Source organism: Microbacterium sp. KR10-403, assembly GCF_040196215.1.
Classification (GTDB): domain Bacteria; phylum Actinomycetota; class Actinomycetes; order Actinomycetales; family Microbacteriaceae; genus Microbacterium.
Map to the genome: position 1 here is coordinate 113828 of NZ_JBEGDC010000006.1, position 192418 is coordinate 306245.

207 protein-coding genes, 2 tRNA genes, 1 other RNA gene, 1 pseudogene and 2 riboswitches (1 of these 213 only partly in view) are annotated in these 192418 nt (G+C 69.3%); of the genes and pseudogenes, 143 read left to right on the top strand and 68 right to left on the bottom strand.

Annotated features, from left to right (window positions below):
• The 3 genes in view from ABMQ42_RS14750 to xseA are tightly spaced (at most 3 nt apart) and all read right to left on the bottom strand, a layout consistent with a single transcriptional unit that may run on beyond the window.
• Positions 1-157, bottom strand: the 5' end (the start) of a protein-coding gene (locus tag ABMQ42_RS14750; protein ID WP_349723752.1) for a DUF4245 family protein. Its footprint begins 485 nt before the window's first position; only the first 157 of its 642 coding nucleotides appear in the window; it begins with the start codon at positions 155-157; its stop codon lies beyond the left edge, outside the window.
• Positions 157-390 carry an exodeoxyribonuclease VII small subunit gene (locus ABMQ42_RS14755; RefSeq protein WP_349723753.1) on the bottom strand — a complete coding sequence of 78 codons (234 nt, stop codon included), beginning with the start codon at positions 388-390 and terminating at the stop codon, positions 157-159. The genes ABMQ42_RS14750 and ABMQ42_RS14755 overlap by 1 nt, the downstream gene beginning before the upstream one ends.
• A gap of 3 nt (positions 391-393) precedes the next feature.
• Positions 394-1704, bottom strand: a complete 1311-nt coding sequence (gene xseA / locus ABMQ42_RS14760) for an exodeoxyribonuclease VII large subunit (RefSeq protein ID WP_349723754.1) — start codon at positions 1702-1704, stop codon at positions 394-396.
• Positions 1705-1784: 80 nt separating this feature from the next.
• Here xseA and ABMQ42_RS14765 point away from each other — a divergent pair, with 80 nt between their 5' ends.
• From ABMQ42_RS14765 to ABMQ42_RS14775, 3 genes are read left to right on the top strand one after another with little or no spacing between them, the layout of a single operon-like run.
• Positions 1785-2813, top strand: a complete 1029-nt coding sequence (locus ABMQ42_RS14765) for a 4-hydroxy-3-methylbut-2-enyl diphosphate reductase (RefSeq protein WP_502884738.1) — start codon at positions 1785-1787, stop codon at positions 2811-2813.
• On the top strand, positions 2806-3348 hold the full coding sequence (locus ABMQ42_RS14770) for a DUF6264 family protein (RefSeq protein ID WP_349723755.1): 543 nt from the start codon (positions 2806-2808) through the stop codon (positions 3346-3348). Before ABMQ42_RS14765 ends, ABMQ42_RS14770 begins: the two co-directional genes overlap by 8 nt.
• A gap of 20 nt (positions 3349-3368) precedes the next feature.
• Positions 3369-3821, top strand: a complete 453-nt coding sequence (locus tag ABMQ42_RS14775) for a COG4315 family predicted lipoprotein (protein WP_349723756.1) — start codon at positions 3369-3371, stop codon at positions 3819-3821.
• A gap of 54 nt (positions 3822-3875) precedes the next feature.
• Here the strand turns inward: ABMQ42_RS14775 and fbaA are convergent, their stop codons facing one another.
• A complete protein-coding gene (fbaA, locus tag ABMQ42_RS14780; protein WP_349723757.1) occupies positions 3876-4904 on the bottom strand; it encodes a class II fructose-bisphosphate aldolase in 1029 nt (342 codons plus the stop codon).
• Positions 4905-5091: 187 nt separating this feature from the next.
• On the opposite strand from fbaA, the gene glpX reads away from it, so the two are divergent.
• Together glpX and ABMQ42_RS14790 are read left to right on the top strand one after the other, a co-directional pair.
• Positions 5092-6111, top strand: coding sequence for a class II fructose-bisphosphatase (gene glpX / locus ABMQ42_RS14785; RefSeq protein ID WP_349723758.1), 1020 nt, complete (start codon positions 5092-5094; stop codon positions 6109-6111).
• 107 nt (positions 6112-6218) lie between these two features.
• Positions 6219-6461 carry a UDP-N-acetylmuramyl pentapeptide phosphotransferase gene (locus tag ABMQ42_RS14790; RefSeq protein ID WP_349723759.1) on the top strand — a complete coding sequence of 81 codons (243 nt, stop codon included), beginning with the start codon at positions 6219-6221 and terminating at the stop codon, positions 6459-6461.
• 30 nt (positions 6462-6491) lie between these two features.
• Here ABMQ42_RS14790 and ABMQ42_RS14795 read toward each other — a convergent pair whose 3' ends face one another.
• Entirely contained in the window at positions 6492-7784 is a 1293-nt protein-coding gene (locus ABMQ42_RS14795; protein WP_349723760.1) for a DNA recombination protein RmuC, read from the bottom strand.
• 255 nt (positions 7785-8039) lie between these two features.
• Positions 8040-8642 (bottom strand): exonuclease domain-containing protein, encoded by a 603-nt coding sequence (locus ABMQ42_RS14800; protein ID WP_349723761.1) that lies wholly within the window; start codon positions 8640-8642, stop codon positions 8040-8042.
• A gap of 59 nt (positions 8643-8701) precedes the next feature.
• On the opposite strand from ABMQ42_RS14800, the gene ABMQ42_RS14805 reads away from it, so the two are divergent.
• The 5 genes from ABMQ42_RS14805 (at position 8702) to ABMQ42_RS14825 (ending at position 12091) form a co-directional block, all read left to right on the top strand.
• Entirely contained in the window at positions 8702-9451 is a 750-nt protein-coding gene (locus ABMQ42_RS14805) for a class I SAM-dependent methyltransferase (RefSeq protein WP_349723762.1), read from the top strand.
• Positions 9452-9512: 61 nt separating this feature from the next.
• Entirely contained in the window at positions 9513-10586 is a 1074-nt protein-coding gene (gene ychF, locus ABMQ42_RS14810) for a redox-regulated ATPase YchF (protein WP_349723763.1), read from the top strand.
• A gap of 476 nt (positions 10587-11062) precedes the next feature.
• The gene (locus tag ABMQ42_RS14815; protein ID WP_349723764.1) at positions 11063-11344 is read left to right on the top strand and encodes a type II toxin-antitoxin system RelE/ParE family toxin; all 282 of its coding nucleotides are present in this window, start codon (positions 11063-11065) and stop codon (positions 11342-11344) included.
• Positions 11319-11639: a HigA family addiction module antitoxin gene (locus ABMQ42_RS14820; protein WP_349723765.1), complete on the top strand. Its 321-nt coding sequence runs from the start codon at positions 11319-11321 to the stop codon at positions 11637-11639. Before ABMQ42_RS14815 ends, ABMQ42_RS14820 begins: the two co-directional genes overlap by 26 nt.
• Entirely contained in the window at positions 11636-12091 is a 456-nt protein-coding gene (locus tag ABMQ42_RS14825; RefSeq protein ID WP_349723766.1) for an NUDIX hydrolase, read from the top strand. The genes ABMQ42_RS14820 and ABMQ42_RS14825 overlap by 4 nt, the downstream gene beginning before the upstream one ends.
• A 96-nt stretch (positions 12092-12187) precedes the next feature.
• On the opposite strand, the gene ABMQ42_RS14830 is transcribed toward ABMQ42_RS14825, so the two are convergent.
• A complete protein-coding gene (locus ABMQ42_RS14830) occupies positions 12188-12622 on the bottom strand; it encodes a hypothetical protein (RefSeq protein WP_349723767.1) in 435 nt (144 codons plus the stop codon).
• A gap of 99 nt (positions 12623-12721) precedes the next feature.
• On the opposite strand from ABMQ42_RS14830, the gene ABMQ42_RS14835 reads away from it, so the two are divergent.
• The 8 genes from ABMQ42_RS14835 (at position 12722) to ABMQ42_RS14870 (ending at position 17545) form a co-directional block, all read left to right on the top strand.
• Positions 12722-13573 carry a GNAT family N-acetyltransferase gene (locus ABMQ42_RS14835; protein ID WP_349723768.1) on the top strand — a complete coding sequence of 284 codons (852 nt, stop codon included), beginning with the start codon at positions 12722-12724 and terminating at the stop codon, positions 13571-13573.
• On the top strand, positions 13570-13983 hold the full coding sequence (locus ABMQ42_RS14840) for a MerR family transcriptional regulator (protein WP_349723769.1): 414 nt from the start codon (positions 13570-13572) through the stop codon (positions 13981-13983). Before ABMQ42_RS14835 ends, ABMQ42_RS14840 begins: the two co-directional genes overlap by 4 nt.
• Positions 13955-14386 carry a VOC family protein gene (locus tag ABMQ42_RS14845; protein WP_349723770.1) on the top strand — a complete coding sequence of 144 codons (432 nt, stop codon included), beginning with the start codon at positions 13955-13957 and terminating at the stop codon, positions 14384-14386. Before ABMQ42_RS14840 ends, ABMQ42_RS14845 begins: the two co-directional genes overlap by 29 nt.
• A 213-nt stretch (positions 14387-14599) precedes the next feature.
• Positions 14600-15109 carry a P-loop nucleotide/nucleoside kinase family protein gene (locus ABMQ42_RS14850; protein WP_349723958.1) on the top strand — a complete coding sequence of 170 codons (510 nt, stop codon included), beginning with the start codon at positions 14600-14602 and terminating at the stop codon, positions 15107-15109.
• A gap of 161 nt (positions 15110-15270) precedes the next feature.
• Positions 15271-15708: a bleomycin resistance protein gene (locus ABMQ42_RS14855; RefSeq protein WP_349723771.1), complete on the top strand. Its 438-nt coding sequence runs from the start codon at positions 15271-15273 to the stop codon at positions 15706-15708.
• 105 nt (positions 15709-15813) lie between these two features.
• On the top strand, positions 15814-16236 hold the full coding sequence (locus ABMQ42_RS14860; protein WP_349723772.1) for a hypothetical protein: 423 nt from the start codon (positions 15814-15816) through the stop codon (positions 16234-16236).
• Positions 16237-16569: 333 nt separating this feature from the next.
• Positions 16570-16995: a GNAT family N-acetyltransferase gene (locus tag ABMQ42_RS14865; RefSeq protein WP_349723773.1), complete on the top strand. Its 426-nt coding sequence runs from the start codon at positions 16570-16572 to the stop codon at positions 16993-16995.
• Positions 16976-17545: a GNAT family N-acetyltransferase gene (locus ABMQ42_RS14870; RefSeq protein WP_349723774.1), complete on the top strand. Its 570-nt coding sequence runs from the start codon at positions 16976-16978 to the stop codon at positions 17543-17545. Before ABMQ42_RS14865 ends, ABMQ42_RS14870 begins: the two co-directional genes overlap by 20 nt.
• A 31-nt stretch (positions 17546-17576) precedes the next feature.
• Here ABMQ42_RS14870 and ABMQ42_RS14875 read toward each other — a convergent pair whose 3' ends face one another.
• Positions 17577-18518, bottom strand: coding sequence for an SDR family oxidoreductase (locus ABMQ42_RS14875; RefSeq protein WP_349723775.1), 942 nt, complete (start codon positions 18516-18518; stop codon positions 17577-17579).
• Positions 18519-18792: 274 nt separating this feature from the next.
• Between ABMQ42_RS14875 and ABMQ42_RS14880 the strand changes: the two genes are divergently transcribed.
• Positions 18793-19515: a class I SAM-dependent methyltransferase gene (locus ABMQ42_RS14880; protein WP_349723776.1), complete on the top strand. Its 723-nt coding sequence runs from the start codon at positions 18793-18795 to the stop codon at positions 19513-19515.
• A 13-nt stretch (positions 19516-19528) separates the two neighbouring features.
• Here ABMQ42_RS14880 and ABMQ42_RS14885 read toward each other — a convergent pair whose 3' ends face one another.
• Positions 19529-20560 carry a S66 family peptidase gene (locus ABMQ42_RS14885; protein ID WP_349723777.1) on the bottom strand — a complete coding sequence of 344 codons (1032 nt, stop codon included), beginning with the start codon at positions 20558-20560 and terminating at the stop codon, positions 19529-19531.
• A gap of 351 nt (positions 20561-20911) precedes the next feature.
• Positions 20912-21055, bottom strand: a complete 144-nt coding sequence (locus ABMQ42_RS18190) for a helix-turn-helix domain-containing protein (protein ID WP_502884721.1) — start codon at positions 21053-21055, stop codon at positions 20912-20914.
• Positions 21056-21065: 10 nt separating this feature from the next.
• Here ABMQ42_RS18190 and ABMQ42_RS14890 point away from each other — a divergent pair, with 10 nt between their 5' ends.
• Positions 21066-21221 carry a hypothetical protein gene (locus tag ABMQ42_RS14890; protein ID WP_349723778.1) on the top strand — a complete coding sequence of 52 codons (156 nt, stop codon included), beginning with the start codon at positions 21066-21068 and terminating at the stop codon, positions 21219-21221.
• A gap of 39 nt (positions 21222-21260) precedes the next feature.
• Here the strand turns inward: ABMQ42_RS14890 and ABMQ42_RS14895 are convergent, their stop codons facing one another.
• Positions 21261-21959, bottom strand: coding sequence for an alpha/beta fold hydrolase (locus ABMQ42_RS14895; RefSeq protein WP_349723779.1), 699 nt, complete (start codon positions 21957-21959; stop codon positions 21261-21263).
• Between the two features lie 115 nt (positions 21960-22074).
• On the opposite strand from ABMQ42_RS14895, the gene ABMQ42_RS14900 reads away from it, so the two are divergent.
• The gene (locus ABMQ42_RS14900) at positions 22075-22677 is read left to right on the top strand and encodes a TetR/AcrR family transcriptional regulator (RefSeq protein ID WP_349723780.1); all 603 of its coding nucleotides are present in this window, start codon (positions 22075-22077) and stop codon (positions 22675-22677) included.
• Here the strand turns inward: ABMQ42_RS14900 and ABMQ42_RS14905 are convergent.
• The 3 genes from ABMQ42_RS14905 to ABMQ42_RS14915 all read right to left on the bottom strand — a co-directional run bounded on the left by ABMQ42_RS14905 (position 22644) and on the right by ABMQ42_RS14915 (position 24964).
• Positions 22644-23513 carry an N-acyl homoserine lactonase family protein gene (locus ABMQ42_RS14905; protein ID WP_349723781.1) on the bottom strand — a complete coding sequence of 290 codons (870 nt, stop codon included), beginning with the start codon at positions 23511-23513 and terminating at the stop codon, positions 22644-22646. The genes ABMQ42_RS14900 and ABMQ42_RS14905 overlap by 34 nt on opposite strands.
• Positions 23510-24118, bottom strand: coding sequence for a TetR/AcrR family transcriptional regulator (locus tag ABMQ42_RS14910; protein WP_349723782.1), 609 nt, complete (start codon positions 24116-24118; stop codon positions 23510-23512). The genes ABMQ42_RS14905 and ABMQ42_RS14910 overlap by 4 nt, the downstream gene beginning before the upstream one ends.
• 84 nt (positions 24119-24202) lie before the next feature.
• A complete protein-coding gene (locus ABMQ42_RS14915; RefSeq protein ID WP_349723783.1) occupies positions 24203-24964 on the bottom strand; it encodes an NAD(P)-dependent oxidoreductase in 762 nt (253 codons plus the stop codon).
• Between the two features lie 53 nt (positions 24965-25017).
• Here ABMQ42_RS14915 and ABMQ42_RS14920 point away from each other — a divergent pair, with 53 nt between their 5' ends.
• Positions 25018-27129, top strand: a complete 2112-nt coding sequence (locus ABMQ42_RS14920) for an FAD-dependent oxidoreductase (protein WP_349723784.1) — start codon at positions 25018-25020, stop codon at positions 27127-27129.
• Positions 27130-27135: 6 nt separating this feature from the next.
• On the opposite strand, the gene ABMQ42_RS14925 is transcribed toward ABMQ42_RS14920, so the two are convergent.
• The 3 genes from ABMQ42_RS14925 to ABMQ42_RS14935 form a co-directional block, all read right to left on the bottom strand.
• Positions 27136-27483, bottom strand: a complete 348-nt coding sequence (locus ABMQ42_RS14925; RefSeq protein WP_349723959.1) for a flavodoxin domain-containing protein — start codon at positions 27481-27483, stop codon at positions 27136-27138.
• Positions 27484-31269, bottom strand: coding sequence for a bifunctional nitrate reductase/sulfite reductase flavoprotein subunit alpha (locus ABMQ42_RS14930; protein WP_349723785.1), 3786 nt, complete (start codon positions 31267-31269; stop codon positions 27484-27486).
• Between the two features lie 126 nt (positions 31270-31395).
• Positions 31396-32646: an MFS transporter gene (locus ABMQ42_RS14935; RefSeq protein ID WP_349723786.1), complete on the bottom strand. Its 1251-nt coding sequence runs from the start codon at positions 32644-32646 to the stop codon at positions 31396-31398.
• 79 nt (positions 32647-32725) lie between these two features.
• Here ABMQ42_RS14935 and ABMQ42_RS14940 point away from each other — a divergent pair, with 79 nt between their 5' ends.
• Both ABMQ42_RS14940 and ABMQ42_RS14945 read left to right on the top strand, forming a co-directional pair.
• Positions 32726-33241, top strand: coding sequence for a MarR family winged helix-turn-helix transcriptional regulator (locus tag ABMQ42_RS14940; protein WP_349723787.1), 516 nt, complete (start codon positions 32726-32728; stop codon positions 33239-33241).
• Positions 33238-33555 (top strand): YchJ family protein, encoded by a 318-nt coding sequence (locus ABMQ42_RS14945; RefSeq protein WP_349723788.1) that lies wholly within the window; start codon positions 33238-33240, stop codon positions 33553-33555. Before ABMQ42_RS14940 ends, ABMQ42_RS14945 begins: the two co-directional genes overlap by 4 nt.
• Here the strand turns inward: ABMQ42_RS14945 and ABMQ42_RS14950 are convergent.
• Complete coding sequence (locus ABMQ42_RS14950; RefSeq protein WP_349723789.1) at positions 33528-33935, bottom strand: VOC family protein; 408 nt, start codon at positions 33933-33935, stop codon at positions 33528-33530. The two genes, ABMQ42_RS14945 and ABMQ42_RS14950, sit on opposite strands and share 28 nt — an antisense overlap.
• Before the next feature lie 89 nt (positions 33936-34024).
• On the opposite strand from ABMQ42_RS14950, the gene ABMQ42_RS14955 reads away from it, so the two are divergent.
• From ABMQ42_RS14955 to ABMQ42_RS14970, 4 genes are read left to right on the top strand one after another with little or no spacing between them, the layout of a single operon-like run.
• Positions 34025-34378 (top strand): PadR family transcriptional regulator, encoded by a 354-nt coding sequence (locus ABMQ42_RS14955; RefSeq protein WP_349723790.1) that lies wholly within the window; start codon positions 34025-34027, stop codon positions 34376-34378.
• Positions 34378-35733, top strand: a complete 1356-nt coding sequence (locus ABMQ42_RS14960; RefSeq protein WP_349723791.1) for a permease prefix domain 1-containing protein — start codon at positions 34378-34380, stop codon at positions 35731-35733. The genes ABMQ42_RS14955 and ABMQ42_RS14960 overlap by 1 nt, the downstream gene beginning before the upstream one ends.
• Before the next feature lie 37 nt (positions 35734-35770).
• Positions 35771-36250: a methyltransferase family protein gene (locus tag ABMQ42_RS14965; protein ID WP_349723792.1), complete on the top strand. Its 480-nt coding sequence runs from the start codon at positions 35771-35773 to the stop codon at positions 36248-36250.
• A 22-nt stretch (positions 36251-36272) separates the two neighbouring features.
• Positions 36273-36395 carry a hypothetical protein gene (locus ABMQ42_RS14970; RefSeq protein WP_275276888.1) on the top strand — a complete coding sequence of 41 codons (123 nt, stop codon included), beginning with the start codon at positions 36273-36275 and terminating at the stop codon, positions 36393-36395.
• Positions 36396-36397: 2 nt separating this feature from the next.
• On the opposite strand, the gene ABMQ42_RS14975 is transcribed toward ABMQ42_RS14970, so the two are convergent.
• Positions 36398-37816: an MDR family MFS transporter gene (locus ABMQ42_RS14975; protein WP_349723960.1), complete on the bottom strand. Its 1419-nt coding sequence runs from the start codon at positions 37814-37816 to the stop codon at positions 36398-36400.
• A 159-nt stretch (positions 37817-37975) separates the two neighbouring features.
• Between ABMQ42_RS14975 and ABMQ42_RS14980 the strand changes: the two genes are divergently transcribed.
• Both ABMQ42_RS14980 and ABMQ42_RS14985 read left to right on the top strand, forming a co-directional pair.
• On the top strand, positions 37976-38608 hold the full coding sequence (locus ABMQ42_RS14980) for a DUF1345 domain-containing protein (protein WP_349723793.1): 633 nt from the start codon (positions 37976-37978) through the stop codon (positions 38606-38608).
• 36 nt (positions 38609-38644) lie between these two features.
• Positions 38645-40741 (top strand): ABC transporter ATP-binding protein, encoded by a 2097-nt coding sequence (locus tag ABMQ42_RS14985; RefSeq protein ID WP_349723961.1) that lies wholly within the window; start codon positions 38645-38647, stop codon positions 40739-40741.
• Between the two features lie 16 nt (positions 40742-40757).
• Here ABMQ42_RS14985 and ABMQ42_RS14990 read toward each other — a convergent pair whose 3' ends face one another.
• The 5 genes from ABMQ42_RS14990 to ABMQ42_RS15010 are packed head-to-tail and all read right to left on the bottom strand — an operon-like array spanning position 40758 to position 46420.
• Positions 40758-41891, bottom strand: a complete 1134-nt coding sequence (locus ABMQ42_RS14990; protein ID WP_349723794.1) for a cysteine desulfurase family protein — start codon at positions 41889-41891, stop codon at positions 40758-40760.
• Positions 41891-42745: a carboxylating nicotinate-nucleotide diphosphorylase gene (nadC, locus tag ABMQ42_RS14995; protein ID WP_349723795.1), complete on the bottom strand. Its 855-nt coding sequence runs from the start codon at positions 42743-42745 to the stop codon at positions 41891-41893. Before nadC ends, ABMQ42_RS14990 begins: the two co-directional genes overlap by 1 nt.
• Positions 42745-44334, bottom strand: a complete 1590-nt coding sequence (gene nadB, locus ABMQ42_RS15000) for an L-aspartate oxidase (protein WP_349723796.1) — start codon at positions 44332-44334, stop codon at positions 42745-42747. Before nadB ends, nadC begins: the two co-directional genes overlap by 1 nt.
• The gene (nadA, locus tag ABMQ42_RS15005) at positions 44331-45674 is read right to left on the bottom strand and encodes a quinolinate synthase NadA (protein ID WP_349723797.1); all 1344 of its coding nucleotides are present in this window, start codon (positions 45672-45674) and stop codon (positions 44331-44333) included. The genes nadB and nadA overlap by 4 nt, the downstream gene beginning before the upstream one ends.
• The gene (locus tag ABMQ42_RS15010) at positions 45671-46420 is read right to left on the bottom strand and encodes an NUDIX hydrolase (RefSeq protein WP_349723798.1); all 750 of its coding nucleotides are present in this window, start codon (positions 46418-46420) and stop codon (positions 45671-45673) included. The genes nadA and ABMQ42_RS15010 overlap by 4 nt, the downstream gene beginning before the upstream one ends.
• Positions 46421-46574: 154 nt before the next feature.
• On the opposite strand from ABMQ42_RS15010, the gene ABMQ42_RS15015 reads away from it, so the two are divergent.
• The 4 genes from ABMQ42_RS15015 to gcvP all read left to right on the top strand — a co-directional run bounded on the left by ABMQ42_RS15015 (position 46575) and on the right by gcvP (position 53173).
• Positions 46575-48512, top strand: a complete 1938-nt coding sequence (locus ABMQ42_RS15015; RefSeq protein WP_349723799.1) for a glycosyltransferase — start codon at positions 46575-46577, stop codon at positions 48510-48512.
• A 64-nt stretch (positions 48513-48576) separates the two neighbouring features.
• A riboswitch (glycine riboswitch) is annotated at positions 48577-48665 on the top strand.
• A gap of 1 nt (position 48666) precedes the next feature.
• A riboswitch (glycine riboswitch) is annotated at positions 48667-48769 on the top strand.
• A gap of 41 nt (positions 48770-48810) precedes the next feature.
• Positions 48811-49923 carry a glycine cleavage system aminomethyltransferase GcvT gene (gcvT, locus tag ABMQ42_RS15020; protein WP_349723800.1) on the top strand — a complete coding sequence of 371 codons (1113 nt, stop codon included), beginning with the start codon at positions 48811-48813 and terminating at the stop codon, positions 49921-49923.
• Positions 49920-50297 (top strand): glycine cleavage system protein GcvH, encoded by a 378-nt coding sequence (gene gcvH / locus ABMQ42_RS15025; protein WP_349723801.1) that lies wholly within the window; start codon positions 49920-49922, stop codon positions 50295-50297. The genes gcvT and gcvH overlap by 4 nt, the downstream gene beginning before the upstream one ends.
• Positions 50298-50350: 53 nt before the next feature.
• Positions 50351-53173, top strand: coding sequence for an aminomethyl-transferring glycine dehydrogenase (gene gcvP, locus ABMQ42_RS15030; protein ID WP_502884739.1), 2823 nt, complete (start codon positions 50351-50353; stop codon positions 53171-53173).
• 94 nt (positions 53174-53267) lie between these two features.
• Here gcvP and ABMQ42_RS15035 read toward each other — a convergent pair whose 3' ends face one another.
• Both ABMQ42_RS15035 and ABMQ42_RS15040 read right to left on the bottom strand, forming a co-directional pair.
• Positions 53268-54272 (bottom strand): type IV toxin-antitoxin system AbiEi family antitoxin domain-containing protein, encoded by a 1005-nt coding sequence (locus tag ABMQ42_RS15035; RefSeq protein ID WP_349723803.1) that lies wholly within the window; start codon positions 54270-54272, stop codon positions 53268-53270.
• 260 nt (positions 54273-54532) lie between these two features.
• A complete protein-coding gene (locus ABMQ42_RS15040; RefSeq protein WP_349723804.1) occupies positions 54533-55351 on the bottom strand; it encodes a CPBP family intramembrane glutamic endopeptidase in 819 nt (272 codons plus the stop codon).
• Between the two features lie 172 nt (positions 55352-55523).
• Here ABMQ42_RS15040 and ABMQ42_RS15045 point away from each other — a divergent pair, with 172 nt between their 5' ends.
• The 18 genes from ABMQ42_RS15045 to ddaH all read left to right on the top strand — a co-directional run bounded on the left by ABMQ42_RS15045 (position 55524) and on the right by ddaH (position 75423).
• On the top strand, positions 55524-57158 hold the full coding sequence (locus ABMQ42_RS15045) for a peptide ABC transporter substrate-binding protein (protein WP_349723805.1): 1635 nt from the start codon (positions 55524-55526) through the stop codon (positions 57156-57158).
• Between the two features lie 176 nt (positions 57159-57334).
• Positions 57335-58264: an ABC transporter permease gene (locus ABMQ42_RS15050; RefSeq protein WP_349723806.1), complete on the top strand. Its 930-nt coding sequence runs from the start codon at positions 57335-57337 to the stop codon at positions 58262-58264.
• Positions 58254-59195, top strand: a complete 942-nt coding sequence (locus ABMQ42_RS15055) for an ABC transporter permease (protein WP_349723807.1) — start codon at positions 58254-58256, stop codon at positions 59193-59195. Before ABMQ42_RS15050 ends, ABMQ42_RS15055 begins: the two co-directional genes overlap by 11 nt.
• Entirely contained in the window at positions 59192-60862 is a 1671-nt protein-coding gene (locus tag ABMQ42_RS15060) for a dipeptide ABC transporter ATP-binding protein (protein ID WP_349723808.1), read from the top strand. Before ABMQ42_RS15055 ends, ABMQ42_RS15060 begins: the two co-directional genes overlap by 4 nt.
• A 26-nt stretch (positions 60863-60888) precedes the next feature.
• Positions 60889-61419 carry a PH domain-containing protein gene (locus tag ABMQ42_RS15065; protein ID WP_349723809.1) on the top strand — a complete coding sequence of 177 codons (531 nt, stop codon included), beginning with the start codon at positions 60889-60891 and terminating at the stop codon, positions 61417-61419.
• Positions 61416-61964: a PH domain-containing protein gene (locus ABMQ42_RS15070; RefSeq protein ID WP_349723810.1), complete on the top strand. Its 549-nt coding sequence runs from the start codon at positions 61416-61418 to the stop codon at positions 61962-61964. Before ABMQ42_RS15065 ends, ABMQ42_RS15070 begins: the two co-directional genes overlap by 4 nt.
• A 256-nt stretch (positions 61965-62220) precedes the next feature.
• Positions 62221-63201 (top strand): ABC transporter permease, encoded by a 981-nt coding sequence (locus tag ABMQ42_RS15075; RefSeq protein WP_349723811.1) that lies wholly within the window; start codon positions 62221-62223, stop codon positions 63199-63201.
• A 1-nt stretch (position 63202) separates the two neighbouring features.
• The gene (locus ABMQ42_RS15080) at positions 63203-64141 is read left to right on the top strand and encodes an ABC transporter permease (RefSeq protein ID WP_349723812.1); all 939 of its coding nucleotides are present in this window, start codon (positions 63203-63205) and stop codon (positions 64139-64141) included.
• Entirely contained in the window at positions 64134-66242 is a 2109-nt protein-coding gene (locus ABMQ42_RS15085) for an ABC transporter ATP-binding protein (RefSeq protein ID WP_349723813.1), read from the top strand. Before ABMQ42_RS15080 ends, ABMQ42_RS15085 begins: the two co-directional genes overlap by 8 nt.
• Positions 66243-66296: 54 nt before the next feature.
• Complete coding sequence (locus ABMQ42_RS15090) at positions 66297-67991, top strand: ABC transporter family substrate-binding protein (protein ID WP_349723814.1); 1695 nt, start codon at positions 66297-66299, stop codon at positions 67989-67991.
• Between the two features lie 149 nt (positions 67992-68140).
• Positions 68141-70054, top strand: coding sequence for a translational GTPase TypA (typA, locus tag ABMQ42_RS15095; RefSeq protein WP_349723815.1), 1914 nt, complete (start codon positions 68141-68143; stop codon positions 70052-70054).
• A 298-nt stretch (positions 70055-70352) separates the two neighbouring features.
• Entirely contained in the window at positions 70353-71096 is a 744-nt protein-coding gene (locus ABMQ42_RS15100; RefSeq protein WP_349723816.1) for an AzlC family ABC transporter permease, read from the top strand.
• On the top strand, positions 71093-71407 hold the full coding sequence (locus ABMQ42_RS15105) for an AzlD domain-containing protein (protein ID WP_349723817.1): 315 nt from the start codon (positions 71093-71095) through the stop codon (positions 71405-71407). Before ABMQ42_RS15100 ends, ABMQ42_RS15105 begins: the two co-directional genes overlap by 4 nt.
• A 25-nt stretch (positions 71408-71432) precedes the next feature.
• Positions 71433-71822, top strand: coding sequence for a DUF6113 family protein (locus tag ABMQ42_RS15110; RefSeq protein ID WP_349723818.1), 390 nt, complete (start codon positions 71433-71435; stop codon positions 71820-71822).
• Between the two features lie 9 nt (positions 71823-71831).
• Positions 71832-72152, top strand: a complete 321-nt coding sequence (gene fdxA, locus ABMQ42_RS15115; RefSeq protein WP_275276863.1) for a ferredoxin — start codon at positions 71832-71834, stop codon at positions 72150-72152.
• A gap of 2 nt (positions 72153-72154) precedes the next feature.
• Positions 72155-73258 (top strand): succinyldiaminopimelate transaminase, encoded by a 1104-nt coding sequence (gene dapC / locus ABMQ42_RS15120; RefSeq protein ID WP_349723819.1) that lies wholly within the window; start codon positions 72155-72157, stop codon positions 73256-73258.
• Positions 73259-73363: 105 nt separating this feature from the next.
• Entirely contained in the window at positions 73364-74662 is a 1299-nt protein-coding gene (locus ABMQ42_RS15125) for a citrate synthase (protein WP_349723820.1), read from the top strand.
• A complete protein-coding gene (gene ddaH / locus ABMQ42_RS15130) occupies positions 74662-75423 on the top strand; it encodes a dimethylargininase (protein WP_349723821.1) in 762 nt (253 codons plus the stop codon). The genes ABMQ42_RS15125 and ddaH overlap by 1 nt, the downstream gene beginning before the upstream one ends.
• 1 nt (position 75424) lies before the next feature.
• On the opposite strand, the gene ABMQ42_RS15135 is transcribed toward ddaH, so the two are convergent.
• Together ABMQ42_RS15135 and ABMQ42_RS15140 are read right to left on the bottom strand one after the other, a co-directional pair.
• Positions 75425-79252, bottom strand: a complete 3828-nt coding sequence (locus ABMQ42_RS15135; protein WP_349723822.1) for an ABC transporter ATP-binding protein — start codon at positions 79250-79252, stop codon at positions 75425-75427.
• On the bottom strand, positions 79249-79713 hold the full coding sequence (locus ABMQ42_RS15140; RefSeq protein ID WP_349723823.1) for a MarR family winged helix-turn-helix transcriptional regulator: 465 nt from the start codon (positions 79711-79713) through the stop codon (positions 79249-79251). The genes ABMQ42_RS15135 and ABMQ42_RS15140 overlap by 4 nt, the downstream gene beginning before the upstream one ends.
• 86 nt (positions 79714-79799) lie before the next feature.
• Between ABMQ42_RS15140 and ABMQ42_RS15145 the strand changes: the two genes are divergently transcribed.
• Positions 79800-80093: an SHOCT domain-containing protein gene (locus ABMQ42_RS15145; RefSeq protein WP_349723824.1), complete on the top strand. Its 294-nt coding sequence runs from the start codon at positions 79800-79802 to the stop codon at positions 80091-80093.
• Between the two features lie 11 nt (positions 80094-80104).
• Here the strand turns inward: ABMQ42_RS15145 and dapD are convergent, their stop codons facing one another.
• Positions 80105-81058, bottom strand: a complete 954-nt coding sequence (gene dapD, locus ABMQ42_RS15150; protein ID WP_349723825.1) for a 2,3,4,5-tetrahydropyridine-2,6-dicarboxylate N-succinyltransferase — start codon at positions 81056-81058, stop codon at positions 80105-80107.
• 62 nt (positions 81059-81120) lie between these two features.
• On the opposite strand from dapD, the gene dapE reads away from it, so the two are divergent.
• The 3 genes from dapE (at position 81121) to ABMQ42_RS15165 (ending at position 83671) form a co-directional block, all read left to right on the top strand.
• Positions 81121-82197: a succinyl-diaminopimelate desuccinylase gene (dapE, locus tag ABMQ42_RS15155; protein WP_349723826.1), complete on the top strand. Its 1077-nt coding sequence runs from the start codon at positions 81121-81123 to the stop codon at positions 82195-82197.
• Entirely contained in the window at positions 82179-83402 is a 1224-nt protein-coding gene (locus tag ABMQ42_RS15160; RefSeq protein ID WP_349723827.1) for a putative hexosyltransferase, read from the top strand. Before dapE ends, ABMQ42_RS15160 begins: the two co-directional genes overlap by 19 nt.
• Positions 83403-83500: 98 nt before the next feature.
• Entirely contained in the window at positions 83501-83671 is a 171-nt protein-coding gene (locus ABMQ42_RS15165; RefSeq protein WP_084515728.1) for a DUF3117 domain-containing protein, read from the top strand.
• A gap of 18 nt (positions 83672-83689) precedes the next feature.
• Here the strand turns inward: ABMQ42_RS15165 and ABMQ42_RS15170 are convergent, their stop codons facing one another.
• Complete coding sequence (locus ABMQ42_RS15170) at positions 83690-84367, bottom strand: O-methyltransferase (RefSeq protein WP_349723828.1); 678 nt, start codon at positions 84365-84367, stop codon at positions 83690-83692.
• Positions 84368-84443: 76 nt separating this feature from the next.
• Between ABMQ42_RS15170 and ABMQ42_RS15175 the strand changes: the two genes are divergently transcribed.
• The 4 genes from ABMQ42_RS15175 (at position 84444) to ABMQ42_RS15190 (ending at position 88151) form a co-directional block, all read left to right on the top strand.
• Complete coding sequence (locus tag ABMQ42_RS15175; protein WP_349723829.1) at positions 84444-84809, top strand: twin-arginine translocase TatA/TatE family subunit; 366 nt, start codon at positions 84444-84446, stop codon at positions 84807-84809.
• 93 nt (positions 84810-84902) lie between these two features.
• Positions 84903-85352 carry a hypothetical protein gene (locus ABMQ42_RS15180; RefSeq protein WP_349723830.1) on the top strand — a complete coding sequence of 150 codons (450 nt, stop codon included), beginning with the start codon at positions 84903-84905 and terminating at the stop codon, positions 85350-85352.
• 271 nt (positions 85353-85623) lie between these two features.
• Positions 85624-87540, top strand: a complete 1917-nt coding sequence (locus tag ABMQ42_RS15185) for a DUF222 domain-containing protein (protein WP_349723831.1) — start codon at positions 85624-85626, stop codon at positions 87538-87540.
• A 209-nt stretch (positions 87541-87749) separates the two neighbouring features.
• Positions 87750-88151: a hypothetical protein gene (locus ABMQ42_RS15190; RefSeq protein ID WP_349723832.1), complete on the top strand. Its 402-nt coding sequence runs from the start codon at positions 87750-87752 to the stop codon at positions 88149-88151.
• A gap of 6 nt (positions 88152-88157) precedes the next feature.
• On the opposite strand, the gene ABMQ42_RS15195 is transcribed toward ABMQ42_RS15190, so the two are convergent.
• Genes ABMQ42_RS15195 through ABMQ42_RS15205 form a run of 3 tightly spaced genes read right to left on the bottom strand, consistent with a single transcriptional unit; the run spans position 88158 to position 91137 of the window.
• Positions 88158-89330: an Mrp/NBP35 family ATP-binding protein gene (locus ABMQ42_RS15195; protein WP_349723833.1), complete on the bottom strand. Its 1173-nt coding sequence runs from the start codon at positions 89328-89330 to the stop codon at positions 88158-88160.
• A complete protein-coding gene (locus ABMQ42_RS15200; protein WP_349723834.1) occupies positions 89327-89848 on the bottom strand; it encodes a DUF1003 domain-containing protein in 522 nt (173 codons plus the stop codon). Before ABMQ42_RS15200 ends, ABMQ42_RS15195 begins: the two co-directional genes overlap by 4 nt.
• Positions 89848-91137 carry a magnesium transporter gene (locus ABMQ42_RS15205; RefSeq protein WP_349723835.1) on the bottom strand — a complete coding sequence of 430 codons (1290 nt, stop codon included), beginning with the start codon at positions 91135-91137 and terminating at the stop codon, positions 89848-89850. Before ABMQ42_RS15205 ends, ABMQ42_RS15200 begins: the two co-directional genes overlap by 1 nt.
• A gap of 84 nt (positions 91138-91221) precedes the next feature.
• Here ABMQ42_RS15205 and ABMQ42_RS15210 point away from each other — a divergent pair, with 84 nt between their 5' ends.
• A complete protein-coding gene (locus ABMQ42_RS15210) occupies positions 91222-92172 on the top strand; it encodes a YflT domain-containing protein (protein WP_349723836.1) in 951 nt (316 codons plus the stop codon).
• Positions 92165-92863, top strand: a complete 699-nt coding sequence (locus tag ABMQ42_RS15215; protein WP_349723837.1) for an alpha/beta hydrolase family protein — start codon at positions 92165-92167, stop codon at positions 92861-92863. Before ABMQ42_RS15210 ends, ABMQ42_RS15215 begins: the two co-directional genes overlap by 8 nt.
• Here the strand turns inward: ABMQ42_RS15215 and ABMQ42_RS15220 are convergent.
• On the bottom strand, positions 92842-94020 hold the full coding sequence (locus ABMQ42_RS15220; protein ID WP_349723838.1) for a citrate synthase: 1179 nt from the start codon (positions 94018-94020) through the stop codon (positions 92842-92844). The genes ABMQ42_RS15215 and ABMQ42_RS15220 overlap by 22 nt on opposite strands.
• A gap of 88 nt (positions 94021-94108) precedes the next feature.
• On the opposite strand from ABMQ42_RS15220, the gene ABMQ42_RS15225 reads away from it, so the two are divergent.
• Positions 94109-95206, top strand: coding sequence for a citrate/2-methylcitrate synthase (locus ABMQ42_RS15225; RefSeq protein WP_349723839.1), 1098 nt, complete (start codon positions 94109-94111; stop codon positions 95204-95206).
• 6 nt (positions 95207-95212) lie between these two features.
• Here ABMQ42_RS15225 and ABMQ42_RS15230 read toward each other — a convergent pair whose 3' ends face one another.
• Positions 95213-96622 carry an aminopeptidase P family protein gene (locus ABMQ42_RS15230; protein WP_349723840.1) on the bottom strand — a complete coding sequence of 470 codons (1410 nt, stop codon included), beginning with the start codon at positions 96620-96622 and terminating at the stop codon, positions 95213-95215.
• Between the two features lie 41 nt (positions 96623-96663).
• The gene (locus tag ABMQ42_RS15235) at positions 96664-97683 is read right to left on the bottom strand and encodes an endonuclease/exonuclease/phosphatase family protein (RefSeq protein WP_349723841.1); all 1020 of its coding nucleotides are present in this window, start codon (positions 97681-97683) and stop codon (positions 96664-96666) included.
• Positions 97684-97746: 63 nt separating this feature from the next.
• On the opposite strand from ABMQ42_RS15235, the gene ABMQ42_RS15240 reads away from it, so the two are divergent.
• The gene (locus ABMQ42_RS15240) at positions 97747-98607 is read left to right on the top strand and encodes a PHP domain-containing protein (protein WP_349723842.1); all 861 of its coding nucleotides are present in this window, start codon (positions 97747-97749) and stop codon (positions 98605-98607) included.
• Positions 98608-98670: 63 nt separating this feature from the next.
• Here the strand turns inward: ABMQ42_RS15240 and ABMQ42_RS15245 are convergent, their stop codons facing one another.
• The gene (locus ABMQ42_RS15245) at positions 98671-100170 is read right to left on the bottom strand and encodes a DEAD/DEAH box helicase (protein WP_349723843.1); all 1500 of its coding nucleotides are present in this window, start codon (positions 100168-100170) and stop codon (positions 98671-98673) included.
• Positions 100171-100352: 182 nt separating this feature from the next.
• Here ABMQ42_RS15245 and ABMQ42_RS15250 point away from each other — a divergent pair, with 182 nt between their 5' ends.
• On the top strand, positions 100353-101066 hold the full coding sequence (locus ABMQ42_RS15250; protein ID WP_349723844.1) for a ferritin-like fold-containing protein: 714 nt from the start codon (positions 100353-100355) through the stop codon (positions 101064-101066).
• Positions 101067-101073: 7 nt separating this feature from the next.
• On the opposite strand, the gene ABMQ42_RS15255 is transcribed toward ABMQ42_RS15250, so the two are convergent.
• The gene (locus tag ABMQ42_RS15255; protein ID WP_349723845.1) at positions 101074-101364 is read right to left on the bottom strand and encodes a hypothetical protein; all 291 of its coding nucleotides are present in this window, start codon (positions 101362-101364) and stop codon (positions 101074-101076) included.
• Positions 101364-101588: a DUF3107 domain-containing protein gene (locus ABMQ42_RS15260; protein ID WP_349723846.1), complete on the bottom strand. Its 225-nt coding sequence runs from the start codon at positions 101586-101588 to the stop codon at positions 101364-101366. Before ABMQ42_RS15260 ends, ABMQ42_RS15255 begins: the two co-directional genes overlap by 1 nt.
• 137 nt (positions 101589-101725) lie before the next feature.
• Between ABMQ42_RS15260 and ABMQ42_RS15265 the strand changes: the two genes are divergently transcribed.
• Positions 101726-104866, top strand: coding sequence for an ATP-dependent helicase (locus ABMQ42_RS15265; RefSeq protein WP_349723847.1), 3141 nt, complete (start codon positions 101726-101728; stop codon positions 104864-104866).
• The gene (locus ABMQ42_RS15270; RefSeq protein ID WP_349723848.1) at positions 104863-108129 is read left to right on the top strand and encodes an ATP-dependent helicase; all 3267 of its coding nucleotides are present in this window, start codon (positions 104863-104865) and stop codon (positions 108127-108129) included. The genes ABMQ42_RS15265 and ABMQ42_RS15270 overlap by 4 nt, the downstream gene beginning before the upstream one ends.
• Here ABMQ42_RS15270 and ABMQ42_RS15275 read toward each other — a convergent pair whose 3' ends face one another.
• Positions 108130-109338, bottom strand: coding sequence for a protein kinase family protein (locus ABMQ42_RS15275; protein WP_349723849.1), 1209 nt, complete (start codon positions 109336-109338; stop codon positions 108130-108132).
• 63 nt (positions 109339-109401) lie between these two features.
• Between ABMQ42_RS15275 and nudC the strand changes: the two genes are divergently transcribed.
• Both nudC and ABMQ42_RS15285 read left to right on the top strand, forming a co-directional pair.
• Positions 109402-110328, top strand: coding sequence for an NAD(+) diphosphatase (gene nudC, locus ABMQ42_RS15280; protein WP_349723850.1), 927 nt, complete (start codon positions 109402-109404; stop codon positions 110326-110328).
• Positions 110325-112091, top strand: coding sequence for an ATP-dependent helicase (locus tag ABMQ42_RS15285; protein WP_349723851.1), 1767 nt, complete (start codon positions 110325-110327; stop codon positions 112089-112091). The genes nudC and ABMQ42_RS15285 overlap by 4 nt, the downstream gene beginning before the upstream one ends.
• Before the next feature lie 745 nt (positions 112092-112836).
• Here ABMQ42_RS15285 and ABMQ42_RS15290 read toward each other — a convergent pair.
• The gene (locus ABMQ42_RS15290) at positions 112837-114234 is read right to left on the bottom strand and encodes a zinc-dependent metalloprotease (protein WP_349723852.1); all 1398 of its coding nucleotides are present in this window, start codon (positions 114232-114234) and stop codon (positions 112837-112839) included.
• 122 nt (positions 114235-114356) lie between these two features.
• On the opposite strand from ABMQ42_RS15290, the gene ABMQ42_RS15295 reads away from it, so the two are divergent.
• From ABMQ42_RS15295 to ABMQ42_RS15310, 4 genes are all read left to right on the top strand, one after another.
• Positions 114357-115481, top strand: a complete 1125-nt coding sequence (locus ABMQ42_RS15295) for a YlbL family protein (RefSeq protein WP_349723853.1) — start codon at positions 114357-114359, stop codon at positions 115479-115481.
• A gap of 44 nt (positions 115482-115525) precedes the next feature.
• Positions 115526-118450 (top strand): UPF0182 family membrane protein, encoded by a 2925-nt coding sequence (locus tag ABMQ42_RS15300; RefSeq protein WP_349723854.1) that lies wholly within the window; start codon positions 115526-115528, stop codon positions 118448-118450.
• 44 nt (positions 118451-118494) lie between these two features.
• Positions 118495-118571: transfer RNA gene (locus tag ABMQ42_RS15305), tRNA-Met, on the top strand.
• Between the two features lie 96 nt (positions 118572-118667).
• The gene (locus ABMQ42_RS15310) at positions 118668-119318 is read left to right on the top strand and encodes a YceI family protein (protein WP_349723855.1); all 651 of its coding nucleotides are present in this window, start codon (positions 118668-118670) and stop codon (positions 119316-119318) included.
• A 47-nt stretch (positions 119319-119365) separates the two neighbouring features.
• Here the strand turns inward: ABMQ42_RS15310 and ABMQ42_RS15315 are convergent, their stop codons facing one another.
• Together ABMQ42_RS15315 and ABMQ42_RS15320 are read right to left on the bottom strand one after the other, a co-directional pair.
• Complete coding sequence (locus tag ABMQ42_RS15315) at positions 119366-119887, bottom strand: flavin reductase family protein (protein ID WP_349723856.1); 522 nt, start codon at positions 119885-119887, stop codon at positions 119366-119368.
• 5 nt (positions 119888-119892) lie between these two features.
• Positions 119893-120243 (bottom strand): carboxymuconolactone decarboxylase family protein, encoded by a 351-nt coding sequence (locus ABMQ42_RS15320; RefSeq protein WP_349723857.1) that lies wholly within the window; start codon positions 120241-120243, stop codon positions 119893-119895.
• Between the two features lie 101 nt (positions 120244-120344).
• Here ABMQ42_RS15320 and ABMQ42_RS15325 point away from each other — a divergent pair, with 101 nt between their 5' ends.
• A complete protein-coding gene (locus ABMQ42_RS15325; RefSeq protein WP_349723858.1) occupies positions 120345-121157 on the top strand; it encodes a carbon-nitrogen hydrolase family protein in 813 nt (270 codons plus the stop codon).
• 14 nt (positions 121158-121171) lie between these two features.
• On the opposite strand, the gene ABMQ42_RS15330 is transcribed toward ABMQ42_RS15325, so the two are convergent.
• Complete coding sequence (locus tag ABMQ42_RS15330; protein ID WP_349723859.1) at positions 121172-122371, bottom strand: pyridoxal phosphate-dependent aminotransferase; 1200 nt, start codon at positions 122369-122371, stop codon at positions 121172-121174.
• Positions 122372-122470: 99 nt separating this feature from the next.
• On the opposite strand from ABMQ42_RS15330, the gene ABMQ42_RS15335 reads away from it, so the two are divergent.
• Genes ABMQ42_RS15335 through ABMQ42_RS15345 form a run of 3 tightly spaced genes read left to right on the top strand, consistent with a single transcriptional unit; the run spans position 122471 to position 126749 of the window.
• The gene (locus ABMQ42_RS15335; protein ID WP_349723860.1) at positions 122471-124006 is read left to right on the top strand and encodes a S1C family serine protease; all 1536 of its coding nucleotides are present in this window, start codon (positions 122471-122473) and stop codon (positions 124004-124006) included.
• Positions 124007-124047: 41 nt separating this feature from the next.
• The gene (locus tag ABMQ42_RS15340) at positions 124048-125316 is read left to right on the top strand and encodes a CDP-glycerol glycerophosphotransferase family protein (RefSeq protein ID WP_349723861.1); all 1269 of its coding nucleotides are present in this window, start codon (positions 124048-124050) and stop codon (positions 125314-125316) included.
• Positions 125313-126749, top strand: coding sequence for a CDP-glycerol glycerophosphotransferase family protein (locus tag ABMQ42_RS15345; RefSeq protein WP_349723862.1), 1437 nt, complete (start codon positions 125313-125315; stop codon positions 126747-126749). Before ABMQ42_RS15340 ends, ABMQ42_RS15345 begins: the two co-directional genes overlap by 4 nt.
• Positions 126750-126752: 3 nt before the next feature.
• Here ABMQ42_RS15345 and ABMQ42_RS15350 read toward each other — a convergent pair whose 3' ends face one another.
• The 4 genes from ABMQ42_RS15350 to ABMQ42_RS15365 all read right to left on the bottom strand — a co-directional run bounded on the left by ABMQ42_RS15350 (position 126753) and on the right by ABMQ42_RS15365 (position 129731).
• The gene (locus ABMQ42_RS15350) at positions 126753-127778 is read right to left on the bottom strand and encodes a glycosyltransferase family 2 protein (RefSeq protein ID WP_349723962.1); all 1026 of its coding nucleotides are present in this window, start codon (positions 127776-127778) and stop codon (positions 126753-126755) included.
• 100 nt (positions 127779-127878) lie between these two features.
• Positions 127879-129120, bottom strand: a complete 1242-nt coding sequence (locus ABMQ42_RS15355; protein ID WP_349723863.1) for a DUF4192 family protein — start codon at positions 129118-129120, stop codon at positions 127879-127881.
• Positions 129121-129220: 100 nt separating this feature from the next.
• Positions 129221-129442, bottom strand: a complete 222-nt coding sequence (locus ABMQ42_RS15360) for a hypothetical protein (RefSeq protein ID WP_349723864.1) — start codon at positions 129440-129442, stop codon at positions 129221-129223.
• Between the two features lie 4 nt (positions 129443-129446).
• On the bottom strand, positions 129447-129731 hold the full coding sequence (locus ABMQ42_RS15365; protein ID WP_349723865.1) for a hypothetical protein: 285 nt from the start codon (positions 129729-129731) through the stop codon (positions 129447-129449).
• Positions 129732-129927: 196 nt separating this feature from the next.
• On the opposite strand from ABMQ42_RS15365, the gene ABMQ42_RS15370 reads away from it, so the two are divergent.
• Positions 129928-130386 carry an RrF2 family transcriptional regulator gene (locus ABMQ42_RS15370; RefSeq protein ID WP_349723866.1) on the top strand — a complete coding sequence of 153 codons (459 nt, stop codon included), beginning with the start codon at positions 129928-129930 and terminating at the stop codon, positions 130384-130386.
• A gap of 3 nt (positions 130387-130389) precedes the next feature.
• Here the strand turns inward: ABMQ42_RS15370 and ABMQ42_RS15375 are convergent, their stop codons facing one another.
• The 6 genes from ABMQ42_RS15375 to ABMQ42_RS15400 form a co-directional block, all read right to left on the bottom strand.
• The gene (locus ABMQ42_RS15375; protein ID WP_349723867.1) at positions 130390-131394 is read right to left on the bottom strand and encodes a sulfate/molybdate ABC transporter ATP-binding protein; all 1005 of its coding nucleotides are present in this window, start codon (positions 131392-131394) and stop codon (positions 130390-130392) included.
• A gap of 4 nt (positions 131395-131398) precedes the next feature.
• The gene (locus ABMQ42_RS15380; protein WP_349723868.1) at positions 131399-132250 is read right to left on the bottom strand and encodes a sulfate ABC transporter permease; all 852 of its coding nucleotides are present in this window, start codon (positions 132248-132250) and stop codon (positions 131399-131401) included.
• On the bottom strand, positions 132243-133088 hold the full coding sequence (gene cysT, locus ABMQ42_RS15385; protein WP_349723869.1) for a sulfate ABC transporter permease subunit CysT: 846 nt from the start codon (positions 133086-133088) through the stop codon (positions 132243-132245). The genes ABMQ42_RS15380 and cysT overlap by 8 nt, the downstream gene beginning before the upstream one ends.
• Position 133089: 1 nt before the next feature.
• Positions 133090-134112, bottom strand: coding sequence for a sulfate ABC transporter substrate-binding protein (locus tag ABMQ42_RS15390; RefSeq protein ID WP_349723870.1), 1023 nt, complete (start codon positions 134110-134112; stop codon positions 133090-133092).
• A gap of 128 nt (positions 134113-134240) precedes the next feature.
• A complete protein-coding gene (locus tag ABMQ42_RS15395; protein ID WP_349723871.1) occupies positions 134241-135164 on the bottom strand; it encodes a hypothetical protein in 924 nt (307 codons plus the stop codon).
• Positions 135165-135167: 3 nt separating this feature from the next.
• Positions 135168-135860, bottom strand: a complete 693-nt coding sequence (locus ABMQ42_RS15400) for a phosphocholine cytidylyltransferase family protein (RefSeq protein WP_349723872.1) — start codon at positions 135858-135860, stop codon at positions 135168-135170.
• Between the two features lie 692 nt (positions 135861-136552).
• Between ABMQ42_RS15400 and ABMQ42_RS15405 the strand changes: the two genes are divergently transcribed.
• Genes ABMQ42_RS15405 through ABMQ42_RS15415 form a run of 3 tightly spaced genes read left to right on the top strand, consistent with a single transcriptional unit; the run spans position 136553 to position 139142 of the window.
• Complete coding sequence (locus tag ABMQ42_RS15405; RefSeq protein ID WP_349723873.1) at positions 136553-137311, top strand: ABC transporter ATP-binding protein; 759 nt, start codon at positions 136553-136555, stop codon at positions 137309-137311.
• A 47-nt stretch (positions 137312-137358) separates the two neighbouring features.
• Positions 137359-138834: a hypothetical protein gene (locus ABMQ42_RS15410; RefSeq protein ID WP_349723874.1), complete on the top strand. Its 1476-nt coding sequence runs from the start codon at positions 137359-137361 to the stop codon at positions 138832-138834.
• Positions 138835-138875: 41 nt separating this feature from the next.
• Positions 138876-139142: a DUF3039 domain-containing protein gene (locus ABMQ42_RS15415; protein ID WP_349723875.1), complete on the top strand. Its 267-nt coding sequence runs from the start codon at positions 138876-138878 to the stop codon at positions 139140-139142.
• 7 nt (positions 139143-139149) lie between these two features.
• On the opposite strand, the gene ABMQ42_RS15420 is transcribed toward ABMQ42_RS15415, so the two are convergent.
• The gene (locus ABMQ42_RS15420) at positions 139150-140469 is read right to left on the bottom strand and encodes a nicotinate phosphoribosyltransferase (protein WP_349723876.1); all 1320 of its coding nucleotides are present in this window, start codon (positions 140467-140469) and stop codon (positions 139150-139152) included.
• A gap of 40 nt (positions 140470-140509) precedes the next feature.
• Between ABMQ42_RS15420 and murI the strand changes: the two genes are divergently transcribed.
• From murI to ABMQ42_RS15440, 4 genes are all read left to right on the top strand, one after another.
• A complete protein-coding gene (gene murI / locus ABMQ42_RS15425) occupies positions 140510-141355 on the top strand; it encodes a glutamate racemase (RefSeq protein ID WP_349723877.1) in 846 nt (281 codons plus the stop codon).
• Entirely contained in the window at positions 141352-142092 is a 741-nt protein-coding gene (rph, locus tag ABMQ42_RS15430) for a ribonuclease PH (protein ID WP_349723878.1), read from the top strand. The genes murI and rph overlap by 4 nt, the downstream gene beginning before the upstream one ends.
• The gene (rdgB, locus tag ABMQ42_RS15435; RefSeq protein ID WP_349723879.1) at positions 142089-142685 is read left to right on the top strand and encodes an RdgB/HAM1 family non-canonical purine NTP pyrophosphatase; all 597 of its coding nucleotides are present in this window, start codon (positions 142089-142091) and stop codon (positions 142683-142685) included. The genes rph and rdgB overlap by 4 nt, the downstream gene beginning before the upstream one ends.
• A 67-nt stretch (positions 142686-142752) precedes the next feature.
• On the top strand, positions 142753-143646 hold the full coding sequence (locus tag ABMQ42_RS15440; protein WP_349723880.1) for a cation diffusion facilitator family transporter: 894 nt from the start codon (positions 142753-142755) through the stop codon (positions 143644-143646).
• Here the strand turns inward: ABMQ42_RS15440 and ABMQ42_RS15445 are convergent.
• Complete coding sequence (locus ABMQ42_RS15445; RefSeq protein WP_349723881.1) at positions 143643-146069, bottom strand: ATP-dependent DNA ligase; 2427 nt, start codon at positions 146067-146069, stop codon at positions 143643-143645. The genes ABMQ42_RS15440 and ABMQ42_RS15445 overlap by 4 nt on opposite strands.
• Positions 146070-146186: 117 nt before the next feature.
• Here ABMQ42_RS15445 and ku point away from each other — a divergent pair, with 117 nt between their 5' ends.
• Positions 146187-147002: a non-homologous end joining protein Ku gene (gene ku, locus ABMQ42_RS15450; RefSeq protein WP_349723882.1), complete on the top strand. Its 816-nt coding sequence runs from the start codon at positions 146187-146189 to the stop codon at positions 147000-147002.
• A gap of 12 nt (positions 147003-147014) precedes the next feature.
• Here the strand turns inward: ku and ABMQ42_RS15455 are convergent, their stop codons facing one another.
• The 3 genes from ABMQ42_RS15455 to ABMQ42_RS15465 form a co-directional block, all read right to left on the bottom strand.
• The gene (locus tag ABMQ42_RS15455; protein WP_349723883.1) at positions 147015-147695 is read right to left on the bottom strand and encodes a DedA family protein; all 681 of its coding nucleotides are present in this window, start codon (positions 147693-147695) and stop codon (positions 147015-147017) included.
• A gap of 51 nt (positions 147696-147746) precedes the next feature.
• Positions 147747-147828: transfer RNA gene (locus ABMQ42_RS15460), tRNA-Leu, on the bottom strand.
• 86 nt (positions 147829-147914) lie between these two features.
• The gene (locus ABMQ42_RS15465) at positions 147915-148973 is read right to left on the bottom strand and encodes an acyltransferase family protein (protein ID WP_349723884.1); all 1059 of its coding nucleotides are present in this window, start codon (positions 148971-148973) and stop codon (positions 147915-147917) included.
• Between the two features lie 193 nt (positions 148974-149166).
• On the opposite strand from ABMQ42_RS15465, the gene ABMQ42_RS15470 reads away from it, so the two are divergent.
• Genes ABMQ42_RS15470 through ABMQ42_RS15500 form a run of 7 tightly spaced genes read left to right on the top strand, consistent with a single transcriptional unit; the run spans position 149167 to position 153589 of the window.
• Positions 149167-150327: a TadA family conjugal transfer-associated ATPase gene (locus ABMQ42_RS15470; protein WP_349723885.1), complete on the top strand. Its 1161-nt coding sequence runs from the start codon at positions 149167-149169 to the stop codon at positions 150325-150327.
• A complete protein-coding gene (locus tag ABMQ42_RS15475) occupies positions 150324-151178 on the top strand; it encodes a type II secretion system F family protein (protein ID WP_349723886.1) in 855 nt (284 codons plus the stop codon). Before ABMQ42_RS15470 ends, ABMQ42_RS15475 begins: the two co-directional genes overlap by 4 nt.
• On the top strand, positions 151175-152095 hold the full coding sequence (locus tag ABMQ42_RS15480) for a type II secretion system F family protein (protein WP_349723887.1): 921 nt from the start codon (positions 151175-151177) through the stop codon (positions 152093-152095). Before ABMQ42_RS15475 ends, ABMQ42_RS15480 begins: the two co-directional genes overlap by 4 nt.
• 35 nt (positions 152096-152130) lie before the next feature.
• Positions 152131-152310, top strand: coding sequence for a hypothetical protein (locus ABMQ42_RS15485; protein WP_502884740.1), 180 nt, complete (start codon positions 152131-152133; stop codon positions 152308-152310).
• Between the two features lies 1 nt (position 152311).
• Positions 152312-152704, top strand: a complete 393-nt coding sequence (locus ABMQ42_RS15490; RefSeq protein ID WP_349723889.1) for a TadE/TadG family type IV pilus assembly protein — start codon at positions 152312-152314, stop codon at positions 152702-152704.
• Positions 152679-153128 (top strand): TadE family protein, encoded by a 450-nt coding sequence (locus ABMQ42_RS15495; RefSeq protein ID WP_349723890.1) that lies wholly within the window; start codon positions 152679-152681, stop codon positions 153126-153128. The genes ABMQ42_RS15490 and ABMQ42_RS15495 overlap by 26 nt, the downstream gene beginning before the upstream one ends.
• Entirely contained in the window at positions 153125-153589 is a 465-nt protein-coding gene (locus tag ABMQ42_RS15500) for a pilus assembly protein TadG-related protein (protein ID WP_349723891.1), read from the top strand. The genes ABMQ42_RS15495 and ABMQ42_RS15500 overlap by 4 nt, the downstream gene beginning before the upstream one ends.
• An 18-nt stretch (positions 153590-153607) precedes the next feature.
• Here ABMQ42_RS15500 and ABMQ42_RS15505 read toward each other — a convergent pair whose 3' ends face one another.
• Positions 153608-154834, bottom strand: a complete 1227-nt coding sequence (locus tag ABMQ42_RS15505) for an MFS transporter (protein WP_349723963.1) — start codon at positions 154832-154834, stop codon at positions 153608-153610.
• Between the two features lie 82 nt (positions 154835-154916).
• Between ABMQ42_RS15505 and prfB the strand changes: the two genes are divergently transcribed.
• The gene (prfB, locus tag ABMQ42_RS15510; RefSeq protein WP_349723892.1) at positions 154917-156029 is read left to right on the top strand and encodes a peptide chain release factor 2; all 1113 of its coding nucleotides are present in this window, start codon (positions 154917-154919) and stop codon (positions 156027-156029) included.
• Positions 156030-156054: 25 nt separating this feature from the next.
• On the opposite strand, the gene ABMQ42_RS15515 is transcribed toward prfB, so the two are convergent.
• Positions 156055-156924, bottom strand: coding sequence for an Ltp family lipoprotein (locus tag ABMQ42_RS15515; RefSeq protein WP_349723893.1), 870 nt, complete (start codon positions 156922-156924; stop codon positions 156055-156057).
• Between the two features lie 161 nt (positions 156925-157085).
• Between ABMQ42_RS15515 and ftsE the strand changes: the two genes are divergently transcribed.
• The 3 genes from ftsE to smpB all read left to right on the top strand — a co-directional run bounded on the left by ftsE (position 157086) and on the right by smpB (position 159596).
• Positions 157086-158126 (top strand): cell division ATP-binding protein FtsE, encoded by a 1041-nt coding sequence (ftsE, locus tag ABMQ42_RS15520; RefSeq protein ID WP_349723894.1) that lies wholly within the window; start codon positions 157086-157088, stop codon positions 158124-158126.
• Positions 158123-159037 (top strand): permease-like cell division protein FtsX, encoded by a 915-nt coding sequence (gene ftsX / locus ABMQ42_RS15525; protein WP_349723895.1) that lies wholly within the window; start codon positions 158123-158125, stop codon positions 159035-159037. Before ftsE ends, ftsX begins: the two co-directional genes overlap by 4 nt.
• 82 nt (positions 159038-159119) lie before the next feature.
• Positions 159120-159596, top strand: a complete 477-nt coding sequence (gene smpB / locus ABMQ42_RS15530) for an SsrA-binding protein SmpB (protein WP_349723896.1) — start codon at positions 159120-159122, stop codon at positions 159594-159596.
• 3 nt (positions 159597-159599) lie between these two features.
• Here the strand turns inward: smpB and ABMQ42_RS15535 are convergent, their stop codons facing one another.
• Genes ABMQ42_RS15535 through ABMQ42_RS15545 form a run of 3 tightly spaced genes read right to left on the bottom strand, consistent with a single transcriptional unit; the run spans position 159600 to position 163068 of the window.
• Positions 159600-161057, bottom strand: coding sequence for an MFS transporter (locus ABMQ42_RS15535; protein ID WP_349723897.1), 1458 nt, complete (start codon positions 161055-161057; stop codon positions 159600-159602).
• 35 nt (positions 161058-161092) lie between these two features.
• Positions 161093-162427 (bottom strand): M20/M25/M40 family metallo-hydrolase, encoded by a 1335-nt coding sequence (locus ABMQ42_RS15540; RefSeq protein ID WP_349723898.1) that lies wholly within the window; start codon positions 162425-162427, stop codon positions 161093-161095.
• Complete coding sequence (locus ABMQ42_RS15545; protein ID WP_349723899.1) at positions 162424-163068, bottom strand: SIMPL domain-containing protein; 645 nt, start codon at positions 163066-163068, stop codon at positions 162424-162426. The genes ABMQ42_RS15540 and ABMQ42_RS15545 overlap by 4 nt, the downstream gene beginning before the upstream one ends.
• Before the next feature lie 139 nt (positions 163069-163207).
• Between ABMQ42_RS15545 and ssrA the strand changes: the two genes are divergently transcribed.
• Positions 163208-163576, top strand: a transfer-messenger RNA (tmRNA) gene (gene ssrA / locus ABMQ42_RS15550).
• 121 nt (positions 163577-163697) lie between these two features.
• Here ssrA and ABMQ42_RS15555 read toward each other — a convergent pair.
• The 4 genes from ABMQ42_RS15555 to ABMQ42_RS15570 form a co-directional block, all read right to left on the bottom strand.
• Positions 163698-164876, bottom strand: coding sequence for a site-specific integrase (locus tag ABMQ42_RS15555; RefSeq protein ID WP_349723900.1), 1179 nt, complete (start codon positions 164874-164876; stop codon positions 163698-163700).
• Positions 164876-165454 (bottom strand): hypothetical protein, encoded by a 579-nt coding sequence (locus ABMQ42_RS15560; RefSeq protein WP_349723901.1) that lies wholly within the window; start codon positions 165452-165454, stop codon positions 164876-164878. Before ABMQ42_RS15560 ends, ABMQ42_RS15555 begins: the two co-directional genes overlap by 1 nt.
• Positions 165455-165456: 2 nt before the next feature.
• Positions 165457-166143, bottom strand: coding sequence for a YPYG domain-containing protein (locus ABMQ42_RS15565; protein WP_349723902.1), 687 nt, complete (start codon positions 166141-166143; stop codon positions 165457-165459).
• Positions 166144-166332: 189 nt separating this feature from the next.
• Positions 166333-166557 (bottom strand): hypothetical protein, encoded by a 225-nt coding sequence (locus tag ABMQ42_RS15570; RefSeq protein ID WP_349723903.1) that lies wholly within the window; start codon positions 166555-166557, stop codon positions 166333-166335.
• Positions 166558-166725: 168 nt separating this feature from the next.
• Between ABMQ42_RS15570 and ABMQ42_RS15575 the strand changes: the two genes are divergently transcribed.
• The 45 genes and pseudogenes from ABMQ42_RS15575 to ABMQ42_RS15795 all read left to right on the top strand — a co-directional run.
• Positions 166726-166962 carry a hypothetical protein gene (locus ABMQ42_RS15575; RefSeq protein WP_349723904.1) on the top strand — a complete coding sequence of 79 codons (237 nt, stop codon included), beginning with the start codon at positions 166726-166728 and terminating at the stop codon, positions 166960-166962.
• On the top strand, positions 166959-167123 hold the full coding sequence (locus ABMQ42_RS15580) for a hypothetical protein (protein ID WP_349723905.1): 165 nt from the start codon (positions 166959-166961) through the stop codon (positions 167121-167123). Before ABMQ42_RS15575 ends, ABMQ42_RS15580 begins: the two co-directional genes overlap by 4 nt.
• Positions 167120-167353, top strand: coding sequence for a hypothetical protein (locus ABMQ42_RS15585; protein ID WP_349723906.1), 234 nt, complete (start codon positions 167120-167122; stop codon positions 167351-167353). The genes ABMQ42_RS15580 and ABMQ42_RS15585 overlap by 4 nt, the downstream gene beginning before the upstream one ends.
• Positions 167350-167955, top strand: a complete 606-nt coding sequence (locus ABMQ42_RS15590) for a hypothetical protein (RefSeq protein ID WP_349723907.1) — start codon at positions 167350-167352, stop codon at positions 167953-167955. The genes ABMQ42_RS15585 and ABMQ42_RS15590 overlap by 4 nt, the downstream gene beginning before the upstream one ends.
• Positions 167952-168134, top strand: coding sequence for a hypothetical protein (locus ABMQ42_RS15595; protein ID WP_349723908.1), 183 nt, complete (start codon positions 167952-167954; stop codon positions 168132-168134). The genes ABMQ42_RS15590 and ABMQ42_RS15595 overlap by 4 nt, the downstream gene beginning before the upstream one ends.
• Complete coding sequence (locus tag ABMQ42_RS15600) at positions 168131-168424, top strand: hypothetical protein (RefSeq protein ID WP_349723909.1); 294 nt, start codon at positions 168131-168133, stop codon at positions 168422-168424. The genes ABMQ42_RS15595 and ABMQ42_RS15600 overlap by 4 nt, the downstream gene beginning before the upstream one ends.
• Positions 168425-168492: 68 nt before the next feature.
• On the top strand, positions 168493-168624 hold the full coding sequence (locus ABMQ42_RS15605) for a hypothetical protein (RefSeq protein WP_349723910.1): 132 nt from the start codon (positions 168493-168495) through the stop codon (positions 168622-168624).
• Positions 168621-169154: a crossover junction endodeoxyribonuclease RuvC gene (locus tag ABMQ42_RS15610; RefSeq protein ID WP_349723911.1), complete on the top strand. Its 534-nt coding sequence runs from the start codon at positions 168621-168623 to the stop codon at positions 169152-169154. The genes ABMQ42_RS15605 and ABMQ42_RS15610 overlap by 4 nt, the downstream gene beginning before the upstream one ends.
• Positions 169155-169201: 47 nt before the next feature.
• Positions 169202-169582 (top strand): hypothetical protein, encoded by a 381-nt coding sequence (locus tag ABMQ42_RS15615; protein WP_349723912.1) that lies wholly within the window; start codon positions 169202-169204, stop codon positions 169580-169582.
• Between the two features lie 3 nt (positions 169583-169585).
• Complete coding sequence (locus ABMQ42_RS15620; protein ID WP_349723913.1) at positions 169586-169963, top strand: hypothetical protein; 378 nt, start codon at positions 169586-169588, stop codon at positions 169961-169963.
• A complete protein-coding gene (locus ABMQ42_RS15625) occupies positions 169960-170415 on the top strand; it encodes an NUMOD4 motif-containing HNH endonuclease (RefSeq protein WP_349723914.1) in 456 nt (151 codons plus the stop codon). Before ABMQ42_RS15620 ends, ABMQ42_RS15625 begins: the two co-directional genes overlap by 4 nt.
• Positions 170412-171254, top strand: coding sequence for a hypothetical protein (locus ABMQ42_RS15630; protein WP_349723915.1), 843 nt, complete (start codon positions 170412-170414; stop codon positions 171252-171254). The genes ABMQ42_RS15625 and ABMQ42_RS15630 overlap by 4 nt, the downstream gene beginning before the upstream one ends.
• A gap of 27 nt (positions 171255-171281) precedes the next feature.
• Positions 171282-171929: a hypothetical protein gene (locus ABMQ42_RS15635; RefSeq protein ID WP_349723916.1), complete on the top strand. Its 648-nt coding sequence runs from the start codon at positions 171282-171284 to the stop codon at positions 171927-171929.
• Between the two features lie 92 nt (positions 171930-172021).
• Positions 172022-174460, top strand: coding sequence for a phage/plasmid primase, P4 family (locus ABMQ42_RS15640; RefSeq protein WP_349723917.1), 2439 nt, complete (start codon positions 172022-172024; stop codon positions 174458-174460).
• Positions 174457-174804 carry a hypothetical protein gene (locus tag ABMQ42_RS15645; protein ID WP_349723918.1) on the top strand — a complete coding sequence of 116 codons (348 nt, stop codon included), beginning with the start codon at positions 174457-174459 and terminating at the stop codon, positions 174802-174804. The genes ABMQ42_RS15640 and ABMQ42_RS15645 overlap by 4 nt, the downstream gene beginning before the upstream one ends.
• A gap of 18 nt (positions 174805-174822) precedes the next feature.
• Positions 174823-175023 carry a hypothetical protein gene (locus ABMQ42_RS15650; RefSeq protein ID WP_349723919.1) on the top strand — a complete coding sequence of 67 codons (201 nt, stop codon included), beginning with the start codon at positions 174823-174825 and terminating at the stop codon, positions 175021-175023.
• Complete coding sequence (locus tag ABMQ42_RS15655; RefSeq protein WP_349723920.1) at positions 175020-175508, top strand: DNA cytosine methyltransferase; 489 nt, start codon at positions 175020-175022, stop codon at positions 175506-175508. Before ABMQ42_RS15650 ends, ABMQ42_RS15655 begins: the two co-directional genes overlap by 4 nt.
• 166 nt (positions 175509-175674) lie before the next feature.
• Positions 175675-175851 carry a hypothetical protein gene (locus ABMQ42_RS15660; protein WP_349723921.1) on the top strand — a complete coding sequence of 59 codons (177 nt, stop codon included), beginning with the start codon at positions 175675-175677 and terminating at the stop codon, positions 175849-175851.
• Positions 175851-176468, top strand: coding sequence for a hypothetical protein (locus ABMQ42_RS15665; RefSeq protein ID WP_349723922.1), 618 nt, complete (start codon positions 175851-175853; stop codon positions 176466-176468). The genes ABMQ42_RS15660 and ABMQ42_RS15665 overlap by 1 nt, the downstream gene beginning before the upstream one ends.
• Positions 176465-176761 (top strand): hypothetical protein, encoded by a 297-nt coding sequence (locus ABMQ42_RS15670; protein ID WP_349723923.1) that lies wholly within the window; start codon positions 176465-176467, stop codon positions 176759-176761. Before ABMQ42_RS15665 ends, ABMQ42_RS15670 begins: the two co-directional genes overlap by 4 nt.
• Positions 176758-177036 carry a hypothetical protein gene (locus tag ABMQ42_RS15675; RefSeq protein ID WP_349723924.1) on the top strand — a complete coding sequence of 93 codons (279 nt, stop codon included), beginning with the start codon at positions 176758-176760 and terminating at the stop codon, positions 177034-177036. Before ABMQ42_RS15670 ends, ABMQ42_RS15675 begins: the two co-directional genes overlap by 4 nt.
• A gap of 106 nt (positions 177037-177142) precedes the next feature.
• Positions 177143-177373 (top strand): hypothetical protein, encoded by a 231-nt coding sequence (locus ABMQ42_RS15680; protein ID WP_349723925.1) that lies wholly within the window; start codon positions 177143-177145, stop codon positions 177371-177373.
• An 831-nt stretch (positions 177374-178204) separates the two neighbouring features.
• Complete coding sequence (locus ABMQ42_RS15685) at positions 178205-178330, top strand: hypothetical protein (RefSeq protein ID WP_349723926.1); 126 nt, start codon at positions 178205-178207, stop codon at positions 178328-178330.
• Positions 178327-178542, top strand: coding sequence for a hypothetical protein (locus ABMQ42_RS15690; protein WP_349723927.1), 216 nt, complete (start codon positions 178327-178329; stop codon positions 178540-178542). The genes ABMQ42_RS15685 and ABMQ42_RS15690 overlap by 4 nt, the downstream gene beginning before the upstream one ends.
• A 100-nt stretch (positions 178543-178642) precedes the next feature.
• A complete protein-coding gene (locus ABMQ42_RS15695) occupies positions 178643-178828 on the top strand; it encodes a hypothetical protein (protein ID WP_349723928.1) in 186 nt (61 codons plus the stop codon).
• A 44-nt stretch (positions 178829-178872) separates the two neighbouring features.
• Positions 178873-179196, top strand: a complete 324-nt coding sequence (locus ABMQ42_RS15700; RefSeq protein ID WP_349723929.1) for a hypothetical protein — start codon at positions 178873-178875, stop codon at positions 179194-179196.
• A 220-nt stretch (positions 179197-179416) separates the two neighbouring features.
• A pseudogene (locus tag ABMQ42_RS18195) lies at positions 179417-179578 on the top strand (transposase); the annotation flags it as partial.
• Positions 179579-179620: 42 nt separating this feature from the next.
• On the top strand, positions 179621-179854 hold the full coding sequence (locus ABMQ42_RS15710; RefSeq protein ID WP_349723931.1) for a hypothetical protein: 234 nt from the start codon (positions 179621-179623) through the stop codon (positions 179852-179854).
• A gap of 91 nt (positions 179855-179945) precedes the next feature.
• Positions 179946-181373 carry a terminase large subunit domain-containing protein gene (locus tag ABMQ42_RS15715; RefSeq protein WP_349723932.1) on the top strand — a complete coding sequence of 476 codons (1428 nt, stop codon included), beginning with the start codon at positions 179946-179948 and terminating at the stop codon, positions 181371-181373.
• The gene (locus ABMQ42_RS15720) at positions 181370-182938 is read left to right on the top strand and encodes a phage portal protein (protein ID WP_349723933.1); all 1569 of its coding nucleotides are present in this window, start codon (positions 181370-181372) and stop codon (positions 182936-182938) included. The genes ABMQ42_RS15715 and ABMQ42_RS15720 overlap by 4 nt, the downstream gene beginning before the upstream one ends.
• Positions 182939-182950: 12 nt before the next feature.
• Positions 182951-183769 (top strand): VG15 protein, encoded by an 819-nt coding sequence (locus tag ABMQ42_RS15725; RefSeq protein WP_349723934.1) that lies wholly within the window; start codon positions 182951-182953, stop codon positions 183767-183769.
• 83 nt (positions 183770-183852) lie between these two features.
• The gene (locus tag ABMQ42_RS15730; RefSeq protein WP_349723935.1) at positions 183853-184344 is read left to right on the top strand and encodes a hypothetical protein; all 492 of its coding nucleotides are present in this window, start codon (positions 183853-183855) and stop codon (positions 184342-184344) included.
• A gap of 15 nt (positions 184345-184359) precedes the next feature.
• The gene (locus ABMQ42_RS15735; protein WP_349723936.1) at positions 184360-185289 is read left to right on the top strand and encodes a phage major capsid protein; all 930 of its coding nucleotides are present in this window, start codon (positions 184360-184362) and stop codon (positions 185287-185289) included.
• A gap of 68 nt (positions 185290-185357) precedes the next feature.
• Positions 185358-185786, top strand: a complete 429-nt coding sequence (locus tag ABMQ42_RS15740; RefSeq protein ID WP_349723937.1) for a Gp19/Gp15/Gp42 family protein — start codon at positions 185358-185360, stop codon at positions 185784-185786.
• Positions 185786-186118, top strand: a complete 333-nt coding sequence (locus ABMQ42_RS15745; protein WP_349723938.1) for a hypothetical protein — start codon at positions 185786-185788, stop codon at positions 186116-186118. Before ABMQ42_RS15740 ends, ABMQ42_RS15745 begins: the two co-directional genes overlap by 1 nt.
• Before the next feature lies 1 nt (position 186119).
• On the top strand, positions 186120-186368 hold the full coding sequence (locus tag ABMQ42_RS15750; protein WP_349723939.1) for a hypothetical protein: 249 nt from the start codon (positions 186120-186122) through the stop codon (positions 186366-186368).
• Between the two features lie 162 nt (positions 186369-186530).
• Positions 186531-186758, top strand: coding sequence for a hypothetical protein (locus ABMQ42_RS15755; protein ID WP_349723940.1), 228 nt, complete (start codon positions 186531-186533; stop codon positions 186756-186758).
• 46 nt (positions 186759-186804) lie between these two features.
• The gene (locus ABMQ42_RS15760) at positions 186805-187383 is read left to right on the top strand and encodes a phage tail tube protein (RefSeq protein ID WP_349723941.1); all 579 of its coding nucleotides are present in this window, start codon (positions 186805-186807) and stop codon (positions 187381-187383) included.
• 88 nt (positions 187384-187471) lie between these two features.
• Positions 187472-187696: a hypothetical protein gene (locus ABMQ42_RS15765; RefSeq protein ID WP_349723942.1), complete on the top strand. Its 225-nt coding sequence runs from the start codon at positions 187472-187474 to the stop codon at positions 187694-187696.
• Between the two features lie 18 nt (positions 187697-187714).
• Positions 187715-187984, top strand: coding sequence for a hypothetical protein (locus ABMQ42_RS15770; RefSeq protein ID WP_349723943.1), 270 nt, complete (start codon positions 187715-187717; stop codon positions 187982-187984).
• A 92-nt stretch (positions 187985-188076) separates the two neighbouring features.
• Positions 188077-188343, top strand: coding sequence for a DUF5361 domain-containing protein (locus ABMQ42_RS15775; RefSeq protein ID WP_349723944.1), 267 nt, complete (start codon positions 188077-188079; stop codon positions 188341-188343).
• A 10-nt stretch (positions 188344-188353) separates the two neighbouring features.
• A complete protein-coding gene (locus tag ABMQ42_RS15780; protein ID WP_349723945.1) occupies positions 188354-188749 on the top strand; it encodes a hypothetical protein in 396 nt (131 codons plus the stop codon).
• A gap of 76 nt (positions 188750-188825) precedes the next feature.
• Positions 188826-191120: a tape measure protein gene (locus ABMQ42_RS15785; protein WP_349723946.1), complete on the top strand. Its 2295-nt coding sequence runs from the start codon at positions 188826-188828 to the stop codon at positions 191118-191120.
• 227 nt (positions 191121-191347) lie between these two features.
• Entirely contained in the window at positions 191348-191875 is a 528-nt protein-coding gene (locus ABMQ42_RS15790) for a hypothetical protein (RefSeq protein ID WP_349723947.1), read from the top strand.
• A gap of 11 nt (positions 191876-191886) precedes the next feature.
• Positions 191887-192418, top strand: a 532-nt coding sequence (locus tag ABMQ42_RS15795) for a hypothetical protein (protein WP_349723948.1), incomplete at its 3' end; no start/stop codon positions are given.

Below are 192418 nucleotides of genomic sequence, written 5' to 3' on the forward strand. Positions count from 1 at the left end.
GCACGACCACCGCGAGCACCACGATGAGCGCGGCGACGAGGTTGCGCACGGTCTGGCTCGAGCGGTACACCCGCGACGACTCCGCCTTGCGGGCGGCCGTCTCGTCGGGGGTCTCGGCTCGGCCGAGCTCGGCGACGATGCGCGGCGATTCTGCCATCATCCCTCGTTCTCCGCCTGTTCGCGGGCGTCGTCGAGACGCCGCTTGGCGCCCAGCAGCCACTCCTCGCAGCGGCCGGCGAGGGCCTCGCCGCGCTCCCAGAGCGCCAGGGAGTGCTCGAGCGTCGGAGCGCCCTGCTCGAGCTCGGTGACGACCCGGACGAGCTCGTCGCGAGCCTGCTCGAAGGTGAGCTCGGCGACGTCGGAGCGCGTGGCGGGAGTGGGATCCGTCATGCTCTACAGCTTAGTTCCGGCGTCGGACGCGCCCGACTCGGGCACCTCGCCCTCCGAAACGGCGGCGATCGAGCCGCGGTCGAGGGTCACTGTCATCCGAGCGCCCGCCGGTGCCTGGGCGGCGTCGCGCACGATCGTTCCGTCGGCCAGATGCGCGATGGCGTAGCCGCGGGCGAGTGTCGAGGCGGGGGAGAGGGCGCGCAGGGTCGCGCGCAGCTCGGCGACGCGCCGCGACTGCGCGTCCATCCGGCGGTCCACGATGTCGCGCCCTCGCGCGGCCAGCAGCATCAGGTCGTGCGTGCGGCCGGTCAGCAGCGATTCGGGATCGCGCAGCACCGGTCGGCTGCGCAGCTGCTCGAGCTGGGCGATGTCATGGCCCACGCGGGCAGTCAGACGCGACGTCAGCCGTGCGCGCAGCTGCGCGACGAGCGCCCGCTGCTCGCCGACATCGGGCACGACGCGCTTGGCGGCGTCGGTGGGCGTCGAGGCGCGCAGGTCGGCGACGTCGTCGAGGAGCGGATGGTCGTTCTCGTGCCCGATCGCGCTGACGACGGGGGTGGATGCCGCGGCCACCGCCCGCACGAGGCGCTCGTCGCTGAACCCGAGCAGGGTCTGCGGATCGCCTCCGCCGCGCGCGATGATGATGACGTCGATCTCGGGGTCGGCGTCCAGCGACGCCAGTGCCGCCAGCACCTCGGGCACGCACCTGTCGCCCTGGACGGCCGCATGCACGGTGCGGAAGCGCACCTGCGGCCAGCGCAGCTCGGCGTTGCGGTGGACGTCGCGCTCGGCGTCGCTGCGCTCGCCCGTGATGAGGCCGATGCAGTGCGGCAGGAAGGGAAGTCGCTTCTTGCGGGCGGGGTCGAACAGTCCCTCGCCGCGCAGCTGCGCACGCAGGCGCTCGAGGCGCTCGAGCTGTGCGCCCAGGCCTGCGTGCCGCATCTGCGAGACGACGAAGCCGAAGTCGCCGCCCTTGGCGTAGTAGTCGGGCTTCACGCAGGTGACAACGCGGTCGCCGACCTTGAGGTCGTCGGTGATCCGTGCGCGCACGCTCGACCACAGCCGGAAGGAGAGCACCGCGTCGCCGGCGAGGTCTTTCAGCCGGCCGTACACCGAACCGCCGCGGACGTTCCAGGACGTGATCTCGCCCTCGACCCAGACCGACCCCCACTTCTGCACGAAGCCGTGGATGGTCTCGTTGAGCCGGGACACCGAGGTCGGGCCCTCGCTGGAGGAATCTCGGGGATGGATCGAGTCGGCCGGTACCGTGCGGTCCGCGGCATCCATCGACGAATCCGGGATGAACGTCGTCATCTGTTCCTTCCGTCGGCGGGCGGCTCTCAGGGCGGCGACCGTACAATCAAGGGGTGAGCGCCCTCGCAGTCCATCTGCCCGTGCCGCGTGTTCCCGCGCGTGAGCCGCGGCGAGCCGCGCGGCTCCAGGATATCCCGGTGGACGGACACAAGCGCGTCCTCGTGGCAGCGCCGCGCGGGTTCTGCGCCGGCGTCGACCGCGCGGTGGCCGTCGTGGAACGGGCGCTGGAACAGTACGGCGCGCCCGTCTACGTGCGCAAGCAGATCGTGCACAACATCCACGTGGTCGGCGAGCTCGAGCAGCGCGGCGCGGTGTTCGTCGACGACGTCGACGAAGTTCCGACCGGCGCACGCCTCGTGTTCAGTGCGCACGGCGTGTCGCCCGCCGTGCGCACCGCGGCCGATGAACGCGACCTGCAGACCATCGACGCGACCTGCCCCCTCGTGACGAAGGTGCACCGCGAGGCCGTGCGCTTCGCGCGCGATGACCGCGAGATCCTGCTGATCGGGCACAACGGTCACGAAGAGGTCGAGGGCACGGCGGGCGAGGCGCCGGCTCATGTCACCGTCGTGAACTCGCCGGAAGACGCCGACACGGTCGAGGTGCGCGATCCCTCCCGCGTGGTGTGGCTGTCGCAGACGACGCTGTCGGTCGACGAGACCATGGAGACAGTGCGCCGTCTGCGCGCGCGGTTCCCGCAGCTGGCCGACCCGCCCACCGACGACATCTGCTACGCGACCCAGAACCGGCAGACCGCGATCAAGAAGGTCGCATCCGAAGCCGACGTGGTGATCGTCGTGGGGTCGGCGAACTCGTCCAACAGCGTGCGCCTCGTCGAGGTCGCGCGCGAGCACGGCGCGCGTGCCGCCTACCGTGTCGATCACGGCGACGAGATCGCGCAGGAGTGGCTCGACGGCGCCGTGACGGTCGGCGTGACCAGCGGGGCCTCCGTCCCGGAGGTGCTCGTCCGCGAGGTGCTCGCCGAGCTCGCCGATGCGGGCTACGCCGACGTCGAAGAGGTGCACACCGCACAGGAGGATCTGACATTCGCGCTGCCGAAGGAACTGCGACCCGACCCGACGCACGGACGGGGAGGACGCCATGAGTGACGCCGGAAGCGGCGGGCGCCCGCGTCCGCAGTACGGCGAGTACGCGAGCGCCGCCGAGCAGCGTGCGCGCATCCAGGTGCCGCAGCACGAGGAGCAACCGGCGCCTCCCGTGCCGGCACCCCCACTGTGGGGCGCGTCGCCGCAGGCGCCCGCGCGTCCCGCGCCCGCACAGGCGGCGAACCGTGTCATCACGATCGGTCTGCTGGCCTACGGCGCGATCAACGTCCTGATGTCGGTGTTCTCGTTCCTCGACCTGTCGACGGTCATCGACACCACGTATCGGATCATGGGCGTCCCCGGCTCGTTCGCCAATCAGGCGTCGGCGCACACGTGGGGCATCGTCGCGGCGATCGTGCTCGTGCTCGGCTATGCGGGCACCGTGTGGTGGTCGGTGCACGTCATGCGGCGCGGGCGCCTCTCGTGGTGGATCCCACTGGTCGGCGCCGCCGTCACCTACGTGATCGTGTCGGTGTTCGTGGCCATCCCGATGATGACCGACCCGGCCTTCGTGACGTATGTGACCGGGTCGAACTGATCGGGGAGCAGACTGGGGGCATGCGCTTCTCTCGTCGTGTCTCCCTGCTCGCCCTCGTCGCGGTCGCGGCCGCCGGAGGGCTGACCGGCTGCGCGGCCGACACCGGACCGAAGACCGTCCTCACGACGGTGAAGACCTCGGTGGGAGAGACCGTCGCGGATGCCGACGGACGGGCGGTCTACCTGTACACCGAAGACGAGCAGGGCGCGGGCAAGAGCTCGTGCGACGCCGCATGCCTGGCGTCGTGGCCGGCCGTGACGACCGACTCGACCGACCCGCAGGGCGACGGCATCGATGCGAAGATCGGCGAGATCCCCGCGGACGGCGGCGGGTACCAGCTGACGCTGGACGGGTGGCCGCTCTACTACTTCGACGGCGACACCGCTCCGAAGATGATCAAGGGCCAGGGGATCGGCGGCGTGTGGTGGTTGCTGACGCCCGACGGGCAGCGCATCACCGACATCGGGAGATGAACAAGAGGGGGGATGCCACGGCCCGCGGCATCCCCCCTCCTCTGTTTCTGCGGATCAGGACGCGCTGTGTCCGAACGAGCCCAGCTGCTTGGTGGCCTCGACGACGCGGGCTGCCATCGCCGACTCGGCGACCTTGCCCCATGCGCGCGGGTCGTACTGCTTCTTGTTGCCGACCTCGCCGTCGATCTTGAGGACGCCCTCATAGTTCTCGTACATGTAGCCGGCGATCGAGCGCGTGAACGCGTACTGGGTGTCGGTGTCGATGTTCATCTTGATGACGCCGTTGGCGACCGCAGTCGCGATCTCCTCGTCGCTCGAGCCCGAGCCGCCGTGGAACACGAGGTCGAGCGGCTTGGCACCCGTGCCGAAGCGCTCGGCGATGCCCGCCTGGATCTCGCCGAGGAGCTCGGGGCGGAGCTTCACGTTGCCCGGCTTGTAGACGCCGTGCACGTTGCCGAACGTCAGAGCGGCGATCCAGCGGCCGTTGTCACCGAGGCCCAGGGCCTCGACGGCCTTGGCGACGTCACCGGTGGTCGTGTACAGGGCGTCGTTCGTGCCCTCGTGCTTGACGCCGTCCTCCTCGCCGCCGACGACACCGATCTCCACCTCGAGGATCGCGTTGATGTTCTTGAGGCGGGGGAGCAGCTCCTTCGCGATCTCGATGTTCTCCGCGAGCGGGACGGCCGAGCCGTCCCACATGTGCGACTGGAAGATCGGATTGCGGCCGGCCTTGACCTCTTCCTCCGAGGCGGCGATCAGCGGGAGGACGAAGTCGTCGAGCGCGGGCTTCGGGCAGTGGTCGGTGTGCAGCGCGACCGTGATCGGGTAGTTCTTGGCGACCTCGGTCGCGAACTTGGCGAAGGCAATCGCGCCGGTGGCGCGGGCCTTGACGCTCTGGCCGGCGAAGTAGTCGGCGCCGCCGGTGGTGACCTGAAGGATGCCGTCGGAGCCGGCCTCGGTCAGGCCCTGCAGGACGGAGTTGATCGTCTGCGAGCTGGAGACGTTGATGGCCGGGTACGCGAAGCCGCCGGCCTTGGCACGGTCGAGCATTTCTGCGTACTGGTCGGGGGTGGCGACGGGCATGACGTGCGCTCCTTGGTCGTGAGGTGAATCGACTCCTCACTCTAGCGAAGCCGCCGCCGCTCGAGCGGGGACATGACGGAGGGGAGGGATGCCGCTGCCTTACCCGCGCGAAAGAATCACAGAATCTTCGGTTGACAAGCGAGTGAATCGAGGCGATTTCTGCACGATTGACGGTTATGGTGAGGGCATGGTGAGTCTCTCCGCGTCCACGAACGATCCCGACCTTGTCGATGCGGCGGAGCCGGTGCTGCATCCCGATCGCAACATCGCGCTCGAACTCGTCCGGGCGACGGAGGCTGCGGCCATCCGTGCGGTGCCGTTCATCGGCCGCGGTCAGAAGGAAGCGGCCGACGGGGCTGCGGTGGACGCGATGCGGGCCTTCCTCGGCACCGTGAGCGTGGACGGCACGATCGTGATCGGCGAGGGCGAGAAGGACCACGCGCCGATGCTCTTCAACGGTGAGAAGGTCGGCAACGGGTCGGGTCCCAAGTGCGACATCGCCGTCGACCCGATCGACGGCACCTCGCTGACCGCTGCAGGCCGCAACAACGCGCTGTCGGTGATCGCGGTCTCCGATCACGGCACGATGCTCGACGCTTCGACCGTCTTCTACATGGACAAGCTCGTGACCGGACCGGCAGGCGTGGGCGTCGTGGACATCCGTCTGCCCATCGGCGAGAACATCCGGCGGCTGGCGAAGGCGCTCGGCAAGCCGGTCGAGGAGATGGTCGTCTCGGTGCTGCACAGGCCTCGGCACGAGAAGCTCATCGACGAGATCCGTGAGGCCGGCGCGGGAACGCGGCTGATGAGCGACGGTGACGTCGCCGGCGGCATCAACGCCGCGCGCTACAACGCTCCCACCGACATGTGCGTGGGTGTCGGCGGCAGCCCGGAGGGCATCGTCACCGCGTGTGCGATCAAGGCGCTCGGCGGGCACATCCAGGGACGGCTGTGGCCTCGCGACGACGACGAGAAGCAGCGCGGCATCGACGCCGGGCTGCAGCTCGACGGCCACGTGTACGAGGCCGATGACCTGGTGCAGGGCAACAACACGCTGTTCGTCGCCACCGGCGTCACCGACGGCGGACTGGTCGCCGGCGTGCGCCGCAACGCCGACTACGTGTACACCGAGAGCGTTGTGCTGCGCAGCGCCTCGGGCACGCTGCGGCGCATCTCCTCGGAGCACCTCGTCTCGAAGTGGCTCTGACCGACGGAGTCGCGCCGTTGCGCGGCATCCTCCCCCTCCCGTGCGAGAATTGACGGCGTCTGCGGGCAACCGCAGAAGTCCGAGACGTGCGCGAGGGAGACTGAGACATGGCGGGTGAGAAGACCGAGCCGGCACCGCGTACCGGTGCGCAGGCCGTCGTCGCCGACGCTCTGGCGCGGACGGGCGTGCATCCCAAGGTCGTCGAGACCGATCCTGCACGTCGCCCCGACGTGCTGTTCCGCAAGCGCAAGGCCGAGGGTGAGGTCGTCAGCTCGTGGTGGATGATCGGCGCGTTCGTGGCCGTGTCGGGCGTCGCGATCCTCTTGTTCCGCTTCATTCCGGGCGGCTGACGCTTCTCGCGCCGTTGGCCCTGCGGGTGCTCACTCTTCGCGCGTGGTGACCCCCTCGTCGGTCGTGTCGATCCTCCCGCGCAACTCGCCGAGGTCTGCCGAGACCAGCGGGGGCGCCTCGGTGAATTCCGGTGCGGTCAGCCGCTTGGTGCCCTTCTCGATCGTCGATGCCTCGCCCAGCGCATCGAGCTTGGTCTGGTCGATGCCGGGAAAGCGCCGTGCACTGACGAGCACGCGCGTCTCGAGCGAGCCGGCGAAGCGGTTGTAGCTGTCGACGGTGCGCTCGATCGCCTTGCGCAGATCGTCGGCATGCCCGGCCAGGGAGCCCAGGCGTCCATACAGCTCGTTGCCCAGGTCGAACAGCCGACGGGCTTCGTGCGAGACGTCCTGCTGGGTCCACGTGTAGGCGACGGTCTTCAGCACCGCCCAGAGATTCACCGGTGACGCCAGGGCGACGCGCTTGCCGAAGGCGTAGTCGAGCAGCGTCGGGTCTTCGTCGAGCGCTGTGGACAGCAGCGACTCACTCGGCAGGAAGCAGATGACGAACTCGGGGCTGGACGACATGCCGGCCCAGTACGTCTTGCGCGCGAGCGCGTCGATGTGGGCGCGGACGGCCTTCACATGCTTGCTGAGCAGTGTCGCGCGCCGCGTCGCGTCGTCGCCCTGGGCGGTCACGGGTATCGCACTGGCTTCGAGGTACGCATCGAGCGGCACCTTCGCGTCGAGTGCGAGCGCCTTGTCGCCGGGAAGATGGATGACCATGTCGGGGCGCCCCGCGCCGGCGTCGGATGTGATGGACGCCTGCACATCGAAGTCCACGAACCGGATGAGTCCCGCTGCCTCGACGACCCGCCGCAGCTGCGTCTCGCCCCAGACGCCGCGGGTCGCCCCTGACCGCAGGGCACCCGCGAGCGATTCGGTGGTCGCGCGCAGCGCCTCTTCACTCTCTGCGGTGCGCCGCAGCTGCTCGGCGAGCGTGCCGTACTGCGTGTGGCGGTCGGTCTCGAGCACATCGACCTTGCGCTGCATCTCCTGCAGCGTCTCGCGCACCGGCTCAAGGGCGCGCAGCACCGACTGCTCGCGGCGCTCGCGCTCTTCACGCGCCGCCTGGTCGAGGCGTGACTGCTCGGCGAAGCCGCGATGCAGCTCGTCTTGGCGGGCGACCCGGTCGCGCAGGGAGGCGGTCTCGGTCTCGGCTGCGACAGCGCGCGCGAGCAGGCCGGCGTGCTCGTCCGCGCCGCGCAGGGCGTGCAGGGCCCAGCCCGCCACGAGTCCGAGGGCGAGGCAGGCGACGGCGATCAGTGCGGGCCAGAATGCGTCCATGTCCCCATGATGGACGGGGCCTCCGACATCACGCCGCAGACTCGGCGCGGCGCGGCGGGCCGCGGGCCGCGGGCCCGGGTGACCGTCCGGTCGGGGCCCTCGCCTGAGGCGAGGGGAAATGCCGACGCGAGGAGCGAATGTGCAGATTCGGCCCTCGCTCCGGCAGATCCCCTCGCCCGAGGCGAGGGTGAGTCCAGGGCGCGAGCAAACAAGGGCTCGGGCGCGTATCGATGATGCCGGCGCGGCGTGCGCCGGTCAGGCGGCGAAGACGGGCTCGACCACCGGCGCCGCGACGTCGATCGTCTTGACTCTGAGCCCGTGCGCGTCGGCAAGCGCGTCGATGGAGCGCGCGCCGGCACGGGCCGCGGCATCCATCACGATATGGGCGCACGCGAGCGCATCGGCCGTCGCCTCGTGGTGGGTGAAGTCGGTGAAGCCCGCCGCGGCCGCCGCGAGCGGCAGCCGGTACGAGGGCAGCTCGTACACGCGACGCGCCAGCTGCAGGCTGCAGAAATAGCGGTACGGCGGGCAGACATCGCCGCTGGCTTCGCACGCGCGCCGCAGCACCGACATGTCGAAGCCCGCGTTGTGTGCGACGAGCACGTCGGCCGCGGCGAACGCCGCGATGTCGTCGAGCTGCTCGCTCCACGTCTTGGCGTCCCGCACGTCTTCGGGGTGGATGCCGTGGATGCCGATGTTCACATCGAAGAAGCGGTCGAACCCGGCCGGCGGGCGGATCAGCCATCCCGTCTGCGCGACGACCTCGCCGCTGCGGACGCGGACGAGTCCGACCGCGCAGGCCGAGGCACTGCTGGAGTTCGCCGTCTCGAAGTCGATAGCGGTGAAGTCCACGGGCACGTCTGCAGTCTCACCCCTGCGCCTATGAGGCGGACTCAGGCGCGCCGTAGGGTGGGCCCATGGCCACACGTGAAGAGATGTCGCGGTCGTTCGGTGCCGCCACCGACGCCTACGAGACGGGGCGCCCGGAATACCCCGCGGAGGCGGTCGAGTGGATGCTGCAGCCGACGCGCACGGAGGGTCACCGCGTGCGCGTGGCCGATGTGGGTGCCGGCACCGGCAAGCTGACTCGTGCGCTGGTAGAGGCCGACGCCGAGGTGGTCGCCGTCGAGCCGGATGCGGCGATGCTCGAGGCGCTGCGGGCGGCGGTGCCCGGCGTGCCGACACTCGCGGGGACGGGGGAGGCGCTGCCGCTGCCCGACGCCGCGCTCGATGCCGTGGTGTTCGGGCAGGCGTGGCACTGGGTGGATCCGGTCGCGGCGTCCGCCGAGGTCGCGCGAGTGCTGCGCCCGGCTGGCGTGCTCGGGCTCGTTTGGAACATTCGCGACGAGTCGGTCGAGTGGGTCGCCGCGATGACGCGGATCATGCACGGCAGCAATGCCGAGGTGATGCTCGCCGAGGGCGGGCCGACGGTGGCCTCACCGTTCGGCGCGCTCGAATCGCACTCGTGGCGCTGGGCGCGGTCGATGAGCCGCGCGGACCTGTTCGACATGGCGCATTCGCGCAGTTACGTCATCACGGCCGACGACACCGAGCGCGCGCGCATCGACCGCGAGCTGGGCGAGGTCTTCGACGGCATCGGGGCGGTCGGCGACGCCGTGGTCGAGCTGCCCTACGTGACCACGGCGTTCCGGGCGCTGCGGCCGTAGCGAACCCGTCTGCGTGCGTGGGCGGCGGGCTGCGGCATCCACCCCCGTAGACTGGATGCCCGTGGCCCTCACCATCGGAATCGTCGGACTGCCCAACGTCGGCAAGTCCACCCTGTTCAACGCCCTGACCCGCAACCAGGTGCTCGCAGCGAACTATCCGTTCGCGACGATCGAGCCCAACATCGGGGTGGTGAACCTTCCCGATGAACGGCTCGACCGGCTCGCCGAGGTCTTCCACAGCGAGCGGACTGTGCCCGCGACCGTGTCGTTCGTCGACATCGCCGGCATCGTGCGCGGTGCGAGTGAGGGTGAGGGGCTGGGCAACCAGTTCTTGGCGAACATCCGCGAGGCCGACGCGATCGCGCAGGTCGTGCGCGGGTTCGCCGACGACGACGTCGTGCACGTCGAGGGTGAGGTCAACCCGAAGAACGACCTCGAGACGATCGGCGCCGAGCTGATGCTCGCCGACCTGCAGACGCTCGAGAAGGCGATCACGCGGTACGAGAAGGAAGTCAAAGGCCGCAAGACAGACAAGTCCGTGCTCGAGGCTGCCGTCGCCGCGAAGGACGCCCTCGATCGCGGCGTTCTGCTGTCGGCGTCGGGCGTCGACCTCGCGCCTATCAAGGAGCTCGGGCTGCTGACGGCGAAGCCGTTCATCTTCGTGTTCAACGTGGATGAGGCGGTGCTGACGGATGCCGCGCGCAAGGCCGAGCTGGAGGCCCTGGTGGCCCCCGCGAAGGCCGTCTTCCTCGACGCGAAGATCGAGTCGGAGCTCATCGACCTCGATCCGGAGGATGCTGCGGAGCTACTGGCTTCGACGGGACAGGACGAGTCGGGCCTCGACCAGCTGGCGCGCATCGGCTTCGACACGCTCGGGCTGCAGACGTACCTGACCGCGGGCCCGAAGGAGGCCCGGGCCTGGACGATCGGCAAGGGCTGGAAGGCGCCGCAGGCGGCGGGGGTCATCCACACAGACTTCGAGAAGGGCTTCATCAAGGCCGAGGTCATCTCGTTCGAGGATCTCGTCGAGCTCGGCTCGGTCGTCGAGGCGCGTGCCCACGGCAAGGCGCGCCTGGAGGGCAAGGACTACGTCATGCAGGACGGCGACGTGGTGGAGTTCCGTTTCAACGTGTGAGCCGGAACTCGAGCATCTGCCAGAGTGGCGATGTGAAGCCTGGTGAAACTCGACGCGTGAACCTGGCAGCAAGGGTGCTGCCGGCGATCGGCATTCTGCTAGCGACGTGGGTGCTCATGTGGCTGGCTCAGGGCATTCCGACTCTGTGTGCCCTCGCGAATCCGTGCCCTGCTCCCGACGTTCGTGTCGCCCCTGCTCTGTGGTTCGGGGGTTTCATGATTGTGCCGGCCGTGGCTTTGATCCTCACTGCTCGGGGCGGTCAGTCGTGGGGGTGGGTGCGTACTTTCTCATACATCGTGCTGGTGGGGCTGGCCGTTGTTGGCCTCGCTGCAGTGCTCTTCTCGGGCGGGTTCACTGTCCCCCACGTGTTCTAGGTCCCCCACTCGATAGGCCGTGATTCCTATCCGTAACGTAACCCGGTGGAGTTCCGGTTTAACGTCTAGCGTTATTGACGGGTTTCGTTATATTCTGAGCCTGTGATCAGATCGTTCGCGAGCAAGGACACCGAACGCATCTGGCATGAGCAGTACGTCAAGCGCATTGACCGGTTGGTACAGCGGGCGGCCTTGCGGAAGCTTGAAGTCATCCATGCGGCAAGAGACGTGGAAGACCTCAGACTCCCGCCGGGGAACCGGCTGGAACAGTTGTCTGGCGACCGGCGCGGGCAGCACAGCATCCGCGTCAATGCGCAGTGGCGGATCTGCTTTGTCTGGAGGGATGGAGGTGCGGAAGATGTCGAACTCGTCGACCACCACTGAGAACGACCTGATCGAGCCGATCCATCCGGGAGAGATCTTGATGGAGGACTTCATCGAGGGCTTCGGGATCACGCAGAACAAGCTGGCGGTCTCGATCGGTGTGCCGCCGCGGCGGATCAATGAGATCGTGCACGGCAAGCGGGGAATCACGGCGGACACAGCGATCCGGCTGGCCCGCTACTTTGGGACGTCAGAGGAGTTCTGGATGAACTTGCAGTCGAACTATGAACTGCGGCTGGAACGGCGCGCTCTGCGCGACAAGATCGCTGCGATCAGGCCGCTGAAGGTCGCGTGAGCGCTGGGCCGGATCGCCGACTCGTCAGAAAGGTTGTGGCGTACGTCGTGCATGACGGTGATCTCCTGGTCTTCACCCACGACGACGTCCCGCTCGATGTTGCGGGGGTGCAAGTGCCTGCGGGATCCATCGAGCCCGGCGAAGAGCCGGGCGCGGCCGTCGTGCGCGAGGTTCTTGAGGAGACAGGGATGGCCACACGTGTCATTCGTGACTTGGGTGTCGAACTATACGACGTCTGGCCGTCCAAACCGGAGATGCACGAGCGACACTTCTTTCAGCTTGAACCGGCAGAGCACTCACTACCGGAGCGGTGGTCTTCCGGTGAGGAGGATCCTTCAGACGGGGGCCAGACTCAGCGTTGGACGTGCCGATGGATCCCCCTCGAACAGGCGCACGTGCTCTGTGCGGGGTTCGGGGCGAAGCTCGGCGCGATCGCACCAGCAGACCGCTAACCGCGACGTAACGTGTTGGAGTTCCGGTTTAACGTGTGATCACTGGTCCGTTCGCGCTTCGCCCCGGTCGTCGGTGACGGCCGGGGCCTTCGCGTTCTACCAGGCCCGCGGGTAGTCGAGCGTCAGCAGCATGTCGTCGCGGATGTCGCGCAGGATCGTCTCGTCGAGCTCGCCGATGCGGATGCCGCGTGAGCGCTGCGGGGTGACGACATCGCTTTCGGGGCTCCACGCGCGGAGGACGGCGATGCGGGAGACGTGCGGGACATGGTCGGGGAGTTCGCGGAGCCAGGCGAGCCAGCGTTCCGCGCTGATCTCGCCGTCATGGGCAGGATCGGCACGCCGGCCGATCAGCGAACCGCAGTCGCACATGCGTGTTGTCAGAGTGAAGACGCGCGAAGAGCCGCGCACGCGGCTCGAGCCGATGCTCATCTCTTCGGCGACGGGCGCGACGCCGAGCCGTTCCTCGGTGAACTGCTGGAACTCGGTCGTGAAGGCTGCGGCGTTCACCGCCCAGAGATTGATCGCGCACATAGTTGCCCAGGCTACCGACCTACCTGCGGCGGACGCGGGGTCGTGACTCGTCTGCAGGGAGAACCGCACCTGTGTGAGGCTGGTCGCATGACAGTGTCAATGAGCACTCCGTCGGTGACAGAGCTTCCCCGCATCATCGAAGCCGTGGCGTCCTGGCAACAAGAGGGTTCGCCTATTCAGGTCCATCCCGGAGATTTGGGCTGGTACGGACGGTTCGGGGCCGAATCACTCGCTGCGGCACTTCGGGTGTGGTCTCGCAAGGGCGACGCCATGGCGGTCGGATTTCTCGACGAGTCGGAATTGATTCGCATGGCCATCTCGCCGGCCGTTGGCGAGGATCATGTATTCGCCAATCGAATCGCCGACGACTTCGTCGACTCCCTGGGCGACGTCCTGCCGTCAGGTCGTGGAGTTGTTGAGGCCAGATTTGGAAGCGCGCTTCAACAAAGCCTGTCCGATCGTGGCTGGACAGAGGATGACCCGTGGACCCCGCTGTATCGAGACCTGGCATCGCCCGTCCCCTCGCCCTCGCTGCAGGTCAAGGTCGTCGGGGTGGAGTTGATCGAGGACCGCGTGATGGTGGAGGCGGCTGCGTTTCCTGGCTCTTCGTTGTCCGCCGACCGTTGGCGTCAGATGGCAGAAGGGTATGCATATCGCACTGCTGAATGTCTCGTCGGTTATGACGAGGACGAGACCCCCGTCGCGGCGACCACAGTCTGGTCGGCTGGCCCTGGTCGCCCGGGCGTCATCGAGCCGTTGGGCGTTCATGGTGACCATCGTGGGCGAGGGTACGGAGTTGCGATCACGCTCGCGGCAGCGGAGGCGCTGCGACGTATGGCGTGTTCAAGCGCAACTGTTGCGACGCCGTCGTCGAATGCGGCCGCCGTTGCCACCTACCTGGCCGCAGGCTTCGTCACGCAAGGGGAAGTCACCGACTTCTGCCGGCCGTGATCAGCACGTTCGTCTGCTCCTTGCGCTACTACGAGCAGCAAGGACTGCTGATGCCGCAGAGATCGTCTGCCGGTCACCGTTCTTCCGAGGTCGACGAAGTCCGGATCGTCGGCGAGATCCAGGAGCTCTTCGACGCAGGATTCTGCAGCTCCGTGATCCGCGAGCTGCTGCCCGCGATCAGCGAGCTTGGCGTGATTCGCGAGCAGCTGGCCGGGGCCTTCCAGGCGGCACGGCAACGCCTGGAGAGTGAGCGAGCCGCGGTCGAGGGCGAACTCGAGCGACTGGCGTCGATGGCGGTGCGATTCGGTCTTGCAACTGACATGGGTGTCAGGGTCGAGACTGATCTGCATGACGACATCGAATCGGCCCAGGCAGCTCCGTTTGATCATCGAGACCGACGACTTCGATGAGGCCCTCCGCTTCTATCGCGATGTCCTCGGTATGCCCGAGCAGCCTGCCTTCGCCACTGATGGAGATGACCGGGTGTCGATTCTGAACGCCGGCACCGCCACGATCGAACTCGCCACGCCGACCCACGCTCGCAACATCGATCGGATCGAGGGCGCTGAGCCTTCGTCCGGCCCGACGCTGAGGCTTGCCCTCGAGGTCGATGACGCCGCGCGGGCGGTGTCCGATGCGCGCGCTGCGGATGCCCGCCTGCTGGCTCCGCTGACCACGACGCCGTTCCGGAGCATCAACGCGAGGGTCGAAGGACCGGCAGGCTGGCAGGTGACCTTCTTTCAGGAACTGGAAAGCGTGGAAGAGAGGGCATCTCGTCCGGGTTTCGACACGGACGATCAGCGTGCACGGTAGAGCTCATTCTTCAGCAGGTCGAGCCCGCGGAGTCAGGAGGCGCGAGAGTGTCAGTCCACATCGTTGTCTGTGCCGGAACGTGGTGGAGTTCCGCTTTAACGTCTAGCGTCGGAAGCTGCATCTGTTGGCGCAGTACGAATTGGAACTCGCGGAGGATCGAGTGTCAGAACAGATTGCCGCGATCGCTCCGCTGAAGGTCACACGACCGGTCGTCTGGTCGTTCTCTCCGGTCTGCCAGGAGTTGGGAAGACGAGCGTCGCCGAAATCGTGGCTCGGCGCACCGGGGCGGTACACCTGTCGGTCGACGCGGTTGAGGAGTCGATCCTTGCCTGTGGTCTGCCGTCGGGGTGGCAGGTCGGGGTTGCTGCGTATGAGGCGACTCGCGCGATGGCAGAGCAGAATCTAGGGCTCGGTCACGTCGTCGTGGTCGATGCTGTCAACGACAGTGAGGGAGCTCGGAACACCTGGCGCACTGCGGGATCGCGCACGGGGGCATCTGTCGACTTCGTGTACCTCGTGATCTCCGATGTGCAGGAGCATGAGCGAAGGCTCAGCGCCAGGGAACGCGGTCTCACCCATGTCGGCGAGCCGACATGGACAGAAGTGCAGCGCCGGCGCGCGGGCTACGCGACGTGGTCTGATGAGGTGGTGGAGCTCGACACAGCCGCGCAGACGGCGGACGAGATCGCTGCCGCACTCGCGGAGCGCCTCAGCATGATGTGAATCCCATCACCGCTGATCGTTGTGTGTGCCAGAATTCGGTGGACTTCCGCTTCAACGTGTGATCCCTGCCCCCGGTCGTTGGGCGAGCGCAGCGAGAGGGAACGCCCAGAAGGACGTTTCAGAGCCGGACAGGGCGCTGGCAGTGCTGGCACCATGGTTCGGTGATTTCTCGTGATCTTGAGCCCGACCTCGTCCCCGAGCTTCTCGTCTCCGATATTCGCGCGAGCATCGACTTCTGGTGCGGACTGTGCGGTTTCGAGATCGCATATGAGCGTCCCGAGGAGAGGTTCGCATACATTACGAGGGGGAGTGCGCATGTCATGCTCGAGGAGTGTGGCGTTGGACGGAACTGGCTGACAGGTGACCTTGTCCAGCCCTTCGGTCGTGGAGTCAACTTTCAGATCGGCGTCGCCGAGATCGACCCCATCGTGAGCGTCCTCCGCGACGCCGGTGTGGCGATCTTCATGGAGCCTGAGACGAAGTGGTACCGGGTGAGTGACACCGAGGAAGCAGGGGTGCATCAGTTCCTCGTGACTGATCCGGACGGGTATCTGATTCGGTTTCAGACCTCGGCTGGACGACGCATGCCCGTGAACTGACGACGCATACGTCACGCAGATGGCGAGCGGATCGAGGAGGTATTCGAGCGCAGAGCTGTCTGTGAGACCGTGTGCGGCGGCGTTTTGTCTCGATACTGTGATGGGGTGAAGGTTCCTCGTCGCGTGCTCGCGCTGACCGTTGTTGGTGTTGCTCTCGTTGCTGTGACGGGGTGCTCGATCGATGGGGTGCTTTGGAGCCCCGACGGTGCGCGCGTGATCGACACAACTGAGAAATTGATCGCCGGGGCTTCGTCCGGCGGTCAGGACTCGCTTAGCTGCGAGGGTTCTGCTGCGGTCTTCGGCGAAGCGGACGTGTGGGACGGACTCAGCGCGGGAGAGCCAGAGCAGTTCGACCCCGAGACATCCGTTGATCGACCGGCGCTTGACGCGACGTGGAGAATCAACCTCGAAGGCGCAGGCTTGAGCGGGACTTCCGGTGAGGAGGTCCCAACCGACGTGTTCTATCGCGAGACCGAGACCGGCTTGTGCGTGGCTGACGTCATCTGGCAGAGCGTTGATGTCGACTGATCACCCTCATCCCGCGCGGGCGAACTCGACGATCTGAGCCTGTTGCGGCGCTTGATGGAGGGTGCCGTCGCGGAGCATGGCGCAGAGGATGTCGGAGCGACGTCGGTCGAGGGCGGCTGCCGGGGAGATGTCGGTCGGCCGGTGGCGGTTGACTCTGCCTGTCGCACGAGGTGTGACACCATATCGATCATGAGCCTCGTGGTGCCGACGATCGAGACCGACCGACTCCTTCTCAGACCGTTCCGGGCTTCAGATGGGGAACCGTTGTTCGCGCTCCAGAGCGACGCAGAGGCGATGAGGTATTGGGACTCGCCGCCCTGAGCCGACCGTTCCATGGTGGAGCAGTTCTTCGCTAACGGCGAGAAGGCAGTGGAGCGCGGCACCGCTCTGCGGCTGGCTATCGAACGCCGTGCCGACGGCGAGTTCATCGGTTGGTGCACCTTCAACAGCTGGAACCCCGACTTCCGCAGTGCCTCGATCGGCTACGCTCTCGCGCGGGCCGAATGGGGAAAGGGATTTGCGACGGAGGCGGCCGCCGCCCTCCTCGACTGGGCATATGCTGCGCTGGATCTGAATCGAGTGCAGGCGGAGGCCGACACCCGCAACATCGCCTCCCGTCGTGTGCTGGAGAAGCTCGGATTCCTCCTGGAGGGCACCCTCCGGGAGGATTGCGTCGTCGACGGGGTCGTATCGGACTCATGGATATTCGGTCTGCTTCGCAGAGATCGGGACGTCGATCATGCGTGCGGCGACCACTGAACCAGGGCGTGGGGTCGACGCCGACGGCGCGCCGTCGCTGCGCCGCCTCTGCCCCGACGACGCGCCGGCTGTTCTCGCCGCATTCGAATCGAACGAAGACATGGCGCGCCAGGGTGACGTATCGAGCCTCGCCGACGCCGAGGCATATGTCGCGCGACTCGCCGCGGCCGGTTCTCCGCACGAGGCGTGGGTGGTCGCCGCGGGTGACAAGCTCGTCGGCCTCGTCTGCGTGACCGTCGACGAGAAGAACCGCAACGGCTGGTTCTGGTACTGGATGACGGATGCCGCGCGCGGGCGCGGCTGGACGAGCAGAGCCGCCGCCACGGTGGCCGACTGGGCGCTCACCGTGCGCGGCCTGGAACGCCTTGAACTCGGTCATCGCGTGAACAACCCCGCTTCGGGCGCTATCGCGCGCCATGCCGGCTTCGTTCGGGAGGGGACCGAGCGGGCGAAGTTCCTCGTCGACGGCCGGCGCGTCGATGTCGACACCTATGGGCGATTGAGGTCGGATCCCACTCCGGCATACGAGTCGTTGCGCATGGTGGTCTGACGCGTCGACGATCGCTGGCACGGCTCGGGTCTCAGGCAGTCGGAAGCGGGACCTTGGTCAGCTGCTGCGTGAGCTCCCACATGCGGGCGGCGTCCTCGGGGCTGCGCAGGCGCGAGAACAGCTCCCGCTGCGCGGGGCGGCCGCCGAGCCCGCCGAGTCCGCTCGGCCCGTACAGCGTTCCACCCTGTGCGTCGGGGGCGGTCGCTGCGAGGAGAGCGGGGAGCCCCGCGCTCGCGACCGTTCCCATGATGCCGATCCGAGAGAGCACGGACACCACCCGTCGCAGGGGGACGGCGCGCGTCCGCCCCATCTCCGGGCGTACGGCGAGCAGGTTCGTGGGCGCGATCCCCGGGTGGGGGAGGGTGACGGTGATGCCCCAGTCGCCGGCTCTGCTGCGCCGATCGAGTTCGAGACCGAACAGCCCGTAGGCGATCTTCGAGTGGCGATACGCGGCCATGCCGTCGTATGAGCGCGCCCAGTTCGGGTCGTCCCAGTTGACCGCGCCCTGGTCCGCAGCGAGGCTCAACTGCAGCGTGACCCGCGCGGAGCCCGCGCGCAGTAGGGGCATCAGGTGCCCGATGAGCGCCGCGTGGCCGAGGTGGTTGGTCCCGAACTGCAGCTCGAAGCCATCGGCGGTGGTCTGCCGCGTCGGCGGGGTCATCACCCCGGCGTTCCCGATGAACCTGTGGATCGGAGCGCCCTCGCCGCGCAGCGTCTCTCCGAGCGCGGCGACGGATGCGAGGGAGGCCAGATCCAGCGCCCGCAGGGACACGTTCGCCCCCGGGGCATGCTCGCGGATCGTGTGGAGAGCGGTCTCGCCCTTCTGCGGGTTGCGCACGGGAAGGATCAGCTCCGCTCCCGCACTGGCGAGCCGGGTGGCGATGACGAGTCCCATGCCGTCGCTGCCTCCGGTCAGCACGATGCGCTGCCCGGTGAGGTCGGGAACGGAGATGTCGATGGGGTGGCGGGGCATGGCGGCGGCCTCCTCGGGTCGTTGTGGACGGTCTTCACCGAGCATCCGGCCTTTCCGTGTTCGCCACCAGGGCCTGTCGATCCCCGGTTGGCGTCGACTCCCGCGGAGAATCGACCACCGGCATCCGGCTCCGCCGTTCCCGCTGTGTGATCGCGACCGCTTACGATCGAACGCGGGATGCCGCGACGTCGCCTCTTTCGCGTGCGTCTCTGTTCACATCCGGTCAGAGGGGAGACCATGACCATCACCCGTTCTCTCGCGGAGGGGGCGCCCGTTGGCCGACTATGACGCTCGGATCGTCGACCTCTATGACGGCGACAATCCGGATGGTCCCGACCACGACTACTACCGGGCGCTCGCCGCGGAGCGGGGCGCCCGGCGCATCCTGGACCTCGGCTGCGGCACCGGGATCCTCACGGTGACGTTCTCCGCACCCGGACGCACCGTGGTGGGAGTGGACCCGTCCCACGCGATGCTGGAGTACGCGCGCAGACGCCCGGGAGCGGACACCGTCAGATGGGTCCACGGCGACGGGCGCAGCATCCCGGGCTCGTCGTACGACCTGATGGTGATGACGGGGAACGTGGCGCAGCACATCCCGGACCCGGACTGGGAGCAGACGCTGCAGGCTCTGCGGCAGGTCGCTTCACCCGGTGCCGTGCTCTCTTTCGAGAGCCGCAACCCCTCGGCCCGCGCGTGGGAGAGCTGGGTGCAGGACGAGCCGACGACCCGCGAGACGGCGCACGGGACGCTGACCGAGTGGACCGAGGTCGACGAGCTCGGGGGAGGGCGTGTGGTGCTCCACTCGTTCAACCGATTCGAAGCGACCGGCGATCTCGTCGAAGAGGAGGTGCTGCTGACCTTCCGTGCCGACGAGGTGCTGACGCAGCAGCTGGCGGCAGCGGGCTTCGATGTCCGCGCGATCTGGGGCGATTGGCAGCGGACGCCCTTCGACGGGACACAGCGCCTGATGGTCTTCGAGGCGCAGCCTGTCTGACGGTGCGGGGTGATCAGGCGAGAGCCTGCTCCAGCGAGTTGACTCCGTCGCCGAATCGAACCCGACCGAGCGCTCCGTTGACGATGGGCATGAAGGGCTGCACGTGCCCGCACTCGACGTCGCCGATGATCGGGATGCCGCGGCCGCCGAGGGCGTCGAGAATCGCTTCGTGCTGGGTCATCGTGGGTGAGTCGGGGGCACCCGTCCTGCCGACGAGCACGGCGTTCGCGCGATCGAAGAACCCCGCCAGACGCATGCCGTGCAGGTGGCCGCAGATCGTGAGCGCGTCCTGGTCGGCGGCCTCGACGTAGACGATGAGACCCTCCGGAGCGTGCTCGTCGGCGAAGGCGGTCAGGTCTGCGTAGGGGGTGCCGGCGATGTTGGAGATCGTGTCGATGCATCCCCCGATCAGGCGTCCGGTGAGATCGATGTCGCCGCTGCCGTCGTCGAGACGCAGCCATGACCCGGTGGCGTTCAGGGTCATCGCCGTGACGTCGGGATGGGTGACGTAGTCATCCCACCCTTCCGCCCGAAAACGGCCCGGGGAGTTCTGGATGAGCGTGCTGCGCGCCTCGGTCGTGACGATGTCCAGCCAGCCGAGCAGTCCTTCGGGTGCCTGGTACGGGGTGTCCATGAGGTTGTTGCCGTGGACGGTGGCGATGCCTGTGAGCAGCGTCATCGGGGTGAGGAGCGTGGAGATGTCGGAGAAGCCGATGAACCAGGTGGGATCCGCGGCCGCGATGGCTTCCCAGTCGAGGAGGGGGAGCAGGTCGATCGCCGTGTCGCCACCCCACGGGGGAACCACCGCTCGCACGGCGGGATCTGTCAGAAACGCGGTGAGCTCGCGCGCGCGATCGGTCGCGGGTGCGCTCACATGCCGAGCGCCGTCCATGCATTCGCCGACGACGACGCGATATCCGCGGTTGCGCAGGCCGGCTATCGCGAACTCCAGGCGTGCCCGTTCGGCGGCGGTGACACCGCTCGACGGGGAGGTGACGGCGATCGTGTCGCCGGGACGCAGCGGTGCGGGGTAGCGGATCGGCATCGCCCCATCATGGCAGGAGGCGCGACGCCGATGCCGGCTGGGCGAGGCGCCGCTCTGCGCGCAGGCCGTCGAGCGCGATCCACAGGTATCGCCGATAGAGCGCTCGGTGTCGTCGCGCCCGTCGATCCGCGGACCGTCCTGGGCGACGGCGGCCACCGCACTGCAGGCGATCTGCAGGAAGATCAGGTCGGTGCCGGTGACGTCTTCGCGCAGAACGCCCGCCTCCTGCGCGCGCTCGGCGACGCGGTTGACGAGCGGGGCGTCCCAGGGATCAGGGTCGGCGAGTGCGCCGTGCAGGATCTCCTCGACCTCGTCGTTGTGCCGCTCGAGGATCGCGTCGATGAGCTCCTCCTAGTTGGAGAAGCGCCGGTCTGCGGTGCCGACTCCCACTCCGGCGTGGTGTGCGACGTCATTCAGCGTGACGCCGAGGCCATGGCGCGCGAACAGCTCACGCCCTGCCGTCAGGAGTCGCTCGCAGGAGGGCCGCCAGGTCATCCCGAAGTCGGTGCGCCCGGCGCGTATCGCCGAGAACCTCGCCGTCTTCGACTTCGAGCTGAGCGCCGACGAGCTTTCGCGGATCGACGCACTGGAGCAGGGGATGACGATGGTTCCGGATGAGCTCCACTTCGATGCATTCCGCATCGAGGTCCCGGAGGCCTGAGAGCGGTCAGGACGCGGCGCCCCGACCGCTCGGCGTGGGTCACGAGACGGCGCGTGCCGCTTCATCGATGATGTCTGCGACGACCTCGGGGTGTGAGATCGCCACGGCGTGGGAGGAGTCCACGCGGACCACGTGTGAACCGGCGCGGCGGGCCATCGTCTCCTGCTCGGCGAGGGGGATCGCGTTGTCGGAGGTGGCGAGCAGTGCCCAGGAGGGCAGCTTCCGCCATGCCGGCTCGCCCTCAAGGGCGCCGGTGAGGGCTTTGACGGCGGTGGGGCGCTGTGACGCGGCGAGCAGGCGCACGCGCTGCGGGTCGACGTCGCCGGCGATCACCTCTGCGAAGCTGTCGGCGTTCACCCGCAGTTCGGGCTCGCCGTTGTGGAGGAGAGTCGTCGAGCTCTTCTCGCCCAGTGTGGTGTCGGGGCCGGACAGGGCGAAGACGTCTTCGCCGGTATCGGGTTGGTACGCGGCGATGTAGACCAGCCCGCGCACGTTGGGCAGGCCCTGCGCGGCGCGGGTGATCACGGCACCCGCGTAGGAGTGTCCGGCGAGGACGACGGGCCCGTCGACGTCGCGCACGACGGAGGCGACGTAATCCGCATCGCCGTTCAGATTACGGAGCAGATTGGGGGCTGCGATCACCTCGTAGCCGCGGTCCCACAGCAGCGGCATGACGGCGCTCCAGGTGGAGGCGTCGGCGAATGCGCCGTGGACGAGGACGATGGTGGGATTGCTCATCGAGAGCTCCTTGTATCGAAAGAGACTGACCGGTCTTTCCGGCAAGTAGAGAGACTAGTCGTTCTCTTTTGCGGATGCAAGCCAGAGATACCGGTCGGTCTTGTAGACTCGACGCATGGCATCCGACACGGAAACGCACCCGCGGGACAGGCTGCTCGAGACCGCGTCCCGGCTCTTCTACGCCGAGGGGATCCATGCCGTCGGCGTGGAGCGTCTCGTGAAGGAGGCGTCCGTGACCAAGGCCACGTTCTATCGGCACTTCCCGGCCAAGGACGACCTCGTGGCCGCTTACCTCACGACGACGCGGGACGGTATTCGGGAGAGGGTGATCGCTGCGCAGGAGGGCAAGGATGCCGCAGAAGCGCTGCTGGCCGTGATCGCCGTGATCGGCGATGCGACGAGTGCCGAGGATTTCCGCGGCTGCGAATTCCTCAATGCGGCGGCGGAGTATCCCGATCCCCGCAACCGCGTGCGTGGCGTGATCGACGAGCATCGCACCTGGCTCCATGGAGTGCTCGCCGACCTCACCCGGCGGCTGGGGCATCCCGATCCGGAATACGCCGCTCGCGCTCTGATCCTTCTCGTCGACGGCGCGCTGCAGGGCGGGCAGTTCGACGCCGACACCCGCAGCGTCCTGCTGCGCGCGGCTGCCGACGTCGTCGGGCTGCCTGCCACCGACACTGCTCAGTCGTCGGTTGCGAGCGGCGACGGCCGGTAGACCTCACGGGCGGCGAGACGCGCAGCCGCGGCCGGGTCGTGGGCCGGCAGCAGCACGATCGGCTGCTGCGCGGCGAAGGTCTTGATCTTCCGAAGCTGCGCGATGGCGAGGTGCGGGGCGTTGTTCACACCGTCGGTGAGTTCGCGGTCGAGCAGGGCCTGGTCGTAGGTGACGTCGCCGCCGAGAAGGTACGTCGCGTCATCGGCGAAGACGACGACGCAGATGTGGCCCGGTACATGTCCGGGCGTCGGGACGGCGACGATGCGGCCATCGGAGGTGATCGGATACGTGGCGTCCCACGGTCCGAGTGCCGGGCCGGTCTGGCGTAGGAGCTCGGGATGGAAGCCGTGCGGCCAGTGCTGCGGGACGGCGCCCTCGACGGTGGCGCGCACAGGCTTGCGGTAGAAGTCCCAGTGCTCTTCGCCGACGAGGATCCGGGCTCGCGCGAGGTCTCCGAGCCCGTCGCCGTGATCGTGGTGAAGATGCGAGAGCACAACAGCCTGGAGGTCTTCGGGTGCGAGGCCATGGGCGGTGAGAAGGGTGCCGATCCCTTCGTCGGGGGCGACCTTGATGTCGACGGCGCGATGGAAGAACGGCTGCCACCAGGGCAACCATCCCTTGTCGGTCGCATGCGGCGACTCGCCGGTGTCGAAGAGGATCGGACCGTCGGGATGGTCGATGAGGTAGGTGTTGATCGGCAGCGGCTCGGTCCAGCCGCGGTCACCGAAGATCACCGTCAGGCGGCGCAGCCACACCGGGCGGTCGGCGCTCTGGGTCTGGTGGCTGGGACGGATGCGAATGGTCCCGGTCTGCAGGATCGACACGCTGATGCTCATCGGTGCTCCTTGTGGCTGTCGTGGTCATCGGGGTCGCCGGCCAGCCCGCCGTCGACGGCGCGCAGGACGATGGCGCGAACCAGGTCCGCGAGATCTCGGACACTGCGCCCTCCCGGCTCGTCCAGCCAGTCGAGTGTGAGCCAGGTGACGCCGGCGGCGAGCGCCGTGGTCGTGGCCTCGAGAGGGAGAGGGCCGCGGCGCAGCGCGGGGGAGAGGGGTGAGTGGTGGCGGAGCCGCTCGGCGACGAACGCGATCGCCGCGGCGAGGATCTCATGCCCGCCGGGTCCGCGTGTGGTGCGGACATAGAACATGCGATGGGCCTCGAGCCGCGTGATGATCCGCGCGAAGGCCGCGCTCATGTCCTCGGCGCGACGAGATTCAGGGACATCGGTGCCGACGGAGAGTCCGGAGAATGCCTCGGAGAGCCGCTGCAGTGCGGATTCCGCGAAGGCGTTCGGCAGGGTGCCGAAGACGGCGTAGAACGTCGGTCTGCTGACGCCGGCCTCCGCGACGACATCCGTCACCGTGATCGTCTGCGGGTCGCGTTCGTCGAGGAGCGACTGCATCGACGAAAGCAGCCTGTCTCTCGTGCCGACTTCTCTCACGACCCTCACTTTACACATGTAAAGAAGAGAGGCGCGGGGGAGGACCCGGCAGACGTGCCGCTCGGCGACGAGGTCGGAGCGCGGTCAGGGCCTCGGATGCCGTGCGTAGACGGCGGCCGCGGCATCCCCGAATCCCGACGGTTGCCCGGCGGCCGTGAAGGTCTCGGCGATCTGGTGCATCTCGTCGGTCCAGCGCCAGCCCTTCTCCCGCGCTGCGGCGCCCGCCCGCTCCAGGCGGCGCGCGAGGTCGGGCTGGGATCGCGCCCACTCGGCCTGAAGCACCGCATCGACGCCGTACGAGGCCGCGGTGGCATCGGCGGCGAGCAGAAGCGCCGCGCTGATCTTCGTCCACGCCGCATACGCCATCTTCACGGCCGACGCGCCGAACTCGTGCTCGGCGATGATGACGGGTTCGAGGCGCGATCCGGTGAAGAGCTCGGCGGCGCGGGATGCCGCAGCCCCCGACAGATGCATCCGGCTGGTTCTGGCGGCCACCGGCGGGGGCCCGATGATGCTCCCATCGACGTAGATCGCGCCCGCACCGCGCACCACGGAGGCGACCTCGGCTGCGTGCTCGGGGCTGATCGCGTTCGCATCGATGTACAGCCCGGTGAAACGCAGCAGAGCGCTCGCCGTCTGAAGGGCGGCAGCGGGCGGCACCAGGGAGATCACAACATCGATGCCGTCGAGGCCGTCTGTCGCCGTCAGACCGGCCTCGTTCGCGCGCGCCGCGCTCGCCGTGCTTCGACCAGCCGGCATCCAGCCGACGTCGTGACCGACATCGCGCAGTGCCCGGCCGACGGCGGCGCCCATCGCGCCGGGATGCAGAATCACGATGCGTGCCATGCGTCCATGATCGCCGTCACGAGGCATCCAGAGAAGAGAGTTATTATGGCAGAGTGAGCAATAAATCGTTTCCGCATCTGATGGCGCCCGGTCAGATCGGGCCGATGCGGCTGGACAACCGCATCATCCTCCCCGCCATGGACATGAACGTGTCGGAGCACGGCGAGATCGAGCAGCCCGAGGTCGACCACTACGTCGCACGCGCCCAGGGTGGCGTGGGCCTGGTCATCACCGGCGCCTGCGCCATCGCGTTCCCGTATGGCGCGGCATCCATGAAAGAACCCGGCCTGTCCGAAGACCGGTTCATCCCCGGCCTGAAGATGCTGGCCGACGCGATCCACGCCGCGGGCTCCAAGCTGTGCATCCAGTCGACCCACCACGGCAAGGTCGCCCGAGTGGACACGGCCAACGACCGGCCGCTGATCGCCCCGAGTGTGCCCGACTACACGTACAGCATGGGCGCGATGGCCGACTGCACGCCGGAGGAGCTCGCCAAGATGGGCGCGGCCACCGCCGGCAAGAAGCCGTCTTACCACGCGATGACGCAGAGCGACATCGACATGCTCGTCTCCGACTGGGCGGATGCCGCTGAGCGGGTGGCGAAGGCGGGCTGCGACGCGATCGAGATCCATGTCGCGCACGGGTACATCCTCGGCGTCTTCCTCAACCAGCGTGACAACAAGCGCACCGACGAGTATGGCGGGTCTCTTCAGAACCGTGCGCGGCTCGCGTGCGAGGTCATCAGCGCCGTCAAGGCGCGCGTGGGCGATCGCCTGGCGGTGCTCGTGCGCGTCGCCGGTGAGGAGTACGGCCAGGAGGGCGGCCTGACCCTCGCCGAGTCGACGCAGGCGGCACAGCTGTTCGAGAAGGCCGGCGCCGACGCGATCCACGTCACCGGCTGGGGTCGCAACCCCTTCGACAACTTCACCGACGGCCCGCTGCCGAACAAGGTCGGCGCGTACCTCTCCAACGCCGCCGAGATCAAGAAGCACGTGAAGATCCCGGTGATCGCGGTCGGTCGCATGCTGCCCGAGGTGGCCGAGAAGGCCATCGGCGCGGGCGACATCGACTTCGCCGCCATGGGCCGCCAGCTGCTGGCCGACCCCGAGCTGCCCAAGAAGATCCGCGAGGGCCGCTTCGACCAGGTGCGCCCGTGCATCAACTGCTACCTGTGCGTCGGCGAGAACTTCTTCGACGACACCCCGTTCTGTGCGGTGAACCCGGCCCTGGGCAACGAGAAGATCCTGCCGCTGCGGCCGGCCGCGGCATCCCAGCACATCGTCGTCGTCGGCGCCGGTCCCGCCGGCATGGAGAGCGCGCGGGTGCTCACCGAGCGCGGGCACCGCGTGACCCTCATCGACAAGGCCGACCGGCTCGGTGGCACGATGTGGTTCTCGACCATGACCACGCCCGACAACGAGCGGCTTCTGCGCTGGCACAAGAGCGAGCTGAAGCGCCTGCGCGTGGCGGTCAAGCTGAACACGCCCGCCACCGTCGAGACGATCCGCGCGCTGAACCCCGACCGCGTGATCGTCGCCACCGGAGCCGTGCGCCCCAAGCCCGACATGCCCGGCGGAGACCTGCCCAACGTGCACACCGGCGACACGCTGCGCGCCATGATGCTCGGCACCGCGACCGCCGAAGAGGCAGGTCTCGTCTTGAGCACCCTCGGCAGGATGGGGCGTCTGTCGGGCCTGACGAAGAGTCCGGAGTTCGTGCGCCAGTTCACGAAGTACTGGCTGCCGATGGGCAAGAGCGTCACCGTCATCGGCGGATCGCTCGTGGGCCTCGAGCTCGCCGAGTTCCTCGCCGAACGGGGTCGCACGGTCACGCTGCTGCACGAGAAGCAGCAGCTGGGTCTGCCCTTGGCGATGCCCCGGCGCTGGACGGCGGTGAAGGATGCCACGGCCCACGGTGTCGACATCCACCGCAACGTGCACGTGACCCGCATCACCGAGAGCAGCGTCGAGTACACCGAGGGCGATAAGACGCTGACGGCATCCGCCGACATGGTCGTCTACGCCGACGGCACGACATCTGCCGCGCCGGTGGCCGACGAGCTGCGCGAAGCCGGCTTCACGGTCGACGTCGTGGGCGACGCAGGTGCGGTGAACTACATCCACGGAGCCATGCACTCGTCGTGGAAGGTGGCCACCGCGGTCTGACCGGGCTCAGTACACGTCGCGCACGTAGCGACGCTGCTTGCCGAGACTCGTCACGTACGCGTCGGCGTCGTCTTCGCTGAGCTTGCCGTGCTGACGGGCGACGTCGCGCAGTGCGCGGTCGACGTCCTTCGCCATGCGCGAGGCGTCGCCGCAGACGTAGAAGTGCGCGCCGTCCTGCAGCCACGACCACAGCTGTGCACCGTGCTCGCGCATGCGGTCCTGCACGTACACCTTCTGCCGCTGGTCGCGTGAGAACGCGAGGCTCAGGCGGGTGAGCAGGCCGTCGTCCTGCCACGCCTGCAGCTCGTCGCGGTAGTAGAAGTCGGTGTCGGAGTTGCGCTCGCCGAACAGCAGCTAGTTCGGCGCGGCGTGACCGAGCGCCTGCCGCTCCTGCAGGAACGCGCGGAAGGGGGCGATGCCCGTACCGGCGCCGACCATGATCATGGGGGTCTTCGGATCGGCCGGCGGCCGGAAGTGGGTCGTCGCCTGCACGAACACCGGCACATCGGCGGTCGTGCTGTGATCGGCGAGGAACGTCGAGCACACGCCGTTGCGCTGCTGCCCGTCGTACGCGAACCGCACCGCCGACACCGTCAGCTCGACGCTCTCGGGCTGTGCGAGCGGGCTCGACGAGATCGAGTACTGCCGCGGCTGCAGACGCTTCAGCACGTGCAGCCACTCGTCGGCCGATGCGACGACAGGGTACTCGTGCAGCACATCGATCGCCTGCCGACCCCACAGCCACTGCTGCAGCTTGATCTTGTCGTCGGGGCGCAGCATCGTGGCCAGGTCGCGGTCCCCGGCGCGCTCGTTGACGAACCGCAGCAGATCGAGGCTGACATTGACGATCTCGAGGTGGCGGGTGGCGGCCTCGACCAGGGGCAGGGCGCCCACGCCGTCGAGCTCGACGACGGTCTCGCCGTCGAGGCGTGTGGCCTGAAGCCACGCGTCGACGGCGCTGCGGCTGTTCTCGGGGCGGACGCTCAGGGCGTCGCCGGCCTGATAGCGGAACGCGGGGTCGGTCGCGAACGCGAAGCGGCGCACCTCCTTCGTCGAGCCGTCCGCCCCGAGCACGCGGTTGAGGGTCACGCGCGTGACGAGGGGGTTGCCCCGCGAGAAGGTCGACGGCTCGGTCATCGGCGCACCCGGCGGTGTCGTCGTGCGCGCGCTCATCGAGACGGACGGGGTGGATGCCGCGAGTGCGGCGCCCACGCGGGCGAACCACGCGTCGGCGGGTGCGGTGTCTCCGGGCTCGCACTCTGCGCGCTCGGCGAGGCGGGTCGCCCCGAGCTCGGCCATGCGCGCGTCGAGGCGGCGACCGTGTCCGCAGAACGTGTCGTAGCTCGAGTCGCCGAACGCGAGGACGGCGTACCGCACACCGTCGAGCCGCGGCGCCGTGTCGCCGGCGAGCGCGGTCCAGAACGCCTCGCCGTTGTCGGGGGAGTCGCCGTCGCCGAACGTGCTGCTCACGAGCAGCACGGTGCCGGCGTCGGGCAGCGTCGTGGTGTCGAACTGATCCATGTCGACGAGGTCGACGGCGACGCCCTGATCGCGCAGCTGCGCGGCGTAGGCCACGGCATGCTCCTCTGCGTTGCCGGTCTGCGATGCCCAGAGCATCAGGAGCTTCCGCTCAGCCTTCTGCTCCGCGGGGAGTTCCGTGGGAAGCGCGGGGGACGCGCTCGCCGCGAGAGCGGCCAGCATGCCGTCGATCCACTCCCGCTCAGCGGCGTCGAACGGCGCGGCGCTCGGAATGACGACCGGGGCCGTGGACGGCGACCGGTCGAGTGCCCAGAGCAGGCCCTGCAGATAGCGCGTCTGACCGGCGGTGAGCGTCGGCGGAGTGAGCGGAGCAAGGCCGAGCGCGCCGGCGAGAGCACCCGCGCGCGACGGGGACTCCGCGTTCGCGAGGGCGTCATTCGCGCGAGCCGTGTTCGCGAGTTCGGCCGGTGCCGGCGAGGGCGAGGCGGCGGGGGAGGCGGGGACCTTTGTGAGAGCGACGGCAGACACTTTGAACTCCGGCTGGAAAGAGAGGGGATCGACGGCGTCGTTCGTGACGGCGTTGACGGCGAGGTACTCGCCGAAGGCATCGTTCCAATGGAACGGGGCGAACAGGCTTCCGCGCTGCACGCGGTCCGAGACCTTCACCGGCAGCACGGCCCGCCCGCGACGGGAGGCGATCTCGACGCCGTCGCCGTCGGCGAGCTCGAGGGCCGCGGCATCGGCCGGGTGGATCTCGACGAAGGGGCCCGGGTTCAGCTTCGTGAGCTTTTCGACCTTGCCGGTCTTCGTCATGGTGTGCCACTGATGCTGCAGCCGGCCCGTGTTCAACAGGAACGGGTAGTCGTCGTCCGGCATCTCCTTCGCGTCCATGTGCGGGCGGGGGAAGAACACGGCACGCCCGGAGGCGGTGGCGAACCGGGGGCGCGGGTCGCCCTCGGCGACATAGCGGATCGGGTTGCGGCCGTCGTCGGCCGCGGCATCCCGTCCCGCATCTTCGGGGCCGCTCGGCCACTGCACCGGCGTGCGGCGCAGGCGCTCGTAGGTGATGCCGCGCAGGTCGTAGCCCGTGCGGGGGTTCGCGAACTGCTTCAGCTCTTCGAAGACCTCCTCGACGCCCGCGTAGGTGAAGGCGTCGGCGTAGCCCATGGCGCAGGCGACGTCGGCGATGATGCGCCAGTCGGGCATCGCCTCGCCGACGGGATCGGCGGCCTGCTCGAGCAGGGTGAGGTTGCGCTCGGAGTTGACCGTCACGTACGTCGATTCGGCCCACAGCGTGCCCGGCAGCAGGATGTCGGCGTAGCTGTTGGTCTCGGTCTCCAGGAACACATCCTGCGCGATGACGAGCTCGGCGCGCTCGAGACCCTCGATGACCGTGCCGCGGCCGGCGACCGACGCGACCGGGTTCGTGCAGATGATCCAGCACGCCTTGACGTCGCCGTCGGCCATGCGCCGGAACAGGTCGATCGTGCCGGTGCCGACGTCGGTGCGCAGCGTTCCGGGTTCCAGCCCCCAGACCCGCTCCGTGAACGCGCGGTCGTCGGGATCGACGACGCTGCGCTGTCCCGGCAGCCCTGGCCCCATGTACCCCATCTCGCGCCCGCCCATGGCGTTGGGCTGGCCGGTGAGCGAGAACGGTCCGCTGCCGGGGCGGCAGATGGCGCCGGTCGCGAGGTGCAGGTTCACGAGCGCATTGGTGTTCCAGGTGCCGTGGGTGCTCTGGTTCAGTCCCATCGTCCAGCACGACATCCACTCGCCGGCTTCGCCGATCCAGCGGGCGGCCGTGCGCAGGTCCTCCTCGGCGATCCCGGTGAGCTCGGCGACGGCTGCGGGCGTGTAGCCGGCGAGGAAGGCGGGCATCGCCTCCCAGCCTTCGGTGCACTCGGCGATGAACTCCTCGTCGGTGTGCCCGTTCTGCACAAGAAGGTGCAGCAGGCCGTTCAGCAGCGCGAGATCGGTGCCGGGCTTCAGCTGCAGGAAGAGGTCGGCTTTGTCGGCGGTGGCACTGCGCCGGGGGTCGACGACGATGAGCTTCGCACCCGCCTTGACCCGGTCCATCATGCGCAGGAACAGGATGGGGTGGCAGTCGGCCATGTTCGCACCGGTCACCAGGAACACGTCGGCGCGGTCGAAGTCCTGGTACGAGCCGGGCGGCCCGTCGGCACCGAGCGACAGTTTGTACCCGGTGCCGGCACTGGCCATGCACAGGCGCGAGTTCGACTCGATCTGGTTGCTGCGGATGTAGCCCTTGCACAGCTTGTTGGCCAGGTACTGTGCCTCGAGCGACATCTGACCCGACACATACAGCGCGACCGCGTCGGGGCCGTGCTCGTCGATGATCGCGCGCAGACGCCGGGCGGTCTCGGCGATGACCTCGGCGGTTGCGCGGGGCTCGAGCGGCGCGCCGCGCTCGGAGCGCACGTGTGCGCGTTCGAGGCGCCCGCCGGCGGAGAGCATCTCCGCGCTCGTCGCGCCCTTGGTGCACAGGCGTCCGAAGTTCGTGGGGTGCGCTTTGTCGCCGGACGCCTTCGCGACCGTGCGGCGGCCGGTCTGCGGATCGGTCCCGATCTGCAGCACCATCCCGCAGCCCACGCCGCAGTACGAGCACGATGAGCGCACGGTCGTCGCATCGGCAGCGATCACGGGCACCCCCTCCGGTCAGCGTGTGTGTACACGCAACCGTGAGGGGGTTTCGCTCGGGTGAGGGCTGGATGCCGCGCGGATCAACTCTTTCTCACGGGCGCGGCGTGAGCGGTGTGAGGCGGCGGCTCACTCGCCCAGGGTGATGGTCTCGGCCATCACCTCGGCGGGCTCGTGGACCGGGTGGTCCGCCCGCGCGATGCTGCGGCGGAAGAAGGCCATGATCAGGATGCCGACGACCGCCGTCGCCGCGGCGAACAGGAACGGCATCCCGACGCCGAAGGCCGCCAGGGCGGTGCCGACCGGCGCGCCGATCGCGCCGCCGAAGAAGCGCACGCCCGAGTAGGCGGACGAGGCCACCGTGCGCGGCAGGGTGCTCGACTCCATCACGACCTCGGTCAGCAGCGTGTTCGCGGCGCCGATCTCGAAGCCGAGCAGCACGACGCACACGACCAGCCACGCAGTGGAATCGGTGAGGAACCCGGCGGCGACGTGCGTGAGCGCGAACAGCCCGAGCACGGCCATCAGCACGTGCGTGGCCGAGAACCGCCGCGTCAGCAGGGGAGCGAGCAGGACGCTCGCGATCGCGAGCCCGAAGCCGAAGCCGGTCATGACCAGTCCGATGCCGACGGCCGTCATGCCGAGCGGGTACGGCACGTAGGCGAGAGTCACGAAGAATGAGGAATTGTAGAAGAACGCCACGATGCTCATCACGAGGATCGACGGGTTGCGCAGGGCGCGGAACGGCGCGAGCACATGGCTCGTCTCGCCGGTGCGGCCCGAGCCGCGAACGACCGCGATGATGGCGACGAAGCCGACGGCCATGAGGGATGCCGTGCCCCAGAACGGCGCCATCCAGTTGATGTCGCCGAGCAGCCCGCCGGCGAGCGGGCCCACGGCGAGGCCGAGACCCAGGGCGGCCTCGTACAGGATGATGGCGTGCGCGGGCCGACCGCCGCTTGCCGAGATGATCGACGCGAGTGCCGTCGACAGGAAGAGCGCATTGCCGAGACCCCACAGGGCGCGGAAGGCGATCACACCGTCGATGCTCGTCGACAGCGCGCAGCCGACGGCGGCGACGACGATGACCGCGAGGCCGAGGAGCATCGTCGTGCGGGTGCCGATGCGGGTCGACAGCCAGCTGGTGAAGAACATGGCGACCGCGGTGACGGCGAGGTAGCTCGTGAACAGCAGCGAGGTCTGCGTCGGGGTGGAGCCCAGCGACTCCGAGATGGTCGGCAGGATGGGGCCGACCAGGCCGATGCCCATGAACGCGACCATCGCGGCGAACGCGACCGCCCAGACGGCCGGAGGCTGACGCAGAAGCGACCCTCCGGATGCTGCGTGTGCGGTCTGCGGCGGGACGGTCATGGTCGCCATGTGCTCTCTTTCTGTTCTCGGAACCTTATTAGTATACAGATAAAACACTGGTAAAATACTGGTGGTCTAGAATCACCCCGTGGCCACCGATGACGACCAGGACGCCGACTTCATCACGCGTACTCGCGCGAAATGGCAGGCGGCGATGCCGCAGCTCGACACCTCGCCGATGGAGCTGCTGGGGCGCATCAATCGCATCAGCGCGCAGTCCGTGACGCAGCTGGAGCGCGTGCTCGAGCCGAGCGGTGTCTCGCGGTCCGAGTTCGACGTGCTGTGTGCTCTGGCGCGCGGCGGCCGCCCCCTGCGTGCGAGTGAGGTGACCTCGTCGACGATGCTCAGCGGTGCGGCCACGACGAAGCTGACGGCACGCCTCGAGTCCGCCGGGCTCATCGAGCGCAACAGGCTCGAGCGCGACGCACGGGTCGTGCTGCTGTCGCTGACCGACGACGGGCGCGAGCTCGTCGAGACGCAGCTGCCGGTGTGCCTGGATCAGGATCGGCATCTCCTCGATGGTGTCGACGATGCCGATCAGGAGACGCTCGCCCGGATCCTGCGCACGGTGTCGGCGAACGCCGAACGGGCAGTGCGGGAGTGATCGAGCCGGTGACCGCCGAAGCGCTCATGCGCTCTCGATTCGCCGCGTTCCGCGACGGCGACGCGGCATGGCTGCTGCGGACGTGGCATCCCACCACCCGGCCGGCCGCCCTCGACCTTGCCGGCAATCCGGTGTGGCGCGGGCTGCAGATCGTCGAGACCGCCGGCGGGGCAGAGGGCGACGACACCGGCGTCGTCGAATTCCGGGCCACGTACCTGATCGACGGCGGCGGCGTGGGCGTGCTGCACGAGCGATCGCGCTTCGTCCGCGAAGACGGCCGGTGGTTCTACGTCGACGGAGACGTGCGCGACTGAGCGGTCCGCACGGTCCATCCCTCCCACCCGTCGGCGTCGATCACGCAGAAACGATTGCCCTCGGGGTCTTCCATGATGATGTAGTCGGCATCAGCGGGGCGCCGGTCCCAGTGGATCTCGCGCGCGCCCAGTGTCGTGAGGCGATCGACCTCTGCGCGCTGATCCTCGGCATAGAGGTCGAGATGGATACGCGGGGGCAGCACGCGGTCGGAGGGATGGGCGTCGAGAGAGACGGCCGGCCCCTCGCCGGCACGCGGGCGCAGGAGCGCGAAGTCGTCGTCGATGGGCTGACGCGCGACATAGTCGAGCGCATCCGTCCAGAACGCGATCTGACGGTCGAGGTCAGAGACTCGGATGACGACGGCGCCGACGATGAGCATGAGTCGACGTTAGGCGCGCCCGCGTGCGCGATCAATGGGGGATCCGTGATACCTTGCAGTTCCAGATACCTAAGACTGTGAGGTATGCAATGCGAATAGGCAAGGACCTCGTCGCGGCCTCCGCGACACCGCTCGTGCTCGGCATCCTGGCCGACGGCGAGTCGTACGGCTACGCGATCCTTCAGCGCATCGGCGAGCTCTCGGGCGGACAGCTCGATTTCAGCGACGGCATGCTGTATCCGCTGTTGCACCGGCTCGAACGGCTCGGGCAGATCGAGGCGAGCTGGAGCCAGTCACCCACCGGACGTCCGCGCAAGGTGTACCGCCTGACCGCGGACGGCGAGTCCGCCATGGCCGAGCAGCGCCGCCAGTGGAGCGTCGTCAGCGACGCGCTGCGCACCGTGTGGCACAGCGGACCCTCGCTCGCGGTGGGGACCGCCTGATGGCCGCCGACGTCGAGGCGCGCATCGACGAGTGGCGCGGCTACCTGTCGCGCCGCGCCGTGCTGCGACCGGATGACGTGCAGGAACTCGAGGACCACCTGCGCGACCAGATCGAAGGGTTGGAGGCGAAGGGACTCAGCGACGACGAGTCGTTCCTCATCGCAGTGAGCCGGGTCGGCAAGATCGACGAGCTGTCGCGGGAGTACGCCCGCGAGCACTCCGACCGGCTGTGGAAGCAGCTGATCGGGCCCGACGAGCAGGCCGCGACCGCGCACCGGCGCGAGCGACGAGGCTTCGTGCTCGCACTCGTGATGGCCGTGGGTGCGGGGCTGGCCGTCAAACTGCCGTGGCTGCTGGGGATCTGGGGTCACGACTCCGGGGAGTTCATCCTGCGCAACGCGCCCGCACTGGTGCTCGTCTTCCTCGCCGGCTACCTGCTGCTGCGGCGCAGGGCTTCGGTGCGCACCTGTGTCGCCGTCGCCGTGCCGTTCGCCGTGGCATTCGCGGTGATGAACGTGTTCCCGTTCGCACTGAACGGCACCACGCTGTTGCTCGCGGCCATCCACGTGGTCGTGGGGCTGTGGCTGGCCACCGGCGTCGCGTACGTGAACGGCGCGTGGCGTTCGCACACCGCACGCATGGACTTCCTCCGGTTCACGGGGGAGTGGTTCGTCTACCTCGCGCTGATCGCGCTGGGCGGCGGTCTTCTCGCCGGTCTCACCCTGGGCGTCTTCTCGGCGGTCGGCACGAGCGTGGACGTCTTCGTGAGCGAGTGGATGATCCCCTGCGGCGCGGCGGGTGCGGTGGTGATCGCGGCATGGCTGGTCGAGATCAAGCAGAGCGTGATCGAGAACATCGCCCCCGTGCTCACCCGGGTGTTCACCCCGTTGTTCACAGCGCTGCTGCTCGCTCTGATCGTGGCCGCCGCCATCCACGGCAGCTTCATCGAGGAGGGGCGCGAGCTTCTCATCATCTTCGACGTCGTGCTGCTCGTGGTCGCGGCTCTCCTGCTGTACTCGATCTCGGCCCGCGACCCGCAGCAGCGCGTGACATGGTTCGACCGGCTGCAGCTGGTGATGATCCTCGCGGCGCTCGTGGTCGATGTGCTCGTGCTCGTCGCCATCGCCGGACGCATCGGCGAGTACGGCGCGAGTGCGAACAGGCTCGCGACGCTCGGCGTGAACCTCGTGCTGCTGGCGAATCTGGCGGGCGCCGGCTGGTGGCACCTGCGCTTCATCACCGGTCGCGCGACCTTCGCGGTCGTCGAGCGATGGCAGACGGCGTACCTGCCGGTGTATGCCGTGTGGGCGGCCGTGGTCGTGCTCGTGATCCCGCCCGTGTTCGGCTTCGTGTGACGGGGATGGATGCCGCGGCCGGGCGTACGTTGGAGCCATGAGCGTCGACGAACAGACCCGCGATCAGATCACCGTGCCGCCCCCGGTCGTCCTGGCCGGGGCGGCCGGCGTGCAGGCGCTGATCATGCGGAAGCGGAAGGCGACCGCCGGCTCGCGCGTGGCGGCGGCGGTGATCGCCGCCGCCAGCGCCGGGCTCGCCGCCTGGGCGATCGTGACGTTGCGCGGGCACGGCACGACCCTCACGCCCGAGCACCCCGAGCGCACCACGCACCTGGTCACGGACGGTCCGTTCGCCTACACGCGCAACCCGGTCTATCTCGCGCTGACGGGCCTGCTGGTCGCCCACGCCGTGCGCAAGCGCTCGTTCGCGGCGCTACTGCCGGCGGTCGGGTTCGCGGCCGTGGTCGACCGCACGCAGGTGCCCCGCGAGGAGCGGGCGCTGCGCGCGAGGTTCGGCAGGCGCTTCACGAAATACCGTCGCTCGGTGCCGCGATGGCTCGGCGAGCCCGAGGGCTGACGGCGCGGATTACGATGGTGTCATGGCCACCGAGAACCTGCCCACCCCGACCCTGCAGCCCGTGCCGACCGACGCGAAGCTGCTCACGGTGATCGACGAGGGCGCCTCCTGCTGCGGCGCCGACGGCTGCTGCTCGATCGACTGACATCAATGGCCGACGTGCGCGTCGGCCCCGCTTTCGTCGGGCTTGCGGATGAAGAAGCTGAGCACCACGGCCGCCAGCGAGATGCATGCCGCGATGAGGAATGCCAACCGCGCACCCGACGCCCCGGCGCTTGCCGTGTCGAGTCCGGCCGACTGTCCGGAATGCAACAGCGACGCATAGGTGACCGTGAGCACGGCCACGCCGGCGGCCCCCGCCACCTGCTGCAGAGTGTTCAGCACGGCCGAGCCGTGTGAGTACAGATGGCGGTCGAGCGAGCCGAGTGACGCAGAGAACAGCGGCGTGAATGATGCCGCCAGCCCCACCGACATCACTGTCTGCACGACGATGAGGACCCACCACGGCGTGTTCTCGCTGACCGTGGCATAGAAGAACAACGCCCCCGCCACCATGATCGTGCCCGGCACCAGCAGCGTCTTGGGTCCGCGCGCGTCATAGATGCGGCCGATCAGCGGTGCCATGACGCCCATCAGAATGGACCCGGGCAGAAGCGTCAGCCCGGACTCGAACGCGTCGAGGCCGACAACATTCTGCAGGTACTGCGGCAGTAGCGTCAAGGTCCCGAACATCGAAAGCGCGAGCACCGACATCGCGATCACCGAGACGGTGAAGTTCGCTGAGCGGAACACCCTCAGATCGAGCAGTGCGTCGTCGACCCGCGCCAGCACGAGTTGGCGCCATACGAACAGGCCGAGAGCCGCGATGCTGACCACGAGCGCGATCACACCGGTGGTCGCCGCTCCGCTTCCTTCGCCACCGAACTGGCTCAGGCCGAACACGATGCCGCCGAAGCCGAGCGCCGCGAGGGGGATCGACAACACATCGAGCGGAAGCCGGCGGGTCTCGTTGAGGTTCGTCATCCACTTCATGCCGACGGCCAGCGCCACGAGCGCGATCGGCAACACGATGCCGAACAGCCACCGCCAACTGAGGTGGTCGAGCACCGCACCGGCTGCCACCGGGCCGATCGCGGGCGCGAGCGAGATGACCATGCCGACACGGCCCATCATGCGGCCACGCGACGCCGCAGGCACGACATCCATGATCGTCGTCATCAGCAGCGGCAGCATGACGCCGGTACCAGCCGCCTGGATCACCCGCCCGGCCAGCAGCACCGCAAAGCCCGGCGCGAGAAGGCATACGAGCGTGCCCAGCGAAAACGCGATCATCGCAGCCAGGAAGATCCGACGTGTCGTGAACCGCTGGAGCAGGAAGCCTGTGGTGGGAATCACCACCGCCATCGTCAGCATGAACGCACTCGTCATCCACTGACCGAGTTCGGGAGGCAGGCCCAGGTCGGCGTTCAGGTGCGGGATGGCGATGCCCATGGTCGTCTCGTTGAGGATGGCGACGAAGGCGGCCGCCAGCAGCAGCCAGACCACCCGCGATTGCTCGTGGGTCATGCCGGACGATGAGACGGTGGTGTTCGTGTCGGTGACGGCCACGGGGCTCCTGTCAATCAACGAGGGGAAGGTCGAACGCTGCACGACGTGGGAAGCGAACCCTCAGGATAACGGCGGGGTGCGACACGGCATTCCCGATCTGCGTGCCAGCATGACGACATGACAGCACCGGCATGGCATGCGCGGGTCGCTCTGCGCGGCGTGGTCGCCCTCGTCGTCGGTGCGGTCGTCTGCGTCGCGCTCACGGCCTGGCTCGGCGTCGCCGCGGCGCTGCTGGCGGGATGGGGCGTGGCGGCTCTGGTGGCGGCGGGGTGGTCGCTGCTGGTGATCTGGCCGATGGATGCCGCGGCCACCCGCACCCACGCGACGGCCGAGGACCCCGGCCGCCGCACGAGCCGGGTCATCGTGCTGCTGGGCAGCGTGGCCAGCATCGCCGCCGTGGTCGTCGTGCTCATCCAGCACCGCACGGCCCAGGGCGGCATGGCGTTCGCCCTGGCGGGGATCGCCCTGGTCAGCGTCGCCGCGTCGTGGCTCGCGATCCAGGCGGCCTACGTGCTGCGGCTCGCCGACGAGTTCTACTCCGCCCCGGTCGGTGGCATCGAGTTCGCCGAGGACCCCTCGTACACCGACTTCGTCTACGTGTCGTTCGGCGTGGGGCTGACGTACCAGATCGCCGAAACGAACCTCACCACGAACCGCATGCGGCGCATCGTGATCGGCCAGTCGCTGCTCGGGTACCTGTTCGGCGCGGTCATCCTGGGAACGGTGATCAATCTGCTCGCGGGCCTGTGAGCGGCATCCGCCCCTCGTTAGGCTGACCGCGTGAGCATGGGCGGCCGGGGCGGCGGCGGAATCCGCGGAGGCGACATCGAGGCGCAGCGCAGGCGCAACGCCGAGGCGCCGCACATCGCCCATCTGGGGCGGCGGATCGTGGCGATGTTCCGTCCGTATCTGGGCCGCATCATCGTGACCGGCCTGCTCGTGATCGTGGGCGCCGCGATCGCCGTCGTGCCGCCGCTCATCGTGCAGCGCGTCTTCGACGACGCGCTGTTCCCCACCGCCGGCGGCGGGCCCGATCTCGGGTTGCTGGTACGGCTCGTGGTCTTCATGGTCGCGCTCTTCCTGCTCTCCGCCGCGCTCGGGATCGCGCAGACCTGGCTCACCTCGACCGTGGGCAACAGCGTGACCGGCGACCTGCGCGTGCGGCTGTTCGAGCACCTGCAGGCGATGGAGCTGGGCTTCTTCACCCGCACCAAGACCGGGGTCATCCAGTCGCGCCTGCAGAACGACGTGGGCGCGGTGTCGGGCGTGCTCACCAACACGGTCACGAGCGTCATCGGCAACATCGTCACCGTGATCGCCTCGCTGGTCGCCATGATCCTGATCGACTGGCGCCTGACGATCATCGCCGTGATCCTGATGCCGATCCTCGCGCTCGTGCAGCGCCGGGTCGGTCAGGTGCGTGCCCGCATCGCCGCACAGACCCAGGAGTCGCTGTCGGAGCTGACCGCGATCACGCAGGAGACCCTGAGCGTCTCGGGCATCCTGCTCTCCAAGTCCTTCAACAGGCAGCGCACCGAATCGGCTCGCTATCGCGACGAGAACCGCAATCAGATCCGCCTGCAGGTGCGACGGGCCATGAGCGGGCAGGGGTTCTTCGCGGTCGTCCAGGTGCTGATCTCGAGTGTTCCCGCGGTGATCTACCTGGTGTCAGGCTGGCTCATCGCGGGCGGCACCGGAGCGATCACCGCGGGCACGATCGTCGCGTTCACCACGGTCCAGGCGCGGCTGCTGCAGCCGCTGATGGGCCTCATGCGCGTCGCACTCGACCTGCAGACCTCGGGGGCCGTCTTCGCCCGCATCTTCGAGTACCTCGACCTGCAGCCGGCGATCGCCGATGCGCCCGACGCCGTCCCCGTGCCGGCGGGCGCGGCCGGCAGCGTGCGCTTCGAGAACGTCGTGTTCCGCTACCCCGACGCCGCGCCCGAGACCCGCCCGACCCTCGACGGCGTCTCGTTCACCGCCGAGCCCGGGCAGCATGTGGCCTTCGTCGGGCCGTCGGGGGCCGGCAAGACGACGATCCTGTACCTGACGCCGCGGCTGTATGAAGCGTCGGGAGGCCACGTCCTGTTCGCGGGCGCGGACGTCCGCAGCCTGACGACGGAGTCGATCATCGAGAACGTCGGCATCGTGTCGCAGGAGACCTACCTGTTCCACGCGACGATCCGCGAGAACCTGCGCTATGCGAAGCCCGACGCGAGCGACGACGAGATCTCCGATGCCTGCCGGGCCGCCAACATCCACCACATCATCGAGGGATTCGAGAACGGCTACGACACCATCGTCGGCGAGCGGGGCTACCGGCTCTCCGGCGGCGAGAAGCAGCGCATCGCGATCGCGCGCGTGCTGCTGAAGGATCCGCCGGTGCTGCTGCTCGACGAGGCGACCTCCGCGCTCGACACCGTGTCCGAGCGCATCGTGCAGGAAGCTCTGGAGGCCGCCGCCCGGGGACGCACGACCCTGTCGATCGCGCATCGGCTCTCGACGGTGATCGGCGCCGACGTGATCCACGTCGTCGACGCGGGGCGCATCGTCGAGTCGGGCACGCACAGCGAGCTGCTCGCGCAGGACGGCCTGTACGCGGAGCTTGCCGCGCAGCAGCTGGCGGCCAGCCGGGTGCTCGAGACGGAGGATCAGGATGCCGCGGCCGAGCCCGTCGGTCACCCGCAGCGCCGGGCCGACCGGGCTCCCGACGACGAGCCCGAAGCCGCTCCCGACGACGAGGGCCCGCGTCACGGCCGCGGGCGAGGGCGTCACGAGCGCGGCACGGAGACGATCCCCATCGCGGTGGCCGCCGAGCTCGTCGCGGACGCCGACGCGTCGCGGTGGCCGCCCGCGCTGGGCGACACGCAGCCGCGGCCCTGAGCGCAACGCGTCCGCGTCAGCCGGTCACCGCGGCGACCGCGGCCGCGACGGCGTCGGCCACCGGGTCCAGGCTCTGCCGCCATCCGTGCGGGAGTGTGAACCGCACCGACGTCTGCGCGGTCTCTCGGTCGACGCCCATGGCGGTGAGCACATGCGAGGGCTCGTCGGCGCCCGCCGCGCACGCCGAGCCGGACGACGAGACGACGCCACGCCGCTCGAGCTCCAGGAGCACCGCCTCGCCGCTCGTGCCGGCGAACGTGAACGACGCCGTGCACGGCAGGCGGTGCACCGGGTCGCCGGTCAGCTGCGCCTGCGGGACGGCGCTCAGCACGCGCGCGATGAACGCGTCGCGCAGTGCGGCGACGGTTGCGGCATCCTCTTCCCGCTCCGCGTCGGCCAGCTCGAGGGCCACCGCGAGCGCGACGGCGCCGGCGACGTTCTCGGTGCCGCTGCGGCGGCCGCGCTCCTGTCCGCCGCCGTGCACGAGCGGCTCGAGGGGGATGCGCCCGCGCACCGCGAGCGCGCCGATGCCCTTGGGTGCGCCGATCTTGTGGCCGGCGATCGAGAGGGCGTCGGCGCCGGTGCCCGACAGCGGCAGCCAACCGGCCGCCTGCACGGCATCGAGATGGAGGGGGACGCCACGGGCCCGGCACTCCGCGGCAATGGCGGCGACGTCCTGCACGGTGCCGACCTCGTTGTTCGCGTAGCCGATGGACACCAGCGCGGTGTCGTCGCGCAGCGCTGCCGCGACCGCGGCGGGGTCGACCCGTCCCGCCGCGTCGACCGGCACGAGCGTCGCATCGAACCCGTGCACGCGCTGCAGGTACTCGACCGACTGCAGTACGGCCTCATGCTCGATCGGCAGCGTGACGACGTGCCGCGCATCGCGGTTCAGGCGGGCGGCGATGGCGATGCCCTTCACCGCGAGGTTGTCGGCCTCGGTGCCGCCCGAGGTGAACACGACGTCGCCCGCGCGCATGCCCAGCACCCGCGCGACGCGAGCGCGGGCGTCGTCGAGCGCGCGGGCGGCCTCCTCGCCGACGGTGTGATGGCTCGACGGGTTGCCGAACGACCGCGTGAGATACGGGGTCATCGCCTCGAGCACCTCGCGGCGCACGGGGGTGGTGGCGGCGTTGTCGAGATAGAGCATCAGAGCGCGACGTGCAGATCGAGCCCGAGGTCGACGGCGCGGGCGCCGTGGGTGAGCGCGCCGACCGAGACGACGTCGACGCCCGTCTCGGCGATGGCGCGCACCGTGTCGAGGTTCACTCCGCCGGAGGCCTCCACGATGGCGCGGCCGGCGACCAGCGCGACGCCCTCGCGCAGCTGGTCGGGGGTGAAGTTGTCGAGCATGATCGTGCCGATGCCGGCGGCGAGCACCGGTTCGATCTGGTCGATGCGGTCGACCTCGACCTCGATGTGCGTGGTGTGCGGCAGCCGCGACTTCGCCTGGCGCAGCGCGTCGGTGACGCTCAGGCCCTGGGCGGTGAGCACGCCGAGGTGATTGTCCTTGGCCATCACCGCGTCCGACAGCGAGTACCGGTGGTTGTGTCCGCCGCCGCACACGACGGCGTGCTTCTCGAACGCGCGCAGGCCCGGTGTCGTCTTGCGCGTGTCGACGACGCGGGCCTTCGTATGCGCGACCTCGGCGACGTATCGGGCGGTGAGGGTGGCGATGCCGCTCATCCGCTGCACGAAGTTGAGCCCGACCCGCTCGGCGGTGAGCACCGACCGCGCGGGGCCGGTGACGGTGGCGAGGATGTCGCCCGGCGCGAACGCCGCTCCGTCTTCACGCGCGAGCTCCACGCGGATGCGCGGATCGGTCAGCCGGAACGCGGCGGCGAAGACGGCCCCGCCGGCGAGCACGCCCTCCTCACGGGCGACGAGGGAGGCGGTCGCCGTGGCGGCCTCGGGGATCAGCGCCTCGCTCGTGGCGTCGCCCCACGGGGCGTCCTCCTCGAGGGCGGCGGCGACGGTGCGGTCGATCTGGGCGGCGGTGAGCATCAGGCGGTCTCCTGGAGGATGTGTTCGGAACTCCTCAGATCCGTGGCGTCGTGCCCCGGATCGCGGCGTGTCGGGGCGGTACGGGCGGAGTTTTGATGAGTTCCGAACGTGGGATCGTCGGAACGGAAGTGCGCCCCCAGCGAGGAGAGACGGGTGGATGCCGCGGCCACGACCGCGACCGCCAGCTGCAGGAGGTTCTCATCCTCGTGTTCGCCGGGTGTGTGCGGCGTACGGGGCTGCGCGCGCCACGCGGCCAGGGTGCCCGCCGCGTGGGCCAGGCCCGCGGCATCCCGCACCAATCCGGCGTCGGACCACATCAGCTCCTGCAGGGCGGTGCGGGTGAAGGGGGCGGCACCGGCGAGCGGATCGGAAGCCGCGGCCGCTGCGGGCGGGAACGCCGCCGGCCAGGCGGTGGATGCCGCGTCCGCCGCGATCGCATCGCCGGTGCGCGCGCCGAACACGGCGCCCTCGAGCAGCGAGTTCGAGGCGAGCCGGTTCGCGCCGTGCACGCCCGTGCGGGCGCATTCGCCGACGGCGTACAGTCCCGCGATGTTCGTGCGGCCGAACAGATCGGTGCGCACGCCGCCCATCAGATAGTGCGCGGCCGGGGTCACCGGGATCGGCTCTCGCGCCCAGTCCAGTCCGCGCTCGCGGACGGCCGCGTCGATGGTGGGAAAGCGGCGGGCGAGGAAGGCGGCGTCGCCGACGGAGGTCGCATCGAGGAGCACCGGCCGACCGCCCTGCCGCGCCATGGCACGCGCCACCGCGCGGGCGACGACGTCGCGCGGCGCGAGCTCGCCGTCGGGGTGGGCGTCGAAGGCGAAACGGTGGCCGCGCTCGTCGAGCAGCACCGCGCCCTCGCCCCGTACGGCCTCCGACACCAGGAACGGCCGGCCTGCGGCGAGCACCGTCGGGTGGAACTGCACGAACTCGAGGTCGGTCACGGCTGCTCCGGCGCGGAGGGCCGCGGCGATGCCGTCGCCGGTGGCCACGGATGGGTTCGTGGTGTGGGCGAAGAGCTGCCCCGCGCCACCGGTGGCCAGGACCACCGCGTCGGCCGGCAGCAGCGCCGGGCTGCCGGCGATGAACAGCTCGACGCCGGTGACGCGCTCGTGCTCGATGATGAGGTCGACGAGGAACGCGTGCTCGAGGACGCGCACCTCGCTGGATCGCAGCCGCCCGACCAGTGCGCGCTCGATCTCGCGACCGGTGGCGTCACCGCCGGCATGCAGGATGCGGGGGAACGAGTGCGCCGCCTCGAGGCCCTGCACATACGAGCCGTCGGCATTGCGGTCGAACGCGACGCCGGCGGCGACCAGCTCGTCGATGCGCGCGGGTGCATCGCCCACGAGAGTGCGGACCGCCCCCAGATCGTTCGCGGCGGCGCCGGCCGTGACGGTGTCGTGCACGTGGTCGGCGAAGCGGTCGGCGGGATCGGTGACCGCCGCGATGCCGCCCTGCGCGTGCGCGGTGGCCGACGCGCCGAGGGACGCCTTCGTGACCAGCGTCACCTCGCATCCGGTCGATGCTGCGTGCAGTGCCGCCGTGATGCCGGCGATGCCGCCGCCGATGACGACGACCGCTGTCACGACGCGTTCTCCCAGGCGGACGCCGGCGCGGCCGGGGGCTTGGCCGCGAGCATGCGCTCGAGGGCGACGCGCGCGTGGACCGCGACGTCCTCGGGGACGGTGATGCGGTTGCGCACCTCGCCCTCGAGCAGACCCTCGAGCACCCAGGCGATGTATCCGGGGTGGATGCGGTACATCGTCGAACACGGGCACACGACCGGATCGAGGCAGAAGATCGTGTGCTGCGGGTGCTCCGCCGCGAGCCGCTGCACGAGGTTGATCTCGGTGCCGATCGCGAAGACCGTCGGCTCGGTCGCCGCCTCGATCGCCTTGCGGATGTAATCCGTCGATCCCGACTCGTCCGCGGCATCCACCACCGGTGCCGGGCACTCCGGGTGCACGATCACGCGGACGCCGGGGTAGTCCTCGCGCGCCTGGGCGATCTGGTCGACCGTGAACCGGCGGTGCACCGAGCAGAAGCCGTGCCACAGGATCACCCGGGCATCGCTCAGCTGCTCGCCGGTCGAGCCGCCCAGCGGCCGGCGCGGGTTCCACATCGGCATCTGCTCGGCGGTCACGCCCATGGCCTTCGCGGTGTTGCGGCCGAGGTGCTGGTCGGGGAAGAACAGCACGCGGCGCCCGCGCTCGAACGCCCACTCGAGCACGGTGCGCGCGTTCGACGAGGTGCACACGATGCCGTTGTGCCGCCCGACGAAGCCCTTGATCGCGGCGGACGAGTTCATATAGGTCACCGGGATGACCGGCAGCAGGCCGTCGGCGTCGGGGGTGTCGAGGTCGCCGTAGACCTCCGTGAGCTGCTCCCAGCACTCCTCGACCTCGTCGATCGAGGCCATGTCGGCCATCGAGCAGCCGGCCGCGAGGTTCGGCAGGATGACGGCCTGGTCTCCTCCGGAGAGCATGTCGGCGGTCTCGGCCATGAAGTGCACGCCGCAGAAGACGATCGCCTCGGCCTCGGGGTGCGCGGTCGCCGCCTTCGCGAGCTGGAACGAGTCGCCCAGGTAATCGGCGTGCACGACGACCTCTTCGCGCTGGTAAAAGTGCCCCATGATCAGCACGCGGTCGCCGAGCTTCTCCTTGGCCGCGCGCACGCGCTCGGCCAGCTCTTCGGGGCTCGCGTCGCGGTACTCCTGCGGCAGACCGCCCTGCACGGGTGCGCCGGTCGGGATCACGTCGCCCATGGAGGCGCCCGGTCCGTACCCGGGCACCGGGTCGAAGTCCCAGGGGGCTGCGACGAGGTCCATGGTGCAGGCGTCCTGGTCGACCGTGCCCGCGGCGATCTGCGCGAGCACGTGGTCGACCGAGGCGTCGGGTACGGTCAGCGGCAGGGGGGTGGTGGTCATCGCTCCTCGTTCCGGTCGGTCGGATCCAGCGGATCCGGGTCTGTCGATGTGGTGGAGACGGGGCCGCGGGCGGCGAGCTCGATGGCTCCGTCGTAGCGGTAGAGGCGGGCCGGCCGGTGGCTGCCGGTGCGGAAGCGCTCGGTCGGGATCAGCGCGCCGGAGGCCTCGGTCTGGCGGCGGAAGTTCGCCGGATCGAGCTTGCGTCCGAGGATCGATTCGTAGACCTCACGCAGCTCGGCGAGCGTGAACTCGCCGGGCAGCAGGCCGTGCGCGATGCGCGTGTAGCCCACCTTGTTGCGCAGTCGCCACAGCGCGTAGTCGACGATCGCATTGTGGTCGAAGGCGAGGGGCGGCAGGTCTTCGGCCTCGAACCACTGCACGTTCTCGGGTGCGGTGCCGTCGGCCTCGTGGGCCGCGCGCTGCTCGTCGACCTGGTCCTGTCGCAGCAGTGCCCAGTAGACGATGGAGACGACGCGGGTGGGGGAGCGGTCGACGTCGCCGAACGCGTACAGCTGTTCCAGATAGCTGGGGGCGAGCGCGGTCGTCTCGGCGAGGGTGCGGGATGCCGCGGCATCCAGGCTCTCCTCATCGTCCAGCCAGCCGCCCGGCAGCGCCCAGAAGCCTTCGAAGGGATCGCGCGTGCGGCGCACGAGCGGCAGCGCGAGCGCCGCGCCGTCGGCGCCGGGTCGCAGCGTGAAGATCACCGTCGAGACGGCGACGCGAATGTCGGGGGACGTTCTGGTCATGGTGACTTTAACCTCGATGACGATCTTATAGTCATCGTGACCAGAACACGAAATCGATGACGTCGGATGCCGCGCAGCGGGACTCGCGACCGTCCGGGGAGCGGCATCCTTCCGTCATAGCATCCGGATAGGAGCGCGCAGTAGGGTGAAGGCGATGGTGAACAGGACGACGGTCAAGGTCTCGGTGGTCGTGCCCACATATCGGTCCACCGAGCATCTCGACGACCTGGTCGCGAGCCTCGACGGCCAGACGCTGCCGCAGGGCGAGTTCGAGGTCCTGCTGGTCGATGACGGCTCGCCCGACGACACGCACGCACGGCTGGAGGGCTTCGCGGCCGCGCGCCCGAACTACCGTGTCTTCCGCCTGCCCCCGTCGGGCTGGCCCTCGCGGCCGCGCAATCACGGCATCGACGAGGCGCGCGGCGAGTACGTCGTGTTCATCGATCACGACGACCGGCTCTTCCCCGATGCGCTGCGTGCCGCCTACGCGCTGGCATCGCGTGCGGGCGCCGACGTGCTCGACGGCAAGGAGTCGAAGAGCAACACGCCCTGCTGGGCGATGCGCGATGTGGCCACCGACGTCGAGAACGCGATTGGTCAGATCGACCCACATCCGCTGCTGCCGATGAACCCGCACAAGATGTTCCGTACCGCGTTCCTGCGGGAGAAGGGCATCCGGTTCCCGGAGGGCGGGCGGCAGATCTGGGAGGACATCTCGTTCGACATCGCCGCGCACGCGCGTGCCGAGGTGGTCTCGCTCATGGTCGAGACGCCGTTCTACTTCTGGAACAGGCCGGCGCATGCGACCACGAGCGGGACGTTCCACGACGATCTTGAGGAGTATCTGGACGCCATCACTCGCGTCTTCCGCTGGATCGACGACGAACTGCAGCAGGAGCGCTTCGCCGAGCTGCTGCCGCGGTTCCGCGCCTACCAGCTGCACATGCGGCTGCTTCCGCTGTTCCGGTGGGGCTCGCGCACGCCCGAGGAGAGAGAGAGGATCTGCGCCTTCGCGGCCGAGCTGCTCCCGACGATCCCCGAGAACGCCGACCTGTACCTCGACGGCTGGCGGCGCATCACGACGGCGCTGCTGCGCGCGGGGCGGTTCGATCTCATCGACGCGCATGAGCGCACGTTCCCCGTCGTGCAGTGCACGCCGACCACCGCGGGTGTGCGATGGTCGGGCGACGGCGTGGGGTTCGACCTCGACCTGCGGTGGCGGTTCGCGGCAGGGGATGCCGCACCGGTGCGCTACCGCGACGGCCGCGCCGTGCTCGCCCTGACCGAGGAGGTCGCGGCGTTCGCGGCCGAGCACGGGCTGAGCGCCGACGTGACCGACGAGGTCACCGGGCTCACCTACAGCGTCGATCGGCGCTGGCGCACCGAGAAGATCGACTGGCTCGTCTTCGCGGGCAGCGGCGCAGAGCTCGTGGACGCCGACGGCGCCGCGGAGCTGCGGGCGACCGTGCCGGTGCAGTGGAGCCTGGTCGACGATGGACCCGGGCGGCTCGGCGACGGTCCGTGGGACTTCTACGTGCGCACGATCGCCATGCGCACGCGGAACGTGCGACAGGTGCGCACGGACGACACGGCACGCCACTGGGCCGTCACGAGTGGCGTGGTCGCATCGGCCTATCGTGCGCACAACGGCTGCCTGAGCATCGATGTGGGCCAGACGCTGGCGAGCGTCGTCGACGACGAGCACATGACCGCGATCGCCTCGCCGCAGGCGGACGGCGTGCGCATCGACATCGCGCTGCCGCATGTGGCGGCCTTCGGCGAGCTCGCTCTGCCGGGGACATTCGTCGACGCGTCCGGTCAGGGGCTCGGCCCGTGCCGCCTGATCGCCGGTGACGGCCGGGCGCGTGTCGAAGGCACGGTGCCGATCGGAGCGCCGACGTTCGCGGCGCAGTGGGGCGGGGTGCGTTCGCACGTGCGGTTCCGGCTGTTCGGCCGGGCGCGGGTGCACGTCATCCGCGACGCCGAGAGCGGGTCGCCGCTGCACCCGCGGCGTCTGGCGAAGCGGGCGTGGAAGACCCTGCCGGACTCGTTCCGCGAACGGGTGTGGAAACTGCGGCATCACCGCCGGTGAGCGGCGTGTTATCGCAGGCTGCGGCCGGTATGCTGGAGCCGCAACTGAACACCACACAGGCCGCATGACGAACGCGGGAGAGCCCGGTCACCCGGGCACCGAAGGAGCAAGCCTCCCCGCCAATCTCTCAGGTCCGCATACCGCGCGAGTCCGGCCGCTCTGAAAAGCGATTTTCGAGTTCTGCTCGAGCATCCGCCGACGGTGAAAGTCACGGCATCCCGCCGCGGCGAAACTCTCAGGCCCATGACAGAGGGGGAGTCCGATCGACGCCGACGGCGTCGCCGACTCGAAAGCACCCATGTCCACTGCACTTCGTCAGACCCCGCTGCATGCGCGGCACGAGGCACTCGGCGCCTCGTTCACCGACTTCGGCGGCTGGTCGATGCCCGTCCGCTACACCTCCGACCTCGCCGAGCATCGCGCCGTGCGCGAGGCCGCGGGCATCTTCGACATCTCGCACATGGCGGAGTTCTTCGTCACCGGTTCCGGCGCCGCGGCGTTCCTCGACCACGTACTGGCGGGGCGCCTGTCGGCGCTGCCCCTCGGCAAGGCGAAGTACTCGCTCGTGCTCGCCGACGACGGCGGCATCATCGACGACGTCATCGTGTACCGTCTCGCAGACGAGCGGTTCCTGGTGATCGCGAACGCCGGGAATCGGGATGCCGTGGCCGCCGCGTTCGCGCAGCGGGCGGCGAAGATCACCGACGTGACGGTCGACGACCGCACCGACGAACTGGCCCTCATCGCCGTGCAGGGCCCGCGTGCCGAGCAGATCGTGCTGTCGACCGCCGGCCTGGAAGCCGACGACCTGCCCGGTCTCGGCTACTACGCGTGGCGCGACGGCAGCTTCGACGGCACGCCGGTGTTCGTCGGCCGCACCGGCTACACCGGCGAGGACGGCTTCGAGCTGCTCATCGACAACGCGCAGGCCGACGCCCTGTGGGACGCGCTTCTCTCGGCGGGTGAACCGCTCGGGCTCGTGCCCGCGGGCCTCGCCGCCCGTGACACGCTGCGGCTCGAGGCGGGCATGCCGCTGTACGGCCACGAGCTCTCGCGCGACATCGCGCCGGCTCAGGCCGGGCTGGGGCGGGTCGCCGTCATGGCGAAGGACGACTTCGTCGGCAAGGAGGGGCTGCTCGCCCGCGATCTGACCGACGCACCCGTGCTCGTCGGCCTCACTGCCGAGGGCCGTCGTGCCGGCCGCGCGGGCTACGCCGTGCGCGGCCCCGACGGAACGCCCGTGGGCGAGATCACGAGCGGGGCGCTGTCGCCCACGCTCGGGCACCCGATCGCCATGGCCTTCGTGAAGCCTGAGCTCGCGGCATCCGGAACCGTACTGACCATCGACGTGCGCGGCACCGCCGTGCCCGCCACCGTGACCGACCTGCCTTTCTACCGGAGGACGAAATGACCGACCTGAACAGCCTCAGCTACACCGAAGAGCACGAGTGGATCGAACGGTCCGGCGACGTCGCCACCGTCGGCATCACCGACTACGCCGCCGACAAGCTCGGCGACGTCGTGTTCGTGGACCTGCCCGCGGTGGGCGACACCGTGACCGCCGGCGACGTGTGCGGTGAGATCGAGTCGACGAAGTCGGTCGGCGAGCTCTACGCGCCGGTCACCGGGGAGGTCGTCGAGGTCAACACCGCGCTCGACGACGACCCGTCGGTCATCAACTCCGACGCGTTCGGCGACGGGTGGCTGCTGAAGATCCGCGGCACCGAGTCGGTCGCGCTTCTGGACCGCGCCGGCTACGAGGCGTTCACCGGCGGCGCCGCGTGACCGGCGCCTTCGCCTCCCGGCACATCGGGATCTCGCCGGACGCCCAGCGGCGGATGCTCGACGGCCTCGGCTATGAGAGCATCGACGCGCTGGTGAAGGCGGCGGTGCCGGCATCCATCCACTCCGCACCCCGCGCGAGCAGCAGCATCCCCGCCCCCGCCACCGAGGCGGAGGCCCTCGCCGAGCTGCGGGCACTCGCCGATCAGAACAGGCCCGCGCGCGCCATGATCGGGCTCGGCTACTACGACACGTTCACGCCCTCGGTGATCGCGCGCAACGTGCTCGAGAACCCGTCGTGGTACACGGCGTACACGCCCTACCAGCCGGAGATCTCGCAGGGGCGCCTGGAGGCGCTCATCAACTTCCAGACCATGGTGACCGATCTCACCGGTCTTGCGACCGCGAACGCGTCGATGCTCGACGAGTCCACCGCCGTGGCGGAGGGGATGCTGCTGGCCCGGCGCGCCTCGAAGGCCAAGACGAACGTGTTCGTCGTCGACGCCGATGCGCTGCCGCAGACCAAGGCCGTGCTGCGCTCGCGCGCGTCGGCGGTCGGCGTGCATCTCGAAGAGCTCGCCCTGGCCGACGGAGCGACGCTGCCCGACGAGCTGTTCGGCGTGTTCGTGCAGTATCCGGGTGCGTCGGGACGCGTGTGGGACCCGAGCGGCGTCATCGACGCCGCGCACGTCGCCGGGGGACTGGCCGTGGTCGCCGCCGACCTGCTGGCGCTCACGCTGCTGCGCTCGCCCGGATCGCTCGGCGCCGACGTCGCGGTGGGAACGACCCAGCGCTTCGGGGTGCCGATGGGCTTCGGCGGCCCGCACGCCGGGTACATGGCCGTGCGCCAAGGCCTGGAGCGTCAGCTGCCTGGACGCCTGGTCGGGGTCTCGCAGGACGCCGACGGCCACCCCGCCTATCGACTCGCGCTGCAGACGCGTGAGCAGCACATCCGGCGCGAGAAGGCCACGTCGAACATCTGCACCGCGCAGGTGCTGCTGGCCGTGATGGCCGCGATGTACGCCGTGTACCACGGCCCTGAGGGCCTGCGCGCGATCGCGACGGACATCGCGCGCAAGACCGAGGCGCTCGCGCAGCGGCTGCGCGATTACGGGCAGAGCGTGCACCACGACGCGTTCTTCGACACGCTGCGGGTCACGGTGCCCGGCACGGCTCGGACGGTCATCGAGCGGGCCCGTGCGAAGGGCTACCAGCTGTTCTGGGCCGATGAGGCGACGGTCGGGATCTCGGTCGACGAGACGACGACCGCCGAAGACCTCGCTATCGTCGCCTGGGCGTTCGGGGCTCCCGAAGCAGACGAGCACGACGTGCGCTCGGTGCCGGTCGAGGGCTTCGCCCCGTTGTCGGGGGTGGATGCCGCGCTGCGCCGCGTCGACGAGTACCTGACGCATCCGGTGTTCCATGCGCACCGCTCCGAGACCGCCATGATGCGGTACCTGAAGCTGCTCGCCGACCGTGACTACGCGCTGGACCGCGGGATGATCCCGCTCGGCTCGTGCACCATGAAGCTGAACGCGTCCACCGAGATGGCCGCGATCAGCTGGCCCGAGTTCGCGCGCGTGCATCCGTTCGCGCCGGAGGAGGACGTGCACGGCTCGCTCGCGATGATCGAGCAGCTCGAGACGTGGCTGGCCGAGGTCACCGGGTACGACAGCGTCTCCTTGCAGCCGAACGCGGGGTCGCAGGGCGAGCTGGCGGGGCTCCTGGCGATCCGCGGCTACCACGATGCGAACGGCGACACCGAGCGTCGGGTGTGTCTCATCCCGTCGTCCGCGCACGGCACCAACGCGGCATCCGCGGTCCTGGCCGGCATGACGGTCGTCGTGGTGGCGTGCGATGAGGCCGGCAACGTCGACCTCGACGACCTGCGCGCGAAGATCGCCGCGCACGAGTCCGAGCTGGCCGCGCTCATGATCACGTACCCGTCGACGCACGGCGTGTACGAGCAGGACGTCGTCGCGATCACGCAGGCGGTGCACGACGCCGGCGGGCAGGTGTACGTCGACGGCGCGAACCTCAACGCGCTGCTGGGTTTCGCGCGTTTCGGCGAGCTGGGCGGCGACGTGTCGCATCTGAACCTGCACAAGACGTTCGCGATCCCCCACGGCGGAGGCGGGCCGGGCATCGGTCCGGTGGCGGCCAAGGCGCACCTGGCGCGGCATCTGCCGTCGCACCCGCTCGCGCAGCGTGCCGACCACGCCGGCGGCGTGCGGTTCGAGGGCGGGCCCGTGTCGGGCGCTCCGTACGGGTCGGCGGGCGTGCTGCCGATCTCATGGGCGTACGTGCGGATGATGGGCAGCGAGGGCCTCGCCGAGGCCACCGGCGCCGCCGTGCTGGCCGCGAACCACCTCGCCGCGCGCCTGCGCGAGCACTTCCCGGTGCTGTACACCGGCGAGAACGGCCTGGTCGCCCACGAGTGCATCCTCGACCTGCGGCCGCTGCGCGAGCAGACAGGGATCACCGTCGACGACGTCGCCAAGCGGCTCATCGACTACGGGTTCCATGCGCCGACGATGTCGTTCCCGGTCGCGGGCACCCTCATGGTCGAGCCGACCGAGTCGGAGGATCTCGACGAGCTCGAGCGCTTCATCGAGGCCATGATCGCGATCAAGGCCGAGGCCGTCGCGGTCGCGGCGGGGGAGTGGCCGGCCGATGACAACCCGCTCGTGAACGCGCCCCACACCGCGGCATCCATCGCCCGCGACGACTGGACGCACCCGTACTCGCGCGAGATCGCCGTGTACCCGGTGCACACGCTCGTGCGCGCGAAGTACTGGCCGCCCGTCCGGCGCATCGACAACGCCTACGGCGACCGCAACCTGGTGTGCGCCTGCCCGCCGGTGGAGGCGTTCGCGTAGGGCGCGGCGCTGCCGCGCGGTCTCGAACCGTGAGAGTGCAGCTGGTGGACGAGGGTGCGGTTGGTTCCCTACCTCTCGTCCACCCGCTGCACCCTCACCGCCGGGGGCTCGCATCAGGGGCGACGGGATGTGGGGCGTGTGGGGCGAGAAGACGTTTCATCGCGTAGAGCTGAACGGAGTCTTCGGGGCCGATCTGCTCGAGTCCTGCGCCGGTGAGGATGCCGCGGAGTGGGGCGAACGTCGTCGCCTCCCTCCACCCCCAGTGAGTGATCTCGCGCACGTGCCCGCGCAATCGGTTGTCCCGTTCGAACTGGTTGCGCATCACCGTGCGAGGGTCGCCGAAACGCCCATCGTATTTTAGGTCGCCGTCGGCCTCGCCGATCAGGTCTGCGCCGCGCCAGAAACAGTCGCCGCGATCCTCGTCGCCTGTGGCAGACCGGAAGACGACCTGAAGCTCGGGCGCGGGGAAGCCCAACCACTCGATCGCCGCGTGGCTGACCGATTCGAGCGTCGATTCTGCGAGCGCAGTGCACCGCGAGAGGGGCCAGCGGGCGATGTTGCGCCCGCGCTTGCTGCTGCGCGACTCGTTGAGACGCACGAGCGTCTCGCGGGAGAGGGCGTGATCGAGCCGCAGCACTGCGTCGGCGACCGCCAGCCCGACGGCGTTGTGACGGAGACGGGCGATGTCGACCGCCGTGTCTGCGGGCGAGGTCATGCGCAACCCGGATCGCTCGATGATCTCCCGCTCGGGACGGGACCGATGAGTGCGCACCGCAGCGAACGAACGAGAGGTGCTGCGCGAGCCGACGAGCATATGGACCTCTCCCGGGTCGCCGAAGATCGGTAGGCCGAGCAGCGCAGCGGCGGACTCGAGGCAGAAGACCGCGTCGGGATACACGAGCGCCGCGGCGTGCACACGCGCCAGATACCGATCCCACGGCGGAAGTGCTGTCCATTGTTGTGCTGACGCATAGACACCATGCCTGATCTTCACCACGTGGCCGTGGGTGACTGCGCGCTCCGGGTGTGGGATGTCGGTGAAGCGCAGAAGCGGAAGGGGAGCGGGTCTGACGGCGTCGGTCGCCTCGAGTGTCGGCATCCTCTCACCCTCACAACAGAGGAGGGACTCGTGTGCGCATGCCCGGCGATCTGTGGAGAGAATGCCGTGCGGACCGCTGCGCGGCGAGTTGGGGAGGAACGGGCTCATGCCGCGTTCTCGTCGTCCGAGACACGCCACTCGACCGTGAGAGTGCAGCTGGTGGACGAGGAGTAGGGAACCACCCGCATTCTCGTCCACCAGCTGCACTCTCAGCGAAAGCGGGCCGGGGCGCGGGGGACGGGGCGCGCAGCGCGCGGCGGTCAGGTCGCGGAGGGGCTCGGCGACGGGGAGAGCGCGGGCGCCGGCGCGAAGACGCCGGGCCACCAGGCCGCCGCGAGCGGGTAGCCGACGAACGACACCACGTCGAGGATCGTGTGCGCGACCACGAGCGGCATGACCCGGCCCCAGCGCCGGTAGCACCAGCCGAACACCACGCCCATCACGAAATTGCCGAGGATCGGGCCGACCCCCTGGTAGGCGTGATACGAGCCGCGGATCGCCGCCGAGACCAGGATGATCCGCCAATCGCCCCACCCGAGCTGACGCAGCCGGGTGAACAGGTAGCCGATCATGATCACCTCCTCCTGCAGCGCCGCGCGTACGGCCGACAGCACGAGCAGGGGGATCGTCCACCACGAGGGATCGAGGGGGGATGCCGACACCTGCACCGTGATGCCCAGGACACGTCCGATCGCGTACAGGCCGAGCCCGGGCACACCGATGACGAGGGCGATCAGCGCACCCGAGCCGAGGTCGCGGCCCGGTCGGCGCAGGTCGAGGCCGATCCGCCGGAAGGGGCTGCGCCCGGCATCCCACAGCAGATACACGACGAGACCGACGAGGGCCAGCGAGAAGCCGATGTCGAGCAGCTGGTAGACGATGTCCCAGAACGCCTGGACGTCCTGCGAGGGGTTCAGCGCGGTCGACTGCTCGCCGAGGGGGGTGGATGCCAGGAACCGGCGCACCAGCAGGATGAGCGAGTAGACCGCGGACTGTCCGAGGGTGCACGCGAGGACGAGACCGACCTCCCACCACAGGCGGGTGCGGGGAGGGGCGGGAGGCGCCTGCAAGTCGGACACTCCACAGATTGTCACATGTGAGACGTCCCGGGTAAAAGGTGTGTAACGGTTTTGCCCGATATTTGGAGCAGAGCCGTCAGTGTGCCTATGGTGAACGTCATCGCCGCGACGATGCGGGGCGCCTCGTTGCGCACTCGGAGTACGCGGGCAAAACCCTTTCACAGGAGGACACGTGAAGCGCAGCAAGATCGCCCTCGCGTCCGCCACGCTGCTGACGGCGGGCATCCTTGCCCTCGCCGGCTGCTCGGGCGGCGGCGGAAATTCGGGCGACAACGGGAACGCCAACAGCGGAGGCAACGCGTCGTCGATCATCTCGGTCAACGGCTCCGAGCCGGAGAACCCGCTGATCCCGACGAACACGAACGAGACCGGGGGCGGCAAGATCCTCGACTCGATCTTCGCCGGACTCGCGTACTACGACGCCGACGGCAAGCTCGTCAACGACATGGCCGACTCCATCACGGTGGACGACCCGTCGGACCTCACCATCAAGCTCAAGCAGGGCAACAAGTTCACCAACGGCGAGGATGTCACCGCCGACAGCTTCATCAAGGCGTGGGAGTACGGCGCCAAGTTCTCGAACAAACAGCTGAACCAGTCGTGGTTCGCTGACATCGAGGGCTTCAGCGCGACGGAGGACTCCGATCTCACGGGTCTGAAGAAGGTCGATGACTACACCTTCACCGTCAAGCTGAACTCGCCCGTCGCCGCTGACTGGTCGCAGCGTCTGGGCTACTCGGCCTACTACCCGCTGCCCTCCGTCGCCTACGACGACATCAAGGCGTACGGCGAGCACCCGATCGGCAACGGCCCGTACAAGCTGGCCAGCGACTCGGCGTGGCAGCACAACGTGAAGATCGACCTCGTCAAGAACGACGACTACACCGGTGGTCGTCAGGTCAAGAACGGCGGTCTGACGATCGTCTTCTACGCCTCGCAGGACTCGGCCTACGCCGACCTGCAGGCGGGCAACCTCGACGTGCTCGACGCGATCCCGCCGTCGGCGTTCGCGACCTTCGAGAACGACCTGGGCGACCGCGCGGTGAACCAGCCGGCCGCGATCTTCCAGTCGTTCACGATCCCGGGCAATGCCGAGCACTTCACGGGCGAAGAGGGCAAGCTCCGCAAGGAGGCCATCTCGCTGGCGATCAACCGTGAGCAGATCACCAAGACGATCTTCAACGGCACGCGCACGCCGGCCAGCGACTTCACGTCGCCGGTCATCAACGGCTGGTCTGACTCGATCCCGGGCTCCGAGGTCCTGAAGTACGACCCCGAGAAGGCGAAGCAGCTCTGGGCACAGGCCGACGCCATCTCCAAGTGGAGCGGCACCTTCCAGATCGCGTACAACGCCGACGGCGGCCACAAGGAGTGGGTCGACGCCACGACGAACTCGATCAAGAACACGCTGGGCATCGACGCCTCGGGCAAGTCGTACGTCGACTTCGCCACGCTGCGCGCCGACGTCAACGACCGCAAGATCAAGACGGCGTTCCGCACCGGTTGGCAGGCCGACTACCCCGGCATGTACAACTTCCTGCAGCCGCTGTACTCGACGGGCGCGAGCTCGAACGACAGCGACTACTCGAACAAGGAGTTCGACGCGCTGCTGGCCAAGGGCGCGTCGTCGAGCGACCAGGCCGCGGCCATCGCCGACTACCAGAAGGCGCAGGAGATCCTCTTCCAGGATCTGCCGTCCATCCCGCTGTGGTACTCGAACGTCGTCGGCGGCTTCGCCGAGGGCGTGAGCAACGTCACCTTCGGGTGGAACTCGGTGCCGCTGTACTACGAGATCACCAAGGGCTGACCCGCCCGAGGGATCTGACCCGCGAGGCGGTGACGATCGCGTCACCGCCTCGCGGCGTGCCATCCTCGCACTCGCACTCGCACACCAAACGCGGGAGGATGTCGGCAGTGCACGACGCTGCACGACGGGCTGCCGCAGCGCAGTGAGAGGCATCCCTGTACCCGAAGGGAGGGCGCATGTTCGCATATATCGTGCGACGCCTTCTGCAGTTGATACCCGTGTTCATCGGGGCCACGCTGCTCATCTACTTCCTGGTGTTCGCCATGCCCGGCGACCCCATTGCGGCGCTGTTCGGCGACAAGCAGCCCACCCCGGAGCTCCTCGCGGAGCTTCGGGCCCAGTACCACCTCGACGAGCCGTTCCTGGTGCAGTACTGGTACTACCTGACCGGCATCTTCCGCGGTGACCTGGGCACCACGTTCTCCGGGCAATCGGTCAACGACGTCCTCGCCCGGACGCTGCCGGTCACCGCCCGGCTCGCGGTCATGTCGATCGCGATCGAGTTCGTGCTCTCCATCGTCATCGGCACGATCTCGGCCCTGCGCAAGGGCAAGTTCTTCGACAACGCGGCCCTCGTCGTCGGCCTCGTGTTCCTGTCGGTCCCCGTCTTCGTGCTCGGCTTCGTCGCCCAGTACTTCCTCGCGATCAAGCTGGGGTGGTTCAAAGCAACGGTCGGCGCCGACAACGGCTGGAACGGCCTGTGGCTTCCCGCGATCGTGCTCGGCGTGAGCCTGTTCGCGACCAGCATGCGGCTCATGCGCGGGTCGGTCATCGAGACCCGCAACCAGGACTGGGTGCGCACGGCGTACTCCAAGGGCCTCTCGCGCGGCCGGGTGCTCCCGGTGCACGTCATGCGCAACTCGCTGATCCCGATGATCACGAACTCGGCGACCAACTTCGGCGTGCTGCTGGTCGGAGCGACCGTTACCGAGGCGGTGTTCAACATCCCCGGCGTCGGCAACACGTTGTTCCAGGCGACGAGGCAGCATGAAGGCCCGACGATCGTCTCGTTCGTGACCGTGTTCGTCATCCTGTATGTACTCGTGAACCTGCTCGTGGACCTGCTCTACGGACTGCTGGACCCCAGGATCCGCTATGTCAAGTGACTCCCGCGCGACGCACTACGTCGCCCCCGTCGAGACCACGTCGATCACCGTCGACGCGGTCAAGGTGGCCGCCAAGCCCTCGAACCTCTGGTCGGACGCCTGGCGCGACATCCGCAGCCGTCCCACGTTCTGGATCTCGGTCGTCATCGTCATCGTCGTGCTGCTGATGTCGTTCTGGCCGACGCTGTTCACGCACACCGATCCCACATCCTGCAATCTCGACTACTCGAACGGCGCTCCGTCCCGCGGCCATCCGCTGGGCTTCACGTTCCAGGGCTGCGACATCTACGCCCGCATCGTGTGGGGCACACGGGTGTCGGTGTCGGTGGGTCTGCTCGCCACGATCATCGGGTCGGTCATCGGCCTGATCATGGGCGCCCTCGCCGGTTACTACGGCGGCTGGCTCGACTCCGTGCTCTCGCGCGTCGGCGACATCTTCTTCTCGATCCCCTACATCCTCGCGGCCGTGGTCGTGATGACGGTGTTCGCGCAGTACCGCAACGTCCTCACGCTGTCGGTCGCGATCGGTGGATTCGCGTGGGCGTCGACGGCGCGCGTCGTGCGGGCCGAAGTGCTCCGTGTGCGGCAGGCCGACTTCGTGACGGCGTCGCGCGCCCTGGGCAAGTCGAACTTCGGCACGCTCGTGGCCCACGTCTTCCCGAACGCCATCGCGCCGCTGCTGGTGGTGTCGACGCTGAGCCTGGCGGCCGCCATCGTCGCCGAGGCGACCCTGGCGTTCCTCGGCGTCGGCCTCGGCGACCAGGTGATCTCCTGGGGCACGGAGATCAGCAACGCGCAGACGCAGATCCGCGTGCAGCCGATGTCGCTGATCTACCCGTCGCTCTTCCTCACCGTCACTGTGCTGGCGTTCATCATGCTGGGCGAGCTCATCCGAGACGCCCTCGACCCGAGAGCGAGGGCACAGCGATGAGCGACGCCATCGACACTCCGCTGCTGAGCATCCGCGACCTGAAGGTCGCGTTCCGCACGCAGAAGACCGAGAACGAGGTCCTGCACGGTATCGACATCGATCTGTACGCGGGCGAGACCCTGGCGATCGTGGGCGAGTCGGGTTCGGGCAAGTCGACCACGGCGACCGCCATCGTGAACCTGCTGCCGGGGACGGGGCACGTCACCGCCGGCAGCATCATGCTCGACGGACGCGAGCTGACCACGCTCAGCCGCACCGAGATGGAGCGCGTGCGCGGCCGTGACATCGGCTTCGTCCCGCAGGACCCGATGTCGAACCTGAACCCGGTGTGGTCCATCGGCTTCCAGGTGAAAGAGGCCGTACGGGCCAACGGCATCGCGCGCGGCCGCCACGCCGTCAAGCAGCGCGCGATCGAGGTGCTCAAACAGGCAGGACTCGAAGACGCCGAGCGGCGACTCCACCAGTACCCGCACCAGTTCTCCGGGGGTATGCGTCAGCGCGCGCTCATCAGCATCGGCCTCGCGGCCGACCCCAAGCTGCTGATCGCCGACGAGCCGACGAGCGCCCTCGACGTCACCGTCCAGCGCGTCATCCTCGACCACATGGCCTCGCTCACCCGTGAGAAGGGCACCTCGGTGCTGCTGATCACGCACGATCTGGGCCTGGCCGCAGAGCGTGCCGAGAAGATCGTCGTCATGCAGCAGGGGCGCATCGTCGAGGCGGGCCCCAGCCGCGAGATCCTCGAGAACCCGCTGCACCCGTACACGCAGAAGCTGGTGGCGGCCGCCCCCAGCATCGCTTCGCACCGGATACAGGCGTCCGCCGAGCGTCGCGGCATCGAGCACGAATCGGATGTCGACGTCGTCCCGGCGGTGCGCGTGCGCGACCTCACCAAGGACTACAAGATCCGCACCGGTGGCTTCGGCTCGGTGCCATTCCGGGCGGTGGATGCCGTCACGTTCGACATCCCGAAGGGCAAGACGCTCGCGCTGGTCGGCGAGTCGGGGTCGGGCAAGTCCACCGTCGCGAAGATGGTGCTGAACATCGAGGAGCCCACCTCGGGCGCGATCGAGATCGACGGCAAGAACTCCGCCAAACTGGGCGGCCGCGAACTGCTCGACCTGCGTCGGCGCATGCAGCCGGTCTTCCAGGACCCCTACGGCTCTCTCGACCCGCTGCGCAACATCGGCAACACAATCGCCGAGCCGCTGGAGATCCATCGCATCGGCGACAAGGCGTCGAGGCGCGAGCGGGTCGTCGAGCTGCTCGACCAGGTGTCGCTGCCGCAGGAGCTGGCCACCCGCTACCCGAACGAGCTGTCGGGCGGTCAGCGTCAGCGCGTGGCCATCGCGCGTGCGCTCGCGCTCAAGCCCGACATCGTCGTGCTCGACGAGGCGGTGTCGGCACTCGACGTTCTGGTGCAGGACCAGATCCTGAAGCTGCTCGCCGAGCTGCAGAGCGAACTCGACCTCACGTACCTGTTCATCACACACGACCTCGCGGTGGTCCGCGTGGTCGCCGACAACGTCTGTGTGATGGAGAAGGGCCGCGTGGTCGAACACGGCACGGTCGACGAGATCTTCGCGAACCCTGCGGAGGAGTACACGCGGCGCCTGCTGGACGCCATTCCCGGGGCATCCATCCCCCTCGGCGGTGGTCTCAACTGAACCGCGAGCCCTCGCCTGACCGTCGGGTGTTCCGCCCGGGCTCTGCGCTGCCGATCTTCGGGATCTCCGCGCTGGTCGTGCTCTTCCTTCTCGGCGACGCGGTCGTGCGGGGAGGACTGGGGGAGGCCCTGCTGCTCGCGCCGTGGCCGCTGCTGGCGCTGTGGGGCGTGTACGTCTCCGCGTTCGCCTCGAGCCTCGAGGTGGATGCCCAGGGCGCCACCGTGCAGAACCTCCTGCGGGTGGTGCGCCTGCCGTGGGCGCGCGTGCGCGAGCTCGAGTGGCGCTGGCAGGTGGTCTTCGCCCTCGACGACGAATCGGTCATCCGTGCGGTGGGTGGCCCGCTCGAGGGCCGTGGCGGGCGACGCCCCGGTTCGCGTGACAACACCCCGCAGCACGTGCGTGCGCAGTTCGAGTACGTGCAGCGTCTGTATGAGGGGCGGGATGCTGCGGACGCGGCGCCGGTCCGCAAGGGCTGGGACATGCCGGGGGTCATCACCCTGGTCGTGCTCGTCGCGTGGGCGGTCGTCGCCCTGCTGATCGCGGGAGCGCCCTCATGATGATGAAGGACGTCGCCGAGGGCGGCACCGTCGTGCTGCGGGCGCTCATGTCGATGATCGTGTTCTGGGTCGTCGTGGTCGTCGCCGCCTTCTTCGTCGGCGACGCGCTGATCCGCGGGCGCTGGAGCACCGGGTTGAGGGCGGCCGGCGTCCTTCTGCTCGTGATCTGGGCGCTGTGGGTGTTTCTGTACCGGATGAGCATCGTCGTCGACCGGAACGCGGTGACGGCGCGCAACCTGCTGAGGTTCACTCGGATCCCGTGGGTGCACGTCGCCGATTTCGACCGTCGCTACCAGGTCCGCGTCATCCTGCACGACGGCACCGCCGTCGACTGCTGGGGGAGTCCGTTCCCGGGGCGGACGGCCGCCCGACGCTCCTCGGGCTCGGCCGCCTCGACTCCCGATACCACTCTGGAGACCCTGCGGGCCCTCGGAGGATCGGCGGCACCCGGATCGAGCGGCGTGGTCACGAGAGGGTGGGACGTCCCCGCGCTGCTGATCGGCGCGGTTTGCGCGGTCTGCGCACTCATCGCCCTCCTGGTCTGAGCAGGTTGCGGAGCTAACACCCCGATAAAGAATTGATGTGAAAGACAGGGAAACCGCGGATGTCGATTAGAGTGGACGCCGGCCCTATCCGGGCCTGCGCCGAGGGCACATCGGCATCGACATCGTCGTCGATCACGAGTCGGCGCTGGACGAGCAAGGAAATGTTCACGAACGTGACAACGGAAAACACCGCGAACGTCGCGCCCCGCGCGTCCCAGCCGCGGTCATATCTGAGCCCCACCCGCGGGTGGTGCGCATGACCATCTACATCCTGCGGAGGGTCTTCAACTACCTGATCCTCACCGCGGTGGCGTCGTCCCTGGCCTACGTTCTGGCCAGCATCGGCCTGAACCCGGTCTGGGAGCTCCAGAACCGGCATCCCAAGCCTCCGCAGTCGTCGATCGACCAGCTGTTGGACGCGTGGGGGGTGAACCCCTCGGTTCCGCTCATCCAGCGCGTGTGGACCTGGTTCACGAACATCTTCCACGGCGACCTGGGGCTCACCGTCGGCAACCAGCCGGTGACCCAGCAGCTGCTGGTCCGCGCCGGCGTCAGCCTGCAGCTGCTGCTCATCGGCTCGATCCTCGGCGCGGTCCTCGGTGTGGTGCTGGGCGTGTGGGGCGCGGTCCGCCAGTACAAGCTCAGCGACCAGGTCGTCACGATCGTCTCGTACATCGTCTTCGCGACGCCCGTGTTCGTCATGGGCATCCTGTTCATGATCGTCGCCACCGACCTGAACAACCTGCTCGGCATACAACTGATCACATTCAGCGGCCAATACTCGGCGAATGCGCCAGACGGGTTCTGGCCACAACTGGGCGACCGCATATCGCACGCCCTGCTCCCGACGCTCGTGCTGATGATCGCCGGTGCCGCCTCTTACAGCCGCTACCAGCGCAACGCCATGCTCGATGTGCTCGGCGCGGACTATATCCGCACCGCGCGGTCGAAGGGCCGCACGCGCGGCTCGGCGCTCGTGCGGCACGGCGTGCGCATCGCGCTCATCCCGATGTCGACCTTCTTCGCGTACAGCTTCGGCACGCTGGTCGCCGGCTCCGCGATGCTCGAGATCGTGTTCAGCTGGCACGGCATGGGCGAGCTGGCGATCCAGTCGATCCAGCAGAACGACATCAACTCCGTGGCAGGATCCACCCTGTTCGTCGCGATCCTGATCCTGTGCTCGTCGACGCTCTCCGAGATCCTGTACGCGGCCCTCGACCCGAGAGTGAGGCGCTGACATGGCCATGCCTGAAGCAGGTCTGCTCACCCAGCCCGATGACGCGGCCGCCGAGCCGGAAGAAGTCGGCCCGGTCCTCTCCACCAAGCCGGCGTCCCGTGGTCGGGTCATCTGGCGCCGACTGCAGCACTCGCCCCGGTTCTGGATCGGCGGGGTCGTCATCGTGTTCTTCGTCCTCTGGGCGGTGTTCGGTCAGTTCCTGACGCAGTGGTCGCCCACTGACCAGGACGTCAACAACATGAACTACCCGCCGACGATCCTGCACTGGTTCGGCACCGACATCCTCGGTCACGACCTGTTCGCGCAGATCGTCTCGGGCCTGCAGAAGTCGCTCATCATCGGTTTCATCGCCGGTCCCGCCTCGACCCTGATCGCTGGCGTCCTCGGCGCGACGGCCGGGTATCTGGGCGGCGCGTCCGAGAAGGTCATCGCGTGGGTCATCGACCTGCTGCTGGTGCTGCCGTCGTTCTTCATCCTGATCCTGCTCTACCCGTTCACCAAGGGCAGCTGGGTCGTGATGATGATCTTCCTGGCCGTGACCGGCTGGATGATCATGGCGCAGGTGATCCGCAACCAGACGAGGTCGCTGCGCGAGCGCGAGTTCGTCAAGGCCGCCCGGTACATGGGCTTCGGCACCTGGTCGGTGGTCCGCCGGCACATCATCCCGAACGTGGCGTCGCTGCTGATCATCGATGCGACGCTGGGGATCGCGGCGATGATCCTCGCGGAGACGAGCCTGAGCTTCTTCGGCTTCGGGGTGCAGCCGCCGGCCGTCTCGCTGGGCACGTTGCTGGCCAACGGCCAGTCGGCTGCGACGACCCGCCCGTGGCTGTTCCTGTTCCCGGCCGGCACGCTGATCCTGCTGCTGCTGGCCATCAGCCTCGTCGGTGACGCGCTCCGCGACGCCATCGACCCGACCTCGGGGGTGAACCGTGCCTGAGACTCTCGCTCAGCCGCAGCCGTCGGCCACGCCTCGCGGGGGAACCCCTCTGCTCGAGGTCCGCAATCTGTCGGTCACCTTCCCGCAGCGCTCCGGCGACGTGCGTGCGGTGCGCGACATCAGCTACACGATCGACGAGGGCGAGTTCCTCGGGATCGTCGGCGAGTCCGGGTCGGGCAAGTCCGTGTCGTCGCTGGCGATCATGGGTCTGCTGCCCGACACCGCGGTGATCGAGGGCGAGATCCTCTACAACGGCAAGCCGCTGCTGAAGATGAACGATCGCCAGCTCAGCCGCATCCGCGGCAGTGAGATCGCGATGGTCTTCCAGGACCCGCTGTCGGCGCTGACCCCCGTCTACACGGTCGGCGACCAGATCTCCGAGGCGCTGCGCCTGCACGACAAGGCGCTCAGCAAGCAGGCCGCCGCCGCCCGTGCCGTCGAACTGCTCAAGATCGTCGGCATCCCCGACCCGTCGCGGCGCGCGCAGGCGTTCCCGCATGAGTACTCGGGCGGCATGCGTCAGCGCGCGATGATCGCCATGGCGATCGCGAACGATCCGCGTCTGATCATCGCCGACGAGCCGACCACGGCGCTCGACGTCACGATCCAGGCGCAGATCCTCGAGGTGCTGCAGGAGGCCAAGCGCCTCACAGGCGCCGCGGTGTCGCTGATCACCCACGATCTCGGTGTCGTCGCCGGTCAGGCCGACCGGGTCGCGGTGATGTACGCCGGCAAGCTGGTCGAGTCGGGAACGGTCGACCAGGTCTTCGAAGAGCCGACCATGCCGTACACGATCGGCCTGCTGCGCTCGGTGCCGAACATCCGCACCGCCGGCACGAGCCGGCTCGTGCCGCTCGAGGGACGCCCACCGTCGCTGGCGAACCTCCCGAAGGGCTGCCCGTTCGCGGCACGCTGCCCCGCGGCGATCGACATCTGCCGCACCGAGGAGCCGACGCTCGTCGAGCACGGCGGTCCCGACGGTCACCTGTCGGCGTGCCATCGCTCGGGCGAGATCCTCGCGGGCGAGCTCACCCGCCCCGAGATCTTCCCGAGGCCCGAGGCGCTCGTGGCCCGCGAGGTGCCGGCCGATGCCGACCCGGTCCTGGTCGTCAAGGACCTCAAGAAGCACTTCCCGCTCATGAAGGGCGGCGTGTTCCGCCGGCAGGTCGGCACGGTGCGTGCGGTGGACGGTGTCTCGTTCCACCTCAAGCCGGGCCGCACACTGGCCATCGTGGGAGAGTCGGGCTGCGGCAAGACCACGACGATCCTCGAGCTGATGGAGCTCGTCAAGCCCCAGGAGGGCTCGATCGAGGTCGTCGGCAAGGACGTGGCGAAGCTGACGGCGCACACCCGCCGACGGCTGCGCAGCGACATCCAGATCGTCTTCCAGGACCCGGCGGCGGCCGTCGATCCCCGTCTGCCGATCGGCGATGTCGTGGGCGAGCCGCTGCTGGCCCAGGGGGTGCCGCGCGAGAAGCGAAACGAGCGGGTCTCCGAGCTGCTCGATCTGGTCGGTCTCGATCCGTCGATGCTCGATCGCTACCCGCACGAGTTCTCGGGCGGCCAGCGTCAGCGCATCGGCATCGCGCGAGGCCTGGCGACCGACCCGAAGATCCTCGTCCTCGACGAGCCGGTCTCGGCGCTGGACGTGTCGATCCAGGCTGGTGTCATCAACCTGCTGCAGGACCTGCGCGATCAGCTCGGGCTCTCGCTGATCTTCGTCGCCCACGACCTGGCGGTGGTGCGTCAGATCGCCGACGACGTGGCGGTCATGTACCTGGGCAAGATCGTGGAGTACGGCGAGATCGCCGAGGTCTTCGACCGTCCCAAGCACCCGTACACGCAGGCGCTCATGTCGGCGGCGCCGATCCCGGACCCGTCGATCGAGCGCACGCGCGAGCGCGTGCTTCTGCAGGGCGACCTGCCGAGCCCGGCGGAGCGGATCGACGGATGCCGCTTCCGCACGCGCTGCCCGCTGTACCGGATCCTCGGCGACGCCGAGCGCGCCCTGTGCGATGCGAAGGATCCCGAGCTCGTCGATCACAACGGCGACCTGGTCGCCTGCCATCACGTGGATCGCAACACCCTGGTCGTCGGCTGACGGCACCCAGACTCCCGTCGGAACAGGCGGGATACACAGAAGAAGAGGAAGCACATGAACCGCAGAACCACAGCTCTTGCGGCTGTCGCTGTGCTCGGCGCGACCGGTCTTGCACTGGCCGGTTGTGCACAGCCCAACGCAGCTCCCACCGACAACACGAAGACGGAGGCCGCACAGCTTCCGCTCGTCGGCTGGACCGATGTCCCCGCCTCGCAGCTCCAGCAGGGCGGCACGCTGAACCTGGCCGTGCTCTCCAGCGGTACCGATGAGGGTAACTGGAACATCAGCACGACGCAGGGCGCCAACGTCCCCGTCGTCAACATGCAGGCGCCGACCATGGGCTCGCCCTACAAGGCGACCAAGGACGGCGGCGTCGAGCCCGACCCGAACTACGCCACCTCGATCGAGCTGACCAGCGACGACCCGCAGACGGTCGACGTGAAGCTCAACGACAAGGCGGTCTGGGAAGACGGCACGCCGCTGACGGCCAACGACTACAAGGCGACCTTCGCCGCGCTGTCGGGCAAGAACGACAAGTTCAACATCGCCTCGTCAGCCGGCTTCGACCAGGTCGCGAGCTTCGACGTCGTCAGCGACTACGAGTTCACCTTCACGTTCTCGTCGACCTACGCCGACTGGCAGGCGCTGCTCACGCAGCCGGCCGTGCCCGAGGCCATCGCGAGCGACCCGGCCAAGTGGGGCGGCTACACCACCAAGCCGCTGCCCTCGAGCGGTCCGTTCGTGATGTCGAAGCTCGACAACAACGCGAAGGTCTACACGGAGACGCCGAACCCGAACTGGTGGGGCGAGAAGCCCAAGCTCGACAAGATCACCTGGACGGTCATCGACCAGGGCTCGCAGGCGCAGGCCTTCGCGAACAACGAGATCAACGCCGTCGAGGTCCAGGACGTGGACACCTACACCGCGGCCCTCAAGAAGTCGGGTGCCAAGGCGCTCAACTCGGGTGGCGTGACCTACTCGCAGATCACCTTCAACGGACTGCAGGCGCCGCTGGACGACGTGAACGTCCGCAAGGCGATCGCGCAGGCCGTCGACCGTGAGCTGATGGCGAAGACGGCGAACGAGCCGCTCGGCGTCCAGGCGACCACGATGGGCGACTGGATCTTCATGCCCGGCCAGAAGGGCTACACCGACACCATCGGCGAGAAGCTGCCCTACGACCTCGATGCGGCCAAGAAGTCGCTCGAGACCGCGGGATGGACCAACGCCGACGGCAAGTGGACCAAGGACGGCAAGGACCTCAAGCTCTCGGTCATCGTTCCGCAGGGCACGAAGTCGAACGAGCTGCGCGCTCAGCAGATCCAGGCCTCGCTGAAGAAGATCGACATCGACGTGACCCTCGACGAGGTTCCCTCGGCCGACTACTTCACGAACATCATGGCCGGCAAGTACGAGATGGCCACCTTCGGATGGCAGGGCACCCTGTTCCCGATCTCGTCGACCGAGTCGCTCTTCTACCCGGCCATGAAGCCGGGCGGGGACGGCCAGAACTTCGCGTTCGTCACCGACGAGAAGCTGGGTGACCTGTGGACGCAGGCCAACGCGGAGCTCGACCAGACCAAGCGTCTGAAGATCGCCGAGCAGATCAACAACACGATCGCGGGCTACATGCCGATGCTCCCGATCTACCCCTACCCGAACGTCACGGTCGTCGACAAGAACCTCGCCAACTACGGTCCGGCGACGTTCATGTCGGTGGACTGGACCACGGTGGGCTTCACCGAGTAGAGCGCCTGAGCGCCTGCTGAACAGGGCGCCCGTCCCGAAACGATAGAATCGTTGCGGGGCGGGCGCCTTCTGCGTTCTCCGCCGTTCGCGAACCTGCTGCAAGACAGGGCCCCCGCATCCCTCATCTTCCACCGAAAGGTGCCTCGCCCATGTCCCTTGCCCACCGCTCAGACCTGCGCAACGTCGCCATCGTCGCCCACGTCGACCACGGAAAGACGACCCTCGTCGACGCCATGCTGCGCCAGACCGGATCGTTCGGCGACCACGCGCACGTCGAGGAGCGCGCGATGGACTCGAACGACCTCGAGCGCGAGAAGGGCATCACGATCCTCGCGAAGAACACGGCGATCACCTACAACGGTGTCCACGCCGAGTCGCCGGTGACGATCAACGTCATCGACACGCCGGGTCACGCCGACTTCGGCGGTGAGGTCGAGCGCGGTCTGTCGATGGTCGACGGCGTCGTTCTGCTGGTGGATGCCTCGGAGGGTCCCCTTCCGCAGACGCGGTTCGTGCTGCGCAAGGCGCTGGAGGCCAAGCTTCCCGTCATCCTCCTGGTCAACAAGACCGACAGACCCGACGCGCGCATCGCCGAGGTCGAGGAGGAGAGCCACGACCTGCTGCTGGGTCTGGCCTCCGACCTCGCCGACGACGTGCCCGACCTCGACGTCGACGCCCTGCTCGACGTTCCCGTCGTCTACGCGTCGGGACGTGCCGGTGCGGCATCCCGCACCCGTCCCGCCAACGGCGACCTCCCCGACAACGACGACCTCGAACCGCTGTTCGAGGCGATCCTCGAGCACGTGCCGGCCCCGTCGTACGACGACGAGGCGCCGCTGCAGGCGTGGGTGACGAACCTCGACTCGTCGCCGTTCCTCGGCCGTCTCGCACTGCTGCGCGTCTTCAACGGCACGCTGCGCAAGGGACAGACCGTCGCCTGGGTGCGCCACGACGGCTCGCACTCGAACGCGCGGGTGACCGAGCTGCTGAAGACGAAGGCGCTCGACCGCTTCCCGGCCGAGGAGGCCGGTCCCGGCGACATCGTCGCGATCGCGGGCTTCGAGGACATCACGATCGGCGAGACGATCGCCGACCCCGATGACGTGCGGCCGCTGCCGGCCATCCACGTCGACGAGCCGGCCATCTCGATGACGATCGGCACCAACACCTCGCCCCTCGCGGGCAAGGTGAAGGGCCACAAGCTCACGGCGCGCATGGTCAAGGACCGCCTGGACCGCGAGCTCATCGGCAACGTGTCGCTGAAGGTCGTCGACATCGGGCGTCCCGACGCCTGGGAGGTGCAGGGCCGCGGCGAGCTGGCGCTGGCCATCCTGGTCGAGAACATGCGCCGCGAGGGCTTCGAGCTGACCGTGGGCAAGCCGCAGGTGGTCACCCGCCGCAACGAGCGCGGCACCCTGCAGGAGCCCTTCGAGCAGCTGACGATCGACGCGCCCGAGGAGTACCTGGGCGCGATCACCCAGCTGCTGGCGGCGCGCAAGGGCCGCATGGAGACGATGACCAACCACGGCACCGGCTGGGTGCGCATGGAGTTCGTCGTGCCCTCGCGCGGTCTCATCGGCTTCCGCACCGAGTTCCTGACCACGACGCGCGGCACGGGCATCGCCAACGCGATCGCCGCCGGCTATGAGGACTGGGCGGGCCACATCGTGACGCGCCAGAACGGCTCGATCGTGGCGGACCGGTCCGGGGTCGTCACGCCGTTCGCGGTGATCGCCCTGCAGGAGCGCATGTCGTTCTTCGTCAACCCCGGCGACGAGGTCTACGAGGGCATGGTCATCGGCGAGAACTCCCGCAACGATGACATGGACGTGAACATCACCAAGGAGAAGAAGCTCACGAACATGCGGTCGTCGACGGCCGACACGTTCGAGTCGATGACTCCGCCCCGCATCCTCTCCCTCGAGGAGAGCCTCGAGTTCGCCCGCGACGACGAATGCGTCGAGGTGACGCCCGAGACGGTGCGCATCCGCAAGGTCGTGCTCGACCAGCACGACCGCGCCCGTGCCACCGCCCGTCAGAAGCGCCAGGACGCCTCCGTCTGAGCACACTCCGCGGGTCCCGCCCCGTCTCGTCCGGCAAATTCACATGAGTTTGTCGCGTGCACATCACACCGCCGACGGAATGATGTGCACGCGACAGTTTGATGTGCGCGGGGCGTGCTACGCGGGGCGTGCTGCGCGGGGCGTGCTGCGCGGGGCGTGGTCCCCGTGCGCCGCGGCGTGTGAGCATCGCGAGATCATCCTCGTGCACGCTCCAGGGGCGTATTACCGTGCACGACAGTGATCTCGCGTAGGGGCCGGCGAGGAACGTGGGGCACGCCGCCGCCGGTAGGCTCGTCTGATGACCGAGGGGACGGATGCCGTGGCGCGCCGCCGCGCCGTGCGCGACGGGCTGGGCGTCGCCCTGGCCACGAGTGCGTACGGCATCTCGTTCGGTGCGCTCGCGACGGTCTCGGGGCTGGACGTCTGGCAGGCCTGCGTCCTGAGTCTCGTCATGTTCACCGGCGGGTCGCAGTTCGCCTTCATCGGTGTGATCGGCAGCGGGGGACTGGCGGCGATCCCGGCCGCCGTCGCGTCCTCCGCGCTGCTCGGTGTGCGCAACATCGCCTACGGCATGCGCATGGCGCCGCTGCTGGGCGGCGGGTTCTGGCGCCGCGCCGCGGCGGCGCACCTCACGATCGACGAGTCGACGGCGGTCGCCCTCGGCCAGAGCGAGCCACGCGCGCAGCGCCTCGGGTTCTGGGTGACGGGGCTGGGGATTTACGTCGGCTGGAACCTCACCACCCTCGCCGGCGCGTTGCTGGGCGATGTGCTGGGCGACCCGAAGGCGTACGGGTTGGATGCCGCGGCCGCGGCGGCCTTCTTGGCGTTGCTGTGGCCGCGGCTGAAGCGCCGGCAGGCCGTCGCGGTCGGCATCGCTGCGGCGGTGATCGCCGCGGCGTTCACGCCGGTGCTGATGCCCGGGCTGCCCGTGATCGTCGCGGCGGTCGTCGCGGTGGCGGTGGGCTGGTTCAACTGGCTGGGCCGTGACGACGCACCGCCGGTCGAGCCGGACGACGTGCCCGAACGGGAGGGGCTCCCGTGACGCTGTGGAACGCCGTGCTTCTGGCCGCCGTGATCTGCGTGGCGTTGAAGACGCTCGGATACCTCGTGCCCGCGAAGGTGATGGAGGCCCCACGCGCCGCACGCACCGCTCACCTGCTCACGGTGGCGCTGCTGGCGGCGCTGGTCGCGGTGCAGACGCTCGGCGCCGGGCAGGCCGTCGTGGTCGACGCGCGCATCCCCGCGGTCGCGGTCGCGGCGGGTCTGCTGCTGCTGCGGGCGCCGTTCCTGGTCGTGGTGGTCGCCGCCGCGGTCGTCGCCGCGCTGCTGCGGCTGTGGGGCTGGGCTGCGTGACAGGCGGCGGACGTAGACTGACGCGGTGACGAACACGCTGGCCCGGATCCTCACCTGGGTGATGTCGCTGCTCATCGGCGCCGTGTACGGCACCGCGGGCACGATCGCCCAGGCGTACACGCTCGGCGTCATACCCGTGGGACTGATCCTCGCGCTGATCGGCATCGCCGCGATGTTCATCGCGATGCGCGGGATGACGGCCGATCGCTGGACCGCGCTGGCCGGCGGCCTCGGGGCGCTGGCGGCGACCGTGCTGTTCTCGGGAACGGGACCCGGAGGGTCGGTCGTGGTGCCCGCCACGCCCGAGGGAGAGATCAACCTGGGCCTGGTCTGGGGCATCGGCCTCGTCGTCGTCGCGACGGTCGTCGTGGCCTGGCCCGACCTGTCGAGGGCGCGCGGTCGCACAGGCAACTAGACTGACGGCGTGACGTATGTGATCGCCCTGCCGTGTGTGGATGTCAAAGACCGCGCCTGCGTCGACGAATGCCCGGTCGACTGCATCTACGAAGGCGACCGCTCGCTCTACATCCACCCCGACGAGTGCGTCGACTGCGGTGCGTGCGAGCCGGTGTGCCCGGTCGAGGCGATCTACTACGAGGACGACCTCCCCGAGGAGTGGGCCGATTACTACAAGGCCAATGTCGAGTTCTTCGACGACCTCGGCTCACCGGGCGGCGCCGCGAAGGTCGGCGTGATCCACAAGGACCACCCGCTCGTGGCCGCGCTGCCGCCGCAGAACGGCTGACCGTGGGCGTCGCCGACCTCGCCGAATATCCCTGGGACGCCGTCGCACCGTATGCCGCCCGCGCGCGGTCTCACCCGGACGGGATCGTCGATCTGTCGATCGGTTCGCCGGTGGATGCCACGCCCGCGGTGGTCCGCGAGGCCCTCGCCGCCGCGACCGACGCACATTCCTATCCGCAGACCGTCGGGACGCCCGCGCTGCGCGAGGCGATCGTCGACTGGTTCGCGCGCCGGCGCGGGGTGGCCGGGCTGACCCCGGCCCAGATCCTGCCGACGGTGGGCTCGAAGGAGCTCGTCGCGCTTCTTCCGCTGCTGCTCGGTCTCGGCCCCGGTGACGTGGTCGTGCACCCGCGCGCGGCGTACCCGACCTACGAGGTCGGCGCACGCCTGGTGGGGGCCACGCCCCTGGCGTCGGACGACCCAGACGAGTGGCCGGCCGCGACCCGTCTGGTGTGGCTGAACAGCCCGGGCAACCCGGATGGACGGGTCCGCGGCATCCCGTCGCTCTCCTCCGCCGTGGTGCGCGCGCGGGAGCTCGGCGCCGTCATCGCCGGCGACGAGTGCTATGCCGAGCTCGGCTGGGATGCGCCGTGGGACGGCGAGTCCATCCCGTCGATCCTCGATCCGCGGGTCACCGGGGGAGATACGACCGGAGTGCTCGCGGTGTACTCGCTGAGCAAGCAGTCGAACCTGGCCGGCTATCGTGCGGCGTTCCTCGCTGGTGACGACGCGGTCGTCGCGCGACTGCTGACCGCCCGCAAGCACCTGGGCCTCATGCTGCCCGGCCCGGTGCAGCATGCGATGGTCGCCGCCCTCGGCGACGATGCGCACGTGGCCGCGCAGAAGGAGCGCTACCGGCGGCGTCGCGACATCCTCAAGCCCGCCGTCGAGGCGGCGGGCTTCCGCATCGACGGCAGCGAAGCGGGGCTGTACCTCTGGGCGACGGAGGGGAAGGACGCCTGGGAGAGCCTCGATCGTCTGGCCGACCTGGGCATCCTCGCCGGACCGGGGCACTTCTACGGCCCGCACTTCCCGCAGCACATCCGGTTCTCGCTGACGGCGCCGGATGAGCGGGTCGCCGTCGCCGCGCAGCGACTGAATTCGTAGCATCCCACCACCACACCTCGCGATCGTTTGGCGGATGTCTCAGTGTGCCTGAGGGCGGACTAGGCTGTAAGAGACCCCGGATGCCACGAATCACAAGGAGGCCTCGTGTCCGACGCGGGAGCACAGGCGGACGTCGCCACCCTCACCATCGCTGGTCGTACCGCCGAGTTCCCCCTGCTGCGGGGCACCGACGGCAATCCGAGCATCGACGTCTCGACCCTGACCCGACAGACCGGCCACACCGCCCTCGACTACGGGTTCGTGAACACGTCGGCGACCAAGTCGGAGATCACCTACATCGACGGAGACCAGGGGATCCTGCGTTATCGCGGCTATCCGATCGAGCAGCTCGCGAAGAACAGCTCGTACCTCGAGGTGGCCTGGCTGCTGCTGTACGGCGAGCTCCCCACGGCGTCCGAGCTCAGCGACTTCGACGACCGCATCCGGCGGCACACCCTCCTGCACGAAGACCTGAAGCACTTCTTCTCCGCGCTGCCGCACACCGCGCATCCCATGTCGGTGCTGTCGTCGGCCGTGTCGGCGCTGTCGACCTACTACGAGGGGCAGACCGACCCGCACAATCCCGAGCACGTGGAGCTGAACACGGTGCGCATGCTCGCGAAGCTGCCGGTGATCGCCGCCTACGCGCACAAGAAGAGCGTGGGCCAGGCCTTCCTCTACCCCGACAACTCGCTGAGCTTCGTCGACAACTTCCTCAAGCTGAACTTCGGCGTGCTCAGCGAGCCGTACGAGGTCAACCCGGTCATGTCGAAGGCGCTCGAGCTGCTGCTGATCCTGCACGAGGACCACGAGCAGAACGCCTCCACCTCGACGGTCCGTCTGGTCGGCTCCACCGGAGCGAACCAGTTCGCGTCGATCTCGGCGGGCATCCAGGCGCTCTCCGGTCCGCTGCACGGTGGTGCCAACGAGGCCGTCCTCACGATGCTCGCGCGCATCCGCGACTCCGGCGAGAGCGTGCAGCGCTTCGTCGAGCGCGTGAAGAACAAGGAAGAGGGCGTGAAGCTGATGGGCTTCGGGCACCGGGTCTACAAGAACTACGACCCGCGTGCGAAGCTCGTCAAGGAGTCGGCCGACGAGGTGCTGCGCGAGCTGGGCGTCAAGGACCCGCTCCTCGACCTCGCCAAGGAGCTCGAGGAGATCGCCCTGGCGGACGACTACTTCGTCTCGCGCCGGCTGTACCCGAACGTCGACTTCTACACCGGCGTGATCTACAAGGCCATGGGCTTCCCGACGCGGATGTTCACCGTGCTGTTCGCGATCGGGCGGCTGCCCGGCTGGCTCGCGCAGTGGCGGGAGGCCGTCGGCGACCCGCAGACCAAGATCGGCCGCCCGCAGCAGCTCTACGTCGGCTCGCCGGAGCGCACGTACCCCGGTCTCGCCTGATGGCGCGGCTGCTGGTCCGGCCTCCGTCTCCGCGTCTCGCCGACGGAGAGCTCACGCATCAGCAGCGTGTGCCGGTGGACCCCGCGCTGGCGCGCAGCCAGTGGGACGACTACGTCGAGGTCTACCGGGCGCGCGGGTGGGACATCCTGCCGCTCGACACCGCGGATGAGCACCCCGATGGCGTGTTCGTCGAGGACGTCGTGGTCTTCTTCGGTGACCTGGCCGTCGTCACCCGACCCGGCGCCGACTCGCGGCGCGAGGAGATCGAGAGCGCGAAACGACTGCTTGAGGCCTCTGACGTGGCGTATGCGCAGATCGACGCACCCGGCTCCCTTGAGGGCGGCGACGTCCTGAAGATCGGGCACACGGCCTATGTGGGGCGCTCGTCCCGCACGAACGACGCGGGCATCGCGCAGCTGCGCGCGCTTCTCGCGCCGCGCGGGTGGGAGGTCGTCGCGGTCCCCGTCACGAAGGTGCTGCACCTGAAGACCGCCGTCACGGCACTGCCCGACGGCACGGTCATCGGCTACGAGCCCCTGGTGGACGACTCCGCCGTGTTCGCGGCGTTCCTGCCGATCCCCGAGCCGGAGGGCAGCGCCGTCGTCGTGCTCGACGACCGGACCGTCCTCATCTCGGCGTCGGCTCCGCGCACCGCGGCGCTCCTGCGTGAACACGGGTGGGAGGTCGTCGAGACCCCGGTCACCGAGTTCGAGAAGCTCGAGGGCTGCGTCACGTGCCTCTCCGTGCGCATCCGCGGCTGAGTCAGCCGGCCCGCGTGCCGGACAGCTCGAACGCCCGCCACATCGCCGCGTAGGCGCCGTCGGCGCGCAGCAGTTCGTCATGGGTGCCGGCCTCGGCGATCCGCCCGTGCGCGAGCATCACGATGCGATCCGCATGCATGGCGGTCTGCAGGCGATGCGCGATGAGCACCGTCGTCCGGTCGCGGGTGAGGCGGTGCATGGCCTCGGTTACGCGCGCCTCGCTCGCGAGGTCGAGGTTCGAGGTCGCCTCGTCCAGCAGGAGGATCGCCGGGTCCACGAGTTCGGCGCGGGCCAGCGCGACCAGCTGTCGCTGCCCGGCCGACAGGGACGCCCCGCGCTCGGAGATCTCGGTCTCGTAGCCCGCGGGCAGTGCATCGATCATGCGGTGCGCGCCGACCGCATGGGCCGCGCGGACGATGTCGTCGGGGGTGGCATCGGGCCGACCATAGGCGATGTTGTCGCCGATGGTCCCGGTGAACAGGAACGACTCCTGCGGCACGTAGCCGAGGCGTGACCGGTACCCGCTCAGGTCGAGGGTGCGCAGATCGGAGCCGTCGGCGCGCACCGCGCCCGCATCGGGGTCGTAGAAGCGGGCGATGAGCTTCATCACCGTGGACTTGCCCGCGCCGGTCTCGCCGACCAGGGCCACGGTGCGCCCGGCGGGAATCGCGAGCGCGACACCGCTGAGCGCCTCCGCGGGGCGAGCCGCCGGGGCCTCGACGAGTCCCTTTGCGTCGCGCGGCCCGCGCAGATGTGACGAGACCGGCCCCGTCGGGTACGCGAAGTGCACGTCGTCGAGCGCCACCTCACCGGAGAGCCGATCGACGGGGATCGGATCTGCCGCGTCGGGGGTGAGCGTCTCCAGGCGCATGAGCTCGGCGATCCGCTTCACCGACACCCGGGTCTGCTGCCAGGCGTCGAACACCTGCGAGAGCTGCTGGATCGGCGAGAAGAACATGTCGATGTACAGGAGGAACGCGATCAGGGCACCGGCGGTCAGCTGCCCGTGGGCGATGAGCGTCGCGCCGAGCCCGAGCACGATGACATCGGCGATTGCCGAGAGGAACTGCACGAACGGGAAGTACACCGCCACCAGCCGCTGGGCGGCGACCCGCGAGCGCAGGTAGGCCGCTCCGTGGCCGTGGAACGTGCGCATCGTCTCCTGCTCGTGCGTGAACGCCTGCGACTCGCGCACGCCGGCCAGGCTCTCCTGGAACGCGGCGTTCACGATGGCGATCCGTTCCCGCGCGACGTCGTACAGCCGCGCGGCGCGACGGCGGAACCACACCGTGGCCAACGCCAGGGGGATGATGATCGTCAGCACCGCGAGGCCGAGCGGGGCATCCACTACCACCAGCGCGATCGCGACGCCCACGAACGTGACGCCCGCCACGAGCGCACCCAGCAGTCCGTTCTGCAGCAGCGACTCGAACTGGTCGATGTCGGTGGTCATGCGGGTCATGATGCGGCCGGCCATCTCGCGCTCGTAGTAGTCGAGCGAGAGCCGCTGCAGTTGCGCGAACACGCGCACGCGCAGCGAGAGCATGATGCGCTGCGCGGCGCGGCCGCTGACGAACGACTCGGCCATACCGGTGAACATGTCGACGATCGCGATGGCGAAGTAGACGATGGATGCCGCGAAAAGCACGTTCGCCGCCCCCGCGGCGACGCCCTGGTCGATGCCGGCCTTGACGACGGCCGGTCCGAGGAGTCCGGCGAGTGCGTCGATGACGACGAACACGAGGGCGAACAGCAGAGGACGGCGGAACTCGCGCAGGAGTGCGCCGAGGCTGAAGCCGGGCTGCCTGCGCCCCTCGCGGTCGATGTCGACGTCGGGGTGGTCGACGACGGGCGGCAGCTTCGCGACCTGTGCGAGGAGTTCGGGGGTGGGCGCCAGGCTGCCGCGCAGGCCGCCGCCTGTGCCGCCCAGTCCCATGCCGAGACTCGGTGCGCCGACCGACTGCGCGCGCGCACGGCTCTTCGACCCGCTGCGCGCGGGTCGGTGAGCGCCGGCGCGCAGCGACGAAGGCGACGTGCTGAGGTCCGCGGCATCCCGATCATCCTCGGCGCCGCCCTCGTCGGGGACCTCGCCGTCACCGAACAGCGCCCGATAGGTCGTGCTGGCATCGATGAGCTCGTCGTGCGTTCCCTCCGCGGCGATACGACCGTCCTCGAGCACGACGATGCGGTCGGCGAGATGGAGGGTGGAGTGCCGATGGGCCACCAGCAGCACCGTGCGCCGCTCGGACACCGAGCGCAGCGCGTCGTGGATCGTCTGCTCGGTGCGCGCATCGACGGCGCTGGTGGCGTCGTCGAGCACGAGGATCGCCGGGTCGCGGAGGATCGCACGGGCAAGGGCCACGCGCTGTCGCTGCCCGCCCGACAGACTCAGCCCGCGTTCGCCCACGACGGTGTCGTAGCCCTGGGGGAGCGCCGCGATGAAGTCGTGCGCCTGCGCGGCGCGCGCGGCCTGCTCGATCTGCTCGTCGGTGGCTTCCGGGGCTCCGTATGCGATGTTGTCGCGGACCGATTCGGAGAAGAGGAAGGCGTCTTCGAACGCCATGCCCACGCTCGCGCGCAGGGAGGCGAGGCGCACGGTGCGCAGATCGTGGCCGCCGATCGTGATCTCGCCCGCGTCGGGGTCGTAGGAGCGGACGAGCAGACGCCCGACCGTCGACTTGCCGCTGCCGCTCGCGCCGACCAGTGCGACGCGTTCGCCGGGCCGAATCGTGAGCGAAAAGCCGTCGAGCACCGGCTGACCGCCCGGGTAGGCGAACGTGACGTCGTCGAAGACGACCGCGCCGGGCTCGGGCGCGAGCTCGACGGCGTTCGGGGCGTCGGCCACGGTGGGCCGCAGATCGAGCAGCTGGAAGATGCGCTCGACGCCCGCCCGTGCCTGCTGGGCGATCGTGAGCATGCCGGCGAGCTGCCGCGAGGGCGCCATGAGCGTGGCGATGTACGTGGAGAACGCGAGAAAGGTGCCGAGCGTGATCGATCCGTTCAGGGCGAGCCATCCGCCGAGGGCGAGGATTCCCACCTGCCCGAGCACCGGCACGGCTTCGAGCAGCGGCTGGAAGCGGGACTGGATGCGCACAGCGCGCATCTGCGAGCCGTAGAGGCGGGCTGCGGCATCCGTCAGCCGACGCAGCTCGCGTCGCTCCTGACCGAATGCCTTCACGACCCGGACCCCCGCGATGTCTTCGTCGACGATGCCCGCGAGCTCGCCCTCGCGCTGCTGGCCGTCCCAGCTCGCAGGGAAGACGCGGCTGCGCATCCGATAGCTGATTCCGATGAGCGCCGGGACGATGGCGAGGCTGATGAGCGCCAGCAGCGGCGAGAGCACGAACATCACGATCAGCGACAGCGCCATCATGAGCACGTTGCCGCTGAGCATGGGCACGAAGTTCAGCAGCCCCTGCACGAGCGCCGTGTCGGAGTTGGCCCGGGCCACCAGCTGGCCCGTCGGCATGGTGCTCAGGGTCGAGGCGTCGAGTGTCTGCAGCTTGTCGTGCATGTCGTTGCGCAGGTCGTTCTGCACGTCGAGTCCGATACGGCCGCCGCGATAGCGGCGAAGATAGGAGAATCCGAACGCGAGCACCGCCAGCACGATGAGCAGCACCAGCCAGGGGAGAAGCGGTGCGGTACCGTCGACGATCACGTCGTCGACGATGGCGCGGGCGACCAGGGGAGTGGCCACCTGGCACGCCGCGCCGAGCACGGCCGCCGACAGGGCGATCGTGAGGTTCCGGCGGTGGCGCAGCAGGTACCGGCCCAGGCGGCGCATCCATCCGGGTTCGCGAGCGGTGCCGACGTCGGCGGTCGCCGTCATGCGCGTCGTTCCGCGTGGTGCGCCGCGATCTCGGTCTGCCGCTGCTCGAGGGCAGTGCCGAATGCGGCGAGGGCGGCGAGGGTGCCACTCGGGTCGGGCGTGCGTGAGGCGATGTCGGTCACCAGCGCGGTCACGGCGCGGTCGGCATCGACGAGCAGCGCGTGGCCGCCGGCGGTGACCGTCAGATCGATGGCACGCTGATCGCCGGCACCGGCGCTGCGTGCCAGCAGCCCGCGCCGCACCAGCGAGTCGACAGAGGCACTGACGCTCGGCTTGCCCACGGCGAGGCGTCGGGCGAGACGGGATGCCCGGCCCTCACCGCCGGCGACGGCGGTGAGCACACGGTAGTCGGAGAGGCTCAGCGCGGGCGCGGTGCCGTGCGCGAGCGCCCGCTCGAGCATGCGTGCGGTGCGGGAGAGCGCGAGGGCCGCCGCGCGGGCGTTCTCAGATGGTTCGGTCACCGAACCATTGTGCACCTTTCCGGCGGATGCGGCACCACCCTAGGATGCAAGCTGTGGATCCTCTCTTCGACGCCGTTCCCCGCATCATGGTGATCGCGTTCATCGTTTTCGGCGTGCTCTTCATCGCGGCGGTGGTGTTCATCATCATGGCGGCGACGCGTAACTGGCGGGCAGCGAAGAACGCGGGCTACGACCCGCTGGCGATGGAGACGCAGATGGCCGCGCAGGTGATGAACAGCAAGCTTCTGCAACCCGCCGAGCCGTCCGGCGCGGGCGCTCTCGAGAAGCGCCTCGCCGAGATCGATGATCTGCGCCGGCGCGGCGTGATCTCGGAGGCCGAGCACGCCCAGGCGCGGGCGCAGGCCCTGCGCGATCTCTGAGATCGCTGCGCTCAGGCGTGCAGCGCGTCGTTCAGGGTGACGCCGGCGCCGGCGCGGCGCAGCACCTCGACGGCGCCCGACAGCGAGTTGCGGCGGAACAGCAGACCCGGTCGACCGGACAGATCGACGGCCTTCACCGTGGGCCGTGAACCGTCGGCGCGGGCGGGCTCGTCGGCCAGCACGGCCTTGGTGCCGCCCGTGATGTAGAGCCCCGCCTCGACGACGCAGTCGTCGCCGAGAGAGATGCCGATGCCGGCATTGGCTCCGAGCAGGCATCGTGCGCCGATGGAGACACGGTGGGTGCCGCCTCCCGAGAGCGTGCCCATGATCGAGGCGCCGCCGCCGATGTCGCTCCCGTCGCCCACGACGACGCCCTGCGAGATGCGTCCCTCAACCATCGAGCTGCCGAGCGTACCGGCGTTGAAGTTGACGAACCCTTCGTGCATGACGGTGGTTCCGGGTGCGAGGTGTGCACCCAGGCGCACGCGGGAGGCGTCGCCGATCCGCACCCCGGGCGGCGTGACGTAGTCGGTCAGTCGTGGGAACTTGTCGAGCCCCTGCACCTGGATGCCGGCCGCGCGCAGGCCGGGGCGCAGGCGCTCCAGGTCGTCGGGCCAGACGGGCCCGGCGTTCGTGAAGGCGACCGTGGGCAGGAATGCGAAGATGCCGTCGAGGTTGAGCTCGTTCGGGGCCACGAGGCGGTGCGACAGGGCATGCAGACGCAGGTAGGCGTCCGCGGTCGACGCGGGCACGGCATCCAGATCGATCTCCAGCTCGACGATCTCGACCTCGACGTCGCGTCGGGCATCGTGCCCGACGGCGGACTGCAGCTCGGCCGCGCGCGTCGCCTGCGTCGTGCCCTCGGCACGGCCGGTGCGCGGATAGGGATACCAGGCGTCCAGCACCGTGCCGTCGGACGCGATCGTCGTCAGGCCGGCACCGTAGATCCACCGCTCATCGCTCATCCCTCCACGCTAGCCGTCGGAGGGGACAGGGGCGTGTTCGATGACGTCGATAGACTCGGGGGATGCCGCAGCTCGACCTCACCGCCACCTCTGCCGATCTCACCCGGGCCGTGTGCGACATCCCGAGCGTGTCCGACGACGAGACGGCCCTCGCCGACGCGATCGAGGAGGCGGTGCGCGCGTATGCGCATCTGGAGGTCATCCGCGACGGCGATGTGATCGTCGCCCGCACCAACGGCGGCAAGTCCCAGCGCGTCGTGATCGCGGGGCACATCGACACCGTGCCGATCAACGGGAACGTCCCCACGCGTGACATCGAGATCGACGGCGAACCGTACATCTGGGGCCGCGGCACCGTCGACATGAAGTCGGGGCTGGCGGTGCAGCTGAAGCTCGCCGCGGAGCTGACCGACCCTCGCGTGGACCTCACCTGGATGTGGTACGACCATGAGGAGGTGGATGCCGCGCGCAACGGCCTGAACCGGCTGTCGCAGTCGCGCCCGGATCTGTTCGCCGGCGACTTCGCGATCCTCGGTGAGCCCTCGAACGCGCAGGTCGAAGGCGGATGCAACGGGACGATGCGCGCCGTCGTGCGCACGCACGGTGTGCGCGCCCACAGCGCACGGGCCTGGGTGGGCGAGAATGCGATCCACGGAGCGGCTCCCGTGCTGGCACGGCTCGCCGAGTACCGGCCGCGGGAGGTCGAGGTCGAAGGGCTCGTCTACCGCGAGGGGCTGAACGCGGTCCGCATCGCCGGAGGGGTCGCGGGCAACGTCATCCCCGACCTGTGCGAGGTCGAGGTGAACTATCGCTTCGCGCCGAGCCGGACGGTCGATGAGGCCGCCGATCACCTGCGCACGGTCTTCGAAGGGTTCGAGATCGAGATCACGGATGCCGCAGCCGGAGCTCGGCCGGGGCTGGATGCCCCGCTCGCGCAGGAGTTCCTGGCCGCGGTGCACGCACAGGCGCAGCCGAAGTACGGCTGGACGGATGTCGCGCGGTTCTCGGCACTGGGCATCCCCGCGGTCAACTACGCCCCCGGTGATCCGCTGCTGGCGCATCACGACGACGAGCGGGTGGCGATCGCGCAGATCGAGGCCGTGGAGCAGGGCCTGCGGGCGTGGCTGTCGCCGAGCTGAGCGAGAGCACGGCGCACGGGTGGCGCCGGCTGCCCGTCGCCCTGCGTGTCGCGATCGTCTATCTGCTCGCGCGCGTGGTCACGACGGCCTTCTTCGCGCTCGCGGCCCAGCTGTCGACGGCGGCGTCGCGCTACGGCGAACGGCCGAGCGTCGGCAGCCTGCTGATGGGCTGGGATGCGCAGTGGTACTGGTACATCGCGGTCCACGGCTATCCCACGACGCTGCCGCTGGACGAGACCGGGCAGGTGACGCAGAACCAGTGGGCGTTCATGCCCGTCTTCCCCTACCTGGCGCGGCTTCTGGGCGGGACCGGCACGGGCTGGCAGGTGGCGGCCATCGTCATCTCGCTGGTCGCAGGCTACCTCGCGTGTCTGGTGCTGCACGCGCTGCTGCGGCGGCGGATCGGCCGGACCGCCGCGATGTGGGCGGTGCTCTTCTTCGCGAACGCCCCGCTCGCGGCGATGTTCCAGGTGGCGTACGCCGAGTCGCTGTTCCTCCTGCTGCTGTTCGCCGCACTCTGGGCGGTCGACCGCCGGCACTATGGCTGGCTGTACCCCCTCGTGCCGCTCATGGCCTTCACGCGGCCGGGGGTCTTGGCGTTCGCGCTGCTCCTCGGCGCGCATGCGATCGTGCGGTGGAGGCGTCGCGAGCATGAGCCGTTGCGCATCGGACAGATCGTCCACATCGTGCTGAACGGTCTTCTGGGCGCGGCCGCGGGGCTGTCGTGGCCCCTGATCGCGGGCGCGGTCACGGGCCAGCCGGATGCCTATTTCGCGACCGAGTCGAGCTGGCGCCGTGGATGGCTCCCCGACGACGATGGTTCGTTCGTGCCGTTCCGTGCGTTCTGGGACGCCGCCGGTTTCTGGTTCAGCCAGTGGGGTCTGGGGGAGACGGTCGGCCACGTGGCGCTCATCGTGCTGGTCATCGCGATAGCAGCGCTGCTGCTGTTCGGCCCGCGCGTGCGCAGAGTGGGCACGGACCTGCGCCTGTGGTCGGCGTCGTACCTGCTGTACCTGTTCGCTGTGTTCTTCCCGCAGTCCAGCGTGTTCCGTCTGCTGCTGCCGCTCTCGCCGCTGTGGGGTGCGGCGGCCGTGCCCCGTTCGCGCGGATGGCGGGTCGGAGTGGTGCTCGCGTGCCTGCTCGGACAGTGGTGGTGGATCTACAACATGTACGCGCTGGGGAATACGTACTGGCAGATTCCCTGAGCGCCGGCCGTTCGAACCGCTTCGTGACGCGCGATTGCCAGCCTCCGGGAGTGGCACGGTAAACTAACGAGACAGACCAGCGACGAAAGGGAGCCACGATGGCAGCCATGAAGCCGAGAACCGGAGACGGCCCGATGGAGGCTGTGAAGGAGGGGCGTCTGATCATCGTTCGCGTTCCGCTCGAGGGGGGCGGGCGCCTTGTGGTGTCCGTGAACGACGCGGAAGCGAAAGAGCTCTACGACGTGCTCGGCGGTGTCGTGAACGCGTAGTTCACCACTTCTCGTATGTCAGCGGCCGGCCAGCAGACCGGCCGCTGATGCGTTTCCGGCTTCTTCCGCGTTCACGGTGGTGAGCTGGAGCAGTCCCTCGCCGCTCAGCGAGAGCGCGCCGATCACGGCGGGGGATGACTGGGTCTCCTGGATCAGCGAGCGGTACGCACTGGTCACCGCGTCGCGGCGCACCGGGTCGGCGACGGCGCCGCCCGCAAGAACGCGGGGGACGAGAACGGTGCCGCCCGGACGGACGAGTCGGAGCCCGTGCTCGACGTACTCGATGACGCCTTCGGGATCGGCATCCACCAGCACGATGTCGTAGGCGCCCTCGTTCATCCGCGGCAGAACCTCGGCTGCCCGACCCGTGATGAAACGGGTGCGGGTGGCGGGAACGCGTGCGGCCGAGAACGACTGACGGGCTGCGCCGAGGTATTCGGGTTCGCTGTCGATCGTGGTCAGCACCGCGCGCGGCGCGCCGTGCATGAGCCAGAGGCCGGAGACACCGGCCCCGGTGCCGACTTCGATGATGCTGCGGGCTGCGGTGGCCGCCGCCAGCACAGCGCATTGGGCGCCCACGGCCGGGCTGACGGGTGCGGCGCCCAGCTCGAGCGCGTGTGCGCGGGCGCGGGCGATGTGCTCGGGCTCGACCGTGGCCTCTTGCACGAACCGCTGGTTCGCATCCTGCTCGCTCATGTGTGGGCAACCTCCGCGCCCAGCCTACGCGAGCGGTGTGCGAGCTGCTTGCGGGCACGGCGGGTAATCTGAAGACATGATCTTCGGGCTCACCTTCGAGAAGCTGCTGGTGATCGGTGTGATCGCCGCCATGCTGCTCGGGCCTGAGCGCCTCCCGAAGTACGCGGAGCTTCTCGCGCGGGCGGTGAAGCGCGGGCGTGTTCTGCTGGGCACGGCCAAGGAGCGCATGCAGGACGAGCTCGGTGACGACGTCGATTGGCGCACCCTCGATCCGCGTCAGTATGATCCGCGACGCATCATCCGTGAAGCGCTGCTCGACGATGCGCCCGTGGCGCCGGCCGCTTCTGCTTCTGCCGCTGCTTCGCCGGCACCGGCGTCGCGGCCGGTGCCCGAGACGTTCCGGCCGGGAACCGTCCCGCCCTTCGACTCCGAGGCCACCTGACGCGGTTCCTCCCCAGGCGGCCGTCGGTGGCGACTTCTCCACAGATCGCGTCGCGGGCCGTCTTCGGCTCGTCAGTGTCGCAATGCTGGAGCGATGACAGATGAGACACTCGCGGCCGACCGTGATGCGCCGCTGACCGATGACACCCTGCTGGCCGAGCGCATCGGGCAACTTCTCGAGCGTGCCATGCGCCGACAGTTCTGGATGCTGTTCCTCGACGGTCGCGACGTTCTGGCGCCGGTGGTGATGCCGTGCGATGACCTGCCCGAAGACCCGCTCGGGTTCAGTCCGAGTGAGGATCTCGGCGAGGTCGCGAACGCGGAGCTTCTGGGCGTGCGTGTGTCGCAGATCATGGAGGAGTTCGACCTCGCGCAGGCGGTGTTCGTGTGGGAGCGGCGCGGGGGTCCGCGTGTACGAGATGCGGAACGCCGTTGGGCCCGTGAGCTGGCCGGGGCGTGTGCGCGTGCCGGTGCGCGGGTGCGGGCGCAGTTCCTGCTCCATGATCGTGGGCTGCGGGTGCTTGCGCCCGACGACTATCTGTGAGTGCCCACCGGAGTCGGCGCCGGTGCCAGAGTCAGAGCCGACGCGTCACTCTCTGCGACGAAGTGCGCACACAACAATGAGGAAAGTCTCACCAGAAGACCTCCCAGAATCGAAGATACGTGCTACTATGGATGTACATCGCAGGCCCGCGATCCGTGAAGTAGCACTGAGACCAAGATCATCACGCGGAGTCGACTTAGCTGTCGGTTCCTTTCGTTCAGACGCCGCGGGCACGCCCATCCTCATTGGCGTTCGTCTGGAGCTTGTTCTCGTGTCCTCTGTTCCGCAGTCGTCTGATCCGGTAGAGCCGGAGCCGGGTGACCCGCGCGCGTGCGAGCCCGAGGCCGTGCTCGATCCGACGCTCGAGTCCGAGCCTGCCGGCGCTGCCGCGGCCGATTCCGAGCTCGGATCCGCGCCCGAGTCGGAGCCCACACCGGAGCCTGCGCCCGGAGCCAAGCCCGAGTCTGCGGCGTCGTCGGGTCCGTTGACGCGTTCCGGGCTGTGGGGCACGCTGGATGCTCTCGTGTCTGATCTGGTCGATACGCGTCAGCAGATCGCCGTGCTGCAGGCGCATGAGGCGGATCTTCTCGCGCAGGCGGTCGACGTCGTGATCGAGCGGGAGAAGGACCGCCGCGAGCGGGGCCTGCGCATCACCCATGATCTGCCGTTACGGGAGATCTCCGCCGAGCTTGCCGCGGCCATGCGGCTGTCCGACCGGTCGGTGCAGTCGCGGATGGGGACCGCGTCGCTGCTGGTTCAGATGTTCCCCGAGACCCACACCGCCCTGGCAAAGGGGGAGATCGACCAGGCGCACGCGCACACGATCGTGGACGAGGGCACACTGATCTCCGACCCCGACAAGCGGGCCGACTATGAGCACCGGGCGTTGGTCGCCGCAGCAAGTGAGACCCCGTACCGGCTGAGTAAGATCGTGAAGGTCCTCGCCGCCCGGATCGACCCCGACAGCGTGCAAGCGGAGATCGAACGCTCCAAAGAAGAACGGTTCGTGCAGCTGATCGACCTGCCCCACGGGCGCGGACGGATCGTGTTCGAGGGCCCCGCCGTGCTCGCCCACGCGATCTACGACCGGCTCACCGCCGCGGCCCACACTCTGACCCGCACCACGAAGAAGAAGACGCCCGCCATGGCGACGGACACGAGCGCGGGCGACACGGGCGCGGGCAACGCGGGCGACACGGTCTCGAGCGACGCGGACGCGGCCACCGCTGTTGCGGGCACCGCCGACGCGGGCGCGCGCGGCAACGACTCAGCGGGCGGCAAGGCTGCCGGGGGCGAGGTCACCACGGGTAATCCGACCTGCGACACGAGCACGAGCGACGCAAGCACGGGCGACGCAAGCACGGCCGACGCAAGCACGGGCGACGCAAACACGGGCGACACGAGCACCGCCGACACAAGCACCGCCGGCGAGGACGACGCGGACTCGGGCACCGCGGACGCGGGCGAGACGGACACGGCGGCGACCGACAGCGCCGGTGAGCCGTGGTTCACGCTGATCACCGGACCCCACGCCGACGCCTGCACCAACGACACTCCCGCCGCAGACGAGGACAGTGACCCGCGCACGATGGACCAGAAGCGTGCCGATATCCTCGCCGACATCCTCCTCACCGGTGCCCCCACCGGTCACGGCGACGCCCTGGACGCGATCAAGGCGACCGTGCAGATCACCATCCCCGCCCTCACCATCCTCGGCCACTCCAAACAACCCGCACTCCTGGCCGGCCACGGACCCATCGACCTGGCAACCGCCAAACACCTCGCCGCCGGCGCCCCCGGCTGGGACAGAGTCCTCACCCACCCCTCCACCGGCGAACCGGTCGCCGTGGACCGGTACCGGCCCACCGCCGAGCTCAAACGCTTCCTGCACGTCAGAGACGAACACTGCCGCTTCCCCGGCTGCACCAGACCCCCCTGGACCTGCGACCAAGACCACACGATCGACGCCGCCCTGGGCGGGCCCACCAGCGAAGAGAACCTCGGCGACTCCTGCCGACCCCACCACATCGTCAAACACCACACCCTCTGGCGCGTGAAACAACTCGGCCACGGCATCCTGCAATGGACCAGCCCCACCGGACGCCACTACACCGACACCCCCATCGGCACCCTCACCTTCATCCCCGACCCCATCACCACCCACACCACCGAACAACCGCCCTTCTGAGCAAGACACACGCGGCCGAGACCGAGATGCACAGGCGGGATGCCGAGCCCGAGGAGGCACGGTGGATATCGAAGGGCCACCTCGATGGGAGAAGGGCCACCCCGATGGGAGAAGGGCCGCCGCGACAAGGGAAGGGAGGCACTCCTGATGACAATGGCCCAGTGGATTTCGAGGGCGCGAGCCGATGTCGAACCGATTACTCTGGCGCTATGCGAAGCCGCATCCGACGGCTGGCATGGTCTGCCATCACCATTCTCGGCGGCGTCTGCTCCATCGTCCTCGCGCTTCTGGTCGAGGCCGGAGCGATCTCGCCCCTGTTCACGGGCGCCGCCATCTGGGGAGCTCCGCTGCTCGTGATGCTGGCCGCGTTCATCGGGATGATGACATCGGAGTCGTTCATCATGGCGCCGCTGTCGGGTGCGGTCGCCATCGTCGCGCCCATCGTCGACATGACCTGGCGCTCGTACCAGGCGGGCAACTTCGACGACGCACGCCTTATGGGGCTCGGTACCGGCGTCTGTCTCGCGATCGTCGGGGCCATCGCGTTCGTGGCCGAATTGCGCAAGCGGTCCGTTCATCCTGCGCGCGGCGCGGCCGCGTCAGCGCTGTGATTCGCGTCAGACCTGAGGAACCGCGCCCACCGGATCACCCGTGTGCCCGATGTTCTGCGCACCACGACGCCGCGGCGCGAGTTCATCGATGCGCTGCGCGAGAGCCGTCAGAGCACGGGATGCCGCATCCTCGGGGTTCGCGAGGACCGCCGGGGTCCCGGCATCCCCATCCTGACGCAGCACGGGACTCAGCGGGATCGAGCCGAGCAGCGGCACCTGCTCGTCATCGGTGCTCAAGGCGTCCGCGACGGCCTGCCCGCCGCCCGAGCCGAACAGGTCCAGGACGGTGCCGTCGGGCAGCGGCATCGCCGCCATGTTCTCGATGACACCCAGCACATGCTGCCCGGTCTGGCGCGCGACGAGCCCGCTGCGCACCGCCACTTCGGCCGCAGCCGGCTGCGGGGTCGTCACCACGAGAACATCGGCCTGGGGGAGCAGCTGACCGACGGTGAGAGCGATGTCTCCGGTGCCGGGCGGCATGTCCAGCAGCAGCACATCGATGTCGTCGAAGTGCACGTCGTTCAAGAACTGCTGCACCGTGCGGTGCAGCAGGGGCCCGCGCCATGCGACGGCCTGACCCTCGGTTCCCCCGCGCAGGAACATGCCGATCGAGATGGTCTTCACGTCGTGCGCCACGGGCGGCAGGATCATGTCGTCGATCTTCGTCGGGTTCGGCATCGTGCCGTCCGCATTCACGAGGCCCATCAGTCCGGGAATCGAGAAGCCATGCACATCGAGGTCGGCGAGGCCCACCTTGCGACCGAGCGAGGCCAATGCCACCGCGAGGTTGGCGGTGAGCGTGGACTTGCCGACGCCGCCCTTGCCGCTCGTCACCGCGATGACACGGGTGCGCGAACGTCTGCCGAAGCGTCCGTCGCGCTGCCCGCGCGCACCGCGCAGGCGTTCGACGAGGGCGGAGCGCTCCGCGGGATCCATCGTGCCCACGGTCACCTCGACTGCGTTCACGCCCGCGACCGACGCGGCGGCGGTCGCGACATCCGTCTCGATCTTCTGCGCCATCGGGCAGCCGACCACGGTCAGCACGATCGACACGTGCGCGGTGCCGGCATCGTCGACGGTGACCTCGCGCACCATGTCCATGTCATCGATCGAGCGGCGCAGCTCGGGGTCGACCACGGCCCCGACGGCTGCGCGCACCTCGTCCGAGAGCGAGGTCATGACCCGGCGCCGGCGCTGCCCGAGGCATCGTCGGGCTCGAGCGCCGCCTTGAGCTCCTGCCGTAGCGCGTCACGGGTCATCACCTGATCGGTGAGCTCGCTCAGAGCCAGGCGCAGTGCAACGATCTCGCGCGCCAGGTACTCGGTGTCGGCGAGGTTGCGCTCGGCGCGCTGACGGTCCTGCTCGATCTGCACACGGTCGCGGTCGTCCTGCCGGTTCTGCGCGAGCAGGATGAGCGGCGCGGCATATGACGCCTGCAACGACAGCACGAGCGTGAGCACGGTGAACCCGTACGTCTGGGAGTCGAACCGGACGGCGTCGGGCATGAGGGTGTTCCAGGCGATCCAGGCGACGCAGAAGATCGTCAGCAGCGCCAGGAATGTCGGGGTGCCCATCGCGCGTGCGACCCACTCGGTGAAGCGGCCGAAGCGATCACGCGACGGCTGAGCCGCACGGGTGCGCATGCCGGTGCGGCCGCGCGGAGCGTCGAGGCCGACGCGATTCGTGGTGCGGGCCATCAGCGCCTCCTCGGGATGCTTGCGGTCGTGGTGGGAACGGGATCGACGGTGTCTTCACCGTCCTGAGATCGCCAGTCTTCAGGCAGCAGATAGTCGAGCACGTCGTCCACGCTCACCGCACCGACGAGTCGATGCGCGGGATCGACGACCGGCATCGACACGAGGTTGTAGCTGGCCAGCAGCCGCGCGACCTCGGCAGCGGAGGCCGTCACCGGAACGGGATCGACGGTGTCATCGATGATCGCCCCGAGACGTTCGTGCGGCGGGTAGCGCAGCATCCGCTGGAAATGGACGGTGCCCAGCAGCCGCCCGGTCGGCGTCTCGTACGGCGGCAGCGTGATGAACACGGCCGCCGCCAGCGCGGGATGCAGCTCATGGCGACGGATCAGTGCGAGCGCTTCGGCCACGGTGGCATCGGCGGGGAGGACGATCGGCTCGCTGGTCATCAGTCCGCCCGCGGTGTCGGGCCCGTACTTCAGCAACTCACGGACGTCGTCGGCTTCCTCGGGCTCCATGAGCTCGAGGAGCTTCTCCAGTCGCGTCTCGGGCAGTTGCCCGAGGACGTCGGCGGCGTCATCGGGTTCCATGGCGTCCAGGATGTCGGCCGCGCGCTCGTCGCCGAGCTGCTCGAGAATGTGCACCTGCTCGTCTTCGGGCATCTCTTCGAGCGCATCGGCGAGGCGGTCGTCGGGCAGCTCGCCCGCGACCTCGAGCAGACGCTCATCGGGCAGATCGAGCAGTGTGTTGGCGAGATCGGCGGGTTTGAGCTCGGAGTAGGTCGCCACGAGCTGCTCGGCCGACTGCGCCTCGCCCGGGTTCTGCTGCTCGCGGACGTCCGTCCACTCGGCGAACGTGGTGGGTCCCTTCGCGAAGGGCGAGGCCGACGTCTTCGGCTTGCGGAGGAACAGCTGACCGACGCTCCACATGCCCAGGCGGTCCTGCTCGATCGCGACGTCCTCGATGACCGCGTGCCCCGAGCCGTTGCGGAAATACACCTTGCGGCCGAGCATCTCGGCCATCACGCGGACCTCGCCGCCGCGCTGCTTGAAGCGCCGCACGTTGATGAGACCGGTGGTGATGACCTGTCCGGTCGCTATGGAGGTGACCCGTCCGATCGACAGGAACACGTTGCGACGACCGGGGATCTCGACGACCAGACCGATCACTCGGGGCGGGTCGTCTTTTCGATAGATGACGACGACGTCTCGGACACGTCCGACCCGGTCGCCCGCGGGGTCGAAGACCGTGCAGCCGGCCAGCCGCGCGACGAAAACCCTCTGCGTACTCACGCTCTCAGCGTAGTCGTCCGGGGCATCCCGATCCGGGAATGCGTCAGGCCGTCGTGACAAGATGGAGGGGTGAGCATGCCGGGGATGGGCAGAGGACGTGGCGAGGTCGGCGAGACCGTCGCGAGCTTTCCGACGTATGAGGGCGCGCAGAAGGCCGTTTCGACACTCGTGGAGTCGGACGTGCCCGCACGCGACATCGCGATCGTCGGCAACGGGCTGCGCTCCGTGGAACGTGTGACCGGCAAGCTCGGCTACGCGACCGCCGCGCGCCAGGGCGCCATCAACGGCCTGCTGCTCGGACTTTTCTTCTCCGCGATCTTCGTGCTCGGCAACAGCGCCGTGAACCTCTCGGTCTTCATCGGCGTGCTGTTCGTCGGCGTCGCGCTCGGGATGCTGCTGAGCATCGGCGGGTACGCGATCGTGCGCCGCCGCCGCGACTTCGCCTCGGTGACCCAGGTGATCGCCGACCACTACGAGGTCACGGTGCTGCCCACGAGCATCCACCGCGCCCGCGAGGTGCTCGGCGGCCAGGGCACGCCCGCGAGCCAGCCTCGCCCGCCGGCGCAGCCCTCCGGCCCGCCGCAGTTCGGACAGCGCACGCAGGAGCAGCCTCGCTACGGGCAGCGCACCGACGCCCCGCCGCAGTTCGGTCAGCGCATCGCGCCACCCCCTCCGGAATACGGTCAGCGCATCGACGAGCCGCCGCGGTTCGGCCAGCGGATCGATGAGGGCGCGACGACCGCGCCCGCATCGCCGGAGCAGCAGCCTGCGGACGAGGCCGATGCCGCTGCGGACGAGCAGACCGGGCAGGATGCCGCGGCAGCCCCCGTCGGAGAAGACGGGGCGACGGCGGACGAGTCGTCGGCGGAGTCCGAACAGGCCGAGGACGCCACGGATGCTGCTGACGACGCCGCAGAGGCGGCTGACGACGCGGCCGCGGCTGACGACGCCACGGATACTGCTGACGACGCCACGGACGCAGGCGACGGCGCCCCCGACGATGACGAGGACGCGCATCACGACGACCGTGCGTGAAGGCTCCGTCGCGGTGTCGCTGCCCGCGGGAACCATCGAGGTCGACACCGCGACGCATGAGCCGACGGGTCCTGCCTGGGCGACGATCCTGCTCACGCACGGCGCCGGAACGCGGTTCGACCACCCCTTCCTGATCGGGTTCGCCGAGGCCGTCGCGGCGGCGGGCGTGCGCTGCATCCGCTTCAATCTGCCGTACGCGCAGGCGGGTCGACGCGTGCCCGGATCGCCGGCGCAGGCGATCGCGGCGTGGGAGGCGGTGCGGGATGCTGCGCCCGCCGACGCGCCGGTGTTCGCCGCCGGCCGCTCCTACGGCGGCCGCATGGCGTCGATGGCCGCAGCGCAGGGGCGGCTCGATGTGGCGGGCCTCATCTACCTCGGCTACCCGCTGCATCCTCCGGGCAAGCCCGAGAAGCTGCGCGCCGAGCACCTGCCGGACATCACCGTGCCGCAGCTGTTCGTCTCGGGCACGCGTGACCCGTTCGTGGATCCCCACGAGCAGCTCGAGCAGGCCGTGGCATCCTGTCCCCGTGCCGAGCTGCACTGGATCGTCGACGGCGGGCACGGCTATGAGGTCGCGCGGCACTGCCGGCCCGCCGACCGGATCGGCGTCGAGATCGCCGCGGTCGCGCTGGAGTGGGTGCGCGGGGTGGCGACGGACGCCACGACCGGTCAGGGCAGCGGTCCGACGTAACGGCCGCGCGGGCGCAGCCGCATGGGCGCCTCCGCGTACTCCGCAAGACCGTGCGCGACCCACCCGACCACGCGCCCGAGCGCGAAGATCGCCGTGGCGGCGCCCGTGGGCATCTCCGCCGCAAGGGTGAAGGCCGCCAGGGCGAGATCGATGTTGGGATGAAGCCCCGTGCGGTGCTCGACCACGGCGGTGAGTGCCGCGACGGCGCCGCCGACGTCGCGTCCACCGCGCATCTGCGCCACGAGCGGCAGGAGCGTGGCCGCGCGCGCGTCCGTCTCCGCATACAGCGGGTGGCCGAACCCCGGCACGCCTCGCCCGGTCCGGGAGACCGCGGCGGCGATCGCGTCGTCGGGCGCGGCCCCGTCGAGGACGGAGCGGAGGAGCATGCGCGCCTCGTCGGCGGCGGTCCCGTGCAGCGGTGAGTCGAACGCGCCGAGAGCCGCCGAGACGATGGCGTATCCCGATCCGCGAGCGGTCGCCGCCATTCGCGCCGCCATGGTGGAGACGGCGAGATCATGGTCCACGGTCAGGATGAGCGCGGCCTGCAGGGCACGGCGGTCCACGTCGTCGGGCGCACGGTCGGTGAGCGCCGACCAGAGGTCGCCGTCCGCGGTGGCGCTCAGCGCATCCGGAAGGTGCAGGAGCATCCGGACTCCCGCTCGTCGCACCGCGTCGATGCTCGCCTCCGCACGCAGCGGATCCCGCGCGGCCAGCACGATGACCGCGGTGCGGAGGCGGTCGAGGTGTGATGCGCCGACGGGGAGCGCCGCAACGGCCCGTCGCACGGCGGCGCGATCGTCGGCATCTGCGGCCGGCCACGGCGCGCTCGCCCCCCAGAGCTCCCGGGCCACGTCCTGAAGGGTCGACGTCGCAGCCAGCCGTGCCGCGTTGCGTCCGCGGAGGAAGAGCTCGTCGTCGAGCACCACGGCCACGTCGGTGTCGATCATCGTCAGTGGCGAGCCTGCGGCGTGCACGGTGTCCGGCGATGCGCCGCGACGTCGTCGCGCCGCGAACTCCTCGACCTCGAGGGGGTCGAACAGCGACCCGGCCGGGGTCCGCTCGCGCCGCAGCATCCCTCGCGAGACATACGCGTACAGCGTCGCGGGCTTGATGCCGAGCCGATGCGCTGTCTGCTCGGCGGTCAGGGTGGCGGGCATATTGATCCGATCAACATTGACGGTGCGTGCGTCATGTTCTGACACTGACGGTAGCGCACGTGACTCCGGGCGCCGAGAGGAGAAGATCATGGAACACACACAGCCGGTGCCGCGCGGGCTCGCGGGTGTCGTCGTGGCAGACACGGCGATCAGCGAGGTGCGCGGCGACGCGGGGACCTTCCACTACCGAGGTCACGACGCGGTGGAGCTGGCCCGCACGGCGTCATTCGAGGACGTCTGGCAGCTCTTCGTCGACGGACACCTGCCCGACGAGGGGGAGCGCTCCTCGTTCGCGGACCTCGTGGGCGCCGACAGGGATGAGCGCGAGCTGCGTGCCGTGGTCGACACGGTGACCCGCGCGACCGGGAGCCCGGAGGCCGCGCTGACCTCCACGTGGGCGCTCGCATCCGCACGTCGGGGGATGCGGCCGCTGTACGACCTGGACCCTGCGGGACGGAGGGATGCCGCGGTCTGGGCCGCCGCGATCGTGCCGGTGGTCCTCGCACACAGCGCCGGCGGCGAGCCGACGTACCGGGACGGTGTGGTCGCCGGCCATCTGCGCGCCGTCACGGGACGCGATCCGGGGGAGTGGGAGCGTCGGGCGCTGACCGCCTACCTCGTCCTCACGATGGACCACGGCTTCAACGCGTCCACCTTCGCCGCCCGTGTCATCGCGTCGACCGGCGCCAGCATAGCCGGATGCATGGCCGGTGCCCTCGGGGCGCTGACCGGACCCCTGCACGGCGGTGCACCGGCTCGTGCGCTCGACGCGCTCGATCGATTCGGCGACGCGGCCGACATCGAGCCGTGGATCCGAGCGGAGCTCGCCGCCGGGCGTCGCCTCATGGGTTTCGGCCACGCCGTCTACCGGACCGCCGACCCGCGTGCACGGCTGCTGCGGGAACTGGCCGGCGAACGCGGCGGGACGCGGGTCGATCTCGCCGTCGCCTACGAGCGGACGGCGGTCCGCGTGCTGGAGGAGGTGAAGCCCGGCCGCGCGTTGCACGCCAACGTCGAACTGTACGCGGCGGTCGTGATGGAGCAGTGCGGAGTCCCGCGCGCGCTCATGACGCCGACGTTCGCGATCGCGCGGTCGGTCGGATGGGCGGCCCACGCCGTCGAGCAGGCGGCCGATCCGAAGATCATCCGTCCGTCCGCGCGCTACGTGGGACCGCCCGTCTCCTGAGTGGCTTCAGCCGCGCAGGCGCGCGACCCAGGCCTCGACCTCGTCCGCGGTGCGCGGAATGGCGCCCGAGAGGTTCTCGACGCCGTCCTCGGTGACGAGCACGTCGTCTTCGATGCGCACGCCGATGCCGCGGTATTCGGCAGGCACGGTCTCGTCGTCGATCTGGAAGTACAGGCCGGGCTCGATCGTGAACACCATGCCGGGCTCGAGGACACCGTCGTAGTACATCTCGCGACGGGCCTGGGCGCAGTCATGCACGTCGATGCCCAGGTGATGGCTGGTGCCGTGCACCATGTAGCGGCGGTGCTGCCCGCCGCGGTCGGCATCGAGCGCCTCGTCTGCGGTGACCGGCAGCAGGCCCCATTCGGCGGTGCGCTTCGCGATGACGCCCATCGCCGTCTCGTGCACGGTGCGGAAGGTGACGCCGGGCTTGGCCGCGGCGAATGCCGCGTCGGCCGCCTCGCGGACCGTCTCATAGACCTTGCGCTGGATGTCGGTGAACGTGCCCGACACCGGGATCGTCCGCGTGATGTCGGCGGTGTAGAGGCTGTCGACCTCGGCGCCGGCGTCCACGAGCATCAGGTCGCCGGGGATCACGGCGCCGTCGTTGCGGGTCCAATGCAGGTAGCACGCGTGGGGACCTGCGGCGGCGATGGTGTCGTAGCCCTCCCAGTTGCCGTCGCTGCGCGCGCGCCGGTGGAAGACCCCCTCGATGATCCGCTCGCCGCGCGGGTGGGCGACCGCGGCATCCAACTCGCGGATGATGTCGTCGAACCCGTCGGCGGTGACCTTCACCGCCAGGCGCATCTGCGCCAGCTCATACGCGTCCTTGACCAGGCGCAACTCGGAGACGGCGCGGGTGAGGGCGGCGTCCTCCTCGACGACGAGGTCGTCGACGCCTGACTCGAACGTGTCGATGTGCGCGGTGGCGATGCCCAGATCGGCGGCGACACCGGCGGACGAGGGGCGCGGGCCGATCCAGAATTCGCCGACCGTGGCATCCCCGTAGAATTCCGTCGTCGTGCGGTCGGCGCGCTCACGGAAGTACAGGGTGGCCGCGTGGCCGTCGTCGGTCGGGTCGAGCACGAGGATCGAGCCGGGCTCGCTGTCGGCACCCCACCCGGTGAGGTGCGTGAAGGCGGAATGCGCCCGGAACGGGTAGTCGGTGTCGTTGCTGCGCTGCTTCAGCTCACCGGCGGGGATCACCAGGCGCTTGCCCGGAAACTGCGCCGAGAGCCGTTCGCGCCGCGCGGCGGCGTACGGCGCCTGCTCGCGGGCCGGCGGGGCGGTGTCGGGCCGCGATGCCCAGCCGGTCGAGATCGTGTCGAGGAAGCCCTGCGGGAACGGCTGCTTGCGGTTCTGCGTCGAATCGGGTGCCGTCTCGGTGGCGGTGCTGGTGTCGCCTGTGGTGCTCATCCCTCCAGTCTCGCACGCGCGGCTGAGCACAGCCCCCGCGGTCAGCCGGCGGGATCGAGCTGCACGACGACCGGGCGGTGGTCGCTGCCGCTGCCGTCGAGTGAGGTGAGGACGACCGAGCCGACGGGCACCCATTCGTCGGTGGCCATGACGTGGTCGATCGGCGCGCCCAGCAGCGCGGGGACATCGGACGGCCAGGTGCCGATGCCACCGGATCCCGTCGCCGCCGCGGCGTCGTGGCAGCGTCCCATGACGCCGCCGTCGGTGCCGAGGGAGGCCATGTGGTCGAGCGTGGCGTTGAAGTCGCCGGCCATGATGACGTTGTCGGCGGCGCACTGGTCGGCGATCCAGCGCAGGTCCTCGGTCCAGCGGGTGATGTACGACTGGCGAGGTGCCACCGCGTGCGCGGCCACGATGATCGGGCCGTCGCCGTCCACCGGCATGGCGACGACCGAGGGCACCGTGGAGGTGTTGGTGGTCCCGTCCGATGTCGAGTCGACCACTGCGTAGTCGCCCAGGCTGGGGGAGATGAGCACGGTCGTGGACCCCGAGTCCCACTCGTTCGCGGAGTACTTCTTGTTGTAGGCCCACATGCGATGTCCGAGCTTGCGCATGCTGACGGCGACCTGCTCACCGGTCTCGATGGTCGTCTCGGGCAGCGTGACGATGTCGGCCTCCATCGCGACCGCGGTGCGCGCGATGGTCTCCGGGTCCGTCGCGGCTCCCGCGGTGTTCCAGGTCATGACCCGCAGGCTGCCGTCGGTCTTCGCGGGCAGGGCGTCGCCGGAGATGCCGCGCGTGTAGACGATCGCCGCATTCGCGACGCCTGCCAGCAGCGCGATGAGGGCGATGGATGCCGCAAACGCCCGCAGCGGCCGGATCAGCATGATCAGCAGCATGAGGACGAGGAGCGCCGCGAAGCCGAGCACGACGATGCCGCGGAATGCCACGGCCTGCGCGATCGGCCACTCGCGCTCGAGGTGGAAGAACTGCGGCCAGGTCAGGATCGCGGCACCGATCACGCACAGCACCGTCACCAGGATCCCGAGAAGGCGAAGCACGTTGCGACTCTAAGCCAGGTGGCTGTGAGATCGGCGGATGGGCGCTCGCGCTACTCTCGGAGGATGGGCGCCCACCGGTTCCGAGGTCCGAGCGACCTGCACCTGCACTCCGCGCAGTCCGACGGCACGCAGTCGCCCGCCGACGTGATGCGCGCCGCGCACGACCACGGGGTGCGGACGGCGGCGCTGACCGACCACGACACGACGGCGGGGTGGGTGGATGCCGCGGCTGCGGCCGTCTCGCTGCAGATGACGCTGCTCCCCGGCATGGAGATGTCGACGCGCCATCGCGGCCGGAGCGTGCATCTGCTCGCGTACCTGTTCGATCCCGACGACGCGGCCCTTCGTGCCGAGATCGAGCACATCCGGTCATCCCGTCGTGATCGCGCGCGCACGATGACCGAGCGCATCGGGCGCGATTACAGCCTGACCTGGGCGGACGTGCTCGCACAGACGGGTGATGAGACGACGATCGGGCGTCCGCACATCGCGGATGCCCTGATCGCCAAGGAGCACGTGCGCGATCGCACGGAGGCGTTCGCCGGCATCCTCGATCCCCGCGGCGACTACTACGTCGCGCTGTACTCTCCCGATCCGGTGACGGCCGTGCGGCTGGTGGTGGCGGCCGGCGGGGTGCCGATCATCGCCCACCCGGCCAGTCGCGGGGGAGTGCCCACCGACGACGTGCTCCTCGCGATGCTGGACGCCGGGCTGGCGGGCTTCGAGCTCGACCACCGCGAGAACCGCGCGGAGGGGGTGCGCCGCCTCGCGCGTCTGGTCGTCGAGCACGATCTCATCGTCACGGGGTCGAGCGACTACCACGGTTCGGGCAAGCCCAACCTGCCGGGGGAGCACACCACGAGCGACGAGATGGTGCAGCGCATCATCGACGCGGCACGCGGGACCGAACCCGTCTACGGCTGACCGCGGGACGGCTGATGCCCGCCCCGCGGACGGGACGGGCATCGGCGTCGGAGACGCGTGCGGTCAGGCGCCGGGGGTCGGCGAGCCGGCGCCCGAACGGCGGCGGCGACGCCGACGACGGGCCGCCGCGGGCTTGCCGTCGTGGTGCTCCTTGCCGGCGCCGTCGTGCGTGCCGGCGCCCTCGGCGGAGGCATCACCCTCGGAGGGAGTCGAGACGACGGCCTCGTCGGTGCCCTCGGCGAACGTGGCGCCGACGGTGTCCTGCTCACCGGCACGACGGCGCCGGCGGCGGCGCTTCGTCCCGCCGTCGCCCTCGGCCGCGGCATCCACCGCCCGAGCGGGCGTCTTCTGCGTCTTCACCGACTGGGTGCGGGGAGCCGTCGCGATGCGGCCCTTCGTGCCCTCGGGGATGTCGAGCTCGGCGTACAGGTGCGGGCTCGACGAGTAGGTCTCCACCGGGTCGGGCTGCCCGAAGTCGAGCGCGCGGTTGATGAGGGCCCACTTGTGCAGGTCCTCCCAGTCGACGAACGTCACCGCAATGCCGGTCTTGCCGGCGCGGCCGGTGCGCCCGGCGCGGTGCAGGTAGGTCTTCTCGTCGTCGGGGATCGTGTGGTTGATCACGTGGGTCACGTCGTCGACGTCGATGCCGCGCGCGGCGACGTCGGTCGCGATGAGGACGTCCTTCTTGCCGGCCTTGAACGCGGCCATCGAGCGCTCACGGGCCTCCTGGCTCATGTCGCCGTGCACGGCGCCCGCGTTGAAGCCGCGGTCGTTCAGCTCGTCGACGAGCTTCTGCGCCGCCCGCTTGGTGCGCGTGAAGATCACGGTCTTGCCGCGTCCCTCGGCCTGCAGGATGCGGGAGATCACCTCGTCCTTGTCGAGCGAATGGGCGCGGTAGACGAGGTGGCGGATGTTCGCCTGCGCGATGCCCTCGTCGGGGTCGGACGCGCGGATGTGGATCGGGTTCGTCATGAACCGGCGCGCGAGCGCCACGATCGGGCCGGGCATGGTCGCCGAGAACAGCTGCGTGTGCCGGATCGCCGGCACCTTCTGGAAGATCTTCTCGATGTCGGGGAGGAACCCGAGGTCGAGCATCTTGTCGGCCTCATCGAGGACGACCTCGTGGGCGTTCGACAGGTCGAGCAGGCGCTGACCGGCGAGGTCGATCAGACGCCCGGGCGTGCCGACGACGATCTGCGCGCCCGCGCGGAGCTGCTCGATCTGGCCCTCGTACGCCTTGCCGCCGTAGATGGCGACGACGCTCGTCGAACGGTTCGAGGTGAGCATGTCGATGTCTTCGTAGACCTGCACGGCCAGTTCGCGGGTCGGGACCACGATGAGCGCCTTGACGCCGGGCTCGGGGTCGAGGCCGAGACGCTGGACCACGGGGATGCCGAAGCCGAACGTCTTGCCGGTGCCGGTCTTGGCCTGTCCGATGATGTCCTGCCCCGGCAGGCTCAGGGGAATGGTCTGCTCCTGGATGGGGAAGGCGTCGATGATGCCGCGGGCCGAGAGGGCCTCGACGATGTCCTGATCGACGCCGAGGTCGGCGAATGTCGTCACGATGTGTATGCCTGTCTGATGTCAGGGCGGTGCGGAACCGCCACGCGAAGAGGTCCACGCCCTTTCGTCGTCAGCCAGGCGCGGGGTCCCGATCCGTCGCCGGGACGCGCACAAGTCTACCCGGGCGGGTCCGTGCCCTCCCCGGACGCGCCGACGCGGGCCGGGGCCGTAGGCTGTATCGCGTGTTCGGGTGGTTCAAGAGACGGCGGCCTGCGGGCCGTGTTCTGCGGCTGCGCTCGCGCGATGAGCTGGGTGAGGGCATCCGCGTCGCGTTCGAGACGCTCGCGCCCGACGCCGACACGTTCCTCGGTCAGGCGGCGTACCTGCAGCTGGGGTTCTTCGAGACGCTCAGCGAGCTGATCGCGACCACGCCCGACCTCGCCCACAAGGAGGCCCTGTCGAAGGCCGCCGGGGCGGCGCTGACCAAGCACCGTGCGATCGTCGCCCTGATCCGCGAGCGCGAGGGCGACCCCACCGCCCTCATGCTGCCGTTCCGCGAGCAGCTGGATGCGTTCCGTGCCGCCACCCACGGCGTGCGCCGCCACGAGACGATGCTCTCGGTGCACATCACCGCCGGAATGCTCGACGACTTCTACGACGCGCTCTCACACAGCTACGGCGAGACCGGCGCCCGCGTGGCGCGGATCCTGCAGACGGATGACGACAGGCAGGCGATCGTCGACCTGGTGGCCGAGGCCGCCGCCGCCGATGACGAGCTGCGTTCGCTTCTGGCGATGTGGGGGCGACGCCTGGTGGGCGACACGATCCTCATCGCGCGCAGCGCGCTGCGGGAGCGGATGCTGGATGCCGCCGCCACCGAGCAGGTCGAGCCGGTGTTCACCGAGCTGCTCGCCGCGCACGCGCGCCGCATGCAGGCGATGGGCTTCACCGCCTGACGGCGGGTCAGGCGATGCCGAGCTGCTCGCGCCGGCGCTGATCGTGCACGGCGCGGAGCTTCGCGAGCACGGGAAGCAGCACGTACACCACGACGATCGGCGCGCCGAGCGACGCGATCCACAGCCACGGGTTCGACGACGACAGGCCGGCCCAGGTGAGCAATGCCCACAGGCCGCTGCCGACGACCGCTCCCACCATCGGACCGATCGCCGCGCCGCGGGAGTCGCGCGCGCCGACCGTGAAGTGCGCGAGAGCGCCCACCGCACCGCCGAAGATGAGCGCGAGGACGATCTGCATCAGGCGACGAACCCGACCTTGCGGACGTCCTCGGTGCCCAGTTCGACGTAGGCGATGCCTGCGGTGGGAACGATGTACGAGTTGCCCTTGGCGTCGGTGAGGGTGACCTGCGTGGCGCCGGAGTCCAGCGCCTGCGTGATCGCGGTGCGCACGGCGTCGGCCGTGTCGTCGGTCTCGAAGTTCAGCTCACGTCCGGTGTTCACGATGCCGATGCGGATCTCCACGGATCACTGCCTTTCCATGCCGTGCGGGTACGTCTCGACTCTACGGCAGGTTCGGCGGGCCCGCCGGTGCCCGGCGCACGCTGTGGGCGAACGGGTGAGCGCCGGGTGTCGGCGGCGCGCGCTAGCGTGGCAGGACGATGGAGAGCACCGCCCGAACGCCGCAGCCCGCGGCATCCACCCCCGTCCTCGACGCCGCACAGCGCGCTGTGCTCGCGATCGCCCCCGATGCGTCGGGCACCGTCGTCGGCGCGCCCGGCACCGGCAAGACGACGACGCTCGTCGCGCGCGTCGAGGCGCTGGCGCGTGCGGGGACCTCGCCGGACGACATCGCGGTGCTCACCCCCACCCGACCGAGCGCGACATCGATGCGCGACCGGTTGGGGCTGGCCGTCGGGCGGGCCACGTCCGGTGCGCTCGCGCACTCGGTCGCGTCGTTCGCGTTCCGCGTCGTGCGGGCGGCCGAGGTCCACGCCGGCAACGAGCCGCCGCGTCTTCTCACGGGCGGCGATGAGGACCAGATGATCCAGGACCTGCTCGACGGCGACGCCCACGACGAGGCCGCGGGCCGTCTCCGGTGGCCGGCGTGGCTGTCGGCCGATGTGCGCGCGACGAAAGGGTTCCGCAGCGAGGTGCGCGCGTTCCTCGCGGAGTGCACGACGCTCGGGATCGAACCCGACCGGCTGCGTGCCCTCGGCGACAGGTTCGACATCGAGACCTGGCGGGCGGCGTCGTCGTTCTTCGCCGAGTACCTGCAGGTCCGTGCCGACATGCGCGGAGCGCATCGCGACGCGGCCGGGCTCGTGCGCGAGGCGGTCGGTCTGGTGCGCATGGGCGCGGGCGACGCGGTGCTGCCGGCGGCGATCCTCGTCGACGACGCGCAGGAGCTCACCCTGGGCGGTGTGGAGCTGCTCGAGGCTTGTCGGGCTCGCGGCGTGTCGGTGCTCGCGTTCGGCGACCCCGACGTCGGCACCGGGGCGTTCCGCGGCGCCACGCCCGAGAACTTCGCACACCTGCAGGCGGCGCTCGGGCCCGTGCACGTGCTCGACGAGCCCCACCGTTCGACGACGTTCCAGACGGACATCGCCCGCACGGTGGTCACGCACATCGGCACGGCGGCCGGCGCCGCCCACCGCCGTGCTCCGGTCGGTGCCGTCGATGACGGCTCGGTCCAGGCGATGCTGCTGCGCTCCGTCGGCGAGGAGTACGACGTGATCGCACGGACGCTGCGCGAACGCCATGTGCGTGACGGCGTCGCGTGGTCGTCGTGTGCGGTGATCGCCCATGACACGCGGCAGGTCGCCGCGCTCGAGGCCGAGCTGGCGGCACGAGAGGTCCCGTCCCGCGCTGCCGGCCCGGGGCAGGCGCTGGGCTCGCTGCGTCCCGTGCAGGACCTGCTGCGCGTCGTGGAGCTCGCCGCGACCGATGACGGGGAGTGGACGGTGGATGCCGTCTCCGACGCCCTGCTGGGCGCCGCCGGCGGCCTCGATCCGGTGCAGCTGCGTCGTCTGCGGACGGCGCTGCGGCACGAAGAGCTGCGCGCGGGCGGGGAGCGCGGCGGACGCGAGCTGCTGCTGTCGGCGGTGCATCACCCGCTCGAGTTAGACCTCGTCGACATGCGCGAAGCGCGACAGGCCGGGCGTCTCGCGCGCACCGTGGCGCGCGTGCGCACGCAGCTCGCAGAGGCGGCGACGGCGCACGAGCTGCTGTGGACGGTGTGGGAGGGCGCAGGGCTCGAGCGCTCCTGGGGACGCACCGCACGCGGCAACGGACCGGTCGCAGAGCAGGCGGGCCGCGATCTCGACGCCGTCGTCGCCCTCTTCCAGGCTGCGAAGCGCTTCGGAGAGCGGGGGGATGCTGCGGCCGAGAACCCGATGACGTTCGTCCGCGGCATCCTCGACAGCGACGTCGCCGAGGACCGTCTCGAGGCGACCGGGGCGGCGGACTCGGTCGCGATCCTGACTCCGGCGGCCGCGCTCGGCGTCGAGTACGACACCGTGGTGGTGGCCGGCGTGCAGGACGGCGTGTGGCCCAACACCCGGCTGCGCGGAAGCCTGCTCGACACCTGGCGTCTCGCCGACGCGGTGCGCCGCGCGCCGGAGGACGGCGGTGCGCCCGACGTTCTGGACCGGCGACGCCTGGCGATGCACGATGAGCTGCGCCTGTTCGCACGCGCGTTGACCCGGGCGCGCACGCGCCTGGTCGTCACCGCGGTGGACGACGACGACACCGGCCCGAGTGTGTTCTTCGAGCTGCTGCCCGCGCCGATCCCGCCCGGGCACCTCGCCGATCACCCGATGTCGCTGCGCGGACTCGTCGCGCGCCACCGCCGCACGCTCACCGAGCCGCGCTCCACGCGCCACGCGCCGCGACGTGCCCACGCGGCCGGGCAGCTCGCCCTGCTGGCCGCGGCCGGTGTGCCCGGTGCGGATCCCGCACAGTGGTACGGCATGGTCGAGACCAGCTCGACCGCGCCGCTGCGAGACCTGCAGCTCGAGGACGTCCGGGTGTCACCCTCCCGGCTGGCCGCGCTGGAGACCTGCCAACTCGACTGGGTGATCGCCGATCTCGGCGGCGATGCAGGCGGGATGACGGCGGGCCTGGGCACCATCATCCACGCTGCGCTCGAACACGCCGACGGGGCCGACGAACAGCGCCTCTGGGAGCTCGTCGAGCAGCGGTGGGGCGAGCTCGACTTCGAGGCGCCGTGGCTCGACCGGGCGACCCGCCAGCAGGCCCGTGACATGGTGCACCGCCTCGCCCTCTACCTGCGCCGGTTCGACGAGTCGGGAGGGCGCCTGCTCGATGCGGAACCGCACTTCGAAGTGCCCATCGAGATCGACGCCGCTGCGCCACACGGCGCGGTGCTCAGCGGGTACATCGACCGGGTCGAGCTCGATGGCTCCGGCCGGGTCGTGATCGTCGACCTGAAGACGGGGAAGAGAGAGCCGACGAAGGACGAGAAGGTCATCGACAATCCACAGCTCGCCGCGTATCAGCTCGCGTTCGAGGCAGGGGTGATCACCGGCACCGAGGGGCATCCGTCGGGTGGGGCCAAGCTGCTCGTGCTCCGGCCGGCGGCCAAGGGCGCCGACTATGCCGAGCCCACGCAGCCTCCGTTCGACGACGAGCGCCGGCTGGCATTCGAGGAGCGCATCCACTCCGCGGTCGACGTGATGCGCGCGACGCACTTCGACGCGCCGGTCGAGGAGCACTGCCGCGCCGACCACAGTTTCGGGCTGTGCAGCATCCACACGATCCCGGCGGTGAGTGCGTCGTGACCGGTGCCGTCCTCTCGCCGCAGGTCATCGCGGCGGCACTCGGCCAGTTCCCGCCCACCGCAGAGCAGGCGGAGGTCATCGCCTCTCCGCTCCTGCCGGCACTGGTGGTGGCGGGTGCCGGCAGCGGCAAGACCGAGACGATGGCGGCACGGGTGGTGTGGCTGGTCGCGAACCGCGTCGTGCGTCGCGATCAGGTGCTCGGACTCACCTTCACCCGCAAGGCGGCCGGTGAGCTGGCCGAGCGCATCCAGCGGCGGCTCGCGCGGCTCGCCGAGTTCGAGCAGCGCGGGCTGCTGGAGCACCTTCCGGCGCTGTACGACGCGGGTGAGCTCGCCGTGTTCGCGGAGTCGTCGTCGGACGGCGCCCGTCACGCGCAGATGGCGCGGCTCGCCGAGAAGGTCGGCGCGACTCCGGCGCCCGAGGGTGGCGAGAGCCTGCTGCACCGGCCCACCGTGGCGACCTACAACAGCTTCGCCGACGGCATCGTGCGTGAGAACGCGGTCCGCATCGGGCGCGACCCGGAGGCCGCGGTGATGAGCGAGTCGGCCGCCTGGCTGCGGATGAGGCGCGTCGTGCTGGGCAGCGACGACGAACGGCTCGAAGGCATTGACCGGGCCGTCCGCACGATCATCGATGCGGCGCTGCGGATCGCGCGCGACGGCGTCGACAACCTTGTCGACCTCGATCGCCTGGCGGCGTTCCCGGCCGAGTTCCGGCGCCTGATCGACCTGCCGTCCGAGAACAAGCGGACGGTCGTCCTCGCCGACGTGCGCACGGTGTGCACGAACGTCGACGCGCTGGAGGTGCTGGTCGGGCTGGCGCGCGAATACACGGTCCAGAAGCAGCGGGCCGGGGTCATCGACTTCTCGGATCAGGTGGCCGGCGCCCTGCAGGTGATCGAATCGCATCCGTCGGTGGCCGCCGAACTGCGCGATCGCTATCGCGTGGTGCTCCTTGACGAATACCAGGACACCTCGGTCGCCCAGACCACGCTGCTGGCGGGCCTGTTCGCCGGCACCACGGTGATGGCGGTGGGCGACCCCCACCAGGCGATCTACGGGTGGCGCGGGGCGAGCGCCGGCAATCTCGGCGACTTCGCGGCGGCCTTCGCCCCCGGCCTGGAGTGCGGTCGGTATTCGCTCATGACCAGCTGGCGCAACAGCGCCGACGTGCTCACGGCGGCATCCGCCGTCCTCGCCCCGCTGGCGGCGTCGAGCCCGGTCGAGGTGGGCGCGCTGCGGCCGCGGCCCGGCGCGCCGTCCGGCCGGGTCGAGATCGCGGTCGCCGACGACGTGGACGCCGAGGCGGCACGGGTTGCGGAGTGGTTCGAGGCCGTGCGAGCCGAGCGCGCGGGGGAAGGGCTGACGACCACCGGCGCCGTGCTGCTGCGCAGCAAGAAGCACATGGAGCGCTTCGCGGACGCGCTCGGCGCCCGCGGCATCCCGCACCGCATCCTGGGTCTCGGCGGCCTGCTGACCACGCCCGAGGTGGTCGACGTCGTCAGCACGTTGCGGGTCATCAGCGATCCCCGCGCCGGCTCGGCGCTGATCCGGCTGCTGTCGGGGCCGCGCTGGGCGATCGGCCTGGCGGATCTGCGCGCGCTCGCTCAGCTCGCGCGCCGGATCACCGAGCACGACGCGGCACTGCAACGGCTCACTCCCGAGGTCGTCGCCCGGGTGCGGGCATCGTCGGGGGACGACCAGGGGTCGCTCATCGACGCGCTGGACTTCGTGCTGCGCGTGCCCGACGACCACGGCTGGCTGGCGGCGTTCACGCCGGCGGCGCGTGAGCGGCTCCGTGAGGCGGCCGGCGTGTTCGCGGGCCTGCGGCGAGCGGCGGGCGCGCCGATCGCCGAGCTGGTGCGGCTCATCGAGCTCGAGCTGCGTCTCGACGTCGAGCTGGCCGCGAACGAGACGCGGGGGCCGGCGCGCATCGCGTCCGCCCAGCTGCGCGCGTTCGTCGACGAGGTCCAGTCGTTCCTGGCCGCAGACGAGACGGGATCGCTTCCGGCCCTGCTCGCGTGGCTGGATCACGCCGAAGAGCTCGATGAGTTCGCGCCGCGCACCGAGCCGCCGGAGGACGACGTCGTCCAACTGCTGACGATCCACGGCTCGAAGGGGCTGGAGTGGGACGCGGTCGCGGTCGTGCGCCTGGTGAAGGACGAGCTCCCCACAGGGTCGCGGGACACCACGGGCTGGTTGGGCTTCGGCGTCCTGCCGTACGACTTCCGGGGTGATGTCGCCTGGCTGCCGCAGCTCGCGTGGCGCGACGCGGAGACGCAGCAGGACATGGGTCGGGCCATCAAGGCCTTCAAGGACGACAACCGTCGTCGGCAGGTCGACGAGGACCGTCGCCTCGCGTATGTCGCGGTCACCCGCGCGCGCGACCACCTGCTGTTGACGGGGTCTCCCTGGGGCGGGCAGACGTCACCCCGTGGACACAGCCCGTTCCTCGTGGAGATCGCCGATGCGCTCGGTGTGTCGCTGCCCGACGGCGAGCCGGGCGAGAACCCGTTCGAAGGGCGTCGCCGTCTGCTGCAGTGGCCCATGGACCCGCTCGGCGAGCGTCGCGAGCGCGTCGAAGACGCGGCGGCCGCCGTGCGCGTCGCGCAGCGCGCGACGCCGCAGATCGCGGACGACGAGCTCGCCCTGCTCCTGGCCGAGAGGGCGTCGCGCGCACAGGGCGGGGGAGGCGTCGCCCCCGTGCGCATCCCCGCGTCGCGGTACAAGGACTTCGTCGCCGACTACGCCGGCACCGTCGCCGCACTCGGCCGGCCCATGCCCGAGCGCCCCTACCGGCAGACACGGCTGGGCACGCTGTTCCACGCGTGGGTGGAGAAGCGCTCCGGGCTCGTCGGCGTGTCGGGGTCTCTGGACGATGCGCTGTGGGAGAAGGAAGAGGATGCCGCAGCCGATGCCGACACCGCGGTGCTGCGTTCGCTGCAGAGCGCGTTCGAGCGCTCGGAGTGGGCGCAGCTGCAGCCGATCGAGGTGGAGACGGAGATCGACTTCCCCTTCGACGACCTCGACGGCACACCGCACCTCGCGATCTGCAAGCTCGACGCGGTCTACCGGCGCGGGGACCGGTACGAGATCGTCGACTGGAAGACCGGCGCGCCGCCGCGCGATGACGCCGAGCGGCAGGCACGACTTCTGCAGCTCGAGCTGTACCGGCGCGCGTACCACGCCAAGCACGGCATTCCGCTCGACCGGATCGACGTCACGCTGTTCTATGTGGCGCACGACGTGGTCGTGCGCGGCTGATCAGGACGACGCCCAGCGCCGCAGCGCGGCGTCGGCCGCGGCATCCGTCTCGTTCTCCGCCTCATCGCGCTGCGCGGCCCAGTCGTCCATCTGCAGCGGAGCGGTCGCGTTCGGGTCCTCATCGTCGGGTGACGTCCGCTCGGCCGGGAGGTCCTCGGTGAAGAACGAGGTCTCATCGAGGTCGTACGCGTCGGTCTGCATGGACGTGTCGACGGCCGTGGACGTGCCCGGCACCTGCCCGATGAGTGCGATCGCGTCATCGACATCGAGGCCGTCCTCGGCGAGCAGATCGTCCTCGACGACGCTGTCGGCGAGCGAGGTCAGCAGTGCGACCGCGTCATCGAGGATCTCGTCGTCGCCGGAGTCCCGACCATGGACGAGCCACTTCGCGAACTCAAGCTCCGCATACAGCCGCGCACGGGTGCGCAGCGCCGCGTCGGGCGTGCGCACGCTCGCGGTGACGTACGCGGCGAGCACGTCGTCGGCCGCGTCCGGTGCCGACGACAGCCAGCGCAGGTCGACGGCCGGATCGCCGATGCCCAGTCCCTGCCAGGCCAGCAGACCGGTCACCGTGGGCACGCCGTCGCGGTCTTCGACGAGGAAGGCGTCCGCACTCGCGCCGCCGAGGGTGAGCGTCGACTCGAATCGCCACAGGCGCTCCTCGGCCAGAGCGCGACTCCAGCGCGACAGCAGTGAGACGGGCACCCGGTGGACGGTGGCGACGCGGTCGAGCAGCCGTGACACGTCGTCGCGCACCTGAGAGGCGCCCAGCTGGGGGAGCGCCGCGCCGCGGGCCACCGACTCGGGGAGCGCGTGGACGGCGGCGAGGGCGGCGCCGATGGAGGTGGCGGCGCCCCGTCCGGCCGGCAGATGGGCCGGCTCGACACGGTAGCCGTCGAGGTGGTCGACGACGATCGCCGTCCACCCGCCCTGGGCCGCGCGCCCGCGCAGGCGGGGCGCACGGAACGGCAGAAGGCTGCGCACACCGTCGGTGAGCGCCGCCAGCGCACGCGCCTCGGCGCCGAGCTCGGCCGAGGTCTCGGCGTCGGTGGCCGCGCGCACGACGACGCGGTCGCCGTCGGCGAGGGTGGCCACCGCCGAGTCGAAGCGTCCCGCAGCGTTCTCGGTGAGGATGCGCACGTCGACGACGCCGGCCTCCCGCAGGGCTGAAGTCACTGTCGCCGCTAGAGTGAGAGGTGAGCGTGCCATGCCCCCCAGGGTAGGTCGGGCAGGGCGACCGGGCGCGTCGCCACGCCCGGCACGGAGGTATCGATGAACGCACAGCACCGCGCCGCCCCAAAGGACGGAATGCGCGTCCGATTCGACCGCAGCGCCGTCGAACGGGTCCGCCCGGGCCTCGTGGACGAGCTGCGCAGGGATCCCGCGACTCGTGTGCTCGTCGTGCGCGGCGATACCGCGCAGGTCACCGACGGACCGCTGACCGAGCTGCGCATGGTCGGAGCCGACGAGGCGCCGGATGATGCGGAATGGGCGTTCCTCGGTCGTGCCGGCGACGGCGGAGCCGTGCTTCTGGCGCGCGCCGGCAGTCCGGATCAGCCGGAGCCCGGCTGGGCGTCACTGCGCGCCGTCGCGGGTGATCTCGGCGCCGCCGACGGCGATCTCCTGTCCACCGCCGTGAGTCTCGGCCGCTGGCTGCGCGACAGTGCGTTCTGCGCGCGGTGCGGGCAGCCGTGCACCCTCGAGAACGCCGGCTGGTCGCGCCGATGCACGGGATGCGGCACCGAGCACTTCCCGCGCACCGACCCGGCCGTGATCGTCGCCGTGACCAGCGACGCCGACCCGGAGCGGCTGCTGCTGGGGTCGAATGCGCTGTGGGGCGCGAACCGCTACTCGTGCTTCGCCGGTTTCGTCGAGGCCGGCGAATCGGCCGAGGCCGCCGTGGAGCGCGAGCTGTTCGAAGAAGCGGGGGTGCGCGTCCGCGACGTGCGGTATCGGCGGTCGCAGCCGTGGCCCTATCCGCGCTCGCTCATGCTCGGCTTCCGCGCCCGCGCGGTCGATGACGACGAGGCACGGGCCGACGGGGAGGAGATCGCGGCACTGAGGTGGTTCACCCGTGCCGAGATCGGCGAAGCGCTGGTGCGCGGCGACTGGACCACCGGCGGCGACGGCCTGCTGCTGCCGGGCCGGGCCTCGATCGCGCACGGCCTGATCGCCGAGTGGTACGCGGAGACCGCGTGAACGCGCGGGCTCTCGAGGGACTCGATGAACAGCAGCGCGAGGCGGCATCCGCGCTGCGCGGGCCGGTGTGCGTTCTCGCCGGCGCGGGCACCGGCAAGACGCGGGTGATCATCCACCGCATCGCGCACGGTGTGGACACGGGTGCATACACGCCGAACCGTGTCATGGCGGTCACGTTCACGTCCAAGGCCGCCGGCGAGATGCGGGGCCGTCTGCGCGCCCTGGGCGTCGGCGGCGTCGCCGCACGGACCTTCCACGCGGCGGCGCTCTCGCAGCTGAACTACTTCTGGCCGACCGTGGCCGGTGACAGCGCTCCGGCGATCGCCGACAACAAGGTGCGCCTGCTCGCGCATGCCGCCGACGGGATCGGCATGGAGCTCGACACTCCGACGCTGCGTGACGTCGCCGCGCAGATCGAGTGGCGCAAGGTGACCATGCGGTCGATCGACGCATATGCTGCGGCCCGTCCCGACGGCGTCGGTCGTCTCAGCGTCGAGCGCGTCGTGGATCTGCAGCGCGCGTACGAGAAGCTCAAGGACGAGCGACGACAGCTCGACTTCGAGGACGTGCTGCTGGCCTGTGCGGGGATGATCGAGGCGGAACCCCGCGTCGCCGCGGCTGTTCGCGAGCAGTACCGGCATTTCACGGTGGACGAGTATCAGGACGTCTCGCCGCTCCAGCAGCACCTGCTGCAGCTCTGGCTGGGCGAACGCCGCGACATCTGCGTCGTGGGCGACGCCAGTCAGACCATCTACTCCTTCGCCGGCGCCGACGCGTCTCACCTGCTGGAGTTCGGCACGCGGTACCCCGAGGCCCGGATCGTGCGGCTCGAGACGAGCTATCGCAGCGAGGCGCCGATCCTCGACGTGGCGAATGAGCTGATGCGCGGCAGACCGGGTGCGCTCCGGCTGACGCCGGTTCGGGATGCCGCAGCCGCCGTCGTACCGCGGCTGTGCGCCTATGACGACGATGTGGCGGAGGCACGCGGCGTCGCCGCGGCCGTGGCGGGCCAGCTGCGGGACGGCGTCGATCCGCAGGCCATCGCGGTGCTGTACCGGTCGCACGCGCAGTCGGCGGAACTCCTGCGGGCCCTCGCCGATGTGCAGGTGCCCACCACGGTCCTCGGGGGACGTCGGTTCTTCGACATGCCCGAGGTGCGGCAGGCCGTGCTGGCGCTGCGCGGCGCGTCCGTCGCGCCGCTGAACGGCGGGTTCGTGGAGACCGTCCGCGACGTGCTGCGCTCGCTCGGCCTCACCGACGACCCGCCGCCAGCTGGGGGTGCGCTGCGCGATTCGTGGGAGGCGCGGCGGGCGATCCTTCGGCTCGCGGAGGAGGCTCCCGAGGGCACAAGCCTGCGCGCGTTCACGGACGACCTGATGGCACGGGCCAAGGACCAGCATGAACCCACCCTCCGGACGGTGACCCTCGCGACGCTGCACGCCGCGAAGGGCCTGGAGTGGGACCACGTGCACCTCGTCGGCCTGAGCGAGGGTCTGCTGCCCATCTCGTACGCGACCACTTTCGAGCAGGTGGACGAGGAGCGCCGGCTCGCCTATGTCGGCGTCACGCGCGCAGCCCGGACGCTGTCGCTGTCGTGGTCGCGAGGGAGTCAGGGGCGGATGACCCGGGCGCCCTCCCGCTTCCTGCAGGAGATCGGCAACCGCACTCTGCGTGCGGTCGATGGGTCCGCCACCTCCGGCGCATCGACTGCGCGTCGAGGGTCACCGACCATGTCGCGTCCCCCCGCCCGGAGACGTCGCTGATCAGCCGCGCGGCGACCAGGCCGGCCTCCACCGCCATCCCCGGGACGAGTGCCGGCGACGGCAGGCCGAGGAGCTGACCGGCCAGGGCGGGCCAGGCGGGATCGGCCTCGCACCTGTCCGCTTCGAGGCAGAGCAGGCACGCGGTCAGGCCCGGCCGCACGAGCGGGCCCACGGTGATGCGGCGGCCGTGCAGGACGATGGGCAGGTGCGGAGCATCCGTCTGCATCAGCGGTCGCACGGCAGCCGGGTCGATCACATGACCCGCCACGAGCACGGCGACGGCATCTGCCGCCGGCTCGCCCAGGATCTCCAGACCCGCTTCACGAAGACCGTCGGCGATCGCATGCGCCGCCGGGACCGATGTCGGGCCGATCGCGCGCACCGCGACCGGCGGCGCGGCGGCCCCGTGCGGGGGCTCGAGCGCGGGGGCGAGTGCGCTCACGAGCTCGTGTGCCCGTTCGACCGTGCCGCCCAGCGCGGTGGCGACGGGGTCGAGCGCCGAGTCGGGCAGTCCGCGCTCGAGCTCTTGGATCATCCGCTCCTGCCAGCGGTCCGGATGCTCCAGCACGGCGACCTTGTCGGGGCCGAACTGCAGGCAGTCCGGTGAGCGCCAGAGCGGGGGATGGGCGGGGTCGAGATGCAGCATCCCCCGATTGTGCGCCCGTCGCGACGCGCGCGAGCGACTATCCACAGGCGCACGGCGCAGGGTGTGCGGAACGTGCGCCTGTGGAGGAGCCGATGGTGCTCAGACCGGCTGCGGTCCGTGCGGCGGCTCGTCGTCCGAGGGGGACTCGTCCGAGCCCGGCTCATCGGCCGGCGGGACCTCGCCGCGCAGCAGCGCGTCGAGCGCCTCGTCCATCTCGTCCCGCACGGGCTGCTCGCCGCGCGCCCGGGCCTGCAGGCGGGCGATGAGCGACTGCGGATCGTCGATGTCGTCGGCGGTGGGCATGAGGTCGGGGTAATCCCACAGTGCGTCGCGGCCGGCCGGACCCACGGCATCCGTCACCGCACGCCACATGGCCGCGGCCTCGCGCATCCGACGCGGACGCAGCTCAAGCCCGACGAGCGAGCCCAACGCCTTCTCCGCCGGGCCGCCGACCGCACGGCGACGGCGGACGGCCTCGGCGATGCGCACCGCCAGCGGCAGCCGCGCGGTGGCATCGGCGGTGACGACCTCGACCCAGCCCTCGACGAGGGCGAGCAGGTTCTCGAGGCGGGTGAGGGCGGCCGTCTGCGCATCGGAGCGCTGCGGCAGCAGGGCTCCGCTGGAGAGCGCGTCGCGCAGTTCGTCGGGGTGCTCGGGATCGAACCGCGTCGCGAGCTCCTCGAGGGCGTCCATGTCCACGTGCACCCCGCGGGCGAAGTCGGTGACCTGGCTGATCATGTGCAGCCGCAGCCACTTCGCGTGCCGGAACAGGCGCGCGTGCGCAAGCTCGCGGGTGGCCAGATACAGCGCGAGCTGGTCTTCGGGCACCTCGAGATCGCGGCCGAAGTCCGCGAAGTTCTGCGGCAGGATCGCGGCCTGCCCCGCCGGCATCACCGGGATGCCGACATCGCCGCCGGAGACGACCTCCAGCGAGAGCCGCCCGATCACCTGGCCGAGCTGGGTGGCGAACAGGCTGCCGCCGATCGTGCGCATGACGCGTCCGGCGCCGGCGATGGCCTGCTGCATGTCTTCGGGCGCCTGCGAGCGCATCGCCTCGGTCAGCGCGTCGGCGATGCTCGTCGCCACGGGATCGGCGAGCTCCTGCCAGACGGGCATCGTCGCCTCGACCCAGCCCCCGCGGGTCAGCGCGTGCGGCGGCTCGGCGAGATCCGAGATCGTCGTCGCCTCGCCCAGCCACAGGGTCGCCAGGGAGAAGGCCTGGTCGAACTCTCCGCGCTGTCCGCTGGTGACGCCCAGGTCGCTCTGGTTGGCGATGTGCAGGGCCTGGCGCTGAGCGGCGTCCCATGAGATCCCGCCGCTGGGCGCGCTGCTGAACGCGGCCTGCAGCTGGCGCATGATGCTGTCCATCATGGCGGGGTCGACGCCCAGGGCGCGCAGCTGCTCGAGCTGCTCGGGCGTCGGCCCGTCCTGGCCGCCGAGCAGCCGGCGCAGCATCTCTTGGAAGTCGTCTTCCGGCTCGCGGTCGTCGTCTGCCACTTCAGCCGCCTTTCAGCAGGGTCTGGGGGTGTGGTTCTACGCTAGTCGCACGGATCACCTCGATCCCCGGCCCTGCGCGCGATGTCAGTACGCCGGTCGCGAACGAGAACGAAGGGGCGCCGGTGACGCTGTTCGACGAGAACGTCTCGGTGGTGCCGGCTCCGCGCCGGCGACGGAGGCGTGGAGCGGTCGTGGGCGTCTGGGCGCTCACCGTCGCCCTGGTGGTGCTGCTCATCCTCACGTTCCTGCCGACGGGGTTCGTGATCCAGCGCCCCGGACCCGTGTTCGACACGCTCGGCACGGCCCCCGATGCGAACGGCACGCAGGTGCCCCTGATCTCTGTGGACGGGGCGACGACCTACCCGACCTCGGGCACTCTGGACATGCTCACCGTGCAGGCGGTCGGAAACCGCGAGCGCACGCCGTCCTGGCTCGAACTGGCCACGGCGTGGTTCGACCCGTCGAAGGCGGTGCTGCCGATCGATGCGGTCTTCCCCGAGGGTGAGACGGCGGAGCAGGTCGAGCAGCAGTCCGCGGCGATGATGACCGACTCGCAGAAGGAGGCGACGGCTGCGGCACTGCTCCACCTGGGCTACGACGTCCCTTCGAAGCTCACCGTGTACAGCCTCACCGACGACTCGGCGGCCCAGGGCGTCCTGCAGAAGGACGACGTCATCCTCTCGGCGGACGGCACGAAGATCTCGGGCATCACGACGCTGCGCGACGTCATCGCGAAGGCCGAGGGCGCGCCGGTCACGCTGCGGATCCAGCGCGACGGCGCCGAGAAGACCGTGTCGGTCACCCCCAAGAAGTCGACGACCGACGGGAAGACCACCTGGCTCATCGGCGTCAGCCTGCTCACCGACTACGACTTCCCGATCGACGTCACGATTCAGCTCGACAACGTGGGCGGTCCTTCGGCGGGCATGATGTTCGCACTCGGGCTCATCGACACGCTCACCCCCGGCTACCTCAACGGCGGCAAGAACGTCGCCGGCACCGGCACCATCAACGCGGCCGGCGACGTCGGGGCGATCGGCGGGATCCGGCAGAAGCTCTATGGTGCGAAGGATGCCGGAGCCGCCTACTTCCTCGCGCCCAAGAGCAACTGCGACGAGGTCGTCGGCCATGTGCCGTCGGGCCTGCGGGTGTTCTCGGTGAGCACGCTGGACGATTCGTTGAAGGTCCTGAAGACGCTGCGCGACGGGGGAGACCTCGATGCGCTGCCCACATGCGGCGGATCCTGACCGTTTTCACCTGATACACACAGAGGCCCTCCTAGGATGAGGAGGTGACCTCGACACCGGCCCCCGCTGAAGCCACGCCTCGTCGTTCGCGCCGAGTCATCGCGATCTCACTCGTGATCATCGCCGCGCTGGTCGTGGCGTTCTTCGTGTTCGCGAACCTGTACACCGATTGGCTCTGGTACGACCAGCTCGGTTACGCGAACGTGCTGACCACGCAGTGGTTCGCGCGCGTGGGGATGTTCGCGATCGGCTTCCTCGGCATGGCGGTGCCGGTGTGGCTGTGCATCCAGCTCGCCTACCGCCTGCGCCCGGTCTATGCGCGGCTCAGCGCGCAGCTCGACCGGTACCAAGAGGTCGTCGAGCCGCTCCGGCGCCTCGCGATGTGGGGGATCCCGGTCTTCTTCGGCTTCTTCGCCGGGTTCGCGGCATCCACCCAGTGGGAGACCGTCGCGATGTGGCTGCACGGCGTGCACACGTCGGTGAGTGACGCGCAGTTCGGCCTCGACACGGGCTTCTACATGTTCGCGATGCCGTTCTACAGTGCGCTGCTCGGGTTCACCTCGGCCGTCGTGCTCATCTGCCTCCTCGTCTCGGCGGTCGTCGCGTACCTGTACGGCTCGGTGCGCATCGCCAACCGCGAGCTGCGCATCTCGCGCGCGGCCCGCATCCAGTTCGCTGTGCTCGCCGGCGTGTACCTGCTCCTGCAGGCGGCGAGCATCTGGCTCGACCGGTACAAGACGCTCGTCTCCGACAACGGCACCATCACCGGCCCCGGCTACACCGAGGTGCACGCGACGATCCCCGGGCAGATGATCCTCGCGATCATCGCGGCGCTCGTGGCGATCCTCTTCTTCGTGACCGCGGTCATCGGCCACTGGCGCTACCCGCTCATCGCGACGGGCCTGCTGATCGTCTCGGCGATCGTCGTGGGCATGGCCTACCCGTGGGTGGTCAACACGGTGCAGGTCAGGCCGAACGCGCTGACCCTGGAGAAGACGTACATCCAGCGGAACATGGACGCGACGAAGACCGCGTACGGGGTCGACGGCATGGACTCGACCGACTTCGCGGCCGAGACCGATGCCACGAAGGGGCAGCTGCGCGCCGACGCCGACACGACCGCGCAGATCCGCATCATGGACCCGGCGATCATCCCGCCGACCGTGCAGCAGCTCGAGCAGTACCGCTCCTACTACCAGTTCCAGGATCCGATGGACGTCGACCGCTACGACATCGACGGGACGAGTCAGGATGCCGTCGTGTCGGTGCGCGAGCTCAACCTGACCGCACTGGGCACGAACGTGAGCTGGCAGAACACCACCCAGATCTACACGCACGGGTACGGCATCGTGGTGGCCAAGGGCAACGCCCGCACGAGCGACGGCAAGCCGGTGTTCCTGGAGCGCGGCATCCCGTCGTCGGGCTTCCTGTCCGACAGCGACTACCAGCCGCGCGTGTACTTCGGCGAGCACTCGCCCGAGTACTCGATCGTGGGCGCACCGGAGGGGTCGAGTCCCATCGAGCTGGACTACCTGTCGGGCAGCGACACCGGCGGCGACGAGGTGAAGACCACGTTCGACGGCGACGGCGGCCCCAACATCGGCAGCTGGTTCAACAGGCTGGTCTACGCGCTGAAGTTCCAGTCGGAGCAGATCCTCTTCTCCGACAGCATCAACAGCAAGTCGCAGATCCTGTACGACCGTGACCCCGCGCTGCGCGTGCAGAAGGCGGCGCCGTACCTCACCCTGGACAGCGACCCCTACCCGAGCGTCGTCGACGGCCGGATCGTGTGGATCGTCGACGGCTACACGACAAGCGACAGCTACCCGTACTCGCACACCACGAGCTTCTCCCAGGCGATCGCCGACTCGTCGAATCCGACGCCCACCATCGCGATGGACGACGTCAACTACATCCGCAACTCCGTCAAGGCGACCGTGGACGCGTACGACGGCCACGTGACGCTGTATGCATGGGATGCCGACGACCCGGTGCTGAAGACGTGGGAGAACATCTACCCGACGACGGTCAAGCCGCTGTCGCAGATGAGCGGCGAGCTGATGAGCCACGTGCGCTACCCGACCGACCTCTTCAAAGTGCAGCGGTCGATCCTGAGCACGTACCACGTCGACGATGCGCAGTCGTTCTTCCGCGGCGACGACAAGTGGGTGACCCCGGACGACCCGCAGAACGGCGATTCGCTGCAGCCGCCGTACTACCTGACGATGAAGATGCCGGGACAGGACAGCCCGCAGTACTCGATGTTCACGAGCTTCATTCCGGCGTCCAATCAGGGCAGCGACTCGCGCAACGTGCTGATGGGCTACCTGGCCGTGGACTCGAACGCGGGCAGCACCGCGGGCAAGAAGTCGAGCGATTACGGCAAGCTCCGGATGCTGGAGATCAGTGCGTCCACGCCGGTCCCCGGTCCCGGTCAGGTGCAGAACAACTTCGACGCGCAGCCTGACGTGTCGCAGTACCTCAACGTGCTGAAGCTGGGCGACTCGCAGGTGCTCAAGGGCAACCTGCTGACCCTCCCGGTCGGCGGCGGCCTGCTGTATGTGCAGCCCGTCTACGTGCAGTCCGCCGGCGCGACCAAGCTGCCGACCCTCCAGAAGGTGCTCGTGGCGTTCGGTGACAAGGTCGCGTTCGAAGACACCCTCGCCGACGCGCTGGACAGCCTGTTCGGCGGTGACTCCGGCGCGACCACCGGTGACAGCGATGTGACGCCGACCCCGTCGCCGACACCCGGCGAGACCAGCGGCACCGACAACGGCGGCAGCGAGGGCGGCACGGGCGTCAACCCCGACACGTCGGTCGCGTTCCAGGCGGCGCTGCAGGAGGCCAAGCAGGCCCTGGCCGACCGCGAGGCGGCCATGAAGGCCGGCGACTGGACCAAGTACGGCGAGGCCGACACCCGGCTGACGAACGCGCTGAACACGCTGCTGCAGCTCTCCGGTCAGGAGTGACGATTCGTGCTCTGGCCCCGCGGCATGTTAGGCTATTGATGTGCCGCGGGGTGGAGCAGCTCGGTAGCTCGCTGGGCTCATAACCCAGAGGTCGTAGGTTCAAATCCTGCCCCCGCAACCAAATGACGAAGGCCCTCACGAAAGTGAGGGCCTTCGTTGTGCACAGCCTCGTTCTGCTGCTGATCCCATGAAGTGGCAGACTGGGGAAGTTCGTGTAATGACCGATGGGAAGAACATGACCGCAGAAGAACTCGACCTGAGCGGCGACTGGGACTTCGACCCCGCCCACACGCGCATCGGCTTCTCGGCGAAGCACGCGATGATCTCCACCGTCCGTGGCGCCTTCAACGACGTGGCGGGCACCCTGCACGTCGACTTCGACGAGCCGGAGAACTCGAGCGCCGAGGTGATCCTGCGCGTCGCCAGTGTCGACACGCGCAGCGCGCAGCGCGACGACCACCTGCGCAGCGCTGACTTCTTCGACGCCGAGACCTGGCCGGAGATCGTGTTCCGCAGCACCCGGATCGAAGAGGTCAGCGAGAACGCACTCGTCGTGTTCGGCGATCTGACCATCCGCGATGTCACGAAGCAGATCACGGTTCCGATCGAATTCACCGGATCGCACCGCGACGCCTTCGGTGCGCTGCGCGCGGGATTCGAGGGCACACGGCGCCTCGACCGTCGTGAGTACGGACTCGAGTGGAACATGCCGCTCGACGCCGGCGGGCTCCTCGTCTCGGAGAAGATCACGCTCGAGTTCGAGATCTCCGCGGTCAAGCGGGAGGGCGACGCCGCAGGCGATGCCACCGACGAGGCCGACGCAGAAGACGCTGACGACGACGCGTCCGACGACGAAGAGGTCGCCTGACCGAGGGCGGCTGACCGCCGTCTGACCGAGCGGCGGCGGCCGGAGGCCTATTCGTACTCCGATCGCCACCGCACCAGCGGCCGTGCACTCCACCGCGCGGTCGCGCTCGTGGCGACGACCTCGCCCACGACCAGGACGTGGGTCGCGGCATCCTGCGTGGCGACCACCCGGAGCTCGAACCAGGCGAGTGCACCGTCGATGACGACGGGCGCGCCGGCCTCACGTCGTGTGTGCGGGACCTGATCGAGCAGCCCCACGAGCGGGGCACCGGGTGCTCCGAGACGATCCGCGATGCCGCGCTGATCCCGCGCGAGAAGGCTCACGGCGAATCGGCCCGAGGCGGTGACCGCTTCGGCGATGCGCGAGAGCGAGAACAGACTCACCACCATCGTCGGCGGGTCGTACGACACCGAGAGGAAGTCGGTGACGGTGGCTGCGACATCCCACCGTCCGCGCACGGCCGAGACCACGGCGACGCCCCGCGCGGCCAGCGTCGCGAGCTGCTTGTAGGCTTCCTGGTCGGCGCGAGGGGAGTCCTCGCCGAGAACGCGGGCGTCCGGGCCGTTCACCGTCGTCAGCCGGCGTGGTGGTGCCCGTGCACCGCGTCGAGGGCGTTCAGCGCCACGAGCGAGTGCGCGTAGGCCCCGCCGGCACGCATCTCGGCAGCGACCCAGACGGCCTCCATGATCTCCTCGTCCGACGCGCCCTTGCGCGCGGCGAGCCTGGTGTGCCCGTCGATGCAGTAGGGGCACTGCGTGACATGGGCCACCGCGACCGCGATGAGCTGCTTGGTCTTCTCATCGAGCGCGCCGGCGGCGAACACCTGGCGGCTGAACGCCTGGAATGCCGCCGCCGTGTCGGGCACGACCTCGTCGCGGCGCCGCAGCAGCTCGGGGGTGCGCTTCGGGTACGGGGAGTCTGTCATGTCGTCCTTTCCGCGACGGAGGGCACCGCCGCAGCCCCAGGCTATGCCCGGCCGGAGGGGTCGGGCTTGCCGTGGGCCGGGAGCCTGGCGAGGATGGAGACATGCCCTCCTCGCAGACCGTCGCCGTCGCCGTGGCACAGTTCGCCCCGACCGGTGACGGCGGCGCGAACCTGCGGCAGATCGAACAACTGACGGACCTCGCGGCCGGCCGCGGGGCGCGAGTGGTCGTCTTCCCGGAGTACGCGAGCGCCTTCATCGACCCGTTCGACGAGAAACTGGCCGCACTTGCCCAGGACGTCGACGGGCCCTTCACCTCGGCGCTCACGGCACTGGCCGCGCGGTACGGCGTGCACGTGGTGGCGGGGCTGCTCGAACGGGGCGTCGACGGACGCCGCGTGCGCAACGCCGTGGTGGCAGTGGATGCCACGGGCCCGGTGGCCGCATACCGAAAACTGCATCTCTACGACGCCTTCGGGCAGCGCGAGTCCGACTGGATCGAGCCCGGCAGCGTGGGCGAGCCGGAGACGTTCACGGTCGACGGTCTCCGCTTCGGCCTGCAGACCTGCTACGACCTGCGCTTCCCGGAGGTCACGCGCCGCATCGTCGATGCGGGCGCCGACGCCGTGCTGGTGCCCGCGGAGTGGGTCCGCGGCCCGCTGAAGGAGCAGCACTGGCGCACGCTGCTGCAGGCGCGGGCGATCGAGAACACGGTCTACGTCGCCGGGGCGGACCACCCGCCGCCGCTGGGCGTCGGCAACTCGATGATCGTCGATCCGCAGGGCGTCGTCACCGCGGCGGTCGGGACGGCGACCGACGTCGCGGTGGGTCACCTGGACGCGGGTGTCATCGAGGCCGTGCGCCGCACGAATCCCGTGCTGGAGCAGCGGCGATTCCGCGTCGTGCCGGCGGAGTGACCGTCGGCCGGCCGCTAGGCGAGCGTCTGCAGCCGCCGCGCGGCTTCGTCGATCACGTCCTGTCGTTTGCACGCGGCGAAGCGGACCAGCGTCGCGTAGTCGCTCCTGTGGGCGGGCGTCACGAAGGCCGTCAGCGGAATCGCCACAACACCCGCGCGCTCGGGCAGTGCGCGGCAGAAGTCGGCGGCATCCCTCGCACCCAGAGCCGCGGCATCCGCCACGGTGAAATAGGAGCCCTGCGGACGCGACACGGCGAATCCCGCGGCCTGGAGCCCCGCGCCCAGCACATCGCGCTTGTGCCGCAGCGCCGCCGCGATCGACGCGAAGAAGGCATCGGGGAGCGCGAGTCCGGCGGCCACCGCGGGCTGGAACGGCCCGCCGTTCACATAGGTGAGGAACTGCTTGACGGCGAGGACGGCGTCGACGAGCGGGGCGGGACCCGAGACCCAGCCGATCTTCCATCCCGTGACCGAGAACGTCTTGCCGGCCGACGAGATCGACAGCGTGCGCTCCCATGCCCCCGGCAGCGTGGCCAGCGGGACGTGCGGGCCGTCGAAGACGAGATGCTCGTACACCTCGTCCTCGACGATGACGGCATCGTGCCGGTCGGCGAGCCGGACGATCTCCTCCCGGACCTCGGCGCCGAACACGGCACCGGTCGGGTTGTGGGGGTCGTTGACGAGGATCACGCGCGTGCGGTCGGTGACCGCTGCGCGCAGCGCATCGAGGTCGGGCTGGAAGTCGGGCCAGCGCAGAGGCACCGGTACGAGCCGTGCACCGGCGAGCGCCACGCAGGCGGCGTACGAGTCGTAATAGGGCTCGAAGACGACGACCTCGTCGTCAGGACCGTCGATGAGAGCGAGCAGCGTCGCGGCGATCGCCTCCGTGGCGCCGGCGGTGACCACGACGTCACGGTCAGGGTCGACCGTCAGCCGGTAGAAGCGCTGCTGGTGCTCGGCGATCGCGGTGCGGAGGGACGGGATGCCGCGCCCCGGCGGATACTGGTTGACGCCGTTCGCGATCGCGGCGCGAGCCGCCTCGAGCACCTCTGCGGGACCGTCCTCGTCGGGGAACCCCTGCCCGAGGTTCAGAGCACCCGTGCGGGCTGCGAGATCACTCATCTCGGCGAAGATGGTGGGGGCGGCGGTGCCGTCGGGGCCGATCAGGCCTGCGCCGGCGGCGACGCGGCGCCATGCTCCGGGAATGTCTTGCACACGACACACGCTACCCGCATAGTGTGATCGCGGTTGCGGCATACGGAACACACAGAAACCAGCGCCATGCTGGCAGATGTCAGCCAGAAGGAGCACCCCATGAGTGAGAACCAGGACAACCGTCCCGAGGAGAACTCCGCATCGCCGTCCATCCCGCCGGTACCGCCGCTGCCGCCCACCACGGGCGCCGCGGGTGCGGCACCGACCGGTGGTGCTCGCCCTGCCCCGCAGTATCCGCCCTACGCGGCACCGGCTTCGCCGGCATCCGCCCCCTCCGCACCCGCTGCGGCATCCGCACCCGCTGCGGCTTCGCCGACGTCGCCCACCCTGCCGTATCCGGGTCAGGGCTTCGGCGTGCCGCCGGCGTCGACCTCCGCGGCACCGGCCACCGGCCAGGTGCGCACGGCGGAGAAGAAGAAGTCCGGCGCCGGCAAGGTCGTGGGGCTTCTCGTCGCCGCCGCGCTCGTCGGAGGCGCCGCCGGCGTGGGCACGACCTGGGCGGGCGCGAACCTGTGGGGGCCGTCCGACGCCTCGTCGACGTCGTCGGGGCCGCAGGTGGTCACGGTCAACAACACCGACAGCGTGAACGCCACGACGGCGATCGCCACCAAGGTGGTGCCCAGCGTCGTCACGATCAACGTCACCGGGGGCCAGAGCGCCGGCACCGGATCCGGGGTCGTCCTGAGCAAGGACGGGTACGTGCTCACCAACACGCACGTCGTCACGCTCGACGGTGAGAGCTCCGACCCGACGATCTCGGTCACGACGTCGGACGGTCACATCTACGACGCGAAGGTCGTCGGCACCGATCCGGTCTACGACCTGGCCGTGATCAAGCTCGTCGGCGCGACCGACCTCACCCCGATCACGTGGGGTGACTCGTCCAAGCTCAACGTGGGCGACCAGACGGTCGCCATCGGCGCGCCGCTCGGCCTGTCGAACACGGTGACCACCGGTATCGTCAGTGCGCTGAACCGCTCGATCGAGATCGCGTCCTCGGCCGCTCCCGACAGCGGCGACAGCGACGGCAGCGACGGCGGGCAGAACGGCCAGGGCCAGCAGGGCGACAACCCCTACTACTTCGACTTCGGTCAGGGCGAGACCCAGCAGACGCAGACCACCGACACCATCAAGATCGCGGTGATCCAGACCGATGCTCCGATCAACCCGGGCAACTCGGGTGGTGCCCTCGTGAACGGTCAGGGCGAACTGGTCGGCATCAACGTCGCGATCGCCTCGGCCGGCAGCACGTCCTCGTCCGATCAGAGCGGTTCCATCGGCGTCGGCTTCTCGATCCCGTCCGACATCGCGCACCGCGTCGCGAATGACCTGATGAAGAACGGCACGGCCACCCACGGCCTGCTGGGTGCGAGCGTGCGCGACGCGGCCAGTGTGCAAGGGGCCACGATCACGGGCGCGTACATCGTCGACGTGACCAGCGGCGGCGGCGCGGCGAAGGGCGGCCTGAAGGCGGGCGACATCGTCACGAAGTTCGACGGCGTGCCGGTGACCGGAGCCGTGGACCTCACGGCGCAGGTGCGGGCGCTGGCCAGCGGCAGCACCGCGGAGGTCACGTACGTCCGCGACGGCAAGACCGAGACCACCGAGGTGACCTTGGGCTCGCTCACCGAGTAACCCCTCAGAGAGAGGACGCCACCCCGCGATAGGCTCGCGGGGTGGCGTCCTTCTCGTTCAGCTCGGGGAACATGGCCAAGCTGGTGCGCATTCCGCTGTACGTCGCGGGACGGCTCGCGACCGTGGTGATCCCGCGGAGCACCGACGAGTGGGTCTACGGCTGCGGAGCGGGCGTCGGCGACGGCGCGCTCGCCCTCTGGAACGAGGCGGCGGCGCAGCATCCCTCCGTCTGGCTGGTCGGGAACGAGCGTGAGCGCCGGGAGGCCGCGGCCCTCGGCATCCCCACGATCCGCCGGCACTCCGCGCGCGGCTTCTGGCGCACCGCGCGCGCCCGCGTGGTCGTGGTGACCCACGGGTTCGGCGACGTGAACCGCTATGCGATCGGCGGCGCGTTCATCGCCCAGCTCTGGCATGGGATCCCGCTCAAGCGCGTCGGCATCGACTCGCCCGAGACCGTCCAGGTTCCCGCCGTGCTCCGCCGCCTGCCGGTCGCGCGTCTCGTGCGCGCGGTCCTGCGACTCGCCTACCGGCGCACGACGCGGCAGATCGGTCTTCTCCCGGCCGCGTCGCATCTCGTGCGCGGGCGGCTCGAGTCCGCGTTCTCGCTGGCCGATGCGCATGTGCCGGTGACCGGCGAGCCACGGGTCGATGTGCTGTCGCGGGGGGATGCCGCGCAGCGGCGCCGCACGGCGCGTGCGGTGATCGGGGCGACCGTGGGCGATGTGGGGGAGCGGCGGCTGGTGCTCTACGCGCCGACCTGGCGCGACGGCGTGGAGGACGCCGCGATCCCGGATGCGGCGGAGTGGGACGCCATCCTCGCGATGCTCGAGGCGCGTGACGCGGTGCTGCTGGTGCGCTCGCATCCGCTGGGAGCAGGCCGGTACGCCCCGCCGCGGACGACGGATCGGGTGAGGATGCTCGGATCCGATGTGCTCGCGGACGTCACGCCGGTGCTCTCGGGCCTCGACGTCTTCCTCACCGACTACTCGTCACTGCTCTACGACGTCACGCTGGTGCCGTTGCCGACGGTGCTGCTGGCGCCCGACCTCGAGGCGTACACCGCGCGTCGCGGACTGTACGGCACCTATGCGGATGTCGGCGGCGACGGCGCGGCACGCACCTGGGCGGAGGCGATCGCCCAGCTCGACGGGGTGCTCGCGGACGATCGCGTCCGGGAGCAGCGCGTGGCGCGTGCCCGTGCGCTGGACGCCCTCGTGCATGCGCATCGCGACGGGGGAAATGCGGCACGCGTGCACGCGGGGATCGTCGCGGGCGTCGCGCGCGCATCGGCGGGGAGGCGGGCACGATGACCGAGGTGCGGCTCGAGGGGGGCGACGCGCCGGCGCTCGTCCTCACGGGAACGGGTGCGCGGCCGCGCTCGGTGCAGCTCGTGGGTGCGCGCGCACGCACCGACGGCCAGTTGACGGGCCGTGGCAAGACGTGGCGTGCGGTCGTCCCCTTGCGCGCCGCGCGGTGGGGCGGACCGCTGCTGCCCCTGCCCACCGGCGACTACACGCTCGTGCTCGACGGGGCCGATGTGCCCGCGGCATCCATCCCCCTCACGATGCTGGGGGCGCTCCGGGTCGGCGTCGAGGCGGGCACGGTCAGCGTCGGAGCGCCGCTGGACCCCGCCTACGAGTCATGGGAGGGGCAGGCGGCCCTCGAGCGCCGGTACGTGACACGGCCGAAGGCGACGCTGGAGAACGCCGTGTTCTTCGAGAGCTTCTACGGGCGCAACGTCAGCGACAACCCGTTGGCGATCGATCGCGAGCTCGTCCGACACGCGCCGCACGTCACGCGGTACTGGAGCGTCGTCGATCTGTCGATCTCGATTCCCGACGGCGCCGTCGCCGTGGTCGAGGGCAGCCCGGAGTGGTGGCGCGCACGCGGCGCGGCGCGGCTGCTGGTCGTCAACGACTGGCTGCGCAGGCGCTTCGAGCGGCGCGGCGGTCAGCGGGTTCTGCAGACGTGGCACGGGACGCCGCTGAAGCGCCTGGCGCTGCACCGCGGTCTCGCGCCGCGGCGCATGGCCGCGGCGCTGCGCGAGTCGGCGCGATGGAACGTGTTGCTGGCGCAGAACCCGTACGGTGCCAAGGCGCTGCGCGGAGCGTACGGCTTCCGGCGCCGCCCGATCTGGGTCGAGGGCTATCCGCGGAACGATGTGCTGGTCACCGGGGACGGCAGGGCGACCCGGAAGCTGCTCGGCATCGGCGCGGATGAGCGCGTGCTGCTGTATGCGCCGACCTGGCGCGATGACCGCGAGGAGATCGTCGACTTCCTGGATGCGGAGGAGCTCGCCCGGCAGACGGGTGCGGTCGTGCTGGTGCGCGGACACTCGCGGACCCTCCTTCCCGGGCAGGACGCGGCCGGGTCCCGCGTCATCGACGTGACGGGCTTTCCGGACGCGGCGGAGGTGATGACCACCGCGGACGCGCTGGTCACCGACTACTCCTCGGTGATGTTCGACTTCACCGTGACCGGGCGACCGATCTTCTTCTTCACGCCCGACATGGAGCACTACCGCGGGCGCCTGCGCGACTTCTACTTCGATCTGGAGGCGCACGCCCCGGGACCGCTCGTGCGCACGCAGGATGAGCTCATCGCCGCGATCCGCGGGTACGACGCCGCGGAGTGGGCGGAGCGGTACGCGCGCTGGCGGGAGGCCTTCAACGCGCGCGACGACGGACACGCCGCGGAGAGGGTCGTGGCGCGCATCCTCGATCAGGGATTCGTGGAGCGCTGACGGTCAGGGCAACGGGGTGTTGCGCGACCCCAGCCGTGAGGTGTCGACGGTGCCGTGGGCGCCGGCCACGAGGCCCGACAGGAACCCCGCGCCCCAGGCCAGATGCATGGTGGGCAGCACCACGAGGGTCCAGAATCGATCGCGCCAGCCACGACCTCCGCCGCGACCCGCTGTGACCACCCCGAGGAGCGCGAGGTAGGCGAGCAGGGGGAGGTAGATGATCGAGGCGAGGGCCGAAGCGCGGCCGCCGAGCACGCGCGCGAGCTGCAGAAGGCCGACGACGATCGCGGCGGCGATCGTGACGACCAGGGCGGGCGGGGCGAAGAATCGCAGCGAGTTGCGGCGTCCGTAGCGCCGGACGAGCTCGCCGCGCCATGCACCCGTGGCGCGGAACTGCCTGGCCAGTCGCACCCAGCTCTCCCGAGGCCAGTAGGTGACCGACAGCGACGGGTCGAACCAGACGCGGTAGCCGGCGCGGCGGATGCGCAGATTCAGCTCCCAGTCCTCACCGCGCCGCACCGTCTCGTCGAAGAGCCCGACCTCTTCGAGGACGTCTCGGCGCATGACGCCCAAATACGCCGACTCGGCCTCGCCGGCCTCTGCGCCGCCGTGGTAGGCGCCGCCGCCCAGGCCGATCGGAGAGTTGTAGGCGCGTGCGACGGCGCGCTGGAACGGCGAGTGCCCGTCGGCGCGCATCACGCCGCCCACATTGGCGGCGCGGGTCCGGGCGAGGGTTGCGAGAGCCGCGCGCACATAGCCGGGGGAGAGCTCGGAATGGGCGTCCACCCGGACGATGGTCGGGTGTCGGCTCGCGCGGATGGCCAGGTTGAGCCCCTTGGGGATGTCAACGCCGGGATTATCGACGAGCAGGATGCGGCGGTCGGCCGCAGCGAGGCGGTGTGCGATCTCCGTCGTCCCGTCGGTGGAGGGGCCGAGAGCGAGGACGATCTCGGAGGGACCGTCGACCGCCTGGGCGAGCACCGTCCGCACGGCGCGCTCGAGGTAGGCCGCCTCATTGAGGACGGGCATCACGAAGGAGACGCCGGAGCCGACCGGAGGCACGAGCGCGTCGCGATGTCGGGTGGCGTCGTCCTGCACACCTCGATCATCGCATGGTGACGCCGCGCCGTCATACCGATGAGGCCGCGGGCACCCGCGACGCGGTCGCGGCGTGCAGCCTCGCGCCCGCATCGTTGTAGTGGGCGAACACCCACTGCGGGATCTTCCCGCTCGCCACCAGCGTGCGGAGGATCAGCGCCATGCCGTGGTTCGGATCAATAGCGAGGGCGGCATCGATGTGCGCGCCGGCCGCGGTGCTCGATCCGAGCGCCCAGTGCAGCCAGGCGAGCATGCTGAGCAGGTCGGGGCGCAGGTCGGCCGGCAGATGGGCGATGGTGCGGCCCAGGATCCCGATCGCGCGGCGGATGCGAGCCGGCCGGGGCCGTGTGCTGCGCTCACCGATGATGAGCTCACCCATCTCGGAGGCCGTCGGCCCGCCCGCCGCCTCGAACTCGGCTCGGACGACGTCGTCCATCGTCTGGCCGCGCTCGCGCTGCAGAGCGAGCCAGCGGTCGTTCTCCGCGCGGGCGCGGCGCCCGGTCTTGCGCCCGAAGGCGATCTGGAGCGTCATGACGTCGCGGTGAGCGCGGTGGACGCTGAGCGCCGCGAACTGGGCCAGCACACGCAGCGGCGTGTCGTCGGCCTCGCGCCGCAGGAGGACCTCGACGAAATCGACAGGGTCGGGAAGGGCGGCCGGGATGCGCATCCCGAAGCCGTTGCGCTCGGTGGCGTCGGTGAGCAGGTCGTCCACCGCAGCGGTCACCGCGGCGAGGGTCCGTGGATCCGTCGGTGGCAGCGCGCCCTCCCGATCGTGGGGGACGGGCGGCGTCTTCCCGCACGCGCGGGCGGCCTCGACGCCCAGGGCGCTGCGTGCGATCTCGTCGAGGTCGTGCCCGTCGAAGGGCGGCTCCTCCTCGTACCAGCTCGCCCATCCGTCGGCGGCGACGCAGAACGCGTCCTTGACGGCGAAGCCGGCGTCTTCGAAGCGCTCGTCGAGGCGAGAGACGAGTGCCTCGTGCCCGGCGAACGCGGCGGGGAACGTGTCGTCGGCGTACACGACGAACATCACGCCGTCGCACCAGTCGATGCGGCTCATCGCACCCAGCGCCACGGACGCGATCCGATCGTGTGCGTCCTCGCCGACGTCGGCAGGCGGGAGATCGATGCGCATCAGGCCGAAGGTGCGCGTGCCGGTGAAGGGGATCACGGCGATGCTGTGGCTGATCGTCCGGCCGGCCAGTGCCGGCACAGTCGCGAGGAAGTCGGCGCCGCTCGCCGAGCGGAGGATGGTGGGCTGTTCTGCGGTGTCCATCGCCCCATGCTGGCGAACGCCGCACCCGCGCCGCGGGCCTCGTGATGATCGGTGGATAAGACGCGGGCTGTGGAGGAATCGATGATCGGGCGAGAGCGCGCTAATCGTCCTCAGCGTCGGTGCCGGTGCCGGCGGACGCGTCGCCGTCGGCCGCGGCATCCACCTCGATCGTGATCGACGTGGAGCCCTGCGACGTCGAGATGGCGAAGGGGTCGACCGGCGGCGACTCAAGGAGTTCGGCGTCGGTGCGCTCTCCGAGCGGTTCGGAGGGCAGCCCTGCCCACTCGAACGGGTCCTCGGGTCGAGAGGCGAAAAGTCCCATGTCCTCATTCTTGCGCTGTTGCCGCGGTCGGAGCGTCGCAGGGGCGGAAACACCAGGCGAACTCACCGCCATCACCCGGCCGGAACCACGCGAGGGTGACGGCCGTGCGCTCCAGGTCGTACGCGCACAGGCAGAGCTCGGCGGTCTCGCCGGGGAGCATCTGACCCCACTGGTGGCTCTGCCGCACGCGCCCGGCCGACACGAGCGCCCGCACGAAGTCGAGGGCTTCGGTTCCGGCGTTCGTCACCAGCGGATGCGTGTCGTAGAGGCTGTCGACGCGCCAGGGCACGTCCGGAGTGCAGGGAGGTTGATCGGCGTGATGTGACATGCCGCCGACGGTAGGCGCGGCCACCGACGCCACCGGCGCCGAACGCCCGCGGCACACGCCGTTCTGTGGAGAGCCGTGACGTCACCCCGGTCTGGGGAGGAACCGGCGGAGCGGCCGCGGAGCGCGGTCGTTCCGCCCCATCTGCGAGACTGGGACCGTGCGAGTGTCAGCGAAATCCGACTATGCCTTGCGCGCCCTCATCGAGATCGCCGCGCGCGAGGACGGAAAGACCGTGAGCGCCGACGAGCTCGGTCGTGCGCAGGACATCCCCTCCGGCTTCCTCCAGGCGATCCTGGCGGATCTGCGCAAGGCAGGGATCGTCTTCTCGCAGCGCGGGCAGTCCGGTGGGTGGCGCCTCGCTCAGCGGCCCGAGGCCATCACGGTGGCCGATGTGATCCGGGCCGTGGACGGGCCGCTCGTCTCGGTGTACGGACTCCGACCCGAGGCGGTGACGTACAACGAGCGCGCCTCCGTGCTGCAGCATGTCTGGATCGCGGCCCGCGACGCGCTCCGCGATGTCTTCGAGGGCGTCTCCATCGCCCAGCTCGCGCAGCGCGAGCTGCCCGACGAGATCACCTCCCGCACCGCGAACGACGAGGCGTGGCAGCCGCACTGACCGTCACACCGGCTGCAGGATCCGGCGGTGAGCGGGCTCGTCATGGGCGAGGAACACCGTCGCCCCCTCACGGAGGCCGAGTCCGGTCGCCTGCGCGCGCGTCAGCTCGACCGTGACGACCTCGCCGACGTCGGTCAGAACGGTCAGACGCACCTCGAACCCGATGCGCAGCACCCGCGAGATCGTCCCCTCGACGGCATCGACCCGCGTGGGAGTCGTGAGGAGCTCGATGTCGTGCGGGCGGACGCGTCGTCCGCCGAGGGTGGTCACGTCGCCGAGGAAGCCCATGACGAAGTCGTTCGCGGGGCTGTCGTACAGCTGATCGGGGGAGCCGACCTGTTCGATGCGGCCCTCGTTGATCACGACGATCTCGTCGGCGACCTCGAGTGCCTCCTCCTGATCGTGCGTGACGAACACCGTGGTGACGTGGACGTCGTCGTGCAGCCGGCGCAGCCACTCGCGCAGCTCTTTGCGCACCTTGGCGTCCAGGGCGCCGAAAGGCTCGTCGAGCAGCAGGACGGCGGGGTCCACGGCCAGCGCCCGGGCCAGCGCGAGGCGCTGCCGCTGACCGCCGGACAGCTGCGACGGCAGCCGGCTCGCGAAGGGATCGAGGTGCACGAGATGCAGCAGCTCGTCGACCCGCTCGGCGATCCGGGCCCGCTCGGCACGGGATGCCGCGGTCCAGGGCGCATGCGAGCGGCGCCGGATCTCCAGTCCGAAAGCGACGTTCTTCGCGACGGTCATGTGGCGGAAGACCGCGTAGTGCTGGAACACGAACCCGACGTTGCGGCGCTGCGGCGGCAGGTGCGTCGCATCCGTCCCCTCGATGCGGACCGTCCCCGCGTCGGCATGCTCGAGCCCCGCGATGATTCTCAGCAGCGTCGACTTTCCGCCGCCGGACGGTCCGAGAAGGGCGGTCAGCTTGCCCGACGGCAGCGAGACGCTGACGTCGTCGAGCGCGGTGAAGTCGCCGAAGCGCTTGGAGACCTGTGACACTTCGATACTCATGGGATCATCCCTTCTCGCGCGCATCCCGGGTGTGCAGGATCGCGACGACCACCAGGCACAGCACGGTCGCCAGCACCAGCAGGACCGCGATGGCGTACGCCTGTTCGGTGTTGTTGTTCTGATAGGCGCTCTCGACGGCCACGGTCGCGGTCGCGGTCTGCCCGATGACGTGGCCCGACACGACCTTGACGGCGCCGAACTCGCCGAGCGAGCGTGCAAGGCTCAGGACAAGGCCGTAGACCAGGGCCCACCGGATGCCGGGGAGGGTGATGCGGCGGAACGTCTGCCAGCCGCCGGCACCGAGGCTGCGTGCGGCCTGCTCCTGGTCGTCGCCGAGCTCGGTCAGGACCGGGACGACTTCGCGGACCACGAGAGGCAGTGAGACGAAGCAGGTCGCCATCACGATGCCGGGCATGGCGAAGGCCACCTCGATGCCCGCCTCGCGCAGACCCGGTCCGAACCATCCGTAGACCGGGCTGTACACGAGGAGGAGGGCCAGCCCCACGACGACCGGCGACGCGGAGAGCGGCAGGTCGATCAGCCACGAGAGCACCCGCTTTCCGAAGAAGTCGTAGCGGACCAGCAGCAGCGACACCCCGAGGCCGAAGACGAGGTTGATCGCGACGGCGAGCACGGCCGTCTGACCGGTGAGCACCAGTGCATGGACCACGTCGGGATCCGCGATCGCCGCGGTGATCGTTCCGAGCCCATCGGCGAACGCCCCCCGGAAGAGCACGGCCGTCGGCCAGAGGACGAGCAGGAACAGGTACACGGCGACGATCGCGCGGACGACCCAGGCGCCGGCGGAGGTCCGACGGCGCGGGGACGTGCGGGTGGCGCTGGACGCATCAGCCACGACGTGCCGCCCTCCGTTGGAGCACATCCAGCACGATGATCGTCACGAGGGCGATGACCAGGAGCAGAACCGCGACCGCGGCGGCGGCCGCGGTGTCTCCGCCCTCGATGTAGCGGTACGTCTCGGTCGACATGACTTCGACTCCGCGCGCGTTCATGCTGATCAGCACCACCGAGCCGTACTCGCTGATCGCGCGCGCGAAGGAGAGCGAGGCTCCGGCGGTGATCGCCGGCAGAAGAGAGGGCAGGATGATGCGGCGCAGGGTCGTCCAGCGGGAGGCGCCCAGCGACGCCGCGGCCTCTTCCACATCCGTCTCCAGGGAGGCGAGCACCGGCTGCACCGCGCGGACGACGAACGGGAGCGTGACGAACGCGATGGCGAGCACCACGCCGAGCTTGGTGCCCGACACATCGATGCCGAGGGGGCCCTCATGACCGTAGAGCGCAAGGAGGACGAGCCCGGCGACGATCGTCGGCATCGCGAAGGGGATGTCGATCACCAGATCGAGGATGCGCTTGCCGGGGAAGGCGTCGCGCACGAGAAGCCAGGCGATCAGGGTGCCCATCACGGCGTTCAGGAGGGTCACGCCCACCGCGGTGAGGATCGTGAAGCGCAGGGTGACGAGCGTGCCCGGATCGGTCAGCACGCTCTGGAAGGTCGTCCAGCCGCCGCCGGCGGCCTTCACGACCACAGCAGCCAGGGGGATGAGCACGAGAAGACTGAACCATGTCATGGCAAGGCCCAGCCCGAATCCGGCGGTGCGGGTCAGGCGCCGCGCCCCGCGCCGGTCGCCGCGAGGCGGCGACGCGGTGGCGCGGGGCACGGTGACGGTCGCCATGTCAGAATCCCGCCTCGCTCTGGATCTTCGTGAGGATGCCGTTGTCGGCGTCGAAGAACTTCTTGTTCGCGGCATCCCACCCGCCGAAATCGCCGTCGATGGTCAACAGGTGGTCCACCGTCGGGAACGGGTCGTCCGGGGTCATGGCGCCGTCGACGGTCAGGGTTCCGACCTGGTCGGCGACGGAGGCGAGCGGGCGGTACCCCGTCGCGGCGTACTCCTTCTGCCCGTCGACGCTCTTCTGGAACGCGAGCCAGCTCTCGGCCGCGTCGGAGTGATCCTTCAGGAGCGCGCAGGAGTTCTCGATGAGCAGCGAGCTGTCGGGCACCACATAGTCGAAATCGGAGCCCGACTGCCGGGCGAGGATCGCCTCGTTCTCATAGGAGATGAGCACGTCGCCCTTTCCCCCGGTGAACGTGCTGGTGGCTTGGCGTCCGCTCGCGGGCAGCGCGATGACGTTGTCGAAGAAGCTCGTGATGTACGACTGGGCCGCCGCGTCACCGCCGTTCGCCGCTGCCGAGCCGTAGGCGGCGAGCAGGTTCCACTTTGCTGATCCGGACGAGGCCGGGTCCGGCGTCACGATCTGCACACCCGGCTTGATCAGATCAGCCCAGGTGGTGATGTTCTTGGGGTTGCCCTTGCGCACGACGAAGACGACCACCGAGTCGGTGCACACTCCGGCGGTGTCATTGTCCTTCCAATCGGCGTCGACGAGCCCGGCATCCACCAGGCGGGTGACGTCGGGCTCGAGGGAGAGGTGCACCTCGTCGGCGCGCTGCCCCGCGGCGACGGCGCGGGACTGATCACCCGAGGCGCCGTACGACTCGGTGAAGACGACGCCCTTGCCGGGCTCCGTCTGCTGGAAGGCCTTCTGCACGCCCTGGTTCGCCTCCTCGAGCACGGAGTATCCGACGATGGCGACGGAGCCGGAGGAATCGGTGGATGCCGCGCCCGCCCCCGAGCAGGCCGTGAGCGCGAGAGCGCCGATGAGTGCGAGAGCGACCGCGGGTGTGCGTGGGTTCATGGTGTTCGTCCGTCCTCACGCCGCGTGCGATCGCGGCGCCGTGTTTTCTGGTGAATGTAGATCAGAATACTCGTAATTGAGAGATACGTGCAGATTTCACGGCGGATGAAGTCGCCCGATGACGGAGGTCAGTCGTCGCCCGGCTCTGTGCCGGGCTCGGCGCCGCGCGTACGGCGGGCGCGATGCGCGGCGTCGCCGACCGCGCGCGCGGTGTGGGCGGCAGCGCCGCCGATGGCCCTGCTCGCGCCGCGCAGTCGATGTCCGATGAGGTGTTCGACGCGGAGAGCGCCGGCGCGTGGTTCGATCTCCGCCGGGACGTGAGCCGGCGGCGGACCGAAGGCCCGACGGGCGCCGACCACGACGCGACGGCCGAGGATGCCGTTGCCGGCGCCGCCGACCACCGCGCCGATGCCGAACGGCAGCGCCTTGCCGACGAACGAGGTGCCGCCCGCGACGGCGAAGCGCTTCATGAAGGTGTTCTTCAGACGATCGACGAGAGGGCCCACGGCGGCGCGAGGCAGCGATGTGGTGACGAGTTCTCCCCAGTACGCGCCCCGGGACGGTCCGCGCCCCGTGGCCTGGTGTGCGAGCTGGGTGAGCAGGTCGACGCCCTCGGTCCCCAGCATCAGCGTGAGCACGAGTGCGCGTGCCCGATCGGGGTTCTCCACGCGGATGCCGTGCAGCTCTGCCAGTGACTGTGCGAAGAGCGCGGTGGCCTCCACGAAGCCGAGCGTCTCGACACCGCTGAGGGCGAGCGTCACACCCGTCGTGACCGCGGGGATCACCGCCGTGGCGCCCACCGCGGCGCCGCTCGTGGACACCGTCGCGAGGTAGCGGCGTTCGAGGATGCGCGCGATCTGCGGGGGCGTGGCGTCAGGATGTCGCAACCTGACACTGCGCAGGTGCGCGAGCACCGCGGGGCGCTGGATCGCCAGCACGCGGTCGAGAGCGCGCACGATCAGCGGATGATCGGAAGAGCCCTCCGGGGGGAGTCCTCCGGACCACGGCGCATCGTCCGGGAGGGAGTCGATGCGGTGGACCCGCCTGGCCATCACTCAGACGTAGAGGTTGGCCCGATCGAGGTCTTCGGCGAAGTCGACCTCGACCGCATAGAGGTCGGAGATGTCCATCGGAACGAGCTTGAGCCCGTCGTCGAAGATCGCGAACTCGAGACCGCGCTCGAAGTAGTCCTGGTCGTCGACCCGGTGCAGCTGGCGGATGAGCGCCTTCTTGTCGCGGCTGGAGATGTAGTTGATCCCGATCGCCTCGCCGATACCGCCGACGACGGTCTTGGAGAGTTCCTTGATGGAGCCGTCCGCGGCGACGGTGTACTTGACCTCTTCGTCGCTGACCTTCGAGGTGTTCACGGCCACGAAGGACTGGTCGGCCTCGATGTAGGGGATCGCCCGGCCGAGGATGCGCGGGTCGAACACGACATCGCCGTTCATCCACAGCACGCCGCCGCGACCGGTCGACGACAGGCCGCGGAGGAGGCTCTTGGACGTGTTCGTCTGGTCGTAACGGTCGTTGTAGACGTAGTCCGCCTTCGGGAACGCCTCGACGATCGTCTCGGCCCGGTAGCCGACGACCGTCGTGATGCGGACGTCGCGCCCGAAGGCCGCGTGCAGGTTGTCATGCTGCTGGCCCATGATCGAGCGGCCGTCGTTGAGCTTGGTGAGCGACTTGGGCAGGCTGCGCCCGAGGCGCGAGCCCATGCCCGCGGCGAGGATGACGGTCTGAACAGTCACTATCAGCTCCTGGAGTCTGTGTCTGGGATCCCGGCCATGCCGGCGAGACACCCCGTCGTGCTGCAACCATGGTAGCGAAGTTTGCTGGGGACACCGGGCAATCACAGAGGATGTTCTGTTTCGTTACCGAGGACACGGCAGGTTCACAGGGTGCCACTCCAAGGCTCGGTTGATACGTTGGACCGGTGACAGCCTCCCTTCCGGTGCCACGCGATCCACGCTCGGCGACAGCTCAGACCTCGGCCGATGCGGGCGGGGCGGACGTGCCGGTGGCCTCGCAACCGCGTGCTCCGCGGACGCCGCGCAAGAAGAAGAAGCGCGGAGGAGGACGCGAGAGGGTGGATGCCGCGGTGACGTCCATCGACGGGATCATCATCCCGCCCAAGCCGCCACTGCCCGCGGCGCCTCCGCTTCCGACCGGCGACCTGGATGATCTCGTCATCCCGCCGAAGCCGCCGTTGCCGGTGCCGGAGCCTGTTCCGGTACCTGAACCCGAACCGGTGCCTGAGCCCGAACCGGTGCCTGAGCCCCAACCGGTGCCTGAGCCTGAGCCGGAGCCTGAGCCGGAGCCGGAGCCAGTTCCCGAGCCGGAGCCAGTTCCCGAGTCCGAGCCGGAGATCGCGCCCGCAGAGCCGGCGGACACGGACCCGCAGGTCGCACCGATCGCGCCGTCGGCCCGGGCGCGCACGGGCATGCCGGCGGTCACGGTCCGCGGGCTCACGAAGTCGTTCGGCTCGACGGCAGCCGTCGCCGGCATCGACCTGACCGTTCCCGCCGGCACCTTCTACGGTCTTCTGGGACCGAACGGTGCCGGCAAGACGACGACCCTGTCGATGATCTCGGGACTTCTGCGCCCCGACCAGGGGACGATCGAGATCGACGGTGTCGACATGCGGCGACATCCCCGCGACATCGCCCGGATGATCGGCGTGCTGCCCGATCGGCTGCGCACCTTCGATCGTCTGAGCGGCCGGCAGCTGCTCTTCTACACCGGGATGCTGCGCGGCCTGGACGCCGGCATCGTCACCTCTCGCATCGGCGACCTGGCCCGCGCCTTCGACATGGTCGAGGCGCTGGGGCGTCCGGTGTCCGACTACTCGGCGGGCATGACGAAGAAGGTCATGCTCGCGGGAGCCCTGCTCCATTCGCCGCGCGTGCTCATCCTCGACGAGCCGTTCGAGGCCGTCGACCCGGTCTCGTCGGCGGTGATCCTCGACATCCTCACCACCTATGTCGATCACGGCGGGACGGTCATCCTCTCGAGTCACGGCATGGAGCTGATCGAACGCGTCTGCGCGCGGGTCGCCGTGATCGTCGCGGGTCAGGTTCTGGCCGAGGGCGCCGTCGACGACGTGCGCGGCGAGCTGACGCTCGAGCAGAGGTTCCTGCAGCTCGCCGGCGGGCTCAGCGACGTGGAGGGCCTGGAGTGGCTGCACGGATTCTCCGACTGAGGCTCGCGCTCCTGGTCGCGCCGCTTCGGCGGGGTGGGGGAGCATCGGTGCGGACGGCCCTCGGCCTCGTCGTGCTCGTCGCCGCGGTGGCGGTCGGATGCGGGGGCCCGCTGCAGCTGCAGACGGTCAGCGCCGACACAGCCGGCGTCGTCACCGTCCTCAGCGGGAGTGCGATCACCCTCGGCTTCGTCGTCGCGCCCTTGTTCGGCGGTTCCGGGGATCCGATGGACCCGCGGGCCTTCCGCGGGTTCGGGCTGTCGTCGGGGAGACTCGCCGCCGCACTGGCGGCGGCCGGGATGCTCACGGTCCCGGTTCTCGCCCAGACCGCCGTGGCCGTCTGCTTCGCCGTCCTCTGGATCCGACGCGGTGCGCAGTGGCCGGTGGCCGTCGTGGCTGCCGCGCTGGGGTTGATCACCTGCCTGCTGGCCGCTCGGGTGCTGCGCAGCGTGGCCGGGCTCTTCCTCGCGCCCCGACGCTCGCGGGAGCTTACCGGCGCCCTGCTCGTGGGGTTGCTCGTGCTGGTGATCCCCGTGGCGGTCTTCCTGGTATCGCTGCAGTGGAACGGGCGCATTCCCGGGACCCTCGTCGAGGCGGTGCGCATCCTCGCCCTCACGCCGCTGGGCGCCGCGTGGGCGCTGCCGTGGAGACCTGCCGCGCTGACGATCGTGATCGCGGTGGGGACGGTCGTCCTGCTCGCCGCTGCGTGGTGGGCACTCGTGCATCGCGCGCTGCACACCGTCGAGCCGCCCGCAGCGGCGCGGGGGATGGGCGGCCTCGGATGGTTCGCCGTGACACCGGGCACCCCCGCGGGCGCCGTCGCGGCACGCAGCCTGCTGTACTGGCTGACCGACGCGCGGTACCTCGCGAACCTGGCGGTGCTGCCGGTCATCGCCGTGGTCGCGATGGTGCCCCTGATGATCGTCGGCCAGCCGTTCGCCTGGGTGGTGCTCGTGCCGGCGCCCCTCCTGGCGCTGTTCCTCGGCTGGCTCCCGCACAACGACCTGGCGTACGACTCCACCGCGATCTGGCTGCACGTCGCCAGCGGCGTGCGGGGGATCTCCGATCGTGTGGGCCGGCTCATCCCCGTCGGGGTGATCGGCACCGTCGTGCTGGCCGTGGTCATCCCGGTCTCGGTGGGGCTGCACGGCGACTGGGCGGTGGCGCCGGTGATGGTCGGTGTGTGCGCGAGTCTCTTCCTGAGCGGACTCGGCTTCTCAAGCATCGCGTCGGCTGCCGCGCCGTCGCCGGTCACCCACCCCGGTGACAGTCCGTTCCGCCAGCCCGAGCGCACGGGATCGGGCGGCGCGCTCGCCCAGGGCGGAGTGCTGCTGGGGAGTCTGCTCGTGTCGATCCCCGCCGTGTGGTGGGGATGGCTCTCTTTTGCGGACCGCCGCTTCGTCGGCGTGGCATTCTGGGGCGGGCTCCTGATCGGTGCTGCGGTCCTCGCGGTGGGTCTGGCGATCGGCGCGCTCGTGTTCGAGCGCCGCGGATCACGGCTGCTCGAGCTCGCAGAGGCGGCCTGAACGCGCACGGGCCGCGGCGCACGCGACTAGACTTGGCGTTCATGAGCACGCCGATCGAAAGCCCCGACCAGGGCGGTATCGCCACTCTCGACCGTGAGCTCGAGGAGCTCATCCGTGAGGAGACCATCGAGCCCGGCGATCACGAGCGCTTCTCGCACTATGTGCAGAAGGAGAAGATCCTCGAGTCCGCGCTGACCGGCAAGCCGGTGCGCGCGCTGTGCGGCAAGAAGTGGACCCCGGGGCGCGACCCCGAGAAGTTCCCGGTCTGCCCGACCTGCAAAGAGATCTACGAGGGCCTGCGCGCCTGATCCGGTCCTACTCGACCTCGACGTAGACGGTCGGGATCGCCGGATCGGCGCGGCTGAGCGCGAGTGCACGGACGGGCAGTTCCTCTCGCACCCGCGCGTGATGAGATCGTGCGGCTGCCACGCCGGCGGCGCCTTCGAACGACGTGTCGATGTCTCCGTGCGAGACGAAGGTCGTCTGCAGCGGGCGTGAGTCCGGGTGCTCGGAGGCGCCCGGCACCTCTTCGAACCCGTCCGCGACCGTGATGAGCTCCTGCGTCGCTGTGCCCGCATCCAGCGTGCGGAACGCCGCCTTGCGGCCGCCCTTCGACGTCTTGTCGGTCGAGGCCTTCGCGACGGAGACCCACGAGCCGTCGCCGGCCTGCCGGGCCACGAGCTTGTAGACCATCCCGGCCGTGGGTGTGCCCGAGCCCGTCACCAGCGATGTGCCCACGCCGTAGGAGTCGACGGGAGCTGCCGCGAGGGTTGCTATCGCGTACTCGTCGAGGTCGCTGGTGACCGTGATCTTCGTGCCGGTGGCACCCAGCTCGTCAAGCTGCGTCCGCACCTCGGCGGCGACGATCGGAAGGTCGCCGGAGTCCAGTCGCACGCCGCCGAGATCGGTTCCCGCAACCCGGATCGCCGTCTCGACGCCGGTGCGGATGTCATAGGTGTCCACGAGCAGCGTGGTGCCGACGCCCAGAGCCTCGATCTGGGAGCGGAAGGCGTCCTCCTCGCTGTCGTGGAGGAGCGTGAACGCGTGCGCGGCGGTTCCCATGGTGGGAATGCCCCAGGTGCGCCCGGCCTCGAGATTGCTCGTCGCATCGAAGCCCGCGATGTATGCGGCGCGGGCGGCGGCGACGGCGGAGTGCTCGCCGGCGCGTCGGGAGCCCATCTCGGCCAACGGCCGGTCGCCGGCGGCGATCGACATGCGCGACGCGGCGGTCGCGACCGCCGAGTCGTAGTTCAGGACGCTCAGGGCGAGCGTCTCCAGCACGACCGCCTCGGCGAACGAGCCCTCGATGGTCAGCAGCGGGGACCCGGGGAAGTACAGCTCGCCCTCGCGGTAGCCCGACACCGACCCGGTGAACCGGTAGTCCTCGAGGAAGGCGACGGTCGCGGCATCCACCACCCTGTTGTCGCGGAGGAAGCGGAGCTCGTCCTCGGCGAAGCGGAAGTCGCGGATCATGCTCAGCAGACGGCCGGTGCCCGCCACGACGCCGAACCTGCGCGCGCCGGAGAGGCGCCGGGTGAACAGCTCGAACACGCAGTGGCGCGCGGCGGTGCCGTCGCGCAGCGCGGCCTCCAGCATGGTCAGCTCGTAGCGGTCGGTGAACAGTGCCGTGCTCATGCGGGTCAGCATATCGGGGCGCCGGGTAGGCTTGACGATCGTGAATGATGCGCCGATCGGAATCTTCGACTCCGGGGTCGGCGGACTCACCGTCGCCCGCGCCGTCTCGGCGCTGCTGCCGCGCGAGTCGATCCGCTACATCGGCGACACCGCGCACTCTCCGTACGGGCCCAAGCCCATCGCCGATGTGCGCCGGTACTCGCTGGAGGTGCTCGACACCCTCGTCGACGAGGGTGTGAAGATGCTCGTCATCGCGTGCAACACGGCCTCGGCCGCGATGCTGCGCGACGCCCGCGAGCGCTATGACGTGCCGGTCGTCGAGGTGATCGGCCCCGCCGCGCGCACGGCCATGTCGACGACGCGCAACAGGCGGATCGGCGTGATCGGCACCGCCGGCACGATCGGCTCGGGCGTCTACCAGGACATGCTCGGCGTCAATGCCGACCTCACGGTGTTCGCCCAGGCGTGCCCGCGGTTCGTCGAGTTCGTGGAGGCGGGGATCACCGGCTCGCCCGAGGTGCTCGCGGTCGCGGAGGAGTACCTCGCGCCGCTGCGGCACGCGGGGGTGGACACGCTCGTGCTCGGCTGCACGCACTATCCGTTCCTGGAGGGCGCCATCAGCTATGTGATGGGCGCCGACGTGTCGCTGGTCTCGAGCGACACCGAGACCGCGAAGGACGTCTACCGGCAGCTCGTGTCGCGCGACCTGCTGGCGGGGCCGGATGCCGCGGGCCGCCATGAATACCAAGCCACCGGAGACTCCGAGCACGAGTTCCTCGAGCTCGCGCACCGCCTCATGGGCCGCGAGGTGCGCAGCGTGAAGCTCGTGCAGACCGGAGTCATCGACCTGCCGCACGACGCGGCCTTCCTTCGAGGAGAGATATGAGCGAGACCGTTCGCGCCGACGGGCGCACCGTGGACGCACTGCGTCCCGTCGTGATCGAGCGCGGCTGGAGCGCGCAGGCGGAGGGCTCGGCGCTGGTGAGCTTCGGCAACACCAAGGTGCTGTGCACGGCGTCGTTCACCAACGGCGTGCCGCGGTGGCTGACCGGCAAGGGCAAGGGGTGGGTGACCGCGGAGTACGCGATGCTGCCGCGCGCCACGAACACCCGCAACGACCGCGAGTCGGTCAAGGGACGCATCGGCGGGCGCACCCACGAGATCTCGCGCCTCGTCGGCCGCGCCCTGCGCGCCGTGGTCGACACCAAGGCACTCGGCGAGAACACCATCGTCATCGACTGCGACGTGCTGCAGGCCGACGGCGGCACCCGGACCGCCGCGATCACCGGAGCGTACGTGGCTCTCGCCGACGCCATCGCCTGGGGCCGTGAGAAGAAGTTCATCGCGCAGAAGTCGACGGTTCTCTACGATTCCGTCTCGGCGGTCTCGGTCGGCATCATCGACGGCGAGCCGATGGTCGACCTCGCCTACGTCGAGGACGTGCGCGCCGAGACCGACATGAACATCGTGGTGACCGGTCGCGGCCTGTTCGTGGAAGTGCAGGGCACCGCCGAGGGAGCACCGTTCGACAAGCGGGAGCTGGATGCGCTGCTCGAGCTGGGCGTGAACGGCTGCGCGCAGCTGCGCGACATCCAGACCGCGGCACTGGAGGCCGCGCAGTGACCCGCGCGGTCCTCGCGACGCACAACCCGCACAAGGTCGTGGAGTTCGGCCGCATCGTGGCCGCGACGCGTCCCGATCTGGAACTGGTCGGGTACGACGGCCCCGAACCCGTCGAGGACGGCGTGACCTTCGCCGAGAACGCGCTCATCAAGGCGCGTGCGGCCGCCGCGCACACCGGCCACGCAGCGTTCGCCGACGACTCCGGGGTGTGTGTGGACGTGCTCGGCGGTTCGCCGGGGGTCTTCTCCGCCTATTGGGCGGGCCACCGCAAGGATGACGTCGCCAACCGCGAGCTTCTGCTCGACCAGATCTCCGATGTCTCCGATCCGCACCGGGCCGCGCACTACGTGTCGGTCATTGCGCTCGTGCTGCCCGACGGGACCGAGCATGTCGTGGAGGGCGTCTGGCCGGGGCGGATCGCATCGGCGGCCCGCGGCGACGGCGGGTTCGGCTACGACCCCGTCTTCGTCCCCGACGAGCAGCCCACCGATGCGGAGCGCACCGTCGGGGAGTGGACGGACGAGGAGAAGACCGCCCGGTCGCACCGCGCCCGCGCGTTCGAGGCGCTGCAGCCGCTGCTCGCACTGATCTGAGCATGAGAGTCATTCCCGACTAGCCGATCCTGCCGCTGAGCGGCATCCCGCACCCTAGCCTGGATGTGTGCACGACCATGCTCCCGGCATCCGCGAGGCGGGCAACCGCCGGCTGCTCGCCATCTCGCTGAGCCTGACCGGCGCGGTCATGGTCGTGCAGATCGTCGGCGGCCTGCTGTCCGGGTCGCTCGCGCTGCTTGCGGACGCCGCGCACATGTTCACGGATGCCGCAGCCCTTGTGATCGCGCTGATCGCGAGCTCGGTCGCTCTGCGTCCGGCCAATGACCGTCGCACCTTCGGCTATCAGCGGGCGGAGGTGCTGGGCGCCCTGGTGAACGCCGTGATCCTGATCGTGCTCGCGGTGTGGGTGGCGGTGGAAGGCGTGCTGCGCCTCACCGGCGAGCGCGTCGAGGTCGCCGGTCCCGCGATGCTGGTCGTGGCGATCATCGGGTTGTGCGCGAACGCCGTGTCGATGTGGCTGCTCTCGAGCGCGCAGCGGCGCAGCATCAACGTGCGCGGCGCGTATCTCGAGGTCATGGGCGACCTGCTCGGCTCGGTCGCCGTGATTATCGCGGCCGTGATCATCCTGACGACCGGATGGATGCCCGCCGATGCGCTGGCGTCGCTGCTGATCGCCGTCATGATCGTGCCGCGCGCCGTCGGCCTGCTGCGCGAGGTCACCTCCGTGCTCAGCGAGTCGGTGCCCGCCGGCATGCACGTGGACGCGATCCGCGAGCACATCCTGACCACCCCGGGAGTGCGTGAGGTGCACGACGTGCATGTGTGGCAGCTCACGCGCGGAGCACCCGTCTTCACGGCGCACGTCGTGGTCGACGACGATGCGTCGGCGGGAGAGGTGCTCAGCCGCCTGCAGAACTGCCTGGCCGACCATTTCGACGTCGAGCATTCGACGTTCCAGCTCGAGCCCGCCGGGCACACCGATCCGGAGGCCCACCGCTAATCCTCCCGGCGCACCTCGCCGGGTCCCTTGTCGGGGCGCAGGCCGCGCCATCGGGCGTGGCGCAGCACGCCGCCCGGGCTGAACTCGGCGAACTCCACCTCGCCCACCACCTCGGGGCGCACCCACAGCGCATCTCGCGCATCGGCGGACGGCACATCCGAGAACGGGTTCTCCGCGGTGCGCAGGGGGAGCAGGACCTCCTCGAGACGGGCCAGCGTCGATTCGCTGAAGCCGCTGCCGACCCGCCCGGCATAATGCAGGCCGGTCTCGTCGGGAATGCCCAGCAGCAGCGAGCCGATACTCCCCGTGCGTCCGCCGCGGCCGGGCCGGATGCCGCCGATCACGACCTCCTGCGTGCGCGTCAGCTTCACCTTCAGCCACTCCTGAGATCGCACGCCGGAACGGTACGGCGAGGCGGGGTCCTTGACGACGACGCCCTCGAGGGCGAGCTCCCGCGCCGTCTGCAGCGCGGCATCCACGTCCTCGAACACGGGCGGGACGACGATCTCGGAGATCGCGCCGGCCGCGAGGTCTTCCAAGGCCGCGCGGCGATCGTGCAGCGACCGGGCGGTGATGTCCCTTCGCCCGACGGCGAGCGCGTCGAAGAGGTGATAGCGCACGGGTGTGCGCCGCCGCTCCGCCTCGACCTGATGGACGCCGCTCAGATGCATGCGCGATTGCAGTCGGGTGAAGCTGGGGCGTCCGCGCGCATCCAAAGCGACGATCTCGCCGTCGACGACCGCAGCGGAGTCGCCGAGGCCGGCATCCGCCCCGGTCAGTTCCGGGTAGCGGGCGGTGATGTCGGCGCCGCTGCGGGCGAACAGGGTCAGGGTGTGGCCGTCCCACGCGCCGATTGCGCGGATGCCGTCCCACTTCATCTCTGCCCACGCGCCCCAGCGGTCGGCGGCCGCACGCGCGAGGGCGGGGGTCGCAGCGGTGCAGAGCATGGGCTGCGCCGGTGATGCACGGCGTGCGGTCGGGGCCGGATCGTCGGCCTGCGCACCGGCGGTGACGGGCTGCCCGTCGGGCTGCACCGTGCCCGCGGCATCCACCTTCATCCGGTGCAGCAGCCAGCTCGAGCGCTCACCGGCGCCCTGCGTGCGGATCAGGGCGAGACGCATCGTGCCCAGCGGCCCGCCGGGCCGCCCGTGGACCGTGAAGATGATCTCGTCGTCACGCCACTTCTCCAGGTCGTAGCGGCCGTCGTCCCAGATCGTGACGCTGCCGCCGCCGTACTCGCCGCGGGGGATCGTGCCCTCGAACGAGCCGTACTCCAGCGGGTGGTCTTCGGTCATCACGGCGAGGCTGTTGCGCGCCGTCGTCTCGGGCACGCCGCGGGGGACGGCCCAGCTGACGAACACGCCGTCGTGCTCGAGCCGCAGGTCCCAATGCAGCCGGCGTGCATGATGCTCCTGGATGACGAACCGCGGCGGCTGACCTGCCGGCGTCGCGGCGGCGAGCGGATTGCCGGGCACAGGCTCGGGCGTGCGTAGAGGATCGCGTTTGGCGATGTAGGCCGAGAGGGGACCGGATGCCGCGGCCCGCCCGCCCGCACGGAAGCCCAGCGTCGCCATCGGATCGCCTATGCGCTCGGCGCGCGCGAGCACCTGCTCGTGGTCGAGCTGGGCGAGGCCGGGGTCGGTGAGCTCGTCCCAGGTCCGGGGAGCGGCGACGGTCGGGAGATCCCGCCCGCGGAGAGAGTACGGCGCGATCGTCGTCTTGCTCGCGCTGTTCTGACTCCAGTCGATGAACACACGGCCCTCGCGGAGCTGCTTGGCCATGCGGCTGACGACCAGGTCCGGATGGTCGGCCTCCAGGGATCGCGCGAGCTCCTTGGCCAGAGCGGAGGCCTGGTCGCTCGTGTGCGAGCCGTCGAGTCCGGCGTAGAGGTGGATGCCCTTGCTCCCGCTGGTGACGGGGTGGGTCTCGAGCCCGATGTCCTGGAGGATGTCGCGTGCCCACCGTGCGACCTGTGCGCACTCGGCGAGCCCGACGCCGGGGCCCGGGTCGAGATCCAGGACGAGCCGGTCGGGGGTGCCGGGTTCACCGTCGGGCGTGAAGCGCCACTGCGGCACGTGGAGCTCGAGGCTGGCGACCTGGGCGAGATACGCGAGGGTGGGGACGTCGTCGACGAGCGGGTAGTCCTTGGCCCCGGTGGAGTGCCGGATCGGCAGCCGGCGGACCCATTCCGGCGCGCCGGGTTCGAGGGCCTTGGCGAAGAACGGGGGGTGATCCACCCCGTCGGGCCACCGTTTCCGGGTGACCGGGCGGTCGGCGACGTGCGGCAGCAGGAGGGGGGCGATGCGCGTGTAGTAGTCGATCACCTCGCCCTTGGTGGTGCCCGAGGCGGGATAGAGCACCTTGTCGAGGTGCGACAGTCGCAGGCGTCGCCCGCCCACCTGCACCAGTTCGTCGCCGCCCATGCCCCCATCCTGCTGTCTCTCGCGCCCGCGCGCACCGGGGACGCTGCTTTCTGCCCGGTCGTGCACGGAAACCACCAGGGCATTGCCAACGGCCCGGCGTGAGTGTGTACTGAGGGCATGAGGGCGATCTGGAAGGGCGCGCTGACGTTCGGACTGGTCAACGTCCCGGTCAAGGTCTACGCCGCGACCGAGGACCACGACCTGCCCCTGCACCAGGTGCATGCGTCCGACGGAGGGCGCATCCGCTACCAGCGGGTCTGCGAACTCGACGGCGAGGTGGTGCCCTACGCCGAGATCGACCGCGCGTACGACGACGGTGCGCAGACGGTGGTGCTCACCAAGGAGGATTTCGCTGCGCTCCCCGCGGAGCGCAGCCGCGAGATCGAGGTCGTCGAGTTCGTCCCGAGCGACCAGATCGACCCGCTGCTGTTCGAGAGGTCGTACTTCCTCGAGCCCGACTCCACTTCGCCGAAGGCCTACGCCCTGCTGCGAGAGACGCTGGAGCGCACCGAGCGCACCGCCATCGTGCGGTTCTCGCTGCGCCAGAAGACCAGCCTGGCCGCGCTGCGGGTGCGCGGCGATGTGCTCGTGCTGCAGACGATGCGCTGGGCCGACGAGATCCGCGAGGCGGCGTTCCCGGCTCTCGAGGAGGAGGTGAAGGTCTCCGATAAGGAGCTCACGCTCTCCGCCGCGCTGGTCGAGGGCTTCGCCGCGGACTTCGATCCCGACGCCTTCCACGACGACTACCAGGAGGAGCTGCGCACGCTCATCGACGCCAAGCGCGAGAAGGGCGAGGCCATCGACACGGCCGAGACGTTCGGCGAGGCCGCGCAGCAGGAAGGCGGCGAGGTCATCGACCTCATGGAGGCGCTGCGCGCCAGCGTCGAGCGCACGCGCAAGGCGCGCGGCTCGGACGAGCGTGCGTCGGGGTGAGCTTCTCTGCGCTCAGTCCTTGTGCTCGGGTGCGGGCTCCGCGTCGCCGTGCCGTGACTTGGCGCGCTCACGGAAGTAGTGCCACGCGACGACGGCGAACGACAGCACCACGACTCCGATGAGGATGAGCTCGATGTAGTTCGTGACGAAGTCGCGGATCCACGGGATGAAGGCGATGACATAGCCGAGCATCGTGAGCCCGAAGCCCCACAGCAGGGCGCCGATGAGGTTGTACAGCGAGTAGCGCCGCCAGGGCATGTGGCCGACGCCGGCGGCGACCGGCGCGAAGGTGCGCACGACCGGCACGAACCGGGCAAGCACGACCGTCATGCCGCCATACCGCTCGAAGAAGGCATTGGTGCGCTCGACGTTGCGTCTGCTGAAGAGACCGGACTCCTTGCGCTCGAATACGGCGGGGCCGCTCTTGTGACCGATGAAGTAGCCCACTTCGCCGCCGATGAACGCGGACAGGGCGATGAGCAGTGCGACGACCCAGATGTTCAGGCCGAAGACCTCGCTGGTGTTGGTCAGCAGGCCGGAGATGACCAGAAGCGTGTCGCCGGGAAGCACGAAGCCGACGAGCAGCCCCGTCTCGGCGAACACGATGAAGCACACGACGAGCAGTGCCCAGGGGCCCGCCTGCTCGATGATGTTCGCGGGGCTGAGCCAGGGGATGAGACCTGCAGAGAGCACGTATGTCCCGTCACGTTGTTGGAAGAAGGGGATGCCGCGAGACGGCGTCCGTGCGGAAGGTGGGACTTGAACCCACACGCCCGAAGGCACAGGAACCTAAATCCTGCGTGTCTGCCGATTTCACCACTCCCGCGAGTGGTCCAAGTCTACTGAGAAGGCTGTGCGGAAGCTGTGGGGGAAACCCCTCCTTTCCGACGGCGGGAACGCCCCCGGGCGAGGTCACGACGTGGGGCTGCCGACCGCCTCGACGCGAGACGTCGGCGCCTCTGCGCGCGGCGTGGCGTCATGGCGTGCGAGGAGGCGCCGACGCCACGCCAGGGCGGGCCGCTCGACATACCTGCGCGTCGTCGCGGCCAGCGCGAGGCTGACGGCGGCGCCGATCAGTGCCACCACCCACGCGTCAGCCGGGACCACGCGTCGCAGGAGCATGAGCACGGGGTAGTGCCACAGGTACAGCGCGTAGCTGATCACGCCGACGAAGACGACCGGGCGCCATGACAGAGCCGTCACGAGCGGGCCGCGGCCGGTGGCGCAATGGAGGACGACCGGCAGGATGCCGAGCACGGCGATCGGCAGCGACACGCTGCGGGCGAGCCACCCTGTCGATTCGCCGACGCATGCCGCCGTGAAGACCGCGACTCCGGTCCACGCCGCCGGCTGAGAGCGAAGCGCGCGCGGCAGATGGTCGACGGCGATGGCGGCGGCGCAGCCGAGCAGGATTCCGCCGGCCTTGGTCAGCGGGTTGTACGGCAGGGCGTCGCCGGTGAGGAGCCAGCCGGTCAGGCTCGCAGCGGCGATGGTGACGGTGATCGCGATCATCCATCGGCGACGCAGATTCAGCTGCAGCATCGCCCGCAGCAGGAGCGGCCATACGAGGTAGAACTGCTCTTCCATCGCCAGCGACCAGGTGTGCGCGAAGTAGCCGAGGTCCTGATCCGTGACCGTCGCGACGATGTTGGCGGTGTGCGTGAGCGCAACGGTCGCGTTCACCGCCGAGTGAAGACCGGAGCTCGGCAGGAACGCGTACAGCGAGGCGAACACCGCCACCATCGCGACCAACGGCGGGTACAGGCGCACGAGGCGTCCGAACCAGAACCGCTTCAGACCGATCGTGAGGTGCTCGCGCCACTGCTTCAGCAGGATCCGCGTGATGAGGAACCCGCTGATCACGAAGAACACATCGACACCGAGACCGCCGGGGAAGGTGCTGGACGGGAAGGCGTGGGTCACGAAGACCAGGGTGACCGCAGCGGCCCGGAGTCCATCCAGTGCCGGCATGTACGTCAGCGACGGTGATCGAATGGATACCACCCTTTCCCACGTCGGACCGACCGCGGGTGCCGCGTATCGGCCTCCTCTTCAAGGTAACAGATTGATAACGGTGAGTCTTCCCGGGTGGTCTGATCGGGTCCGTTGCGCGACCTGTGGATAACTTCTGCGGCGGTTTCGCATTTCCTGCAACGATGTGGGGATGACCCCCGCCCACACCGTCGGCGCGCCCTCGGCCGTGCAGCAGGTGGCAGAACGCGTGCGGGAGAGGCTGCGCGCCGAGCATGCGGATCCGGCGAGGGAACCCGCGCGAGCGGTCGAGGCGGCGTGGGCCGAGGTGCGCAGGCACAACGACTATGCGTCGGCACGCGGCCTGGATCCGATCGACGACGAGTCGGCGTGCGTGCGCGAGGCGCTGGCGTCCGTCACCGGTTACGGGCCGTTGCAAGCGTATCTCGACGATCCCACCGTCGAAGAGGTCTACATCAATGCGCCCGATCGCATCTTCGTGGCGCGTGGTGGTGTGTCCGAGCGGGTGCCGCTGGTGCTGACGGATGTCGCGGTCCGCGATCTCGTCGAGCGGATGCTGCAGTCGACGGGCCGACGCGTCGATCTGAGCCAGCCCTTCGTGGATGCGTCGTTGCCCGACGGCAGTCGTCTGCACTGCGTCATTCCCGACATCACCCGGCGGCACTGGTCGGTCAACGTGCGTAAGTTCCTTCCTGCGCACCGATCGCTGGAGGGACTGGTCGAGAGCGGGTCGATCGGGATCGACGGGGCTCGGCTGCTCCACGACGCGATGGTCCAGGGACGGAGTGTCGTGGTGTCGGGTGCCACGCACGCGGGGAAGACGACGCTCCTCGGTGCGCTGATCGGAGCCTGTGCGGATCGGCAGCGCATCGTCACGGTGGAGGAGACCTTCGAACTGGCGGCCGACGGGCCCGACGTCGTGGCCATGCAGGGCCGTCAGCCGAGTCTGGAGGGCGGCGGCGAGGTGACGCTGCGCCGGCTGGTGAAGGAGGCGCTGCGCATGCGCCCGGACCGGCTCGTGGTCGGTGAGGTGCGCGACGCCGAGGCCCTGGACCTCGTGCTCGCTCTGAACACGGGGGTTCCCGGGGCGGCCACGGTCCACGCGAACTCCGCGCGCGAGGCGCTCGTGAAGCTCTCCTCGCTTCCGCTGCTCGCCGGGCGGAACATCGACGCGGGATTCATCCTTCCGGCCGTCGCGCGCGGGGTACAGCTCGTCGCGCACTGCGCACGGGCCGCCGACGGCTCCCGTCGTGTCGCGGAGATCATCGCGACCACCGGCCGCGTGGTCGACGGGGAGATCGAGGCGCACACCGTGTACGGGGGTCGCGGATGACCGTCCTGCTCGGCGCGATGCTGGCGACCGGCATTCTTCTCGTCCTCGCGCCGTGGCTGTGGCCGCTGGGACGCAGTCGGCCCGACCGTGCACCGGGCGCACTGGGGCGGCTGATGGATGCCGCGGGCTATGCCCACGTGTCGGTCCGGGTGCCGGTCGCCGTCTGCGTGCTGGCCTCCGCGGCGGCAGCGGCGGTCGTATGGCTGCTGCTCGGGGTACCGATCGTGGCGGTGCTGGCCGGCGTCGCGGGCGCCGCGGCCCCGTTCCTCTGGTTGCGCGCGCGCCGGATGCGGCTGCTCCGCTCGCGGCGTGGGCTCTGGCCCGACGTGTGCGATCTGCTCATCGCCTCTGTCCGGGCCGGGATGTCGCTGCCCGATGCGGTGGCGTCGCTCGAGGCCTCCGCGCCGGGGGCGCTGCGCCCCGCTTTCGCCGCGTTCGCACGCGACATCGCGGCGTCGGGGCACTTCGACTCCGCCGCCGTGCGGCTGAAGACGACGCTGTCGGATCCGGTCGCCGACCGGATCATCGAGACCCTGCGCATGGCCCGCCAGGTGGGTGGAACCGAGCTCGTCCCCGTCCTGCGGGCGCTGGGTGCATCGGTGCGCGCCGACGCCACGCTGCGCGCCGAGGTCGAGGCGCGGCAGTCGTGGCTGCGCAGTGCGGCCGTTCTGGGGGTCGTGGCACCGTGGGTGGTCCTGGCCCTTCTTGCCGCGCGGCCCGAGGGAGCCGCCGCCTACAGCAGTCCGCAGGGGATCGCCCTGGTGGTCGCCGGGGCGGCGATCTCCTTCGTGGCCTACCGCCTCATGATCCGTCTGGGCAGGCTGCCTGATCCGCGGCGGTGGTTCGGATGATCCAGATCACAGACCTCGCCGTGGCCGTGGTGGCAGGAACGGCGTTCGGTGCGGGCGCATGGCTTCTCCTGCTGCTCACGCCGCGGTGGGGTGCCGTGGGGCTCGAACAGCGCATCGCCCCCTACATCCGCGACGTGGCAGACCCACAGGGACTGACGCCGCTGACGGCGCCGCCGACCTGGTCGGCGCGCGTCCGGGCACGTTGGGACCGGCTGATGTCCGGGTCGGATGCCGTGTCCCGGCGACTCCGTCAGGCACGGCGGGTCGGCGGTCAGGAGGGCATCACGGCATTCCGGACGCGACAGCTGGTGTGGGGGCTCGGCGGGCTCGTCGCGGGCGCTCTCGTGGCGGTGCTCGTGGTTCTGAGCGGTCGGCCGCCGGTGGCAGCCGTGCTCGTGCCGGTACTGGCCGGCCTCGCGGGGCTGGCGGCGTGCGATCTCCTGCTCACGCGCGCCGCCCGTGCGCGGGTGTCGCGGATCGAGGAGGAGCTGCCCACCGTCCTCGAGTTCCTCGCGCTCTGCTTGTCGGCAGGAGAGGGCATCCTCGACTCGCTGCGGAGGGTGGGAAGGCTGGAGGGCGGCGAGCTGCCGGCAGAGCTGCGCGAGGTCGTCTTGGCCGTCGGCACGGGATCGTCTCTGGCGGAGGCTCTGACGACCTTCGCCCGTGACCTCGATGTCCCCTCCCTGAGCCGCTCGGTGGATCACATCGCCGCGGCGCTCGACAGAGGGGCGCCCCTGGCGCAGGTGCTGCAGGCGCAGGCTGCGGACGCGCGGGAGGAAGCGAAGCAGACGCTCATCGAACGCGCCGGGCGCAACGAGATCTCGATGATGCTCCCTCTTGTGTTCTTGATATTGCCGATATCGGTGCTGTTCGCGATCTTCCCGGGCGTGTTCATGCTGCGCCTCGGGATCGGATGAAACGAAGGAGAGAGACGATCATGCGCGAGTTGTGGATGCGCGTCCAGATGCGGGTGACCGCGGCGTTCGCGCCGCAGGAGGACCAGGGCGACGTGCCGGGCTGGGTGCTGGTCACCCTGATGACGGCGGGCCTGGTCGTCGCCATCTGGGCGTTGGCCGGGCCTGCCCTCTCCGACCTGTTCGAACAGGCGATCGCGAAGGTCTCCGGTCTGTAGCGTGCACCGCCGACACCTGCCTGATGACAGCGGTTCCGCTCCGGTCGAGTTCATCCTCGTCGGCACGCTGCTGACGGTGCTCACTCTCGGGGTGCTGCAGCTCGGCCTGGGGGTGTACGTGCGCAACGTCGTGCATGACGCCGCGGTGGAAGGGGCCTATGAGGCCGCGCTGGCCGACGGATCGCTGTCAGACGGGGAGGCCCGTACGCGAGACCTCATCTCGAGGGCGATCGGTGACGCATACGCCAGGCAGGTGGAGGCGACGGTGACGTCGGTGGGCGGCCAGCGGACGGTGAAGGTGACGGTGCGCACGCCGATTCCGGTGATGGGGCTGCTGGGGGCCCCGGGCGCCTGGGAGGTGAGTGCCGATGCGCCGGCCGAGAGCTTCGAATGACGACGCGGGCAACGCGCCCCTGGAGTTCATCCTGGGCGGACTCATCCTCCTCGTACCCCTCGTATACCTGATCGTCGCCCTCGGACTGATCCAGGAGCAGACGCTCGGCGTCGAGTCCGGTGCCCGCCACATCGCGCGGGCGGTGGCGACGGCCCCCGACGCCGAAACGGCACGGGAACGCGCCGATGCCGTGGCCCACGCCATCGCCGACGAGTACGGCATCGACGTCGATCGCGTCGACCTGGCGATGACGTGTCGCCCGGAGGGCGAGTGCCCGCGGGCGGGGGCGACCCTCGTCGTCACCGTCGCCACGCGTGTCTCGTTGCCGCTGGCGCCCACGGTGCTCGGCATCGATCGGCTCGCGAGCGTCCCGGTGTCGGCTTCGGCCGCAGCGAAGATCTCGCGTGTCTGGGGTGAGGGATGACGAGGCCACAGGTCGCTGTCATCGCGCGGATGCGCGCCCGGATCTTCCACGTGCGGACCGACGACGAGGGCAGCATCCTTCCCCTGGCCATCGGGTACGCGATGCTCGCGCTGATCCTCATCCTCATCTGCGCCGATGCGACGTCGATGTATCTCGCGCAGAAGCGTCTGGACGCGCTGGCCGATGCCGCCGCACTCGCGGGCGCCGAAGGGTACGTGATCACCTCCGACGGGCCCGATGCGGCGACGGCCCGCCTCACGACCGACGGCGTGCGCGACCAGGCGGCCGCACTCGTCGCCGATGTCGGTGGCGGTGCCGTGCTCGTGGCCGCGACGACCCCCGACGGCGCCTCCGCCCGGGTGCAGGTGCGCGATGCGTGGCATCCCCCCGTCCTCACGGTGTTCGTGCCGCAGGGCATCACGCTCACGGCGACGGCCACCAGCCGCACGGCCCTGCACTGATGCACGGGTGGCGGCGGGTCAGGTGCGCGGCACGTACCGCGGAATCCACCGCAGGAAGGCGAGCGCGCCGACCAGGCCGATCGCGCCCATGACCCCCGTGGCCAGTGCCAGCGAGGCCAGCGCGGTCAATGCCGACAACAGCAGCGGAGCTGCGGCGCCGCCCGCGTCGGTGAGGGTGCGCCACGATCCCAGGAACGCTGCGGGATCGGCCTGCGGGGCGAGGTCGGCGCCGAGTGTCATCAGGATGCCGCTGGACATGCCGTTGCCGACACCCAGCACCGCCGCGAACAGGGCGAACCACATCGCGGCCTCCGGCGTGTCGTGCGTGAAGGCCAGGGCGATGAAACCCGCTCCCATCAGCAGCATGGCCGGCAGCGCCGCCCAGAGGCGACCGAAGCGATCCATCACCTGACCGGACGCGTAGAACAGCGCGAAGTCCAGAGCGCCGGAGATGCCGACGACGAGCGAGATCGTCTGGGCGTCCAGGCCGATCGACACGCCCCACAGCGGCAGCACCACCTGGCGGGCCGAGCGCACGGCCGAGAGCATCGCGGCGGCGACCCCGAGCCTCAGCAGCACCTCGCGGTGCCGCCACATCGTGCGAAAAACGCCGGTCGACGCCTCGTGGACGCGCACCGGCCCGGTGATGGCCTCGCCGGTGTCCTCTTCGAGCATCGGAGAGTCCTCGGTGCGCGCGAGGGCGGCCGCGGCATCCTTCTCCGGATCCGGCCCCAGCAGCACGAGCAGCACGACGCCGATGAGGCAGATCAGCGCGAACCAGATCGCCGCATGCGGGTCGCCGAACACACCGAGCAGGCCCGCAGCGACGAACGGGCCGATGAACACGCCCAGTCGGAACGAACCGCCCAGCATCGACAGCGCCCGTGCCCGGAACGACAGCGGGATGCGGGTGGTCATGAACGCGTGCCGGGCCAGACCGAACACGGCCGCGCAGAAGCCCAGCACGAACACCGCGATCGTCAGCGTCACGAGATTGGGCGCGGCGATGAGCCCGATCGTCGCCGCGATGCCGAAGCACCCGCCGATGGCCATCGTCGCCCGCTCGCCGATGCGCGCGACCGCCCAGCCCGCGGGGAGATTGCCGCACAGCTGGCCGACGACGAGCGCCGACGAGACGAGCGCAGCCAGGGCGACACCCGCTCCCAGGTGTGCCGCGATGACCGGGATGAGGGGTACGACGGCACCCTCGCCGATGGAGAACAGCAGGGTGGGACCGTAGATCATCGGGCCGAAGCGCCACAGGACGGTCCCGACGCGCAGGGGAGGGGGAACGTCGGTCACCGCATCCACGTTAGTCTGGAGTGTCATGCTCGAACTCGATCTGTCTGCCGACATCCAGGCCCTGCGCTCCACCTTCGCCGACATCCAGGCGGTGGTCGACGTGCCTGCGCTGCGGGCCGACATCGCCCGCCTGAGCGAGGAGGCCGGCGCCCCCGACCTCTGGGACGACCCCGAGAAGGCCCAGAAGGTGACGAGTTCGCTCAGTCATCGGCAGGCCGAGCTCGCCCGGGTCACCGACATCGAGCGGCGTCTCGATGATCTCGAGGTGCTCGTCGAGCTCGCCAACGAGATGGAGGACGAGGACTCCGCCGTCGAGGCGCGCGCCGAGCTCAAGGCGCTCGGCGAGGTCATCGGGCAGCTCGAGGTGCAGACCCTGCTCGACGGCGAGTTCGACGAGCGTCCGGCTGTTGTGACGATCCGTGCCGGGGCGGGCGGGGTGGATGCCGCGGACTTCGCCGAGATGCTGCTGCGCATGTATCTGCGCTGGGCCGAGCACAACAAGTACCCCGTCACCGTGATGGACACCTCGTACGCCGAAGAGGCCGGCATCAAGTCGGCGACCTTCGAGGTCGACGCGCCGTACGCGTTCGGCACGCTGAGCGTCGAGGCCGGCACGCACCGTCTGGTGCGGATGAGCCCGTTCAATTCGGCCGGCAAGCGGCAGACGTCCTTCGCTGCGGTCGAGGTGATCCCGCTCATGGAGGAGGCGACCGAGGTCGAGATCCCCGAGGCCGACATCCGCGTGGACGTCTTCCGCTCGTCGGGTCCCGGTGGACAGTCGGTCAACACCACAGACTCCGCCGTGCGCATCACGCACCTTCCGACGGGCATCGTCGTGTCGATGCAGAACGAGAAGTCGCAGATCCAGAACCGCGCGGCGGCCCTCCGCGTGCTGCAGTCGCGCCTGCTGCTGCTGCAGAAGGAGCAGGAGGCCGCGACCAAGAAGGAGCTGGCCGGCAACATCACGGCCAGCTGGGGCGACCAGATGCGCTCGTATGTGCTCGCGCCCTACCAGATGGTGAAGGACCTGCGCACCGACTACGAGGTCAACAACCCGCAGGCGGTGTTCGACGGTGACCTCGACGGCTTCATCTCGTCGGGCATCCGGTGGCGCAAGCGCAAGGACGACGACGCCTGAGCGTCGCCGTCCTCACTGAGCCGGATCAAAAGCCGACGGCCTCTACTCCGTACTCGGCCTGCTCGGTGGTGAATCCCTCGAACTCGAGCTGGTCGATGAGACCGGAGCGCGAGAACGAGCTGTATTCGAGATAGTCCGCTGCCTTGCCTGCGGCCTGTTCGTACCAATCCACATCGAGCGCATCGACGGCGAGTTCGGCGTCGTCGGCAGAGAAGCCTTCGAACTCGAGCTGCTCGATGAGACCGGTGCGCGAGAAGGAGGAGTAGTCGAGGTAGCTCTCCGCCTTTGCGATGGCCTGCTCTTGTTCGAGCGTGTACTCCGGTCCCGTCTCCTCGGCGGTGGCCGGGCCGTCTGCCTCATCGGCGACGACCGTGTCCTCGTCGACGACGGTGCCGTCGTCGACGGGCTCCTCGACCACCGACGTGTAGTCGGAGTCGGAGGTCCACGCGTCGTCGTCGGCCCCAGCACCGGTCGTGATCGACACGCCGCCCGAGGCGACGGAGCCGATGACCACGACCGCTGTCACGACCCACGCGACGACCTTGACCTTGTCGTAGCCTTCGAGCGGGCGCTTCTGTTTGTCGGTCTGGTTGCCGGTGAGCAGGATGATCAGGTCGACGAGCCACCAGATGCCGAAGCCGCCCAGGGTGAACAGCTTCAGAAGGCCGGTGCCGACCTTGCCGAGGTAGAACCGGTCGACGCCGATCATGCCCAGCAGCAGCGCGAACAACCAGGTGACCAGGAACGACTTCCCGTCCCCGCCCGCCTGTGGAGGCGCGGGGGGCCCGGGCATCGTGCCGGGAACGGGAGGCTGCCCGTACGCGTAGGGCGGGGGAGCCGTCGGGGTCGGTCCGCCCTGCGGCGCAGCCGGAGGGGGAACCTGGACGCTGGTCATTGTCAGTGCCTTTCATCATCGAGGGGCTCGTCGGGTCCGGTCGGGTGTCCGGGGATCGAGTCCCCTATGTGGTCTGACCACAGCTTATCAGTTCCAGGATGGGCAGGGGCGGGGGTGTCGCTGCGTGCTGCGGCGCCGTTGCCGCTTAGGCTCGTTGAGCCATGATCCGGTTCGAGAACGTCACCAAGCGGTATCGCGGCACGTCGAAACCCGCCCTGCAGAATGTGGACTTCGAGGTGCAACGCGGAGAGTTCGTCTTCCTCGTGGGGCCCTCCGGGTCGGGCAAATCGACCTGCCTGCGGATGGTCCTCCGCGAGGAAACGCCCAGCGAAGGGCGGGTCGTGGTGCTCGGGCGCGATCTGCGGACCGTGTCGAACCGCAAGGCGCCGTACTTCCGCCGCCACATCGGGGCGGTGTTCCAGGACTTCCGGCTGCTGCCGACGAAGACCGTGACCCAGAACGTCGCATTCGCGCTGGAGGTGATCGGCGCCTCTCGCGCGGCGATCCGACAGTCGGTGCCCGAGGTCCTCGCCCTGGTGGGGCTCGAGGGCAAGGGCAAGCGCCTGCCCCACGAGCTCTCGGGTGGTGAGCAGCAGCGCGTGGCGATCGCGCGCGCTCTCGTCAACCGGCCCCAGGTGCTGCTGGCCGACGAGCCCACGGGCAACCTCGACCCCGCCACCTCGGTGGGGATCATGCAGCTGCTCGCGCGGATCAACACCACCGGCACCACGGTGCTGATGGCCACGCACGAGGCGGGGTTCGTCGATCAGATGCAGCGGCGCGTGATCGAGCTGCACGAGGGCGAGATGATGCGTGACGAGCGGCACGGCGGCTACGGCGACACCTCGAGCCTGCCGAGCCTTGCGCCGGGTCCCGAGCGGGGCGCGGCCGCCGTCGCCGCGCTGACGGCGGTGCTCGAAGTGCACCGCGAGACCGTCACGGGCGGCACAGCGACGGGGGAAGGGGATGCTGCGGCCGCCGATGAGGCGCGAGCCGACGCATCCACTCCGCTGACCACACCGCCGGTGCCCACCGATGCCGATGCGAGTGTCGAGCCCGAGCGGACCGGCGAGGTCGCCCCGCAGCCCGACGAGGACGCGACGACCGAGCCCGAGTTGCCCGAAGGCCTTCCTGACGCGCTCGGCGTGGCCGATCGACTGGGCCTGGACGATGACGACGACGAAGTGGGGCCGACGCGATGAGGGGCGGCCTGGTCATCCGTGAGGCACTGAACGGCCTGCGGCGCAACGCATCCATGATCATCTCGATCGTGCTCGTCACCTTCGTCTCGCTCACCTTCGTCGGCGCGGCGATCCTCATGCAGGCGCAGATCGGCACGATGCGCGACTTCTGGACGGGCCGCGCGCAGGTACAGGTGTCGATGTGCATCGACGGCGCACGCGAGGCCACCTGCGACAAGGGCGCGGCGACCGACAAGCAGATCGAAGCGGTGAAGGCGCAGCTGGACGGCGACGGGCTGAAGCCGCTCATCGCGAAGTACCGCTTCGAGACGCCCAAGCAGGCGTACGAGAACGCGCTGAAGCTGCTCGGCGACGACTACAAGGACATCCTGAGCCCCGACCAGTTCGGCGCGAGCTTCTACATCAACCTCGTGGATCCGCAGAACTCCGATGTGATCACCGAGGCGTTCAACGGCAAAGCGGGCGTCCAGGGCGTTCAGGACCAGATGGAGCTGCTGCAGCCCTTGTTCACGGCGCTCACGGTGTCGACCTACATCGCCGTCGGCATCGCCGTGCTCATGCTCATCGCAGCCGTCCTGTTGATCGCGACGACGATCCGTCTGTCCGCGTTCGCGCGCAGACGCGAGCTGCGGATCATGCGGCTGGTCGGCGCGTCGAACGGGTTCATCCAGACCCCGTTCATCCTCGAGGGCGTGTTCGCCGCGCTCATCGGCTCGGTGCTCTCCGGCGTCGCGATCTGGGCCGGCGTGAAGTTCGGCGTCAACGGTTACCTGCGCAGCCGGGTCGACTTCATCACCACCTGGGTGGGGATGGGCGACGTGGCGTACGTGGTCCCCGTGCTGATCGGTCTGGGCGTCGTGCTGGCCGCGATCTCGGCGGGCTTCGCGATCCGGCGCTGGCTGCGGGCCTAGGCCACGCCCCGGCTGCGATAGACTGACGGGCTGCGGCCGCACGGGCCGCGGCATCCATCACCATCCACAGCGGGAGAGAACCATGCCCAGGGAACGCGGCGAGAAGGTCGTGGCGACCAACCGTCGCGCACGCCACGACTACCTCATCGAGAAGACGTATGAGGCGGGTCTGGTCCTCATGGGCACGGAGGTGAAGTCGCTGCGCGAGGGGCGCGCGAACCTCACCGACGGCTACGCCTACATCAAGGACGGCGAGGCGTTCCTCGACGCCGTCAACATCCCGCAGTACGTGCAGGGCACCTGGACGAACCACTCCGCCAAGCGGGTGCGCAAGCTGCTGCTGCACAAGGAGGAGATCACGCGCCTGTCGCACGCGATCTCGGCCGGTGGCTACACGCTCGTGCCGTTGAAGCTGTACTTCTCGGACGGGCGCGCCAAAGTCGAGATCGCGGTGGCCAAGGGCAAGCGCGAGTACGACAAGCGCCAGACGCTGCGTGAGCGGCAGGACAGGCGCGAGGCCGAGCGTGCGATGCGCAGCCGCAACCGGCTGGGCGAATAGCGCTCAGACCGCCGGTGTCGCCTCGGCCGCCCGGTCGCTGAACGCCTGCTTGGGCACGAACAGCAGCAGCACCGCGGCCACCAGTGCGGTGACGCCGCACACGACCCAGACGGTGATGTAGCCCGCGAACGAGCCCGCCGTGGCACCCGCGTCGGTGACGTGGCTGAGCAGTGCGATGCCGAACACGCAGGATGCTATCGCCCCGCCGACCGTCTTGACCGAGTTCGTCAGCCCGGTCGCCACGCCGGTCTGGGTCTCAGGGGCGGCGGATGCCGCGGCCGCCGGCAGCGCGGCGACCAGCGCCCCCGAGCCGGCGCCGACGATGACCATGTTGGTCACGACCTGGCCGTAGCTGTCATGCATCGGCAGAAACAGCAGGAAGCCGAGGCCCACCAGCACAGCAGCGCCGACCAGGGCGATCCGCGGCGTGACCCGGCGCGCCACGAACGGATACAGCAGGGCGCCGGCCACCATCGCGATCAGGTAGACCCCGATGATGAGGGATGTCGCGAACCCGCTGGTGCCGAGTCCGTAGCCGTAGGTGTCGGGATCGGTGCGGGCGAACGTCGAGAGCGGTGCCTGCGCGCCCAGCACGCTGACGCCGAAGAGTCCTGCGGTGAGGAAGACCGGGCCGAGCGCGGGGGAGCGGAACATGCGCACGTCGATCAGCGGGTCGGCGCAGCGCAGTTCCCAGAGGACGAAGGGCACGAGAAGCGCGACGCCGAGCACGACGACCACCCACGACACAAGGTCGGCCGGGCCGTTCAGACGCAGCAGGCTGAGACCGCCGGTGAACGCGATGAGGGCGAGCGAGACGAGAACGACGCCGACGGTGTCGAACGTGCCGCCGGTGGGCTCGGGCGACTCCCGCACGCCGATGAGCACGACGAAGAAGCAGATGACGATCATGATGCTCGGCACCAGCAGCACCATCCACAGCGGCAGTGCGTCGATGAGTGCGCCGCCCGCCAGTGCGCCGATGATCGCGCCCGCCTCGAGCGCGGCCACGAGCATTCCGGACGCACGTGCGGTGATCGTCGAGCGGCCCTGCATCCGACGTGCGCGCGACCAGATCAACGCGATCTCCAGCGGCAGCCAGACGACGTAGAAGCCCATCAGCGCCCAGCCGGCGAGGAACACGGCGAACGAGTCGGTGAAGGGGAGGACGAGGGATGCCGCGGCCGTGATCGCTGTCGAGATGAGCAGCATCCGCTTGTGGCCGATCATGTCGCCGAGCTTCGCGAAGGCGGGGACGACGAGGGCGGACAACATCAGCTGCGTGCCCTCGAGCCAGTTGACGTCCGCGTCGTGGATGCCCAGGTGCCGGGCGATGTCGGTGAGCATGGGCGTGTAGTAGCCCTGGAGGACGCCGCTGGTGAATTCGACGAACGCGAGGAAGCCCACGACGCCGGCGAGCGTGCCGAGGGTGACGCGGGTGGAGGGCGCGACAGTACGCGACATGCGTGCTCCTTCGCAGGCAGGTGATTCGGGTGCGATCACTCTAACCGCTGGATGAGCGCCCGGTGGAATCGCTCCCCGCGCTCGAGCGCGTCGATCGTGACGTGCTCGTCCACGCCATGGATGCCCGCGCGCTGGGCGGCCGACATCTCGAGCGGCGCGAACCGGTAGACGGCCGGGCTGAACCGGTGGAAGTGTCGCGAGTCGCTGGCCTGCATCATGATGTACGGCACGGCCTCCGCGTCAGGATACGACGCGGCCAGAGCATCCGCCAGCGCGGCGAACTCGGGCCCGTCGGCGGGCGACTGCGGCGACGGGTCATCGCCTTCGACGACGGTGACCTCGACGCGTGGGTCGGCGATGCGGCGTCGGACGCGGGCGACCGTGTCGTCGACCGTCTCGCCGACGGCGATGCGCAGATTCACCGTCGCCGACGCCTGCGAGGGCAGGACGTTGGCGGCTGTGCCGCCGGCTGACATCGTCGCCGCGACCGTGGTGCGCACGAGGGCGGCGCTCTCGCCGCCGAGGCGCGCGAGGACCCGCGCCGCCAGCGGCGGGCAGGCGGCCAGCACGCGGTACAGCGGCCGGCCGATGCCGGACGCGCGGCCGGCGAAGATGGAGAGCAGCCGGCGGATCGCCTCTGGTGTGTGCGGGCGGAAGGTCGCGGCATCCAATCTGTCGACGGCACGTGCGATGCGCCGCACGGCGGTCATCGCGGGCGGCGCCGACGCGTGGCCGCCCTCGCCGCGGGCGGAGAGTCGCAGGGTCAGGACGCCCTTCTCCGCAAGGCCGATCATCGCGGCCTGCCCGGTCACGAAGGGCAGCGGTGCCTCGACGACCGCACCGCCTTCGTCGAGCACGAGCCAGGGCACGATTCCGCTGTCGCGGAGGGATGCCGCGATCTCACGGGCCGCGCCCCCGTAGGTCTCCTCATTGCCGCCGAAGGACAGGTAGACGTCGCGCGCGGGTGTGAAGCCGGCGGCGAGGAGGTTCTCCACCGCCTCGAGGATCACCAGCAGCGGGCCCTTGTCGTCGAGCGTGCCGCGGCCGTACACGCGTCCGTCGGCGATCACGCCGTCGAACGGCGGATGGGTCCAGGGGTCGCTCTCGTCGACGGGCACGACGTCGAAGTGGGCCATGAGCACCAGCGGGGCGGCGTCGCGCCGGCCGCGCCAGCGGAACAGCAGGCCGAGGTCCGTGTGCGTGGTGAGCTCGAGGTGCTCGTGCGTGAGCGGGTACAGCTCGCGCAGGAGCGCGATGAGCTCGTCGAACGGGGCCATCCCGCGCCGCTCGAGCTCGGCCGACACCGTGGGGATGCGGATCAGGGCGGAGAGCCGCTCGGCGGCTCCCGGGCGGGGCGTGATCTCGCTCATCGGGCCGTGAACCGGGCTTCGACGGCCGCGGAGACCGTGATGTCATCGGGACGGAAGTCGACGGCCGCCGCATCCATCGCCCCCGTCGCGGCCATGAGAGCGCGAGCCGTGGGCGCACCCGGCGAGAGCAGGCCGCGATCGGCGACCTCCGCGGGGATGACCTCGGACAGTCCCAGGGCCACCGCATAGGCCGTGGCCCGGGCGACGGCGACCTGCACGGCGTGCGCGGCCGCCTCGCGCTCGAGCGCGGCCGCGGTGTCGTCGGTCAGGCGCCAGTCGATGTACCGGACCTCCACACCGTCGCGCTCGGCGACCTGGGTGATCCACCAGCTGAGGGCGGCGAAGTCGTCGAAGGTGGCGGTGATGTCGACGCCGGCGTGATGCACGACCGCCAGACGCTTTTCGCCCGCCCACGGGCGGTCCGACCAGACAGCCACCCGCTGACTGGACCAGTCGACGAGCGTGCCCGCGGCCTTGCGTTCGGCGAGCTCTTCGCGGATCGGGGCGGCGAGCGCGGCGATGCGCTCGACGACGAGCCCGCGGTCGGGACCTTCTGCGCGCACGGCGATGTGGGCGACGGCCTGTTCGGGCGCGCGACGCAGCTCGTGCTCGCCGCGGACGGTGATCGTGACTTCGGGCATGGTCAGAGCCTACGGGCACGAGAGATGAGGCGGGAATTCCTCTTTGCGCGATCTCGTTGTAAGCTGTGATGCTCGGGTGCTCCGGCATCCGATTGGCAACTCCACAGCGCGACAGCGGCCGCTCCACGAGAGCATGCATGGGGATGATCGGTTTCGACATCGCCTGTCTATTCACGAGAAGCGGGCCGAGGATGCAGGGTTATCTCGTGAACGCTCCCTGTAAACAACAAGTGCCAATGCAAAGCGCACTGACTTCGCCCTCGCTGCGTAAGCGAGCCCGATAGTCCGTCAGACCGTATTTGATTCCGGTACGGACCCTGGCGTCATCTAGGGATCTTGCTGTGTGACGGCGTCTGGACGTCACGCGGGACTCTTCCCAGACTGGGCCTGTCGACTTAGGTGTCTGTGACAAAGGTCGGGGCCGAGCAGAACGTCTTCACAGACTGCGCCCGGAGAAGGCGTGGAGATTCAGCGATGGACGGGGGTTCGATTCCCCCCATCTCCACGAACCGCTGTCGCTCGGAGGAAGCCCCTCGATCCCTTGGAAACACTGGGATCGAGGGGCTTTCGTCATTCCTGGGAGAAGTGCCCGCGCGGGCCGTCTGCCCACACTTTGCCCACATTCGAGATCACGCGGCAACGCCGACAGCCGCGAGCACGGTGGCCGCGTACTGGGCGCCGCGGGTGTCCATGCGCTCGGCGACGTCGTCGAGATCCCCGTCGAACAGGTCCGCGTACGTGTCGAGGGTCATGGCCGCGGACTTGTGGCCGAGCATCTTCTGCACGACCTTCACGTGCGCGCCCGACGCGACCGCGAGGGATGCGGCCGTGTGGCGCAGGTCATGCAGCGTGAGGCGCTCGAGGCCGGCGCGCGCGATCGCGAGCCGGTACCAGGACGTCGAGTCCTCCGCCGTCGTCGGGCGCCGCTGGTACCCGTCGAGGTCGCCGGGGAAGATCAGGTCGTCGGGGCCCTTGCCGTCGCAGAGCGCGTCGAGCAGCGGGTCGAGGAACGCCGGGTACGGAACGGTGCGTTTCTCCCACGACTTCGGCGCGCCGAGTTCGACCTTCCCCTCAACCTCGACGGCGTTGCGGCGCACGTGCAGGCGACGCTTCAGGATGTTCCTGTCGCGCACGCGCAGGGCGACGCATTCGCCCCACCGGACGCCGGTGTACGCGAGCGTGTAGACGAGCGTGGACCGCGTGAGGTCGCGCACCGCGGCGGCGAGCTGCGCGACCTCCTCGTCGGTCAGATAGCGGCGGTCCTTCTCGGAGTGCTTCCGTGGTTGCCCCTTCAGCCCGCGGGCCGGGTTGCGGGCGATGCGGCGGTCGTCGACGGCGATGTCGAGGATGCCGCGCAGGATCCCCAGGCAACGGAGCACGACCGACGCGGACCGGGGCCCGTCAGGGTTCCGGGTGCTCGCGCTGCGGTTCGTCGGCGCCGCGCCGTCGAGCAGATCCTGCACCCACCCGGCGACATCGGACGGCGCGATCTTCCCGACCTCGAATCGACCCCACTTCGGCTCGACGTACACGCGCCAGTCGCGTTCGAGCGTCGCATAGTACGACGGCTTCTGTCCGCGCTTGAGCTTGAGCCAGTCCGGGCCGAGCGTGCCGATCGTGACGCGTGACGACGCCGGGTCGATGTACTCGCCGGTGGCCTTCGACACGGTCACCGACGCGAGGAACAGTTCGGCTTCCTTCTTCGTCTTGAACCCGCGCTTGTCGGTCTGCGACTTGTCCGGCTTCCGGTACCGGACCCGGTACCGCTTGCCCGCGGCCGTGGCGTACGGGGTGATCGTGCCCGCCATCAGCTCTCGCCCTTGTCTCGCACGGCGAACCACTGACGGGCGATCGACTTGAGGTGCTGCACCTGGTCGGCGGGGAGACCAGCTTCCTCAGCCTGCTTGTACGCGCGCCACCACATGCGGCCGTACTCGCTGGCCTGTCGCTGCGTCGCGGACCCGTCGACTGGCGCGATCGCAGGGAACCCAGTGGGTACTTTCGTTCGGGTGCGTCCGCTGACCGTGAGGCCGGCGGCTTTGCATGCCATCTGTAACCATGCGGCCGCGTCGGCTGTGGCTTTCTCGTGCTCGCGCGCGTACCGCGCCTGGTCGCGTGCGATCTCGTCACCAGTCGCGACGCGACGCACCATCCCCAGTTCACCCTTGTAGGTCGTGCCGAAACCGACGACCACCGCGGGGGTCAGCCCATCCCCGCCAGGCACGATAACACGCATTCCGAGCGCGGGCTGTTCCTTCAACGCCCAGTTGAACGCGTATCCGCGCTCCATGTCGGTGGGGTTCCAGTCGGGCGCTGGCTCGCCGTGGCTGTCGCGATACGCGATGCGTACAACGGTGATCTTCGGCTTCTTGCTGAACCAGCCCATGATCAGTACGCGTTGAACTCGTCCATGCTCGGCGCACCGTTGGTGCCCGAGACGCTGCATTCGATGTTCACGCCTTTGGCCTTGTTGCCGTACGCGTTCTCTACGGTTGCTTCGACCTTCAAGAACCAGCCGTCGTCGGTCTGCTTCTCAGCCAGGACGCCGGTGACCCAGTGCAGCTTCGCGCCATAGGGGAACTCCGAGGCCGCACGCGCGTCGCAGACCGCACGGGCGGTGTCCTTGTCGACGGGAGCGGAGTTGTGCTCGGCGTCCTTCTTGGCCTGTTCCGCGTCTCGCGCTGCCTCTTCCTGCGCGATTCGCTCGGTGGCCTTCACGACGTGCAGGGTCACGACCGAGTGCGCGTCGACCTTTGTACCGGCTGCAGGATCGATCGTCTCGACGTCCCAGTTTGATGCCTTCACGACGATGCTGTCGCCGCCGTCGAGCGTTGCGATGAGTCCGGCATCGGTGAGCGCGTCGCGCGCTTCATCTGCGGGCTTGCCGGCCACATCCGGGATCTCGATCGCATCCGCCGACGCCGTCGCAGTCTCGGACGGGGTGGGCCCGGCTTCGGGGTCACCACCGAGCCCCAGCGCGGATCCCACGCCACCAAGGATGAAGACTGCGACGATGCCGATCACCCACCAGTGCCACTTCTTGAGTTTGAACTTCGGGGCTGCTGTGTTGCTCATGTGGTTCTCCTTGTCGGGATGTCAGGGGGTGTCGTTAGGTTCTTGGATTAGAGCGATCTCATCAAAGGTGAAGGGGATTCAGACGTGGTTGAGCAGGTCGAGTCGGTGGTGTGCGGTCGAGGTCTTCCTTGCGAGGCGGTGTGCCCGCTGATGGAGTCGGGCCGACCGTGCCCCTCGCTCGACGACGCATTACCGCTGCTTGCCGGAGTCTTCGAATACTGACTCGACCGTGATCGCAGGGTTGTCGTGGTTCAGCGCGGCGATGACCCTCATCACAAGGTCGAGGCTGACGGTCTTCGTCCGGTCCTTCGCGTTCAGGGTGAACGCACGGTGGAGAGTCTTGTGCGGCACGCCGATGCGAACTGCTGCAGCTTCGATGCCGCCGTACTGGTCCACGAGGTGTTGTTGGATCACGGCTCGTACTGCGTCTGAGTCATACACGTGGGCGATGCTACTCGATTAGCGCACTAATATTTCCCAGTTTCGGGAATCGTTGTGTCAATCCGATAACCCACTTGTGGGAATCCGCAGACTTTCCCAGATGTGGGTAACGGGACCGATCCGCGTTGTAGATTCCCAGATGTGGGAAACACAACGGAAGTGATCAAGGCGATCCGGACTGAGCTCGCCGAGCAGGACCGCTCGTACGCCTGGCTCGCACGCGAGACGGGCGTGCCGTACAAGCGCATCCTCGGCGAGCTCAAGCACCGCACGCAGCGACTCACGCTCGAGACCGTATGCGAGGTCGCGAACACGCTGGGCATGGACCTTGCGGCGATCATCGCGTTCGCGAGCAAGCCCGAGGCGGTGGCGGCATGACTCGTCGTGTCGGTCGGCTCGAGCGGCTGCTCGACCTTCAGAACGTGCTCGGTGATGCGTGGGATCGCGCGTATGCGGCCGCTGACGTCGACGGCGGCGAGCGGACCCTCGAGCGCATCCGTGCCGTGTCGGCGGCGATCACGGCGGAGGTGACGCGATGAGCGCCACGGTGACGGCGCTCAAGCAACGCCCCGAGCCGGCCGTCTGGTTGTCGCCGGAGCAGGTCTGTGACCGGGTACCCGGCATGACGCTGAGCCGGCTGAAAGAGCTGCGCGCCGCCAGCCGCGGCCCCGCCTACTCGAAGCCCACCCTCAAGACCGTCATCTACTCCGCGGCCGACATCGACGAGTGGGTGCGCGGCACCCGCGTCTCCACCAGGGAGCAGGCATGACCGCGGTGTCGTTGGACCGTAACCAGACGGTGTGGCAGCGGATCCGCGCGCGACTCGCCGCGGCGCCGGCCGACGTCGCGCTCGACGAGCTGACGTCGTGGATGCTCCCGTACGTCGTGGCCGAGCGCGAGGACGCTGCGAAACGGTTCACGCGGTCAGACGCCCGCCTGATCCGCGGCGTCGTCCGCGACGTCGTCGAGACCGTACGCGGCTTCGAGATCACTCAGGCTCCCGACGATACCGACGGCTCCCTGAAGGAGAGTCTCATCGAAGTCGCCTCCCGCCTGAAGATCGATCGACACCCGGGTGTGCGGCGTGATCAGGACGATCAGCGCCCGGGAGTCTCCCTCGCTGATCGGCAAGGCTTCGACGTTCCCGGCGTCGATGACCGCGCGCACAAGAGCGAGCAGTCGGAACGCTCCGACCATGTCGACGTGAATCGTCAGGTCGTCAATGCGCACGGTGCAGTTGTTCATGGTTCCCCTTCGGTTGGTGGCCCGGATGTTGGCGCATCCGTTCTGGCCGATGAGCCGATCGTAGGGGCCGCGTCCGGCGAGTCTCCTTCGGGCTCGCCGGACGCATCCCAGGGCGGTGCGTCGTGATCGTCGTGCGTTGGGTGGCGACCGTCGTCTGCCTGTTGATCTGCGTGGTGCTGTTCTTCGCCCCGTCGATCGGTGCAGCCTCCTTGTTCCTGGCGTGCTTCGTGGTCCTGTGCTGGTCGTTCGGCGCGTTCGAGCGGGACTTCTGGATCGAAGACGAGAAGAAGGGGATGAAGCGGTGACGGTTGAGAAGACGACCCTGTCGGGCGACACCGTGCGTCAGGTGCTCGGATACTTGGGCGACACGAACCTCGGAGAGCAGCCCCGCGCCGTCGTCGACCGCATTCTCAAGCTCGCGGAGGTCGCCGACCCGGCCACGCTCGACAAAGTGGCAACCGAATGGGGTGAGCTCGCATACGCGTGGTTCGTGGCACGTCGCACCCCATGGGGTATCGACTGGCTGCGCGGTCTCGCGAAGGCAGAGCTCGACGGCGCCGAGGCCGGCCTCGACTTCACGGCGGTCGCGTCATGACTTGGCGGATGCGGATGCGTTCGTCGTTGAACTCCCGTCGCCCTGTGGGGGCGCGACGGGCTGTCGGTGTGGGGACACCGACCGAAGCTGGGGACGCCCCCGGCCGTGACTGGCGCGACTGGGGAGTCGTCATCACGGTCGGGGCACTCGGCGCGATGGATGCGGCACTCCTCGCCTACGGGATCGCGGTGATCTCGTGAGCCTCGCGCTTGGCGTGGACCCGTCCCTCACCTGCACCGGTGTCGCGCTGATCGACACGACCACAGGCGATACGTCAACGTGGCGGGTGAAGACCGTTAGCCGTGGTGACACGCTCGCAGCAAAGCGTGCACGCCTGCGGGAAGCGATCGCGGGAATCCTCGCACCGGTCCCGCCACGGCTCGGTGTGACCGTCGTCGAGGTGCCGCACTCGGCGCACCAGTTCGGGGCGCAGAACGAACGCATCGCCCTGTACTGGTGGCTCGTCGACCAGCTCATGGCACGTGGACCGGTCGTCGAGGTCGCACCGTCGCAGCGCGCGAAGCTCGCCACCGGCCGCGGCAACGCCGACAAGAAGGCGGTGCTCGCCGCAGTACGAGCCGCGCACCCGGGCGTGCACGTGCCCGACGACAACGTCGCCGACGCGCTCGCCATGGCGGATGCCGGCGCGCATTGGCTGGGCGCGACACGCGACTACCTGCCCGCGCAGGCGGACGTGCACGCGCGGATCGCATGGCCGCCGGCGGCCTGACAGACCTATCCGCAACACCAACAGAACAACGAATGGGGACACACATCATGGTGAAGCTCGCTTCCACGCTCCCGAAGGAGCTCGAGCAGAACGGCCTGGAACAGAACACCAGGCACCTGATCGCGGCATACACGTCGCAGGACACGATTCCGGTCATCGGGCTCATCCACACGAAGGACTGCCACGACACCGAGGCCTTCGAACGCGTGCCGCGGGTGGAGCTCGTCGCGATCGAGGGCGCATTCAACGAGGTCGACGCCGAGCAGGTGCGGGCGTTGCTGATCCGTCTGCACGACGACCGTGTGCGGCATGTCAAGCAGCCGCTCGACCTGCCCGATCAGGACGACTTCGGCGGGGCGATGCTCGCGATCGACCAGGCCGAGATCGTCGATGCGGACGTCGTTGACGACGAGAACGAGGAGGACTGACCGATGAGCATGCCAAACGCACACCACGCGCCCGTGACCCCGATCCAACAGGAGGTGACGCTCGACGACCTGCTCAAGCAGCGCGCCGCGTACAAGGCTGACGCCGAGTACATCCAGGACCAGATCGAGAAGATCGACGCACAGATCATCGACCGGCTCGGCACCGTCGGCACACACCAGGTCGGCGACGTGAAGGTGCAGGTGCGGGAGTACACGCGCACCGACACCGCCCGCATCCAGACCGCCTACCCGGCCGCGCAGTTCCCGCAACTGTACGTCACGAAGACGGTCCTCGACGAGGCGGCGGTGAAGCAGCAGTTCGCCCCCGACGTGCTTGAGGGGTTCAAGCTGCACGGTAAGAAGAGCGTGGTCGTGAAGTGACCGAGACGTGGAGGCCGATTGCTGAGCGCGCAGGCTACGAGGTGTCGAGCCTTGGACGAGTTCGCTCAGTCGACCGGGTGATTCCGCACGCGAACGGCGAGGGTTCGCGGCGGCAGCGGGGGCGCATCCTCTCACCGTCGCCCAACGGGCCGTACGGATACCTGTCTGTGATGCTCGGCGCCGGCTGTCGACGGTACGTGCATCGCCTCGTGGCCGCAGCGTTCCTCGGCGACATCACGGGCATGGATGTCGATCATGACGACACCAACCCGGCGAACAACTGCGTCGGCAATCTGACGATCATGCCCCACCAGGACAACCTCACCGCGATGAGCGACCGGCGCACGCACTGCGTCAACGGCCACGCGCTCACACCCGAGAACACAGTACGTCGGGGCCGCTCGCGCCGCGCTTGCCGCACCTGCATCAAACAGTGGGTGGCCGCGTCATGACCACGGTCGAACAGCTCTACTTCGATGTCATCAAGGCGGGGATCACCCGGCACCCGCGATCGCTTCAGAAGCGTATCGGCCCGAGTGAGATCGGTCGGCCCTGTGACCGGTGGGTGCTTCACAAGCTCGCCGGCGACGACGAGCCTGACCGTGGGCCCGCGTGGAAACCGGCGATTGGCACGGCGGTTCACGCCCAGCTGGAGGAGTGGTTCGACCAGGCGAACTTCGGCGGCGGCGAGGTATCCACGCAGGAGTGGGTCACCGAATGGGAAGTCACGGTCGGGCGGATCGGCGGAACACCGATCACCGGCCACAGTGACCTGTTTCACGTGCCGACAGGCACGGTAACGGATCACAAAATCGTCGGACCGAAGCAGCTCGCGAAGTACCGGCTGCACGGCCCGTCTGAGCAGTATCGGACGCAGGCGCACCTGTACGCGGCCGGGTTCACCGCGGACGGCGGCTGGGGGCAGGCACGGCATGTGGCGATCGCGTTCCTGCCCCGTGACGGTGAACTCGACCAGGCGTACTTCTGGTCGGAGCCGGCAGACCCGCACCGGGCGGCTGAGGCGATGAACCGGGCGAACCGGTTGTGGACGATGTTGCAGGTCGTTGGCATCGACGCCGCGTTGGCCGCGTCCCCGCTGTGTGACGACCAGTGGTGCACGTGGTGTCGCAAGGAGCGGCGTGCCGCGAACCGGGCGGCGGGGGTGTCGCTGTTCGGTGATGACTTTCCCATGCCTGCGGGCACGTCCGCGCTATCTACTCCGGCGGCCAGGTCGACGCCGGGTGTCACCGCACCGGGGGGCGCGGTGATCACGAACATGTTCGACCGCTGACAAGACAAAGACGAATGGAGTAAGACGATGTCCCTTTTCGATTCCAGCAACAAGGGCGTGAAGTTCGCCAACATCGGCGACGAGATCACCGGAACGATCGCGGCGGCGCCGTATGAGCGGCAGCAGACGAAGTTCGGCACGAACGAAGCCGACTTCTGGCCGAACGGTGACCCGAAGATGCAGGTGCTGGTGCCGTTGAAGACCAGCCTCCGTGACGACGCGAACGATGACGGTGAGCGAACGCTGTATGTCGCGAGCAAGCACATGAAGCAGGCGATCGGGCAGGCGATCCGTGCCGCGAACGTCGCCGACGTCGCACCGGGTGGCACGTTGACGGTGAAGTACATCGGCAACTCGCCTGACTCGAAGAACCCTGCGAACCCGGCGAAGATGTACGCCGCGCAGTACACGCCGCCGGCATCCGCGTTCGCGGGGCAGCCGGCCGCACAGCCCGCGCAGCCGGCCCAGCAGGCTCAGGCGGCGCCGGCACAGTACGCGGCGCCTCAGCCTGCACAGCAGCCCGCACAGGCGCCCGCCCCGGTGGGCACGCCGGGTGGTCTGACGGTGGAGCAGCTGACGCAGGTCGGTCAGCTGCGTGCGGCGGGGATTCCTGACGAGACGATCGCGACCGCCGTGAGGACGACGGTCGACGTTCTCAACACGATCCCGTTCTGACGGGTGGCTCTCGCCGCGACCGCGCGCTGTCCCATCGAGAAGGACCGAGAGCACATGAGCAACGACCAACACGACAAGACAGGGGATGCGGCGTGACCGGTGATCTGCTGACCACAGCACTGCAGTTGCACGCGGCCGGATTGTCGGTCGTGCCTGTAGCCGCTGACGGCACGAAACGGCCTCGCGGCGCGTGGAAGCAATACACGACCACGGCAGCCGACGAGACGCAGGTGCGCGCCTGGTTCGCCACGGACGTCGAGCAGGGTGTCGGGATCATCACCGGGTATGCGGGTGTGGAGCTGCTCGAGGTCGAGGGACGCGGCATGACACTCATGGGTGACGTGCTCGACCTTCTCGACGGCACCGGGCTGAGGGCCTTGTATGACGAGCTCGTGGACGGCTGGTCGGAGCAGTCCCCGTCTGGCGGGCTGCACCTGCTCTACCGTGTCGCAGGCGGTGACGTGCCCGGCAACACGAAGATCGCGCAACGCCCCACGGACGGGCCGACCGGTCGGGAGGTGCTCGCCGAGACCAGGGGGACTGGCGGGTTCGTGGTCCTCGCCCCATCCGGCGGGGGAGTGCACCCGACCGGGAAACCGTATCTGCGGCTCGCCGGCGGGCCTGCGTCGATGCCGACGATCAGCCGGGAACAGCGTGATCAGTTGCACGCGGTCCTGCACGCAGCGCTCGACACGATGCCTGTCGAGGTGTCGGCGCCGGCGGGCCCGGTGGATGCGAAGTGGTCGACCGGGTACCGGCCAGCTGAAGGCGACGTGACCCCGGGTGACGATTTCGAGGCGAAGACGGACTGGGATCAGATCCTGGTCGGGTGGACGCTCGTGCACACGCGCGGGGCGACCCGGTATTGGCGGCGGCCGGGGAAGAACGACGGCATCTCCGCGACGACCGGGCACGCGGACGACCGTGACCGGCTGTACGTGTTCACGTCGTCGACCCAGTTCGAGCCGGAGGTTCCGTACACGAAGTTCGGGGCTTTCGCGGTCCTCAACCACCACGGTGACCATCAGGCGGCGGCGAAAGCACTCGCCGAGCGTGACTACGGGTACCGGGCGCCGCGTGCACTGGCCGCATCTCGCACGACGTCGACGGGCACGCAGATCTCCGCAGTTGGGAACACAGCCCCAGCGCCCAATGTGGTGATCGGGTCGGATGATGCGGACCTCACCGATGACGGCAACGCGCGTCTCGTCGTCGCGCAGCATTCCTCGGTGCTCCGGTTCGTGCCGGACGCGGGGAAGTGGGTGACCTGGGACGGCACCCGTTGGGCGTGGCAGGCCGATGATGGTGCCGCGATCGAAGCAGCGAAGCAGACGATCCGTGCGATCCCCACCGATCACCCCCAGCTCGCCTCACACCGCAAGAAGTCACTGTCCGCCCGGCACATCGCGGACGCTGTCCGGCTCGCGCGCACGGTCCCTGGAATGCGTGTGTCGGCGGCACAGTTCGACCGGCATCCGTGGCAGTTGAACACGCCCGGCGGTGTCGTGAACCTGCGTACTGGGGAGATCGCGGCCGCCACATCCGGGCTGTTCCATTCGAAGCAGACAGCGGTGACGCCGGATGCGGGGATGCCGACGCCACTGTGGGACCGGTTCATGCAGACCACGTTCCAGTCGAACCCGCACCTGGAGCGGTACGTGAAGCAGCTCGCCGGGGTGTCCGCGGTCGGGGAAGTGATCGAGCATGTGCTGCCGTTCCTGCACGGCGCCGGGCAGAACGGGAAGACCGTGCTGCTGGAAGTGCTCACGTCACTGCTCGGCGACTACGCCACCGAAGCGCCGGCGGGGTTCCTGCTCGCGGGACGTGACCGGCACGAGACGGAGCTCGCGAACCTGCAGGGCCGGCGGCTGGTCGTCGGGTCGGAGGTGAACGAGAACACCCGGTTCGATGAGGCGAAGATGAAGATGCTGACCGGCGGCGACAAGATCACGGCCCGGTTCATGCGGCAGGACTTCTTCACGTTCACCCCGTCGCACACCCTTTGGTTGGCCGGTAACAATCAGCCGAAGGTGGAGACCGGTGGGTATTCGTTCTGGCGGCGGTTGCGGCTGATCCCGTTCACGCACACGGTTCCCGATGAGGAGAAGATCGACGGGCTCGCCGAACGCCTCGTCGCTGAGGAAGGCCCCGGGATTCTCGCGTGGATCGTCGCCGGCGCCGTGGACTATGCGAACGGGGGACTGCCGACGCCGGTCGAGGTGCTCGCGGCCACGTCCGAATATCAGGCGGAAGAAGACCACCTGGGCAGGTTTGTGGAGGACCGGTGCTCGATCGGCGGCGGCGACAACGCCCGCGTCGACCGCGCCGATCTGCGCCGCGCGTACGACGCCTGGTGTGACGAGCAGCATGAGCATCCGTTGTCGGCGCAGGCGTTCGGTAGGCAGTTGCGGCAACGGTTCGATGTGGGGTCGGCGAAGTCGAACGGCCGCCGCTTCTACACGAACGTGATCCTGTACCAGCCGGAAGACACCGCTGATGACGGCGAGTCGGGGAACTGGTGGGACCGATGACCGCGATCACACCGCTGACTGCCAGGTGCCCACGCTGCGGGCGCACCGTGCTCGAGGTCCGCTGGGACTGGCAGGAGGACCTGCTCGTCGGCGCGCCCGTCCTCGACCTTGTCGCGCTGGACCAGGCGCAGCAGTTCGCGTGCGTGCTGACCGGTGTTCGGCTGTGGCAGGTGTACCCGTACGGGCGCCGCTGGGTGACGTCCCAGTGGAACCGGTGGTGGCCCGGCAGGCGCGACCGTGAGGGCCACACCGTCCCTGCGCATTCGTGCGACCGCCGGTGGGATGCGCCCGCCGTGTCGATCGCGCCAGACCCTACGCAGACCCCCACGGTCTGCCCGTTTTGAGAGAGGAACCAAAAAATCATGGCAACCAGCATCAGCGAGACGGTCGAACAGACGCTCGCAACGGTCGATCTGACGGACGACGGGAACGTGCAGCTCACGGTCCGTTCGTTCTTCCCGAGCCGCGTCGTCTTGACGGTGCAGCAGGCGCGGGCCCTGGCCGACGCGCTCACCACGTACGCGAGTGAAGCCGCGGCATACCTGACGGAGCAGGCGTCATGACTGCCACGATCACGCCGCGGCCGAAGACGGAGGCCTGGGATGGGGGTGACGTGGTCACTGCCGTGACCACGCGCGAAGCTGACGGGCTGTTGGTGCCGCTCCGCAACCACGGGGTCGCGAAGACTACCGACGAACCGATCGACACGGTCGCGGCGAACGGGAATCATCACGCGCTCGTGATGCGGAACAACGAGGGCGGCGCGGAGATGTCCACGCCGGTCACAGAACCGCTGCGCGCGCTGACCACGCACGGGCACCAGTCGCTCATCGCCGACCCTGCGCCGATATCGCTCGACGTAGACGACGCCGGGTTCCGGATGCTCGAGCCGCACGAGATCAAGGCCGGGATGGGGTTCGCCGGCGACTACCTGCTGCTGGGGTCGAAGCGGGACAAGGTCAAGCAGGCTGGGAACGCTGTCACCCCGCCCGCCGCGCGCGACCTCGGGAACGCGGTCGCCGAGTTCCTGAACGGAGTGACGGCATGATCTCGGCGCCAACGTCCACGGTGCCGCGTGCCGACCAGTTGCACGCGCCGAGCACTGTGCAGGGGCGGGCGTACTGCGGTCGCCGTGGGGTGAAGTTCGCGGCCTCGTGGACGGAAGTCAGCTGTCCTGACTGCGCCGCAGCATATCGAGCAGATGAGGAGGCCGCATGATGGAGACGCTGATCCCGGTCTACACGGTGCACTGCTTCTTCGGCCGTTGCCGGTTCACCGTGCAGGACACCGACACGCATGAAGCCTCCCGCCGGATGCAGTGGCACTACGACGAAGAGCATGTCGACGACCTCACCCGTCTCGGATACCCACCCGCGAAGGGAGCGCGCTGATGGATGCCGTGACCGAGTACGCACAGCAGGAGGAATGGGACACCTGGGTCGCCTCGTACGAATGGCACCTGGACAAGCTCCCACCGCTCCTGCAGCAGATGCGGGAACAGCAAGCAACCGTGATCCGGGCCACGAATCTGGAAGCAACGAGGGTCAGTGGGGGCGGCTACCTCGACAACGTGCGGGTGATCGACGAACCCGGGACGCCGGCGGCGGACGCCGCGATCCTGTGGGCACTGCTCACCGGGTACGCGGAGGCGGTCGCCGACCGGATCGGGGAATGCCCCACCCCGCGTCCACCATTCGCCGCACCGGACGACGCTAGGACAGCCTGGCGGGCATCCTACGAGCTTGTCGCCTGGCTGCTTGACGACGACCGGGTCAACCGGATCGTCGAGCATCACGACCTCGGCGAGCTCGAAGAGACCCTGTTCCGGGAGGTCAGGAAGGGCGGGAACCGGTACGGGCTCGCACCCGAACGACGCAACCGGAAACGACTCTGCACCATCTGCGGGGAACGGGGCATGGTCGCCGCGTGGATCGATGAAGGCGCCGGCACGGTTGCCGTGGCCCGGTGTGAACGATGCGGGAACACAGTGAAAGGACAAGCAGCATGACCGACAAGTTCGTGAATCACTACCAACTGACGTCTGATGATGTGCATGGTGCGCTCGAAGAGGAGAACCGCACCCTGGCGTTGCTTGCAGACGGGATCGCGAAACGCGCAGTGTGCGATTTCTGCGGTGCTACCCACACCACGGATGACGAGGTCGACGACGCAGAGTGGGGCGACATGGCGTGGGCCGAACTCACCATGCCCGACGACTGGAACCAGGAAGCCCTCGACGCTGCCGCTGAAGCCCGCGCCGCGCTCGAAGCAGCGAGGGCCGCACGAGAGGAAACGAAGTGAGCATTGAGGAAGAAGCACGCGCTGAAGCGAAGAAGCGCTGGCCGGAGTCAGACGGCTACGGCGGCGCGCTGTGGCAGAACGTGGCATCGCGGCGGGATTTCGTCGCTGGCGCACTCTGGCAGGCCACCCACGAGCCGAGCAAGGCCGAGTGCGTGGACATAGCGAACCGGGCGCAGGCAGAGACGGGCCGGTCGATCTGGCCGAGCACCGTCCGCGCCGTCCTGTCCGCCGCCCGTCAGGTGGGCACCCAACCGACCGAAGGCGGACAACGATGAGCGCGATCTGCCCCGAATGCGCAATCGGCAAGCACAACTCCTGCACCGGATGGGCTCTCGACGAAGACGACAACGTCGTCGACTGCGAATGCGACCACCACCAGCCATGACCGTCACCCTGCTCACCTACCGGGAGGCCGCGACCCGCGTCCACCGTTCGATCCGCACCATCAAACGCTGGCGCCGACACGGCCTCCCCATGAGCTGGGACCACCAAGACGGGCAACGAGTCCGCGTCGTCGAGCTCGAGATACTCCTCGCCTGGTACCGGGACAGACTCCAAGCCGACCCCATCCACCAGCAGCGGCTCAGACGACGACTCGCCCAGACAAACTGAGGGCCCCGACACCACCCGGTGCGGGGCCCTCAGCACATTGCAGGTCAGGACTGCGGACCACCTGCGACGTTTCGGAACGCCTGAGCCAGATCCTGGATCGTCGACACCTGCTTGTCGAGGCTGAACACGTTACCCCGCACATCGGCGACCGCGTCCGTGATGAGGTCGTAAAGCTCACGACGCGCGAGCTTCCCGGCCTCGGCACTGTTCGATGACGTCGTCTTCTCAGCAACTTTCCTTCATCCCCATATCTCCCGCGAGCCCCATGCTCACAGGACTCACCACGCTAGACCCGGCCACCGACATCGACCCGGCGTGTCGCATTTGACCGCCCACCGCTGTCACCCCCTACATTCAGAATCGGGAATCGTTGTTGGAACCCACCAACACGCCCCACCGCCGGTCGGCTGACACACCCCCAAGTTCGTCCCCAACGACGTCGTGCCGACCGGCCCCACACACCCAGGGACAGAGCCCGGAAACCGGCTCTCTCGAATGTGCCCTGGCGAATGTGCCCTGCCAATCCGCCGCAGGGCACATTCGACCCAAACAGGGCATGCTCAGGGCACATCAAAAAACGCCTACCTGCCCTGGACAATCACCAGGTCAGACCCCTAAACACTGCAAACAGGGCACATTAGGGCATGCTGTTCCCAATTGGCACAGCTCTATGACTGTTACTAGGTAACACAGTTATACGCGCGCAGGGAGCACTCAACAGAAACCACCTGCCCTGCCTGCCCTCCAAGCCACAATCCCGGCCGGGAGTCGAGTACCCTCGCGTTCCCCACGCGGCAGCCTCCCGGCCGGGAAGCCACGATCGGAGCCCCGATGATACGGCTGCTCGCAGGCTGGACTCTCGGCGTCACCATGACGATCATCATCTGGACCCGCGGCCCCGCGATCGCCGGCCGCATCCTCGCTGTACCCGACGACGTCGACAGGAGACACCGGTGACCGACAAGACGCTGCCGAAGCACGTCGAGATCCAGACCGACGACACCGGCGCCCCGCTCGAGCTGCTCGTCGACGGCGAGCCGTTCCCCTGGTACCTGACACCCGGCGTCGACCTGCATGTGAAGGCGGACGACGAAGACCTCTCGACCATCACCGTCACGATGTACGCGGAACGCGTGACCATCACCCCACGCAATGAGGCTCAGCCATGACCACGCAGCTGTACACGTGCGACGACTGTGGATCCGAGTACACGTCCCCGCTCGCAGCGGCGCTCTGCTGCGACCCGGCCGCCTATGGGGACGACGACTGATGGCTACCGCCGCACCCGTGCACGTCGGGACCGTGAACATCCAGTGCCCCGTGTGCGACACGATCATCCCAGCAGAGGTCACCGCGGTGCTCGTCCCTGCGGCGGCGACCGAGTCCGGTCGGATCGAGCTCGCATGCACGCCGGACCTCACCGACATGTGGGCTCACATGTGGACGCACCAATGACCACAGCGGCGCAGAATGCGAACGGTGCCCGACGTCGAGCCCTCGTGAAGCGGGTGAAGGCAGAAGAGTCCGACTGCGCCCTCTGTGATGACCCGGTGGACAAGTCCCTGAACTTCCTCCCGGGGGAGCACGGGAAGAAGTGCCCCACCCGGGACTGCGCCGGATGCATGCCCGACCCCATGCGGGGCGAGGTCGACGAAGACATCCCCCGCTCTCGCGGCGGCTCACCCTACGACCGCGCCAACTGCCACCTCATGCACCGCAAGTGCAACCAGTTCAAGTCCGACATGACCCTCACCGAGTCACGAGAGAAGCTACACGGCACACATACGAAGGTACAGACAGTCACATGCTCACCGATCTGGTGACGATGACCACATCAGAGCTCATCGCAACACTCGTCATAGGTGGGTGCGCCGGCGCAGTGACGGTGCTGTGGGTGCTGTGGGCCATCGAACGCCGCGAGCGACGCGGTCGACGCCGGCGAGCCGACCGGGCACCCCACCCCCCGCCCCCGGGCACAGGCCCGCCCGCGGCATAGTGCCTATCTCTCCCCGGGTTTTTCCACCTTGCAGGGGGTGAGTGCGCATGGGAGGTTCTCAGGCTCAGCTGCATGCGGTTGGCGCGCCGAAGGCCGCGAAATCGCGCGGGCGTCGTGTGTATTCGGAGGCGTTCAAGCGTGACGCGGTGGAGAAGGCGCGGGCTGCAAAGTCGATTTCGCAGGTGGCGCGTGCGCTTGGGGTGTCGCGTCCGACGCTGTCGGCGTGGATGAAGGATGCCGCACCACCGCCGATGACGCTCATCGAGGCTGTCCAGTCGGGCAGCCGGAAGTCGTACTTGATCGCGTGGCGCGACGAGCTCGCGAGGAAGATCACGAGCGGGGTGGCGGCGCGCGAGTTGGCGCCGTTGGGTAAGCAGCTCAACGACACGATCCGTGAGCTCGAGGAGTTGGTGGCTCGGGAGACGGAGGAGGCTGCAGATGCCGTCAGCGCTCCTGACGAAGACCTCGACCCCGACGACCTCTGAGCGGAGGCTGTCGGAGGTTGCGAAGCATCTGGTCGTCCCGTCTGGGATTGTGAAGACGGGGTATCCGGCGGTTGCTGCGCAGTGCGCGAAGATGGGCGTCAAGCACGACGGCTGGCAGAAGGGTCTGGGGAAGGCGATCCTCGCGAAGCGGTCGACGGGGAAGTATGCGGCCGGTATCGGCGGGGTGCTGATCTCGATCTGCCGTCAGGTGGGGAAGACGTTCACGATCGGGACGATCATCTTCGCCCTGTGCATTCTGTTCCCGGGCCTGAAGGTGTTGTGGACGGCGCATCATGCGGCGACGTCGGATGAGACGTTCGACACGCTCGCAGCGTTGGCGCGTCGTCGGCGGATCAGTCCGTACATCCGGCAGGTGCGTGGCGGGAACGGCAAGCAGCGGATCGTGTTCACGAACGGCTCCCGGATCATGTTCGGCGCCCGTGAGCATGGGTTCGGGCGAGGCATACCCGGTGTGAGCATCGTGGTGTTTGATGAGGCGCAGATCCTGAAGTCGAAGGCGTTGAACGACATGGTGCCGGCGGCGAACACGGTGAAGAACCCGCTTGTGATCTACATGGGCACACCGCCGACGCCGACGGACCCGGCCGAGGTGTTCAAGTCGCGTCGAAAGAAGGCGCTCAAGATCGAGGAGCGCCGGAAGTCCGGTGAGGACGTCCGATCGAACACGCTGTACGTCGAGGTCGGCGCGGATGCCGGCGACGACCCGGACTCTCACGAGACGTGGGCGAAGGCGAACCCGTCGTTCCCGCACCGGACTGATGCGGACGCGATCCAGCGTCTGCGCGAGCAGCTCGACGATGAGGCGTCGTTCCTGCGTGAGGGTCTCGGGATCTGGGATGAGGATCTGGACGGTGACGGGCCGCTGTCGAAGTCGTGGCCGATGCTCGCCGTCGGACCGGACAAGGCGCCGGCGGACGGCATCCGGTCGTTCGGTGTCGCGTTCTCGGCGGATGGTATGCGGGTGTCGCTCGGCGGCTGTCTGATCTCGGACGAGTCCGCGCATGTGGAGCTGATCGACGCGCACCAGGGGCCGGTCGAGGAGCAGTTGGCGCCGCTCGCGGACTGGTTCGTCGCGAAGGTCGACGGGGTGGCCCGGTGGCGGCGTGCGTCGATGATCGTGATCTCTGGTCGTGCGGGTGCGGCGGTGTTGGAGCGTCTGCTTCTGGACCGGAAGGTGCCGTGCCGGCGGATCGTTGTGGCGTCGTCGCCGATCTACTACCAGTCGTGCGGGATGCTGCTCGAGCAGGTGACGGCGGCGGCGGGCGAGGCGAAGCGCGGCGAGGCACTGTCGTTGACGCACCTGGCATCTGTCGGTCAGTCGCAGTTGGACGAGTCGGCGAAGAAGTCGACGCAGGAGAAGCGCACCCGTGATGGGGCGTGGGGGTGGGGTTCGCCGGCTGGTGATGAGACGCCGGTTGAGGCGATCTCGCTTGCCCTGTACGGCGCCCGCACGGGCAAGCCGGTATCGACCGGGACACGGAAGGCGGTGATCGCGTGACCGACGTGATTACGTTGCAGATGCCGAACGTGGATCTCGGTGCGGACACGTCGCTGTTCCGTGACCTGGTGAACGTGTGGTGGAAGAAGCGCCCGCAGAACATCACCCGATCGGTGTACTACGACGGTGAGCAGGCGCTGAAGGATTTCGGCATCAGCCTGCCGCCGCAAATGGCCGGCGTGAAGGCTGCGCTCGGCTGGACGGCGAAGGGCGTGCACGCGGTCACGGATCGTTCCCGGTTCGAGGGGTTCGTGGACTCGTCGGGAGAGACGGACCCGTTCGACCTCGAGCAGGTCATGTGGGAGAACCGGTTCCGGGTGGAGCTTCCGGCGGCGCAGGTGTCGTCGTCGGTGCACGGGTGCTCGTTCCTCACGGTCACGCCCGGTGACGTGCAGTCAGGGGAGCCCGCGGTGCTGGTCATGGCACGGGCGGCGGATGTGTCGGCGGCGATCTGGGATCCGCGGCGGCGGCAGCTCAAGGGCTTCCTGTCGATCGTGGATGTCACCGATGACGGACAGCCGTCCGAGATCATCATGTACACGCCGGAGACGGTGTACACCCTCGCGCAGACTAAGACAGGGTGGATCGTCAACGCGCGGCCGCACCTGCTGGGGCGGGTGCCGGCGGTCCCGCTGGTGAACAAGTTCGAGCTGCGGCGCCCGCTCGGACACTCGCGGATCACCCGTGCCTCGATGTACTACAACGACGCGGCACTGCGCACGATCGTGCGCGCCGAGGTGTCGTCCGAGTTCTTCTCCGCACCCGAGTACTGGGTGTTCGGCCCGGACGCGTCGCAGTTCGCGCTCGACCGATGGACAGCAGTCATGGGACGCGTGAAGGCGCTCGACGTCGAAGACAACGAAGCGATGCCGCAGCTGCACCGGTTCCAGGGTTCGTCCCCGCAGCCGCACACGGAGATGCTGCGCATGTGGGCGAACCTGTTCGCCGACGACCAGGATCTGGACGTGAAGTTCGCGGACTCGTCGAACCCGTCGAGCGCGGACGCGATCTTTGCCGCGAAGGAGACGCTGATCACGACCACCCGCGACGCGAACGCGCTATGGGGTCATGGCGCGGTCGAGGCGATGCAACTCGCGGTACAGATCCGCGACAACCTCGAGGTTGTGCCGGATCAGTTGCGGTCGTTGCGTGCGAGCTACACGGACCCGGCGATCGTGTCGCCGTCGGCGCGCGCGGACGCGTACTCGAAGATCGCGACGAGCGACCCGAGCTTCGCGACATCGCGGGTCGGCCGCCAGTACGCGGGCCTGTCGCTCGAGCAGATCGACCAGATCGAGGCGGAGGACCGGCGGGGGCGTGTCGGTGACCTGGTGTCGGCGCTGCGGCAGAATCCTGCAGCCAGCCAGCCAGCCAGCCAGCCAGCCAGCCAGCCAGCCAGCCAGGATGACCTGAACCAGGCGAACGTGCTCAAGGCGAAGGCCGACGCGCTCGGTGTGTTGCGGCGCGCCGGGGTCGACGCGGACGAGGCCGCACGACTCGCCGGGCTCGGTGACGTGAAGTTCATCCCGGGGCAGCCGATCACGATCAAGACGACTGACGAGTAGGGCGGTGTGCGCATGGCCGACGAGCGTGCGCTCATCGAGCAGTACCGGCAGGATCTGTTCCACCTGACGAACATGGCGAGGAAAGACCTCGCTGACTTCCTCTACCAGGTGAAGGGTCTTCCGGTCGCTCAGGTGCGTGACCTGCTGATTCAGGTGATGCCGGATCTCGTGAACCCCTACCTGTCGGCGTCCGGGGAGTTGTCGGCGACCTGGTACGAGGATCTGCGGTCGGCGGTCGGCGCACGTGGGCAGTTCTACGCGCAGACCGACACCCGCTGGGTGCAGCAGTCGCAGGCGAACGCCGTTTCACGGTGGGCGGTCGGCGCTCTGACGCAGGACATCGATGATCCGAATGCGCTGCTGTTGTCGAAGCTCGGCGGGGCGGTGCAGCGGATGGTGCTGGACTCGGCGCGCGGAGTCGTCGAGGGGAACGTGGTGCGCGACCCGGTGCGGGTCGGGTATCAGAGGATGCCCCGTCCAGGATGCTGCGCGTTCTGCGGCATGCTCGCGTCGCGTGGCGCCGTGTACCGGTCGTCGGAATCCGCCGGCGGTGTCGTGGGTCGCGGTTCGACCCGCACCGGGTTCAGCGCATCCGGGAAGCGACTCGCGGGCGGCATCGGTCAGGGCATCAAGGCTCGGGGGCAGATGAATCTCGGCGACAGATACCACGACGACTGCCACTGCATCGTCATGCCGGTGTTCTTCGGTACACCGCTCGCGGAGATCGCGAACATCGAGCAGAAGAAGTACCTCGGCATGTACTCGGATGTCGCCGGTGGGACGACGAAAGAGATCCTCGCGTCCTGGCGTCTCGAGCACGGCACCAACTGACTTCCACGGTTCCACCCGTGGCCGCACTGTGACGGTCTCGCAGGATTGAACGCCCGACGGGGCTATACGGAGAGGGGCTCGGCATGGCTGAGCAGACGGGCAGCACCACTGCCACGGATGGAACCGACTCGCAGCAGCAGGGGGAGCCGAAGGAGTTCGAGGCGATCACATCGCAGGCGGACTTCGACAAGGCGATCCAGGCGCGCATCGCGAGGGAGCGCGCGAAGTTCGCCGACTACGACCAGCTGAAGGCGAAGGCCCAGCAGGTCGACCAGGCGGCGCAGGCGGCGAAGACCGCTGAGGAGAAGAACGCGGACCGGCTCGCGAAGCTCGAGGGCGACCTCGAGGCGGAGCGGCTGGGGCGGGTCCGCGCTGAGGTCGCGGCGGAGAAGAAGGTTCCTGCGGGGCTGCTGACCGGCGCCACGCGTGAGGAGCTCGAGGCAGCCGCGGACGCGCTCGTGCAGTTCAAGGGGGAGCAGCCGCGCATGGGCGTGGTCCCCGGTGAGGGCAAGCAGCCCGCGCAGAAGAAGACAACGGCGGACCTGTTCGCGGAAGCGATCGGGGACGCCCTCTAACGAGAGGAGTCAGTCATGGCGACTGACGTGAACCGCGGCACCACCGGTGTCGTGCTGCCCAAGGAGGTCTCTGCGGAGATCTGGCAGAACATGCAGGACGCGTCGACGGTGCAGCAGCTCGCCCGTCGCATCGACCTGCCCGGCCCGGGCGTGACCGTCCAGACGATCACCGGTGACCCGGTGGCGGACTGGGTGGCGGAGACGGACGAGAAGCCCGTCTCGACGCCCTCGTTCGGTTCGAAGGACATCACGCCGTACACCCTCGCGGTGGTCGTGCCGTTCTCGAACCAGTTCAAGCGGGACAAGGCCGCGCTCTACAACGAGTGCATCCGCCGTCTCCCGGGCGCGCTGGCATCGAAGTTCGACTCGACCGTGTACGCGTCCTCGGGTGCACCGGGCTCGAACTTCGCGCAGCTCGGCGGGGCGACCGAGGTGAAGCTCGGCCCCGGCTCCGGTGCGACGAAGGGCACCTACTCGGGTCTCGTCGAGGCGTACACGACCGTCGCGGGCGCCGACGGCACCCTGGACGGCTGGGCGCTGAACTCCGCGGGCAAGGGCCTGCTGCTCGGCCAGGTCGACACCACGGGTCGCCCGATCCTGGTCGACTCGATCGCGAACGGCTCGTCCGTGCCGATGCTGCTCGGTGAGCGTGTCGTCTACGGCAAGGGCGTCCCGTCGGCGTCGTCCGTGGTCGGGTTCGCCGGCGACTGGGCGTCGGCCGTGTGGGGCGCCGTCGAGGGCGTGCAGATCTCCATCTCGGAGGGCGCGATCGTCAACGGCACCACCACGATCACCGCCTCGGACTCCGAGACGACCGTGGACGTGCCGAACGTGCTGCCCCTGTGGCAGAAGAACATGTTCGCCGTCCGCGCGGAGATCGAGATCGGCTTCCAGGCCCGCGACATCACGCGGTTCGTGAAGCTGACCAGCACCGCGCGTTCCTGAGCGTGAGGAGGGGCAGGGCATCGCGTCCTGCCCCTCCCTCCTGACCGATCTATACGAGGGGAGTCATCATGGCGTCTTGGACGAAGCCGAAGGATGTGACCGACGCGTGGATCGGTGAGGGTGCGCCTGACGACGACACGAAGGTGCAGAACTGGATCGACCGGGCCGAGCGGGAGATCCGCTACCGGGTGCCGGACATCCAGACGCGGATAGACGCTGAGGCAGCGGAGACACCGCCGCGCACGGATCTGCTCGAGACGGCGAAGGATGTCGTCGTGGCGATGATCACGCGCGTGTTCCGGAACCCTGAGGGCATCCGTCAGGTGAACACGACGACGGGCCCCTTCACGGACTCGAAGACGTACGGCGGTGACGTGCCTGGCGGTCTCGGGCTGACGAGCGACGAGCTCGCGAAGCTGAAGGGTGTGCAGGACCGTGGGGCGTTCTCGATCGACCTGATCCCGTCCTGGTCACCGTTCTACGCCGGCGGCGCCTGATGCGGTACGTCAGCGAATACGTCGACTGGCAGGCATACCAGGCCGGCGCGACCGATAGCCACGGCAACGAGATCGACGACTGGGCGGACCCCGTCACCGTGGGCGTGTACGCGTTCGACCCGGGGTCGACGTCGGAGCCGCGTGAGCCGGGCCATGACCGGGTGATCGTCGAACCGACGGTGTACATGCCCACCGGGACCGTGTTCGGCCCGCACGACCGTGTCACAGCCCGCGGGCTGCTGTACGAGGTCGACGGGTACACGCGGGAGTGGCATCACCCGTCCGGGAACCGGCCAGGCAACGTCGCGACACTTCGGAGGGTGGACGGCTGACATGGGCAAGAACGTGAAGATCAAGTGGAACCGGAAGGCGTTCCCGCAGCTGCGCAAGGAACGCGGCGTGATGAGTGATCTGATCCGCCGTGGCCGAGCGATCCAGGCGCAGGCCGGCAGCGAGTACGAGGTCTCGCCGTTCACAGGGAAGAACCGTGCGCGCGTGTCGGTCGCTGCGGTCACCGATGAAGCGAAGCAGAAGAACGCAAAGTCGAACGATCTGGTTCGCGCGTTGGATGCCGGGAGGTAACCGATGTCTGAAGTGATCGCCTTCCCGGACCCGGAAGCATGGGTCGTGCAGTTCCTGAAGGGTCGCACGGAGCGCGGCGGCCGGAAGGTCGCGACGAAAGCACCGAAGACCGGCACGAGGTACACGCGCGTGTCCCGGACAGGTGGGGGCAGCCGCGACCTAGTGACCGACTCCCCGATGATCCTCGTCGAGTGCTTCGCCGACGACGGCGGGACCGCGGCCGATGACGCGAAGATCGACCGGGCGCTGCTCATGGCTGCGGCCCGGCTCTCGGATGACGTGACCCGGGTGACGGATGTCGGCGGGCCGTCGTTCCTCCCAGACCCTGATACCAACCTGCCGCGGTATCAGTTCACGGTGCAGCTCGACATGCGCGGCACCGCACTCTAGGCAGACCCCGAAGGCCAGCGCACACACCGCCTGAAAGGGGCAACCAATGGTGAACACCGCGAGCAACGTGCTCAGTGGCAAGCCGCTCGCGACGGGCGGAATTCTCCGTGGGGCTGTCGGCTCCACGCTCCCGACCGATGCGACGACCGCACCCGGTGCATCGTTCAACGCGCTCGGGTACGTCGGCGAGGACGGCGTCACCGAGACGCAGGACCGGTCGACGGACAAGATCAAGGCGTGGGGCGGTGACACGGTCAAGGTCGTGCAGACCGAGCACTCCCTGACGTACAAGTTCACGCTCATCGAGACGCTGAACGCCGAGGTTCTCAAGGCCGTGCACGGTGACACGAACGTCACCACCACGGCTGCGACGTCCACGTCGGGCACTCTGCACTCGGTGCTGATCACTTCTGCTGAGCTCGGTCACGCCGCGTACGTGATCGAAGTGAAGGACGGCGACGCGCGTGTGCGCATCGTCATCTCCGATGGGCAGATCACCGAGGTCGGTGACATCACCTACTCGGACGGCGACGTGATCGGCTACGAGGTCACGGTCGAGTGCTTCCCCGACGAGAACGGCGTCAAGGCGACGAAGTACCTCGACGACGGCAAGTTCTCCGCCTGACACAAGCCCCGGGGGTGGGGTCCAACGCGCTGGCCACCTCACCCCCGGTTCACCATCCAAGCCAGCGCATCACAGAAGGGTCAGCGCAGTGGCACGTATTCAGGTGCTCGAATTACCCGTGGTTGGTGTCGGCGAGGCGTGGCGCACACCGTTCGCTCTGGTCATCGACCAGGCCGAGTCGGCGGCCGTCGAGACGATCGATGGCACGCAGGTACGGCAGGTCATCACCGAGGACTTCGGGGTCCCCGGCATCAAGGAAGCGAGTGGTGCGGAGTTCGTGATCGTCACGCCTCACACGCTCGACGTCGCATAACGAAAGGGTCAGCGCATCATGGCAACCGAGAAGTTCCACTACACGTCCAAGTCGGGCAAGAAGATCACCCTGCCGAAGTTCGGTCAAGGCATCAAAGCCGGGTTCATCCGCCGCATCCGCAAGCTGTCCGAAGGCGAGCAGGTGTTCGAGTTCATCGAGGCTGTTGCCGACGAGAAGACGCTCGAGGTGATCGACGACTTCGACACGGCAGAGCTCGGCGAGTTCTTCGGCGCGTGGCAGAAGGACGCAGGCGTCGGCGTGGGGGAATCTTCGGCCTCTGCGAGCTGATCGACCAGTACGCGGGGGCCGTCGAGTACGACCTCATCCGCCACGGTCTCAGGCTCCGTCAGCTCGGAACGAGCAAGCTCACATGGCGGGACATGCTCGTGATCGTCGAGAACCAGCCGGCACAAGACGCGGCGATCGCGGCCGTGAAGGCGCCGAACGATGCCCCGTGGGGGTCGCTCGACACCCACCTGCTCGCTGAAGCCGTCGATATGTTGCACCTGCTCTGGTGGGGAAAGACGAAGGACGCGTCGAAGAACCGCGGCCGGCCGAAGCCTGTCGAGCGCCCGGGCCGGCGCCCGGAACGGATGGGGTCGAAGCCGCTGCCGTTGGACGAGATGAAGTCCTGGCTTGGCTGGTAGCATCCGCGACATGGGGATCAAAGACGCGTGGAATCGGCAGATGGAACGGTCACGGATCGAAGCCGCCTACGGGGTTCACTCGGTCACGCGTGACGGCAATTACCGGTACATGCCGCTCGGTTCGTTGAAGCAGCAGGTTCGGCCGGTCGCCGGGGCAGTAGCCGAGTATGAGGCTGGGTCTGTCATCGGAGGACGCACGACGCTGACGCGGGTCGCGGCGGGTGCGATCATCGCGGGCCCGGTGGGTGCGATCGTCGGCGGCATGTTCAAGAAGGACCGTGGCAGAGGGTACGTCACGGTGACGTTCCCTGACGGGGCGGTCGCGGTGGTCGACGGGCCGATCAAAGACGAAGACAAGATGCGTCAGTTCGTCGCGAGGGTGAACGAGGCCGCGCGGCGCACGTAGGCACATGACGAAGGGCTGAGCCCCGGGAAGACATCACGTCTCCCGGGGCTTTTGCATGCCCGGGCGGGAGCGTTTCATGGCTGTCGAGCTCGCAACCGCCTACATCTCCCTGGTCCCGTCAACGTCGAAGCTCGCACCGGCGGTGTCGGATGCGCTCGGAGACACGGACAAGCCTGCGAAGCAGGCCGGCCTGAACATCGGCGGGAAGCTCGTCGACGGCGTCGGGAAGGTGCTGAAGACCGGGGCGCTGGCGGTCGGCGGGATCGCAGTGGCCGGTATCGGCACGGCGCTCGTGAAGGGGTTCTCGCGGCTCTCGTCGCTCGACCAGGCGACAGCGAAACTCTCCGGACTGGGCATGTCTGCCGAGACGGTCCAGAAGATCATGGACAACGCGCTCGCGTCCGTGAAGGGCACCGCGTTCGGCATGGATGAGGCCGCGACGACGTCGGCGATGGCGGTCGCGGCGGGCATCAAGCCCGGACAGCAGCTCGAAGGCGTGCTAAAGACCGTCGCGGACACGGCCACGATCGCGGGCGCGTCGATGTCGGACATGGGCATGATCTTCGGGTCTGTCGCCGCACGCGGGAAGCTGCAGGGCGATGACCTGATGCAGTTGCAGTCGCGTGGCGTGCCGGTGCTGCAGTTCCTCGCGAAGCACTATGGCATCACTGCGCAGGCTGCGTCGACGATGGTGTCGAAGGGCGAGGTCGACTTCAAGAACTTCGAAGCCGCCATGCAGGAGAACCTCGGCGGTGCCGCGCTGAAGTCTGGTGAGACGTTCACGGGCGCGTGGGATAACATGCTCGCCGCGCTCGGACGCTTCGGCGCGAAGGCGCTCGGCGGAATCTTCCCCGCGCTCAAGGGCGGGATCGGCGCGATCACCGAGTGGGTAGACAGTCTCGCTGAGAGCATGGGCCCGTTCTTCGAGAACATCGGCAACGGGCTCGGCGACTTCATATCCGGGATCACAATGTCGGCGGGGGACCGGGCCGAGTTCGCCGGCCAGCTTCAAGGAATGGTCGCGGTGGGCGCGAACCTTCGGTCTGCGCTCGAGGGAGTCGTCGCCGGGGTCGGCCAGTTTGTCGGGTTCGTGAAGTCGAACTGGGATGTGATCTCATCCGCGGGCGTCGCGCTCGGGGTGCTCGCGACAGGGCTGACCATCGCGAACGCGGCCGCGACTGTGGGCGCTGCGGGCGGACTGAAAGCGTGGTTCATGGCCACGAAGACCGGCACCGCGATCCAGGCCGCGTTCAACCTCGTGTTGAACGCGAACCCGATCATGCTGATCGTGACAGCGGTCGCGGCGCTCGTCGCCGGGCTGGTGTACTTCTTCACGCAGACGAAGGTTGGGCAGCAGATCTGGGCCGGGTTCACGAAAGCACTCGGCACCGCGTGGAACTGGCTGTGGAACACGATCCTCTCACCAGTGATCGACGCGATCGGAGCCGCCTTCAACTGGCTGTGGACCTCGGTCATCAAGCCGGTGGCCGACTTCATCGGGAACGTCATACGAGTCGTCGCGGCGGTGATCACCTGGTGGTGGCAGAACGTGACGATGCCGGCGATCAACGGGATCGTGGCGGTGTTCCAGTTCATGTGGGGGATCGTGAAGCCGATCTTCGACCTGTGGATCGGCGTGTTCAAGCTTGTCGGTGCGATCGCCGTCTGGCTGTGGAATAACGCCGTCGTCCCGATGGCGCAGGGGATCGCTCAGATCGTGTCGTGGCTGTGGACCAACGCGATCCAGCCCGTATTTGGGTGGATCGGCGACAAGATGAAGCTCGTCGGCCTCGGATTCAAGATTCTGTACCAGTCGTACGTGAAGCCGGCATTCGATCTCATCGCATCCGCTTTCCAGTGGATCTGGTCGAGTGTCGTGAAGCCGATTTTCGACAAGATCGGTGCGGCAGTGAAGATCGTGGGCGACGCGATCGGCACGGCGTTCCGTGTGGCCGGCGACACGATCCGGGCAGCCTTCAAAAGCGTGGTCGGATTCGTGAAGAACGTGTTCAACGGCATGATCGACGCCGTGAACGGCGTGATCAACGGGATCAACGGTGTCGCCGGAGTCGTCGGTGACGCACTGGGTGTCGATCTGCGGATCTCCACGATCCCGCGGCTCGCGCAGGGTGCCGTGATCAAGTCGGGCAGTGGCGGTGTGGTCGCGCAGGTCGGTGAGGGCCGGTACGACGAGGCGGTGATCCCGCTCGGTGGTGCACAGTTCCAACGGCTCGCCGCAGCGCTCACCGAAGGGTCGTCCGGTCGGGGCACGCAGGTGAACGTGGAAGTGAACCCGGCGCCCGGAATGGATGAGCGGACGCTCGGCATCACCGCGGCCCGCGAGATTGACTGGCAGCTGAGGGGGGCATGATGCCACGTGCAAGTATCGGCGGGCTGGTCTTCGCAGACCACGGGTCTCGCGGATTCGTGATCTCGCCTGACGGCTGGCAGGGGTGGGACGAAGGCGTAGACGTCCGCGGGGACGAGAGTGTGCGTCCGACTTCGCATGGCGCATTCGATGACGCTCGATACCTGTCGGCCCGAGTGGTGACCATCGGTGGAACGATCCTCGCTGATACGCCGGCCGAGCTGCAACACATGCGCGCGCAACTGACGGGGCTGCTTGCCGACGGGGGACCGGGCCGGCTGACGGTGGGGTCTGAGGGCGATTCGCAGTGGGCTGATGTTCGTCTGTCGGGTCGCACAGCGGTAAAGGTGCGTGGATCGACCCGCACGGATGCCGCATTCCAGGTGTCGTTCTGGGCGCCGGATATGCGCAAGTACGGGGAGTTGCGGTCGCTCCCCGGTTCGACGGTGCAGGCGTACCAGTACGGCAATTTCCCGGCGACCCCGGTGATCGAGGTGACCGGGAGCATGCCGTCTGGGTACATGGTGGCGTCGCAGGGGCGGCAGTTCGTGGTGAACCAGGCGTTGTCGTCGGGGCAGACTCACCGGATTGATCTGGCCCGCGGCTGGCTGTACCGGGGCAGCACCCTGCAGTCGGGTGCGGTGGATGTGGCCGAGTCGTTCACGGTCCCGGGCGGCGGGAAGCCGGTGTCGGTGGTGCTCACGCCGGTGTCGGGCTCGGGGCAGATGACCGTGAAGGTCACCGACACGTACATCTGATCGGGGGCGGGATGCGCACTGTCGTTTTCGACACGATCACCGGGGCGCCGCTGCTGGACGTCACGTCGCTGGTGTCTGCGGGGTCGTGGTCGTCGAAGATCGACGGGTCGGGGCAGGGGTCGGTGACGGTGCGGCTGCGGGAGCAGCCGATCACCCGGTCGACGGCGCGGGATCTGTTCCGGGCGAATGCGCGGATGGTCGCGCATGTGGATGATGATGACACGGTCGCTGCGGCGGGCATGTTCCTGACCCCGGATTATGACCGGGACGCGGGCGCGGTCACCTGCCAGTGGGCGGATATTCGGGCGCTGTTCGCACAGCGGATGGGATTCGGTGTCGGGTCGTGGAACTCGTCGGGCACGTTGACGGTCACCGGCCGGTCGAGGTCGGGCGCGGTGCGGGCGATCGTGTCGCGGGCGATGCGTGACGGCGAGGAGCCGACGTGGGCGCTGCCGATCGATCTGCCCGATGACGGGACCGGTGCATTCACCCGCACGTGGCCGTACTACGGGTTTCCGACGATGGAGGACTGCCTCGCAGAGG

Excerpts from the sequence above, each read along its gene's own strand:
- ABMQ42_RS15770 (WP_349723943.1), top strand. The coding sequence starts at position 187,715 with ATGGCAACCGAGAAGTTCCACTACACGTCCAAGTCGGGCAAGAAGATC.
- ABMQ42_RS15665 (WP_349723922.1), top strand. The coding sequence starts at position 175,851 with ATGGATGCCGTGACCGAGTACGCACAGCAGGAGGAATGGGACACCTGG.
- ABMQ42_RS14775 (WP_349723756.1), top strand. The coding sequence starts at position 3,369 with ATGCGCTTCTCTCGTCGTGTCTCCCTGCTCGCCCTCGTCGCGGTCGCG.
- ABMQ42_RS15540 (WP_349723898.1), bottom strand. The coding sequence starts at position 162,427 with ATGAGCGAGATCACGCCCCGCCCGGGAGCCGCCGAGCGGCTCTCCGCC.
- ABMQ42_RS15375 (WP_349723867.1), bottom strand. The coding sequence starts at position 131,394 with ATGAGTATCGAAGTGTCACAGGTCTCCAAGCGCTTCGGCGACTTCACC.
- ABMQ42_RS15475 (WP_349723886.1), top strand. The coding sequence starts at position 150,324 with ATGACCGTCCTGCTCGGCGCGATGCTGGCGACCGGCATTCTTCTCGTC.
- ABMQ42_RS14965 (WP_349723792.1), top strand. The coding sequence starts at position 35,771 with ATGAGCGTCGACGAACAGACCCGCGATCAGATCACCGTGCCGCCCCCG.
- ABMQ42_RS15480 (WP_349723887.1), top strand. The coding sequence starts at position 151,175 with ATGATCCAGATCACAGACCTCGCCGTGGCCGTGGTGGCAGGAACGGCG.
- smpB (WP_349723896.1), top strand. The coding sequence starts at position 159,120 with ATGCCCAGGGAACGCGGCGAGAAGGTCGTGGCGACCAACCGTCGCGCA.
- ABMQ42_RS15175 (WP_349723829.1), top strand. The coding sequence starts at position 84,444 with ATGATCTTCGGGCTCACCTTCGAGAAGCTGCTGGTGATCGGTGTGATC.
- dapD (WP_349723825.1), bottom strand. The coding sequence starts at position 81,058 with ATGAGCGATGAGCGGTGGATCTACGGTGCCGGCCTGACGACGATCGCG.
- ABMQ42_RS14980 (WP_349723793.1), top strand. The coding sequence starts at position 37,976 with ATGACAGCACCGGCATGGCATGCGCGGGTCGCTCTGCGCGGCGTGGTC.
- ABMQ42_RS15710 (WP_349723931.1), top strand. The coding sequence starts at position 179,621 with ATGACGCTCATCGAGGCTGTCCAGTCGGGCAGCCGGAAGTCGTACTTG.
- ABMQ42_RS15390 (WP_349723870.1), bottom strand. The coding sequence starts at position 134,112 with ATGAACCCACGCACACCCGCGGTCGCTCTCGCACTCATCGGCGCTCTC.
- ABMQ42_RS15420 (WP_349723876.1), bottom strand. The coding sequence starts at position 140,469 with ATGAGCACGGCACTGTTCACCGACCGCTACGAGCTGACCATGCTGGAG.
- ABMQ42_RS15405 (WP_349723873.1), top strand. The coding sequence starts at position 136,553 with ATGCCGGCGGTCACGGTCCGCGGGCTCACGAAGTCGTTCGGCTCGACG.
- ftsE (WP_349723894.1), top strand. The coding sequence starts at position 157,086 with ATGATCCGGTTCGAGAACGTCACCAAGCGGTATCGCGGCACGTCGAAA.
- ABMQ42_RS15060 (WP_349723808.1), top strand. The coding sequence starts at position 59,192 with ATGAGCGACGCCATCGACACTCCGCTGCTGAGCATCCGCGACCTGAAG.
- ABMQ42_RS14870 (WP_349723774.1), top strand. The coding sequence starts at position 16,976 with ATGCGTGCGGCGACCACTGAACCAGGGCGTGGGGTCGACGCCGACGGC.
- ABMQ42_RS15535 (WP_349723897.1), bottom strand. The coding sequence starts at position 161,057 with ATGTCGCGTACTGTCGCGCCCTCCACCCGCGTCACCCTCGGCACGCTC.
- ABMQ42_RS15750 (WP_349723939.1), top strand. The coding sequence starts at position 186,120 with ATGGGCAAGAACGTGAAGATCAAGTGGAACCGGAAGGCGTTCCCGCAG.
- ABMQ42_RS15645 (WP_349723918.1), top strand. The coding sequence starts at position 174,457 with ATGACCGCGATCACACCGCTGACTGCCAGGTGCCCACGCTGCGGGCGC.
- ABMQ42_RS15200 (WP_349723834.1), bottom strand. The coding sequence starts at position 89,848 with ATGGCCCGCACCACGAATCGCGTCGGCCTCGACGCTCCGCGCGGCCGC.
- ABMQ42_RS15075 (WP_349723811.1), top strand. The coding sequence starts at position 62,221 with ATGACCATCTACATCCTGCGGAGGGTCTTCAACTACCTGATCCTCACC.
- gcvT (WP_349723800.1), top strand. The coding sequence starts at position 48,811 with ATGTCCACTGCACTTCGTCAGACCCCGCTGCATGCGCGGCACGAGGCA.
- ABMQ42_RS15630 (WP_349723915.1), top strand. The coding sequence starts at position 170,412 with ATGACCACGGTCGAACAGCTCTACTTCGATGTCATCAAGGCGGGGATC.
- nadA (WP_349723797.1), bottom strand. The coding sequence starts at position 45,674 with ATGACCACCACCCCCCTGCCGCTGACCGTACCCGACGCCTCGGTCGAC.
- ABMQ42_RS15275 (WP_349723849.1), bottom strand. The coding sequence starts at position 109,338 with ATGGCACGCTCACCTCTCACTCTAGCGGCGACAGTGACTTCAGCCCTG.
- ABMQ42_RS14795 (WP_349723760.1), bottom strand. The coding sequence starts at position 7,784 with ATGGACGCATTCTGGCCCGCACTGATCGCCGTCGCCTGCCTCGCCCTC.
- ABMQ42_RS15780 (WP_349723945.1), top strand. The coding sequence starts at position 188,354 with ATGGGGATCAAAGACGCGTGGAATCGGCAGATGGAACGGTCACGGATC.
- ABMQ42_RS15210 (WP_349723836.1), top strand. The coding sequence starts at position 91,222 with ATGGGCAGAGGACGTGGCGAGGTCGGCGAGACCGTCGCGAGCTTTCCG.
- ABMQ42_RS15035 (WP_349723803.1), bottom strand. The coding sequence starts at position 54,272 with ATGCCGACACTCGAGGCGACCGACGCCGTCAGACCCGCTCCCCTTCCG.
- ABMQ42_RS15080 (WP_349723812.1), top strand. The coding sequence starts at position 63,203 with ATGGCCATGCCTGAAGCAGGTCTGCTCACCCAGCCCGATGACGCGGCC.
- ABMQ42_RS15265 (WP_349723847.1), top strand. The coding sequence starts at position 101,726 with ATGGAGAGCACCGCCCGAACGCCGCAGCCCGCGGCATCCACCCCCGTC.
- ABMQ42_RS15350 (WP_349723962.1), bottom strand. The coding sequence starts at position 127,778 with ATGCCCGTCCTCAATGAGGCGGCCTACCTCGAGCGCGCCGTGCGGACG.
- ABMQ42_RS15745 (WP_349723938.1), top strand. The coding sequence starts at position 185,786 with ATGCGGTACGTCAGCGAATACGTCGACTGGCAGGCATACCAGGCCGGC.
- ABMQ42_RS14895 (WP_349723779.1), bottom strand. The coding sequence starts at position 21,959 with ATGAGCAATCCCACCATCGTCCTCGTCCACGGCGCATTCGCCGACGCC.
- ABMQ42_RS14820 (WP_349723765.1), top strand. The coding sequence starts at position 11,319 with ATGTCGAACTCGTCGACCACCACTGAGAACGACCTGATCGAGCCGATC.
- ABMQ42_RS18190 (WP_502884721.1), bottom strand. The coding sequence starts at position 21,055 with ATGACCTGGCGGCCCTCCTGCGAGCGACTCCTGACGGCAGGGCGTGAG.
- ABMQ42_RS15785 (WP_349723946.1), top strand. The coding sequence starts at position 188,826 with ATGGCTGTCGAGCTCGCAACCGCCTACATCTCCCTGGTCCCGTCAACG.
- ABMQ42_RS15145 (WP_349723824.1), top strand. The coding sequence starts at position 79,800 with ATGGTGATCGCGTTCATCGTTTTCGGCGTGCTCTTCATCGCGGCGGTG.
- ABMQ42_RS14865 (WP_349723773.1), top strand. The coding sequence starts at position 16,570 with ATGGTGGAGCAGTTCTTCGCTAACGGCGAGAAGGCAGTGGAGCGCGGC.
- ABMQ42_RS15590 (WP_349723907.1), top strand. The coding sequence starts at position 167,350 with ATGACCGCGGTGTCGTTGGACCGTAACCAGACGGTGTGGCAGCGGATC.
- ABMQ42_RS15100 (WP_349723816.1), top strand. The coding sequence starts at position 70,353 with ATGACCGAGGGGACGGATGCCGTGGCGCGCCGCCGCGCCGTGCGCGAC.
- ABMQ42_RS15545 (WP_349723899.1), bottom strand. The coding sequence starts at position 163,068 with ATGCCCGAAGTCACGATCACCGTCCGCGGCGAGCACGAGCTGCGTCGC.
- ABMQ42_RS15230 (WP_349723840.1), bottom strand. The coding sequence starts at position 96,622 with ATGAGCACCACAGGCGACACCAGCACCGCCACCGAGACGGCACCCGAT.
- ABMQ42_RS15660 (WP_349723921.1), top strand. The coding sequence starts at position 175,675 with ATGATGGAGACGCTGATCCCGGTCTACACGGTGCACTGCTTCTTCGGC.
- nudC (WP_349723850.1), top strand. The coding sequence starts at position 109,402 with ATGAACGCACAGCACCGCGCCGCCCCAAAGGACGGAATGCGCGTCCGA.
- ABMQ42_RS15635 (WP_349723916.1), top strand. The coding sequence starts at position 171,282 with ATGTCCCTTTTCGATTCCAGCAACAAGGGCGTGAAGTTCGCCAACATC.
- ABMQ42_RS15580 (WP_349723905.1), top strand. The coding sequence starts at position 166,959 with ATGACTCGTCGTGTCGGTCGGCTCGAGCGGCTGCTCGACCTTCAGAAC.
- ABMQ42_RS15395 (WP_349723871.1), bottom strand. The coding sequence starts at position 135,164 with ATGGCCAGGCGGGTCCACCGCATCGACTCCCTCCCGGACGATGCGCCG.
- ABMQ42_RS14900 (WP_349723780.1), top strand. The coding sequence starts at position 22,075 with ATGGCATCCGACACGGAAACGCACCCGCGGGACAGGCTGCTCGAGACC.
- ABMQ42_RS14790 (WP_349723759.1), top strand. The coding sequence starts at position 6,219 with ATGGCGGGTGAGAAGACCGAGCCGGCACCGCGTACCGGTGCGCAGGCC.
- ABMQ42_RS15585 (WP_349723906.1), top strand. The coding sequence starts at position 167,120 with ATGAGCGCCACGGTGACGGCGCTCAAGCAACGCCCCGAGCCGGCCGTC.
- ABMQ42_RS15695 (WP_349723928.1), top strand. The coding sequence starts at position 178,643 with ATGGCTACCGCCGCACCCGTGCACGTCGGGACCGTGAACATCCAGTGC.
- ABMQ42_RS14915 (WP_349723783.1), bottom strand. The coding sequence starts at position 24,964 with ATGGCACGCATCGTGATTCTGCATCCCGGCGCGATGGGCGCCGCCGTC.
- ABMQ42_RS15255 (WP_349723845.1), bottom strand. The coding sequence starts at position 101,364 with ATGCAGATCGTCCTCGCGCTCATCTTCGGCGGTGCGGTGGGCGCTCTC.
- ABMQ42_RS15190 (WP_349723832.1), top strand. The coding sequence starts at position 87,750 with ATGCGAAGCCGCATCCGACGGCTGGCATGGTCTGCCATCACCATTCTC.
- ABMQ42_RS15345 (WP_349723862.1), top strand. The coding sequence starts at position 125,313 with ATGACCGAGGTGCGGCTCGAGGGGGGCGACGCGCCGGCGCTCGTCCTC.
- ABMQ42_RS14770 (WP_349723755.1), top strand. The coding sequence starts at position 2,806 with ATGAGTGACGCCGGAAGCGGCGGGCGCCCGCGTCCGCAGTACGGCGAG.
- ABMQ42_RS15195 (WP_349723833.1), bottom strand. The coding sequence starts at position 89,330 with ATGACCTCGCTCTCGGACGAGGTGCGCGCAGCCGTCGGGGCCGTGGTC.
- ABMQ42_RS15070 (WP_349723810.1), top strand. The coding sequence starts at position 61,416 with ATGATGATGAAGGACGTCGCCGAGGGCGGCACCGTCGTGCTGCGGGCG.
- ABMQ42_RS15730 (WP_349723935.1), top strand. The coding sequence starts at position 183,853 with ATGGCTGAGCAGACGGGCAGCACCACTGCCACGGATGGAACCGACTCG.
- ABMQ42_RS15650 (WP_349723919.1), top strand. The coding sequence starts at position 174,823 with ATGGCAACCAGCATCAGCGAGACGGTCGAACAGACGCTCGCAACGGTC.
- ABMQ42_RS14805 (WP_349723762.1), top strand. The coding sequence starts at position 8,702 with ATGGCCACACGTGAAGAGATGTCGCGGTCGTTCGGTGCCGCCACCGAC.
- ABMQ42_RS15225 (WP_349723839.1), top strand. The coding sequence starts at position 94,109 with ATGGAACACACACAGCCGGTGCCGCGCGGGCTCGCGGGTGTCGTCGTG.
- ABMQ42_RS14955 (WP_349723790.1), top strand. The coding sequence starts at position 34,025 with ATGCGAATAGGCAAGGACCTCGTCGCGGCCTCCGCGACACCGCTCGTG.
- ABMQ42_RS15680 (WP_349723925.1), top strand. The coding sequence starts at position 177,143 with ATGACCGTCACCCTGCTCACCTACCGGGAGGCCGCGACCCGCGTCCAC.
- ABMQ42_RS15495 (WP_349723890.1), top strand. The coding sequence starts at position 152,679 with ATGCGCCGGCCGAGAGCTTCGAATGACGACGCGGGCAACGCGCCCCTG.
- ftsX (WP_349723895.1), top strand. The coding sequence starts at position 158,123 with ATGAGGGGCGGCCTGGTCATCCGTGAGGCACTGAACGGCCTGCGGCGC.
- ABMQ42_RS15165 (WP_084515728.1), top strand. The coding sequence starts at position 83,501 with ATGGCAGCCATGAAGCCGAGAACCGGAGACGGCCCGATGGAGGCTGTG.
- ABMQ42_RS14935 (WP_349723786.1), bottom strand. The coding sequence starts at position 32,646 with ATGGCGACCATGACCGTCCCGCCGCAGACCGCACACGCAGCATCCGGA.
- ABMQ42_RS14970 (WP_275276888.1), top strand. The coding sequence starts at position 36,273 with ATGGCCACCGAGAACCTGCCCACCCCGACCCTGCAGCCCGTGCCGACC.
- ABMQ42_RS15615 (WP_349723912.1), top strand. The coding sequence starts at position 169,202 with ATGGTGAAGCTCGCTTCCACGCTCCCGAAGGAGCTCGAGCAGAACGGC.
- ABMQ42_RS15515 (WP_349723893.1), bottom strand. The coding sequence starts at position 156,924 with ATGACCAGCGTCCAGGTTCCCCCTCCGGCTGCGCCGCAGGGCGGACCG.
- ABMQ42_RS15725 (WP_349723934.1), top strand. The coding sequence starts at position 182,951 with ATGGCCGACGAGCGTGCGCTCATCGAGCAGTACCGGCAGGATCTGTTC.
- gcvP (WP_502884739.1), top strand. The coding sequence starts at position 50,351 with ATGCTCGACGGCCTCGGCTATGAGAGCATCGACGCGCTGGTGAAGGCG.
- ABMQ42_RS15735 (WP_349723936.1), top strand. The coding sequence starts at position 184,360 with ATGGCGACTGACGTGAACCGCGGCACCACCGGTGTCGTGCTGCCCAAG.
- ABMQ42_RS15505 (WP_349723963.1), bottom strand. The coding sequence starts at position 154,834 with ATGATCTACGGTCCCACCCTGCTGTTCTCCATCGGCGAGGGTGCCGTC.
- ABMQ42_RS15760 (WP_349723941.1), top strand. The coding sequence starts at position 186,805 with ATGGTGAACACCGCGAGCAACGTGCTCAGTGGCAAGCCGCTCGCGACG.
- ABMQ42_RS15670 (WP_349723923.1), top strand. The coding sequence starts at position 176,465 with ATGACCGACAAGTTCGTGAATCACTACCAACTGACGTCTGATGATGTG.
- ABMQ42_RS15715 (WP_349723932.1), top strand. The coding sequence starts at position 179,946 with ATGGGCGTCAAGCACGACGGCTGGCAGAAGGGTCTGGGGAAGGCGATC.
- glpX (WP_349723758.1), top strand. The coding sequence starts at position 5,092 with ATGGTGAGTCTCTCCGCGTCCACGAACGATCCCGACCTTGTCGATGCG.
- ABMQ42_RS15740 (WP_349723937.1), top strand. The coding sequence starts at position 185,358 with ATGGCGTCTTGGACGAAGCCGAAGGATGTGACCGACGCGTGGATCGGT.
- ABMQ42_RS14975 (WP_349723960.1), bottom strand. The coding sequence starts at position 37,816 with ATGACCCACGAGCAATCGCGGGTGGTCTGGCTGCTGCTGGCGGCCGCC.
- ABMQ42_RS15790 (WP_349723947.1), top strand. The coding sequence starts at position 191,348 with ATGCGCGCGCAACTGACGGGGCTGCTTGCCGACGGGGGACCGGGCCGG.
- ABMQ42_RS15015 (WP_349723799.1), top strand. The coding sequence starts at position 46,575 with ATGGTGAACAGGACGACGGTCAAGGTCTCGGTGGTCGTGCCCACATAT.
- typA (WP_349723815.1), top strand. The coding sequence starts at position 68,141 with ATGTCCCTTGCCCACCGCTCAGACCTGCGCAACGTCGCCATCGTCGCC.
- ABMQ42_RS15360 (WP_349723864.1), bottom strand. The coding sequence starts at position 129,442 with ATGGGACTTTTCGCCTCTCGACCCGAGGACCCGTTCGAGTGGGCAGGG.
- ABMQ42_RS14990 (WP_349723794.1), bottom strand. The coding sequence starts at position 41,891 with ATGCTCTATCTCGACAACGCCGCCACCACCCCCGTGCGCCGCGAGGTG.
- ABMQ42_RS14830 (WP_349723767.1), bottom strand. The coding sequence starts at position 12,622 with ATGTGCGCGATCAATCTCTGGGCGGTGAACGCCGCAGCCTTCACGACC.
- ABMQ42_RS15775 (WP_349723944.1), top strand. The coding sequence starts at position 188,077 with ATGCTCGTGATCGTCGAGAACCAGCCGGCACAAGACGCGGCGATCGCG.
- ABMQ42_RS14985 (WP_349723961.1), top strand. The coding sequence starts at position 38,645 with ATGGGCGGCCGGGGCGGCGGCGGAATCCGCGGAGGCGACATCGAGGCG.
- ABMQ42_RS14755 (WP_349723753.1), bottom strand. The coding sequence starts at position 390 with ATGACGGATCCCACTCCCGCCACGCGCTCCGACGTCGCCGAGCTCACC.
- ABMQ42_RS14950 (WP_349723789.1), bottom strand. The coding sequence starts at position 33,935 with ATGCTCATCGTCGGCGCCGTCGTCATCCGAGTCTCTGACCTCGACCGT.
- ABMQ42_RS14885 (WP_349723777.1), bottom strand. The coding sequence starts at position 20,560 with ATGCCGATCCGCTACCCCGCACCGCTGCGTCCCGGCGACACGATCGCC.
- ABMQ42_RS15565 (WP_349723902.1), bottom strand. The coding sequence starts at position 166,143 with ATGAGCAACACAGCAGCCCCGAAGTTCAAACTCAAGAAGTGGCACTGG.
- ABMQ42_RS15010 (WP_349723798.1), bottom strand. The coding sequence starts at position 46,420 with ATGACCAGAACGTCCCCCGACATTCGCGTCGCCGTCTCGACGGTGATC.
- cysT (WP_349723869.1), bottom strand. The coding sequence starts at position 133,088 with ATGGCGACCGTCACCGTGCCCCGCGCCACCGCGTCGCCGCCTCGCGGC.
- ABMQ42_RS15090 (WP_349723814.1), top strand. The coding sequence starts at position 66,297 with ATGAACCGCAGAACCACAGCTCTTGCGGCTGTCGCTGTGCTCGGCGCG.
- dapE (WP_349723826.1), top strand. The coding sequence starts at position 81,121 with ATGCCGCAGCTCGACCTCACCGCCACCTCTGCCGATCTCACCCGGGCC.
- prfB (WP_349723892.1), top strand. The coding sequence starts at position 154,917 with ATGCTCGAACTCGATCTGTCTGCCGACATCCAGGCCCTGCGCTCCACC.
- gcvH (WP_349723801.1), top strand. The coding sequence starts at position 49,920 with ATGACCGACCTGAACAGCCTCAGCTACACCGAAGAGCACGAGTGGATC.
- ABMQ42_RS15470 (WP_349723885.1), top strand. The coding sequence starts at position 149,167 with ATGACCCCCGCCCACACCGTCGGCGCGCCCTCGGCCGTGCAGCAGGTG.
- ABMQ42_RS15500 (WP_349723891.1), top strand. The coding sequence starts at position 153,125 with ATGACGAGGCCACAGGTCGCTGTCATCGCGCGGATGCGCGCCCGGATC.
- ABMQ42_RS14905 (WP_349723781.1), bottom strand. The coding sequence starts at position 23,513 with ATGAGCATCAGCGTGTCGATCCTGCAGACCGGGACCATTCGCATCCGT.
- ABMQ42_RS15445 (WP_349723881.1), bottom strand. The coding sequence starts at position 146,069 with ATGGGCGGCGACGAACTGGTGCAGGTGGGCGGGCGACGCCTGCGACTG.
- ABMQ42_RS14960 (WP_349723791.1), top strand. The coding sequence starts at position 34,378 with ATGGCCGCCGACGTCGAGGCGCGCATCGACGAGTGGCGCGGCTACCTG.
- ABMQ42_RS15560 (WP_349723901.1), bottom strand. The coding sequence starts at position 165,454 with ATGGGCTGGTTCAGCAAGAAGCCGAAGATCACCGTTGTACGCATCGCG.
- fbaA (WP_349723757.1), bottom strand. The coding sequence starts at position 4,904 with ATGCCCGTCGCCACCCCCGACCAGTACGCAGAAATGCTCGACCGTGCC.
- ABMQ42_RS15325 (WP_349723858.1), top strand. The coding sequence starts at position 120,345 with ATGCCCTCCTCGCAGACCGTCGCCGTCGCCGTGGCACAGTTCGCCCCG.
- ABMQ42_RS14875 (WP_349723775.1), bottom strand. The coding sequence starts at position 18,518 with ATGCCCCGCCACCCCATCGACATCTCCGTTCCCGACCTCACCGGGCAG.
- ABMQ42_RS15220 (WP_349723838.1), bottom strand. The coding sequence starts at position 94,020 with ATGCCCGCCACCCTGACCGCCGAGCAGACAGCGCATCGGCTCGGCATC.
- ABMQ42_RS15620 (WP_349723913.1), top strand. The coding sequence starts at position 169,586 with ATGAGCATGCCAAACGCACACCACGCGCCCGTGACCCCGATCCAACAG.
- ABMQ42_RS15050 (WP_349723806.1), top strand. The coding sequence starts at position 57,335 with ATGTTCGCATATATCGTGCGACGCCTTCTGCAGTTGATACCCGTGTTC.
- ABMQ42_RS15355 (WP_349723863.1), bottom strand. The coding sequence starts at position 129,120 with ATGGACACCGCAGAACAGCCCACCATCCTCCGCTCGGCGAGCGGCGCC.
- xseA (WP_349723754.1), bottom strand. The coding sequence starts at position 1,704 with ATGACGACGTTCATCCCGGATTCGTCGATGGATGCCGCGGACCGCACG.
- ABMQ42_RS15655 (WP_349723920.1), top strand. The coding sequence starts at position 175,020 with ATGACTGCCACGATCACGCCGCGGCCGAAGACGGAGGCCTGGGATGGG.
- ABMQ42_RS15465 (WP_349723884.1), bottom strand. The coding sequence starts at position 148,973 with ATGCCGGCACTGGATGGACTCCGGGCCGCTGCGGTCACCCTGGTCTTC.
- nadC (WP_349723795.1), bottom strand. The coding sequence starts at position 42,745 with ATGCTCACCGCCGCCCAGATCGACCGCACCGTCGCCGCCGCCCTCGAG.
- ABMQ42_RS15240 (WP_349723842.1), top strand. The coding sequence starts at position 97,747 with ATGGGCGCCCACCGGTTCCGAGGTCCGAGCGACCTGCACCTGCACTCC.
- ABMQ42_RS15310 (WP_349723855.1), top strand. The coding sequence starts at position 118,668 with ATGACCGATGGGAAGAACATGACCGCAGAAGAACTCGACCTGAGCGGC.
- ABMQ42_RS15135 (WP_349723822.1), bottom strand. The coding sequence starts at position 79,252 with ATGACGGCGACCGCCGACGTCGGCACCGCTCGCGAACCCGGATGGATG.
- rph (WP_349723878.1), top strand. The coding sequence starts at position 141,352 with ATGAGCGAGACCGTTCGCGCCGACGGGCGCACCGTGGACGCACTGCGT.
- ABMQ42_RS15320 (WP_349723857.1), bottom strand. The coding sequence starts at position 120,243 with ATGACAGACTCCCCGTACCCGAAGCGCACCCCCGAGCTGCTGCGGCGC.
- ABMQ42_RS14835 (WP_349723768.1), top strand. The coding sequence starts at position 12,722 with ATGAGCACTCCGTCGGTGACAGAGCTTCCCCGCATCATCGAAGCCGTG.
- ABMQ42_RS15335 (WP_349723860.1), top strand. The coding sequence starts at position 122,471 with ATGAGTGAGAACCAGGACAACCGTCCCGAGGAGAACTCCGCATCGCCG.
- ABMQ42_RS15555 (WP_349723900.1), bottom strand. The coding sequence starts at position 164,876 with ATGGCGGGCACGATCACCCCGTACGCCACGGCCGCGGGCAAGCGGTAC.
- ABMQ42_RS15055 (WP_349723807.1), top strand. The coding sequence starts at position 58,254 with ATGTCAAGTGACTCCCGCGCGACGCACTACGTCGCCCCCGTCGAGACC.
- ABMQ42_RS15170 (WP_349723828.1), bottom strand. The coding sequence starts at position 84,367 with ATGAGCGAGCAGGATGCGAACCAGCGGTTCGTGCAAGAGGCCACGGTC.
- ABMQ42_RS15180 (WP_349723830.1), top strand. The coding sequence starts at position 84,903 with ATGACAGATGAGACACTCGCGGCCGACCGTGATGCGCCGCTGACCGAT.
- ku (WP_349723882.1), top strand. The coding sequence starts at position 146,187 with ATGAGGGCGATCTGGAAGGGCGCGCTGACGTTCGGACTGGTCAACGTC.
- ddaH (WP_349723821.1), top strand. The coding sequence starts at position 74,662 with ATGGCGCGGCTGCTGGTCCGGCCTCCGTCTCCGCGTCTCGCCGACGGA.
- ABMQ42_RS15685 (WP_349723926.1), top strand. The coding sequence starts at position 178,205 with ATGATACGGCTGCTCGCAGGCTGGACTCTCGGCGTCACCATGACGATC.
- ABMQ42_RS15415 (WP_349723875.1), top strand. The coding sequence starts at position 138,876 with ATGAGCACGCCGATCGAAAGCCCCGACCAGGGCGGTATCGCCACTCTC.
- ABMQ42_RS15485 (WP_502884740.1), top strand. The coding sequence starts at position 152,131 with ATGCGCGTCCAGATGCGGGTGACCGCGGCGTTCGCGCCGCAGGAGGAC.